The sequence below is a fragment of the Shewanella pneumatophori genome, assembly GCF_023283895.1.
GTDB classification, from domain to species: Bacteria; Pseudomonadota; Gammaproteobacteria; order Enterobacterales; family Shewanellaceae; genus Shewanella; species Shewanella pneumatophori.
The window spans coordinates 173,015-395,170 of the sequence record NZ_JAKILB010000004.1; the positions used below are offsets into that span (position 1 = coordinate 173,015).

Below are 222,156 nucleotides of genomic sequence, written 5' to 3' on the forward strand. Positions count from 1 at the left end.
TAATACTGTAACGCTTTTTTAAGTATGGAATGTTACGCGAGGTGAGTTATCACCAAGCATGGATAACTAGAGGTGATTGAATGAAATTCCGAACGTTGAAGATGTCAGTTGTTGCTGTTTCTTGCTCATTAGCTTTTTCTGTTAGCGCAGAGTCGACGCTATTTACCAACGTCAATGTGTTTGACGGCAAAAAAGATGAGTTACTAAAAAACTATCAAGTCTTAGTGGTAGATAACAAGATCACTAAAGTGTCTAGTGAGGCCATTACAGTTCAAGATGCCAAAGTTATTGACGGTAAAGGGATGACTTTAATGCCTGGACTGATTGAGGGTCATGGTCATTTGCAGATGAACGGTTCTTCATTGCCGGATATTGAAAATAATCGTAACTGGGAAGAGTTAGCCGCCCGTTCAGCTGCTCGAGCTAAATCGGCGTTAATGTCAGGGTTTACTACTTGGCGCGATGCTGGCGGTATGGGCGCAGGTCTAAAAAAGACCATCGATAGCGGTGAGCTAGTGGGTCCTCGCATTTACCCGTCTGGCGCATTTATTGGTCCAACTGGATCCCATGCCGACTTTCGTAATTTCACTACTCCTAATGAAACCTTTTATGGTCATAACTCGTCAGGTGGCCGTTTAGGTATGAGCTGCACCGCAGACAGTATTGGTGATATCAAAGCTTGTGCTCGCCAAAACTACATGCAAGGTGCCACTCAAATTAAACTGATGTCCAGTGGCGGCGTAGCATCATCATTCGACCCTTGGCAGCTCAATGCCTATTCACTTGAAGAGTTACAAGCTGCAGTTGAAGTGGCTAATGCCTATGGTTCTTATGCCATGTCGCATGCCTATAGCAAAGTATCACTACTGCGCAACCTAGAGGCTGGAGTGAAAACCCTAGAGCACGCCTTTATGTTTGATAAAGATGTCTATAAAGCAATGAAGAAAAACGATGCCTATATGACGACGAATATGACGGCTTTCTCACCTTATTTAGGTGAAATTGAGGCGATTAATTCAAATCCAGCTTCTGCACGAAAAGCTAAAACAGCCCAAGCAGCTTTTGGTGACTACATTGATAACGTTAATAAGTATCAACCCAAACTAGGTTTTCACGTGGACTGTGTTGGCGGAGTAGCGGCTTGTGAACAGCAAGCAGATCACTCTATTTACTTAAGTGGTAAGTTTTTAGGTAATCACTATACCTTGCTGTCGATGACTTCGGTAAATGGTGAAATCGTTAAATTAGCAGGTGAAGTATTAGACCCTTACTTTGAAGGCAAGCTAGGTGTTGTTGAAGAGGGCGCATACGCAGACTTATTGCTGGTTGATGGTAACCCACTAAAAGACTTAACGGTAATTGGTGCCAATGAAAAATGGTTTGATGCTCCCAAACGCGATGGTATTGAGACAATGAAGATCATTATGAAAGACGGTGTGATTTATAAAAATACCCTGTAAAGGTTCCATTGCGAAATTAAAGGTGAGTGCTTTTACTTGCCTTTTTATTCGCAGCTTTTCATTGGCAATATGGCTTTGAAAAGTAGGTCATTAAAATCAGCGCTTAAGCGTTGATTAGCAAAATCCAAGTTTTAGAGGTAGCGATGAAAAAAGTATTGTTAGTGTGTTTGAGTTTATTTTTTACGGTGCAAGCAAACTCTGAAAACTTAGATATCGCCAGCCCTGATCTACCAACACTGGATTGGCAGTTATTAGCTCCTACTGTTAACGAACAAGATGTGAGCTTGCCTGAGGTAACCGACAGTCAAAAACGATTACTGGCTACGGTGATCCAGTTTCAAAATAGCGCCGAGTCGGCAGATCAAGCACGAGTGACTAAGGCTAGAAAGCATTTAAGTGATGCAGGAATTGATGTTGATGCGGCGCTTGATGCAAGAGCACGTTATATGGCGCTTGCACAGCGAAAAGCAGAGAGTGTAAATACTGAGATTAATGGTAAGCGAGTTAGCATGTCAGGCTTTGTGGTGCCAACAAAATTTAACGGTGTTAAAGCGACTGAATTTTTATTACTGCCTTATGCTGGAGCGTGCATTCACATGCCGCCACCAGCGGCAAATCAAATAGTGAAGCTGAGTTATCCAGCAGGTTTTGAAGTTGAAAATGTACAATTTCCAGTGACGGTTAGCGGCACGATTAACGCAAATAAACAAACGGAATTGGTGCAGCTGGTTGATGGCAAGATGAATGTCACTATGGGCTACGCCATGGAGGCTCTCACGATTGATAAATATTATGGTGATGCAATTTCTAATCCTGTATCGGGCTCAAATCCGCAAGATGGTATAGGGCATAAAGGTCATGTTCATTAATTGATTCATACACATGGAGTTGCGTGAGCGAATAAGGAAACAATATGAATACTAATATTAAGAGCATGCGTATGTCGTTTTTGATTGGGGCAAGTTTGGCTTGCACTGGTAGTTTGTTTAGCCCAGAGAGTCATGCCAGTACCAGCTTTGGTAGCCCAAATACGGTTGATAACACCATTAAAGAGAACACGCGTAAAAAAGAGTCTTGGCGTGAAAACTTGGCGAGTGAGCATAATCTGACTCTAGGGCTTGATTATCAAGTATTGGGATTATCGGCAAGTTCTCCAACAGCTGGTGGCGCTGATAGCTCGGCCGCTGGAGTGGCTCGATTTTATGGTTCTTGGAATTTAATAGGCATAGAAAGCGGTAACGTTGGTGGACTTGTTTGGAAAGTTGAGCATAGACATGGTTATACCGATACCGCTCCTAAAGCTTACTCATTTATAGAGCCGGGTCTCGGTTATATCGGTATGATAGGTCCAGCCTATAGCGATCAAGGTGGAAGACTGACCAATCTTTATTGGAAACAACAGTTTAATCAAGGAAAAACCGCCTTAATGGCCGGGTACTTAGATACTTCTGATTACGTTGACACTTATGCATTAGCGAGTCCTTGGACTGGCTTTACCAACTTAGCATTTAGTACTGGAGCGGGTGCTATAGGCTTACCAGACGATGGGGTTTTGGGTTTAGCCGTTGGCCATATGATTAATGATAATATTTATATCATTGCTGGGGCTGCAGATGCGAAAGGGCGCTCAGATAAACCATTAGATGGTTTTGATACGTTATTCAATGAACATAAGTTGTTTACTAGCTTTGAGCTGGGTTGGACTGCATCACAAGAGCATATTTATACAGACAATTTGCATGTGACTTTGTGGCATATGGACGGCGGCACTCAACATAACCTCACTCAGCCAAGTGAAAGTGGTCAAGGGATTAACTTTTCGGCTAGCTTCTTTGTTACGCCGCAATTAATGCCATTTGTGAGGGGCGGCGTCTCTGAGGGCGATGTCGCGCTTTACGATAAATCGCTAACTCTAGGTGTGGGGTATTTTGGTTTAGGCGGCGAGAAAAATAACTTAGGTTTTGCGGTTAACTTTAGCGAAGTGAATCAAAACTTAGGCAAAGCCTATGGTGTGACTGACGACAAGCAGTTTACCTCTGAGCTTTATTACAATATGAGTTTGGGTGAATTTGTCCAGCTAACACCTAATGTTCAATATATTGATAACCCTGCGATTTCAACAGAGAAAGACACTTGGGTTATAGGCTTGCGAGCTCGAGTGAGTTTTTAGTCGGTTATTAGCTTGAAAATTTAACTTACAAAAAGGCCTCCATTGTGGAGGCCTTTTTAGTGGTCATTTGCTGAGGCTATAAGTTTCTGCGCTCAGCAAAAGATAGTATTTATATTAAGCCGTTGGCTGGTGTGGATTACGCGTGTCTTGGCCTTGTGGCAAGTTACGTAGTAATACCGCTTTTTCAAGCTCAACACCTGCTGGTACGTCTAAAAATACAAAGTGACCTGAACCTAGACCAGCCTCAACGCTTTCGCCTTTACGGTTAATCAGCGTATCAACTTTAATTGTTAAGTTACCTTGTGGTGTCATCACTTCAACGCTGTCACCCAATAGAAACTTGTTCTTTACGTCTACTTCAGCAAGACCAGCTTCGTTACGCTTACCTGTGAATTCACCAACAAACTGCTGGGTATCGCTGATTGAGTAGCCGTAATCGTAGTTTTGGTATTCATCATGTACGTGGCGACGTAAGAAACCTTCGGTGTAACCGCGGTGCGCAAGGCCTTCAAGGTTGTGCATTAGTGTGCGGTCAAAGTCTTTACCAGCAGCGGCATCTTCAATTGCTTGACGATAAAGCTGAGCAGTACGCGCAACATAATAGAACGACTTAGTACGGCCTTCGATTTTTAATGAATCCACACCCATTTTGGTTAAGCGCTCAACGTGTTGGATAGCACGTAAGTCTTTTGAGTTCATGATATAGGTACCATGCTCATCTTCAAACGCTGGCATATATTCGCCTGGGCGTCCCGCTTCTTGGAGTAAGACGATTTGGTCAGATGGCTGACCTGCACCTAATGTAGGTGTTTCAATCTGCACTGCAGGGTTTACAGGCACTACGTCACCAGATTCTGTTTGCTGCGCTTCATGTACATCGTATTTCCAACGACAAGCATTGGTGCAAGTTCCTTGGTTAGGATCGCGTTTGTTGATATAGCCTGATAGCAGACAACGGCCTGAGTACGCCATACATAGCGCGCCATGTACAAACACTTCTAATTCAATATCTGGGCAGCGTTGACGAATTTCTTCGATTTCATCAAGTGACAATTCACGAGATAAAATGACGCGCTTGATGCCTTGTGATTCCCAAAACTTTACTGATGCCCAGTTAATGGCATTAGCTTGTACTGATAAGTGAACCACTTGATCTGGAAACGCTTCACGTACCATCATGATAAGACCAGGGTCTGACATGATAAGTGCGTCAGGCTGCATAGCAACCACAGGCTCCATATCTTTGATGTAGGTTTTTAACTTAGCATTGTGCGGTGCAATATTGCTTACCACATACAGCTTTTTATTAAGGCTGTGAGCCTCTTTAATACCAGCGGCTAAGTTTTCCATTTTGAAGTCGTTATTACGTACGCGAAGACTATATCTTGGCTGGCCGGCATAAACAGCATCAGCGCCATAGGCAAAGGCGTAACGCATATTTTTTAATGTACCAGCAGGGGACAATAGCTCAGGTTTAAACATAATAGCTTCTCTGTTAACGGATAAGGATTCGACAATTAGTGACACACTGTAAAATGCGCTTGCTCATGCAAGAAAGTCAGCCGCATATGATAAGTGGCTTTGGGTCGACCGGAGTCGTTTATTATAAAATATTGTGATCGCCTTATCATTTTTTAAGTATTTTTCAGCCTTTGTTAGCGCTTGTTTAAGTATTGACCCATTAATGTTATTTTGCACACATCGCAAATTGAGCAACTGCTCTAGATGATTTGCTGCAATTTAATGGGTAATAAAAGGGAGTAAAGATGTCCACAGAGCATCAAGTATTGGTTGGATTGTTGAAGAAGTTAAAATCAGATGCCTTGGTTTTACCCACGCTACCGGAAGTCGCAATGCGGGTTCAGGAAGTTGTGAGTGATAAAGATGCAAGCCTAAAAGATGTCGCCAATATTATCGGTCAAGATGCGGCCATTTCAGCCCGAGTTATTCGAATCGCCAATAGTGCCTTATATAGCCGCGGGATCCCAGCTGATAACGTAAATGCAGCTATCAACCGTATCGGCTTAATGCAAATAAAATCAATTGTTACCTCCATTGCTATGGAGCAGCTTTTTATCTCAACTAATCAAATGGTTTGGGAAGTGATGGATGAGGTGTGGAGTGCATCAATTGATGTGACTGCCGCGGCTTGTGCCATCTTGCAGTTATATAAGAAACAGTACCCAAGCTCTAGGTTAGATTTTGACACTATGACGCTAGCAGGACTCGTACATAACATTGGTGCGCTGCCTGTGCTTACCGAAGCTGAAGCACAGCCTGATTTATTTGCTGATATTGAGTTTTTACGTGCCTTAGTTAAAAAGCTACAAGGGCCTTTGGGTCGAGCGGTTTTAAAAAGCTGGCAGTTTTCGCCAGATGTGATGGAGGTGGTTGAGCGTTGGGCCGATCTTACCTATACATCGGAAGAAGTGAGTTATTTGGACTTTATTCGTGCAGCCGCATTTTACACTGGCAAGTTACGAGCTGGTGGTGATTTCGACCAGCGTATGCAAGGGTTTATTCTTCGTGGATTACCTGTCAGCAATGAGCAATTAACGAGTGAGGAGTTTATTGAAGCTTATCAATCAATTAAGGAAAGCTATCAATAGACTATTTGCTCGACAAAGCGCTAATGTAGGTTATATTACAGTCTGTAGTGGCAGTGCTGAATTGGGCCTCTATAGTTTACATTAGCGCCGTTGGCGGGTTTATTAAGGATAAGACATTCATTGGATAGTTTCTGGATAATATCGGTAATCTGTTTATTACTTATCATATTGTTAGTAATCGTTTTACTGCGCCAGAAAAAACTGTCTAACGAGCTCGATAAACTCTGTTTCCAGCTGACAAAAGATAAAGCCGATCCTAGCCTTAAAAATGCTAATTTATCGGCAAAGTTGAGCTTTGTAACTCAGCAGATCGGTGAACTTGCCACAAAAGGCCGTCAAGTTGAGCAAGATAAGCTAACAGAGCTTGATAACCGTTTAAGCATGAAGCGAAAAATGGCAGCGCTAATGCCGTTAGATAAAGGCAGTTTGGTGCTGCTTGATATCTACCGATTTCGCTATGTAAATGATCTATTTGGCTTTAACTTTGGCGATGAATTACTAAAACAGATAGCACTTAGAGTTAAAGGCTTGTCTCCTGATGGCTCGTTAATTGCCAGAATGAATGAAGATGAGTTTCTTATCTATTTCGAAAGTCCGATGTCAGAGTCCCAGCTCCAGCAATTAATCGATAAATTACAACTTCCCTATGACATTTTCGGCAGCATTATCACCACTCGAGTTCAGGTTGGCCATTTGGCCTTAGAGCCTTTTCATAGCGATATTAGCACCATGTTACGTCGGCTTGATCTGGCGTTAAAGAAAGCCAAGACCCATGATGTTGCATTATCTGAATATTTGCTTGGTGACGATGTGGTGCAGCTTAGAGAAGTCTCAATCATTAATAGCTTAGCCAAAGCTTTGCGTGATGGTGAGTTGTATATGGTGTATCAGCCTAAGCAAAGCTTGCCGAAAGGCAATTGCCAACAGGTTGAAGCATTAATGCGTTGGCAGCATCCACAATTAGGCTCGATTTCACCTGCAGAGTTTATTCCGCTGGCTGAATACTCTGGCATGATAGATATTGTGAGCCAGTGGGTGCTTGATGAAGTGTTTGTCCAGCAAGCGCTTTGGCAAGAAATGGGGATTAAATTGCAAGTAGCAGTCAATCTCTCGACTCAAGATCTGCGCAATACTTCGCTGATTACCGGTATAAAAGCCCGTTTAGACAAATATCAGCTTGATGCCGAAGTGCTTTCAATTGAGATCACCGAAAGTAAATTGATGCAAGATTTAGACGGCGCGGTCGCGACCATTAAAGATTTACGTAGTTTAGGCGTTGACGTTGCCATTGATGACTTTGGTACTGGGCACTCTTCGTTAGCTTATTTAAAATATCTGCCTGTTGACGAAGTTAAAATTGATAAAGCGTTTTTAGACGAGCTGGCAATCGATACCAGAGCGCGCCATATTATGGAAACCAGTATTCGATTAGCCAAGGGACTTGGCTTCAACGTAACTGTTGAAGGCGTTGAAACCGATGACGTATTACAGCTGCTTAGGGAGATGGGGGTAGATAAAATTCAAGGCGATATTTTCTCTAAACCGATAAAGGCGAAAGAGTTAGAGACTCGCTGGGCTAAACTAAGTGTGAGTTAACTCGCTTAATCGCAGTATTTTAGAATAATCTAATTCTTTATTGCAACCCGCGTTCTATCTTGTATGCACGGCTTATAACTTGCTGACAGGCGTCCTTTATCATTTAACATCGGGCTTAAATAAATCCCTTGCAAGCTCACTTTTACATGACCTTTTTAACGGCATCAATACTACAGCCACCGACATGAAATGATGGCTGTAATAAGACTAAGTTGTTAATGGCTCTAAAAAATCACAGGCTCAGAAAACGCTTCACCTAAACGAGCAATAAGTTGCTGCGGCATAGGGCTTAATTGGCGCTTTTTATTCATGCACACCATCTCTATTTGCGCAGTTACTGCAGGCTTTTTGCCATTTGGGCGCCAAATCTCTTGTAGCCAAACGGTGCGATATTTACTTTCAAAATAAAAGCGTGTTCGTACATCAATAATGTCTGCAAACTCCACTCCGTCGTGGCACAACATATCAGTGCGGTAAACAGCAAAACCTAAATCATGCTCATCCCATAAGCTTGCCAGGCTGTTAGCGCCAATAACATGTTCACGAGCTCGTTCGAAATACTTTAAGAAGTTAGGGTGATAAACCACACCTGAAAAATCAGTGTCTTCATAATAAATTTGTACAGGGAAGTGGTAATTCTTACTGTACTGGAGCGGTTTAGCATCGTTTGCTTTACTGTTAATAGGCATGGTTTGTGACATGGTAATTTTATTTGTTCTATATCGGCCAGAGTAATTTGAACTCAGTTTAACCCAATAAGGTTCAGAAAGAGATCTGCCCAGAGAGTTTAAGGTGAACTAATTAGCCATGATTGGTTTTGTTGTTTGCCGCTGGCAAATTTTGTTGCAATTTTTAAGCGCTAACGCTTTGAGTTTTTGTTGTTTATTCCCTATCTTTAGTGATGACTTAAGTACACGTGTTAGTCGCTATGGTTTGGCGTTATTAGATGCGGTCAAGTGAAGGCTTCGAGCGATTAAGGTTTTAGTCAAAGGTAAGTGTATTAGTCTCTTGTCTTAGGCTACAGCAGATGTTGCCTGTCATATCTTAGTGAGTAGTTATTTTTAAAGTAATTTTTCAAGGATGATTAGCGTCTTATGGAACAAGGTTTATTACTTTCTTTTATTCAAAATTCAGCGTTATTACTGGCAATCGTGCTGGTATATGACGCATTTCCTCGTAGCTATAAACACAAAAAAGAAGCGATATCCCGAGTTGGTATTGGATTACTGGTATCGGCAATCACTATCGCTGTGATGCTTATGCCGTGGGAATACAGTGAAGGGGTCTTTTTTGACTCCAGAACTGTGATCCTCAGTATATGTGGTATGTTTTTTGGCGGTATTGCAACTTTGGTCGCAGTGGTGGTTAGCGCGGTATATCGTTTGGTTGAAGGAGGCGCGACGGTAGTACCTGGAATTGGCGCAATCGTAACATCGGGGCTGCTGGGATATTTATGGGGTAAGTATCGTAAGGGCTCACTTAGTAATGTAGGTTTTAGTGAGTTATTTTCTTTTGGCTTAATCTGCAACAGTATCATTTTGCTTTGGGGAGTCAGCCTGCCTGCTGATTTGGCGATTAAACTGTTAAAACAAGTCACAATTCCTTTTCTGGTGATTTTTCCTATCACTACAGCTTTACTTGGCATGTTGCTCTCGCGACGTATTGAGATAAAGCGAGATCAGAAAATAAAGCTGCAAGATCACTTATTGTTTAAGTCGCATTTTCAGTCAGGCAACATGGGAATTGCCATTACCGATGAAGATCATCAGTGGATTAAAGTGAACCCCAACTTGTGTGAGATGCTCAACTATAGCGAGTCTGAATTAACTAATTTTTCTTGGCCTAAGCTGATGCATACACAAGATTACTTTATTTATAAACATCATTTTAGCCAAATGCTAGAAGGTGAAATAAATGAGTTTGAACTGGACGTTCGTTTAAAAGCTAAAGATGAAACCATTGTTTATACCCATATGACCGTAGCTTGCCAACGAGCACAAGCTAAGGTTGAACTGGTAATCACCGGTTTACTCAATCGAACCTATCAAAAGCAGGCCGAGCTTGAAAAAAATGCGAGCCAAGAGCAATTAAGGCTGGTGCTAGCAAGCAGCGAGCTAGGTTTTTGGGACTGGGATATTACCGAGGACGCTATGGAGCGAAATGAGCATAGTGCTGCAATATTAGGTTGTGACTTAGAGAGCTTAAATCGCTCACCTAAGTTATGGATTAATGCTATCCATGTCGATGATCGAGTGGCGGTGCTTAAGTCGATAGATGCACATCTCAATGGTGAAACAGAACAACACAAGGTGGAGTACCGTATTTATAACCAGTCTGGAGAGCTTCTTTGGCTTTTGGACACAGGTAAGGTGATGAGCCATGATGATAATGGCAACCCGTTACGTATGTGTGGGATCTATACCGATATTACTGAGCAAAAACGTGTAGAGGAATCTTTAACTTTAGCGGCATCTGTTTACAACAACAGTAGCGAGGCCATGAGTGTTCAAGATGAGCAAGGCTTTATCATAAATATTAATGCTGCATTTACCAGTATTACAGGCTACAGCGAAGCTGAAGTTAAACACAAAAACATCAAAATGCTGCAATGTAATCGCAATAGTCGCAATGCCTATCGACAGATGAATAATGCCGTAGAGGAGTTAGGGAGGTGGCAAGGAGAGGTGTGGCTAAGGCGCAAAAATGGTGAAGAGTTTGTAGTTTGGCTAACGCTTAATGCCTTGGTTGATGATAATGGCAGCTCAAAGCGCCGAGTGGCATTGTTTAGTGATATTACCGATAAAAAACAGGCTGAGCAGATAATCTGGAAGCAAGCTAACTATGATCCGTTAACTGGATTACCCAATCGGCGGATGCTGCTAGATTACCTGGCAACTGAGATCATCAAGGCGGACAATCGAGAACAGCACTTTGCGCTGATGTTCTTAGACCTAGATTACTTTAAAGAGGTGAATGACACATTAGGCCATGATATGGGCGACCGGCTATTATCTGAAGCTGCCAAACGCTTAAAGGCGTGTATTCGTGAAACCGATGTGGTTGCTCGATTAGGTGGTGATGAGTTTACTGTGGTGCTGTCGGGGATCACTGACATTAAAGGTGTCGATAAAGTCGCTAAACATATTTTAGCCCGTATTGCAGAGCCATTTAACCTCGGAGAAGAAACCGCATATATTAGCGCAAGTATTGGTATTACCTTGTACCCCGATGACGCAGCAACCATTGAAGGTATGCTTAAACATGCGGATCAAGCTATGTACGCCGCTAAAGGTGAAGGTCGCAACCGATTCCATTATTTTACGCCATCAATGCAGCGCGATGCTAAACATCGTATGCGGTTGATTCAAGATCTACGCCACGCAATTGCCGAGCAAGAGTTTGAGCTTTACTACCAACCTATTGTTGGCCTGCAACAAAATAAATGCTTAAAAGCAGAAGCCCTGATCCGTTGGCGTCACCCCACACGCGGTTTAGTCTCGCCCATTGAGTTTATCTCTGTTGCTGAAGAAACCGGTTTAATTGTTGAAATTGGTAATTGGGTGTTTCAGCAGGCTGCTAGGCAAAGTGCAATATGGCGAGACCGCTTTGGTGTGGAAGTACAGATAAGTATCAACAAATCACCAGTGCAGTTTCGTGATGAGGGGGAGTGTTTTGATACTTGGGTGTCGTTACTGAAAAAACTTAATTTAACCAATAATAATATCTGTGTAGAGATCACTGAAGGTCTACTGCTGGATGGTAATGAGGCGATTTCAGCAACCTTAGAGCGTTACCGTGAATCAGGCATACAAGTATCGTTAGATGACTTTGGTACGGGTTATTCATCGCTTGCGTATTTAAAGCGATTTGAAATTGATTTCTTGAAAATAGATCAGTCTTTTACTCGCAATCTAGACAGCCAAAGTAATGACTTTACCTTGTGTGAAGCGATTATTGTGATGGCTCATAAACTCGGTATGAAAGTAATAGCAGAAGGCGTTGAGACGGAATATCAACGTAAGGTGTTAGCAGACGCTGGCTGTGATTATGGCCAGGGATATCTATTTTCTCGGCCCTTGCCTAGTGAAGAGTTTGAGCAGCGCTTTATTGAGGTTAGGCTAGCTAATACCGAAGTGGAAAAAACTGATGCTTGATCTCGGCTATTATCTATCGCGGTATTTTGCTAGACTCCGCGCTCACTTTTATTGCCAGTACTCCAATTAGCGAGTAGTTAACCCATATTGAGCCGACCATGAACTTTGATGCATTCGATTTACATTCCAAAATTTTAGATGCAGTTTCTGCGCGCGGTTATCAGCAACTGACGCAAGTGCAGTCGCAAGTACTGCCGGTTGCGATGGCTGGTAAAGACATTATGGCATGTGCGCAAACGGGTACTGGTAAAACGGCGGCATTTGCATTGCCCCTGCTTAATCGTTTGATTCAAGAGTATGGTTTTTTTGGCGAAAGTGAAGCTGAGCTGACTCACCAATCAAGTGTGAAAGTGTTAGTGCTTACCCCAACTCGTGAGTTAGCGATTCAGGTTGCAGAAAATATCACTGCTTATGCGCAGTTCTTGCCGTTAAAAACTGTTGCGGTATACGGCGGTTCAAACATGAACCCGCAGCGCAAAGCTGTGCAAGCTGGGGTTGATATCTTAGTTGCTACACCAGGGCGTCTGTTCGACTTAATTGGCCAGTTCGGTCTAGATCTATCGAATGTAACTCACCTAGTGGTTGATGAAGCTGATCGCATGCTGGATTTAGGCTTTGTTCGCGATATTGAAAAAGTGAAGAAGCTGGTGGCAGCAAGCCATCAAACACTATTTTTCTCAGCAACATATAGTGATGCCGTTAAAACGCTAGCGGAGAAAATGCTGGTTGCACCTGAATGGATAAATGTAGCCACGGCAGCAACTGCAAGTTTAATCACCCAAGAAGTTTATTTAGTCGATACTCGCCGCAAGGCAGAGCTATTGTCTGAGCTTATTGGCCGTAATAACTGGCAACAAGTATTGGTGTTTGTAAGCACGCGTGAAAGTGCCGAGCATTTGCACGCTGAGCTAAAGTTAGACGGCGTTAAAAATGCGGTATTCCATGGTGAGAAGACTCAAGGTGCGCGTAACCGTGCATTGGAAGAATTTAAGTCAGGAAAGCTGCGGGTGATGGTTGCAACAGATGTTGCTGCTCGCGGTCTTGATATTGAAGCGCTGCCGTTGGTGATTAACCTTGAGCTGCCTTTTGCAGCTGAAGATTATGTACACCGTGTAGGACGCACAGGCCGCGCTGGATTAGCGGGTCATGCTATTTCGTTTGTATCACCGCAAGATCGCGATATGATGCAAGAAATCGAAGTGTTAATTGAGCACACGTTACCACGAATTACTATGCCAGGTTACGAAGAGGGCGCACCTTTACCAGCACGTTACCGTGATGTGGTGGCTAAGCCTGTAAAAGAGAAAAGCCATAATAAGCGTAAGTACCAGGATAAAAACCGCGGCGCTAAAAATGCCGTGGGTAAAAGTAACTTTCGTGGCGCTGCATCAGGCAAGAGCAGTTATGGTCGCTCAAAAGATAAAGTCAAAAAATAGCTTTATTTGAACTTGTAAATAATATTAGAAGCGAGCCCATCCATGTGATGGGCTCGCTTTTTTTATGATGAATATTGTATTGTTTATGATGACTTTATTAGCCACATTTTTGTGGGATTATTTTTGGGAGATAGAGAGTGAATAAATTACTGATATTTACTGTAGCTATCACGTTAATTAGTCTAGTTGGCTGTGGTGAGGATATAAAGCAGTCTAAAGTGACAAAACATACCGAGAGCCTTTGTCATCAAGCTTGGTTTGAGCAAGTCGAGCAGCAAATCGTTAGCGGTGATGGCCAAGGCCATGGTCCAGATTTGGGCTCTATGGAATGGCGCTCAGTGGTTGAGTTTAAATTAGGTATTCGAGGTCAAGCTGGATTACCTGCCAAAGATTCACAACTATGGTGTGATTACATCGATAGTCATTACATAGAGAACCCTTAAATTAAACTGGGGTTCATGTCACTAGCTATAATGAGCTGACTAAACTATCTTAGTCAGCTTACTCTGCTTAGTGATATAAGTTTGACACAAAATAAAAGCTTGATGGCGTGCGCCAGTAAGCTTTTCAAGTTTTTAGCACTAAACACTAAGTACTTAGCACTAAAAGCTTGGCAATAGTCTAGTTTATATCTAATAAGGACTTAGGTTGGACTTAAACACAATAGAGTTTAAATCCAACTCAGCCGCCACTTAGGTGATGGTGATGGCGGTGATGGCCTAATTATCGCGAAAGCTTAGTGCTTTGCATAATACTTGGCGGGCAAATATTTTGCTTTTTAAACTCTTGCATCACCCTAAGGGTGATATCAGTTTCAAATAATTTTTCAAATTTAATATCTAAAACATAGGCTTTAAGAGTCAGCTTAATCGCAAAGTAGCTGTCGCTTATATCTTGCTTTACCAGAACCACAATTGGCTTAGGTAAGTGGATATAACGGCTTGACGCAGCGGCTTCGCGAATAATGTCACTTGCCAAGGTTAAGTCTTGATCAAGCGCTACATAAAACGGGATCACCACCTGCATATCCAATGCGCCATAGTTACCACTAATAACCACATCACTTAAAAACTTGTTGTTTGGAATCGTGATAATGTCATCAGTTAAGGTTTGCATACGGACTGAGCGCAAACCAATGGTAATAATATCGCCGTAATGGCCTTCAAATGTCACCCTGTCGCCGACTTGAAACGGCCTGTCGATCATTACGGTTAAACCAGCGATAAACGAGGCCGCCAGATCTTTCAATGCAAAGCCCACCGATACCGCCAAGGTACCACCAATTAGGGTTAATATTCTGTCATCGACTCTAAAGCTCAGCATAAATACCGAGATCCCCGCGGTCATATAAACAAAGAACTGAAAAAATGATTGTAGTTTTTGCGCCAACATTCTGCGCTGAGCAAACTGACTACCAATAGAGTCGACAATGTTTTGGGTGAACTTGAGCATTAGCCAAGCGATAAACACCACAATAACCGACATGAATACACCGCTCCAGCGAATAAGATTCGCTATTTCGGTTAAGCTTTCTAAATTCGGCTCAGCAGCAACGACCGGTAAACTGGTAAGTAAACCTAGCGCTATAAATAAGTTACGTAATATATTTTTATTCATTTATTTCACCAATAAATGTTGGTTGTGCAGGGTATTTGTAATGTATCTAAACCAGTGGTCTGAAATCCGCGCTTTATCATCGAGCATTTCAACAAAGCCACGGTTTTGAAAATAACGTAAGGTGTTGATGACCTCTGAAAAACCTAATTGTGTACAGGCTGATAACTCTTCTGCCGATGCCACTTCCAGTTGGACAATGGCTCTCAGCACTGCAAGCATAGGTTTTGGCATGGTTTCGAGCTCTTTTGCATCAGGTGCGCTAAAGATCCGTACAAATACTTTGCCGTTGGTTCTATCTTGATGCAGTGACATTCTGAAAAAGCGTAGTGCAACCGTAGGGTTACCGTCTGAATAGTCCCACAGGATGCGATAGAAGCCTTGCTCAGCTCTTTGCTGCTCGCTCAAGTCTTGTTCATCCCATTGCCTTGGCAGCTTAAGGCCGGCAAAGCTTAAGGCGTGTTCGCCTTTGCTATCGATACGGCTATTGAGTAACACGGCAACTTGTTTTTCATTCCAGCGCGGCATAGCGATAACTTTATCAAACAGTAAACGCTCGCCGCGGGCTCTATCGATAAAGCGCCATGCAGACTGCTCCATACCTAGCACCACGCCGTGTGAATTACGTCCTCTGCGTAGCAGCTTGGTAATTTTCATTAGGTCGCTTAAGCCGTTTACTTTCGGGCTAACCAGACGCTGGCAGTTATCGATACAGAGAATATATCGCTGCTGTGATTGCCTTAAAAATTGAATAAGTTCAGCTTCACTAGCTTGTTCACTCAAACCTAAAGCAAGGTTTAGCTGCTCAATAAGCTGGCTATATCCGCCGTAAGGGCAGTTAATATAGATGGCATACTCTGACTTTGAGCGATGAATAAGACGCTTAAATAAGGTTGTTAAGCCTAGGCCACGCTCGCTGTAAACCAAGGTTAATGCAGGCACAGGTGCAAGCACGTAACGAGCGAGTTCGTTTAGCTCTTCTTCGGCGTAATCTTCTACCAACGGGCTGTCTTCTTGCCCAGGTTTTACGTATAAAAACGCTTCATCACCTTTTACACGCACCATATTGGTGTTTTCTTTATCAGCTACGCTCTGTTTAGCGACTTCAATTCTGAAGAAGTAAGCAATCGCATGTTTGAACATTTGATAACGTAAAAGGTTATTAAATATTTTATGAAAGGCGCGTTGATTCAATAAGCTAAACACACCTAACGCGGTGGCAAAAGGTGCCAGTAGGCGATTATCTTGATTCTTGATTGCCCACTTAATGTAGCTTGGATGCTCATCTGTTTGGCTGAGTAAGGTAAAGACAATTTTGCGCCAGTCATTGAGGCTTTTAATGATCAGCAGGGCAAAAGCTATCAGCATGAATGTTCTGATCCATGAATAGATAGTGCCTTGATAAACGCTCATTTGGGTGACTTTTAAAATGATCCCTGAGGTCATGATCAGCCAAACCCACTGCTTAACGGTTTTCACCCTCAGGCTAACGAGTTCAGATACATCGTTGTGACGGCTGTGATGGGCAGTAAATTCATTGACTAAGCTAATGGTGATAGTGGCTGAGAAAACCCAATTAACCACAACGGTTAAATAGATAATGTTTCCAAGTCCAGGTAAACCTGATAGCAGATTTAGTAGCACCGAAATAGCAATGAACCAAGCAATAGAGATGTGTACTTTATTAAGGTAGCGCCAAAAAATACCAGCAAGCGGCTCACTTTTAAGTCGCGCCATTTTTATCTTAGCTAAGCGCGACACAATAAATTTAGGGCCAACATTAAGCCACCATTTCAATAGCAGATAGATAATGGTGACTTTAAAAATCAGTACCAATAACGGAAAAGGCGACACTTTTAAGTCGGCAAAAAACTCACTCAAATTACGGTATTGAGAAATTAACTGGAAGTTAATAATCGTTTTGGCAATTTGCGCTTCTAGTAATAACTGCCTTACACCATCAGGGCCAAAACCAGTAAACTTTTCATTTACTTGTGGCTCAACATAAAGCAATAGTTCGGCTTTATTTTGGCTTAAACTGTCGAGTGACTGCTTAGTGGTTTTGACTTGAGACCAAATAGAGTCTGATGGCTCTGTTTTAAACGCTTTTAATTCATTCTTTAGGCGTAAAGTGTGGGCTTGTTGTTCTGTAAAAACATTAAGCAGTAAGTTTGCTGCATTGCTTTTATCCCTAGCAGTTGCAAGGTGATGCTCTGGCAAAGTACTGACGCTGGTTTTAATTTGCTGACTTTGCTCTGAAAGCATAGGTGCATCAAATGCCGACCAGCTTTGCGCATAGCAAGTGGGCGCTATCAGCATGGCGATATACCCTATCGTGCCAATCATAAATCTTGTAAACATAGGTTGAGTGTCTCTTCGGTGGCAAATCTTTGATTACCTTTGATAAGCATAGCAAAGGCTTCAGATCGCGACTGAATATCAATTGGTTAAAAATGTTTGTTTAAATTGGTATTGGTAGGGAGGGGGTCGTGACTTCTATGACTATTAGCGATTAGAATCTTGGGGCAATCCACAAACGAGTTGACCAAATGATTCAAAAACCTATTACCACGAATATCATTACGGGCTTTTTAGGCGTAGGAAAGACCTCTTTGATCAAAAGTTTATTACAAAATAAACCTGCAGGGGAAGTCTGGGCGGTGTTGGTCAACGAGTTTGGTGAAATTGGTCTCGATAGCGAATTGATTGGACGTGATCAAGATCAAGTTCAGATTAAGCAAGTCGCAGGTGGTTGTATGTGCTGCGCAGCAGGTTTGCCAATGCAAGTTGCTATTAATCAGCTTATTGCTAGGGCAAAACCTGACCGTTTGCTAATCGAGCCAACTGGACTAGGACATCCACAAGAGGTGCTGCGAGTGCTTACCCAGCCTCATTATCAGCAGGTGTTAGCAATGAAAGCTTGTATCACACTGGTTGATGCAAGAAAGCTAACTGATAATCGATATACAGAGCACGAAATCTTTAATCAGCAACTGCAAGTGGCCGATGTCGTACTAGCAAGTAAAGCTGATTGCTATGAGTCTGACTTATTAGCGCAATTAACTGAATACGTTAATCACTTCAAAGATAATGCTAAGAGCGCTCATTCTGAGAAAGCTAGTTCTGAGATAGATAGTGACAGACAAGGTAAGTCACAAACAGTGCCTGTGCAGCCTTGGAGTATAAATACAGCCAGCGAGTTGCATGCCTCTATGGTGAGCCTTTTAGAAATGCCTCATGCAGGCGTTAGTAATGGCGCAACAATAAGTGCTATCAAACCCGTAACGACTCAAAAACAAGAGTCTGTGCAACTGGTAAAGCCTAGGCTTATTGAGCCTAATAACATTCCACTATTTTTGGACTCAGGTCACTCATCGCTAGAACAGCAAGAAGTGCTGCAAGCAGTGCCTTTTGATGAGCGGGGAATTATGAGTCGACAAAAACAAGCTGATGGCTTTTATAGTTGTGGCTGGGTGTTTGACCCAAGCTATGAATTTGATTTCGATAAGCTGCTAATGTTTGTAAAAAATCAGCAGCTTATGCGTTTGAAAGCGGTAATGATCACCGAAGAGGGGATCGCAGGTTTTAATTGTGTGGAGTCAGAGTTATCGGTTGTTGAGCTCGATGATGCCATGGACTCACGTATTGAGTTGATCTCTACTAATGAAATAGATGCCAAACAGGTTGAAGCTGCATTATTAGAGCTGAGTTCTCGTTTGAATTGCTAGCTCAGTGATGAGTATGTATTACAAGTAAACCGATTAAGAGTAGAAGTTGAGATATCCATGAGCGAAATAGTGTTAACACAAGCTGTAGCAGGCCGAAAAGCCAGCGAGTCACCTATGGTGACCGAGCCAATTAACAAACTATTTTGGCGTTATAGTATTCCAACTATTTTGTCTATGTTGGTTACAGGTATATACGTCACCATTGACGGCATGTTCATCGGTCACTACCTAGGTGAAGTCGGCTTAGCGGGAATGATTTTAGCCTATCCCATTGCAGCTATTCTTTATGCCATTGGTGCAACGCTAGGCATGGGCGGAGCAGCTTTAGTATCAATACATCAAGGCCAAGGTGAGCCGCATATTGCACGCAAAATATTAGGTAATACCTTTAGTTTATGCCTGATTTTTGGTGTTATTACTACGGTGATTGGCTGCTACTTTTCTCGTGATATTTTGTTGTTGCTTGGCGCTGAAGGAGAAATACTCAGCAGTGCAGATGATTATCTATTTTGGTATTTTGCCTTAGGTACATTTCCAATTGTATCTATGGCGTTTACGGCGCTTTTACGTAACGATGGTCGCCCAGGTTTTGTTACTTTTGTACTGATCTTAGGCGGTGTGCTTAATACCATTCTCGACTGGCTACTTATTGTGGTTTTTCCTTACGGCTTAATGGGCGCTGCAATTGCTACGATGATTTCTCAAGCGATAACGGGGGCGCTTTGTTTACAGCACTTTTTCTCAAACCGAACCGAGCTAGGTATTAACCTTGAGCAGATGAAGCTTAAGTTGGACCACTGTATTAATATTATTCGTGTCGGTATTCCAAGCTTTTTAATGAATATGTACCTAACGGTAGTACTGACGCTGCACAACGTGGCGTTTTTAAAGGTAGGTACACCCATACATGTGGCTGCCTATAGTGTGGTGAGCTATACCGAAGCCTTTTTCTATTTATTGTTTGAAGGTATTGCTTTTGGTGTGCAGCCGATTTTAAGTTTTAATGCGGGGGCTAAGCGTTTCGATAGAGTGAAGCAGACGCTTAAACTGGCCTTTTCAGTGACCTTAATCTGCGCGGCATTAGGTCTGGTATTTATCTATTCAGTACCGCAGCTATTTGTGTATATTTTTGCTGGAGATAATACATTACTGACTCCAATAGCCACTGAAGGTATGCGTTGGTATTTTTGGGGATTACCTATGGAAGGCATGCTGTTAATTGGCGCATCTTTCTTTCAAGCAATAAATTACTCAAAAGAAGCGTCTATTTTAACTGGTGCAAAACTCATTTTATTCAGTGCCATTTTGTATGTGTTTGCGTGGGCTTTTGGTGTTACAGGTGTATGGATTTCACTCGCTACATGTAGCACGATTTTAGTGGTGTGGATGGCATGGGTCATGAAACGGACTAATAGCAAGTTGATGGCGTAGACGGAAACTAAACATGCCATTAATTAAGCATAGCCTCTTGGTGGCTGTAATAACCGCTGTTGATTTTCATTGCCCCTCATGCGAAAGTTACATGGGTAAAATTTAAGCTGTTGATAAAAACAAGCAGAACCAATAGCAACAGTGATTGGTATAACAATGAAATAAGGACTTTTCATGTTTAACACTTCAATAAAATCTAAGTTATTTAAGGCTGCTATATTAACGAGCGCGCTTACAGTAACAACAGCCACTTATGCGTCTGAGTTTAACGACGCTTATTCAGCCTATCAAGCTGCAGTAACAGACAAGAATAAAGCCGACATAGAGCGTTATGCCTTGCAGTCTTATGAGTTAGGTAAGGCTAAGTTTGGCGCTGATAGCATTAACACCGGTAATTTAGCGTTAAATGCTGCCAATGCGTTAATTGCGAATATGCCTAAAAATACCTTTGATAAAGAGGTAAAGCAGAAAGTAAAACTGCTACAACCGCAGGCATTTGAGCTTTACCAAGAGACGCTAAAAATTTACCGTGAGCGTTATGGTGACAATGCAATCGAGCTTATTGATCCACTTTTGGGATTAAGTGATGCCAGCAGTAAAAAATATGCTCGTGAATATCTCGATGATGCACTCGATATCGCCGAAGACTCTGATAATGCTATGGTAATAGCTGATACTAAGATGGCTTATTTTGAGCGTTTAGTTAACTCAGAATATTATACCCGTAAAGTCCGTAATTATGCGTTTGATGCCCATGAGATTTACAGTGAATTACTGCCAGAAGATGCGATGAAGCGGGTACTCAATAGTTTTAGGGTAGCGAGTGTGCGTTTTGCCGAAAAAGATTATGATGAATCTGAAGCGCTATTTTTAGCTGTTATTACGCAATTTCAAAAGCTTGATTATAACCATCCTTATGAGCTGGCCGCTCATGCCAAGTTAGTGCAAATTTATGAGCTTGATGGCGAAAGCGAGAAGTCTACCCAGCATTGTATTGCGATTGGTAGTATGAAGCCTTGGCAAGAGGATATTGAACCGACACCGCTATTTCGTAAAAATCCCGATTACCCAATATCTTACCTTAAAGCGAGGAAATCAGGGAGTACAACAATGAGTTTTACCATAGACAAAATGGGCTTTGTTAAAGACCCTGTGGTTACCGACACACAAGGTGGCATTAAGTTTAAGAAAGAATCACTATTGGCATTAAAGCAGTGGCGTTATGCACCTAAGTTTGTTGATGGTAAAGCCGTTGAAGCCAAAGACGTGACAGTTCAGTTAGATTACTATGTCGAGAAAAGATAAAGCTGAGCTAGTCTGTGTATGTTGTTTTGTGTAGATAGATTGAAAAGCCCTAATTAAAATTAGGGCTTTTTTGTTTTTTAATTATGGCCTTTGACTAAACCAAATACACGTTGAGGCTACATGCGCCGTGTGCACCAACCACTAGTGCTTGTTCAATATCTGCGGTTTTTGATGGCCCAGCGATAAAGGTACCAAACTCACCTGAATCTAAGGTTATACGACTCGCTGCTTGATGCATATTGGCCACAATATTGTTTGCATCAACCACTAGAAATAGATTCTCACAGATAAACGGTGTGACGCGATGGCCAAGGTTTTTATTGTTGACCCAAATTGCGCCATTCTCGGCAACCGCTAAATCTCCCGGGATCACCGCATAATCAATATCTTTTAGCTGGTGAGCTGTTTCGGTAACTTGGCGATTGGCACTAATTCCGTCAACCATAGATATGATTTGCATACCGTTAGCAATATGCTCATCAACTTGAGCTTGCAGCTGAGCTAAGCCGCCATCACGGTGTAAAGTGCCTGCAACCGTATTTAAGCTTGCTTCAAACTGACCAACTAAATCATCAATACGAGGACTGATGTTAATAACCGGCATAGCTTGCGGCGCGATAGCCGCGCTTTTTAGCGCGTTAAGAATATCGTGTTTACTCGACATGGTATTAGCCTCTGTTTTTCTTAAACCAAGCTTCAAAGCTTGAGTTGGGGGCTACCGGTAATTCGCGGTATTTACCCCATGCGCCAGAAAAAGGTTTCAATAAACTGCCCGGCAGTATTTTTAGCGCAGTGCGCGCCATGCTCATCGAGCAATTTAGTGCTGTTTCACTGGCCATAAACTTACCCACAAGCGGCATATAGCTGGCTTTACCATAAGGTAATTTACCCGCTTCGGCTTTTAGTCGGCGGTGATGATGGATGATTTTGTCTAGCGGCACTTTAGTAGGGCATACATAAGAGCAGCTGCCACATAAAGTACAGGCCCAAGGAATAGAGTTGGTGTCATCACTTTTCGCGCCTATTGCAATGCCAATCGGCCCGGGAATGGTGTAGTTATAGCTGTAACCACCAGAGCGGCGATATACAGGACAAGTATTTAAGCAACCACCACAGCGAATGCACTTAAGCGATTCTGCTAATATTTTGTCTTTGAGCATATCGGTACGGCCGTTATCGACAATAATCACATGCATCTCGCCGCCGTCTTGTGGACCACGGTAAAACGAGCTGTAAGTGGTGATTGGCTGGCCAGTGGCATTTCTGGCAAGCGTGCGCAGCAGTACAGCAGCGCTATCAATATTTGGCACTATCTTGTCTATGCCCATCGAGTGCAGTTGCAGCTTAGGTAGGTTAGCGCCCATGTCGGCGTTACCTTCGTTGGTGCACACGACTACAGCACCTTTATCGGCAATAGCCATGTTCACTCCCGTCATGGCTGCATCGGCCGACAAGAATTGTTCACGCAGATGTGCACGGGCGGCGCGGGTAAGATAAAGAGGGTCTGAAGCGCCAGCGTCGGTACCCAATTTTGCGTGGAATAGCTCGCCGACTTCCTCTTTTTTCAAGTGAATTGCAGGTACAACAATGTGCGATGGTGGCTGGCCTGCTAGCTGAATAATGCGTTCACCTAAATCGGTATCAATGACTTCAATGCCATGCTGCTCCAAATAGGGATTCATATGGCACTCTTCGGTGAGCATGGATTTAGATTTAACCAGCTTTTTGACCTGATGCTTAGCTAAAATCTCATGCACGATACGGTTGTGCTCAGCGCCATCTTTAGCCCAGTGGACGTGAATATTGTTAATTAAGCAATTTTGTTCAAACTCTTCTAAATACTGCGCTAAATTGGTCAGGGTATGCAGTTTCATCTCTGAGCCTATTTGGCGCAGTTGTTCCCACTCCGGTAGGCTGCCAGCTGCGCGGTCGCGTTTTTCGCGTAACATCCAAAGTGCTTTCGAGTGCCAATCAACCCGCGATTCATCTTTACAAAAGATCTCCGCTTTTTGAGCATGTACAGCTGATGTTGAACTAGACATATAAACTCCTAAAGCGCAGCGTTGATGATTTGAGCAATATGACGAGTTGCAATTGGCAGTTTCTGCCTTCTCACCATGCCATCGATATGTAATAAGCAAGATGGATCAAAACCTACGGCATAAGCGGCGCCAGTCTCGGCGTGAGCTTGCGCTTTATCTTTACCCATTTTCGCCGATACAGCGCCTTCATCGAGCGCAAAAGTCCCACCGAAGCCGCAGCATTCATCGCGTCTGTCTGGATAGACAATTTCAATCTCAGGAATGGCGGCCAGTACCGCTTCAAATTTGTTGATTCGTGGGCCCATTTGTTCACTCGGAGTGGCTAAATCCAGCATACGAATACCGTGACAGCTCATTTGCAGGCTGATCTTGTGCGGGAAGGGTTTGCTAAATGCAGGAATAGGAGAAACATCGTGCAGAAATTCGGTTAACTCATAGAGCTTGTCTATTACAGCTTGGGCTTCAGGGCTTGAGTCAAACTCATGAAAGTTCTCTTTGGCGGCAACTAGACAAGAAGCTGCAGGGCAGACGATGGCGTCGCACTCAACACCTTTAAAGGCGTTTAGTAGCTTTAAGGTGGTTTTTTTGGCTTCGTTGTAACAACCTGAGTTAGTCATTGGCTGGCCACAACATGTTTGTCCTTGCGGCAAGATAACTTGGTGACCAAGTTTTTCGAGTAACTCTAAGGTTGCTATCCCAACCTCTGGCATCATTTGATTGACTAGACATGGAATGAAAAGGGCTATCTTCATTGTGTTTCTCTCATCTATTCGGGCTGACATTATTAGCGATTTTTAAGCGGCGAAAATGGCCGTAAAAAGTAACCGCAAAAAGTCCGGCTCGATGAGCAGACTTTTAAACGTGTTATTCGCCTTTATTTATTGTTCAAATATAGGCCGATAACCCTGTAAAAAGTAGTGCTAATTTAGCAAATAAAGTGAGTGATTTTTGCAAAAATGAAAATAGATTATCTGTTTGTATTATATGGGGAATCTTTTGTTTTTAGGGTTTAGTTATGGTGAGGTGTCTAAAAATGGGTAATCGAGTAAGGGGCGAGCTGAAGCTTTATTTGAGCGAAGAAGATTAGGGGCAAGATTTGCCCCTAACCGGAGGTTGATACGCTTATTTTACTTAGGTTATCAACGGGTACACTCTTCTAACAGATACGCGAGGTGACGATAAGAAATGCCACTGTGCTGAGTTAAGCCCACTTCACACATACGGTTGGCATAGTAGCCTTCGTTAACATCCACAGGAATGAGCTTTTTAATGTTACGTAGGGCACTGGCATTAATTTCTGGTTTATAAAGACCTTTTTCACCGGCGTAACCACAGCAATCAATACCTGCTGGGCGAACGGTTTGTTGACTACAAGCCGCAATAATCGCCTCCATTTTTGGTTCTAGCTGCATTTTGCGTGCACTACAGCCTAAGTGCAGGGCAACGGCTGGTTTTTTGCGATTGATGGTGAGCTTATCAAGCAGTTTGTCATGGATGAAATCCACCATATCGACAATTTCAACTTTATCGGTTAGAGATTTATCACCCGCTAGCGTGCGGTAAGTACACGACAGTGCATCAATAATTACCGGCAGTTTGCCTCCCTGAGTCATGGCGGCTACCGCTTCAATCAGCTCTTTGCGTTTAGCATCGGCGTTTTTAAAGTCGCCTTTTGATTCCCACATTTGCCCGCAGCACAGATCTCGAGTTTTCTCTGGGGTGACAACGTTATAACCAGAGCGCTCAAGTAAGGTGACCACCACTTCAGGTAAGCTGCGGTTATCGGGATCTTTTGGCGTAGGGCCAAAAGTACGGCCACCACAAGCAGGAAAATAGACCACGGTTTCTTGACCTGGTATTGGCGCTCTAAGTGTTGGCAGTTTGCCACCTTTTGGAAAATCTGGGTTCCAATAAGGCACCTCTTTGCTGATTACCCGGCCCGCTTTCATTATTGCGCCAGTAATTGCACTGCCGGTAATTTTGTGGACTGTGCCAAGGGCATTAAATCCTGTGCTAATGACTTGGTTTACAGCGCCAAAATGCTTGGCTTGAAAATCCAAAACCTTTTGTTCAGTGGTGCTGATGTAAGGCGTTCTGAGTTTGCGTACCAGGTTGCCCATGCTGTTATCAACCGGGCAGGCGATAGTACAAAGCTGACAGGCCGCGCAGGTATCCACTACGTCATATTTGGCTGCGGCGCGCATTTCACTCGCAGCTTGTTTGTCGCCAGATTGCTCTAGACGCTCGATCTCACGCAATGTTGCAATACGTTGACGCGGCGACATATTAAGTGCCGATGTAGGGCAGGTCTTTTCGCAAAAACCACATTCAATACACTTATCGACTAAGTCATCGACGACAGGGCAAGGTTTGATATTTTTAACGTGAATTTGTTCATCGTCATTAAGAATAACCCCAGGGTTTAATAATCCTTCTGGGTCAAAGATCTGCTTAATACGCTTCATTAAGGTATAAGCATCGCTTCCCCATTCCATTTCAACAAAAGGTGCCACTGCGCGGCCTGTACCGTGCTCGGCTTTCATTGAACCGTCGTACTTATTAATCACCATTTCGGCCACGTCTTGCATAAAGGCGTGGAAGCGCTCGATGTCAGCTTGTGAGTTGAATGTTGGCGTGATAATGAAGTGGAAATTACCCGCAAGAGCGTGACCGTATATCACCCCTTCAGAGTAATTATGCTTGTGGAATAGTTCAGTTAAATCATTAGCAGCGGCGGCTAAGTGTTCCAGCTCAAAGGCCACATCTTCAATAATAACTGAGGTGCCTTTAGGACGCTCACCGCCAATAATTGGAAACAAACCTGAGCGCATTGCCCAGTATTGGCCAAATACAGCAGGGTCATCACTGAAGGTAATAGGGCGTTCGGTTTCAATATGAGCAAGTTTAGCGATAACGTCTTGGGTATAGCTGTCTAATGTGGCTTTATCATTGGCGCGGGACTCAATCAATAAGATAGCAGCGCCTTCAGGTAGCTGAGCTAACCATTCTGGCATACCCGCTTTACCGGTTACCGCTTTAATAGATGCCCAGTCCAGCAGTTCGGCTGCCGCCACGCTATCGCCAACAATTGGTGGCACGGCGCGAGCAGCGTCTTCCATATTGAAAAATACTGCCATGGCGGACGCTTTAAAACGCGCTTCATCAACCGTGTTGTAAGTCACTTCTTCAACAAAAGCTAGCGTACCTTCAGCGCCGACAATTAAATGGTTAATTAACTCAAAAGGATCGCTAAAATCCACTAGTGCATTAAGGCTATAGCCAGTGGTATTTTTAATGGAGAACTTTTTACGAATACGCGCCGCAAGAGTCGTGTTATTAACTGTTAACTGCGCCAGTTCAATTAGCTGTTGTAAAAGCTGTGGGTGCGATTGGGTAAAAGCAGCTTTTGATGTTTCACAGCCAGTATCAAGTTCTGTGCCGTCAGCAAACAGCAATTTTGCAGAGGCAATGGTCTGGTAACTATTTTGCGCGGTACCGCAGCACATACCTGAGGCATTGTTCGAGACTATGCCGCCAATTTTGGCAGAGGCGAGGGTGGCTGGATCAGGGCCTATCTTTTTATTTAATGGCTTCAATGCCGCATTGGCATCGGCACCAATTACGGCAGTACCTAAAGTGATTTGTGAGGCATCTTTGCTAACGGTTAATTTTCGAAAACCATCGTGGCCAAGAATTAACAAAATACCTTCACCAATTGCTTGGCCTGAAAGGCTGGTTCCCGCAGCGCGAAAAGTCACCGGCGCGCCATAAGTGCGGGCGATAGCTAATGTACGTTTAGCTTGCTCTAAGGTATCGGCGTGCACCACTATTTCAGGCACGATTCGAAAGTAACTGGCATCAGTTGACCAAGCAAAACGGCGGACAGGATCATTGGTTGCTGCATTTTCACCGACTTGCTTACGTAAATCTCTTAATACTGCTTCATAATTAATCGACATTAACTTTTCTCACACACTTAATTTGGGTGAACAAAGCCGCTGCTCATGCGGCTTTTCGATATTATTATTCTGTTTTTAATTTATATTGCTTGGTATAGGGCTTTGGTGATTAAAATCCGCCCCAAAGCGCCGCAATCGTACCCGCGACTAAAGCATAGCCTAAGGCGACTGGCATAGTTTTACGGATGATCTCTGATTCACGCCCTGCCATGCCAACAACCGTTGCCGCAGCGACAACATTCATTACACACATCATGTTACCTGCGTTAGCGCCAATGCCCTGCATAGCTAGAATAAGTGCATGGTTAGCACCAATATTGTCGGCAACGCTATATTGCAGCCCTGAGAACATCATGTTTGAGAAGGTGGCAGAGCCAGAAAGGAATGCGCCAAATATGCCAACAATCGGTGAGACCCATGCCCAGACAGCGCCCATACTGCTAGCCAAGGTATCAGCAAGTGCCACAGGCATAGAGGCTAAACCGGATGCATTTTCGCCAGAGTTAAGAAAGATTTTGACCATAGGCACTGATGCGCCAAGGGAGATAATTGTTGGCACCATAGATTTACATGATACCGAGATAGACTCTTTTATCGCAGGAGACTTCATTCTAAATAGGAAGAAACCTAAAAAGCATACCAGCACAAAGAATGCACCTGGCGCATACAGGGTCGCAAAGCCAGCTTTTAGCTCTGTCCCCAGCAATCCGCTCCAGCTGATATTAAAGCTAGATAACCAAGCTTTAAGTGGTGCAACGGTGCGAGATAGTACTAACAACGCCGCCATAATTAAGTAAGGCGACCATGCTGCTAGCTGCGAAAACTTAACATCAGTATCTAGCTCTTGACGCGCTTGACCATCATTTGCAGCAAAATCATTCCATTGCTGCTTTGGTAATAAGTAACCTTTCTTGGCGACTGGAATAACAAGAGCCATGCCCACAAGCGCGCCAATCACTGACGGAAATTCAGGGCCAGCAAAGTAGTTAATCAACCAAGCTGGAACGGTAAAGGCAAGGCCTGCAAATAGGGCAAACTTCCAAATAGCTAAACCCTCTTTAAACGATTTATTACGGCCAAAGAAACCAGTTAGTATTGCCACCATCACTAGCGGAATAAGTGTCCCGGTAAATAGATCAATGGTGATCATATGCATAGCAATAAATTGCGCGAAATCAGCAAAGCTGCCGCCATGTTGCGCTATTTGCTCGGCGGCCATATTGGTACCGCCTTGGGTTAACCCTTGCTCAATACCAAATAGTACAGGTAGGCCAATAGCACCAAACGATACAGCAGTAGAGTCAGCGATAAGCGCAACAACTGCCGCTGCAATAGGTGGCACACCCAGCAGTACTAAAAGCGGTGCACCAATTGCGGCTGGGGTGCCAAAGCCTGCCGAACCTTCAATAAATGAGCCGAATAGCCAACAGATGATAATCACCTGTACGCGAGCGTCACCACTAATGTTGGTAAAGCCTGCGCGAATGGTGTCCATTGCTCCTGAGTATTTAAGGGTATTAAGTAAGAACACTGCACCGAAAATAATCGTCAGTGGAGTTATCGCTGACAATAAGCCCTCCACAACTGAGGCGGCTAAAAAGGTGGTGTCCATTTGCCAGATAAATACAGCTGCAAGGCCGGTAAACACCATAGATATTGGCATTGCCCTCGATGCAGGCATTCGCAAGAGGACGAGAAACAGCATTACGCTGATGATTGGAGTTAAGCTGGCGAGTAGTTGAATAAAGGTCATGCTTGCCTCGTTTGTTTTGAGTGGCGTACTTTTTCGTAGCTACCTAAACCGCTTTGAAGTTCTAGTTATGATCGGCAGCGTGTGTACTAAACGGCATATGGGATTTAACAAAGATGATCTGGATCATATTGATACCCGATTGACTTAGATAATGCCATTTGTGAGATCCATCACAATTGCCTGCTTTGCGCTTATGTGATCTTGATCGCTATTCATTGAGTGCTAAATGTTGCCTAGGTGGTGGTTTTGCTTGCAAAAGCTAAAAAATGGATGAGAAGCTAAAAATTTGTAGCTATTTTGGCGCCAAATCGTGTTGGTTTGATCTAAATGTTTCATTAACGATAGAAAGTAAATACGCGAGCGCTCAATTCCGGCGTGATCCGTGTCACGCTGCTGTTTGGTGTAAATATATCAAATTGGACATATTATTTTTAAGTCACTGTTTTATATTAGTTGTTTCTTTATATTTGTTAGCTAAGTTAGATTGGGCTGTAATGGCTTTATATTTTACTGCAGAGGAGATTGGTTTGTAGATAACAGCCTGTGGCTGAAATTTACAGAACAAAAGCAGGAGAGGAAATAAACCGACAATAATTGCTTATTGTCGGTTTTGTTTGGCTTAGGATTAGCGCCTTAGTGTAGGTTACCATTTGTGTTGAGTTTTTTGGCAATATTCAAATATCGCAAATGCTTTAGCCCGCTTATCTATAATGTTCATCGGCTAAATAAGCAGTATTAGAATAACTTACTTCCCCAGCCAAGTTTAGTCCGCAATACGTGGAAGTAGTTATGGCCTTTAGGGTGTACGAGTCTTAAGGTTTCTTCACTGCGCTTAATGATGATCTCATCGCCAGGTAATACAGACAGATGCACGTGACCATCACAGCTTACTTCAAGGTTATCGCCGTTATGAGGCGACACTTTGAGCTTAATAATACTGGCGGCATCAACCACTATCGGTCTGCATGAAAGCGTATGCGGGAACATGGGGACTAAAATCATCGCCGCTAGATTAGGCGTTAAGATCGCGCCGCCAGCAGATAAAGAATACGCTGTTGAACCGGTAGGCGTTGAAATAATCATACCATCGGCACGTTGGCTGTACATGAATTTGTCATCGATATAGACTTCAAACTCAATCATATGAGCAATTTTACCCGGGTGAAGCACTGCTTCGTTTACTGCTGTATTGCTAGATTTTAGTTCGCCATGGCGATGCACTTCTGCTTCAAGCAAAAAACGCTGTTCGATTTCAAATTCACCTTCGAGTACTTTTGATAGCGCTTCTTCGAATGAATCTGGTGGTAAGTCTGTTAAAAAGCCTAAGTTGCCACGGTTAACACCAATAACGCCGATATTAAATCTAGCGAGTACACGAGCAGCGCCAAGCATATTACCGTCACCACCAACTACAATGGCTAAATCGCATTGTTTGCCGATCTCTAATAAGTCGACTGACTGTGCGAGTGGGCCGAGCTCTCCGGCGACTCTTTCTTCAACGAGTATTTTGTAACCTTGCATGCTCAGCCAATGGTGTAACCTTTTCAGGGTCTGAGTCGTCCCTTTATGGTTAGGTTTACCGATTAGACCAATTGTGTGAAACGTATTGCTCATAATTTATGTTAGATCCAGCTTTAGGCCTTGAAACCTTAAATTTGATCCCCATAATATGCCCAGAGCATGCAGAAACAAAGCATTTTTAGCTGGAGCAAAAATGAGCAACGAAACAAACAAAGCACAAGATAACCAAGTTGAAGAGATCGTCGAAGGCGAATTGCTTAACGAAAATGGCGCAGAAGCGACTGATGAAGCCTCTTTAATGGATGAGCTTACCCAAGCTAATTTCCGTGTTGAAGAGCTAGAAAAAGCTTTGCAAGAAGCTGAAGCTAAAGTTGATGCGCAAAAAGATTCAGTGATCCGCGCAGCGGCTGAAGTAGACAACATTCGTCGTCGTTCAGCTATGGATGTAGAAAAAGCGCACAAGTTTGCTTTAGAAAAGTTCATCAACGAATTACTACCTGTATTAGATAACATGGAGCGTGCTCTGCAAGGTACAGACGCAGAAGCTGAAGCGACTAAAGCTATCTATGAAGGTGTTGAACTAACGGCTAAGAGTTTTGTTAGCACTGTAGAGAAGTTTGGTTTAGTTCAAGTTGATCCACAAGGTGATGCATTTAACCCAGAGCTTCACCAAGCGATTGGCATGCAGCCAAGTGCTGACTTCCCTGCAAACACAGTAATGATGGTTATGCAGAAAGGTTACACATTGAATGAGCGTCTACTGCGCCCTGCAATGGTAATGGTTTCACAAGGCTAATCTTAGCGATTAAATACGTTGATGCTTTTGATTTAAATGAAAAGCATCAAACATAAAAAAGGACTGCCTAGGCAGTCCTTTTTTTCGCTCTCGTATTATGCGAGATAATCTTCAATCTGTTTTTGAATGCCTGCAGCATCTAAACCTAGCTCGCTAATGATTTCATCTGGCGCGCCGTGCTTAATAAACTCATCAGGTAAACCAATTAGCAGTACTGGCTTTGGCATCTTAAGTGTTTGCAGTAACTCAAGTACACCTGAACCTGCGCCGCCCATAATGGCGTTTTCTTCAACAGTAACTAGCACATCGTGCTCGCTTGCTAGCTGCTTAATCAATTCAACATCAAGTGGTTTGACAAAGCGCATATCGGCAACGGTTGCATCAAGTGCTTCAGCTGCAACTAAGCTGCTGGCTAAGGTTGTACCGAAGTTAAGAATCGCAACTTTCTTGCCTTGACGTTTGATTAAGCCTTTACCGATTGGCATTGCCGTCATTGCTTCTACTTGCTCAGCGCCTGTAGCACTGCCACGAGGATAGCGAACCGCGGTTGGGCCGTCGTTATAGCAATAACCTGTGTAAAGCATCTGACGACATTCATTTTCATCAGATGGCGCCATGATCACCATATTAGGCACAGTTCGCATGAAGCTTAAATCGAAAGCGCCTTGGTGAGTCGGGCCGTCAGCGCCAACAATACCGCCACGGTCGATGGCAAATAGTACAGGAAGCTTTTGTAGTGCTACGTCGTGGATTAATTGATCATAGCCGCGTTGCAAGAACGTTGAGTAAATCGCTACCACAGGCTTGTAACCTTCACAGGCAAAACCCGCACCTAAGGTCACTGCATGCTGCTCAGCAATTGCTGCATCAAAGTATTGCTTAGGGAAGCGCTGAGAGAACTCAACCATACCTGAGCCTTCGCGCATTGCCGGAGTGATACCTAATACTTTTTCATCTTTTTCTGAGATGTCACATAGCCATTTACCAAACACTTCTGAGAAGGTTGGGTCAGCAGGTTTGGCTGCAGGTTTTTCAAAGGTTGATGGGTCAAACTTTGGTACCGCATGCCAGCCGATAGGATCTTTCTCTGCAGGCTCATATCCACGACCTTTTTTAGTCATGATATGTAAAATCTGTGGGCCACTTAAATTGCGCATATTGCGCATAGTTTCAACGAGTGCATCTACATCGTGACCATCAATTGGACCTATGTAGTTAAAGCCTAGCTCTTCAAATAAGGTGCCCGGCACAACCATGCCTTTGAGGTGCTCTTCAGTACGCTTAGCCATCTCTTTAATAACCGGCATTCCTTTAAGCACTTTTTTACTGCTTTCACGAATAGTGGTATAGAAACGGCCAGACATTAGCTGAGCTAAATGGTTGTTAAGTGCACCAACGTTTTCAGAGATAGACATCTCGTTGTCGTTTAGCACCACTAACATATCATTATGCAAGTCACCAGCGTGGTTCATGGCTTCAAAGACCATGCCGCCAGTCATGGCCCCATCGCCAATAACTGCCACAACTTTACGACCAGCTTGTTCTTTTTCAGCAGCAACAGCCATAGCAAGTGCAGCACTGATAGAAGTACCTGAGTGCCCGACGCTAAACGTGTCGTATTCACTTTCTTCACGCCATGGGAATGGGTGCACGCCGCCTTTTTGGCGAATGGTGTGCATCTTTTCTCGGCGACCGGTTAAGATTTTATGAGGATAAGCTTGATGGCCTACGTCCCAAACGAGTCGGTCAAATGGGGTGTTGTAAACATAATGAAGTGCCACGGTTAGTTCCACCGTGCCTAAACCCGATGCAAAGTGACCGCTTGATTTACCCACAGACTTCAGTAAGAAACCTCTAAGTTCGTCCGCCAGTTGTGGCAAAACGGCTTGAGGGAGCTGTCGTAGCTCATCTGGAGTATTAGCCTGTGCTAGCACAGGAAACTGAGAAATATCAAAACTCATATTGAGATTCTTTGTCTCTTTATTAAACTCTTCGCTCAATGATGTAACGGGCGAATTCTGCAATTAACTGGCTATTGTATGGTAATTTAGCCAGCGCTGATAGTGCGTCCTCAATCAAACTTTCGGCAGTTTTTTGGGCGCCCTCTAATCCAAGCAACTTTGGATAGGTGCTTTTGTTTGAATCTGTGTCTGAGCCTTGCGGCTTTCCTAGCTCTTCAGTGCTAGCAATAATATCAAGCACATCGTCTTGCACCTGAAAAGCAAGGCCAATTGCGTCAGCAAAATTTAGCAAAGCTTGACGCTCTTGTTGGTCGACTTTAGCTGCGATGATGGCAAATTCCACCGCACATCTAATTAGCGCACCAGTTTTTAGTTTGTGGAGCTGTATTAAGGTCGCTAATTCAATTTGCTTGTCGGTAGCATTGAGATCCATCGCCTGTCCACCACACATGCCACTATACCCAGAGGCGTTGGCTAAGGCTTTAACTAAGCTTAAGTTTTGTGACGGAGTGATATCTTCAATTGGATCGCTGATAATTTCGAACGCTAATGCTTGTAACGCATCACCAGCTAAAATTGCGGTTGCTTCATTAAAGGCAATGTGCACAGTCGGCTGACCACGGCGCAGTGCGTCGTCATCCATTGCCGGCAGGTCGTCATGAATTAATGAGTAGGCGTGAATACATTCAATTGCGGCTGCACATGAGTCAAGAGTTGCTAGTTTTACGCCGAGCATGTCGCCAATGGCATAAACTAAAAATGGTCTAATTCGCTTGCCACCAATCAGCGCACCGTGTTTCATGGCCGCTTTTAGGTTAGGTTCGATATCTGCTAGCGCGTCAATACGTGAAGCTAATTGGAGATTAATTCGCTGCTGGTATCGCTTAAGTGACTCTTCTAACAATTACTCACCCTCAACATCATAAGGTTTGAGAGTGTCGACACCCTCTTCTTGCATTAGCACTGCGACTTTTTGCTGTGCGTTTTCTAATTTACTTTGGCTATTACGTACAAGCTTAATGCCACGCTCAAATTGCTTCAGTGCATCATCGAGGGAAACATCGCCGTGCTCTAAGTCAGTTACGATTTTTTCTAGCTCGGAAAGTGAATCTTCAAATGAGAGATTTTCAGGTTTTTTTGCCACGATATTCATTCCTAGAAATAAGCGGTACACAAAGTATATCAGCAGGGCACATGGGTCAAATTAAGCCGTTGACTATTTGCGCAAAAGCACGCTTTCAATATCAAATAGATCAAATCTATAAATAAAGCATACGTCATAAAACGGCTAATCGATCAGCTAAGTGTCACAGCCCCGTCGACATTAGCGGATTTGAGATAGGCTATTTTAGCCGAAAGTGGATGTAATTTGCGGGAAATATCACTCAAGAGATCTTTTATTTGGTCGTTATATAGTGTGAAACACAAAAATATGGCCTCCCTAAAGAGGTTTAGTGACATGTTACTTGCCGTAGCACTAAAGGCGTAATATTGTCGCTACTAAAATTTATTCCAAGCAAATTGTCAGGCATTTGGAATTCGAGACTATCGATAAACAGTGTATTGGTAGCTATTTGAGGAGCAGTTTTGGATTTAGCAACCCTAATCGGACTTATTGGCGCATTTGTCTTCATTATTATGGCGATGGTCAGTAGTGGTGGCATTGCCATTTTTATTAACGTTCCGTCGATTCTAATTGTACTCATCGGCTCAATGTTTGTGGTTATGATGAAATATAACCTGAAACAATTTTTAGGCTCAGCCAAGATCGCCGCTAAAGCCTTTATGTTTAAAATCGATAAGCCAGAAGATCTTATCGAGCAATCGATCTCTATGGCTGATGCCGCTCGCAAAGGTGGTTTTTTGGCATTAGAAGAGGCTGAGATTAGCAATAGCTTTATGCAAAAAGCGGTCGATATGTTAGTTGATGGTCATGATGGCGATGTGGTGCGTGATGCACTTGAAAAAGATATTGCACTTACAGAGCAGCGCCATAAAACCGGAATAGGTATTTTCAAAGCAATTGGCGATGTTGCGCCGGCTATGGGTATGATTGGTACCCTAATTGGTCTAGTTGGTATGTTATCTAATATGGATGACCCTAAATCAATTGGTCCAGCAATGGCTGTAGCACTACTTACCACTCTTTATGGCGCTGTGGTTGCGAACATGGTTGCATTGCCTATTGCAGATAAATTAACACTGCGTATGGGCGAAGAGATGCTCAACCGGAACCTTATTATGGACGCTGTGTTGGCGATTCAAGATGGCCAAAATCCGCGAGTAATTGAAGGTTTCCTCAAAAATTACCTCAGTGAAAAATCCCGAAAAATAGATACCCTGGACGGGGCGTAAGCGGATGGCAAAGAAGGTCAAATGCGATTGTCCACCACCTGGGGCACCTATGTGGTTGGCAACCTTTGCCGACTTAATGTCGCTATTGATGTGCTTTTTCGTACTACTTTTGGCGTTCTCTGAAATGGACGTTATGAAGTTTAAGCAGATCGCTGGTTCGATGAAATACGCCTTTGGTGTGCAAAATAAGGTCGAAGTAAAAGACATTCCTAAAGGGACATCTGTTATTGCGCTTGAGTTTAGACCCGGGCGACCAGAGCCGACGCCAATTGAGATCATTAATCAGCAAACCAACGAAATGACCGAGCCTATGCTGGAGTTTCAAGAGGGTGATGATTCAAGTGCTGGCGGTATTCAGCAGCAAAGAGGTGAGCAACGAGGTGGCCAAGCAACGGCAACGGCTGTTGAACCTAAAGATGCAGAAGTAAAAGCTGAATCAGCAGCGAAAGCTGAGACCGAATCAACTAAGACTCAGGCATCGGCTCAAGATGAGATCAACGAGCAAGTGAAAAAAATGGCCCAAGAGCTCAATAAAGAGATTGTTGATGGCGCCATTGAAATTGAGTCTTTAGGTCAGCAGATCATTATTCGTATTCGAGAAAAGGGTGCATTTGCGTCAGGGTCGGGTTTTTTACAACCAAGATTTAAACCGGTTGTACGCCGCGTGGCTGAGCTGCTAAAAGATGTGCCTGGTATTATTACCGTTTCAGGTCACACAGATGATTGGAATATTTCTAACGAGCTATACAGTTCAAACTGGGATTTATCGAGTAAACGTGCGGTTGCAGTTGCTCATGAGCTGATTAAAGTCAAAGGCTTTAATCAACAGCGAATGAAGGTGGTCGGTATGGCATCGTCAGATCCTTTAGTAAAGAACAACTCAGCTGCTAATCGTGCCAGAAACCGCCGAGTTGAGATTGCCATTGAACAGGGCAAAGCCAAAGAATCAGACGAGATCCAAGTGAGTCAGTAATCACTAAGTAAAATGATTAGAACACGCTATTGAGTTTACTTAATGGCGTGTTTTTGTTTTTGAGGTCGCAAATTTACCCGATAAGTCGATTTTTAAGCCGAATATTTGTGCTTTTGTCGAGACAAACAGAGATTGCTTATACGCAATTGCGACTCGATCTTGTTATAATCGGACAATTGCTGTTTAAACTACTCCTCGCGGAAGACCAATGAAATTTATCGTAAAACTGTTTCCTGAAATCATGATGAAAAGCAAGCCGGTAAGAATGCGCTTTACCAAAATGCTTGAAACTAACATTCGTAACGTACTTAAGAAAGTTGATGAGACTGCCAAAGTACAGCGCCAGTGGGACAAAATCATGGTTATGGTGCCAGATGATAGACCAGATCTGGTTGAAGCGTTTGGTGAGCGTTTAGCGTGTATTCCGGGTATTGCCCATGTATTACAAGTTAACGTAAGTACCTTTACCTCTGTTGATGATATCTATAAGCAAACTTTAGCGGTATACAAAGACCAACTAGCGGGAAAAACCTTTTGTGTACGAGTAAAGCGTGCTGGTAAGCATGACTTTAACTCAATTGAAGTTGAGCGTTACGTAGGTGGTGGTTTAAACCAGTTTACCGACGCTGCGGGAGTTCGCTTAAAAGATCCAGATATGACTGTTCATTTAGAAATCGACAATGAGCAGTTGTACCTAATTGATAAGCGTATCGAAGGCTTAGGTGGTTTCCCTATGGCGACCCAAGAAGACGTATTGTCTTTAATCTCAGGCGGTTTTGACTCAGGCGTATCTAGTTACCAGTTTATTAAGCGTGGCTCGCGTACTCATTACTGTTTCTTTAACTTAGGTGGCGATCAACACGAAATCGGTGTTAAGCAGGTTGCTTACCATTTATGGCAAAAGTACGGTGAGTCGCACAAGGTTAAGTTTATCTCGGTACCGTTTGATCCTGTGGTGCAAGAGATCCTTGAGCGCGTAGATAACGGCCAAATGGGCGTAGTATTAAAGCGCATGATGATGCGTGCTGCTGCACGTGTAGCGCAAAAGATGGGGATTCAAGCACTTGTAACGGGTGAGGCTATGGGTCAGGTATCGAGCCAGACGTTAACTAACCTAAACGTGATTGACCGCTGTACTGAGCAACTTATCTTACGTCCGCTTATCGCTATGGATAAGCAAGACATTATTAACTTGAGCCGCCAAATTGGCACTGAAGATTTTGCCAAATCGATTCCTGAATATTGCGGCGTGATCTCACAAAAGCCAACTGTGAAAGCGGTATTATCTAAAGTTGAAGCTGAAGAAGCCAAGTTTTCTGAAGATCTGCTAGATCGCGTGATTGCAGATGCTGAAATTATTGATATTAGGGAGATTGCTGCGCAGATGGATACTAAGATCACCGAAACTGAAACTGTAGATGCAATTAACGCTGGCGAGGTCATTATTGATGTTCGTGCGCCAGAAGAGGAAGAGAAGTCTCCGCTTGAAGTTGATGGCGTAGAAGTTAAGGCTATTCCGTTTTACAAGTTAGCGACTCAGTTTGCTGATCTAGATAAAGAGAAGAGCTATTTATTATATTGCGACCGCGGTGTGATGAGTAAGCTACAAGCACTTTATCTACAAGAGCAAGGTTACACTAATGTTAAGGTTTACCGTCCTTAGTTTGAGCTAATAAAGGCTTATTAGTTTAAGTATGACAAAGGCGGCTTAGTTAAAGTCGCCTTTTTTGTATTTCAGCGGGTGACTTTATGACGATGCCCGTGAGCAATAGATACAAAAAAGCCACCTTGAAGGTGGCTTTAACGCGAAGTGTTAAGAGCGAATTTAGTCAGCAAGTAATACTTTTGCTGTCGCTTCTTCATTCTTCTTTTGTTCGTCAATAATCAGCATTGTGTCTAATTCAGCAGTCAGTTGGTCCTGCATTAATTCCATGCTTTCTGCTAAGTTAGCTGTTAGTGTTGCTTCAATGTCTTTGGTATTAATGCTGGTATCGTCAGCCATAGCTGATGCAGAAACGCCAAGGATAGCAATAACAAATACTGATTTAAGGTTTAACATACGCGGTAGCCTCCAGGCTGATATTCGGGTTGTTAGACATTCCCCATTTACGTCGTAGAGGCTGTCCAACTAGTGTCTTTTCGTTGGCGCAAATTTTGACCAAAAGGGCTGGCCTTTACAAACGATAAAATGTAACAATACCCATTAGAAAAACTAATTAAAAATCGGGATCTGTATCACTATGGCAAGACGATTACCTCCGCTAAATGCGGTTAAGGCATTTGAAGCGGCAGCGAGGCATTTAAGCTTTACTCGAGCAGCTGAAGAACTGTTTGTTACCCAAGCTGCAGTGAGCCACCAAATTAAGGCATTAGAAGAGTATCTCGGATTAAAATTATTCCGCCGAAAGAACCGCTCATTACTGCTAACAGAAGAAGGCCAAAGCTACTTTCTCGATATCAAAGATATTTTTACCCAGCTTGCTGATGCGACAGACAGATTGCTTGCTCGCAGTGCGATTGGTTCGCTTACAGTGGCCACCTCGCCTAGCTTTGCGATTCAATGGCTAGTACCTAGACTTGCCAAGTTTAGTGAAAAAAATCCTGAAATTGACGTGCGTATTAAAGCGGTTGATGATGAAGATGGCTCATTAACTGATGACGTTGATGTTGCGATTTATTATGGCATGGGTAACTGGCAAGGAATGCGTGCAGATAAGCTCAGAAATGAAGTGTTGATCCCTGTTTGTTCGCCTCTTTTACTTAATGGTCCTAAGCCACTAGAAAAGCCAAGTGATTTAAGAAATCACACCCTATTACATGACTCAAGTCGCCAAGATTGGCAAGCTTGGTTTAGGCAATGTGGAATTACTGATATTAATGTGAACCAAGGTCCAATATTTAGTCATTCTTCGCTAGTATTGCAAGCCGCGGCTCACGGTCAAGGTGTGGCGCTAGGCTACAGTGTACTTGCAAGGCCTGATATTAAAGCGGGTCGACTGGTTTGCCCATTCCCTGAAGTTTTAGTCAGTAAAAATGCATATTACTTAGTTTGCCAACAAAACCATGCTGAAATCGGTAAGGTGGCGGCCTTTAGAGAATGGATGCTAGATATGTTTGAAGAGGAGACACGCAGTGAGCTGCTTACAGGATAATTTAAAGCAAGCTTATTTAGACGGCGATTTGGCCGCCGCTGTTGCGGCATTGTCTATTGAGGATCTGACCTTTGATGCAGAGCAGTTTGTTATCACTAAGGCTAAAGATAAAGCTAGCAATAAAGACGATGATAGCAACGTCAGTGCAATCGACTGTGACACTTTAATTGTGTTAACCCATGGTGCAGGCGCAAACATGCACCATGAGTTTATGACTGCCATGGCGAATGGTTTGGCAGCTTGTAATACTGTTGTTGCACGGTTTAATTTTCCTTATATGCGAGCGAACGCTATTGATGGTAAGCGACGTCCGCCAGATAGGGCACCTAAGTTAATCGCGGATTACGCTTTGCAACTGACTATTTTAAAGCAGCAGTTCCAGCCAAAGCGTGTGTTTCTTGTGGGTAAGTCTATGGGCGGGCGTATGTCAGCCATTTTAGCTGAAACAATACCAGTTGATGGGGTTGTCTGTTTAGGTTATCCGTTTATTCCATTAAGTGGTGGTGAACCGCGGTTAGAGCCTATAGAGCGTTGTTTAGCACCAATAATGGTGATCCAAGGTGAGCGCGATAAGTTTGGCCACAAAGGTTTAGTTGAGACTTGGCCGATAATGGATAAAGTACAACTTAAATGGTTAACCGATGGCGATCATAGTTTTAAGCCGAGGAAGTCGTCAGGTGCCACGTTAGAAGCTAATCTAGAGCAAGCTATTGCCAGTGCTCGTCAGTTTATCGGCATCAGCTAGCTGACTATTAAGCTGATTTTTAAATGTTAAGGGGAGAGGGTCAATGCGTAATGGATTTTTGTTGCTTGCAGCCTTAAGTGGTTTCATTGCTGTTGCATTAGGTGCATTTGGTGCCCACGGGCTTAAAAATGTTGCTCCACCTGAGCTTATCGCTATTTTTAATTTGGGCGTTGAGTATCAGTTTTACCATACCTTTGCATTAATCGCAGTGGCTTTTTCTGGTCATTGGATCAAGTCGCGATTACTTGATTGGGCTGGTTACTTATTTATGGCTGGTATGGTGCTGTTTTCTGGCTCACTTTATATGTACGCACTTATCGGCGCTAAGTGGACCGGTCCGGTTACCCCAATGGGCGGCGTGTGTTTCCTATTAGGTTGGCTATTAATTGCCGTTGCTGTGTGGCGCAATCGAGTCAAAGAACTTGATTAACTGGCAACTGGGTTTATGCTCGAGCACTGATAATTAAATATTAGACAGTACACAGCAAAGCTTGAACAGTGTAAAATAGCGGGCAACAACTTTGTTGGCCGCTTTTTTATATCAATTATTCAATTACGCTAGTTGTTTAAACGCTATGCTTTTGAAAGCTGGTGTCAGAGATTTTGTCGCGACACTTTGATTGATACTAATTTTATCTTCAGGAAATTCAATGATAAACCTATTTTTATTTTGCCGTGCTGGTTATGAGAAAGATTGCGCTGCAGAGATCCAAGTGCGTGCGGCAGAGCTCGATATTGGTGGTTTTGTAAAAACTAACAACAACGATGCTTATGTGATTTTTCAATGCTTTCAAGCTGGTGATGCAGAAGTTTTGGCGAAAAATATCAGCCTAGACTCACTTATTTTTGCCAGACAGATGTTTGCTGCAAAAGAACTGCTAAAAGGTTTACCTGAGCAAGATAGAATTAGCCCAATTGTTGAAGCGCTAGCGCAAGTAAATAAAGCCGGCGAACTGCGTGTTGAAACACCAGATACAAACGAAGCAAAAGAGCTGTCTAATTTTTGCCGCAAGTTTACAGTGCCGTTGCGTCAAGCATTGAAAAAGTCAGGCACTTTGCTTGAAAAAGAAAACACTAAGCGTCCAATTATTCACGTATGTTTTGTGGCGTCAGGCCAAGCGTATGTGGGTTACTCATTGAGTAACAATAGTTCGCCATACTTTATGGGGATCCCACGACTTAAGATTGCAGCAGATGCGCCAAGTCGCTCAACCTTAAAGCTCGATGAAGCCTTCATTCACTTTATTCCTAAAGATGAGCAAGAGACGCGTTTAAGCAGTGGTATGAAAGCGGTAGATCTTGGTGCTTGCCCTGGCGGTTGGACATACCAGCTAGTTCGCCGTGGCATGTTTGTCGCTGCAGTTGATAACGGCCCAATGGATCAAGGCTTAATGGATACTGGCCAGGTAAAACATTATCAAGCTGATGGCTTTAGATTTGAGCCACCAAGAAAGAACATTACTTGGCTTGTTTGTGACATGATTGAAAAGCCATCACGCGTGGCTGAGCTTATTGAAGCTTGGGCAATCAACGGTTGGTTTAAAGAGTCTATCTTCAACCTTAAACTGCCAATGAAAGCGCGTTACAAAGAAGTTTCAACCATTCTTGAAACTATGGCTGAGATTTTAAAAGAAAATGGTGTAGATGATTTCTCTATCGCGGCTAAGCATCTTTACCATGACCGTGATGAAGTGACAGTACACCTTTGCTTACGTCCAACTCAGCCTTGGTAAAAATAAGCTAAAAAGCTAGCCGATTAGATTGTATTAATTCTATTCGAATACAGATAAAAAAAGACCCCATGTGTAAGCATGGGGTCTTTTTATTTAAATGGCAGAATTAATTCTGCCATTTAAGCTGATTAAGATAAACGCTCAATCACAGCCTGAGTGAAATCAGTCGTGCCATGAGTACCGCCAAGATCGCGTGTAGTGCGGTCGCCTTCTTCAATTACAGCAGTAATTGCATTGCGGATAAGTTCTGCTTTATCAGCCATTCCTAAGTACTCAAGCATTTGAATTGAAGCTAGAACAACTGAAGTTGGGTTGGCTAAGTTTTTACCTGCAATATCAGGCGCACTGCCGTGTACTGCTTCAAAGATTGCTGCATCGCTACCAATGTTTGCACCTGGCGCCATACCTAGACCACCAACAAGACCAGCACAAAGATCAGATAGAATGTCACCAAATAGGTTAGTAGTAACAATCACATCGAAGTTTTCTGGGTTCATCACTAGCTTCATGCAAGTCGCATCAACAATCATTTCTTCAGTCGTAATGTCTGGGTAACGTTGACTCACTTCGCGAGCAACTTTTAGGAATAAACCTGAAGTCGACTTCATGATGTTAGCTTTGTGGACGATAGTGACTTTTTTACGACCTTCTTTACGAGCAAGCTCATAAGCAAAAGTGGTGATTTGCTCTGCACCTTGACGAGTAATGATACTTGTCGCTTCAGCGGTTGCACCGTCATCAGATACTGTTTGGCCTAGGCCTGAATACATACCTTCAGTGTTTTCACGTACTGTGATGATATCGATATTGTCGTAACGAGCCTGGGTGCCTTTGAAAGATAAAACAGGACGCACGTTAGCATATAGGCTGAACTGCTTACGTAGGCTTACGTTAATAGAAGTAAAGCCTTCACCAACAGGAGTTGTTAGTGGGCCTTTAAGAGTAATGCGGTTTTTTTCGATAAGCTCTAGCGTGCGCTGAGGCAGTAATTCGCCGTGTTTTTCTAAAGCAACTAAGCCAGCATCAGCAAATTCATATTCAAAATCACAACCAGCTTTATCAAGGATTTTTAGTGCTGAGTCGATAATGCTTGGGCCAATCCCATCACCAGGGATAACGGTTATAGTTCTTTTTGTCATGGATAGTCCTACCAGGGTTAGGCGTTACTGCAATTGTCTAACCATGCCACACGGCATGATAAGTAACTTGATATATTTTCTTTTTATGCGAGGTATTTTAAACACTTTTAAACAACTTTCACAGTAAATAGTGAGCAATCTCACGTTTTTTTCTGTAGGCTAACTTGCATAAATAACTGCTTATGACGATGATTGTTCGCCAGAAGCCTAAAAAGTCTACTTTAGTCTAATAAAATAATAATGAGGAAGACCTTGAAGTCACTACCAATAAAGTCATTATTGCTATTCTCGACAAGTTTGTTATCCGCAAACTTAATTGCTGCGACAAATAGCATAACCCCCGATGATATTATGCGATTTGAATCGCTTAATAAGCCTGTTTTGTCTGACAACGGTAACATGCTAGCGGTTGAAGTTGAGCCAGACCGCGGCGATAGCCACGGATTTGTGAAAAGTTTAATCGCCAATAAGCAGTTTAATGTTGCTGGTGGTAGCAAGCCGAAAATAAGTCACGATGGCCGCTTTGTGGCCTTTGTCGATGCGGTACCTTTACTCGATTCTGAAAAGGCGAGTAAGAAAGCAAAGAAAAAATTGAAAGCTGGCTTAATACTGCTCGATACTAGTACTGGTGAAGAAGTTCGTTACGAGCGTGTTAAATCTTTTGAATTCAATGACACAGGTAGCCATTTAGCTATTTGGTTTGAAGCTGACGAAAAGAAAAAAGATGAAAAATCAGCAGCTAAAGCAAAAAATGCTGAAAATGAAACAAAAGTAGATGATTTTGATAAAGGCTCATTGGTAGAACTAGTTGACCTTAATAGTTTGAAATCAATTAAGTTTAATGATGTTACAGCGTTTAATTTCGATAAATCAGGACTTAATCTCGCTTTAGCAATAAATAATATTGAAACCAATAAACACGAGCTACGATTGGTCAAACTTGCCAACAATAGTGCCTCGATAGTAAAGAGTTTTAAACAACAGCAAGTTGGCTCAATAGCCTTAAGTCACGACGGTAAATATCTAGGTTTTACTTTTGGTAATGCAGAAGCTTTACCCTATGGCCGTGAATATCAATTATCTTTGTTGAACCTTGAAACTAACAAATTGATTGCAGCACCTAAGACTGATGACTGGACCTTAAATCGATACGCAGATCTGCGTTTTTCTGATGATAGTCAGCGTTTATTCTTTGGCCGCGTTCCACAAGTAAGTCAGCAAATTGAGCTTGCTAAAGTGGAGTCAGAAGCTGACTTGTATGATCAAAGCGTGATCACCTCTGCACGTGAGTTAAGAGTGTGGCATGGCGATGATCCACGCATCAAGCCGCACGAAGTTAAGCAGTATAAGAAAGAGCAGAAGCGTACCTACTTGGCTGTACTGCATGTAAACGCTAATAACCTAGTGCAGTTAGCTGACTTACAAGTGCCTGATATCGAGGTACAGCAGCAAAAACGTTATGCATTGGCTAGCTCAGACTTACCTTATCGCAAGATGATCACTTGGGCGGGTTTTTATCGTGATTATTATCTTGTTGATTTAAATACTGGACGTAAAATTCCATTGCTAACCCAGCAAAGTAGCTCAGATGACCCAGTATTATCTCCGGGTGAAAAGTTTGTTGCTTATTACCTACACGGCAATGTTTTCCTCTATGAAATTGCGCAAGATCGCCGCACGAATATCACTAAAAACTTAGGTGTATCGTTTGCGAATGAAGATCATGACTACCCATCAAATGCACCTGGCTACGGTTTTGGACCTTGGGTTGCCGATGATGCTGGTTTATTGCTTTACGATAAGTTCGATATTTGGCAAACAGATACCACTTCGCACGATACTTTTATGCTGACAGCAGGCGAGGGGCGTAAGCAGCAAATTCAATACCGAGTTACCGGGTTAGTTGAAGATACTGATACGCCAAATGTGCTTGCCACTGATGAAAAAATATTGCTACAGGGTTATCACGATAAAACTAAAGGCGATGGCTTTTATCAAGTGCAACTGGGAGTTGCGGGTGTAACATCATTTATGGATGGTGATTACAAGCTTAAAATGTTGGCGCGTAGTAAAGATGCTAACACGATTATTTACTCGAAAGAGCGCTATGACCAGTTCCCTGATCTTTACAGTGCCGACTATAACAGTCCGCAAAATGCGACGCGTCAAACTGACTTAGATAAGCAGCGTGATAACTTTAATTGGGCGCAATCTGAATTAGTGCATTGGACAAACGGTGACGGTAAACCTTTAGATGGTGTATTAATTAAGCCTACTAATTATGTTGAAGGTCAGCGTTACCCTGTATTGGTTTATTTCTATCGCTTTATGAGTGATAGATTGCATGCTTTCCCACAGATGAAGATTAACCATAGACCTAACTTTGCTTGGTTTGCAGATAATGGTTACGCCATCTTCTTGCCGGATATTCGTTTTGAAGTGGGCTACCCAGGTGATTCATCTGTGCAGGCATTAACCTCTGGTGTGCAGCACTTAATTGATATTGGCGTTGCAGATCCCAATGCTGTGGGGATTCAGGGTCACTCTTGGGGTGGCTATCAAACAGCATTTGCGGTAACAAAGACCAACATCTTTAAAGCAGCGGTAACAGGTGCGCCAGTATCTAACATGACCAGTGCTTACAGCGGTATTCGTCACGGTAGTGGTTTAGCGCGTCAGTTCCAGTATGAAACCGGTCAAAGCCGTATTGGTGAGAGCTTATTTAGTTCACCACAAAAGTATATTGAAAACTCGCCAGTGTTTTATGTTGAGCGCATTAAAACACCTATGATGATCATGTTTGGTGATAAAGACGATGCGGTGCCTTGGGAACAAGGTGTTGAGCTGTATTTGGCTATGCGCCGTGCAGGTAAAGATGTGGTGTTCTTACAGTATCAAGATGAACCGCATCATTTGAAAAAATACCCAAATAAACTCGACTATAGTCTTCGTATGATGGAGTACTTTGACCATTACCTCAAAGGTGCACCTGCGCCAAAGTGGTTGAGTCAAGGTGAAGCCTATACTGAGTATAAGAAAGCTGACTAGCTCTTAGCTTTAGGCTAAAGACCTATTTTTCTACAAATGCCGAGTTAACAACTTGGCATTTTTGTTTTTAGGCTTATATCAATCAGTATAAACATTTAGTCACTCAGCGAGAGTTTAGCGGTTTTGAGGCAAGGTCATTAAATTGCTCCTTGCTTTAATGACATTCACCACATCCATGTGGTTTGCAACGAGTGAAGAGCATAGTTGAACTAGGTTCAAGCTCCCTCTTTGTTTATTAAGAGTCACTGCATCAGAATCGCTAAAACTCGCCATTCTGGAGCGTTTTTGGCTGCCTACTTCTGCGTTGAATAGCTTTATAAGGGAATAACCATTATTGCAGCTATTCGCCTTGAATTAGTTTGCCAAAAACCGCTCTGAGTTGATCAAATTCTTATACTGATTGGTATTAGTAGAAGCGCTACACTCTCTGAGTGAGCAAATGTGTATATTGATTGGGGGCAGTTTGCTGTATTAGCTTAAGTAAATATTCGTATTAAACTCAGAACACTGCATAATGCTAATTAACAATCAGTCGTGACAAGTTTATATAAGGAAGTGATTTATGGATGGAATTTGGATGCATGTTGGTGCGGTATTTATGGGCTTTTTTGCCATTATGAATCCAATCGCTAATGTGCCAATCTTTTTGGGATTAACCTCTGATTACGATGAGAGGACAACCCGCTTAATTGCATTTAGAGCACTTATTATTGCGTTTGTGATTATTAGTTTATTTGCTGTATCGGGGCAGTTTATATTCAACCTGTTTGGGATCTCTTTGCCAGCGTTCAGGATTACTGGTGGTCTATTGGTGTTTTTAATCGGCTTTCATATGCTGCAAGGCAATCAGTCAACGGTCCACCATGATAAAGAAAAGCCTGAGGATGAGAGCTTAGAAGCCAAACTCAGTGTGGCAGTCTCGCCGCTTGCATTGCCTATTTTGGCTGGTCCCGGCACGATTGCTACAGCAATGAATTATACCGCAGCTGGTGGCGTACCTGAACTAATTAGCACCATTGGTTCATTTGCCGCATTATGCGTTATTACTTATGTGTTTTTTATTTTTGGTGGCCGTTTAGTCAGTTATTTAGGCAATGCAGCTTTAGGCGCTATTACTCGAATGATGGGGCTTATTTTGGCGGTTATTGGTACGCAAATGGCGGTAGAAGGCTTACAAGGTGCGTTTAAGGTTTTAAGCTAATTACTTAAAGCGTCTAGAAGAAGCTGAGCAGCGGCAGAACGATCAAAAAGAAGCAAATGAAGGATAATCCTATAAGCTTTTAGCACTGTAATTAGTATATGTTTCACATAGCAGCGAACATTGACGCTGCTATTTGTTTTTTAGGGCTGTTATCTAAGTTTAAAGCTAACCATCAATATGGCTTGCTAAATACTGTTGGTAGCTAGTTTCCCCCCAAGCGATTAGCTTGCCCTGTTTAAATAACAGTGGCGTGCACTCTTCTTTTGACGTCTGTCCGTCTGATGTTTTATGGTGAGTACGATAAAACAAGATCTGCAGAGTATCGTCGTTAGAGATCTTAGCTTCGCTAAAATCAGCTTTGCCAAAGATGGTTTTAATATCAGCAATAGGTTGACCAAGCGTCAGATCAGTTAGCATTGCTTGATTATAAGCTTGCCTATCTTCCCAGCTCATTTCGTCCGGAGTGGGTTTATAAAACACCATAATAACTGCAACAAAGGCAACGTAGGTGACAAAAAGGCTAATAATAACCACGGGGAGTCTAGATTTCATGCTAACAGTGCATCCTTCATGCATTCCTAATTGAGTCAAGATACTACTAGAATGCGCAAGGGTAAATGTTATAAATGCAACTTTATGTTAACAGTTGTGGTGTTAAGTTGGTTTTGGGGTTTCAACTCTAAACTGCTTGAGATTAACGTTTAATGGTATATCTACCTGTAGTTGCACGAGTTTATAGCTAAGGCGAGCCATCTGTTTACCGGCTTCTAACTTGTTTGCTTGTTTGGAGCCGACTTTGTCAATTGAATTATAAATATTGGCTAGAGAGCGAAATATTTTTAGTAATTCAACGGCAGATTTAGGGCCTATTCCCGGGACGCCGGGGATCTTATTGCCACTATCGCCAGCTAATGCCAGGTAGTCAATCAGTTGGCTTCTTTCGATATGAAGCTTTTGTTCCATATCTTCGATAGTTAAATAGCTTTGATTAAAGTGGTCCCACTGCTTAATTGCTGGATGAAACAGTTGGCAAAACCCCTTATCAGTAGAAACAATAATCGCTTCACCGTTATTACTAGCAAGCTTGGTGGCTAAGGTTGCAATAACATCATCAGCTTCAGATTCTGCTTCTATTGAGTTGACTTGTTGCTCTGCTAAATAGGCTTTTAGATCTGCTAAGGTGTTGGCCAGTGCTTCAGGCATTGGTTTGCGACCTTTTTTGTAATCTTCATATAAGGCTTTACGCCAAGAGATAGCGTCACCATCCCATACAATGGCTACATGGGTCGGTTGATGAAACTTTAATAGTTTACGGCAAGCGCCATTAACACGTTCTTTTAAGCCTGATACATCTGACTCATTAGGTTGTGCGGCGTGGATGCGCCGCACTAGGTTCATGCCATCGATAATAAGAAATTTATTCATCTAAATGCTTGTGTGTTGGGTTACTTAATAACTTTGTAGCAAGGCACATATTCACTACCGGGTAGCTTCATACGCTGCTGCGAGACAAATGCCGCAAGCAGATCATCCATAAGCGCCATCAGTTTTGGATCGCCTTTTAGCTCAAAAGGGCCGTTTGCTTCAATGGCTTTGATGGTATCCATTTTCACGTTACCTGCGACAATACCTGAAAAAGCTTTACGCAAATTGGCAGCGAGTTCAGCTTTATTGGCTTGGAAATGCAAGTCTAAATTACTCATAACTTCGTGAGTCGGCTCAAACGGCAATTGGAACTCAGGCTCAATTTTTAATGACCATTGATACTGATAAGAGTCGCCATTTTCTTTACGGAATTTCTTAATGTCTTCCATAGCTTGCTTTTGAATACGGGCAACTTTTACCGGATCGTCAATCACGATTTGGTACTTACTTTGAGCTTCTTTACCTAATGTAGCTGCAATAAACTCATCAATTTTTAAGAAGTAATCTGCGCTTTCTTTCGGGCCAGTGAGTACCAATGGGAAAGGAATATCTTGGTTATCTTTGTTAAGCAAAATACCAAGTAAATACAGAAGTTCTTCAGCAGTACCAGCGCCGCCAGGGAAGATAATAATACCATGACCTAGGCGTACAAACGCTTCTAAGCGCTTTTCAATATCCGGCAAAATCACTAGCTCGTTAACAATCTGATTTGGCGGCTCTGCAGCAATAATGCTGGGCTCTGTTAAGCCGATATATCGAGCGTGGTTAATTCGCTGTTTAGCGTGGCCAATTGCGGCGCCTTTCATTGGGCCCTCCATTGCACCTGGACCACAACCGGTACAAATATCGAGTTGACGTAAACCTAACTCATAACCCACTTCTCGAGTGTATTGGTACTCGATAGCGTTAATGCTGTGACCGCCCCAGCAAACCACAATATTGGGGTCTAGTAGCGGCATAGAGCGAGCATTTCGCAGAATATCAAACACTACGTTGGTAATGTGATTCGCATTGGTCAGGTTTATGTGCTTGAGGTTTTCATATTTGTCGTTGATGTAAACAATATCTCTAAGCACTGAAAATAGGTGCTCTTGGATCCCAGCAATAATCTCACCGTCAACGAATGCTTCTTGTGGAGGATTGGTAAGCTCGATTTTAATGCCGCGCTCTCGGCGCAGCACATTAATATTAAAATCACTGAATTGAGTGAATAGCCCCTCAGCGTTATCACTTTGCAGGCCTGACGCGAGTACTGCAAGTGAACAACTGCGGTATAGCTGGTAAAGTTCGCTTTTAGCGTTCTGCTTTAAACGATCAACTTCTAATTGTGATAGTTGATCAAGACTTCCTCGCGGACTAATTTTTACTATCATAGCAACTCCTTAAGCAGTGATAGACAAGCTGTCCCATAAAGGCGTGACGGTAACGGGTGTTACCTTGGGAGGCAATGTTTAAAAGTCGACGATGACTCTATCTCTGCTTTCGTTTTTGGCTTTATATAGTGCGGCGTCTGCTCTATCAAATGTTTCGTTGATGAGCTCATTTTCAATAATTTGCGCTGCACCTATAGACACTGTAACGGTAATTCTCTGATTTTTAAACTTAAACGGTATACTTTTTACTTTTTCTCTTACTCGATTGAGCAAGGGGAGAATGTCACTTTCAGCTATATTGGGTAGCAAGAGTACAAACTCTTCACCGCCGTAACGAGCGACGAATTCAGATTCTCGTAACGAATTTTTAAGAGCCATAGCAATGACTTGCAAGGTTTTATCACCTGTACTGTGGCCAAAGTTATCGTTAATTGTTTTAAAATGGTCGATATCGGCTACAGCGACCCAAAGCGGTTGGTTAGTACGTTGAAAATTACGATACTCAATATCCATACGTTCTTCTAATGCACTGCGATTTGGTAATTGAGTCAGCGAGTCGAGAAGATTAAGTTTTTGTTGTTCAAACAAGCGCTCTTTATAAGATTCGGTTTCTTTGCCTAACTCTTTAAGCTCTTGGCGTAACGCCTCTACCGATTGTTTTAACTGTGCTTGTTCGCGATTCTCAAGTAATTCTTTACGGCCTAATGCCTTACGAAGCGAGGCTAAATGAGTGGTGATTTGGCTTTTGAGTTCATCAATATTATCAACTTCAATAACGGCTTCACCGACGTTATCGACCTGACCATTGATATCCCGATTCAGCTGCTTAGCAACCTGAAAACTCTTTATTGAATGGCTGTAAGACTCAGTAACGACCTCTTGCACATTGCTTAATGCGTTATTTAAAACATACAAGAACTCTTGTGAGGCAGTTTTTTCTCGGGCGATGTTATCGAGCAATAAGCCCAACACTACTTGATAGGCGTCGAGTAAGGTATTGAGTTCAAACTCTTCAGTTAGGGATTTTTTTATTTCAGCAATTTGTTCACGTTGCTCTTTTCTAAATTCGATTTCAGATAATAGCTGAGCGAGCTCATGGGCTGATTGACGATGGCGAGGTAGGATTTCAAATTGCTCGCCTAAGTTGAACTGCTCTTTTAAGATCTCATCATAAAAATTAACCACTCTCTCCACCTTGGGAATATAGTCCCAATAAGTATGAAGTGGTTTGCTGAGCTCTTTTTTAAAATAGTTTATTTCTAGCTTTAGCTTACTTGGTAATGACTGGATCCGTTGAATTTGGCCAACCATATTGTTCAATGCTTGGCGGCTGTCTTCAAGTTGCAGCATTATTCGACCATATTGTTGTTTTAATATGGTATCGGCTTCATTTAAATCTGCTAGTGAATCTTCAACTTGGCTAAAGTTAGCTAATTTATGGCGTAACTTGGCTAACTTATTGTCTAGCTCAAGGTTTTGTCCTTTACACGCTAGGCTAAGCTGTCCAATAAACTGCATAAGGAGCTGTAGCTTTTCATTTTGCGCTTCGTTCATCTCATCGATCGCTTGCCTCGCAGAATAAAGTTTCTGCTGTAACATATTGACCTGAGATGTACTGGTGGCGGCATCCTTCATGCTTTGTCGTACCCTTATAAATTACGCAATAATAAAATTAGCTTATCGATTAAGTGGTTATCTTAACAGTAGTTTCTTAAAAGAGAAATTAACATCAACCACTGTTAGCTTGTAACGGTTTAAATGGCGACTTTGTCATCATTAAGATCTATATTTTGATGGCTCTTCCATCTAGGCCAAAGGATATTGTCTTTATTACCATTGGTTTCAACTTTGACTATACCGCGCACAATACTTTTTTCGATATTAAGGTAAAGCGGTTTGCTGAAAATTCCCGCGGAAGCAAAGTTGAGTGTTTTCATTGTGACAAAGTAATCTTGATTGCTACCTAAGGTTTTAGCCGCTGATAACATCATTTGTAAACTAGCAAAGTGCTGTTCGGCGCTAAGCTTAATTGCTGGGTCAGCTAATAGTGGCAGATGCAAAATACCCATATGCAGGCTAGTTTGGCCATGATTTTGATCAAGGATCTCTCTGAGCTTAGTTAACAAGTGGTTGGCTTCTATATTGCTGTCAAAACTCAGTAAAAAAACGCCGGGTCTAATAATGTAGCTTTTACAGGTTAAGCTGTTTTGGATGGCTAATAGCTGCTGCTTGTTCATGTTTGCATTGCACTCGTAGCCTTGAGTGAGATCTGAGTTGATTTGATCTGATAACGAAACAAGCGCAAGGGTTTTAATCTGACTGTGGTTAGTCTTGCTATAGTCAAACTTAAAGCTTAAATAATTAGCCTGTTGAGTAAATGGCTCTAATAGTTGAGTTTCTTGCAGAGTGTCATTGAGAAGCTTAGCCTTATTTTTTAGTCGCCATTGCTTGATGAGCAATAGCACTAAAAGACATAAAATGAATACACAAATAAGACTAATTAAGTGAGCGATATTTAGCTGATCACTTTTTTGCTGTAACTGTTTTTCAATTTTGCTGAGTTTAAGGTCGAGTTTCTGCTCTTTGATTTTTGACTGCTTTAAATCAAATTCGTCAGATGAAGGCTCTATTTGGCTGCGGATACCATTAAGCTTAAGCATACTAATATAGGCTTGCTCAAATTTACCTAATTGCTCTTGTGCCTTAGCGTGTTGTTCAAGCGCTTCACTTTGCTCATCGAGTAATTGTTTCGATTCCGCTATTTTCTCAGCTCTAGTGGCATACTCCGCCACGTCTTGCCAATTACCTATACTGGCACTGACTTCGGCAATGAGCAGGTCATTGTAAACTAAATAGTGTTCACTATTTCTTGCGCTAAAAATGGTATTTGCTTGCTTAAGGTTTGATAACGAGTTTTTGGTGTCACCGATTTTAAAATAGATTTCACCCAGGTTATGCAGATTTAGTGCTAAGCCGATTTCATTGCCGAGTCTTCGTTCGATTTGCTGGGCATTAAGGTAGTAATCAACGGCTTGGTACCATTGTTCTTGGTTAGCATACACCATAGCGATAACCGTCATTGCCGATGACACGTAATTATCGTTTCCTAAGCGAGTGAATGACTCGGCTGCACTGCTAGCGGATGCTAGCGCTTCATCCCATGACTCTAAGTCACGGTACACTCGTGAAAGTTGTAGCTCAATATGGGCATTTTGAGATGAATTTTTGTCGCCAAGAGAGTGCTTAATTGCTGCGTTATAGTGCGATAATGATTTGCCAATCTGATTTTGTTTGTAAAAAAACTTGCCGAGCACCGATTCTACGTGAGCAACCAGGTAGTCATTGTCAATTTCTTTGGCTACTGCTGACAATTTTTGTAGATGAACAAGAGCTGTGTCGGGTTCACGTAAAATCATATGCATAACGCTGACATTCTCATGCAAAGTATAAAGCAGCACTCTGTCAGGGCTTTTGTTTGATTGCTCAATTAAGGTTATCGCTTGCTGGTAGTAGTCTATTGCGCTGTTGAAGTCTTGTTGACTGCGACCGACATAACGGCCTTTGAGCATTAATAAGTAGCTTTGATCAAAGTCGCTGACACTGATCTGTTCTAGCTGTTCAATCAGCCCGTTAGCTTGGATATAACGGTCTTTACTTTTATCATAAAGATCCATTTTTAGGCGTGCAGACAATTGAATATTGCGCATTAACTCTGGCGCAGACAAAAGATGCCGTTTAGAAAATGCAGTAAATTGTTCCAAGGAAGTAAAGCGGGGTAATGAGGGGATCTCGTTATGAATACTTTGGGCTAATACCTTAGGGTTTTCCCGAAATTGCACTTCGGTTAGGACTTCATCGTCTGGCGCCGCATTGGCAGTACTGCTAATGAGTGACAGGAATAAAACTGAGAGTAGGGTAATGAAAATATGCATTAAAATGCCGATCCTTGTACTTAATCGTTAGATTAAGTGGCTATTTTTGTAATTCTATTGGCCTAATTAAGTCTAATGTTATATTTTTCCGACTTAACGAAAACAATAATAACAGAAGGACGCGATAGTGAAACCTGTAGTTCCCTTTATCTTAACTTTTAGTGCTTTAGCTTGTACTAATGCATTTGCCGATGTTGACTATTCGATTGACTTAACTAGCCCTGAGCATCACTTGGCTAAAGTACAAGTCACATTTCCTGAAACAACAGCTGACTCTCTTTTGGTTAACTTGCCTGTATGGCGTACGGGTAAGTATCAAGTATTACCCCTTGCTGATGCGGTTAGGAGTTTCACTGCAACAGATGAGAGCGGCAAAGTATTACCTTGGTCTAGAACTGCAAGTGGTGAATGGACAGTTGCTTTAACTGAGCCTGCTAGCGTAACAGTGAACTATCAGCTTTATGCCAATAAGCTTGGTCAGCGCGTGAATCATATTGATGCTTCTCATGCGTTTTTAGACGCTAGCGGTACCTTCGTTTACAGCCCTGAGTTCAGAAATGAACCGATTAATGTATCGCTAAAAGTGCCTAGTAGCTGGAAAAGTTATTCGGGAATGGATAGCGGTAGCAAAGCGCACTCATTTACAGCGGCTAACTACGATATCTTAGTTGATTCGCCTATCGAAACAGGGGTTAGCAAGCATCGTGAGTTTAGCGCCGATGGTCGCCAATATGAATTGGTTGTATGGGGTGAAGGCAACTACGATATTGATCAAATGGTCACAGACTTAACTAAATTGAGTGGCCAAGCTGAGGTGATTTGGGACGACTACCCGTTTGAACGTTATGTGTATATGGTGCACGCTACCAGTGGCGCACGCGGTGCAACTGAGCATTTGAATTCAACGATTATTCAGCGTCCACGCTTTAGCTATCGTGAACGTGCTGATTATTTAGGTTTTATTAAAACCGCTTCCCATGAGTTTATCCACACATGGAATGTTAAGGCTTACCGACCTGACGGCTTAGTTCCTTATAACTACCAAGATGAAGAGATCACCGAGCTGTTATGGATAGCTGAAGGTTCAACCAGTTATTTCCAGAGCCAGTTGTTACTGCGCGCGGGCGTAATGACTGCAAAAGAGTTCTTTGAAGACTTAGCTAAGCGAGTCGCACAAAGCCAAAAAACGCCAGGCCGCGAAATTCAATCTATTGCCAGTGCAAGTGCTAATCAATGGGCTAGTAGCGGCGGAGATTACGCGGTTAACCACAGCACTAATATCTATTCTGAAGGCTATTTAACATCGCTTGCGTTAGATTTTTCGTTGATTGAAGCAACCGACCTAAAAGGTTCTTATCGCGATGTTCATCGTAAGCTTTACAATGAACACAGATTGCCTGCTGGATTCACTATTGCTGATGTGAAAGCCATTTTAGCTGATGTGTCAGGTAAGAGTTATGAAAGCTGGTGGCAACAGTATGTCAATTCGCCAGTAAGCTTAGATTTTGACGCTATGTTGGCGCAAGCGGGTTTGGAATTGACCCACGGCAAAGATGCTAAAGTTGAAGCCTTTACCGGCGTTACCTTAAAGTCTGGCTCTTTAGTCTTATCTCATGTGCTGCGTAACGGTCCTGCTTGGAATGCTGGCATTGTACTAGCAGATGAAATTGTCGCGATTAATGGACTGAAGGTTACTGCTGATGGGTTTGCATCACGCATCAATGATTTTAAGCCAGGCGATAGCATCAAGGTGACACTGTTTAGCAATGATAAACTTAAAGATGTCGAGCTAAAGCTAGGTGAAAAACAAAGCGGTAAACTTGCGATCAAAGCGGTTAAAAAGCCGAGTCGCGCCCAAAAAGCATTTTTCAAAGCTTGGTTAGGTGTTGATTGGCCATTTGATAAAGACGGTCAGTTTAAGTCCGTTAAGTAAGCTTTTAAGTTGTTTACTGAATACAAAAGGCGCCAATAGGCGCCTTTTTTCTGATGTAGCAATCAATGAGCAGGTAAGTTAGATACTATCTTCTAGGCCGCCCAGCGCATCAACGGTTGCATTAATTAGTGCGATAAGCTCACTGCTCATTAGTGCAAAGTCGGCATCTAGTCTTGCCATAGGGTCATCGTTGCCTAAATCGTCATTGCCAGCTCTGAACTCTTCAGAGAACTTAAGACGTTTAATCGCTGCATCAGATTGTAGTAAAAACGCAATTGATTGACCGAAGTGTAATGCAAGCTTATGCACTTGCTTACCGACTTCAATGTGAGCCAGTACTTCGTTTTCACTTAAGTCTTGCTGCTTAAAACGAACAATGCCGCCTTCATCTGAATCACTCTTTAGCTCTGCTTCATCTTGCATTTCAAAGGCTGCAGGTGTTTTACCTTCTTTAAGCCATTCAGTTAGCTGAGTTTCAATGGGGGTTTTAAAGCTCATTGGGATAATTGGTAACGTGCCAATTGCTTTACGTAGCAGAGCCATCAACTCTTCAGACTTAGCAGCACTTGAGCTGTCGACCAAGATCATTTGAATTTCAGGTAGAATTAGGGCGCGTATTTGACTGCGACGAGAAAATGCACGAGGCAGTAAGGTTGTCGTGATCTCGTCTTTTAGCGCGTCTTTTTCTTTCTTGGCTAATTTACGGTTTTCTTGGTCTTCAATTAGGTTTACTTTCTCTTCAAGGGCTTCTTTTACCACTTGTGAAGGAAGGATCTTTTCTTCTTTGGTTGCACATACTAGGTGTCTGTCACCCGCAGTGTGAATAAGGGTTTCACCATGCTTACCCATTGCTTTTGAGAAACCGAACTTACTGATATCTTGGCTTGAGCAAGGAGAGAAAGTGAAGTCTTCCAGTGATTTTTCTAGTGACTCAGGGTCAACAGAGAAAGGCTTGTTAAAGCGGTATACAGTTAGATTTTTAAACCACATAGATTAAGTGCTCAGTCAAAATTAAAGCCGCAGTGTAAGCCATTGTCGGGTTCGGGTAAACCGCGATATGAGGATACTCAAGCTGGCAAAAATGACATTTCATTAAACTGTCACATTTCTATAGCTTATGCTCAAAGCCTTGATAGCACTAGGCTACGGCAAAGTGCAGGCTTTATTTTGTAGTTTACAAGGCTTGATTCATCCTTTACTGAAATAAAAATGCAACAAACCGTCTTCATTATGGCGCTCGTCCAAACCAATAACCAAGACGAATAACGTCAAAAGGATTAAATGATGAACGTTTTTTGTAAAACTCTAATCGCTTCAGCTCTTACTACTGCAACTCTTTCTTCTGCTTACGCAGCAGACCCATTAACGGTATACGGCAAGCTAAATGTCACTGCACAGTCAAATGACGTGAACGATGAGTCAACGACAACTATTCAATCAAATGCTTCTCGTTTTGGTGTTAAAGGTGCTTTTGAACTAAGCAGTTCTTTAGAAGCGTTTTACACAGTTGAATATGAAGTAGACACAGGTGATGACGCTAAAGAAAACTTTAAAGCGCGTAATCAGTTTGTTGGTTTAAGAGGTAACTTCGGTGCATTCTCTGTGGGTCGTAACGACACAATGCTTAAAGTATCGCAAGGTAAAGTAGACCAGTTTAATGACTTGTCTGGTGACTTGAAAAACCTATTTAAAGGTGAAAACCGTATCGAGCAAACAGCGACTTATATCACACCATCATTTAGTGGTTTTAAAGTAGGTGTAACATATGCCGCTGATGGCGCTAAGTCTCAGTATAGCCAAGACGGTTTCAGTGTTGCGGCTATGTATGGTGATTCAGGTTTGAAGAAATCACCAATTTACGCTTCTGTTGCCTATGACTCAGATGTAAAAGGCTATGAGGTTGTGCGTGCAACTGTTCAAGGTAAAATTGCTGGCTTTAAGTTAGGCGGTATGTACCAGCAAGAAGAGAAAACATACGGTGATGACGGTGTTGCAACTGTGGGCGCTGAAAGCAAGTCTGGTTACCTATTAAGTGCAGCTTACCAGATTGAAGCGGTAGTATTGAAAGCTCAGTATCAAGATATGGAAGATAAAGGTGAGTCTTGGTCGCTAGGTGGTGATTACAAGCTAGGTAAGCCAACTAAACTATTTGCTTTCTACACTAATCGTTCATACGAAAACATCGACAACGATGATAGCTACTTTGGTGTAGGACTTGAGCACAAGTTCTAAATTAAACAGCTTTAAGCAAGCTAGTTGAACAAGACTTTGTGAGTTGGTCTGCTAGCTAAGTAAATCAAAAAGGGGCTTTAGAGCCCCTTTTTGAGGTCTAAATAAAGCCACGCGTTTGTTATGTTGGTCAGTTCAAGTTTTCTAGGCTAGTCGTTTAAACGAGTAAAAAGAGTGCAGATAGCCATTTAAAGGTTTTGCTGCCCGCTTAATCGGTTTTAATTGAGGTTTTGTTTCGCTAACAGCTAGTGGTTAAGGTTGGCTGATCACTATGCTCTCAGGATTAAATATTTAGCACTAAACACCCAGGATTAAGGGCTCAGGATTAAGTACCCAGTATTGAGCTTGGTGTTAAGCAGAGTTTGGATGAATATTAATTACAGTTTTATCTTCTCTAGGAGTGTGGTTATATCAAAACTTAAGCAATGTGGCGGTTATTTCAGCTTGTTGATATAAGCTACTAAGAATAATTATGACAAAAATATCACTTAATATGGCAAAATATCGGGGTGTTTAATATTAATGTCATAAAAGTGACCAATAATAGCATCGTAGAAATTCACTGATAGAAGATCGATTATGACTGCACGGATTTTGATAGTTGAAGATGAGTTAGCCATCCGCGAGATGCTGACTTTTGTTTTGGAACAGCATGGTTATACCACTGTGGCTGCCGAGGATTATGACTCAGCATTAGATATGTTAACTGAGCCTTATCCTGACCTAGTATTGCTTGATTGGATGTTCCCTGGTGGCAGCGGTATTCAATTAGCTAAGCGTTTACGTCAAGATGAATTCACCCGTCATATTCCTATCATAATGTTGACTGCACGTGGTGAAGAAGAAGATAAAGTGCGCGGCCTAGAAGTTGGTGCTGATGATTTTATTACTAAACCATTTTCACCAAAGGAATTGGTTGCACGTATTAAAGCTGTAATGCGCCGCAGTGCACCAACATGTTTAGAAGATCCAATCGATGTTCAAGGATTGCAATTAGATCCTGTTAGTCATCGTGTGACGGTTGGCGATCAAGTGCTAGATATGGGGCCTACAGAGTTTCGCTTACTGCACTTTTTTATGACTCACCAAGAGCGTGTTTATAGCCGTGAGCAACTGCTTGACAATGTATGGGGAACTAACGTCTACGTAGAAGATCGCACCGTTGATGTGCATATCAGGCGTTTGCGTAAAGCTGTTACTCACTCTGGGCATGATCGCTTAATCCAAACCGTTCGTGGTGCTGGTTACCGTTTTTCAACAAGACTTTAGTTGTTATTACTATCACACTAAATGGGTGATTGATTCAAAGCCTCGGGCTTTTCTATTGAAGCAGCACTAATGAGTAAGCAGCTTATTGCTTGTAAGCTCAACACTGCAACTAAATAGAATAGCAAAGAGGCTTGTGCTGTGCGGATTTCAAAGCTGTGTATATTGGCTTAAGTGTTTTAGGCATAAAGTAATTTCTACTGCAATTATCTGTCTTGTCTATATAGCTTTGAGTTCCCGCTGAATGATCATGTTATTTAATGCGATTGCTATTGTTCCCATATGCACAAGGTTGCTTTTACGTTATCTTGTGCCAAGTCCTCCTGTATGGTCGTAATATTGGTTAAATATGTTTGATTCATATTCTGGGTACCGTTTAGTTTCTCATTTAGCTATTTATTTAACGCTATGTTTAGTGGTTGGTTTATTGCTAGGTGAAGTCGTATGGATCTTATTATTAGGTTCATTTTGCTTGTTACTTTGGCATTACAGACAACTCTCTAGGCTCAATTTCTGGTTATGGCACGATCGCCGTTTAACTCCTCCAAACGGCAGGGGCAGCTGGGAAGGGGTATTCAATGGTATTTATCGTTTGCAGGGGAAGAATCGTAAGCGGGTATCACAGCTTGCCTTTTTACTTGGGCGATTTAGACAAGGTGCTGAAGCACTACCCGACGCTGCAGTAGTATTGGATTCAGAACACAATATTTTATGGTGTAACAAACTCGCGCAACTGTTATTAGGCTTTGTATGGCCGCAAGATAATGGTCAGCGTATTGATAACTTAATTCGCCACCCAGACTTTTCTGCCTACCTTAAAAGCAATGAATATAACGAACCGCTAGAGTTGCCATCACCGCAATCTGAAGGGCATATTCTTGAAATTCGCATTATGGGATATGGCGCTGGTCAGCTATTGCTCATTGCTCGCGATATTACCAGAGTAAGACAATTAGAAGGCATGCGTAAAGAGTTTGTGGCCAATGTTTCCCATGAGCTTAAAACGCCATTAACTGTGCTACAGGGGTATTTGGAAATGATGCAGTCAATGGCTGAACCCGATTCTCCAAATTTGCGTGCCATGGAGCAGATGCAGCAACAAACTACACGTATGCGCTCTATGGTAGAGCAGCTACTGGCACTTTCGCGGATTGAAGATGCAAGCGATGTAAACTTAGAAATTAAAGTTAGCATGGCGCAGATGATGGATATTTTACGTGATGAGGCACTAGCCTTGGCGCAAGACCAATATGAAGTGACTTTCTACTGTGAACCAGGCTTAGATGTATATGGTAACGAGCTACAACTGCGAAGCGTATGCTCTAACTTAATATCCAATGCAATCCGCTATACCGAGCCCGGCGGTAAAATTGAGGTTAGCTGGCGCAAAATCGCTTCTGGCGGTTTGTTTAGCGTTAAAGATAACGGTGAAGGAATCGCACCGCAGCATATTGGCCGCTTAACAGAGCGTTTTTATCGAGTTGACAGCGCTCGTTCTAGACAAAGTGGTGGCACAGGCTTAGGACTCGCGATTACTAAGCACGCGTTAAATCATCATCAAAGTGAGCTTAATATTGCCAGCCAACTCGGCAAAGGCAGTACCTTTAGCTTTGTTATTTCATCAAATTTGATTGATTATAATCCGTAAAACGCAGTTAACTGTTAAAATAAAATTCATATAAAAACAGGCTTTTGCCTGTTTTTTTTATATTTAAGCTTAAATTGGATTGGTTTGTCATCGAAGTGTCATTAACTAGTAATAGACTTGTCATCAATCGAGTCAATACTGACAGCGTTTTAAGAAACCAAGATAGATAAACACTGGAGCAAAGAATGAAACTGAAACAACTTGTTGGCGCGGTAAGCTTTACTGCAGCGACTGTATTTTCTGCAGCATCAATGGCTGCTATCGATCAGTCTTTACCAACTTACGAAAAGACAAGCGGCGTGTCTGGTAACTTATCTTCTGTTGGCTCTGATACGCTAGCGAACATGATGACGTTATGGGCGGAAGATTTTAAACAACTTTATCCAAACGTAAATATCCAGATCCAAGCGGCAGGTTCTTCTACTGCGCCACCAGCTTTAACTGAAGGTACTTCACAATTTGGTCCAATGAGCCGTAAGATGAAGCCAAACGAAGTTGAAGCATTTGAAAAGCACTATGGCTACCAGCCAACAGCTATTCGCGTAGCAATCGATGCACTAGCAGTTTTTGTTCATAAAGATAACCCAATTGAAGGTATGAGCATCGAGCAAATCGATGGTATTTTCTCTTCAACTGACAAGTGTGGCGGCGGCGACATTACTCGTTGGGGCGATGCAGGACTTGACGGCAACTGGGCTGCAAAAGATATCCAGCTTTATGGTCGTAACTCTGTATCAGGTACTTACGGTTACTTTAAGAAAAAAGCACTTTGTAAAGGTGACTTTAAAGCAAACGTGAACGAGCAGCCAGGTTCTGCGTCAGTTGTTCAGTCAGTATCTCAGTCACTTAATGCAATTGGTTACTCAGGAATTGGCTACAAAACTGCTGGTGTTAAAGCGGTTGCAGTTTCAAAGAAAGGCACTAACTACATTGCAGCTACCGCTGAAAATGCTGCAACGGGTAAATATCCACTTTCTCGTTACCTATACGTATACGTGAATAAGCACCCAAACAAAGATTTAGCGCCAATGGATCGTGAATTCATCCGCTATGTACTTTCTCAGCAGGGTCAGCAAATTGTAGAAAAAGACGGTTACGTTGCACTACCACGTAGCGTTATTGCAAAAGACCTAGAAAAAGCAGGTATTCGCCTTTAAGGCAAAGTAGCTCGCAAATAAAAGGCCTCTATTGAGGCCTTTTTAATGTCTGTAATTCAGCCCTAGGCTGGGCTTATTTTTATATTAGTATTATTTATTGTCAGCTTTTAACTGCTTTAACCAAGTATCAAACTCGGCATCCATATCTGTGCCCCAGCTGGTTAATAGCGCTTGATAGCGCGGGTAATCGCCTTGGCGAGTAAAGCCAAGCATGGTATCGACCTTATCTTTATGGTTTTCAATCAAAAAACGTACCGCTAAGTATCCCCAGCGATAAACTCTGTCAGTGCCGCCGTTGTGCTCATAGCTGGTATTAAAAATTTCGCTTAATGGGTAGCTCGGCTCTTTGCCAATTAATGCGATGGCTTTAGGGTTGTTATTACCTGCTGAAATATATTCAGCTACGCCTTCACTCCACCAAACGGTATGCGGATATAGTGGCGCTGGTTTTGGACAGTATTCAGGTCCGGAATGTGAGTCGTGTAGCGACAAACAAAAATCACCGTAAAGATTAAAGCGTCCATCTAGATAATGCACATATTCATGGGCTAGATTCCAAACTTGGCCCTTTTTCTCATAGGCGACAAATTCTGCTTGGTTGTTTTCTTTCCAAGGTAAGCCCTCTAAATACATACCGCCGTTATCACTAGGCACGTCAAAGTGGTTAGTGACATGCTCAACATAATCTTCTCTTGAGTGATATACATTAGCGCGCATGCTGTGGTTATTGTCGTTAGCTACAGGCTTGTTTAGTGTGCCAAATAGCTGGTGGAAGTTAGCTTCTTGAGTCTGCAGTAACTTACAGGCGGCATTGATTTGTTCGCTTGTTAAGGCTTGCGAGCGAATAATGATGGTATCGCTACAAGCATGGTTTTGGCTTAACACATTTTCGATACTGCTTTGTTGTGCTTGTGTGTTGAGTGAGGTTAATGAAATAAGCGCGAGTGCTGATAGGCTGTATTTACTTTTCATGTAGGGTTTCTCTGACTTGTTATTTTGCATACAATATTCACAAGTGTTTCATTTCGCTCTGTTGAAGTCAAACCTAGGTTTTTTAGCGTAAAATAGCGTTAAAATGCAACGCATTAACTCGTCAATTACAAGGATATGCCATGTTAAAGCAGTGGGATAATAACCATGATTATCATTCATTTGCGAATAGTGAACAGGTGAGAGTGACTCACTTATCATTAGCGCTTGATGTTGATTTTTCAGCGAAACAGTTAGCTGGGCAGGTTGAGTTACAGTTAGATTTTATAGATGAAAAAACCACTGAGCTTTGGTTAGATACGCGAGATCTCATTATTGAAGCTGTATATGGCAATAGCGAACAGCAACTTGAATTCAGTATTGATAAGCATGATACGACTTTAGGTCAGCGCCTTAATATTCAATTGTTAGCCGGGATCCGCTCTGTGACAATTGATTATCGAACTTCAGTAAATGCACAAGGATTGCAATGGTTAACGCCGCAGCAAACGAGTGGTAAAACACTGCCATTTTTGTTTAGCCAATCACAACCAATTAATGCCCGTAGCTGGATCCCGCTGCAAGATACCCCTAAAGCGCGAATTACATTTGATGCTGTAATCACGGCTCCTAAAGGAATGCGGGTTGTAATGAGTGCGCTAAATGATGCCGAGGCAGAATTAACCGGTAAGTTCACGTTTGATATGGAAAAGCCAATGCCGACGCACTTATTAGCGATCGCAGTTGGTGAGCTAGCATTTGCGAAACTAGGACCAAGAACAGGGGTTTACGCAGAGCCAGAGGTTGTAGCTAGTGCTGCGAGTGAATTCGAAGACACCGAAAGCATGGTTGAGGTCGCTGAGTCTTTACTAGGCCCATATCCTTGGGGGCGCTACGACATGATAGTGTTACCGCCAAGCTTTCCATTTGGTGGCATGGAAAACCCTCGTCTTGCTTTTATGACTCCAACCTTAATCGCCGGCGATAAAAGCTTAGTGTCTACTGTTGCCCATGAGTTGGCACATTCGTGGACCGGAAACTTAGTCAGCAATGCGACTTGGCGAGATCTTTGGTTAAACGAGGGATTCACCACTTACTTTACCAATCGCATTGTCGAAGCTGTATATGGTAAAGAATTAGCTGAGCTAGAAGTGGTACTTGAAAATGGTCGATTACAAGAGGCTATCGCATCGACAGCTATGAGTGCACAAACTCTTCCGGCTAATATGCAAACTCAAGATCCGAATGAAGCTTTTAACCGCTTTACATACGATAAAGCGTCCATGTTTGTGCACGACTTAGAAAAACGCTTAGGCCGAGACGCCTTTGATAAATTTTTATATCAATATGTTCAGGCATTTGCATTTGAAGCAATCACTACTGAAACTTTCGTGAGTTACGCAAAGCAAACTTTACTGCGTGAGCATGCTGATAAAATCAATGAAGCTGAGTTACTTGAGTGGATTTATGGCGAAGGTATGCCTAGCTGGTATATGGCGCCCAAGTCATCGAGCCTAGATAAAGTGGTTATGGCATTAAGAGCGTTTGACGATGGTGCCTCAGCTTCAAGTTTAATGACCCAAGGGTGGCGAGTACATCATTGGCAGTACTTCTTGACTCACCTGCCTACTAAGCTTTCGCAAGATGCACTTATTGATCTAGATAAAACGTTTAACTTTACCCAGTCGACAAATGCTGAAATTGCCTGTGATTGGTTTAGGGTTGCTATCCGCAATGATTATCAAGCAGTGCTTGAAGCTGTAACCGCATACTTGGTCAAAATTGGTCGTGGAAAGTTTGTTAAGCCGTTGTATGCCGAATTAATTAAGGCTGGCTTTAAAGATCAGGCACAGCAAATATATGCTAAAGCTCGCGATGGTTATCATCCCTCTATCGTTGTCATGCTAGATCAGCAATTACTCTAGTGGGACGTGGTAAAAAAATGGCAACCTAAATAGGTTGCCATAAGCGTATCTAAGTAGAGATAAATGGTTGCGCTAGCTGACGATTTATCTCCAAGGGTAAACCTATACGGAATACCAAGGGAATGATGATGAACAATGAAACTAAGCTAGGGAGTCAGCATTTAGCGGTTAAGCTAAAGTCAGTCTGTTAAAGCTAACGTTAAGCCAAAATCTCCGTCTTACGACATCAATATTCACTCAACAAGAATCGGTTCATATATTCAGAGTCGATAAATCTCAGTTAGTTCCCAGAAGTAGCAAAAAAATCACTACTAAAATTTATCTGTAAGCTAACAAGCTATTTTTATTGGTTTTAATAGTTGATTTTTATGCTACTCATTTCTTATCACTACCACTTACAATTTTTTGCATTGCTTGGTTATTGACTGTGACGATATCGATATAGAGATTTGAATCTATGGCGATGAAAGTGATTACTGGATAAGATAAAAAAAATGGCAACCTAAATAGGTTGCCATAAGCGTATCTAAGTAGAGATAAATGGTTGCGCTAGCTAACAATTTATCTCTAAGGGTAAACCTATACGGAATACCAAGGGAATGATGATGAACAATGAAACTAAGCTAGGGAGTCAGCATTTAGCGGTTAAACTAAAGTCAGTCTTTTAAAGCTAACGTTAAGCCAAAATCTTTGTCTTACGACATCAATATTCACTCAACAAGAATCGGTTCATATATTCAGAGTCGATAAATCTCAGTTAGTTCCCAGAAGTAGCAAAAAAATCACTACTAAAATTTATCTGTAAGCTAACAAGCTATTTTTATTGGTTTTAATAGTTGATTTTTATGCTACTCATTTCTCATCACTACCACTTATAATTTTTTGCATTGCTTGGTTATTGACTGTGACGATATCGATATAGAGATTTGAATCTACGGCGATGAAAGTGATTACTGGATAAGATAAAAAAATGGCAACCTAAATAGGTTGCCATAAGCGTATCTAAGTAGAGATAAACTGTTGCGCTAGCTGACGATTTATCTCTAAGGGTAGACCTATACAGAATACCAAGGGAATGATGATGAACAATGAAACTAAGCTAGGGAGTCAGCATTTAGCGGTTAAACTAAAGTCAGTCTGTTAAAGCTAACGTTAAGCCAAAATCTCTGTCTTACGACATCAATATTCACTCAACAAGAATCGGTTCATATATTCAGAGTCGATAAATCTCAGTTAGTTCCCAGAAGCTGCAATTAATTTGCAAATCACCTTAATGTAGCCAGATTGCAGGCAAAAAAAAGCAACCTAAATAGGTTGCTATAACAATTTGGTGTTAATAAGGCTTTATGCGCTAGCTAAAGCTTTATTAAGTATGGCTCACCCAAAGTGGGAGTAGCCAAGGAGAATGATGAACAATGAAACTAACATTAAGCCAATCAGTTAGCCGCGAGGCTTAAATCCACTTAACGAAAATAATCGGTTCATATAGTCAGAGTGGCGAAAGTATAAGAAGTTCCCGGATATTGAATTTATTTTTCAAAAGCGCGAATTTTTTTGGTCGCACGATTAGAGTTACAAGGGGTTTTAGCAAGGGCATAAGATGTGTATTTGTTTTACAAAGCAAATTTTAGACAAAAAAAGGGCAATCCAAGGGATTGCCTGATTGATCTACTCGGAGATCAAGAGGGACTGCGCTAGAAGTCCCAGGGAGAATGATGAACATGAAAAATATCCAATGCTCACAAATTTAGAGAGCGCTAATTAGATAAAGTTCAAAAAAAGTTTGAGATATTTTGCTTTTTATTTGTACTAGTTTTAAGGCTATGAATTACTTCATTAAAGTAATTTCAGTATATCTTGCTCTAGCGCCATAGGCTTAGTTGTTGGTGCAAATCTCTGTACAGCTTGTCCCTGCCGGTTAACTAAAAACTTAGTAAAGTTCCACTTCACCTTTTCTGAACCAAGCAGGCCTTTGGCTGAACTTTTAAGGTAGTTATAAAGTGGCAGAGTATTAGGTCCATTGACTTCTATTTTTTCAAAAAGTGGAAAGGTTACCCCGAAGTTCAACTCACAAAACTGGCTAATCTCTTCACTATCTCCCTGTTCTTGTGCGCCAAATTGATTACATGGGAAACCTAAAATAACTAAGCCTTGATCCTGATATTTTTGATGGAGCTGCTCAAGCTCTTTGTATTGTGGTGTAAAGCCACATTTGCTTGCAGTGTTAACGATGAGTACAACTCGATCTTTAAAGTCTGCAAGGGAAACGTTTTGTCCCTGAATATTGTTGACTGCAAAATCATATATTGAAGCTGACATAGTGTCCTCCTTGTATTGTTAAGCTACTTTATCGGTATTTTCCTGGCTGTTGCAATGTGTTTAGTCGTTAATATCGAGTGTTTTTCAAATAATGAATTTAAAGGACGTGATTCAGGTAGATCTTTTTATCGATTAAGGTATATAGAAAATTTGTAAGCACTAACAGGGCGTCACAAAAACTGCGTTTGGCAATATTGATAGCATTAAAATTGCTGAATTAAACTTGATTGTTGAGGATATCTATATAGCGGGAGCTGCAGTTTTGCGCATTTGTATGACGATGATTGCCCGGAGATAAAGCTGTTACAAATTGCGTGGCTTGTAGTTAATCGTCACGGTTTTTTGTGGTGTTGTTTGTCTTATGTTTGCATCTTGTTGCTCTTGGTGTGCTTGCTAGAAGTTATAGCAAGTTTAAGTAAAAAAGCGTCCTCGCTTTGTGTATCCTGCCGATTATTTTTATGTATATAGGATCCCCGATGAAGTCTAAGTTCCTTTTTGGCGCACTTGCATTAAGTGCAGTTTCAGTTAATGCACAAGCGACTGATTTTACTTTTGGCTTAAACGACGACATGTTGTCAACCGAGCTACAGTTTGACGTTAATAAAGATGTTAATGCATCTGTTGAATACATTTATGCTGATACTGGTGGGCAAATGTTATCTGGAGCTATGCATATTGCTCATGATGCTGGGATCCACCATTTTGAACTTGGTGCTAAGTTTTCTCAGGTTTGGTCTGAGCGCAGCGCTAATGGTAATTTTGTAGGTATAGGGGGGCGTTACGCGATGCAACTTGGCTCTAATATCTCGCTACATGGTGCAGGCTACTATTCACCGTCAGTATTGTCTTTTGGTGATATCGATGGCTCTTGGCAGTTTGACGGTAAAGTGCAATATGCACTTAATCCTGCTTTAGCGTTATTTGTCGGGTATCGCAATATTCGCCTACAGTATGATCATGCACCAAACTCAACCTTAGATTCAGGTTTCTACTTAGGCGCGAAAGCTTCTTTTTAAATAAACATTATCTAAGTATTTTTCAAAAGAGCTTAACCTCGCGAACGTGGGATTAAGCTCTTTTTGTATCAGGTTTAATTAACTGTCAAAGCCTTTAGTGAAGAATTAAGCGTTTAATGGATTAAGTTTATGTTTATAAATGGTTTTACAGGCTTACACTGCATCGGTGACGTTGCTGCATTCGAGTGAGTTAGGTAAAATATTGTCACACTTTTATTTGGAGTGTTAATTTAAGCGTTACACCATTGAGATAGGTCATACAGTAGATGCCAACAAAAATAATAATGCTAATACTGCTATTGAGCTCAATGCTAGGCAGCATCAATTTTACTTACGCTGTTCAACAGGCCATAACAGAACATACATTTATCTATAAAGCGCACTATAACGATAATGTACCTAAACGTTTTGTTGATGTTGTTTTGTGGAATAGAACTAAGAATGATCTTAACTCAGTATCATTGTCGGGTGGCGCTTACTGGATGATATCAGCAGTCAAGGTAAATCAATATAACAAGCGTTGGGTAATCAATGTGAATAACTCAATAGTTGAGTCTGTTGACTATTGGTTGCTCGGTGACGATGGTTCAAGCCAAGCTTTTAACAGCGGTTACTATGCTCCTTATGAGTTTTTATTTGACTATGGCCGCAGTGTTGAGATGGATATTGGCGTTAATTATTGGCTGGTTGCGCGGGTAGAAAGTCGCTATTACTCATCTCAGCCTAAGTTAGAAGTACAAGAGTATAAAGAACACAAACGTCAGACTGACATTTATGCTTTGTTTATTATATTGTGTTTGGGCGGTTTGCTGTTTATTGCGCTTTATAACGGACTTATCTACCTTTCTATTCGAGATAAAGCATTTCTCTATTACGCAGGCTACGTGCTTTGTTATTTGGCAGGTTGGTCATTCACTTTTCATTTACCTGCACATTTATTCGAATTGCATAGTTTGCAACTACATCATCTGTTTTTTATTGGCCTGCCAATATTCAATATCTTATTTTATAAACACTTTCTGCAGTTACCCGAAACATCGCCTACACTATGGCGCTTAAGTTTTTGGTTGCTATGTTTATGTATTATTGCTTTGCCTAGCAGTATTTTTCTGCTTTCTTACACAGCAATAATAGCCTCTCTCTTGATTTTTCTTTGGATCACGCTGGCGATGATCTGCGGTAATGTTTGTTTGCTGAAGGGATTCTATCCGGCGCGTTACTTCTTGTTGGCCTTTAGCTGTTTATTATTGCCAGCGATTATGATTTTACCGGGGAATATGGGCTTAACACCTGACTTTTTTGATAATGCAGAGTTAGCGACACTGGTCGGTGGAAGCGTAGATGCGTTGCTTTTATCTTTTGCATTAGCCTATAAAATTCGATTGTTATCTGAGGAGCGAGAGCAACATATTGAGACCTTAGAAGTCGCACGTAAAAATGCGCGGACAGACAAGCTAACAGGGTTAGCCAATCGTTTAGCTTTTGATGAGGCGATGTATGAGCTTGCTCCTGAAGAGGAGGGCACTCAACGGGAGTTATATTTAGTATTGGTATCACTTGATGGAGTCGTGCCATTGACTAAACGACTTGGGCATAGAGAAGTTGATAATATTATTTGTGCCGTGGCGAAACCACTTAAACAGCTCTTTAAGGCAGGTAGTCCGACTAAAGGTGCTGCTGATATTTATCGTATTACAGAGAGCAATTTTGTCATTATTTGTGGCCCGGATTGGATAGAACAAGTGCAGCAAAAAGTCGGCGAGATCCAATCTAATTATTTGTTGAGCCGTTATCGTGAGATGAAGATCAATATAGGTTTTAGTTTAAATACGGGCATTAACGACCATAGGCAGTGGCTGAGAATGGCAGAGCAAGACCTATATAATCGTAAAAGTACTTTGCGTAGAGCTATGTATAACCAGAGCTTGTAAAGGTAAAACGTTTTGTAGCTAATAGCTTTTATTCAGGTTAACGTTGCAACTAAAGCAACAACAGCCCATGTTTGATGCTAGTTGCTAAGGTCAAACTTGGGGAGACAAACCAGCAAAATCATCTCAATCCCCACCGCAGATTAACCAGTCATTCCGTCTTATAAGCCATAAGCGAAGCTCTCATTAAGCGAGAGAACAGCTCTTATGGCCTATTCGCTAATAATTAAATTAGTTCGCGTATTCATTATGATAATTGCTGAATGCTACTTCTGGCGACGCTCGTTTATGATGTTGGCGCTGCTCACGACGACGTTGTTTTTGACGTTCATGCTTTTCGTTGTGTTCTAAATCACTGCCAAAATCATTGTCCCATTGGCTTTCTTGGTCAAAATCGTAATTTGTTCTCATGATCTTCGTTCCAGTCTGACTTAAGAGTTGTCTCGAACCTAGCGAATAGCTACGGTGTGACTTGATATCGAATGCAGTGTAGAAAGTGAAAATGACAAAACAATTACAGCTTGTTGACGATAAAAAGGATCTATTGTTTGTGGATCTATTAGGCTTTTGGGATTGAGATAATTATGGGGAAGGGAAGATATTACCTCTAAACGCGCAATTCTGGCCGTCAATTCTAGCTTTAAAACTTAATGCAATTAATTTAACCGATGCGCCGGCACTCAATAATTAGCTTAATAAGGCTCTAAAGCTGGTCTAGATGATAGGACCGAGCTTTAGAGCTCAAGAGTGTACAGAAAGGCTGTTAGCGTTTAATCATTTTAGCGACAAACATGCCGTCAGTATTGGCATCTTGTGGCCATACCGTAAGCATGGTGACAGACTCTTGGGTGAACGGGTGACGCAACGTTTGCAGCTCAAACTCTGGATTAGCGGCTAAAAAGGCATTCACTACTTGCTCATTTTCAATAGGAGATAAAGAGCAAGTTGCGTATACCAGTTTACCTTGCGCTTTAACGGCTTTGGCACTGCGAGACAAGATATCGAGCTGTAACTCCTGTTTATCGAGCACTACGTTTTTATCATCTAACCAGCGCATATCAGGATTACGGCGCCAAGTACCAGTACAGCTACAAGGTGCATCAACAAGAACGCCGTCAAAAGCAGCCTCTTTTACAGGCAAAGCATCACTTTTCCACGGTGCTAGACTAATGCCAGTAAAGCCAGCACGCTTAGCTCGTTTCATTAGTTCTTCTAGTGGTTTACGGCGAATATCTGATGAGGTAATACTGCCAGTTGCATTTGGGTTTTGCTTAAGCATTTTTGAGCGTAGTTGCAGAGTTTTACCGCCTGCACCACTGCAGGTATCCCACCATTGCTCATCAGCTTGAGGCTGGCAAATTTGGCCAATAACCTGCGAGCCTAGATCTTGGATCTCAAGCTCACCACGTTGATAGGCGCCAATCGCATTGAGGTTTATACTTTTATGGCCGAGGCTTAGGGCATCGTCAAAGAATTCACTAGCAACAGCAGTAATATCATCTTTTTTAAGTGAATTGATTAATTGCTGTTGGTTAAGCGTTTGTGCACGAGCCCAAATAGGAGGACGTGAGCACATCGCCTCAACGACTGCGAGCTGCTTATCTTCAGCAACATCTACAACCTGCCAAAACCAATCAGGTACTAACTGATTAACTGCAATACTTGGGCGATTCAATGCATTTTGCAGCCATGAGCATTTGCTTTGTAAGCTTGTTAACTCCTGCTCTGCTGGCGTTAAATTAAATTCAGCAGCTTGATTGGCAAACTCACGCCATGCGTCACTGAACTGAGTCCATTTGTGATCTTCTAATTCTGCAACAATAGCTAAAGATGCAAACCAACTCGGATCTTGTTGTTCACTGGTATGGATTTGCTTAAGCCAGCCCCACCAGCGGAACATAGCAAAAAGGCTTTCTCGAATGACACGACGATCTTTAGAACCATGCTTTTTATGGACTCGAAAATACTCGCCGACAATGCGGTCTGCAGGTAGCTTTTGTTCCATCACGCTCGAAAATAGCTGATGTATCGTGTTGCTGTAGCTTAATGCTCGCTTTTGTGCAGGAGTTTCTGCTTGGAAAGCGTCTTGAGGTGATGATGAAGGTTCTACCATTACAATGTGCCTGAAGCAGCCCTTAGGCTGAAAATAAAAACTGGCGCAATTGTAACAGAGATTTGTCTGTAGGGGAGTGTGCTGTGAGATAAAGCGCTATTAGATTTTGCGAGTAATGGCGCTTTATACACGCTTATAGAGGATGATTTTATTTGTATAAATCATCCGTTCAATGAGTGGCTTAAATTAATAGTCTAAATCGAGAGCGAAGCATAAATAGCGCATTAATTGCTGACAAGCGGCAAATTCCTGTGCACATAACTCGACAAAGTTAGTGCTGTAAACTTGCTCAATCGTTAGTGGTTTTATGGCAATAAAGTCCTTGCGTTTTAACTCATCAAGCATTGGGTGGGCTTTATCATAGCCCTTAGGTGGACGAATAAGTTGACTACCTTGCATCTCAAACCCTTTAGCACTCAATTCGCGTAGTGCTTTTTTATAGCTATTGGGGTTTTCATCAATACAAGTACGGATGGCATTTAACGCTTTAGATTCAGGATGCCAAATTCCGGCACCGAGAAAGCAACCATCGTTAGCGATATGTAAATATAAGCCTGGTGCATGAACATCCTTACCTTGAAAGTGCCGAAACTGAATTCCAACATTGGTTTTATACGGCGTTTTATCTTTACTAAAGCGACTGTCGCGTTGCGGGCGCATCATACTGCCACCGACTTTTTTAGGCACGGCAGTTAATCGTGGCGATAGCGCGGTAATGTGTGGTTGCATAGCCTGGATAAATTTCAGAGCAGGAGTGCGTACATTGTCTTCATAGCGGGTTTGATTGGCTTTAAACCACTCTCGCTCGTTGTTGACTGACAGCTCATTTAAAAAATTAAAACTTTGGCGAGTAAAGGGGCTCATAGACATGACGACCTAAATTTGAGGAGGAATAATCAATGTCATTAAATCTTATCTTAGTCAACCTTAATCTTGCTACTCATTGAGGCGGCAAAGCTGTTAAAATAGGGCGATATGTAAGATTTGATTGCGTCATTTAAAATTATACTGATTAGTATCTGATACGCACTTGCCATCGTTGGAGTAATAATGAAAGTTTGGGTTGACGCAGATGCCTGTCCTGGCGTGATTAAAGAGATCTTATTTCGTGTGGCCGATAGAGCCAAAGTTGAAGTGACGCTAGTGGCTAACCACTGGATGCGTATTCCACCATCGCCCTTTATTAATTTAAAAACCGTGTCATCGGGCTTTGATGTTGCCGATGATGAAATCGTTAAATTATTAACTGCGGGGGATTTAGTGATTACGGCTGATATTCCACTGGCTTCAGAGGTAATTGATAAAGGTGGCGTAGCATTAAATCCGCGTGGCGAGCTGTATACTGAGCAAAATATTAAATCGATTTTGAACATGCGTGACTTTATGGACACCATGCGCGCAAGCGGTGTTCAAACCGGCGGTCCTGCAGCAATAGGTGCTAGTGAAAAACAAGCCTTTGGCAATCAGTTAGACAGATATATCACTAAGCATCATAAGCCATAAGTCGTCAGCGCCTCTTTATGTGCATAGGTTATAACGCTATGCACGTGTTGCTGTTTTGCAATTACACTGTGCAGCTAACTTATCGCTGTTTACGCATCTTGGCGCACTCTTCAACAAATCTGTCTTACGGGGCAGGTTGTTGGTGATAAAAGCTCGCTAAAATGCTGCTTTTGAGGTGTGAAACATATACAATCCTGTTCCTTTTTTCTCTTGCTAGTTCCAATGAAAACTCTGCACATGACTCGGCAGTTACAACGCTGCAAGAATAAGCGTTTTGAGCTGTACGCAATCACTCGAATTATTCATAAAGTTGATGACTTAGATGTGAAGTTTGTCACCCAGCAATATGTTGCTAGGCCGAACGGTTTTGCATTGACCGATCTGTATTTACCCCAGCTAAAACTACATATCGAGATTGATGAGGGATTTCATCAAGGCCAAATTGATACCGATAAAATACGCGAACTCGATATTATAACTGCAACAGATCATTTGGTGAGGCGTATAGACGCTGCGGTATCCATTGAACAAATTAATATTCAAGTCGATAAGGTCGTTGCTGATATTCAGCAAATGATAGCCGATCAAAAAATACTGGGCTGTTTTCAGCCGTGGAACCCGGAACTCGAACACAGTGTTGAATATTTACAATCTCGCGGCAGTATAAAGGTGAGTGAAAACGTTGCACTGCGGACCTCTGCTGAGGTGTGTAATTTATTTGGTCATCAATACAAAGGTTGGCAACGCTCCTCTGCAAGTATTCCTAAGCAGCCAAATATTAAGTTATGGTTTCCTAAGCTGTATCCCAACGAGCAGTGGTTTAACGAAATAAGTCACGATGGTACTGAGATCCACGAGTATTGTCTCGAGTCAGAGGCCAAAAAGCGCGAAGTGATCGATAGGAACTTTTCAGAGAGCTTTCAATATGTTGTATTTGCTCGAGTCAAAGATGAGTTAGGGCAAACGATGTATCGTTTTAAAGGTGTTTTTGAATTAGATAGAGTAAAGACGAGCTATGAAGCAGGTGTTTTTTGGAAGCAAATAGCAATTGATTACACTTTCTAAAGAGACTTTTGTCGACCAGCTAATTAATGACATCGAATGAGTGTTTGTTCTTGTTGATATCAAGATTCAACTATAATAGTAAGACAATGTTTTAGTGCATAAGTGGAGTATGACTATGGCTGAGATTAAAGTTGAAACGATTGGAGAAGGTTTAGGGTTAAGGTTGCCAACAGAGGTTGTTGAGCAACTACACGTGCAGGCTGGTGACCGCATCAGTTTAGAGAAAATGCCCCACGGCAGTTATCGCTTAGTCACAATTGAAGATAAGCTCGCTGAGCAGATGACTATGATTGAAGATTTTATGCATGAAGAAGATGCGTAACCAAGTGACATTTACTTTGCTACTAAAACTTAGCTACTACAGCTTAGCTAGTTTGGTATACGCACTATCTTATGTTTTCTACTTAATTAGCCTACCTGAGTCATTTCATTTACGGTGAAGCTCGCCACTGCGCCTTCTGTCGCTGCTAAATAATCAGCTAAATGTTGCGCTCCCATATGGTCTTGCCATAGCTCTCGTGAAGACCAATTTTCAAAGAATGTAAAATGCGCTGGGTTTTCATTGTCTTGGTGGAGCTCATACTGAATACAACCCGCTTCACTGCGAGTGATGTCAATTAGCTTGATAAGCTCTGCTTTAACTAGTTCTACACTGCCTTCATTCGCGATGATGTTCGCTACAATTGTAAGATTTGCCATGTTTGAGATCCTATATTGAGTTGATGTAGCTATATTAAGTTGTGCCTTAATCATAATAAACCAGCTTTTTCTTGAATGATTATCAAAATAAAAATGTTAATCGCAGGGCAAGAGGATGGTGAAACATTCGGCTTTTACTCACTAATAATGACTATGGCGCGTTATATGCTTACTCTTAAGTGTTTGCCGTAGTTTTAATTACTACCCTGTATCTTATTGTTAATATTTACATCTTTACATTGTTTACCTATTGGTATTTTGTTCTTTAAAATTTGTTTTTTATCTTGCCGCACCTAAAACAAAGTTATATGTTGAGTGTGTCAGCTGTGTATCACCAGCGAGTAGGAAATTCTATTTATTTCATTGGAGTAAAATATAATGCCTCTTCATGCGAAAGATTCTGTGCGAGACGACCTGCTAGATGATATTTACTCATCGACAGATTTAGCGCTATCTATGCCCAAATATAAAATGCCTGAGCAAGAAAATAACCCGCGCCATGCTTATCAAATTGTCCATGACGAGCTCATGATGGACGGTAATTCACGCCAAAACCTTGCTACTTTCTGTCAAACTTGGGTTGAAGAAGAAGTCCATAAATTAATGGACGAATGTATCGACAAGAACATGATTGATAAGGATGAGTATCCGCAAACTGCAGAGCTTGAAGCTCGTTGCGTGCATATGCTTGCAGATCTATGGAACTCTCCAGATGCTGAAAACACCTTAGGTTGTTCTACCACAGGCTCAAGCGAGGCGGCAATGCTTGGCGGCATGGCGCTGAAGTGGGCTTGGCGCAAGAAAATGAAAGCACAGGGAAAACCTACGGATAAACCTAATATGGTCTGTGGTCCAGTGCAAGTATGTTGGCATAAGTTTGCTCGATACTGGGATATCGAGTTACGTGAGATCCCGATGGAAGGGGATCGCTTAATTATGAATGCTGAAGAAGTCATTAAGCGCTGTGATGAAAATACCATTGGTGTGGTGCCCACTTTAGGGGTGACATTTACCTGTCAATATGAGCCTGTAAAAGCGGTACATGAAGCACTTGATAAACTTGAGCAAGACACTGGCCTGGATATTCCTATTCATGTTGATGCCGCCAGTGGTGGTTTTTTAGCGCCATTTTGCCAACCTGAGCTTGAGTGGGACTTTTCACTGCCGCGAGTGAAATCCATTAATGCTTCTGGGCATAAATTTGGTTTAAGCCCGCTGGGTGTGGGTTGGGTTATTTGGCGAGATGCAGCTGCGTTAGATGAAGATTTGATTTTCAATGTCAATTATTTAGGCGGCAATATGCCAACATTTGCGCTGAACTTTTCTCGCCCTGGTGGCCAAATCGTTGCACAGTACTATAACTTTTTACGCTTAGGTAAAGAGGGCTACAGAAAGATCCATCAAGCCTGCTATGACACCGCGCAGTACCTTTCAAGTGAGATAGAAAAGCTGGGCATGTTCGACATTATTTATGACGGACATGGCGGGATCCCTGCGATGAGCTGGTCATTGAAAGAGGGCATTGATCCTGGTTTTAACTTATTTGACCTCTCTGATCGCATCCGTTCACGAGGCTGGCAAATTGCTGCGTATGCAATGCCACCTAAAAGGGAAGATTTAGTGATAATGCGTATTTTAGTACGCCACGGCTTTAGTCGTGACCAAGCTGATTTATTGGTTGCCGACTTAAAGCACTGTGTCGACTTTTTCGCTGAACATCCGATTTCACATGGTAGTGATTCAAAAGAGTCTTCAGGTTTTAATCACGGTTAATGGGTAAAAGGTCATCGTTATCGATGGCCTTTTTTTATCAACTTAGTTTGAGACATGACGATGAATATTTCTGAAATTTTCGGTTTTGTATTTGGTTACATTGCTCATAACCCCTTCGTATTTCTGTTTTTAGCCATTGCGATTGGTTATCCGCTTGGAAAGGTATCTATCAAAGGAATATCTTTAGGCTCGACCGCTGGAACGCTAGTGGCAGGTGTGGCTATCGCGTTAACCGCTTTCTCTGTTTATGGTCTTAAGATTGAAGAGCCAGGCTTGGTATCTGATATCTTTCTTATGATGTTTATGTATGCTATTGGTATGAAAGTTGGTCCACAGTTTTTCTCAGGGCTAGCAAGAGGCGGATTGGATTTTGTTGTTATTGGCTTAATCGTTGTATTTAGTAATTTTCTTATTGTGTATTTTGGCGCGAAATTACTCGACTTAGCACCGGGCTACGCTGCTGGAATTATATCGGGAAGCTACACGGTAACAGCAGTAATGGGCGTTGCACAATCGGCAATATCCTCAGGTGCATTTAAAGCACCTGCTGGTATGACACTCGATCAAGTCAGCGCTAATATAGCCGCAGGCTATGCCATCAGTTACATCTTATCTAGTGTATTTATTATTTTATTAATTAAGTATTTACCTGCAATGTTTGGCGTTGACCCGGTTAAGGCGGGTAAAGACGCTGAGGCAGAGTTTGGCGTGGGTGATGACATTGAAGCCTTGCCAAGTACTAATGGTTTTTCAAATATTGGTGTATTGCCTTTAGACATTAGGGCTTACAAAGTCGAGCATCAAGAGCTAGTAGGGCAGAGCATTGAATCACTATTTCAGCGTTTTCCTCACACAGCGATCTTAAAAGTCGTGCGCGGTAACGATGTGTTTGATGCATCTGACAATCCTAAACTGCAGTTAGGTGATGTGATTGGTATACGCGGTGATTACCATGTTTTGATTGACGATGCGGCGTTTGTTGGCGAAGAAGTGGATGAGCCTAGAGCGCGAAATGTCGATATTGAAGTGGCTGATATCCATCTTGGTAAATCAGATTTCAGTGGTAAAAGCATCAATGAAATCAGTGAAAAAGTCGGTTTTGGTGTCTATATTAAAGCCTTATTTCGTCAAGGGCATCAGTTACCTGTGACAGGGCAAGCCGTAGTCGAAGTAGGTGATGTGCTGCGCGTTGCTGGATCTGACTGGTGCGTGCAACAAGTGGCTAAAAAGCTAAATAGTACGCCAATTGTGGAAAGTACATTAACCGAAACATTCTATCTGGCACTGTCACTGTTGATTGGTTATATATGCGGCCACTTTAGTGTCACATTAGGCGGTATTCCTTTTGCGTTAGGCACGTCGGCAGGTTGTATGTTAACCGGTATTATTTTCTCTTTCTTAAGAACGCGTAACCCAACTTTTGGCGGCCCCATGAGTGAGGGGGCAAGAAGCTTCCTGCAAGATATTGGTCTAAGTCTATTTGTTGCGGTACTTGCAGCAACTGTGGGGCCTAAAATTTTAGCCTCATTTCAAGGTATTGTTGTGATAAAAATTGCGGCGTTAGGCTTAACTGCTGCACTTGTTCCTCCTTTGTTAGCTTGGATATACGGCTTGTATTTCCGCAAAATGAATCCGGCTATATTGGCAGGCGCTTGTGCTGGCGGGCGCAATAGCACGCCTGCAATGAAAGGTGCACAAGATGTTTGTCAAAGTGACATGCCTGCAGTGGGTTACCCGGTCCCTTATGCACTAACGTCGATGATCGTGTTGGTATTAGGTTACTTAACCATGGTGATCTAACTGCAAATATCAACGATGTTTAGATTATGCTCCTTCTGGCCTAGATGGCATTGGGAGCTTTTCTTTACAGATATGATGACTTTAATAGCCAATCCTATCTGCTTTAACCATTCCCTGCGCTTTTAATCGTGACACTAAAATATAAGCTGTTGTTATTAAATGCTTTATCATAGCTCGTTTTTTATAATTATTTTCCGGCTACTTTTTGCTTGGTTTAGGAATGCGCTGTGGACGGGAAGCTTTATTTTTCTCGGCTTGCTCACAATTTGCCTTTTTTAAATTAGTTTCGCTTGAATATTTTATCTAATAAGCATACTCTTGCGGAAAATCAAACTTAAGTTTGGCGTGCAAACATTTGTTTGTTTGTCGGTGTCGACTGGATAATAATAATGACAGAACGCGAAATCGAGATTCTAGCGCTACTAAAGCAAGACCCGCTTATTCCGCAGCAAAGTATTGCGGATCAGTTAGGCATTAGTCGTTCAGCTGTTGCTGGCCACATTATGAATTTGACTCATAAAGGCGTGATTAAGGGCAAAGGATATATCCTTGCTGAATCACGTTACGCTATCGTTATTGGTGGCGCAAATATGGACATTCTTGGCCGTCCTCAACATACCCTACAAGTTGGTGATTCAAACCCTGGCAGTGTTAGTTGCTCACCCGGTGGCGTGGGTCGTAACATTGCTGAAAACTTAGCACGTCTTGGATCAAATACTCACCTTATCAGTGCACTAGGTAAAGATACCTACGGGCAAATGATCATGACGCAGTGCCAACAGGCTGGCATTGACATGAAAGCTTGTATTCACCTTGATGAATTTGCTACTTCAACTTATCTATCAGTACTCGATGGCGATAGCGATATGCATGTTGCTATTAATGATATGGCTATTTTAGATAGATTAAGTGTAGCCGTGCTGAGAAGTCATGAAGAAATACTAAGACGGGCAGACCTTATTGTTGTCGACGCCAACTTATCTGCAGAATCTCTGGAATATATCCTCAGCAACTTCTCAGACCGGCCTATTTTTGTCGACACAGTGTCTTGTGCGAAAGCAAAGAAAATCGCCCCATTTTTAAGTTCAATCCACACCTTAAAGCCTAATTTAAAAGAAGCTGAGCAATTATCTGGGATCAGTATCAGTGATCACGATGAACTTCCAGAACTTGCTAATTGGTTCCATAAACAAGGCGTAAAACGCATTTTCTTAAGCTTAGGCTGTGATGGTGTGTTCTACAGCGATGAAGGTGTGCAAGCTCTTGTACCTACAATGCCAGTATCTATGGTTAATGCCAATGGTGCTGGTGATGCTTACCTTGCTGGTTTGGCGCATGGCTGGATCCAGCAGTGGAGCACAGAAGAATCAAATAAATTTGCTATGGGAGCCGCGGTTGTTGCGCTGTCTCACTTAGCCACAATAAACCCAAATATGTCTGAAATTACCGTTAAGCGCGTTATCAAGGAGTCGTTATGTTAGAGCAGTACCTAGATATTAATCCTGAAGTTGCAGCAGCATTAGCAGCAGGTAAGCCTGTAGTTGCATTGGAATCGACCATTATTTCTCACGGTATGCCTTATCCGCAAAACGTTGAAACCGCACTTAAAGTTGAGCAAATCATCCGTGACAACGGCGCAGTGCCTGCAACGATTGCTATTTTAAAAGGCCGTTTAAAAGTGGGTATGACTCACGAAGAGATTGAATATTTAGGTAAAGCTGGTCTTGATGTTATTAAGACTAGCCGTCGTGATATTCCATTTATCGTTGCTAAAGAAGTCGACGGTGCAACGACCGTTGCTTCAACTATGATTTTGGCGCAAATGGCAGGTATTAAAGTATTTGCAACTGGCGGTATTGGTGGCGTTCACCGCGGTGCTCAGCAAACATTTGATATCTCTGCTGACTTACAAGAGCTAGCAAATACTGATGTAACGGTTGTGTGTGCTGGCGCGAAATCAATCTTAGATATCGGCCTAACTTTAGAGTACCTAGAAACTCAAGGTGTACCAGTTATCGGTTACCAAACTAGCACACTACCTGCATTCTACACTCGTGAGAGCGAGTTTGGTGTTGATTATCAGCTTGATACTCCAGCGCAAATTGCTGCAGCCATGAAAGCTAAGTGGGATATGGACCTTAAAGGTGGCATCGTGGTTGCTAACCCAATCCCTGAAGCGCACCAGTTAGATCGCGCGATGATCGATAAAGTGATTGCTGACGCAGTTGCAGAGATGGATAGCAAGGGTATTTTTGGTAAGGCTTCAACACCATTCCTATTGGCTAAAGTGGCTGAAACCACTAAAGGCGTTAGCTTAGCGGCAAACATTGAGCTTGTGTTCAATAACGCAAAGCTTGCTGCTAACATTGCGGTTGAATACGCAAAGTAAGTTATTGGCGTCATACAGAGTTGAAAAGGGGAGCTAAATAGCTCCCCTTTTTTATGTGCTCTGCCGTAAAGCTACATTAGTTTTGAACGATAGTCGCCATGTTACCAAAACCACCCGTTTGAGTAATAGTAGCTGTATCATTAGTACCAAACTGAGTAATGGTTGCTGAGTTAACGGCTGCTAATGTACCAAAGCCATCTTGGTTGATAGTCGCTGTGTTGCCATCACCTTGCTGGTCGATGGTTGCATCGTTAAATTCGCCACCAGCTTGATTAACGTAAGCATCATTATCTGCACCTGTTTGGTCAATATCAGCTGAGCCAAATTCGCCATACTGTTGTACGTTTGCCATGTTTAATGTGTTGCTTTGCAGTACGTCAGCAGTGTTTTCAGCACCTGTTTGTTTAACAGTCGCGTCTAGATCTACGCCTGATTGGTTAACTTTTGCTGAGCCACCAAAAGTTCCTGTTTGATTAACTAATGCTGTTAGATCTGAACCACTGGTTTGATTAACAACAACAAGTGAGCCATTCACACTCGATTGTTCAACAGTAATGCTTGAATCAGCAGCCGCATTTTGCAGTGCAGTTACATTGCCAGCTTCACTTGCCGCTAACTGTTTAACGGTAACTACAGAGTTGTCAGACTCATCAGTTTGGTCAATATCTACTTGGTTATTGTTGCCATCTTGCTCAACAGTTGCGACAGCTTGGAAAGAAGTATCTTGGTTAATATTAACTGTGTTCATATTACCTGTAGTTGTAATTGTTGCTTCTGCAGGTTCATGCCAGCCAAAACCATATTGACGAATAGTTGTTGAGTTTGTATTACCCGTAGCAGTAACGCTTGCTGTACTGTCATTAACATGCTCTTGGTTTACAGAGCCTGTGTTGCCGTCACCCACTTGAGATACATTAACTGTCGAGTTAAACACATGCTCTTGGTAAACCGTCATACCATTGTTGCTACCGTCTTGGCTAACCGTGATAGACGTGCCTGATGTACCATCTGTTTGGGTTGCTAAAATAGTGTTGTTTGTACCGTTTGCTTGGCTAGCTGTAATAGTGCCATCTGTACCATCATCTTGAACGGTAGTGATAAATGAGTTGTCAGCGCCATCTTGAGCTGCAGTTGCTGAAGCGTTATCTGTTGTCTGAGTAACACTTACACTTGAGTTGAATGCATTGTTTAGCTGATCAACGGTAGCTGTATTGCCGTTACCTGTTTGAGATACCGTTAGTATTGCATCAGTTGAAGTATCTTGGTTTGTGTTGGCTGTATTTGCATCACCTAGCTGAGTGACTGTTGCCCCTGCAGGGTTGTGGATACCAAATCCGTGTTGGCGAACATTAGCGTTGTTACCATCACCGGTTTGAGTCACAGTTGCAATACTGTCGTTTACATGCAGCTGATTAACTACTGCACCGTTATTTGAACCAGCTTGAGTGAGTGTGGCTTGGGTACGGAACGTATGGTCTTGCGTTACCGCCGCTGAGTTAGGGCCTACACCTGATTGAGTAACAGTAACAGTTGAGTCTGCACCGTTACCCACTTGGTCAATTGTAGATGTTTGGTCCGAATCTGTTTGAGTTGTAGTTGCTGTTTGATTTGTACCAACTTGGGTGGTATCTGCTGTCTGACCGCTGCCTGATTGAGTAGTGGTTGCAGTATTAGAGTTACCAGTTTGAGAGATTGTTGCGTCATTTGCTAGGGCGGCGCCAGAGTTTAAAGCCAGTGCGACTGCTGCTGCGATAGGAAGTAACTTGATCATGGGTAAAATCCTTAATCCGTTAAAAAATAATTAAACGTTATGTCAAACATCATTCAGCTCACATGAGCTTTTTTACACTTTTCAAATCCGAACCATCATCCAAAATTCGGACATGACAAACCTGATATTGAAATCTTGGTGTGCCTTTTGGATGCGGAAAAGTATGCCGTTTGCAACTTTTGCTTGCGTCCAGCAATGGTATTAAACCCTTGGCTCTTAGTTACTAGATGAGATTTTCAGAGTAGTAGTAATGGCGGGTGGCTGATATTGGGATTTGTATGGATATTTGTTTATTTACAATTAATTGAGTGCGCTGCATATACGCCCCATAAATGCGGCAGGCTTTAGCTTGGTCATACTTTAGCGTTATATCAGTGTTTGCTTTGCTGTTGAAAGATAGATGAATAATAGGGGTGTTAATAAGGAAGGGATTCGATTAACTTATTGTAAACATGAGAAGTGCAGATGTGCTGACATTTTATTTGAGTGGCGTCGAGGCGTTAACTCTTAGTAAGAAGACTATGCGGCTAATTTTTGCAAAATTGCTTCTAAGCGATGCCATAGGGAGAGAATAAATATGGAACCAGAGCTAATTGAAATTAAGGATTTCGTCTCTTTTACCTTAGCGATCATCGCGCTATTTATTGGTAAAAGTATTATTTCTCGGTATGAATTATTGAGAAAGTACAGTATTCCTGAGCCCGTTGTTGGCGGCTTTGCTTGCGCCGCGATTGTCGGGATCCTCTATTACGCCTTTGATATTCAAATTGAGTTTAATCTTGAAGTACGTGATGTGCTGTTACTTTACTTCTTTGCTGGCATTGGATTAAAAGCTGACTTTGTGACTTTATTAAAAGGCGGCAAACCGCTTGTCATTCTTATCGCCCTAGCGAGTGCATTTATTTTCTTGCAGAACTTTACCGGAGTGACTATTGCCTCATTGTTTGGTTTAGATCCAAAAGCGGGATTAATGTCGGGCTCAATATCACTGATAGGTGGTGTGGGTACCGCCATGGCTTGGACACCAACGTTCGTTGAAGAGCTTGGCATTGCAAATGCCAGTGAGTTGGGAATTGCTTCAAATACCCTAGGTTTGATTTCTGCTTGTGTGATTGGTGGCCCGATTGCGGCTTACTTAATGAAACGCCATAAAGTACAAGCTAATCATGATTCAGAACTCGATATTGGTACCAGTCACCAAGCAGGTTCATCACATATCAAAGTGGATTACTTTGGTGTGTTACGCGCTTGGTTATGGTTAAACGTCACCCTGATATTTGGTTACTTTATCGATATGGCGTTGCAAGGTGCGGGGCTTAAACTGCCGCTGTTTGTCGCCTGTTTATTGGGTGGGATAATCATAGGTAACGCGGGTCGAGCCATCATTAATCGCCGAGAAGTAAAAGACCGAGCCTATTTAGATGATGCATCGCAGGGCTTATCGCTTATTCAAGATATTTGTTTAGGCATGTTCTTAACCATGGCGTTGATGAGCTTAAAAGTGTGGGAGCTTGAAGGCAGCTTACTTTACATCTCAGTGGTGATGGCGGTGCAAGTCTTCCTATCAGTGGTCTTTACCATATTTGTGGTATTTAGAATGATGGGTAAAGACTATGAAGCTGCGGTTATTTGTTCTGGTTTTGGTGGGGTAACTTTAGGCTCCACGGCAACCGCTATTGTGAATATGACGGCAGTAACTCAGCAGTATGGTGCAGCCCACAGAGCCTTTATTATTGTGCCTTTAGTTTGTGGTTTTTTTATCGATATTATTAATGCGATGATTATCAATCTATTTGTCTATTTTTAGCCTCAAGCTTTAGTACTTAAAATATATTGGCTTCACGGCAGCACTGTTATTTTATGCTGCCGTAAAGAGGTTAATTTTACAAAAGCTCGGCAACGATTTGCTTTAATAAAAAGGTTTCACGCTCTATCGACATACCTTTTTTCGGACTATTGGCAATCGTGTGTTCATTGTGGGCAATGGCTTGATGAATGTTGATCCACACCGGCCTCATACCATTTTGTATTTCATGCGCTTCTAATTTTGTTTCACCAAGTTCGGCATGAATATCACAAACAAAGCAGAATGAATCCATGTGTACCACTTCGAAACTATCTCTATTCCAAGGACGAAACTCTTCGTAGCGGCCAAATTCACTGATGATCTCGATATGCTGCGCACCTGTTTCCTCTTCTAGCTCACGGATGAGTCCTGTGTGAATATCTTCACCTTCATCGACGCCACCACCAGGAATACTGTAGTCGTGATAGCGTTCGGTATAGAGCATTAATATCTCCTCACCCTTTAAAATAATGCCGCGAGCTGCTTGGCGATGAAAACTTTTAGCCGCTAGCTCTGTAGGAGCGAGGTGTGAGAGATCTGCATGAACCGTTGATTTTAATAAACGCATAAAAGACTCATTATTGGATGGATTTTATAAACCGCTAAGCAGTTTAAAGCTGTGGAGTTAGGCGTTGATAATCTGCGATAACTTGCTCGACAAAGGTTTTTTCTGCTTGTTGTGAAGCAGACAATTGCGCTTTTGCTAGCCCTTGAGCGATACGCTGATAGTGCATTAATGTACTTTCAAGGTAGTGATTATCCAGCTGTTGATCAGCGCCCCACATCATAGTGCCAACAGGGCTTATTGGTGTGAGACTCTTACTTGATAAGTGCAGCACTTCGTAAAAGCGTTGGTTCTCTTGCATCAAATGCTCATTGATTAACCCTAAGCCAAGTTGCTGCATTGCCATGCGAACTTTATAAATATGATGTACCGGACATAGAATAAACTCAAGATTATGCTCAGGGTGGCGTTCAACAATCTGTTTGACTAGATCTATGGTTAGATCGCCGCCCACACCAGCAATAATCACTAATTGTCGCTGTTGTTTTTCAGCTAAATTAAGTTGCCCAACATCAGTGCAATGAACTTGCCAGTCACTTTTATCAGATTTAATCGTCGGTTTTGGATAAAACCGTTGCAACTTGTGTTCTAGTTGTTGCATTAAATTTGGCACCACATCGACAAAATGGATCTGTTTAGCCGCGTTACGCTTTAGCAGAGCCGCGCCAAGCAGGCCATGATCACAACAGCAGTCCCAAATATGCTCATAGTCATTGATGATCATCTGGTTAATGTATTGCAGGCGCTGACTAATTTTCAAGGTCGTACTCAATCACAATAAAATAGTCGGCTATTTTAAATGATGCCATAGGTATGCAGTCAATAGCGGCAGCGCCTTGTTTACAGCTGTTGATTAGGATTGCTGCATTTGATCATTGGAAACGATAATAACTCGCTGAATTGAATCATATTCAGGGTCTTGCGCTGAAATAGCACAAGCTAGCATAGCGGCGGCTACTTGTTCTGCTTCTATTGGTCGGTATTGCTGTAATGGACCAACAAATAGCCCTGAGGCAAAACGAAAAGCACCTTTTGCTAAATCTTCTAGCATTCGGCTCTCATTACGTTTACCCAAAAGCAAGCTAGGTTGGAATAACCACAAGCGTTTAGGTGAATCAGCTTGCTGCGTTTCAGCTAGAAGATGGGCTAAAGCTTCTTGGGTTTGACCTTTTATGCGGTTATAAAAAGTTTTCGATTGGCTACTGGCACCTAAAGCGGTGACAACAAAATTTGAGCTGGCTTGGCATTTATCGACAAAATCAATACAGGCGGTTTTATCAACGGCAATAAAAGCTTGTTGGCTGCCAGCTTGCTTGATAGTTGTGCCTAAGCAGCAAAAAGCATGATCTATGCTAAAGGGGAGCTCAAGACTTGAAATTTCGTTTAACTGGTGGCAGGCTAGAAAAGTAATTTTTGTGCTGCTATTTTCATTATATTGAGGCTGCTTTCGACCTATGAGTAAAATGTTTTCATAACAGCCTGTGTCGATAAGTTTTTGTAAAAGTAGTTGACCAATTAGCCCGGTTGCGCCGATGAGTGCAGCGTTCATGTCATAACTCAATATCAATGTTGTCGTTAGCGTAAGTGTAGAGAGCTGGGCGGGGGAATCAAATACTTTAGCGCTTGCAGAGTGCTAAAGCGATAAATTGGCAGCATTAAAGGCTTATGCTTGGTGGCTTAATTCTAAAACAACAGGCCTGTTATGCTGAATGCTACAACAGGCCTGTTAAGTGTTAAGAAGTACTAGTCAATCATCAGTTATCGATGAGCAGCGCTAAGCTTGGCGATCTCAATAATGGTTTGGCTTGCTTGCTCCATAGACTCCAGGCATACATATTCATGTTTACCGTGGAAATTGTGGCCACCAGTGAAGATATTTGGGCAAGGTAGTCCCATGTAAGATAAGCGCGAGCCGTCGGTACCGCCACGAATAGGCTTTACCAATGGCTCAATTTGTAAGTTTTGCATTGCTTGCTTAGCAATATCGATAATATGCGGATGAGGCAGCACTTGTTGCTTCATATTTAAATAAGAATCTTGAATATCAATGCTGAGTTGGCCAATAGTCAGTTCAGCGTTATATTTCTCTACTAGTTCTGCGAGCCAGTTTTTTCTTTGTTGAAATAGATCAAGGTCAAAGTCACGAATAATGTAGGTCAGGGTCGCTTTTTCAGTTACGCCTTCCATGCTCATTAAGTGGAAAAAACCATCGTAGTCACGACTGCATTCCGGTGTATCTTTTAATGGCATTTTGGCATGAAACCTTGCCGCTATGGTTTGCGCATTAACCATAACACCGTAGGCTGTGCCCGGATGACAGTTGTTGCCCGTTGCGGTTATCACAGCAGTTGCGGCATTGAAGTTTTCATATTCAAGTTCACCGAGCTGGCCGCCATCAACAGTGTAAGCCCACTGTGCACCAAAACCTTCAACATCAAAATGATCTGCGCCGCGGCCAATTTCCTCATCAGGAGTAAAGCATAAGCGAATTTTGCCGTGAGGGATCTCAGGATGAGTCAGCAGGTGATGTAGGGCGCAAATAATCTCCGCAATACCGGCTTTATCATCACCGCCTAACAAGCTAGTGCCGTCAGTGGTGATCAGTGTTTGGCCTAAGTATTGATTAAGGCTGCTGAATTGGCTTGGTGAAAGCACTTCTTCTAAACCAAGTTGAATATCTTTGCCATTGTAGTTTTCAATGATTTGCGGGCTTACATTGTCACCACTAAAGTCTGGTGCAGTATCTAAATGCGCTACAAAACCAATGCAAGGGGCATCAGCTACATTGCCAGGTACAGTTCCTGTTAAATAGCCTTTATCAGACAATTTAACTTCTGCAAATCCAAGGCTTATTAGTTCTTGACGCAGGTGTTGGGCGAACGCAAATTGGTTATCTGTACTCGGCACGCTTTGGCTGTTGCCATCAGATTGGGTATTAAAACTGACGTAGCGTAAGAACCGTTCAAGTAGCTGTTGCTTCATAATCGTATTTTCTAAAATAGCAAAAAGTGCTTGGAGTCTAACAAGCCATAAAGTGAATTCATTAGACATCGATCAAGTTTTTCTTAATCGTGTAGCATTTAATTGTCAGGCTGCTTGCTCAGTTATTCGTATCTGCAATCTGCTATTAACTCCGCTTTTGTTTGGTTATATTAAGTAAAGTATTGGCTTAAGAGATTAAGATAAATGGATATAGGTTGGCTGCAGCTAGGCCTATTTATGCTAGTTCTACTGGTACCGTTAGCTATTGGGCGGTATTTTCAGTTAGGGCTAAATCGAGACATGCTATCTGCTGTTATCCGTATGACAGTGCAGCTGATTTTAGTCGGTCTTTATCTGCAATATTTATTTGTCCTAGATAGCATTTGGGTTAACCTCGCTTGGTTATTAGTGATGTTATTAGTCGGCAGTAGTTCTATTATTAGCAAAGCTAAACTGCCCAAAAGAGTCTTATTCCAACCAGTATTTTTGGGACTAGCGTTAGGCTTATTTCCGGTGTTGTGGTTGATGATGGTCTTTTTGTTATCACCCGAGCCTATATATACCGCGCAATATTTAATTCCTACTGCAGGCATGCTGCTCGGCAATTGCTTAAGCGGTAACATTGTTGCGCTGCAAAGGCTATTTGGTGCTTTTAGTGATAGAAAAGCGGAATACCAAGGAGCACTGGCTTTAGGAGCCTCTCCGCGTCAAGCAAGCCTGCCTTTTGTGCAAGCAGCAATGCAGCAATCTTTTGCGCCTATCCTTGCGACTATGGCTACAACTGGGTTGGTGACTTTGCCAGGTATGATGACAGGCCAAATACTCGGAGGCGTGGATCCGTTAATCGCCATAAAATATCAGATAGTTATTTTGGTGGCGATTTTTGTCACTTTATCGGTATCTGTGTCGGTCACCTTGCTCCTCTGCGTTCGCCAAGCTATTGCGCCAACTGGGCGAATTAGAATTGCGTTGCTAAGCGATTAACTTGGTTCAGTGTTTTATCCGCTGAACGTTATGAATACGATCTCACCACGTTTTATTATAAAAGCTGTGTAATCTTTGCTGGAGTAAAGATCGCACTGCTCATTTCTGTTTATTCACTATTACCACAACAAGTTAGTTATTTTCGGCTAACCTTGATAGTGCGCGCCTAGTTTATTGCTACAAGGTTAGTTACCGCACTTCTGCAGTAGCCCATAAGTAAAATCAATCAGCGCTATATCAGCAACTCAACATTGGAAATGGAAGCCTATGTGTAAATCATTAGTACTGTTTATCTGTTTGATGATGCTTAGTTCAAGTCAATTATTCGCTGAGCAGTGGAAGTTTGAAGTGTCACCTTATTTATGGGCTGTTAGCCAGCAAGGACAAACCGGTTATATAGACAGAAATGGCCAGCCAGTAAACGTTGATATTGATATGTCTTTTAGTGAGATTTTTGAAAATCTAGACGGTGCAGTACTCGTGAACTTTCAGGCCGAAAAAGGTAATTGGAACATGTGGGTCGATTTGGTTTATATGAAACTGAAATACGATGCCAAAGTGGATAATGTAAGCGCTGAGCTAACTGCTAAACAAAAGTTATTGGATGTGGTGGCAGCGTACCGTTTTGCGCGCCAAGGTGATATGCATTGGTATAGCTTTATGGGCGTTCGCTTTGTCGATGTGAATAATCAATTAGATGTGCGTATTGTTGATCAACGTTTAACCCCCAACTTTGGTGACAATTGGCTTGACCCTCTGTTTGGCCTTAAAAATAAGTGGGTTATTAACGAAAGCTTTTACTTAAATAGCCGCGCTGAATTGGGCGGATTTGGTGTAGGCTCTGATCTGTCTTGGGCGTTGAACTTTACATTGAATCAAAACCTGAGCGACAACTGGGATTTAAAATACAGCTTCAGATATATCGATCTGGACTACCAAGATAATGATTTTTTATTTGATATGGCATCGAGCGGTTTTGGTGTTGGTGTGACATATCAATTTTGATTGCCTAGGTTAATAACTAAAAAAGCTGCAGCATGAGTATGCCTGCAGCTTTTTTGATTTTATAAATATCGACCTTTGCTTGTGAAAGATTGCTTGTGAACTATCGCACTTAAAGTGCTGGTTAGTTCATGCAATACAGGCTGAAACTAAATCACTAGTTCCATATCAAGCTCGATATCGGTGCAGCCTTTTTTACAGCAAATACCTGAAATACTGTCTTCTTGGCCTTTTACAGGCAGCTTCATTGCAAGTGCTTGGTTGCACACAGGGCACAGAACAGTGTTACCTTTAAAAACGCGTTTGATAAGGTTTTTCTGTTCATTAAAAGATTTTGCTGTGGTGTCATTAATCACCGAGAAATCCATTTTTGCCATAGAGGTTTTGTGCCTTTGTGTTTGCTATGCACAACGAACGTTGTGCCTTAATAATGCGAGTATATCTAGGCTTTAAACGGTAATAAAGCCTTAGTAAGCGCTAAATAGGCATATTTTGATTACGCAAAAACAAAGGTCGGATATGCTGTTTGCTAATTGAGGCGAATTAACGGACTGAGTATACTAGCGCATTGTTATTTTCTGTTGGTCTTGTTACTGCGTAAGAGAGTTAAAAAATGAATGAAGAGCTACCCGTTAGTGGATTAGCTAATGCTGCTGAAGAGGTTAAGCTGGCGGTTGACCTTATCTTTCTTTTAGAGAGTAACAATATCGATACCGATGTTGCCTTAGCCGCTTTAGAAATCGTTAAACAAGACCTACAAGCTAAGCGCTAATAGCAATATTGGCTATCACTTCAATAAATTGACTGCTGCAATCTTTCCGCATTACAGCGTTACTTAACATGGTTTTTCTAAAATGGAATCCTCGATGGCTATTTCGTTACTCGATCTCGTTGCTCCTTTTTGTTTTATTGCGAGTTGGGTTGGCTACACCTACTTTGCTAAACGCAAGGCTAAAACAACGAATTGCATTGCCCGTTGTCTGCATCAACATCGTATTCACTGGATGCATGAGCTTATTGGCCGTGAGGTAAGGGTTGGCGAAGCTGCACTGCTTGCTAACCTTGAACGAAATATTGCTTTCTTTGCATCAACGACCTTACTGGTATTAGCCGGTGTGTTAACCTTGTTTGCCCAAGTTGAGCGCTTAGAAGCGGTGATCGCCACAATCCCTTTTGCAGCAGAGCCAAATCATGCCTTGGTGCAGATGAAGCTCGGCATGTTGACCTTTATCTTTATTATGGCGTTTTTCCAATTTACTTGGTCAATGCGTCAATATGGTTTTTTGAACGTGATGGTTGGTGCTGCGCCGGTTGATAAAGAGGGCAAAAATGACAATTTACGTCGTTATGCTAAGCAGATGGCGACAGTTCAAGATCAAGCTACCCACTCTTATAACTACGGTTTGCGCTCTTATTACTTCTCTATGGCTGCTTTATGCTGGTTCTTCCACCCTATTGCCTTTATCGCTGCCAGTATCTTTGTTGTGGTAACCCTGTACCGCCGCGAATTTAAATCTAAAGCGGTAATCGCGATTACTAAAGGGCAAGAGCTTCTCAAAGAAGAGCGTAGCAAAAAATATAGCTAGCGTTATTGCTTATCTTGCTAGCTCCCGAAAAGAACAAAACAAGCTGCTTATACAGCAGCTTGTTCAATATTTTGCTTATGTAGCATATCTTCAAAAATGGCATTGACGTTAATTTTAGCCTCTAATTTAGATGCCAATAAGTACATACCTGCTAGTTTACGATGGATAAAAATCGCATCGGCAGGTGGTGTATGCCATTTGTCAGCGTTTGAGCTTATCGACATTCCAGCGGCTTTAATTCTCTGAGCTAAATTACTCGCGCCAAAGTCATAGGCTTTTTCCGCGCGCAGAGGTTCGCAAGCTTCATAAAAAATATCCAGTATTAGTGATTTTTGAGCATCATCAATTGCGTCTCTAAAAAAGCCAATTTGTTGCGCTGCATTAGCCATAGCCACGCGGTCATTATTTTTAGCGGCGCACATTAGTGCTTTATATTGCTCAGACAAATGCTGCGGAATTTTTCTGGTCGCACCAAAATCAAGTAAAACAATTTTTTGTTGATCAGCTTGGTATTGAAAGTTGGCAAAATTAGGATCGGTTTGCATTAAGCCAAACTCAAATAGTTCTCTGAAAAATAGCGCGAGCAGTTGACTGGCCACTGTATCGCGTATCGTTTGGGTTTCATTAGCGACAGACTCGATACTTGTTCCATCTATATAATCCATCACTAAAATATCGGTTGTGCATAATGTGGTTATTGGGGCTGGGATAACAAAATGCGGGTCGTCAGCAAGTAGCGTTCGGTAGCTATTGAGCATCTGGAGTTCAATTTGATAATCGGCTTCGCTATGCAGCTGTTTCTTTGCCTCATTTAGTAAGTTATCAAACTGCACATTTTGTGGGACTAACTTAGATAAGCGCAGTAAAGAGGCGACATTATCTATATCGCTATCTATGCTGTTACGGATCCCAGGGTATTGAATTTTTACCGCGAGCTTACTGCCATTTGCTAGGGTTGCTTGATGCACTTGGCCGATTGATGCCGCGGCAAAAGGGCGCAGTTCAAAATGGGCAAAAGGTGCTAACCAGTCTTCGCCCCAGTTACATTTTAAGATATCGATGAGCTGCTTATGAGGCATCACTTTCGCTTCTGCACGTAGCTTAGATAACAGCTCGCTTAATTCCTTTGGCATTAACTCACCGGAGTCCATCGACAACATTTGGCCGACTTTCATCGCCGCGCCGCGCATCTGTGACAGTTTGTCAGCAACATGAGTTATATTTTGAGGAGTTAACACTAAATCTTGCAGTTTAGGTGCTTGGCCTTGGCTGAGTTTTTTCGCGCCTTCAAACAGTACATTTCCGGCAACACGAGAGGCCAAACCGCCCAAAGAAGATAATCGCGACAGGCGGCTGGCTGGTACTTTTGCAGTTTGGGAGCTTTTCATTTTATAACCTCATATGAAACCAAGTTACTGACTATGTTTTATTTAATGACAGTTATCAATACGCCATAAAATCAATAAAGATCAAGCAAAGCAGGCATAAGAACACTTAGAAAAAATCGCTACTAAATAAGATTTGTTTTGGGTTATAGATTAATTGGTTCTTGGTGTGGTGCTGTTTATCCTATAGTATTGCCGGCTATTTTTAGATACGGATAAGGTCTGAGTTTTGCACACTATTGAGCAGTTAATGTCGGGACAATTACAAGGCTGTAAGCGCCTACAAATTGCAGCAGGTTTAACCGAGTTTCCTCAAGCCATTTTTAACTTGGCTGATAGCCTTGAAGTTCTCGATTTATCTGACAATAACTTAAGTGAACTGCCTGATGATTTAGACCAGCTAACTCAGCTAAAAATTCTATTTTTAACTAATAATAACTTTGATTCAGTGCCGTCGGTACTGGCTCGTTGCCCTAAGCTTGAAATGATTAGCTTTAAATCTAATAAGCTAACATCGGTGCCTGAGCAGTCATTACCAGAGCAAACGCGCTGGCTTATTTTGACTGACAATCAAATCGAGTCTTTACCTGAAGACATGGGGCGTTTGTATCGACTACAAAAGTTAGCTCTTGCTGGCAACAAGTTAACTTCTTTGCCAGACAGCATGGCGGATTGTAAGCAGTTAGGCCTAGCTCGCCTGTCTGCTAATGCGATGACTAGTTTGCCAAATTGGTTGTTTCAATTGCCAAAGCTTAGCTGGCTTGCCATTGATGGCAATCCTATTGCTAACGCAGGTTCTTCTGGGATTAAAGCGATTACCAAAGATGCCACAGTTGCAAGTGTTAGCTCTGAGGCCATTGAACTACAACAAGTGATTGGTCAAGGCGCATCAGGTGTGATTTATCGTGCTCAATGGCTGACTCAACCTGCTGAATTAGCCGGGACAAGTCTTGATATCGCCGTAAAAGTTTTCAAAGGTGAGGTGACCAGCGATGGTTTCCCTGAAAACGAGTTGGCAAATTGCTTACAGGCTGGGCAGCACCCCAATCTAATTAAGGTTATTGCGCAGATTAATGAAGCGGATAAAGCGGCATTGGTGATGGAGCTCATACCTAATCAATATCAGAATTTAGGTTTACCACCATCATTAGAAACTTGTACCAGAGATACTTTTTCAGCCGAAACTCAATTTGAACTGCTGACCATTTTAAAAATGGTTGCGCAGATGGCATCAGGCCTGAAGCATTTACACCAAAACCAAGTCAGCCATGGTGATATTTATGCTCATAACACTATGTATAACGCTAATGCAGATATTTTGTTTGGAGACTTTGGCGCAGCAACTAATTTGAGTTTATTGCCACAATTACAAAGAGAAGCAATGGAAGGCATTGAAGTGAGTGCGTTAGGTTGCTTTATTGAAGATCTTATTCGTCACTGCTTAGTGACGACTGAAAAAGCGCAGTATTTGGCAGGTGAACAAGCTACGCAAGTATTAGCTAAATTAAATGCATTAGCTGCCGATTGCGTGCAGCCTAATGTAGCACTGCGCCCGCGCTTTGAAGAGATTGAACAGTTAATACAGCAATATATTTGCCAGTTAACCTCTGAAACAGAACTCACCATTTAATTGCTATTTAAGCTTGATAAAAATGCCGCTAACGAACATGTAGCGGCATTTTTTATAGGTAAAACACATCAATCTTTTCTCGCTTTGTGTTGGTTGTGGCTGCGGGAAGCTGGCCTCGGTCTGTGAGTCTGTTTTTGAGAGCTTTTATGTTTTTGTGTATTGGAAGCTCTATGCTCTTGCCTATGTGTTTTAGTTGTTTTATAAGGCGTTTTATGCTGCTGAACGCTATGTGGCTTGTTTACTCGCGACCTTTTGCTGTGCTGGTTAAATTGCGTGTTTTGTGATTGTTTATATGACTTTTGGTTTAGCCTAGTATTTGCGTGTAGCTTACTATGCAACTGTTGCTCACGTTTACGCTGCACTTTATCTCGTGTATTGGGACTTATAGCCTTGTTTGATACGCGGATAGGGTGATGACTTTTATATTTATGTCTTAAAGCGCCATTACTGTATGCCACGCCGCGTCTGTGATGTGGCTTATGTGCCCAACGTTTTGAGCCATGACTAGTGACAATTCGGCCGCGGTGACGGTATCTGTGTGAGTTATGGTGATGCACTACAACCACATGGCGCTTATGCCAATGGAACGCGCTAAAGTAATAGTTAAAGCTAATGTGCACGCCGGCGCGCCAATAAAAATGGCCATAACTTGGTCTGACATATCCTGGGTAAACCGCCCAATACACTGGCGGGTAGCGATACCAACGCCAATAACCGTAAACTGTTCTTGGGTCGTAGTAGGGCACGTAAACAATTTCTTTGCGTACCGGCTCAATAATGATCTGATTACTCACACGAGTGACTTGCATGTTTTCCATCTGCTCAAGGCTATTGGCATTGTCAGCCTCCAGCCTCAACATTTGAATACTGGCAAGCACTTGAGCTTCATCTTGTAAAAAAGCGTCACCCAATGACTGGGTCCAATCAAGATCTTCACTGAGTTTTTGCAGTACATTGGGAAACGCAATCAGCGCAACCACACTTGGGTCCCAATCTTTATCCTGTGCTCTATCGATTTGTTTTTGGGTCGATAAGTGCTGTTTTGATTGTTGCCAACGATGTGCTTGAACCACTTCAAGCGGGTAGGTAGCGGCAATCAGAATATGGGTCAATAAACTATCGGGATAAAGGGCGATCGGTGCCAGCATCTGTGCAAGTTGTCCCTCACTATATTGAGTTTGCTCAAGCTGGTTTTGCTCGGCGTTGACGGCAGTCACTGGCATTATCAAAGGCATAGCGATAACAAGTGACAGGTAACACCATTTTTTGAGTGTGTTCATGTGAACTCCCGACCTTTTTATACGTTAGCAGCAGTATAAAAAGGCCAAGATGAACAGAAGCTGAAAGCCTAAAATGACACGAAAAGTGATATCAATTAGTTTGCCAAAAACGTTCTGAGTAGAGCTACTCTTATACTAATTGGTACCAGTATTAAACCGCAAAGATAAGCTGAAACTTAGCACCGCCGAGCGCTGTTGAGCGGCTAACAGTTAGTTGGCCTTGATAGCTATCAACTAAGTCGCGCACAATCGCCAGGCCTATGCCGTGACCTTGCTGATAAGTGTCGGCACGAGTGCCACGTTCAAATATTTGTGTATGCAGTGCTTCGTCTATTCCCATGCCGTCATCTTCAATGGTAATAATAAGCTGAGCCTGCTCTGTTTTTACCTGAAGCAACACTTGGGCGTTTGCCGCTTTACAGGCGTTATCTAACAGGTTGCCAAGGATCTCGGTTAAGTCGCTCGCATCACCCTTGAAAACCGCATTTCTATCAACATCTTCAGTGATGGTTATCCTTGGCTGGCAGTATATTTTTGGCAGGTTACGAACCAGCTTGTCTGACACTTCAACCACAGCAACACCCAAGTGCCACGCTGAACCTGCAGCGGACTGAGCGCGTTTAAGCTGGTGGCCGATAATGCGGTTGATTTGGTTAACTTGTTCAAACGACTGTGGGCTTAAGTCTTTTTGACTTTGAATAACCGCTAAAGGTGTTTTTAAACTGTGGGCGAGATCGGCTAAGGCATTTCGATAACGTTTACGCTGATTTTGCTCTGTAATGAGCAAGGTATTCAGTTGCTTTGCCACAGCGTTAAGTTCGGTTGGGTAGTGCTCGTCTAATTGCTTAGCATGGCCGTTTTCAATAGCGGTTAATTCACGTTGCAACCGAGTCAATGGTTTTAACGTCCACCATAGCCACAATAATTGAATCGAGAGTAGAGCGGTCATTAAAATCAGTAACCAGCGCCAAAGCTGCTGATTAAATGCCTCTACCTGCAGCTGATAATCGCTTTGGTCTTTGATGATATAAACGGTAAAGGGAAAGCGTGTGAGCTGCGGCTGCCCCAGTTTGTTGAGCCGCTCCGTTTCAAAGCTGGCACTAAAGCCGTAAACCAAGTGCGGTTCACCGTTAAGCATAATCTCACTAAACTGGCCTTGGCCTTTTTCTGGTTGTGGAAACATCGCTGCGGTATGAACCGCAGTCGTAATCGCAGCTGACAAATCGATACCAAGTAGAGAGTTTGAGCGCCATGCAACTTTGCGGGCACTGTTGTTTGACGGATTGGTTTGCTGTACGAGTGTTGTAGGCTGATTCTCGACAGCCTTGCTTTCGATAGCGTTATTTTCGACAAGTTTGGCCGCCGTTGTATCAGTAGCCAGAGGCGCGCTTGGTTTTACAGGAACCGTGATTAGCGCATATAAACCGGATTGAATCACATTGAACTGATTTTCTAACAGTACTTCAGGCATTAATAGCTGTTGGTTATCGACTTCGGTCACCGCTAAAATCGAATAAACATAGGCTTTGAGTTCTTTGACTGAGGCGCTTTTGACTTGCAGTTTAAACGCATCATTTAGGGTGACTCCAACAATGGGTAATAACACTAACACCAGCAGCATCGCACTGATTATAAGGCGCGCCTTTAATGAATGCATAAGTAGAGGCAAACGCTTAATCCGATGCATTGGTTAACTGCTGTGATTGCTTAGAGAGACAAGGCGATAGCCTTGACCACGAAGAGTTTCAATCAGGCCGAGCTGATTGTCTGGGTCGAGTTTTTTGCGCAAACGCCGAATAAATACCTCAATCACGTTTGAATCTAAATCAAAATCTTGATCGTAAATATGCTCTGTTAGTACGGTTTTTGATTTCACTTCACCGATATGCAGCATTAAGTATTCAAACAGTTTGTATTCAGAGCCACTTAAATTAATGGCTTGTCCCGACTTAGTTAGCTCAAGGCTGCTGGTGTTTAAGCTAAATGGGCCATTGGTAATAATAGGGCTGGCTTTGCCGGCAGAGCGGCGGATAAGTGCTTTTAGGCGCGCAACTAATTCTTGTGGATGAAACGGCTTAGTCAGGTAGTCATCAGCGCCTGCATCTAAGCCTGCAACTTTATCTTGCCAGCTATCACGGGCGGTTAAAATAAGAATAGGAAAACCAATCTCAAGCGCTCTTAACTGGGTAATAAGCGCGATACCATCAAGCTTAGGCAGACCAACATCAATAATCGCAGCATCGTAGTTATATTCGCGGCCTTGAAACAGACCAATTTCTCCGTCATCGGCGGTATCGACTGTGTAATTAGCATCAATAAGGTGCTGTTTTAGATTAGACTGCAGCTCTAAATCATCTTCAACTAATAACAATCTCATGCTCTGGCTCCTTGTTGTGCGGTGTGTTAATAGGGCTTTATCTGCAATAACCTTTAGTTAGTTGCGAGAAACACGACCTGTTTTGGCATCGACTTTGACATAAAACACCACCCCGTCATTCGACAGTAGCTTTACGCTATAACCAGGATTGCCATTAACCCGACTAGACTGCACTTTTAGCACTTTGCCGCGGTACTGACGTTTCGCCAACTGTACAGCCTGCTCTTTACTGTTGACCTTTAATTTTTGCTGCTGTTTGTTTGCATTCATTGCCACTGCTGACAGCGCAGTATAACCATGCACACTAGCCGCCATGACAGGGGAGGCTGTGCAAAGTGAAAGTGCGACCAAGATAGTAAATAAAGCAGTTTTCATTAACGCTACCAAAGAGTTGAGATACAGCCAGTTTAAAAGATCCTATTCGATTAGTCATTAGCTTGACCTATGCTAAAGCCAAGGCTTAGATATGACTCAGATATGCCAAGGTCTAGATAAGTATAAGGCGAGAACTATCCTGTCGATGCCAAGTTAGGCCATAGATATACATAAGGTTAGATGAACATTCGCTGAATGCGGTTAGTTCGGTTGTAGGTAGTTTATGGAGTGAGCTTTGAGGTCGCACAGAAAAGGCAACGGCTCATAGTTGAACCTTAATACAAGTTCACCTGTCACTACTTCTGTGGGACGCTATAAAGCCATCCTTGGCCGCTCTGCGGTTTCCAATAACATCCCTGTTAAACAGCCAGTTTGGCATCCTGCCTCTCGTTCGAGGAGTATCTCTTTGAAATACCTCACACTGAAACCGAAGCCCACAGCCTCAGCGACATCTGAATATTCAGTTCAAGAGTTAATTAGCTACGACCCCTTTATACCTTTTCAGCGAGCCATTTTGGCAAGATAAAATCATAAGTTACTGGATGAACAGGAACTCTGTTTCCTTCCATAATACCAATCACCTCATTACGCAGACGTTCTACTACATCAGCTTCAGAAAAACCAGTCAGTTGGAGCAGCAACTGCTGATCCGGCTGGAACTCAAACAGCTCTGCCAACTCTTCTAAATCACTCAGTAACCGATCAAGCTTGAGGGCAGATAATCCCAGATGATACTTATGGGATTTGTTGATAAAGGCATTGCGAATAAACTCTGCCGCACACAGGCGCACAAAGTAGTCCTTATAATCATCTGACGTAAAGCGGGCGATAAATGATGCGGGTGGTTGCTTGGGAGGCTTATTTGATCCGACCATAGCCAGCAAACGCCCTGAAATGTTGGCAGCATAAAGCAAAGCCAACTGCTCGCTATCAGGATATTTTCGGGCAAACAGTTCCTTAGGTTTGTCAAAACTTAAGCCGTAACCCCGATCTGAGGTTGCATAAGCATCACAATATAGGTCGATATATTCGGGGCCTATAGCAATTAAAGCTGTCACAGGGTCTTTGATCAACTGGACTTCTGGAGCACTTTGTAGCGCAAAACTACAGCCGCCATAAAAATTGTATGCAGCAACTTTTTTGATATAGGCAACCAGTAAAGGTCGCAGTTCATCATGGGTAGCTAGCGCATCGTAAAATGCAGCTTTACACACTTTCTGCTTACCCAGAGACCCCCCTTGCTCATCTACACCTGCATAGGTGTAGTCCCGGAATTGATGCCATTCGTGCTCATCCCCTGCTAGGTTAATATCATCTGTTAGGGCCAGTATGCCTGCCCGCAGTGATTCAGGATCTGAGGGTGAGAAACTGATGGTCAATTTATGTTTGTTCAATTCATTTATCCTTCAACAGATGGAAGCCTGTTGGCCCACAGCAGTACCAAAACGACGCAATCAAATGCTAAATCTAACAGAACCATACATATAAGTCGGTGAGCAGAGTCAGAAGAAACGGATGAAGCCATTTCCAATTACCTAGTATTTCGGAAGGGAAGCACCATGGATAGCGGGGACACTTTTACGAACTGACGTCTGGGAGAGCTGCTTGGCAATGGCCGTTTATCTGCAACTTATCTTACATGGGCTTGTAGTTAAGAAGGGGGGCTTGGTAGTGCTCTCAGATGTTTCAAACTCATTGCCGGACAAAATTCGTTAGAGTATCAGGTCTGTCAGGTCTGTCAGGAGTGACTTAGATGAGGCAAAGTATTTAAATTTATCTAATTGGCTCCGACCCCTTTATGTGAGTTCAGCTATCTTTTTTGTGGCATTTCCAAACCTTGAAAATACTTTTTCTACAACTGACGCCCATGGTTCTGCGCCCGGAACAAGTTTAGCGACACTAAATAAGCTTGAATATGCAACTAACTCTTTTGCGGCTTTTAGCGCTATCTCAGAGCTGTCATTTATGCTTAATTGAGAAGAGAATTGTAATAAAAAGTCTTGAATAAGAGATTCAGGCTTGCCAGCTAACCAAGGGTTATACTCTATTATAATTGGTGCAACGTCTTTTTCATTTAAAGCGCTTTTAACAAGGTTTATTACCGAGGTTTTTCCATAACCCCATTCGCCTTCAAGTGAAACAGTTAAGCAATCCTCATCGTGCTTTAACAGTAAAACTTCAGATAAATGATTTGAAAACCCATGTCTATTCAGTAAATCTGGATCATTTTGACCACCCGTAATTGGTTGATCGTTGTGGTATTTACCCATTTATACATTCCAATTGTAATCACGAGATTTGATGAAATTGCTAACAGTATATTAGGCTGAATTCCTAATAAGAACGGTCTTAATCAGAACAGGTCGCCAATACTTTAATCACTCGAGACTAACAGTAAATCAGATTATTAACAATGAGTTATAACATAGGAAGAACTGAATCCCTGTTTCTTTTCCTAAGTGAAACGAAGAACCTCCGACATTGCATAAAGTGCAATGTTCACGCAGAAAGATAAGTCACTAGGTTTCGGCCTATATGATAATTCCGGGGCAGGTCTTGTATCTTGCGTCTCGCATTAGCTTTTATAAGCACAAAGCTTTAATTGTGCTATTTACCACTTTGATCAGTGAAAATGATTTTGGGGCAGGAAATTGGTTAGAGTCAAAGCTCTTAGAGTGATTAGTCTCATTAGGGAATTTATGGCAAGTAGATATATGTTAACGCCCACTTAAAGGTAAGCAATGCGATGTTTCCGCACGCCACCTTAATCACTAAAATCAACGCATAGTAAAAATACTATACGTTGCGAATCCGTCTTGAAGCGTTTTTATGCGTCTTGAAACCATGCGAGATTTTAGAGTTTAAGCGGCTAGCAGTAGAGCCAGCCGCACTATTGGATGTTAAAGCACGATGACTCAACATTGTTTAGTCATCAGCCAACCACTTATACAACCCATAAGCAGCAACTCCTACAGCTACAGGCGCAGCGGCTGTTACAACCAAACCAGCAGCCATTCCGCCACCAACGGCGCTACCAACTGCAGCTAAACCTGAAGTGATTCCAGCAGCCCCTAAACCTCCAACGCTCCCTGCCACTGCTACCGTACCAACAGAGCCTGCCACACCAGCTACGCCTCCCGCAGCACCTGCAGCCTTTGCTTTATCTTCCTTATCCATCATTTTCACCTATCCCCTATTTATCAAGGTGCAGAATGCTCGGGGACAGAAGCACCCCACACACCATTATTTTTTAGCGATAACAAAAACAGAAGAAGCATAACGCCAAATTAAGGTGTGAACAACGCTGACATCTTAGCTAAGCTATTGTGCCATAAACACTAAACTGGCTTTAGGTGAAAGCGCCGAGCGTTGTGAATCACTCTTAAATTTCTTGTTAGCTTACAATTCTACAGACATAATATCCCAAGTTTGTACGTCAGGTTCACACCTGAATACCTTACAGCTAAATGACTTCAAGAAATCGAGATTATCCTTAGCAAGTTGTTCATTTACCCCCTCTTCGATACGAGCAACATTACGATATACATTAGCTCCAAGGTAGATTTCCTTAATACCTGACTCTGGGATTTTGTAACAGAACAGTGGTTGTCCTAAATAATTATTTCTAACCTTATTCCATCTGCCATCACTTGTTAGAAGCTGAGTTTCGGTAGAGTGGTAACTAAACTTAAAATTGGTGAGGCTTTTAATGACACGAACTTCTTCTTCATAGCCCCACTCTAATGATTTATATAGAAATGCTTGCTTTAAATAGTTCTTAATCTCAGCACTGAAAACCATAGAAGATCGCAGTTCATCTAGGTGTCTTTGGGATGGAACACCATTTAAGTTTTTGTTTTTTGTGCTGACATAAATTATCTCACCTAATTGAGCAGGAATTATAAATTCTTCATTTGAAATAAGCCCACATTCTTCTGCGTCTATACCAATTACAACTCCTCTATGGCTATCGCCATAGTGCGACCACATTAAAGAATTGAGAGGATTTCTCGTCAACGATGAAACTGCATATTCCCGTGAAAAATGCCCCTTAAAAACTCGAACTGCATTACGTGGTGAAATACTACCTGTGTCAGAAAAACCAAAATTAGTTCCCTCAAACGGGTCATTTAGGTCTTCTAAAGCAGAAAAACCGAGCGAAAGATTCCTAAGCATAAGGATTGCTGAGTTAAAAGACATATATTTATAAAGCATCATACTATTACTACTCGGTTGATATTTTCACTTGTAAACTAATGTCTTAGAATTCGTGCGTTGCACACTTACTTAATAAACCTATTATTTAAAACTCACTAAAGTAAAGCTGTTGATTTATAAACACTATATCAGGGAAGCTCTGAATAAACGAGCACCAAAAATTGAAAAATGAGCACTGATATTGAGGTCTTATCGAAAGCAATCAGTAACTGTCATTTATCGATTAGTAAAAGTAGGTCTACAGGCCTGTCACTGTGTTGAACTACCTATCATTTGAAACACATTTTGGGGCATTTCCTAGTTAGAAATCCAAACTCTACAACCTAATGAGTACACCAACTACCCAGTGTAGATACGGCTGCGGGCTTCGGTTTCAGGGATGAAACCGCAGAGCGTATAGGGACATATTTACAGCGTCTCGCAGCAGTGTCTGCACATACGGTCGTTCCTTCACATCCATGTGATCACGATATTCAGACATCCTGTCCAGCACCCGCTGCAAGCGATTGATAACTCTATAGCATCAATTTAAAACTCACTGCCAAATAACACCGAACCAAACAAAATGTAACCAAGCTTCATTCCAAGGTTAGCCAATTTTGACGTTCAGCTTGTGTTCACACTCAGTGGACTCTAATGGCCTCATTAAGCAAGTTTTTCGAGGTGAAGATGAACACAAAACAAAATCATAAGCTCCACACGGCTAAAAAAAAGAACAGGTTAATGCGAGCGCTGAATGTTGGCTTATTAACATTATCAATGGGAGCCGTTCTGCCAGCGAGTGCTAATTCGGATATAAGTCTGCTTTCGCAACCGCAAAGCATCTCAGTTGCGCAAACAGTTAGCAGCGGTGGGCAAAGTGCGCAAGCGGCTCAATATGGCAATGCTTTATCTGAGCAACAAATCAGTAAGCTTGAGCAGCAAAGGCTTCTGCAAGCTAAAGAGCTTGACGGCAACGAGGCGCTGCCTGCAAAACTCACTCGTGAGCAGATTATGCAAACCCATATTGATAAGGCATTAAAGACTCAACAGCTTGCTGAGAAAAATAATGCCAATCTGCTGTTTGCTAATGGCGTCTATCGAGATTTTTATATTTATGATGCTTATAGCCGTTTATTTGTCGATAACGATTACGACGGTTTTTATCAAACCTTTAGTGTGACTTTTGATGCCGATGTTGAAGGCTACTACGCTAATGAGCGAGCAAAGGTATTTGCGGAGCTTTACTTGAGCCGTAATGGCGGCCCTTGGGAGCATTATTACACTACCGATGTGTTCACTATTTTTGGCAATGCAACCGATGACGACTTTGAGGTATTAACCACCTTAGATTTGGGTTACCGCACAGATCATTATGATGTCTTGATTGATTTATATGAAGTGGGTTATGGCGACATAGTGGCGACGGTAAGCTCAAATGATTTCGATAGTCTGTACGCGTTGCCGTTAGAAAGCAGTGACAGAGATGATATCTATATTGATGAAGACTACCACGCTGGCAGCTTGTCGCTCCCTTTGATGACAATGTTATTGCTGTTGCTCGGGTTAAAGTTGAGGCGCACTAGAAAAATTAACCGTTGACCTTATTTGAGTGGCGGGCAAAAATTATGCATCTGATTTGAGCATAACCAAGGTAGCACACATGGAATTAGCTAACCCTATATCGCCAATCACTCAGGTTACAATTAAGCCAACGAATGCCGATACGGTCTTGTGGATGTGGGAGCATTTAGTGCCTTTTTCTGCAGCTCCTACTAGCTTACAAGGCGAGATTATTAGAGTGTTAGAGTTATTAGCTTGGGAGGCCCAAGCTAATAGTAATTTAAACTGGGATGACAGTTTTGATGAAATGCTGATCTTCTTAAGAAAAGCATTTCTCTCAGCTGAGTTTCCGTTAGCACAACACTTTAGTATTGAAACTAGACTTTCTATAGAGGCTGACATCAATCGCTTAGCTAATTTTGTCCTGCCAACAGAGCTAGACAGCCGTATTTTCAGTGAAGAACAACCCTACATTAAAGATGATCTTTATGACCGCTTGTCGGGGCATTTAGTTGATTATTGCCGCGCTTATCCGCAAATTATTTCCTACCACAATGTCAGTGGTTAATCTTTTAAGGCGTTAATGCTCTGCAGTGATTGCTTGCATTTTGGGTCTAGGAGATGCAATCAATCGCTCTCACATCCGCTAGATTTTTGCTCTACCTCTATCTTCAAACTAGTTGAAGATAGAAGTCTTAAGTATAGGTGTTTGTAATTATCGAGAGTGATCTAAGTCACGTATCTTATTGCTTTGTAAAGACTAGTTGTAAATTTACATTGTAAACAATTTAAATAAAATCAAACAAAAACAATCACAAGCAAAATGCAAATGTATCAACGTTGAAACAGGTGTTGCTTTGCTAATGAGAATCGTTATCATCCTGCCGCATAATACTAAGGTGGGGTTAATTGATGAAACATTTTCGCTATTCAATGTTAGCAATTGCATGCGCATCAACATTTTTACCAGCGATGGCTTACGCAGAAGAAGCAGAGCAGGGACTAGATAATGTAGAGCGTATTACGGTCTATGGTCGCCAGAATCAGGTGGTGATGAATTCAGGTTTGGCGACTAAATCAGATATGTCGCTAATGGAGACACCAGCTGCAGTCGTGGTGGTCGATCAAGAGCTTATTCAAGCGCAGGCAGTCACTAACCTGCAAGATCTCGTGCGTAATATCAGTGGTGTAACTCAAGCGGGTAATAACTATGGCATCGGCGATAACTTAGTGATCCGTGGTTTAGGCGCTAACTACACCTACGATGGCATGTATGGTGGTGCGGGCTTAGGCAATACCTTTAATCCGACGCGCTCATTAACCAACGTTGAATCAGTTGAAGTGCTAAAAGGTCCAGCAACAGGACTTTATGGCATGGGCAGCGCTGGTGGTGTGATTAACTTAATTGAAAAGAAACCACAGTTTGAGGCTAGCCACAGTTTTACTGCTGAAGTCGGCCAGTGGGATACTTATTCACTTGAAGTTGATAGCACGGCGGCCATTACCGATGATTTGGCTTACCGCGTTGTGGCTAAATCGGCGCGTAGCGATGGTTACCGTGATATTGGTACAGATCGTGATGAAATCTATACCTCACTTAAATATATGGTCAACGATAGCCAAGATCTGACTTTTGCAGCTACCTATATCAAAGATGCCATCGCTGTAGACTCAATTGGTCATCCTATCCGTATTTTCAATGCTGAATCTGTTGGTGGTAAAACCGCAGGTGAAGTGACGTGGGAAGATCTGATTAATGATCCGAATAACAAGGGCATTCAGCTAACAGAAGCTCAGCGCAAACAGCTTGCTGATTCGTTGGCATCAAGCGATGGTTTAACCCCTTATGCATTTGGTCATGCAGGGATTATCTCGCCAATGGCGAAAGATAACGAAGGCGAAGAGCTGCGCTTTAAGTTAACTCACAATATCTATTTCAGCGATAACCTATTTTTGAATCAGCAGCTGCAATACCGTGATTACACGTCAGGTTTTGCCCGCCAAACCGGTGCCTACAACTATGTATATTGGGATCGACGTGGCGTAATTAATGCCGATCCACGTGCTCCGCTAGTAGAAGACGATGTACTTTATCCATTTGCGGCGCGTCGTCAAGAGTATCGAAAAGTAGATGCCGATGAGTCATCTTGGCAGTACTTTGCCGATCTTCGCTATGACTTCCAAATCGGTGATATCGACAATGAATTATTGATTAATGCTAACTATGAAGACAGAACCATTGCATTTAAACAATACTCAATTTATGACGCAGATAAAGTCATCAAAGACAAAGCTGGCAATACAATTTACCAAGGTAGTCTGCCGTATATTTACGACATTCGTAATCCAAACTGGGGTGAGGGCAGCTTTGAAGATTATGACCCGCTGCTGACCAGTAACTATGATAAAACGGTAAGTGCTTGGGGTGTTGGTGTACAACATGTAGGTTATTTAGGTTATGGGTTTACCTCGCGCATTGGCGTGGCGTTTAACCAAATTAAGCAAACCTATGAGCATTTAGGTGTCGATCCACGTTACAGCTCAAGCCGAGCTGCGCCAACGCCAGAGGCGGATACCACAGATGATGGTATTACCTACAACCTAGGCTTAACTTATATGCCAACTGACGATCTATCGTTCTTTGTTAACCACTCTAAAGGTCGTACTGCTTATAGCATTTTAGGTAGCATTGCCGGTAATGATACCGATAGAGATGACAGCGAGTCTGTCAGTGATGACTTAGGGATGCGCTTTAAAGCTTTCGATGACCAAATGTTGGCATCATTAGTATTGTTTAAGAGCTCACGTACTAATTTGCAATACACTAATCCAGATTACGATGAAGGCGTTTCAGGGCCAAGCGTGCCTAAGTACTACTACAACGGTAGTGAAGAAACCACGGGTGTTGAGTTCGACATGAACGCCCATCTTTCAGATCAGTGGATGGTTAACGTTAATGCGGTTTATCAAGATGCCCGTGATAAGAAAGATCCGACTCGCTCAAGTTACGATACACGCCAAAAAGGTGTGCCTTATGTAACAGCAAGTGCATGGGTGACTTATGGCGCAGACTGGTTCTCGCTTGCAAGCCCTATCAATATCAGCCTTGGTGCTAATTATGTTGATGAGCGCAGCACTAACTCAACCTCATTTGGTATTCCTGACGGTTATGTACCAAGCTACACTGTACTAGATACGGCTATTAGCTATGATGTTGATGACTGGAAATTACAGTTAAACGTTAATAACTTATTTAACGAAGAGTATTACAGTAAAGCTATGTTCTTAGGTGGTATGCCGGGTGAAGAGCGTAATGCTAAGCTGACCTTAACTTACCGTTTATAGATGGTTGTTGGCTGTTAGCAAGGATGGTGACAGCGATATAACTGAATAAAAAATGCAGCCATTTGGCTGCATTTTTTATGTTTTAACTAAAACTTACCGAGCTTAGAATTGGTAGTTCACGCTTACATTGAAGTAGCGACCCGGCTGAGTGAAGTCTTCTTTGTCTAGGTTCATGCTGGCACCAAGTAAGAAAACTGATTGACCTGCAACGTCGGCGTAGTCGATATACTCTTTATCGAACAGGTTATAAACACCCGCTCTTAGCTTCCAGTTATCGTCAATACGTAGGCCAAAGGTTAGGTCCATTACCGCATAACCGCTGGTGCCGTATACTTCATTGAACTGTTCTTTTGGAATACAAATGCCCATGGCACAGATATCTTCTTGAGCAAGTTCAATATCGTTAGTGCGGCTCATATGGTCGGCCCAGCGCACAACTGCGCCAAAGTCAGCTTCCATATCGGCTATATCGGTATACCAATTAGCGCCGGCGTTACCTTTTAGCGGGCTCACACTGTTGAGGTAATCGCCATTTTCATCTTCACCATAGGTGTAAGAAATGTTACCCCAAAGCTCAATGCTATCAGTTAGCCAATGGTTAATTTGCGCTTCAGCACCGTACAAAATCACTTCATCGCGGTTGTAGTATTGGTACTTGAACTCCATTGGCACCATTACTGGAGGCCAGCCTGGAGAAATGCTTGGCGGAGTAAAGCTTACATACTGCCAGTCAATAAAATCTTTTGCCTGAGTATAGAAAGCGGTTAGCTCGTAGTTAGTGTCGCTGTGGTTACCGCGAACGCCAATTTCCCAAGTATGTGATTGTTCTGATTCTAAGTCATAGTTTGCTTGAATAAGTACATCAGTCATCGAGCCGGCATCGACTTCTAACTCACCCCATTTTTGATCAGGGGTTGGCATCTTGTAGCCGTAGGCGTATTGACCGTACACACTCACTGAATCAGATAATTGGTAGACTAAGCCCAATTTTGGTGACCAGAAACTGTCACTCATAGATTGGAAATCGGCTGGATCTTTACCTGCATCAATCGCTTGCTGCTGATCTGGGGTGTTATCGAAATAGTCATAACGTAGACCGGCGATCAAGTTTAAATCACCATCAAGCAAGGTCACATCGTCTTGCACAAAAACACCTAGACGCTGACTGTCTGTGGTCGCAAAGGTAAACGGTGTTGTAGTGTCGCCTGTAATTGGGTCATTCACTTCACGATGGCGAGACATAGTTGAAAACTCATAGTCCAAGCCATAGGTAATTTGATGACCATAGCTATCACCACCAATATATTTACTAAAGGTACTGTTGATACCAATGCGCTCATCTTCAAAGCTGTAATCGCGAATTTCATTTAAACCATATAGATCTTCTGGCTTAGCTTTGATGGTGCCAAAGTAATCTCTGTGCTCTAACTGCTCAGTTTTACCAAAGTAAGCGGTAACAGTAAGTGAGTCATGCATTTGGGTTGGCTTGCTTGAAACCAGTTGTAATGCACCATTGATAACTTGGGTGTCACGATTGGTATCGATGTTTTCATCTAGTGCACCTGTCTTATCGTCAAACTCGTATTCCCAGCGCTTAAGCGTTTGCTCTAGGTAATCTAACGTTAGCTGCACTGAGGTGTAGTCATTGAAGTGATATTTGCTTTTAAATAATACGCTGTCTTGTACTAGATCACTGTCAGGCTGTGTATCGTAGTAGTTAGGAAGCTCTTCACCTGTGCGATGTTGGTAGGTTAATAGGTTTTCAAAACCATTATAGGCTGCCGCACTGGTAAAGCCGGCGCTGTATTCGTTGTTGATCCCGCTATAACCCGTATTAAGCGATACGTAATAATCATCGCCCATTAGGTAGTCGCTGGCGTCTTTAGTACGCATTACTACTACGCCACCTAATGCATCTGAACCGTACATAGTTGAAGCCGCTGCTTTTACTACTTCAACTTGCTTTAAGCTTTGTACTTCAGTTAAACCACGGCCGGTACCTTCTGCGCCAGGACCAAGTGGTGAAGCGTATTGGTTGTTAACGCGCACGCCGTCTTTAACCATCATGACTCGGTTGCCGCCAATCCCGCGAATGGTCACAGAAGTCGGTTTACCTGCACCGCCTTTTACGGCAACTGCAGATTCATTTCTGAATAAGCTACCAAAGTCATTACTCATGCTTTTTTCAATGGCGTCTTCATCAATCACCATGATTGAGCCAGCAACTTGTTCAATTTCTTGTTCCATACGCGAACCTGAAATAACAATCACCTCCTGCACTTTGGCATTGGCTTGCTGGTTTGATTGAGCATCTACCTTGGCCTCTTGAGCCTGAGCATTGAGCGCTGTACTTACGGCAATCGCCAGTACACTAACTTTGAGCTTGTTCATTAAGCACCTTAACTTATTAACCAAATGAGAATTATTCTCTTTTTAAACGCGCGCTATCTTATACCCTTATTGAGGTAGGATCTCGCCTTGAAAGCGGCTATTTTTAGGGTTTGGCTGACTAAAAAACAAATATTGAAAGCAGATCACATTTCTTTATTTAGCTTCAGTTGCTAACGTATTTTATTTGCTCACAAACTCACAAATACCTTACTTATGTATCTCGGTGTATCTTGTTGCTGCTCGCGGTAGAGGTTTATTTCTGTCTCTAAAAATGCAACAAGTCGTTTACAACTTGATGTGCTGTGTTAGCTTAGATAGCAAAATACTGTTCGCTATAGACTTTTAGAGGCATTTAAGATGAGAACACCGATAATCTCCTCCCTAGCACTGTTAATTAGCTGCTCGTTAAGTGCGTCGTGTTTTGCGACAGATTTAGCTGAATCGACAGCCGAAAATATGCCACAACTTGAAGCGTTATATTTGCATTTGCACCAGCACCCAGAGCTGTCTTATCAAGAGCAAGCAAGCAGTGCGCGCATGGCGAAAGAGCTCAGGGGATTAGGCTTTGAAGTGACTGAAAAAGTCGGTGGTTATGGTGTGGTAGGGCTACTTAAAAATGGCGATGGGCCAACTGTGATGATCCGCGCAGATATGGATGCGCTGCCAATTACAGAGCAAACAGGTAAACCTTATGCGTCAAAGGTTAAAGTGTTAAATGCCAATAACCAAGAGGTGGGCGTGATGCATGGCTGTGGGCATGATATCCATATGACCAGTCTTATCGGTACGGCGCAGCAGTTAGTTGCCAATAAAGAGAAGTGGCAAGGCACATTAATGATGGTGGCACAACCTGCTGAAGAAGTGGGCGGCGGCGCGAAAGCTATGTTAAAACAGGGCTTGTTTACTGACTTTGCCACACCAGATTATGTACTTGGTCTGCATGTCAGTGCCTCAATTCCTGCTGGTAAAGTCGGAATAACGCCGGGTTATGCGTTAGCTAATGTGGACTCGGTTGATATCACGGTTAAAGGTGAGGGCGGCCATGGTGCTTACCCACATTTAACGAAAGATCCGGTTGTGTTGGCATCACGCATTGTCGTTGCCTTACAGACGATTACCAGCCGCGAATTATCACCGCTAGAGCCAAGTGTAATTACTGTTGGTTCAATTCATGGTGGCTCAAAACATAATATTATTTCCAATGAAGTGAAGTTACAGTTAACGCTGCGCTCCTATAATCCAGAGGTGCGTCTTGCACAAATTGCTGCAATTAAACGCTTAACCAAGGGCATAGCGATTAGTGCAGGGCTGGATGAAGCGCTTTATCCTGAAGTATATGTACATGAAGATGAACGCATTCCCTCAACCTATAACGACCCAATGTTAACCAATAAAGTACAAACCAGTATTATCGCAGAAATTGGCGCTGATAACGTAGTGAAAGCAGATGCGGTTATGGCTGGCGAGGATTTTGGCTTATACGGTTTGACTGCAGAGAAACGACCTATCACGTTATTTTGGTTAGGCGCTGTGCCACCGAGTGATTACCAACATAGTATTGAAACAGGTGAGTCGCTGCCCTCGTTACACTCAAGCCTATTTGCGCCTGATTACCCTGCAACAATTCAAACCGGTGTTAGAGCCATGAGTAAGTCCGCAATGGATCTGTTTAATCAATAACAGCTTAACCAATAGAAGCTTCATCGATAACAAGCGCTACAGCTTTTGCTGCGGTGTTTTTGAGTTAGTCATCGGAGTTACGCCGTAGATGTGCGCTGAAAAGTAACATTTACGACGCAAAGCGAGTTAAACAAAGGTTAGCGTTTATTTTCAATTTTAGATAATAGCGCAAAAGTTTGTTGTTGAAGTTGAGTGAGCTTTTTTTGATTAATAATAACAACTGACTTGCTTACAGCGTCGTAGGCTTGTCGGTAGTTATGTTCAACAAACTCAAGCTCTGCAAGCTGGTTTAATGCGCTAACTTGATCCGCAGCTGATCCTGACCTTTTGAGGTAATCGATTGCAAACTCATATTGAGTACGAGCCTGAGAATAACGATTAAGACGCTGATTAATATGCCCCGACCAATTTGCGATATAGCCTAAATATAACCAGTCCTGACTCTTAGCGGCAAAGCTCCTTGCTTGAGACAATAAACTTAACGCGAGCTCTAATTGGTCGTTTTCGAGTTTAACTTGTGCCGCAATAAACTTAACTCTGGCAAGCTGACGCAAATGATTTGGTTTTGCTTGCTCTGCTGCTTGTTCAAGGCGCTTTGATGCTTGTTCTATTTGCTGTTCTTTAAGCTCTATTTGTGCCAATAACCGACTGGCGACAATGTTATTGGGATCTGTGTTTAATAGCGCTTTTAGCTTCGTCTGTGCAACATCTGTTTGATTGTATTGGATAGCTTTAAGTGCTTGAACTAGCGTTTCTGTGAACCAGTCTTGGTCGGTGGTTTGGGTAAATTGGTTACTGGTTGATTGCTTTACTTGTTCAATTAGCTTGGTTTGGAGCTGCTCAATCGAATCAGCTTGCAACACTCCTTCTTCAATTTGATTTTGGCTGATAAGACGGTAATTAAGTTGTAAGTTGGGGGCGCTTGTAAGGGAGGTTTCAACCATTAAGGCCGCGCCGGAAATGACAAATAAACGCGTTAGGTCTATTGGTTGTTGATCGCCAATAAAGCTGGATGTTTGAGTAAGTAAAGCAATGACATCTTCTGCGAGCAATACCGGTGAGTTCGCTGATGTCCCTAGCTGATTTATCACCTGCTCCATGCGTGTATAAGACTGCCAATCTAATTCAATGCTTGGCTCAGCTTGGACAATCGGCAAGATAATGATTGTGCCATCAGCAAGTTTTGGCGGTTTAGAGAGCGAAAGTGTCACTACCGCTATGATGCTCAACAGGCTGACGATTAGGGCTATTAGAGCAATTTTAGGCGATTTACTGACTAACTTTTTGATAGATAAAGACATAAAGTTCCTTTTTGTTTGAGTTAAGTATAAACAACTCAAACGAATAAGGTAGTGCTTAACTGTTACTTTAACTGTGAACTTATTGGGGAGTTAGGTGAGAGAGTTAGCTTAGGGAATTAGCTAGAAGAGTAAAGATAGGGAGAAAGCGATTTTCGTTCTGGCAAGCAATGCCAGAACGAATTGACAAGTGGCTGTATTACTTGTCTAGCTTAGACTTTGAAAAAGCCCAAGGATCTTGCGGTAAGGGCTTATTTTCTACTTCTGCACGAGGCGCAGCTTTGTCATTACTGCGCTGCTTAGGCTTACTATCGCGTGCCGGTTTTGCTCGGTCTGTGCGTGGCTTTTTATCACCACTTGGCGCTGGTTTATTTTTCGGCTTATAGTTTAAGATTGAAATTGGTACTTCTTTACGTGGTGCAAAGCCTTCAATTTCACGACGCTCAATTAAATGGCCTAAACGGCTTTCAATCATGCACAGGTTTTTAAAGTCATCTTTTGAAACAAGTGCAACTGCTTCACCGTTAGCGCCTGCACGACCTGTACGGCCAATACGGTGAATATATTCATCGGCCGGGTATGGCAAGTCGTAGTTAATCACTAACGGTAATTCATCGATATCTAAACCGCGAGCCGCAATACCTGTGGCGATAAGTAGGCCTATTTTACCTGACTTAAAGTCTGCCAGAATTTGTTCACGTACTTCTTGGCTACGACCACCGTGAATGCACTCAGCCGTAATACCACGTTTTTCAAGCTGGCTAACAAGCTTAGCTGCACCTTGTTTGGTTTCAATGAAAATAAGCGCTTGTTGCCAGTTATTTTCTTGAATTAAATGGCTAAGTAGTGCTGACTTTTTGTCTTTATCAACGGTGACTAACCACTGCTCAATCTTAGGTTTGTTGTCAGTATTGTGAGTCACTGAAATTTCGATTGGGCGAGTAATAGTGGCGCGCGCTAACTCTTTAACTTGGCGTGAAAGGGTGGCTGAGAACAATAAACTTTGTCTATCAACAGGCAGCTTTTCAATGATTTTATTGATGTCTTCAATAAAGCCCATATCCAGCATTCTGTCGGCTTCATCTAGCACTAGAATTTCTAGCTCATCAAAATGAATTGCGCGCTGAGTATACATATCAAGCAAACGGCCTGGTGTGGCAACCAGAATATCGACACCTTCAATTAAACGCTCGCGCTGTGGCTTTGAGTCGACACCGCCATACATTGCCATTGAGGTTAGGTTTAAATGCTTACCATATTGACTAATGTTATCTTCAACCTGCACCGCAAGCTCACGAGTCGGCGTTAAAATTAACGCGCGAATGCGCTTTTTACGTTGGGTTTCACTCTGACTTAGCATTTCTAAGATTGGCAGCACAAAGCTTGCGGTCTTACCCGTACCGGTTTGCGCAGCGGCAATCAGGTTACGCTGACTTAAAATAACAGGGATTGTTTTTGCTTGAATAGGAGTCGGGCTAGTGTAGCCTTGCTCAGTAACGGCTTTAACAATGGGAGTGCTTAGTCCAAGCTTAGAAAACGGCATGCGAGTCTCGATTAGGTGTTTGATTTATCTATTGCAGTTATTGGTTTGGCGCAGAATGACGCTAATAACTGTGTTGCTGTTTGCCATTATAACAGCATGTTGCTAATTGCGCTTTAGTGATGATCAAGCTCGTTTGATAGTAAAGCCCATAATCCATAAAAGTCGTTCAAATTAGCTGCAGTCAAATACTGTAGATACATACGACTGTGGTTTCTATGCTAGATAGAGCAAAATTATTTTGGCGAATAGCACCATTATCTTGCAGAACACCTGAGTGAACGCTAAACCGGAATACACAAACAATCATCTACCACTCTAATTAGTCTATCCTTTCTGGATGTAATGCTTCTTATCAAAGCCTATGGAGATGTTAACGATGATTACACCACCAAATACCAACCATACCTATCCGCGTTCTTTTAGCCATTTAGGTCTTTCTGTACCTGATTTAGATGCAGCAGTGAAATTTTATACAGAGGTTCTTGGTTGGTATCTAATCATGAAACCAACAGAGATCCTTGAAGATGATTCGGCAATTGGGGAAATGTGTACCGACGTGTTTGGCGCTGGGTGGGAACGATTTAAAATTGCTCACTTATCTACTGGCGATCGAGTCGGTGTGGAGATCTTTGAATTTAAAAACGCACAAAACCCTGAAGATAACTTTGAGTATTGGAAAACAGGTATCTTTCATTTTTGTGTGCAAGATCCTGATGTTGAAGGGCTAGCCGAAAAGGTTGTTGCTGCTGGTGGTAAAAAACGTATGAAAGCGCCTCGTTACTATTACCCCGGAGAGAAACCATATCGCATGATTTATATGGAAGATCCATTTGGGAATATTCTTGAGATCTATAGTCATAGTTATGAACTCACCTATTCAGACGGTGCTTATTAACATTGCTACATCGAGGATAGTGTACGTTTCTATTATTTAGCTAAACCACATCCCAGTAGCATAAGTTACTACCCCTTGTGCTACTGAATTTCTCCGCTAAAAAGTCAATCACGACCCTTACTTTTGCCGCTAGATTATCCGTCTCAAGGTAAAGTGCACTGATTGATTGCTGCTCTAGACTGGTTGAAACTTGGTAATCGTCAAATAAAGAAACCAGCTTACCACTCTTCAATTCTTCCCCAATCAGCCACGTAGGAAAGACCACAATCCCACTGCCACCAACGGCACTGGTAACCAAGGTTTCTGCATTGTTACCATAGAGGGAGCCAAATACCTCATACGGTGCTAATTTTTCCTTACCGATAAACCAACGTTGTAATCCTGCCGTTCCCTTAAATACCAGACAGTTATGCTGCTCGAGTTGTTCTGGCTTACTTGGCGTACCGTAAGACTTTAAATAGCTCGGGCTTGCCGCCATGACATAACGTTGCTTAGCAAAACGCTTCATTCTTAAAGAAGAGTCTTGTGGTACACCAATACGGATCATTAAGTCGATAGCATCTGCTGCGGGATCGACAAAGCTATCGGTCTGTTGAACCTCAACCTTGAGTAGAGGATAACGTTCTAATAATTCAGGTAAATAAGGAGCGATATGAAGCCGCCCAAAGGCAACTGGGACACTGATTTTCACTGTACCACGAGGTGTATTTGCGCGCTGTTCAATGTGTTCAACAACACGTTCATACTGATTAATAATATCGGTGCAATGCTTATTAAATGCCGCACCTTCATCGGTTAATGAAATCGATCGGGTATGACGATGTAACAGTTTAGTTCCAACCTTCACCTCTAGCTGCGCCATCTTACGAGAGACTGACGATGGCGTCATATCTTGTCGACGGGCCACTTCAGAGAAACTACCAAATTGGGTGGTCATCAAGAAAAGTTTAATTTCCAACAACGATACATCGTAATTCACAAACTCTCCTATATTCATTTGGTTTTACTGACCTAACCTAGTTAAAAGCTAAACATTAAAAAAGGCAAGCTAATACCTAGCTTGCCTTAATATGAGCTGATTAAGCGGTAAGAATATTTTCTGTTACGATGAAATGTGCATCCTCTGCGAAAGATTGAAATTGCTCTACAATCTTTTGCATTGCTTGGGTTTGAATATCGCTTAGAAAGGCGTCTTCTGAGTCAATATTAATCACCTCAAAATAATTCCATGGCGACGGCTTATCTTGTCCAAACATACTAATTCCCTTAAACACCTCGAACGATGAAACGCTACTGAGTTTATTGACCGTGGGTAGATCGGATTCTTTTGCCCATTGCAGATAAAGGGCTTCGTCAGCCGTGGATTTAAGGTTAAAAAATACAATAAGTGTTTTAGCTGACATGCTGCGGTTCCAGTCTAGTTTGAGTTGAATCTTCTGTTGTCACAGGCGTATCGAGCCTTGTTTGTGTTTGAGCATTTGCGAGGTAAATACAAAGCAATGCACAAGCGATACAAACCATTGCTGCTATACGCCAATAATTCAGAACAATGGGGGCATTGCCAAGCCAACCCTGGGTATCAATCACTAGGCTCATGATCATCTGACCTAAAATCGTGGCAACAGTGGCAATGGCAACACCGACTTTAGGCACAGCAGCTACCATCACAATCATGTAAACAATGCCAAACAGTGCGCCCGCGAGTTGCCACTTAGGCACTGTTAACAGCGTGGATTCATAACTCGGTTCAAAGAAAAAAATCAACAAGCCGGTAATGACCGTACCCATGCTAAATGTCAGCAAAGCGCTCTCAATCACCCCAACTTTTTCGCCAAGTTGACCGTTGATCGCTGCTTGAGCACTTAACGCCATGCCTGAAGCAATTGCGAGTAAAATAATTAACGTCATGATTGTCCTCCTAAGTAAACAAAGCAAAGCGCCAGAAAAACAAAAAACATACCAAGCATACGTAATGGGTTGCTGGCTTGTTTTGCCACACCGAACCAGCCGAAATAGTCAATGGCAAAGCTCTTAGTGATTTGTCCGAGTAAGACACAAACCATGGTCATTGCCACTCCTAAAATTGGTGTTGATAATGTTAATGTGACTACGTAAATAGGCCCCAATAAACCACCGATAAGTTGCCATTTTGGAATACTGTTCCAGTCGATGAATTTTCCTTGCGGCGTAAAGTGACGGATCATCCAAAGCAGTGCTGTACCTACACCAAATATACTCAAGGTTGCCCATAAGTGACCGACTTGCTCGCCTAGGGGGCCTAAAAGGCCTGCTTCAAAAGACAGCCCCATACCGGCGAAAACGATTAGAACAATAGAAAGAATATTCATCGTGGATCAAACAACCCTACTGAAGAGTGTTTAGCAAAAGCTTTACCTTTTGGATAAGACACTAGCTCTAATTGCATTCCCCAAGGAGCCATAAAATAAACCCATGACTCTCCCTCTGTTGGACCTTCAGTCATGATGGTTGGCCCATCAAGAACCTCAATACCTTGCTGTTTTAGATACGCAACTGCAGCGCTCATGTCCTCAACATAGAAAGCCAGATGATGACCGCCAATGTCAGCGTTATTTGGAGCAACTTTATTGCGCGCTATCGTATCTGCGTATTCAAAGATCTCTAAGTTAATCCCTTTCGCACTCATCACTGCAATCTTGGTAATTTCCGCTCGCGGGAGCACATTTAAATGATCTTGCATCCAATCATCAGCTGAACTGAATGGGCCGAACTCGTAAGCCAGTTCAAATTCAAAGTGCTCTCTGAAGAATGCAATCGCTTCATCAATATTTGGCACAGTGAAGCCGATGTGATCTGGTTTTTTTAAGCCAGGGATCGCCATTAGATATCTCCTCGTTGGTGACGGATTTTATTTAATGCCCCCATAGTGGTCGCCCCTTTATTAAAGCCTGTGTATGCCGATGCAAATACGATGAGTTCTTCCAGCTCTGCGTACGTCACACCCTGTTTGAGCGCCATATCAACGTGAGCACCAAATGGGTTGCCTTCACCGGTAACATTTAATGCCATTTGGTCAATTGCAATACAGATTAATGCTTTGGTTTTTTGGTCAATTAATGGAAGTCCCCATGCTTCTCCAGCAACGCGCACTGTCATGTCGCCCCAAGCTGAATTGATTGATTTGAGGCCATCAATCAGTGCTTGATCGTCCAGCACTGCATTTTCATATTTGCTAGTCATACTCGATATTCTCTTAGTGGATAAAGTTCGCCGTAGCGGATAGCGAGCATTATAGAGATTGGAGCTTTTGGAAAAATAAGAGGATTGGAACAGCACTTATGCAAATTCTGCACAGATGATGGCAGTGGAGGATAGAGGGTAGAGTCTTACCTTAAGTTATCGTAATAAGTTAGCAGTAAGTTACTGATTATAATTTGTATTGTGTGCTAATAGGGCGAGATCGGATGTAATTCTCCCTTGGAATAACTTTTAGCTGAATATATCCAAATAAAATATGAATAAGCTTGGTTTTAGCTCACCTTGGACATCTCCAAGTTAGATACTAAACCGCTTTAGCCAAAAGAAGGCTACTATTACTGGGTATGTAAGGCTGTGGACTTCAATGACATAGCCGCGATAAGGTATCTAGCCCATAGCAACGCTATAAAGATAAATTTAAGCAGGCTTGATTCGAAGCCTGCTACTTCATTGTGACCTTACCACCAACCATCTTAAAGGCGGGCGCGCCTCTAATCAGTGTGTCACGGGCAAAGATTTGCTCACAGCTTGGGCATTGGCAAGGCGTTGTGGTGTAGTCTTCGACAATGCGCTCTTTAAAGCATTTAACTAATGCACCTTTGCCGCCTTTTCGGTATTTAAACAGTTGGGTTTTACATTTAGCGCAATAGATCTCAACGGTTTGAGTTGGGCCTTTTTTATTAGGTTTCGCCATTAATCTCTCTTCAGCGCCAGAATTTACAGTCAGCTAGTTTGCCATAAAACTCATCTAATTAAAGCGGCATTAATAGGCTTACACTCAGTAATAACACTCAGCAATCTATATTCAGTAACAACACCCGGTAACATCACGCAGTAACGATAACCAGTGCTTGTCGTATTTTATCGTTAGGTATTATTTAGCCAGCAAAGCTGTCTCTTATTAGTGCTGAGCTTTGCAGCTAAGATAAAATTCAAATGAGTGTTTAACATTGTTGTAACGCAGTTTAAGATGGCTATTAGATAAATGTTTAGCATAGATAAAGCGCAAGTCTGCGCAGGGAGCAGCTAAAGCAATGCATAAAATAATAAAAATAGCGGTTATAGCAACTGTCACTTTGGCTGTGATTGCGGCCTTAGGAACTTATTGGGCATTTTCATCAAGTCTGCCGAAGCTCAATCATTCGGTGAACTCGGATAGTATTACTAACAAAGTCTTGTTGGAACGTGATCGTTTAGGTACAGCAATTATTAGCGCCGATCACCGTCAAGATGCCGCTTATGGTCTTGGTTATGCTCATGGACAAGATCGCTTTTTTCAAATGGACCTTCTTAGACGCAACGCTGCGGGCGAGCTTGCTGAGATCTTCGGTGAAAAAGCTCTTGAGTTAGATAAGCGTCGCCGTTTCCATCAATTACGTAAGCGCGCCAACATTATTATTGCAACACTAAAGCCGCAGCATCTAGCCTTGCTAACCACTTATGCTCAAGGAGTGAATGATGCAATAGCAGCGCAAAGTATTGATTCGTTTGAGTACCTATTAACTGGTGCAAAACCCAAACCTTGGCTGCCAGCAGACAGTCTGTTAGTTATTTTTAGCATGTATCTCGATCTACAAGGCAACACAATCAAGCGTGATTTAGCTTTGACCAAAGTTGAACATCTATTTGGACCAGAAATGCGCAAATTTGTAACACAGCCAAGCCATTATCAAGCGGCGTTGGACTCGAGCCTTATTGCGTTAGATAGCGGCAATATTCCTACGCTGGATCCGTTATTACTTAGCCATGCTGTTACTTACGATATTGCGGAGCCTTTAGAAATTGGCAGTAATAACTGGGCGGTAACATCAGCCTTAACAAGCAATGGCAATGCGATGTTGTCTGATGACATGCATCTGTCTTTTGCGGTGCCGATTATTTGGTATCGCGCTCAACTTAACTACAAGCTGCAAAATTCGAAAGTTGCTCAACCGCAAGACGTGCAGATCACAGGTGTGTCTTTGCCGGGGGCTCCTGCAATAGTGGTTGGCAGTAACGGCAAGGTTGCATGGGGCTTTACCAATGCGTATATCGACACCGCCGACTGGGTAGCGATTGATGCACAAACGCCAATTTATATTGAAAATGAAACCATAGCGCTAGCTGATTCTGAGGTTAACTATGAAATTGAAATTTCACCTTATGGGCCGGTAAAGCAGCTTGGCGAACAAAAATACGCGCTCTCTTGGGTGGCACATCAGCCTTACGCCGTTGATATGCAGCTGGTGGATTTAGACAGTATTACCAGTGTTGAAGCGGGGCTTGAGTTAGCATCAACTATGGGGATCCCGGTGCAAAACATGTTGCTGGTAGATGATTCAGGTAATGCGGCATGGAAACCTGCTGGCGCTTTCCCCGCGAGAACGAATCCGAGCAATGTAGCAATAGCCCCCATTGAGTTTCAACCTGTTAATTGGCAAAAGCCTAATCGGCAGTTACCGCAAGTGGTTAACCCACAGCAAGATAGATTATGGTCAGGTAATTCTCGAGTCGTATCGGCTAAGATGCATGAGCAACTTGGTGATGGAGGCTACGCGCTAGGAGCAAGAAGCAGCCAGATTAGAGATAGGTTATTTGAGTCTGATGTTTTTTCGATTGACGATTTTTATCAGCTGCAATTAGATAATCAAGCGCGCTTTTTACAAGATTGGCAAAGTTTATTATTAAGCTTGCTTGAGCGCGATCCTAAACGCTATGCGCGTGATATTGAGCAGGTAAAAAACTGGCAAGCTTGTGCTTGTGCCGATTCTGTTGGCTACACCTTAGTGCGTCATTTTCGCACTCAGCTTATTGATAGCACTTTTGCGCCACTTGAAACAGAGCTTGCAAAATCATCGTTGAGTTTAGCTCCAATAAAACGCAGCCTTGAGCCGGGAATGTGGCAACTTATTGAGCATCAGCCGCCAACTTGGCTGCCAAAAGCATATAAAAATTGGCAAGAGTTTATGTTGGCTAGCTACGTTAAAAGCCGTGATAAGTTACTTGCTAAACATAGTGAGCAAGGGCGATTAACCGATCTTGCTTGGGGTAAGGTGAATCAGCTTAAAATTCAACACCCGTTTTCTAAGCAAATGCCTGCACTTAGTGGTTTGTTAGATATGCCAGTTGTTGAAGGTTTTGGTGATAGCTTTATGCCTGCGGTACAAGGAGCGTCATTTGGTGCTTCTCAGCGCTTTATTGTGCAAGCGGGTGATGAGCAGAATGCGATAATGACTGTGCCCGGCGGTCAATCTGGACATCCTTTGTCTGAGTTCTATCGAGCAGGGTTTGATGAATACGCGGCTCAGCAAAATACGCCATTACTGCCGGGAGAGGCAATCTATCAACTTCAAATTCTACCAAGCTATACTGACTAAGGCTTTAAACGGATAGCTTGATGCCTAGTTTACTTGATAAATAATTAGCTTGATAAATAGCTGGTAAGCAGATGTTTGGTTATAAGTGAGCTAAGTAACTAACAAGCTAGGGAGCCTTGCTCCCTAGCTTGAGTGAGGTTAGTTTTGGCCGTTATCTTTCAGCCATGGAGCTTGGCCGAGCTGCTGTTTCAGCAAATCAACAAATCCGGATATTCGAGCCGAACGCTCTTTCATTGGGCTGCTAAGCAGGGCAACAATGTTGGCGTTGGGTAAGCTGTATTCGGGGAGTAATCGCACGAGTTCGCCGCTGTTTATTTGCGGCTGAACATCCCACTCTGAGCGCATAATAACGCCAAGTCCCGCTAACGCCCAATCTTTGATCACTCGGCCTTCGTTACTCGCAAGGCTTGGATTTATTCTTATCTCTTGGTGCGTGAGTTGTTTATTGTGACTAAATTGCCATAGGGTCACATCTTCGTTGTTTTCCCTAAGGGCAATACAGTCGTGCTTGGTGAGTTGTTGCGGCGTTTGCGGATACCCCATGCGAGCAAGGTAGGCAGGCGAAGCGCAAATAAAACGTTGATTACTTGCAAGTGTAATCATCTTTAATGACGAATCGTTAAGCGCGCCAATATAAATGATGATGTCCCATTTATGATGATTTGACCAATTAGGGTTATCTGACAATTCAAGCTCTATATCAAGCTGGGGATGACAGAGTTTGTACTCAGCCAGTAATGGCGCTATGTAATCGTTGCCAAACCCAAGCGGCGCTAACACCTTTAACTTACCTGATACCACAGACTTTCGTTGGTCGATGAGTTCTTGAAGTTCATCCAAGCTTTGTAAAATGCTGAGACCTTTATCGAGTAGCAATTGGCCCTCTTCGGTAAGGCTGACCACGCGTGAAGGACGCTGGATCAGGCTAATCGATAGTTTCTTTTCAATATGCTGCAACCTTAATGTCACTGATGGTGGCGTGATATTTAGTGTTCTAGCGGCATCAGCTAAGGTGCGATGACTGGCGATTACGCTGATAAAACGTAGATCTTCAGTACTAATCATTTGGTTTGAACCTAATCTATATCTTGATAATAGTTAATATAAAATAAATGCGTGCTGGTGGATACTGAGCATTAAACAAGAAGTTTGATGTCTTTCAAATACTTTGAATATAAGCATTTTCCAAAGCATCATGAATACAAGCCACTGTGGCTAGGCATCAAACTTGTTAGATTGATTGATGAACTAGGATATTAAAGATGCCATCTACTCAAATACTTTCCACGACTCAGCAAAGTCAGTATCAAGCAATTGATACACCGTTTTTATATGTAAATAAGCCAGTATTTATTAATAACCTCAGTCAACTACGCCAAAAAATTGAAGGATTAGGTGCAAACCTAAGACCGCATTTTAAAACGTTAAGATCACTTGAAGCAGCCGAGTTTTTATTACCCACTAAAAACTCACCAGTCACTGTATCAACGGTAAAAGAGGCCGAGGCCTTAGCATCTAAAGGTTACACAGACATTATTTATGCAGTAGGTATTGCCGATGGTAAGTTGCCGCGTATTGCTAAAATGTTGGACCAAGGTATTAATGCAAGAGTTTTACTTGATAGTGTTGAGCAAGCGCATCAGCTAAATCATTTCTGTGGTTCTTATGACTGCCAAATACCAGCATTAATTGAAATTGATTGTGATGGCCATCGTGGTGGTATTCCACCGGAAGCCGATAAGTTGATTGAAATTGCTCAGATACTAACGTCTGGCGCAGCGAGTTTTCACGGCGTACTCACTCACGCTGGTGAGTCATATCAATGTTTTGAAAAACAGCAATTAATTGATGCGGCGCAAAATGAAGTTGCAGCGGCTGTACAAGCTGCTGAGCGCATTCGCGCAGCGGGTATGCAATGTGACATCGTTAGTATTGGTTCAACACCAACAGCGCAAAGCTATCAAAACCTTGATGGGATCACCGAGGTTAGAGCGGGTGTGTACACCTTCTTCGATTTAGTCATGGCAGGGCTAAACGTGTGTCAGTTAACTGATATTGCCGCAACGGTAGTGACCAGTGTTATTGGTCATAATCCTGATAAAAACTGGATTTTCATTGATGCGGGTTGGATGGCTCTTTCGGGTGATAGAGGTACTGCAGAGCAGCCAAAAGATTGTGGTTATGGTTTAGTGTGTGACGACAGCGGTCACGTGTTATCAGGTCTACAGGTTATAACTGTTAATCAAGAGCACGGCATTATTGAAGCAGTTGATGGCGGCGTTATTGATTTAGCGCAGTTCCCGGTAGGTAGTCGTCTACATATTTTGCCGAACCACGCCTGTGCAACAGCTTCAATGCACGCTCAGTACCATGTATTTGATACTGATGGTGATAATGGTGGCTATGAGATCTGGAATCGAGTGCAGGGGTGGTAATATGATCTATTTAACTGAAGCGCAAACATCAAAGCTCATCTCCCATGAGCTGGCTTATATCGCTGTTAAAGAAGCGTTTGTCGCTGCCGTAGATGATAAAGCAACCTTGTTCCCGGTAGTTAATGCACAGGGCGCGAACCTTAATGAAATGTTCTCATTAAAGTCGGCTTCAACGCCAAACCTTGTCGGCTGGAAAACAGGCAGCTATTGGCCTGATAACCATAAACATGGTTTACCATGCCACGGCACTAACGTATTTTTACTCGATCCATTAACCGGTATGTTGCAGGCGGTGATTGCTGCCACTACCGTTAATGCTTACCGCACTGGTGCTGCCGATGCAGTAGCAGTGAGTTACCTCGCGAGAGAAGATGCTACGGTATTAACTGTTTTTGGTACCGGTCATCAGGCTGAATATGAAGTGCTAGCAGTGAGCAAGGTTCGTTCATTAACTAAGGTATTGGTAGTTGGCCGTAGTGCTAGCAAAACTGAAAACTTGGTTAAGCGTTTATTAGAAAAAGGCATTAATGCCGAAGCTTGTGATGCACAAGCTGCTTGTGAACAAGCAGATATTATTATCACAGCAACCACAGCTCAAGCGCCTTTATTTGAAGCGCAGTGGGTACAAGCAGGAACGCATATTTCTGCAATGGGCGCTGATAAAGTGGGTAAGCAAGAGTTGCCAACTGACCTATATAGTCATGCTCGCTTGTTTTGCGACTTTGCTTCTCAATCTATTGTTATTGGTGAGTTTCAACATAGCAGAAATACGCCGATAATTGAGATTGGTCAGGTGATAAACGAGTCCGCAACAGGACGTCAAAGTGCTGATGAGGTGACCATTTTTGATAGCTCAGGTATTGCGATCCAAGACTTGTTTGTTGCATCGCATATTTTAGCGCTGAGTCAACAATAGTTTAGGCTTTTGGCTGGATACTGTTTGGAATTAGATGCAGTGTAAAGTTAGATATGATTTGGGGTTAGCTATATAGCTAACCCCAAATTTTTGCTGTGTATTTTGATATATGCTGAGAAACGACATTATTTGTGTCGGTCAGAGCAAGTACAACTTAGATAAGCGCCAAATTTATGGTAATTGACCAGTTGAGCCGTCAGGGTTGTAGAAAGCATCAATAATTTCTATTTCACCAGTTTTAAATTTGTAGTTCATCACCTTAGTAGGTAATGAGCGCTGAATAAAATACAGATCGCGATAGATACACATATCACCACGATAGGTGTAAGCAATATCGACATCTGCAGTCATTAGATCGCCATCACTAACCGCACCAATTGTGAAGTCTGTATCGGTAATGCCATGCCATAGTTCACCACAAGCTTTATGCACATCAGTACTCGTGCCTGATGTTGAGTACGGAAAACCTGTGTCACTTGATGCAACATTACCTTGGCCAAAGCCTGAGAGCTTTTCAACCGCAGTGTTGTAGCCTTTGGCTAACCAACCGCTATGGTATAGTTTTACGGCACTTTCAAATGATGAAAACTGACCGCTCATCGCAGAGATCCTAGCGTCATCTTGAACATTGATGAATTTCGGCAGTGCCACAGCAGCAAGTATACCGAGAATAATAATCACGATGACTAATTCAATTAATGTAAAGCCTTTCGTATTTTGTTTCATCACCGCTCTCTACTTGTAAAAATATGCAGTATTAAATTAAGTGAATTATTGTACATTTTATACGAGACTCGTAAATTGATCTGAACCCGATCTAATGTTTATTTTTACTAGTGCGAATATAGCCAGCTTAAGGTGGGTGGTAGCTAATCATCTGTAAAATAATGATTAAATAGTTTTATATATTAGTTTTTTTATTGGTTACTACTAATGGATAAGTTTTTATATTGCTAGAAATAGCTAATAAGTTGCGACCATGAGCTGTCATTAACTCTGTTTAATAGGCTAAATTGACTTAAATTATTGTATTTTGCTGTGTTCTATTGATGCAGGTTTTGAAAGAGTAAGCCTTGTAGCCACATCTTGAAGTGGCAAATAGCTCTGACTTAGGGGAAAGTACTCGAACGAGTTTAGGCTTGATGACCGATTTTATTTGCTTCTAATTGCTCAATCTCATCAACAGTAATAGTAGTTTTTGACAACTGGTTACGACCACAGGCTTTAGCATGATAAAGCGCCTTATCTGCGATTAATGCAGCCTGACTGCCAATAATATGCGACTCACTTTTAAATTCAAAATCATCAACAGCAACAACTGTGCAAACCCCAAGGCTCACAGTAACGTAATTAGCGGTTGATGAGTTTGGATGAGGTAGGTTGAGCTCTGCAAAAGAGTGCAGCATCGCATCGAGCTTTCTCTGCAAGGGCTCATCAGGTATGTCTCGAAATAACATAATAAATTCTTCACCACCAAAACGGGCACAAATATCTTCTGCACGGTAAAACTGTTGCGATAGTGTTTGTGCCACTTTTATTAATGCTTCATCCCCAGCAAGGTGCCCAAGAGTATCGTTGTACTCTTTAAAATGATCCACATCGGCAATGATGAGAGTAAAGCCAATTTGTTGCCGGGCTAGCAGTTGGCAATAGGTTTCAAGTCGCTGCTCAAAAGCGCGACGATTGGGAATATTGGTTAATTTATCAATAAAAACTTGTTCATTAAGCTGTTTAGTTTGTTCCTGAATCGTCCCCATTAGGGCGTTGAAGTGAGTCGCAACTTTGACTAGCTCAGTAATAGGGTAGTGATACCTTAGCTTTTTAATTTCACGACTTTTATCCATTTTTTTAATATCTGAAGCCAGCTTTCTAACTGGCCTGACTAAGAAGTAGGAGTAAAGGAAATAAGCGAGGATCAGTAAAAATGACATCTCAACTAATAGAATTATTATACTGTAATCTAGCATCGGCGGCGGTTGGTTATTGGTATGGTAAAGCACTAACTTCAACAGAGGCTTACCATCGACATTAGTTATTAACCGTTCGGATGTAGCGGTTACTTTATTAAGCTTAGTGTTTGCGCCTAATCTCGCTAATTGTGCGTCTGCGGCATCAGCCATAGCGATTTCAACACCTGCGGCAGTGTATTGCGATAGCTCAGCGATGAACCATTCATCAATTAACCTAATGAAGACTAAATAACCAAGTTGGGAGCCGCTACGATCAGATTTTAAAATGCTGGTAGAGCTATAAATTGCTGGACCGTATCGTGTGGCGATAACCCCATGGGTAGAAGGCACATCATCAGGGGAGTCTAACGGCTTACTTGCCGGTGGGTGTGCCTGTTTGGTTTGTGGAGATAATGCGATGTTTTGTGGATGTTGTTTAAAGTCAGTTAATTCAAAGACCAGCGGTATATCATTTCTATGATTAAAACCTTTACTAAAAACTGGCTGATTTGTACGGTTGAATATAAATACTCCGTCGACTTTTAAACTCTTGAACGTATCATCTGGGTACTCATGTTTTTCATAGTACCTTTTAGCGCTCGCTGAGTTTGATTTCATATAGCTGTAGGTTCTGTCCCACACCGCATAGTCGTAATTAATGGTTTGTAGTGGCTTTCTCATTTGCTGAAAAGCGTAATTTAAAGAGGTGAGCTCTTGCTCAGATAATTTAACTAATGAGGCCTCAATTAATGGTAGTTGCACCCAAAACCTAAAGGCAAATACAGCTGTGGCAAATAAGATAAAAATGCCCGCAGAAAGCCTAAGTTGTAATTGATTAAAGGTTTGAGAGTGTATTTTGATGATAACGAGAAACCTTTTTCCAAACAGAGCGACTCTAATCAGTAAAGATCAATAACGAATCTCTAGCCAACTTTTATGACGATATAAATCAGGTACCTTGTTGTTTTACTGGGCAACTTGCTTGTTTGCTAGCAGTATAAATGAGTAGAGCCCTGCCTTAATTATAATTTGCTTGTAAAGTCAGAGTGCTGATATTTTCAGGCTTACAGGCTAAATAGCCTCATATTGACCACAATAAAAAAAGCCACTAATCAAGATTAGTGGCTTTTTAGACTGGTGCTTTGTAAGTGTATTAGGCCATTCTTTGGTTTGGCTTCCAGCGAAGTAACTGTGCTGGCACTTTAACGCCTTGAGCCGTTAGCGAGTTAATACGATTTAAGTAAGCCGCGCCGTACATTAAGTGCTTTGCCAAATCGACGGCATTTCGGTCTTGATAGTTATCTAAGTAACTGCCTTTTGCCCATTGGTTAAATGCACCGAGAGCAGGGCCAGCCCAAATTTGATAATCCATTTCACGACCCACTTCGCCTGAGTTTGACCAGCGACTAGAAAGACCTAAGTACCAACGGAAAATCAATGCCATTTTACGCTTAGGGTTACCCTCTGCGCGTTCGATTTGCTTAGGGTCGCGCTCGTTAAAGTGCGCCACTGTACCTGCCCATATTTCATCTAGGCTTGAGCGGAATACTTGTTTCTCAAGCTTTTCACGCTCGTCTAATGGGATCGCTTCGATTGAATCGTAACGGGTGTAGATCTCATATAGCTTGTTAGCGCGCATTGGGAATAGCGTGCCGCGCTTAACCACCTGCAGTTTTACGCCCATCTCGAACATATCTGCAGCTGGTGCCATAGTCACATCGGCCATTTCAGTGGTGGCAAGTAATTTACGAGTGTGATCACTTGCGCCCGCTTCAACACAAGCTTGGTTGATAGAGCCGGTAACAATATACGCCGCGCCCATGTTAAACGTTGCCAGCGCTGCATCAGGCGTACCCACACCGCCACCACAACCGACACGAATAGGAGTGTCGTATTGGTATTTAGCTTGAATTTCTTCTTTCAGCGCTAAAATGGTTGGCAGCAATGTTACTAATGGACGGTTATCAGTATGGCCACCTGAATCGGCCTCTGCAGTGATGTCGTCAGCCATAGGTACAAGTTGCGCCAGCTCCATTTGCTCAGCGGTAATTGAACCGTCATCAACTAGTTTTTGTAGCATTTTTGCGGGCGCTGGCATCATAAACTTTTCAGCCACTTCGGTGCGACTTACTTTAGCGATAACCTTGTTACCAACCACAACTTTACCTTGTGCGTCTCGGCTCAATCCTGCTGCACGGTAATAGACGATTTGTGGTGTTAGACCTAAGAAAGCTGATGCTTCAACGGTGCGTACCTTATGCTTTAAAAATAGCTCTACGCTGCCACGCTCTAATGCTGGCTCGCTAGGACTATGGATAAGGTTAAACATATAAGGGCCATTTGGCAGCGCTGCTTGAATACGGTTAATTGCCGCTTCAACGCGACTTGGAATAAGACCGGCTGCTCCAAACGAACACAAAATGCCAGCTTGACCTAGGGCAATCACTAGCTCTTCAGATGAAATACCGTTTGCCATAGCGCCTGCGTAATAAGCGTATTTAACGCCGTGAACGCGGCGGAAATTATTGTCGCCTAGGCTTTCGGTACCTAATGCAGGAGTAAAAGCACTAACAGGTAAATCTGTGCTGTTTGCCGCTTGTTCAGTCACGATATCGGCAGTTTGCGCAATACCAAAGCCGTGGTCGGCATGATTGACCACGTAACATGCCCGGCTAAAATCTTTAAGTTGTTGTTCCATCACTTGCACGTCAAAACTGATATTTGACTCTGTCACAGCCCATGGCCACGGAGAAAGCATTTCGTTAGTTGCTGTAGGATTCATTATTTGTAAGACCCTTAATTATTTATATTGAGCTTGCGGCTCTTAGCTGTTGTTCTTTTCAATTAAACCATTCTTATAAATCGAGTTAGGACGCAGATACTTTTGCTCAATTTCCAGAAAAAAGCGCGCAGCCTATGAATATAGGTGAGCACTTTTGACACAGAAATTGAGTAAAATAGCCAGACAGTCACTCCGATTTATACAGATTCTTCGATGCTGATAGCTATATCGAAGACCTCGTATATGCGCAGACCATCTTTACTCAAGCTGGCATTACCTGTGATGACTTTCTTACCGTCTTCATCTTTGATTGAAGTAATGCTGACATCCATAGACATCTGCTTGTTCAGCGGATTGATTTGACCGCGATACTTCCACTTGATGTTCGATAAAATCTGACCAAACTTAGGATTTTTGAAATCTGCGCCCAAGTCTTTACTAATAGCGTAAGCTTGCATGGTTTCAATAATTGCTTCAACACCTAAGGAGCCTGGCATAACCGGATCTTGGTGGAAGTGGAACTGGAAGAACCAATCACTTGGGTCAATGGTGCGCTCGGCATACAAGTAACCTAAACCTTCGGTGCCGCCATTATCAACAATTTCAACACTGTCGATAAAGTTCAGCTGACCACCGGCTAGACGATAGTGTGGCTGGTTAGCTGGCGCATTAAAGTGACGGCAGCTCTTATCAAGCAGGTTCACCTTAGTGCTTGCAGCAACGCCGTTAGCTACATGCCATGGCTGAGTGACTTTACCGTTATCTAGGCCTAGCTGATCTTTAAGTGCGTCACCTTTAAAATAGCCAAATACCGCAGTGCCGCGATAGAAAGGCTCACCGTCAGTGCTTAGCTCGAAGCTAAAGCTTTGGATGATGTTAGTGCCGGCCATCACTGTTGATAATAAACGTGAGTCGTTACGGATGGTTTTACCACGTAAATCTACTTCACGTAGTAACTCACCGCTACCGTCTAAGTTACGGAAGAACAGCTCAAGGCCAGGGAAGCCTAGGGTTGTGCCCATGTAACCTGAGATAAAGCCGTTAGGTTGCAGTGAGATCTCCATTAAAATTGAATATGGCATCACTGCGCCGTGGCTGTTTTTATCGAAATACCACGCATCTGCAGGCACTTCATATTCAGCGATACACGATGATGGCTTTTTAAAGTCGCCACGCTTACCGTTAACTTCAATCACACGTGTGGTCACTTGTAAGTCACCGCATGGTGTACGTGGTGGGATCATGCCGCGATAGATTGAGAACTCTGGCCCGAAACAGTTTTCGATATTGCCTGTAGCAAACTCAAACATGTGATACGGCGTGAATGGCACTGTATCAGGTACACGGTTCGGGTAGTCTGGCGTAATTGGTGCTTCAACATGGGAAATCGGAATAACGCCCTTGTTTGGCTCTTTAGTCAGATCAGGAATTTGTGCCATTAATGGCGCATTGACTGATGCTGGCTTGTATACCTTTTTCGCACTTGTTTGAGCGTTTACTTGTGCAGTGCTAGCCGTTGTTGATTCAGTCAAAAGTGGATAACGAGTACACTCATCTTCCTCTTTTATCATCACCCCTAGGTTTTGGAAATCCACTACCGCTTTGCCATTAAGCAAGATATCGATGTTAGCTTTAGCATATGGGCGTGGACTGAAACCGATTTCAGTCACTTCCATACGGTAAGTTAGCACGCCTGATTGTGGCAGCACTTGACCGCGACAGCGTACTTGCTGTGAGGCGTTTTCAAGAGGTTGGAAACGACCATTTTTAGTTTGGGTATGCATACCAAGGTGCAGCATATAGAACTGCAATAACTGGCCACAACCTTCAGCCATTAGCGAGCCAGCCATCACTTGGTCGCCCTTGAAATGACATGGGAAGTACCAGTGGTCTGCTTCAAGCTGCTTATGACCCTCAATTAAGCCAAGTCCCCAAGTACCGCCAGTGCGATCAACCTTGCTGACTTGTTCAATCATCAAGAATTTTTCAGATGCGAAACAAAGTGACGGCTGGTGGACGCCACTGTGGCTTGGGCCAAAACAACCCTCAATATCAGCAGTTAATAGCTTATGAATATCACCATAACTAAATTGGGTTTTAGGACAATCTAGTAACGGATTAAAGCGTTGCTTTTGCACTAGGCTGCGAGCTTTAATCTCTTCTTCTGTGCGAATCACGCCTTTACCGTCGGCAAGCTCTTCATCAGTGAAGAAGCCAGCGCAGCCGCCATCCATCTTGAGGATCATCTTGTCGCCAACAAAACACTCATACGAGAAGAAGAACAGCAGGGTGTCGCCGTTGCGAGCATAGTTATTGATCTTAATGTCGTAACGTAGGGTATCTCCGCCACGTGGCAAGTCGCCTAGGAAGGTGAGGGTACAATCGAGTAGTCGATAAACCCGCTCGCCTTTGTTCTCAAAGTCGATACCGAGATAGCTAATAAGCATCAAGTCACATTGGCCTGATTCTACTGCTACCGCCCAAGGGATTTGTCCGTCTACTAAGTACGGCGCATCAACAGGGATGTCGTACTCAGTGGTCATTGAGCATGGCTTAAATTGATTGATGGTCGCATCAAGTTTGGTCACGCGCGATACCAACAGGTAGTCAGTGGTCGGTAGACGTACGCGGCGCGAGTAGCTGTCGATAATGGCATAATCACTGCCAAATACCTTGGCGATATCGCCTTCTGCGTACTCAACTAAATCGGCATAGTTCCAGATACACGGCTTTAATGCAGGCACTGGCGGCGTGTATGGTGGCACATTAGCGTGATCTGGTTTTAACTCCACAACACTGATTTGAACAGGTGTTGTAACTTGAACAGGTGTTGTAACTTGAACTGGTGATTCTGCGGCAATCGCTACATTCTCGCTTGTTTGAGTATCGACGGCTTGAGTATCGAGGGCCTGATTATCGATAGTTTGGCCTGTTACTTGAGCTAGCTGTTGCTTCAATAAAGCATCAGCCACCTTCATACCCGCACTGCGGCTTTCAAGAAAGGCGAGGTGAGCTTGTTGAGCCAATTGTTGGTTCTGTTGAAAATTGACTATGTCGCCAGAGCCAACCTTGCTAGCAACAGTATTGCCAGCAACAGTCTCAAGAGTCTTGTCTAAATTATTTGCTGTATTAGCAATGGTATTTGTTGTCATTGGTGGGGTACCTAATTCACGTTTGGTTGCCTGAGCGGTGACGCCAATGTTTGCAGTCTGTTGTGCTGCAATTGTTATTTGTGGCTCTGCTGAGCTTTCCGTTTCGAATGAGTTAGCCATTTCGACTGAGCCAGCGGCCTTAATAGGTTTAACTTGGTTGACCACTGTCGATGCTGTCGCTTGCGCCAATTTCTGAGTAATGCTTTCAAGGCTTGCAAGCGGTGTATCAACAATATGCTGGTAGATATCACGGCCACCTAAGGTGACTTGCTTAACCAGTTGGTGTTTAGCATCGGATTTAAGCTCATTGCTTAAACGCGCGGTTAATGCTTGTTGTTCGCTCGCTGTTTGGCTAATCAACAGCTGTGATAATTGGTTTTCACTGATATTGTTGATAAGCGCGCAATTGGCTTTATTGGTTTGGGCTACAGTATTTAAGTTAAGTAAGCCGTGTAATAGGCTTGCCATACCCGCTGCAGCAAAGCAGTGACCAACACGCTGCTCTGCAGCAGTGTGAGTCACTTGAGAGCTAACTATTGGCGCTAATTGAATTTGGCTAGCAGGCGCTGCCATAGTTTCAATCACTTTAACCTTATTAAAGTCTGTGGCAGTTTGGCTCAGTAGCTTGTCGGTAGCCAACGCTGTTTCGGCAGTTTTAGCAAAGCCAAGTGCATCAATTTGGCCGTATGAGCAGCCCGATGTAGCTTCATTTTTAACAAGCACGACCGCGCCAGCACCTTCACCGACATTCCAGCTTGCTGATGTTGGATTAAGGCTTGCTTCGAGGTTTGGCTCAATGGCTACAGGTGCAATGGCATTTTTAAGAATGACTTGCTCAAAGCTACCAGAGAGATCGACCGCTGCAATCACCACCGCATCTAGGTTATCCTCCATGATGAGGTTTTGCGCCACATCGATACAGCGGCTCACAGATTGCTCTGCTGCTGAAATAGTGAAGGCTGGGCCATTAAAGTCCCATAGTGACGCCACGCGTGACGCCATAATATTACCAATAAAGCTGGTGTACTGATTGAGCTTGGCAGCATCAAGCACGCTGTCCATGGCGATGGCTTCAAGCGCTTGGTATTCATCCGTTGATAAACTCACGCCCATGGCGGCAAGACTTTGCGCTAATTGAGTATGCAAGTTAACCCGGCCGCGGAACTGATGCAGTTCAAGCTCAGTTTCCATTGCCACTAATACAGCTACTTTTTGCCCCGGCTCAAGCTTGGCATCACGAATGGCTTCGTCTGTTACTCGCATTAGCATTAGCTGCTGTGAGATCAAACGGTCATCTTCGTTTGGCGGCAGTTTAAAGCGTAAAAAGTCCAGCTCGAAGTTATCAACATAAGCACCTTTTGGCGCAGATGCTAAGCCAAATTCAGCTAACAGTTCACTGTGCTTTTCAAGGCCTTTCCAGCGCTTTTTCGGCAGTTCGATAAAGCCATTCCCATCTTGGGTCACAGCATTGTTGAGTGCATTAATGCTGCTAAGAGGCCCAAAGTGCGAGGCAAGGCCAACCACTTTTAGCGGCTCAGCTTGACGCGGTACTTGAGTGGCTTCTGCCTTTACTGTTCCTTTGCCGTTGTATGACTCAAGCAACAGATGGGCGTTACAGCCACCAAAGCCAAATACCGATACGCCTGCGTGACGGGTTCTTACACCAAAATGATTATTCGATGGCTTATCTGGCCAGCCTTGAACCATGCTAGGCAGGGTTGGTTTACCGAAGAGTTTTTTCGGCGAAGCGATAGCATCACTAATATTGATACTTGGCGGCAGGTAACCTTCTTTCATGGCGAAGATCATCTTCATGATCCCCGGCATGCCCGCTGCAGTTAATAGGTGGCCTAAGTTAGACTTAGCTGAGCCAATTAACGGTGCATCGGTGCCTTGCAGCTTGTCTTCAAAGAAGGTTTCCATTGAAGTGAGCTCAATTTTATCGCCAAGCGGTGTGCCTGTTGCGTGGCACTCAATCACTTCAATGTCTTTTGGCTCAATGTCACTGGCAGCATAAGCACGTTCAAAGGCCTTCACCTGACCTTTTGGATTAGGGCTTAATACAAACTGGCCTTTACCGTCGTTTGATAGACCTACGCCGCTAACAACCGCATAGATTTTGTCATTGTCGCGCTCGGCATCTTCAAGACGTTTAAGCACTAATACGCCAGCGCCTTCGCCAGCAAACAAACCTTTACTGCTGGCATCAAACGGTACTGAGATACCATGGTCTGGGTAGGCGTGGAAGATTGAGAATCCCATATTAATAAAGAAAGGATCCGCGCCAGATACTGCGCCTGCTAGCATGATATCGGCTTTGCCAGTGCTTAGGTAATCGCAGGCAAGCTTTAATGAGTAAACCGAACTAGCACAGGCAGCATCTAGGCTTAGTTGTGCGCCGCCAAGGCCAAGTGCATCGGCCACCACTTTTGAGCTGTTATGGGCAATGGCACCATTGGCTGCATTTAGGCTGCTCTCATTTGCCGCGCGAGCGGTATGAGCATTAGTTGGGCTTAGCTTAAATGCCTTTACGCCTAGTTTATCTTGCAGGGCTTTTTCAACGGCGCTGTGATAAATTGGCAAAAACAGATCGTTTGAGCGGGTAGTTGGGAACGACAGCGCGCCCATGACTACACCTGCGCGGCTTAAATCAGCGCCGTTGATATCAATACCAGCATCAATTAGTGCGTTACGGCTAGTATCGAGCGCCCAAAGGAAGCTGTCGTCCAAGCCATTTAAGCTTTGCTCCGGCAATTTGTAGCCTGCAGCATTAAAGCTGAAGTTCTCAATGTAGCCGCCTTTATTACAATAAAAACGGTCAGATTGGCCTTGCACACCTTGATAATCTTGGCTGTTAGCGCCGAGTTTTTCGTTAGTTAAGGTGCTGCGAGAGTCGCGTTTATCCAGCAAATTCTGCCAAAATTCTTGCGGGGTTTTAGCGTCTGGATACAGAGTGGCTAAACCGACAATGGCGATTTTGCTTTGCTTACTGGTTTTACTTGCCTGAGATGCGCCTTTCTGGTTGGCAGAAAGGTGGTTAGAAGCATTGTCTGGTAATGACATTAGACTTCCCCTTGAAGTAAATGGTCTTGGTTAGACTCAAACTTGCTGTCAACATTTGCATGTGCTGCCAGCTGTTGGCTGGTCAATTGGCAAAGTGTTAGCTCGCGCTTGAGTCCATCAATAAATGGTTGCACCGATAATGGCACCTGATGGCTAATTAATTGGCCAAGCGCTTTAATCACGCTGGTAATATCTTGGCTACCTTTTGCGTTCATAGGCACTGTGCAACAAGGTTGATGTTGTACACTGCTGGCACCATCTTGTTTAACAATCTTGTCTATCAAGGTGCAGTTTTGTCTATCCGCGCCAATTTCAACAAACAGCTTAGCGCCTTGATGTTGGGCGTGATGTACTAGCGCGGTAAAGTCCAAGGTTTGGCAGAAGGTGTCGGCAATAGACTGAGCAACGACTTGGCTGCTAAGTGCTTGCTCACTCACCGTTTGCTTGGCAGTTAAATCAGCGGCGCTGATAAAGCTTATTTCACTAGGAAGCTCTGCTTTTAACGGTTGCAGATAAAAATCCATCACATTTTGATGCTCTTGCATCGCAGGCTGCGTATGCATCGCCGTTACACGATTAGCTGCAATACCGCGTTTACCCAGTGCTGCAAGTAGCGCTTTACATTGGATTTCACAGCCAGCGATTACGCAGGTATCCCCTTGAATAATCGCGAGGTAAGCGTGTGGGTAATCTTTTAGCAAGGCTTCAATCGGCGCTGCTTCACTTCTAACCACAAAGCTATTCCACTGGATTTCCGCTGCGGTATCATCAAGCTGCCAAGCTTGTCTAACCGCGGTCAATTTGCCGGAAATAGCAGAAGTAAATAGCGGGTCGGTTTGGGTTTTGCTGATCAGCGCATGCGGGTTTTGCCATACGCCTAAGCTTGCCCACATTGATGCTTCACCCATTGAGTAACCTAATGCAAAATTAGGCTTAATATTAAACTCATCGGTGAGCAGCTGAGTTAACAGGTAGCTGCTCCCCACGCCAGCAATGGCTAAGTCACCTAAGCTCATTTGGGCAGCATGTTTAGGGTCAAGATGATAGATATCTTCTGCTTGTAGCATCGCCTTTAAATCGCCTTCACGCTCAAGTTTGGCGTAAAGCGCAGGGAAGTACTGATGCAGCTCATTAAGCATATCGGCGTAAACCGTTCCCACACCCGGATAGACAAAAGCAAGACCCGCTTGGGCGTTGTCATTGTTGCTGCCAAGCGGTGTTAGGGTTAAGTAACTGCCCGCCGGTGTTTTGTATTGGATTAAGCCTTTATTCGTTGATGTGGCGTTTGTTTGCTCAGCAAACAGCGCTGTGAGTGCATCGTTAAGCGCGCTTAACTCTTGCTTTGCAGCGCTAACAGAGCTTGCTTGAATCACAGCCTGATAAGCGGGCTTACTATCGCGAGTAGTGAGTTTGTCTGCGTTGACTAAGTTGTCATACATTATGCTGAGCAGCTCTAGTTGGCATTCTAGAGAAAGCTCATTAACCTCAGTTACCTGCAAACGCTCTAATTGCTGCATTAACTGAGTTATTGATGCGGTTATTTGTTGCTGACTGTTACCCGGCAAGATAAACATTAATCTTTGCTGGTTTAGCATTGATTTCGCAGCTAACAATCCTGAACCTTGAGTAAGCACATAGCTGGTTGCTTGTTGGCCATTAATAAAGTTGATGGCAGCAACACGGTTTTGGTGAAATTCGCTAAACCAATAGTGGCTTTTGGCTTGTTTAGGGCCAAGTTCCACACCTTGATTAACCTCTTTTCTCACATGGGTGCGGCTAGCAAGTTGCTGAATAAGCGAATAAACCTCTGTGAACTGCTGTTCACTTTTGAGGTTCTCAAAACACTCATTCACGCTGACATCAGTTAAGTTACGCTTGGCTTGGCTTAAAGCATGAGACAGCGCATTAGTCTGAGCTAGGCTTAGCGCATTAGCGCCAAGCTTTAGCTCACCAGATACTTGACTCATTGGCGTCGATTTAGCTTGCTGCATAGCGGCAAGCTGCGCATGAGGATGGATCCGCATTTGCGCCGCTTTTAATGCAGGCAGCATTAACAAAGCGTGAGTTGCCGTAGCAAGCTTGACGATATAGCCATTGTTAATTGCGTTGGTCGCAGCATTTAGCTGCGACTCAAAGCTGTTTGCATCGCTATCATCTGAGATAGTGATGCTGAGCATTTCAGGTGTCGGCGCACTATTAAGCAGGGCATTTAGCTCAGGCTGCAGTGTTTGATAGCTGGCTAATACTGACTGGTCGACAGAGTTAACTTCAAACTGCGGTGTTGGCAGTAAGATAAGTGCGATGCGCAGCGGCATCGCACTAGCTTTAGGCGTTTGTTCCACTAATTCGCCTCACTGTCGTTTGCTAAGACAGCAGGTAAAAATGCTGAATTTAAGCTTTTGCTAATGGTGATTTTAGCTGACTTAAACATGGCACTTAACTCGCCGTTGTCACGATATAGCGCAACATTCGCTTCAAGTGAGCGTTTGTTGTGCTTAATCACTTCAAGCTCTATGGTACCAGTTTCACCAAAGGCCATTGGTTGGTATGAGGTAAACTCACCAATGCTTGATGGCAAACTTGCCGAGCCAGTTTTAAGGCGAGCCCAAACCAGCATAGCTTGTAATAGCAAGTCCTCAGCAAAAGGTTGACTGCCACCCATGTGGGTTTGCGGCAAGAACTCACCACAATCGCTAAGTTCAACCTTAGGCAGAGCGACTTTAGCAATTAAGCCTTGATCATCGAACTGCACTACAGATTGGATCCCTTGTAGACGCGGACCGTGGAACAAGGTGCCGTTGCTATAAAGCTCTTTTGCTGTGGTAATCGCCTTAGCGCTTAAATCAAACTGCTTGTTAAGTTGCTTAATATCGGCATTATCACTGATAAGCGTCGCCTTGTATTGCGGACGCCCATTACAGCTGATTAATGCTTGTAGCGTAGCTTCGTCTGAATCGTCTGGCGTTAGCTCAAGTGTTAACTCTTGCGGCTCATCAGTCTCAAATACAATGCCTTTTAATAGCTTGTAATCAAGTACCTTAACTTGAGCGCCAAGCATGTCGCTTGCCGCTTCACGCATCCAGTCGATGGCGCATACCGTTGGCAACACACTGTTACCGCCAATGCGGTGATCTTCAATGAAGACCATGGCACTTGGGGTTAACAGACGCGTTGCAGTGACAGCTTGTAGTGGTGTTTTTTGTGCACCAGCACGCGGATGCGATGCACTTAGCACCTCACCCGCATTAAGCTTTTTTACAGAAGCAGTCTCAGTTGCTTTAGTGTCGCTGCCACCTTGCATTGACGTACCAATGAGCAACTGCACGCCAGTTTCAGCCAATAGCTGAGTGGCAAATAGCTCTGCACCTGCTTTTAGTGGAATAACGTACACACCACGCTCGGTAAACATCTTTTTAAGCGCTGGGTTAACCATGCCGCCATCCCAAGGACCCCAGTTAAAGCTCATGACTTTAGCTTGTGGGTTGCGAGCGGTGAACTGCAGCGCTGCCTTGTTAAGAATATCGTTCGACATCGCGTAATCGCTTTGGCCGATATTACCGTAAAAACCTGCTGCAGATGAGAACATAGCAAGTAATTTAATTTTGCTTGGCTCAAGTGCCGCGAGCAGCGCTTTTAGGCCGTTGACTTTAGTGCCATAAACTTTAGCAAGTTCAGCAAGAGTCTTGTCTTGAATATGCTTGTCGGCTAGTACACCTGCGCCATGAATAAGACCGGTGATCTCATTTGAGCGACCATTAAGTGCTGCTGTGATTGCGGCGCTATCGGTAACATCCATGCTGACGTATTCAGCTGAGGCGCCAACTTTGTTAAAGGCGGCTAGGGCGGCATTAATTTCAATGCTGCTTTGCACTGGCCACACAGCGGCTTCAACTTGCTTAGGCGTTGGCTTTTGACCAGTAGAAATAATATGTGCGATTGCAGCTGATTTTAGCTCGCTAGTTTGCTTACCCTCAGCCCAGCTTGGTAAAGCTTGTAATTCACTGCGCCCAGCTAAGATAAAGTGAGACTGGCTGCGAGATGCTAATGCCAGTGCACATTCAAATGTCACCCCTTTTGCCCCACCAGTCACTAAGATTTTATCTGTGCTGTTAAGCTCTGCTTTTGCTGTTTTATCTGCAGCTTCAGCAGCAACTAGAGTTACGCGGTTAACTTTGCCATCAATTAAGCTTAAGCCCACTTCAGGTAGCTGAGCTTGGCTATCAAATAGTTCACTGGTGATTGCATCAGCAAGATGGGTTGCATCAACATCTGTTGCAATATCTAGCGCGCGACAGAACACTTGTGGCCATTCATGGCTTAAGGTTTTAGTTAAACCAGCTAATGCTGCTTGGTTTAGCTCAGCATCTTTTAGGGCGTCAGTATTTAGGTAACCAAAGCCACCGTCGATACGGCTTACTGTTACAAAACAGCGACGCGCATCTGCTCCAGCAACGAGCTTTGGTTGCAATAATTTGGCCCACAAGAACGCATTGCTAACGTGAGTAAAACTTTGCGCATCTAGGTTTACTGCCGTTTGCTCTTCTGTATTCGCTTCTGGTTGCAAGTGAATAAAGCCACCAATAGCGCCAACCTGAGTTTCAATCTGCGCGATAACTGCAGTGATACTGGCTTCAAGCTCAGATTCTTGGCTTGAGGCAAGCTCAAAGCTAGCAACATCGCTTGAAAGTGGCGATTGAGGCTGACCTTTCGGTAAACGCACAACGGCTACTTTTAGGCCTTGTTTAATAAGTTTCTCAGCTAAAACGCCTGCGTTGTGACCATCATCGTTAATCACAACACTTGCGTCTGCGGCGAAACAATTTTCTAGCTTGTTCGCCGCATTAAGCTTTTTTAGCGCTACCTCGCTATGAGGAGGAAGCTCAACACTTGGTTCTGCCGAAATTGCTGCCGGCTTTGCAGCATTTGCAGCACTTGTATCAGCAGAGCCTTCAGCCGCACTTGTAGAAAGTTTAGAGCCATCAGCCAGTTGAGAGTTCATATAGCTAACGATTTCGCCAAGCGTGCGGCACTCAGCGAGATCTTCAGGATTAAGCTCAGGTAAACCTGGGAGCTCATCTTGTACTGTGCCAAGAATTTCAACGCGCTTAATAGAATCAATACCAAGGTCTGCTTCCATATCCATGCCAAGTTCTAGCATTTCAGTTGGGTAGCCGGTCTTTTCAGCAACTACAGACATCATAGTCGCCTGTACCTTGTCAGCAGAAAGACCATTCACTGCAGGAGTCGCAGCAGTGGCACTTGTATTAGCAGAGCCTTCAGCTGGAAGCTTAGAGCCGTCAGCCAGCTTAGAGTTCATATAGTCAACGATTTCGCCCAGCGTACGGCACTCAGCTAAATCTTCAGGATTAAGCTCTGGTAGACCCGGTAGCTCATCTTGTACTGTGCCAAGAATCTCAACGCGTTTAATTGAGTCGATACCTAAATCGGCTTCCATATCCATGCCAAGTTCTAGCATTTCAGTTGGGTAGCCGGTCTTTTCTGCAACTACTGACATCATAGTGCTTTGCACTTTCTCTGCAGAGAGACCGTTCGATACAGGAGTCGCAGCAGCTTGAGGCGCCGCAACGGCACTAACATTAAGAGACGCAGCGGCACTTGTATTAGCAGAGCCTTCAGCCGGCAGTTTACTGCCCATATAGTCAACGATTTCGCCTAGGGTGCGACACTCTGCTAGATCTTCTGGATTTAGCTCAGGTAAACCCGGTAGCTCATCTTGTACTGTGCCAAGAATTTCAACGCGCTTGATAGAATCGATACCTAAATCGGCTTCCATATCCATTTCAAGTTCAAGCATTTCAGTTGGGTAGCCAGTTTTATCTGCAACTACAGACATCATGGTCGCTTGAACTTTTTCTGCAGAGAGACCATTCGCTACAGGAGTCGCAGCAGCGGTACTTGTAGACAGCTGATAGTGCATAGAGCCTTCAGCTGGCAGCTTAGAGCCGTCAGCGAGTTTAGAGTTCATATAAGTCACGATTTCGCCAAGAGTACGACACTCTGCCAAATCTTCTGGATTTAGCTCAGGTAAACCCGGTAGCTCATCTTGTACTGTGCCAAGAATTTCAACGCGCTTGATTGAATCGATGCCAAGGTCAGCTTCCATATCCATTTCAAGTTCTAGCATTTCAGTTGGGTAGCCAGTCTTTTCGGCAACCACAGACATCATAGTCGCTTGAACTTTCTCCGCAGAGAGACCATTCGCTGCAGGAGTCGCAGCTGCGGCACTTGTAGACAGCTGAGAATTCATAGAGCCTTCAGCCGGCAGCTTAGAGCCGTCAGCGAGTTTAGAGTTCATATAGTCAACGATTTCGCCTAGAGTACGACACTCAGCTAGATCTTCAGGGCTAAGCTCAGGTAGACCCGGTAGCTCATCTTGTACTGTGCCAAGAATTTCAACGCGCTTGATAGAATCTATGCCTAAATCGGCTTCCATATCCATTTCAAGCTCTAGCATTTCAGTTGGGTAGCCAGTCTTTTCGGCAACCACAGACATCATAGTCGCTTGAACTTTCTCCGCAGAAAGACCATTCGCTGCAGGAGTCGCAGCTGCGGAACCTGTAGACAGCTGAGAATTCATAGAGCCTTCAGCCGGCAGTTTACTGCCCATATAGTCAACGATTTCGCCTAGCGTTCGACACTCAGCTAGATCTTCAGGGCTAAGCTCAGGTAGACCCGGTAGCTCATCTTGTACTGTGCCAAGAATTTCTACACGCTTGATAGAATCGATGCCTAAATCGGCTTCCATATCCATTTCAAGCTCTAGCATTTCAGTTGGGTAACCGGTTTTCTCAGCAACCACTTCAAGCATAGTGGCTTGGACTTTTGTTGCGCTCAGGGCTGTTTCGGCGCTGAAGGCTGAAGGCGTTGTAGTCGCAACACTTGTATTAATCGGTTCAATAGCGGCTTGAACTGGTGCGGCTTGACGAACAACTTGTGCCGGAGCAGTTTGAACTGGAGTTGTCACAGGTGCTGGCTGCGCTTTTGGAGCTGGAGCTTGAGTTGGCTGCTCTGACACATGGTTAACTTGTGTTGAAATTACTGGCTGGACTGCAGTTTGGCTTTGAACCACTTGGCTTTGAATCGCTTCATTGTGAATGGCTGGAGCGTAAGTTGCTTGGCTGCTATTGAGTAGGTTTAACGCTGCAATGTTGCTACCCGCTTGCATCTCAAGGAACTGGGTGTGGCTTTGTAGTGTTTGCGCTTGTAGTTGGTGGAATTGCTCCATTGAGCGTTGCAGACTCTCTGGAATTGCAACACCAGAACTTGCCAGTTTAGCTTGCTCGGTCATCAGCGTAGTGAACGTCTCACCATATTGCTGCGGAATAGCTAAGAACTGCTGATGCAACTGTGCGGTTTGCTGCTGTGCAGCAAAAAAGTTGCTGAGTGCATCACCACTAATGCTCTGGACTGCTGGCTTACTGTTTTTAGACACGACTTGGTTCTCTATTACTGGAGCGACAACTGAACGGGTTTGAATTGCATTGGCTTGCACTGAATTAACAGGAGCTTCAACCTCAACAACTTTCTCTACTTCAACCACTTTTTCGACGATCTTTTCGACTTCAACCAGTTTCTCAACTTCAACGATTTTTTCTTCAATAACATGTTCTATTTGCGAGGTGACGATACCTGTCTCTAAAGACTTGGCCATCTTAGCGCGAGTTGCTTTGCTGATATGGTTAGCAGCATTAAGCGAAATGCTCATTGGCGACTTTTTCGCTGGTGCGGCAATATCGGCTTGGTATGGGTCAATTTCACTGAGTACCACACCAGTAACCGCTAGCTGCATTGCTGCTTGCTTAAGCTGCAGATCACTATCAACTTTAGGATTAGGGTTGATAGAGATAGTGCAAACTTCATTTTCAGTGTTGACAAGCGTGCCTTGAACTAATTTTTGTAAGATGTTCTTTGGACCAAATTCAACAAATACACGGGCGCCGTCGTTGTACATGGCTTCTAGCTGGCTAGTAAAGCGCACTGATTGAAGCATATGTTTCTTAAACGAGGCTTTAATCTTTGCAGCAGTGCTTTCATAAAGTCCGCCAGTTGCATTTGAGTAAAGTGCTCGGCTTGTTTTAGTAAATTTGGCTGCGTCAATCGCTTTAGCAAATGGCGCTTGAGCGTGACCAACAAGTTCAGTGTGGAATGCACCTGATACTGGCAGGTTAATCGCTTTGTAACCAAGCTCAGTTAGCGCTTTAGCCGCATCAGCGGTAGTTGCTGTTGGGCCTGCAATTACTGATTGCGTTGGCGCGTTATAGTTAGCGACTTTCACCCCATCAAATTTAGCGATGGTGGCTTCAACGGTTTCAAGGTCTGCAGCACTCTTGGTTATGATTGCAAACATTGCTCCTGCATCTGCTTCAACGCCGTCTTTAGCCGGTGCTTTTGTTGCCATAGCCTCACCACGAGCAAAAGCCAGCTTGTAGTAGTCATCAGCTGAAATAACACCTGCAGCACACAGTGCACTTAGCTCACCAAAGCTATGGCCTGCAACCATGTCGGCATTAAAGCCAGCCGCAGTAAACAAATCGTATTGACCCATTGAAATCGCACCAATTGCGCTTTGGGCATTGGCGGTATTGGTCAAAATGGCTTCTTGAGCCTTTAATTCATCTTTATTAAATACAGGCTTTGGATACAGAGTTTGCGATAACGGCGTTTTATCATTTGCGGCAAATACTTTATCTGCAGTTACAAATTGCTGACGCATCTCTGGGTAATAACAAGTAAGGTCACGGCCCATATTGAGATATTGTGAACCTTGGCCAGCAAACAGTGCGGCAACTTTACCTTCTACTGCAGCGGCGCGGTAGCTAGTGCCACCAGGTAGCTGCCATGCGTTATCATCGCTAGCTGCTAGTTTGGCAAGTGCTTGCTTAATTAGGCCTGCTAACTCTTCAGCTGTGTTTGCAACTAAACCGATCCGTGGTGCATTTTTATCAAGCTCACGTACGCCATAGTTTGCTGCTGCATCTTTGAGGATAAACTCAGCTTGGCTTGCAGATGCTGCTAGTACGTTTAACTCGTTAATTAGCGATGCTTTATCGCTTGCGCTAACAAGGAAGCTTTGCGCCACTTGGCGTTGACGATACTTAGCTTTTTCGCTATCAGTACGGCTGTGTTCTTGGTTGTACTCTTCTAGTACAAAATGGAAGTTAGTGCCACCAAAACCAAATGAGCTAATACCCGCGCGGCGCGGCGTACCATCAACACGTGGTAACCATGGACGAGTCTCAGTGTTTAGATAAAACGGTGAGTTTTCGATATCAAGTTTAGGGCTTGGCTGACTAACGTTAATGGTCGGCGGCAGTACCTTGTGATGCAAAGCAAGAGCAGCTTTAATTAAACCTGCTGTACCTGCAGTTGATTTAGTATGACCAATTTGTGATTTAACTGAACCTAGCGCAATGTGTTGCTTGGTATCGTTGCCTTCAGCAAATACTGAGCAAAGGCCGGCAAACTCTGCCGCGTCACCTGCTGCAGTACCTGTTCCGTGAGCTTCAATTAGACCTAAGGTATGCGGCGCAAAACCTGCGTCATCATAGGCACGGTTAAGTGCTTTAGCTTGGCCTGATGGGCGAGGGGCATAGATTGATTTAAACTTACCGTCAGATGATGCACCCACACCTTTAATTACAGAGTAAATGCGGTCGCCATCGCGCTCTGCATCTTCAAGACGCTTTAGCGCCACCATGCCAATACCTTCACCAATCATCATGCCTTTTGAGTCGATATCAAATGGCTGAATGGTTTCGTTAGTGGTAAAGGCGGGCGTTTTTGAAAAGCTCATATACATAGAGGGTGAGTTATCAGTACACACACCACCGGTGATCATCATTTCAGAGCGACCTTCAGTTAGCTCTGTTAGCGCCATACGCATAGCAGCAAGTGATCCAGCACAGGCAGCATCAACCACACAGTTCATGCCGCCAAAATCGAAGCGGTTGGCGATACGGCCCGCAATAACGTTACCAAGTGAACCTGGGAACGAGTTTTCTTCCCAGTGTACATATTGGTCTTGGAATTTCTTGATAAGCATTTCGCTGTCGGTGTCACTAATGCCGCTATTGGCGAATACTTTCTTCAATACTGGGTATTGCAGACGCGCTGTTAGGCTGTGGCTAATTTTTTGACCACCGCCGACACCTAAGGTGATACCAATTTTATCGCGGTCGTAATTCTCAGGTAAGTTAGCATCAGCCAACACTTCTTTAGCAACGATGAGTGATAATAGTTGCGATGAATCGGTCAGTTCCAAAATGTTTGGCGGCAGGCCAAACTCCATTGGGTTGAAGTCTACATCTGGCAAAAAGCCACCACGTTTACAGTAGCTTTTGTCTGCTGCGGTTTTATCTGCGTCGTAATATTCTTCAGGCTGCCAGTGAGTTGATGGTAATTCAGTAATCGCATCAATTTTTTCGCTGATTAAGTCCCAAAACTTATTCAAATAGCGAGAGTTTGCAAAAATACTCGCCATGCCAACAATAGCAATTGGCATATCTTTTAGTCGTTTATTTAAACGAGAGTCAGCTTGTGAGTCTTGTGCTTGCTCAGTTGCTGAGTTTGTAGGTTTAGAGGTCTGGCTCATTATGAGTCTCCACTGGGTGCCTGTGTTTCAGGCGTCTTGTTGATTGTTTCAGGCATATCTTTAGAGGGGCGGCGATTTTGCGTCGCTCCAGGAAAGCGCTGTAAAAAGGTGTGATAGTTACGCACGAGTAACTTTCGTAAATGGAATGGCCCGTGTTTTAGCACATAAGCCATATATCTATTCGTGGCTTGTGTATTGCCATCTTGGTATATGTCGAGATAGATCCAGTCGCTATGAGGATCAATGCCGAGCAAAATTGAACTGGGTGCTTCTTCGGTTAACTTTGGTGGAATGGTGAGAGACACCACTTGCACCACATTGTCACCATCGGTACTAGGTAAGGCTAAGGTTTTTGCCAGCGTTTCATAGTGCAGGGTGTAGGTTTGCACATCGCTGCCTTGAGTGACTGGAATTTGATTAAAGTAGCGCATTGGTACGTGTGGGCTTTGGATATCACTCACCCGTGAAACGCCATAACGCTTCAAACATCTTGCTAAACCTGAGCGCGACACGTTTGGATTGATAAACTCTTGGGTTGCTTTGAGCAATCTGTCTAATGGCATTTTCAATTGATAACGCAGGCCCACAACCACATATTCTTGCAAAGGGGTTAGCGTGGTATTGAGATGGTGCGGGGTATTAGGACAGTTTTCGACAGAGTCACGCTTGCGCCACTTACGTACGGTAGCTTCACTGATATTTAATATTTTAGACAGTTGGCTAACACTGAGATCCGACTCTTGTATGAATCGGCGCATCTCAGGTGTTGTAGTGGCATTTCTATGCCGAGCCTCAGTCTCTGTTTGCGTACACTTATTCGAAGTAATAGTAGCTTCATCCAAGTGTTCACTATTTATTTTTGCCATCAGTTTAGCGGGTTTCCGTTAATAATCTGTTGGGACTTAATGCCGATAAAACTTACGGTGAACTTAGCGCTAAGCCACATTTTATCGCCATTTTGTCAATATTGTTTAGCTAATGGCAGAGCAGACTACCTGAGCTTATGGGTCAATACAATCACCTGGGACTGAATAATTACAGATACGACCAGCTTGGGAGAACACTTGTGCGCTAAAACGCAATTTTATGTAGTAAAATCAAGGGTAAAATAAAAAGCGTGAGCTGTGTCTCGTGTTAATGAAATTGTTCGTTTGTGTAAGTGCGTGTAAGCAATTAACTTTGGCGTTACATTGAGGGGCGGGGTTTTTAAGGCGTAAGATGCTCGGAGAACCAGTTTAAGATTGGATTTCATAAAAAAATGCAATCTCTACGAAGAGATTGCATTTTTATTAGTTAGAGGCGTAATAATTAATTACATCATTACCTTAATACCTAGGAATGCACGGCGACCAACTAGATCATATAGCGCATCGTTAGTGTATCCAGGTGGAAGTGCGTCAAATAGGTTACGTACACCACCGTTAATCATGAAGTTCTCATTGATGTAGTATGTAGCGCTCAAGTCATGAGTTGTCATTGAGCCTATGTGGCCTGGATATAAATCTTCAGGAGAGCCACCATTTTCAGAGACATCATAAGTTACTACGCTATCAATATAACGCGTGTTCCAGCTAACACTTAGATCATCTAGACGGTAATCGATGCCTAGGCGGAACTGCAGCTCTGGATCACCTACTTCGCCTTTTTCATCATTAATCTCATCAGGACGATTTTGGAATTCAAGACGTTCTAGTTCAAGTAATTGGTTCCCCAATAGGTTGAAGCGTAGTTCACCAGGCGCGTTGAAAGACTCTAGATCTAATGAGTATGCAGCTTGAAATTCAATACCTTTGGTATTCAATGCCGCGGCATTTAGATAACCAGAGCGAACAAGTTCAATATCATAGGTCGTTGGATTACGATCAACTTGACTACAGAAGTCGGTGTCAGGTCCGCCAGTTGAGTCAACACAGTTATCAGCCACAGTCTGGGTGGCTACTGACAAAATAGCATCCTCAATTTGAATATCATAATAATCGACAGTGAATGATAGATTGTCAGCAAACGTTGGTGTCCAAACAAGACCACCTGTAAAGGATGTTGATGTTTCAGGTTTTAGATCTGGGTTACCACCAGATAAGGTATCTACACTGACGTTATCATTAGCTTGGAATCCTGGAGGGATCCCCAATGCTGCACAGTTTGACACGCGATCCGGATCGTCATTAATGTTATCTGCATCACATGGATCTGAAACGCGGCCAAAACCAGGAGAGCGTGGACTAAAGGCTTCTGCAATGTTTGGTGCTCGTACTGCTTCACCTACCGTACCACGTAATGCAAGTTGCTCTAATGGTGAGTAGAACATACCAGCTTTCCATGCTTCAGTCTTACCGGCATGTGAGTAATCAGCATTACGGTATGCACCGTCAAAGCTCAACTCATGTGCAAAAGGTAATTCTTTTAGTACTGGGATGTTCACCTCAACAAAATACTCAGTCACGTCGTATTCGCCATAAGAATCTGGCGTTGCAGCGCTTGTCAAGAAACCTGCTTTAGTAAATTCATCGGTTGTTGAACCAGACGTTTCTTCACGGTATTCAAAACCAACAACCATAGCGATTGCACCACCTTGAAGCTCAAATAGTTCTTCAGAATCGGTACCGAGAGTACCACCAATCACTTGTTGAGTTATTTTGTCTTCACGAGTCACATCAGCAGAAACCCAGTCGCGGGCTTCTGCTGAAGCTTGACCCATGCCAAATGGGTTATAAGCAACACAGTCGCTACCATTTACAGACGCGGGATCTGTATAGTCATCGCCTTGAGCGCTTGCTACTTGTGAGCGACACGCTGCTAAGCCAGTATCAGGATCAATAACAGAGTCGACAGCTGCGACAAAGTTATCAGGAATTAGGTCATTAAGGGTTTTACGACGGTTATTAGTCTCGCCATAAACATAGTAAAGGTCGTAATCAAATATGGTTTCGCTAATATCAAAGCCACCTTTAAAGCCACCTACGTAACGGAAAAGTTCGCGTTTATTTTCTGCTGAGCGATTTCCTAATTCATCAAAAAACTTGGCAAAACTAGCATTGGTTTGACCCGCATCGAGCATTTGCTGACGCAAGTCGTCATTCAAAAAGGCGTTATCTTCAACATTGATATTAATGTTACCAAAACGGAATGAAGGCTGAAATTGTTGCTGAATATCTGACTTTACATATCTGAAGTCAGTGTAAAATTGAATGTTATCGGTAAAATCAAAGTTGAATGATGAGCCAACGTTTATTCTTTCTACCCCTGGAATATAGTTTTCGTATGCTTCAGTGTTGAAACATGTGTCACAGCCATTAGGGAATGAACCAAATGCAAAGCTGTTAGTCCCATCACGTTCTTGTTGTGCAATAGGATTGCCGTTACTGTCAAAGGTTGAGCGACCAATTCCACCACCAAATGCATTGATAACACCGGTAGCATTAATCATTTCAGAATAAACTCGTGGTACACGTAGTCTGTCTGGAATACCATCATCTTCACCACCATCGGCTTCGTTTTTAATTGTTCCCCAAGCATCGAATTGGCGAATGTCGGTAGCCATGACTTCTTTTGTACGTTCATAACCTGCGTAGAAGGTTACATTACCACGTCCATCTGCAACGTTTGCACCACCCAAAATGTCAAAAGAGTGCTCTTGAGTGCCTACACTTTCAGTAGAACCGCTAGTACGTGCGTTAAACTCAAAGCCTTCAAAGTCTTCTTTAAGGATAACGTTGATAACACCTGATACAGCGTCCGAACCATAAATTGCTGAAGCACCGCCGGTTACAATCTCAACTCGCGAGATCATGCTAGTTGGTATAGTTGACAAATCTACCTCAGCTGAGCCCGGTTGGCCGGCAACGTAGCGCTTACCGTTGACTAATACTAAGGTTCTGTTAGCACCTAGACGACGCAAGTCTGCTGAGCTAACACCTGCGCTTGAGTTGCTATTGTTATTACCAATAATAGTGTTGGTTGCACCAATAGCAGGTAATTCTGCTAGTACGCTACCTAAATCTTGATTACCAAATTTTGTCAGTTCTTCGGCTGAAAGGCTGACGACTGGAGCTGGTTGAGTTAGCTCTGCTTTAGCGATTCGCGATCCGGTCACTGCGACTCTTTCTATTTGTTCTTCAGCAGCAGTTTCTTCTGCAAAAACAGGCATAGCTAGCGAGGCTGTTAAGCCTGCGGATATGGCAAGTTTGACTGAGCGCGAAAGTTTTGAATTTAAAAACATACTCATTCCCTTAATATAATTGTTATAAAATTCTCAATTACAATAACCATATCCAAATACTAAACGTTACTCTTGTTGCTTTTTTGTGAAAATTGTAAGCGCGTTGTTTGTGTTGCGCCTTGGTTTTATTGTCTGCTTATTTGTTCTATGTTGGTTTTTAAATTTGTTTTTTTTCACACTAACGGCAAAATATGCTTTTACTGAAGAGCTTGAATTCAATTTGAATTTTTCCTTAAAAATGAATTCAATATACTTTATCCCATTGGTTTGTTTTATCTATATGAAAGTTAAGGTTTATTTTTTTATTCAATCTTGTTTTAGGGAGAGGGAGCTAATTTTGTGAAGATCATGGCTTTGGTGTGTAAAATAATTTATACAAGTATAATGTTCTTTTTATATTTTTTTCCTTTAAAGCTAGTTTGACACTATTCTCAATTAGTTTTGGCTTTAGTTTTGATCTTAAATTGGTAAAAATAGGGGTTATGTTTGTTGCTTTAAAGAGTGTCCTGAAAAATTGCTAACTTCTCGATTGATTTCCTTATACTTCTGTCCGTTAACAATACAAGAGTGCGATAACCAGACTACAGAGTTGGTTAAGTCATGGCTGCCTGAAGATGAGTTAATTAAGGTTAATCGCTACATTAAACAAGAAGCTAAAACTCAAGGTTTAATGGTAAGAGGCTATTTGCGCGCTTTATTGTCACAACATAGTGAAATACGCCCCAATGAATGGCGCTTTGAATATGGCGACAAAGGTAAGCCTAGATTGAGTGATGCGCAATTTGCTCAAACCGGGGTCCACTTTAATGTGAGTCATAGTGGAGATTGGCTATTAGTAGGCATTTGCACTGCTGATAATAAAGGCGCCAGTCAGGCAAGCAAGGAGGAAACTGACTCTGCTAGTATTGAGTTTGGCGTCGACATTGAGCGTTGCCGTAACAGCACCAATATCCACTCTATTCTTAGTCATTATTTCTCTGAATCAGAAAAGCGAGCCTTGTTAGCGTTACCAGAGGCCTTGCAGCGAGACCGCTTTTTTGATTTGTGGGCGCTCAAGGAGTCTTACATTAAAGCGAAAGGACTTGGGCTGGCATTATCGCTAAAATCTTTTGCGTTTGACTTCTCTGCACTGAGCGAAACTTTTCTTGGAGTTAATGCACCTAAAAGCTTGAGCCATTGTGTTGATATTTCCGATGCTATTGCGGATCACAAGGTTGAGCATCAACTTAATCAGCGACAGGTTTTGTTAAAACAAGATATTGGTCTTGCTTTACTAGAGTCGAGTTCTAATAAGCCTAACGCTGAGCCACAAAAGTCTGGTTTAGGTTTGATTGAGGCTAAAGAACAGCAAATGAACGCTGCTGATAATTGGCATTGTTTACTGGGCCATCTTGATGATAGTTATCGTTTTGCACTGAGTATTGGTCAGTGTCAGCAAATAAGTATTGCAGCAGAAGAAGTGAATTTTAAAGCTGTTGTTCGAGCTTCAGCTAAGACTAGCTAGTTCAAAATTGCATAAAAAATGGGGCGTCTAATCGCCCCATTTTTATGTCTAGCTTGCACTTGTTGAGATTAATGCCTCATTTAACAGGCGTTGGTACGATTTCGAAGTCAGGTGTAAACTCGACCATGCTATCGGCTATTTTACTAAATGCCGTTTTATCACCAGTGAGCTTGGCATCGCCGCTGGCTAATAACGCTTTTAGGGTTACTTGGCCAAGTAAGATGCGGTTAACGTCAGCTTTATTAACCATAAGGTTTGCGTCAGCTGCTTGCTCTTTGTCGACCACTGCGTTGCTTAAGTTACCGTTGCTTAGCTCAATATAGAGAATATCTTTAGTATCAGGGGTGATAACATTCATCTTAACTAAGCCGTGCTTAGCCGCCTGTTGACTATCAATCTTCACCGCGAGGAAGTCAAATAGAGTCGGCATGTCCATTTCACTGATGACATCTGCCGATGCGGTTTTAGGCGCGCCAGCTTGAATACCTACTCGTAGCTCTTGTGCGCCAGTTAAGTAAATGTTTCTCCAGCCAGCCCCTTCTGCTTGATAACCAAGTTGCTCATAGGTATCGGCTAGCAATTGACGAGCGGAGTCATTTTCTGGCTCGGCCATCACCACCTTATTTAATGCCGTTGCAACAAAGCGGTATTCACCTTGAGCGTAATCATCTTTAGCGCGCTTAATTGCGGCATCTGCGCCGCCCATGTATTCGACAAACTTGGCAGATTCTTGCTTGGTTGGCAGCGGATTAAGGTTGGCTGGGTTCATATCGAAGTAGCCTAGATACTTGTTATAAACCGCTTTAGCGTTATGGCTATAAGTGCCGTGGTAACCATTGGTATGCCACGTCTTGTAGATAGACTCTGGAATCGTGTCTTGAATCGCATCGCCAATATCTTGTATACCGACACCATCGTTGGCAAGTCTCAAGGTTTGATTGTGCACTAGGCCGTAGTTATCACGCTGTAGGCGTAAGAAATCGTTGATCGCTTGGTTACCCCACACTGGCGCAGAGTGCGAGGCAAACAGCACTTCGACATCTTGACCAAAGGCATTGATCATTTCGTTGATATCTTTTGACCACTTGAGCGCATCACGTACTTTAGCGCCGCGCAGCGTATAAATGTTGTGCATACCTTGATAGGTAAGCTCCGCCGTCCAGAGCGCTTTTTTAGAGGGAATATAAGTGATCATTTCTGACTCAGCTTCGGTGCCCGAGGCATCCATAAACACCATCTCTAGACCATCAATCGTCAGCGTTTCCCATTTGCCTTCACTGTTTAAGGTGTAGTCTGGGGCGACGTAAGTGATTTCACCTTTTGATAGACCTTTACCTAGCGCAGCATCAACAATACCGTGGTCATGTTTGCCCAGTGTTGCGCCGTATTGATAAGCTGCGCGGCGGCTCATGGCGTTACCGGCAAGTACGTTCTCATCGACAATTTCTTTAGTGATGTTATCTGAGCCGTAGACTTTGACATCAGGGAACATCTCTTGAACACCGCGAGCTCCGCCAAAGTGGTCCGCATGGCTATGGGAGTAAATCATCGCAACAACGGGTAAATCGCCATCTTTAGGTAGATTCTTTAACGCAAATTGTAGTGAGGCTTTTGCTGCTTCTTTGGTTAACAAAACATCGTATGCTATCCAACCGTTATCACTGCGGATAAGTGTAAGGTTAGATAAGTCGGTACCGCGGACCTGGTAAATGCCATCGCTCACTTTATACAGACCATTAGGCACCATATTAAGCTGAGCCTGACGGTAGAGAGACGGGTTAACCGAGTCAGGGATTTCATCGCTAATAAAAGCAAATTCGGCACGTAATATATCGGCAGTTGCTTTATCAAACTTGGCGACTAGATTTTTAGACGATTGCTCAAATGCACGCGTGTCGGCAAAGTTAAGTGTTTTAGCTACAGCTTGGTTGTGAGCTATGGTGTGTTCTGTTGCGGCTTTCCCTTCGTAATCAACAGTGATGTGGTCATGTTCATGTTGCGCTGCTAGCGCATTGAATGAAAAAAGCGACATGATTGAGATAGCCATTAGAGTCTGTTTCATAAGTTACCCTCGTAAGATTGAATCAGTTCAAAGCTTTATGTCTCAATATTGCATTTAGTTGCAGGGAGACTGATGAGACATTTGCTTAATTGAGGCCAGTATAGGTAACTTGAATTGATTAATAATTAGGGCTAAATTATGACTTGGTATTTATATTATGAATACTTTTATTATGAATATTAATTGAGTTCCCAAAATATTGGCTTAATACGCTGAGTTGTTTTTGAGCTAGAGTGCTCTGGAGCTAACTTTTTATAAGGATAAGGATAAGGATAAGGAGATAGCTGATTTATGTCGCAGCAAAAAGCTTTTGATCTTAATTTATTTCGCGTTTTTACTGCGGTGTATCGCACCTCATCTTTTAGCCGGGCGGCAGAAGAGCTGGATTTGACTCAGTCGTCGGTTAGTAATGCGATTTCGAGGCTAAAAAGTATTGTTGGAGAAGAGTTGTTTACTCGAGTGGGTAGGGGAGTTAAACCTACCGCAAGTGCGATGACGCTTTATCAACAGCTCGCGGGCGCTATGTCAACAATTGAGCAAGTTGCGACTAGCTTTGAAGCATTTGACCCCACTTCAAGTGAGCGAACTTTTTATGTGTATGCCAGCGAGTCGGCAATACAACTCTTGCAAGATCAAATTGAGCAAGTGTTACAGGGCACTGCAATTAATATTGTATTTCGTGAGCCGCCGCTCATTGAAGAAGAGTTGCAGATGGACCTACAACTAGAAAAGGTGGATTTAGCCTTAGATATTTGGCTGCCAGAATCTGCGGCATTTAAGAGTCAAAAAGTAATGCAGGATAAATTAGTTTGTGTGGCACGAAATGCTCACCCAAGGATCCAAGGTGGGTTGACGCAAGAGCAATACTTTAATGAAAAGCATATTATTTTTAAGATGCGCCGCTACAATTTAAGTGTTGCCGACTTGCTGACTAAACAGGTGTTACCGGCAAGGCAAATGCACAGCGAGCAATCATCAATATTAAGTATGATGTCGGTTGCCTCAAAAAGTGATGCGTTAGCTATCGCGTCAAAAGCCCACACTGACGAATATGCCAAGCTGTTTGGCTTACAGGTATTTGACTTACCTTTTGCGGTAGAGCCGATAGAGTATTTCATGGTGTGGAGCCATAAATTACAGCAAAATCCTGCAAATATTTGGCTGAGAGAGCGGCTTAATTTAGCGATAAAACTAAAAGGCTTGGCGGCTGAGGTTTGATGACAAGTTGATAATATAAAAATGCCCATAAGCTTGGCTTATAGGCATTGTTTTTTGTAGGTACTGCAATCAATTACTGTCTCGCTAGGCGCTGATTTTCTGCAGGGTTTTCAAAGTCGCTACGATATGGGTTGATATCTAAACCACCACGGCGGGTATAACGTGCATAGACAGTAAGTTTGGCACATTGGCAATAGTGCTTTAAATCAACAAATATACGCTCAACACACTGCTCATGAAATTCATTGTGCTGTCTAAATGAAATCAGATATCTAAGTAGCTTTTCACGGTCTATCTTAGGCCCTTGATAACGGATCATCACTGTACCCCAGTCAGGCTGAGAAGTGATTAGGCAGTTTGATTTCAATAAGTTTGACGTTAGCGTTTCAGCAACCATGACTTTGTCATCAACACTGTCGGTGAGATAGTCAGAGTTAAAGCTATAGTCATCAACTTCAATATCTAAATCGTCAATGCAGGTACCTGGCATATCAACCACTCTCAGGTGGTTAAATTGCTTAGGTTCAATCACTTTTACCGTAACTGTGCCTTGGGCACAGGCGCTTAAGTCTTCAGTTAAACGTTCTTGAACCGCTTGAACGCTATCAAATCGTGTTTGGTTATAGCTGTTTAAATACAGCTTAAACGACTTAGACTCGATCAGATTTTTACTATCAAAACTTAGGTTAAAGTCTGCAATAGCAATCATTGGCTTGCCTTTAGCATTTAGCCAAGACAGTTCGTAGCCAGTCCAAATATCACAGCCATGAAAAGGTAGCTCATTGGTTAGACCGATAGCATCACGGTTTAATTTACGCGGCACGCCTTGTAGTAAAGATGCATCATACTGCTCTTGATAACCGGTCGACTTTCCTAAAGTTAATTCAGAAAGTTCGGGGGCGTTACTGTAGGGATCATGATGTTGTGTCATCAATACGGTTTCCATGTCAAAATAGACCCCTATTATAACTGATTTTGGAACTGGCTTAAGTGTCTTCTTTACCTGCTTTAGATCTTTTTTTATCTAAATATCAACAAGCCTACATGGATAAGCTTGGTGAACAGCCAAGATATTATGCGCAAGGACAAAAGTCTGAGTGTGTTGTCGCCGAAGCGGGCTCCGATGGCGCAGTGTTTTGGCAATCGGTTGTACGTCAACAACCTGGTGAATTTGCTAATGTTGAAACAGCACTTGAAATGACATTATCTGCAGAAATTAATCCATTTTTTGGCAGTCATTTTTCTGCACCGCTATTTTTTGACTCACAATGGGGCCAAGGTGAGCTAATCCAAGTGTGGGATCAAACTGATTTTGAATACTTACAACAAAACATCATTGGTCATTTAATGATGAAGAGAAAGCTTAAGCAAGAGCCGACTTGGTTTATTGGTATTCTTGATGATGAAGATAAAATGTTGACGGTTAATAATAGTGATGGCAGCGTATGGATTGAAATTCCAGGTGAAGTACAAAGCGTTAAATTAAGTGACAGTTTAAACGAGTTTATAAACGAATTGACTCCAAGGGTTACACCTGCGGTTAAACCTATTGAAGAGTCGATGCCACAACTAGATCATCCAGGGATCTGGCAAAGAATGAAATTAATGTGGGCTAATTTACGCGGAAAATAGTCTGCTGATATATAGTATCGATGAAAATGGCGCTTATATTTCTTTTAATTGAAATATAAGCGCCATTTTTATGCTGACTAAACTCTAGTGTGATAAGACTCGGAAGAGTTATAAATGGTCCCAAGAGATATTAGATACGATGCGGCAGGTGTCACAGCGAAAATGGAACATATCCAATAATGGTTTATCGAGCAGCCATTCTTGACTGCCACACTTAGGACAAGAGCGCTGCTTTTCTACTGCTAAGCTTTCACCGCCAACACGGTATAAATAGTAATAGGTCGGAATTTTCGTCAAGTATTCGACTCTGCCACGTAAGTCCCAACCACGCCTAAATAGATCACTCTGATGACTGGTTAGCTCTTCAAGTGCGGCAAATTCAGCTTTAGTAGCTGCGGCCATTTGCAATTCATCACAAGCTTGCCATTCTGTTTGCCAACGGATCATTCGTTTATGATCGCCGTTGGCAGTTGCTGGAATTTGATACAGTGGAATAGGCTGCAAGGTGTCGCCATTTCTTAGTGGTGAGCACATGTGCACATAACTTGTGTAAAGTAGCTGCCAACTTGGTGTGTCTTGGCTAGATGCTTCAGAATTAATATCTTGGCCAATATACTTTTCACGTGGCGCAAGCAATTTGGCTTCGGTTAGCTCTTCGAGTGCACTATTTACCCAAGGACTATTAAAGCGTTTAGATAAGCTGCTTTTTTCTGGGGTTAACATGCGTGCTTTAAACTCACCATCGTTAAATGCAACGGCAAATTCACGACCTAGAACCTGGCCATTGGCTCGATAAGCTTCAAGCAAACCATTAATGGCTTTTTCTGCTGCAGTAATCGTGGTGTTATCAAAACATTCAAATCGTAGTTCAATTACATGCATTTGGTGTCAGGCTCTTTATTCATCAGGTTTTGTTGTAAGTTATCAAATTGACTTTTTAGCCCATTAAATTCGTTTCTTAATTCATTGAGGGCGTTTTCTAGCTGGAGGATCCTATCAGCTTGTTCAGATTGAGATAAGCTTGATTGACCATATTGAGTTTCTTTTGCTGTTGCTAAGCTGCTAGGTATTGCTTGTCTTTCTTCTGCACTCATAGACTTAAACTGTTGCAAACCTTGGATTAACTCGCGCATTGGGATGCTATTACCAAGTTTGGTTTTAATCAATGCTAATGTTGGTTCTCTACCTTGTTCATTGATTTTTTTAGCAGCTGTTAGCACTTGCTCAATCGGACTCATAGTTAGTCAAATTCCTTAAACATTGGTAATTATTATTGCTCTAGGCATATCCTAAAAGGCTAATAATAAATAAAGTCATTTAAAACAACAGCTTGTGTTTTGGCATGTAAGTTGCTTTTCTTCTAAGCAAAAATAATGTCATAACAGGAAGTTAAAATGAAAAATAAATTATTAGGTTTAGCATGTTTTGGGATTGCAAGCTTAGGGCTAACGGGCTGTGTGGTCAATGTTGGTGATGGGGAATCTGACTGGGATAATCACGGTGCTTGGGAGAAAACTCAAGATAAAAACCGTGACAATTTGACAAAGATATCTCTAGGCATGAGTAAAGAGCAAGTGGTTACTTTAATGGGAACAGCTGATTTTAACGAAGCCTATATTCAGGCCGATAAAGAAGTTTATGTGCTTTTTTATCGCACTCAACGTACCCATGGTGATGGTAAAACGACTAAAGACGAATGTACTCCAGTGGTCATAAGCAACAACGCTGTTGTGGGGTGGGGGGAGATGGCTTACGGCAAAATTTAAAGTTGCTGTTGTAATGGTTAGTTTTTTCTTAATAAGGTGTCTAAGTGGTCGATGACTTCGGTCCACTGGGCATCTTCATTAAATGACTCAATTAAGAAGTGCTTTTGCGATGGGCTCCAAAAGCTTGCTTGATGTAGCAATATATTGTCCGCTAATTGATGGTCATTGATAAACTGTTCAATTGCGGGTTGATCATTTGCTAATCCTAGCTGTAAAAACAGGTGTGATAGATCTTGCGGCGTTGTATCCATAACTATTCTCGTTGCTATGACTCTATCTAAGTATGGTCGATAAACTCGGTGTTTATTACATTATCTAGATCTTAGCAGTTGTTTGATTATTCCCCTCTAGGTTGTAGCTTTTCTCTTTCATTATGATTTCTATCGTTAAAGTCTAGGCAAAGTTTTGTCAAAGCCAATAAAGCTTGTTTAGCAAAGAAATGCTGACCTGCTTAATGCACGAATTGATTATTAATTGCACTTCTATACAGTCTTGTTACATTGGTGTTGTGTGATCAAGGTCAAGGACAATAACAATGGAAGATCAAGCCATGGAAGAGTGTCGTGCAGTTTATCTCACGGCAGAAGATTTACGCATAGCAGCCTCTATTCTCTATAACGCCTATCATGATGATCCCTTTTTTATCGAAACACTTTTTAGTGGTGATCAAGCGCAGTATGAGCAAAAGCTTCGCGGGGCTATTCGAGAAGAACTCAATGAGCTCTGGCAACAGGAGCAAGCACTTATTGGTATGTTCGTTGGGGATAGATTGATAGGCGTAGCCTGCATAGTGACTCAGCAGGTTCCCTTAGGTGAAGCGCGTTTTTGGCATTGGCGTTTAAAGATGTTGTTAAGTACTGGTTGGTATTCAACTCAGGCACTTATTAACAAAGAAAATCAGATTATAGAGAGCTTACCAAGTGGCCAATGTGGCATTTTACAGTTTATTGCTATCGCAAATGTGGAGCAAGGCAAGGGCTATGGCAGTAAGCTTATCGACGCAGTTTTGAGTTGGTGTGATGAACAACTTCATCTTGATGGTATCGGAGTTTTTGCTAATCATAATGCACATATAGAGTTATTTAGTCGGCATAACTTTGAGACGATAGAACAACTGACGATTGGCCAAGTTAATGGCGAGTTGCTTTTTTACCGAGGTGTGAGTAATGAGTAAGCGCTATCGTTCTTTTGCTGAATTTTACCCTTTTTATTTATCTCAACATCAGCATAGAAACTGTCGAATATTACACTATTTCGGCAGTAGTTTAGTGATCCTATTATTCGCTTATGTATTACTAACTCAGCGCTGGGGTTTATTGCTACTTTTACCTGTTATCGGATATGGATTTGCTTGGGTTGGGCACTTTGTATTTGAGAAGAATCGCCCAGCCACCTTTGAGTACCCACTTTACAGTTTTATGGCTGATTGGGTGATGCTCTATCAGGCCGTAATTAAACGGAATTAAGGTTAAATTCACATTGAGATAGTTTCTTTGTAAGAGATCTCTTACCTTGCTGTGGGATATTAATAAGGAGTCTAGCAAGTTAGAACTGTATACCTGTACTTACTCCTTATTTATCAAATTGTTGCGTTGATATTTCATTGTTGGCTTTTTGTTGCTTTATTGTATTGCTCATATTTTCTCTAAATAAAAGTTTGCTAATCGGTAAACTGGGAACCAGAAATAGATAGTCGCTGAAAGGATTTGGTTTATATCTATTTCTTGTAAAAGGTAAGATTGTTTTCATCTAAGCGCTTTAAGGATAAAAGCGAAGATTAGCTGAAAATGATTTGCAGGATGCAATAAGGACAACCTCAGGATGAGGAGTTTAGCTTAGGATAAGCTAATGAAAGGATTCAGTACGTAAGTACAAGGATATACATGGAGTTACAGGGAAGATGCAGGAAGCAAGTTAACCAAGGATGATGCAGGGATCGCGTATATATAGCGGGAAAGCTAAAATAAAGTAGTACCGAGGGCGCACCATTAAGTGCGCCCTTTCTATATGTTAAGCTTGGCCGAGTTTAATTGCTCGCATGTTTGTGAGAGATCTCCTACAAGCTCGTGAGAAATTTATACTAAAAGTTTGCGTTTTTTCTGCTTAAATTAATTTATATTTAATATTTACAGTAGCTTATGGTTTGTTGTTGCTGTAATTAATTAAATTTTGCATGTTAAATAAATGTTTTGGCAAGCATTTAGATGGATGTTTTAGCTTATTATTTAGTTGTGCTAGGAAGCGCATTAGGAAGTAATAAGGTTTATGGATAAACGCAGTGTCGATGGATTGGCACTTATAAGGATGAAAATCAAGGAAGGCGATTAAGGATTGATTGCCAAAGCACCATAGGATGGCCTAACAATCCAGGATGGACGATGTTACCTAGGAAGGTACATACTAAGGATAGTAATCGAAAGGACGCTCAAGGATGACGTCGGACACGCTCAGGGTTGAGTATGCTTGATAAATGGATTATCGAGAGAATGGATTCGTACTGTTAAGTACAAGGAAGCAGTGGACAAGGAAGATGCAGGAGCAAAGTTACGCATGGATGGTGCAGGGAGCACTCATATAGCTGGATGAGCTTACGCAATAATAGGAAAGGCACGACCCCTTGGGGGCCGTGCCTTTACTTCTTTAAGGGGCTTAATTTTAGCATTACTGATTGCTTTTAATTCTGGCTTACGTGCTGTCAGTATGCCGGTTTTTGCTGACATACTTGCTTGGATCTTACTTGCAGCCACCAGAACTGCAGTTACCGCGTGAGCGTCCGCCACATCCGCCACCAACAGACCCTTTCGCTTCAGGTGCTTCGTGCCATTCAGGCTCTGGGAAGATAGGCCATTGGATTCTTTGGATCTTTTTACCGTGCATCCAGAGGCTACCACGATATTGATTGATACCGTCGGTGCTGAATTCAAACAGATACTTTACTTTCCAAGTCAGGCCGCTACTGCCACCTAAGCTAGGTTTTGCCGATTCTTGAGCAATAGCAAGCAATTGTACTTTTTGCTTTTTACACTCTTTGTTAGTGAATACTCGACTTAGTTCTGCCATTTGTCTTAATTGCCAAAAAAATGCAGCGATCATTATCACTCCGGCAATTATCAAAAAATCTGTCATCATCCTTTCGTTACCTTGAACAATCCGCCAATAGCAGCTGCAAGCTCTGCGCTGCGATTGGGGTTTCGCAGTTGGCCAAGTAGCTGAGTGCGAATTAATGGAATAGCCACAATATCAGCAAAAATCTGGTTAAAGAAGTGCTGCGGTTGTTTTGCTAAGGCTTCTAAGTAGATAGTGAGAGTTTGCTCATCTTTTAGGGCAGACCAGTTACGTGCTGCAATAGTAATTAACATCTCTTCTGTTAACTGATCCGCAGCATTTAACTCAGCAATCGCTTGCTGGCTCGACTTTGTTTGAGATGCTAACCCACGTAAAAAATATGGTTTGTGGTTAGATTCAGCAATTTGCATTTGATTGAGTACCTTTACGGCCAGAGCATCTTCAATGTTTAAATGTTCTAAACACTGACAAACGGCAATTTTTACTTCTAACGCCCAATTATCAAAGCCATTAACTAGAATATTTTGATGATCTAGTTGCTGACTTCTTACGCAAACATCTGCAATACCCTGTAAACCAATGTTTTGCCATTGGTTGCTTGGATGCTGTCCTGACAAGTACTGATAAGCAAACTCATACTGAGGTGAGGCTTTTTGCGCTAATTGCTTTCTTACCAGCGCATTAAATACCGCGAGTTTTTCTTGAGTCGGTTTAAAGTTAAACGGGTGGTTAGCCATCTGTTCTTGTTGCTGCTCAGTTAGAGGTTGAGTGGGATCGCGACCGAGAGCCTCAACAATCATCTTAATAAACTGGATGCGAGGTGCTGGGGATAATAATCCACGCTCATCTAGGGGCAGTTTGATAAACCAAATATAGTGCTGTTGGCTGGCATCCCAAAACACAATTGCAAACTGCGCATGGCCTTGAATAGGAGATGGGTAAGGGCAATGCAATTCTTCTATCTGATGAAAAGCCATCATATCGATATGTTGTACTCGACGCCCCATGTCATAAACTTGGAATTGAGTATTAGCAGTTTTTAAAAAGTCGCTTAGGGTCGTTATCTGTGTCATATCGTTATCGAGTGTAGGAAAATTAGCGCATATTATAGGGATAAGTCAGCTGAGATGGTATCATCGCGCGTTAATTTTGCGGCGCCAAAAATAGTGGCTGTAAACCACAGCAAGAGAGGGCAGTTTGATAGCTGTAAAAGCAAAAGACAAGTTGCTAGCTTTAGAAGTTGAGCTAGGTAAGCAAGGCTTATTAAGTGACACACCGCCAAGCGAGCGAGCACTAGCAAGTACAACGCCTTTCGCCTGTGATGTTATGCCGTTTGAGCAGTGGTTACAGTTTATATTTTTACCCAGAATGCATCAGATTTTAGATAACAATATGCCACTACCTACTGCAATGAATATTGCACCAATGGCTGAACATGTTTGGGCGGATCAAACTGATTATCGCTATCTTATTTCTATTCTTACAGAGCTAGATCGGCTAGTTAGTAAGGCGTAATTACAGGCTTACAAGAGAGTTTTCAATGAGTGATATAACCCAAAGCATCAGTAAACAAGCAGAGGAAGCCTTGCTTGAGCAAGCGCCTTTAGTGGAGGCTGTGGCCGAAGAAGAGCAAGAGATAGCCCCGCATATTGAAGTGTTGTTTGAAGATGATGATATTGTGGTCATCCACAAACCGGCAGGTCTGTTAGTGCATCGTAGCTATCTTGCACGTCGTGAGCGTTTTTTTGCAATGCAATTAACCCGAGATCTTGTTGGCTGTCATGTGTTCCCTGTGCATCGCTTAGATCGTCCAACATCGGGCATTTTGCTGTTCGCTAAGAGTAGTGAAATGGCAAATGTACTTTGCGAGCAATTTGCAGCGCACACAGTAGATAAAGAGTATCTTGCACTTGTTCGCGGTAATATGCATGAAGCTGCGACACTAGATTACCCACTGAAAGAAGAGCTCGACGAACTGGGCGATAAAGATGTAGATCCAAACAAAGCGGCTCAAGATGCTGTGACATCTTATAAACCACTATTAAATAGTGAAATTCCTTTTCCGTCAGGGCGATATGCAACAAGTCGTTATGGCTTAGTACACCTATCTCCGCATACTGGTCGCAAACATCAACTTAGACGGCATATGGCGCATTTACGTCACCCGATTCTTGGCGATACGACTCATGGTGACGGTAAACAGAACAAATTTTTCCGCACGCACTTTGGTGTTAACCGCTTATGGTTAATTGCTAAGAAGTTAAGCTTTAATCACCCGAGAACGGGAGAGCGCATGACTGTTGAAACAGAGCTTGAGCAAGAGTGGTTAGATTTATTCGTCGGGCTTGGGTGGCAAGATGAGCAATTGGCGACAGATAAAATATCGCTAGAGCTTGCTTAACTATCTTCAAACAGCATTTACTTACGGCTTAGGCTTAGCTCGAGCTCGGATTCGTTTGAACTCGGATTAGCTTGAACTTAAGTTTAGTAAAAGCAGAATCAGGCAGTAAGCTGTAAATAGAGAAGCCGTGACATTAAGCTAATGTCGCGGCTTTTGTGTATTTAGTCTTAAGCAAACTAATTCAAGGTGAATAACCGAAAGAATAGCTCCTCCTTTTGAAGTTATTCAACGCAGGAGCAGTTACCGAGGAGCACTAAATGACCTTGCCGCAAAGCCGCGAAATTGTCGCTGTTCGACCAAATATTTATACTGATTGGTATTAAAGGCTGCGACTTAAAGCCCAGCTTTTAAAATCCAGGCCTTAAGCTGATGTAGGTTACAAATGATGACCTATTTTACTGGCTTAGGTTTGCTCGAAAGATATTGAATATTATGAGAATGACTCGAATTTGCACTATCGATACTAAGTGCGCTTTGACTGGATTTAAAACACTGTACAGTGTTGAAATAGCACATTCTGCGGATATGAGCACTGCGTTGTAGGTGTTTGCGGTGCCTTTGTCGACAAGAATGCTTCATTGTGTCTGTCCTTCTAGCGGTCACTTTATTATCGCCACAAAGCTTGCAGCAATGTTCACTGATACAGTATGTTAAGGATATAACTAAATGGCTTTTAGGCGAAGTAAAACATGGAAAAAGTGAATCTAGTTTTTGGAACAGTTTATGGTGGTGCGCAGTTTGTCGCTGAGAGTTTACAGCAGGGATTAGTAGATGCAGGTTTTGAAGCCATTCTTCACCAGCCAGACCAGCTTAGCGGCTTTATTCCAGCAGAAAATGAACTGCTATTAATTATCTGCTCAACAACTGGACAAGGTGACATTCCAGATGATATTCAGCCTTGGTTTTATGAAATGCAGTCAAAAGCACCCTATATTCCAGAACTGAAGTTTGGGCTGATTGGTTTAGGTGATTCAAGTTACGAGACTTTTTGTGGGGCAAGCGAGCAATTTTTGGCGCTTTTTGAAGAGTTAGGTGCTAAACGCTTAGGTGACTTTTTGAAAATTGACGCCGGAGAAACTATGGAGCCAGAGGTCGAAGCACTTGCATGGTTACCAAGTTGGATTGAACAGATTAGTAACGAGCGGGCTGCATAATTAGTATGTGGTAAAGCCCACTTAAACGCGACTTATTGGTCGCGTTTTTCATTTTCAGCCCTCAAACCGCTGCAGAAGTTATCAGTAGCCTAGTTTCTAACTAGATTATTTAGAATTTTACACATACTCATAGTAGCCATACACTCCAGTGCGTTATGTTGAGGTCGAAGTGGGTAAGCACAAATATCATTAACTCATTTTTTAAACCATTCCCAATTTGATAAATATCTTTAGGGATAATTCCATAATCTTCAGCTAGTCAAACACAAATGTAGTTAATCTCCCTGTGTCATTGAATCTCAATTTATCTCAAGGTAGCTTGATTATAAGTGGATACCATGGACTAAATGCTTGAGGGGATTATGCAAAGAAAAGTATTAATTATTGATTGTGCGGACGCTCCGGGGCTGATCACAAAAATAACAGGCGTATGTTTTTCTAATGGCCTTAATATTATTAAAAACAGCGAGTTTGTAGATAACGCTCAAGGTCGCTTTTTTATGCGTACAGAGCTTGAGGGCGAAACATTTTCCACCTCATTATTGGCTGAGCTGCAAGCTGTTTTACCTCAAAAAAATCGTACTCGTTTAGTCGACGCAGGTAAAAAGCGCGTAGTTATCATGGTAACGAAGGAAGCCCATTGCTTAGGTGATATTTTAATTAAGTCCTACTCTGGTGCCCTTGATGTTGAAATTGCCGCAGTCATTGGTAATCACCAGGTTTTGCAACCTTTGGTTGAAAAGTTTGATATACCTTTTCATTATGTTAGCCATCAAGATTTAAATCGCAGTGAACATGAAGCTATGATACTTGAACGCATTGCTGAGTATGCACCCGATTATATCGTACTGGCTAAGTTTATGCGGGTACTGACTCCCGAGTTTGTTATTCAATATCCTAGCCAAATTATCAATATTCATCATTCTTTTTTACCCGCGTTTATAGGTGCTGCACCCTACAAACAAGCTTGGGAAAGAGGCGTTAAAATCATTGGCGCCACGGCGCACTTTGTCACAAATTCTTTAGATGAAGGACCGATTATCAAACAGGATGTTATCCCTGTTGATCATAGTTATAGTGCCGACGAACTTGCACGCTGTGGTCGTGATGTGGAAAAAAGTGTACTGAGTAAAGCATTACACTTGGTTATTAATGAAGATGTTATTGTTTACGGTAATAAAACGGTGGTGTTTTGATATAGAGCTTTTCTAAGGGCTAAAACTTTGGTTATAGCGGTCATCAGTTTAATGACCTAACGCTATATGTTTGGTTTTTAGTTCAGCTTTACTAGTGAATGACATAAAAGAGGCCAAGGCCTCTTTTTCAATGCTTAAAATTTAAAGGTACGTGTTAGAGACTAGTAATTCACCACATATAGCTCTGTATCGGAATCCTGCATAGCAAGATCTTTAATGGTCACAGTTCCTTGATTATAGGGGGCGATTTTTCTAGCCGTTTTATCGGCACCAGCATTGACTGCAAAGTTATAGAAGCTTTCACCGTTACACACTAAACGCGGAAACACGCGGCTTTTATTAATGCGATAGTCCTTCATGGTGCGATTAAACTTGAAGACATTGTTACTTGCACCAGCTTTACAAACCTGCACTAAGGTTTGCTCGATTTGAGGAGACATCGCAGCGGTAGCAGTAAATGAATTTGCTAGGGCGGCTCCTGCCAAAACGATTGTTTTAATCATATTTTGCTCCTGCATTACATTGGGGTTCATGCATGAGTTAAGTGCAATTAACGAGAATTGTTTGAAGAAAAGCTTAAGACTTGTATCAAAATATTGAGAGTGGAGCAGAGTATGTCTGTGGGTTACAAAGTGTGTCAATTGTGAATAAATACCAACAAAAATCCCGCATAAATGCGGGATTTTGAGTGATTGCTGTGTCTTATCTTGGTACGGTTAAATCCGTAATTTGATAAAATACGTCAGACTATTAGTCGACGATACGTAACAGCTCGTTGATACCCACTTTGCCACGGGTTTTTTCGTCAACTTTCTTAACGATGATTGCAGCGTATAAGCTGTAAGTGCCACACTTAGATGGCAAGTTACCAGCTACCACTACTGAGCCTGCAGGAACACGGCCGTAATGAATTTCACCGGTTTCACGGTCAAAAATACGTGTGCTTTGGCCAATGTAAACGCCCATAGAGATCACTGAGCCTTCTTCAACAATCACGCCTTCAACGATTTCAGAACGTGCGCCAATAAAGCAGTTGTCTTCAATAATTGTTGGGCCAGCTTGTAATGGCTCTAGTACGCCACCAATGCCAACGCCGCCAGAAAGGTGAACGTTCTTACCAATCTGTGCACAAGAACCTACAGTTGCCCATGTGTCAACCATAGAGCCTTCATCAACGTATGCACCTAGATTAACGTAAGATGGCATTAGTACCGTGTTCTTACCGATGAATGAACCTTTACGCACTGCTGCTGGTGGTACTACACGGATTGCTTCTTTACGGAAGCGCGCTTCATCGTAGTCAGCAAATTTCATTGGTACTTTGTCGAAGTATTTGGTTTCTGCACCATCGACAACTTGGTTATCGAAAATACGGAATGAAAGCAGAACTGCTTTCTTTAACCATTGGTGCACATGCCACTCACCATTAATTTTCTCTGCGACTCTGGCTTCGCCAGTGTCTAGCATTGCAATGGCTTTCTCTACATCAGCACGTACGCTAGCGTCTACTGTTGCTGGAGTGATTTCTGCGCGCGCTTCAAAAGCCGCCTCAATACGTTGGCGTAAAGCCTCCATTAACTTCTCCCAATATTCCTGTTAAATATAAAATCTATAAAGCGCTCGTGAGCGCTTCACGTAACTTGTTTTGTTGCAGCTCGTCTAACTGTTGACCGTCAGCGGTCTGCAACAAAAAGAAATCTTCGGCTCTCTCACCTATGGTGGTGATCTTTGCTGCAAGTAAGGTTATTTCGCAGCGATAGAGCACTTCGCCCACTCTTGCTAGCAGACCTGGTGAATCAAGAGCAATTAGCTCCATCATACTTTTACCATGGCTACGGGTAGTAGGGAAACTGACTTGGGTCCTAACTTTAAAAGGTTTCATCTTTCTTGAAAGATTTCTAAACTTTGGCAACTTAGGCGTTTCATTACTTAATGCTTTAATTAACGTTTTCTTGATCCCTTGGATCCGCGATAGCTGGGTAACTGGTTGGCCATCTTGTTCTAAAATGACAAAAGAGTCCAGTGCGTAGTTATCCTTCGAGGTCATGATGCTGGCATCATGCACAGTAATGTTCTTGTTATCTAAAATGGCCATTACGCTGGCAAATAGTTTTGGCTTATCTTTGCCGTAAACAAACAGCTCTGTGCCGCCTCGAGTGGCGTGTTTAGAAATAAGCACTAAGGTTTCATCTTGCTTATGTTTGATTATGGCTTCGGCGTGCCAAGCGATTTGATTTGGCTGGTTACGTAAAAAATAATCAGCCTTAAAGCGCAGCCATAGCGCATCTAAATCTTTTTCTTTAATACCGCGGCGTAATAGCTCTTTTTTAGCTTTGGCTTGATGCTCTCGAACACGGGCACGGATATCAATCGGTTTTTCTTTGCCCCTTGCCAGTACTCTTTGGGTCGAAAAGTACAGATCTCGTAATAATGAGCCTTTCCAGTTGTTCCAGGTTCGCTCATTGGTAGCGCAGATATCTGCAACAGTTAAGCAGTATAAGTAACTTAAATGCACGGCATCACGCACACGTTCTGCAAAATCAGCAACTACATCAGGATCAGAGATGTCACGTCGCTGAGCGGTGACCGACATCACTAAATGATTTTCAACGAGCCAACTGACTAAGCGGCCGTCGTGATCGTTCATACCATGCAGCTTACAAAACTCCAGTGCGTCAGTCGCACCGAGTTTACTGTGATCGCCGCCGCGACCTTTAGCAATATCATGGAAAATAGCACCCAGTACCAGCAAACCTTTTTTAGGTAGCTGATTAATAAGCACTGACCCTAAAGGAAACTCTTCTTTTTGCTCCGGTTGGGCAAAGCGCTCGATATTTAGTAACAAGCGATGAGTGTGCTCATCAACGGTGTAAGCGTGGAAAAGGTCGAATTGCATTTGACCTTCAATGGCACGCCATGCTGGCAGATAAGCCGATAGTACGCCGTGTTTGTGCATTAACGACAAGGCTGCTATTCCACGTGGATGACGTAAAATCTCCATAAACAGCTTACGGCATGATTCATGGTACATCAGCGCTTGTGGTTGTGCGCGCCGAGCACGGCGTAAACTGCGCAGCGTTGCGGCATATACAGCTTGGATGTTGGAGTTTTTTGCTACCCACAAAAATAGCTTAAGTATGTTTTCTGGATTATCAAACAGATCGTTACTCAGGCTTTCAATAAACTTTCCACGGCGCTGAAAGTGTTCATCAATTGCAACTATATCAAGTGCTTTACTCTGGCCTAAGGTAGCACGCTTAAACAGTTGCAATAACATCTGATTGAGCTCCATTACCCGCCTAACGGTGCGGTAATAGTTTTTCATCATCTGCTCAACAGCCAGCTGAGTACCGTCTTCATAGCCCATTAGTTTGGCAACTTGCGGCTGTAAATCAAACAGTAAACGGTTTTCGTCACGACCAGAGATCAGGTGTAACGAGCAGCGCAATTGCCATAAAAAGTTTTGCGCTTCCATTAACTCATCGAGCTCAATGGGCTGCAAAAATCCGTGGTGGACAAGCTCCTCAAGCTTTTCTGCATTAAAGTGGCGCATAGCAACCCAAGCGACGGTTTGAATATCGCGTAGGCCACCGGGACAGCTTTTTAAATTAGGTTCTAAGTCGAAGGCACTGGCTTTGCTGTGGCGAGCTCTTTGTTCATTTTTCTTGGCAACATAAAACTCACTACTCGGCCAAAAATCTTCTTGGCGGATATTGCGGTAAAGTAGCGTAAAGAGTGCTTGTGGCCCACAAAGTAATCGTGATTCAAGCAAATTGGTGGCAACAGTGATATCGGCTCGACCTTGCTCAAGAGTTTGCTCAATAGAGCGAACACTATGGCCAACTTCAAGACCTGCATCCCAAATAAAAGCGATAAAGGCGCTTAATGCTTGTTCTGCATCTGTTGAAAGTTCGGCTTCGGTGAGGAATAAAAGATCAACATCAGATTGTGGATGAAGTTCGCCTCGGCCATATCCACCAACTGCAACTAAGGCAATAGGATATTGGTCAAGATTATGGGCGTACCATTGCTGCTGTAATAGTTTATCGACATGTTGGCAGCGAGTGCTCACTATCGAACGAACATCTGATTTAGCATTAAAGCTATCAAATATCGTTTGGTTTAATTCGATTAACGCTTGTTTGGCTGACTGAGCACTATTCATCAAATCTCTTTTTCGAGAGCGGATCCATTGGCAACGATTATCTATGCAATAAATGCTAATTTAAAGCGCTTTATGGTGATAAATCATCAGTTAATGTGGAATTATTTAACTTGCTTTATTTTGGTGCAGACTTTGCTGCCTAATTGAACATAAATTAATGAGATTTTACTAAGTACAGCGAATGTCATTTAAATTTGTAACGGAAAATAAAAAGGCGTGCCTAAGCACGCCTTTTACACTTAAATCAGGTAAATGTTGTTAGTGATTAATTACACGTGGTAAGTCGGTTTCTTCTTCGCGTAAGGTCAGCACTTCAACACCGGTTTGTGTCACAAGTAAAGTGTGTTCCCACTGTGCTGAGTTCTTGCCATCGGCAGTGGTTACAGTCCAGTTATCTTTTTTATCTAACACACTGGTGTGGCGGCCAGCGTTAATCATTGGCTCGATGGTAAAGCACATACCTGGGCGCAAAACTGTTTTGTCATTATTTTTGTAATGCATTACTTGTGGTTCTTCATGGAAGCCAGCGCCAATACCGTGACCGCAGTAGTCGGTTACAATGCTGTATTTTTCAAGGCCGGTTTTCTTCGATTTAACGAACTTCTCAATAAGGGTACCGATTTCACCTAGCTTCATACCTGGGCGCACTTTCTTAACGCTGGCATATAATGCCTCTTGTGCAATGCGGCATAGACGAGTGTCTTTAGGGCTTACATTGCCAATAAGGAACATTTTAGAGGTGTCGCCATGGTAGCCATCTTTGATGACAGTGATGTCGATATTGACGATATCGCCATCAACTAATGGACGATCTTCTGGGATCCCGTGACAAATAACGTCATTAATTGATGTACAAATTGATTTAGGAAAGCCATGGTAATCAAGCGGGGCAGAAATCGCGCCGTTTTCTTCGGTGAACTTGGCACAAATATCGTTTAATTCATTAGTGGTAACACCAGCAACCACATGTGGAGCAATCATCTCGAGCACTTGTGCTGCGAGTTTACCCGCCGCACGCATTTTTTCGATCTCTTCTGCTGTCTTAATTACTATACTCATCTCTGCTGTCTCTTAGTCTTTAAATTGTCGTCTTTCAATGTGACGATTATGCATGAAAAACGACGTAAATATTTGTGCTTTTTTTCATATTATGGTATAAAGCGCGCCGTTATGTTTGACTCTTGTCGTTATCACTTTAAGTGATTCGTCCGAGTTAAGATGGCGGCCATTATACATGGCTATTGAAAAATACTAAATCACACACATATCGACACGTTCTTCGGGGTGCCCATAATCGGGTCGAAGATATGGGATATGTGGAGGTCTAACCCCCATTTTTAAGGTAAATAAAATGACTACAGTTTCAATGCGCGACATGCTACAAGCCGGTGTTCACTTCGGTCACCAGACTCGTTACTGGAACCCAAAGATGAAGCCATTCATCTTCGGCGCTCGTAACGGTGTACACATCATCAACCTAGAGCACACTGTACCAATGTTCAACGAAGCACTTGCTTTCATCAGCAACGTTGCATCTAAGAAAGGTAAAGTTCTTTTTGTTGGTACTAAGCGTGCTGCAAGCGAAGCTATCAAAGAAGCTGCTGTTTCTTGTGACCAGTACTACGTTGATCACCGTTGGTTAGGTGGTATGTTGACTAACTGGAAAACAGTTCGTCAATCAATCAAGCGTCTAAAAGACCTTGAAAGCCAGTCTGTAGACGGTACTTTCGACAAGCTGACTAAGAAAGAAGCGCTAATGCGTACTCGTGAACTTGAGAAGCTAGAGAAATCTCTAGGTGGTATCAAGAACATGGCTGGCCTACCAGACGTAATTTTCGTTATCGGTGCTGACCACGAGCATATCGCTATTAAAGAAGCTAACAACCTAGGTATTCCTGTTGTTGCTGTTGTTGATACAAACTCTTCTCCAGACGGTATCAACTACATCATTCCTGGTAATGATGACGCTATGCGTTCTATCCGTCTTTACACTCAGTCTGTTGCTGCTGCTGCAAAAGCTGGCCGTGGTCAAGACCTAGCTGTTCAAGCTGAGCAGGACGGTTTCGTAGAAGCTGAATAATATCGGTTGATGAATTTCATCACCCTTATTGACCAAGGTATATGATTGGTGAGCAGGGGCGAAGTGACTTAAAGTGACTAGCCCCTGCTCTATATCTATTGAATTTGAAGAATTATCTGTAGAGGATTTAGCAATGGCAATTACTGCTGCCCAAGTTAAAGAACTTCGTGACCGCACTGGCGCGGGCATGATGGACTGTAAAAAAGCACTGACTGAAACTAACGGTGACATCGAGCTAGCGATTGATAACATGCGTAAGAGCGGTGCTGCTAAGGCTGCTAAAAAAGCAGGTAACATCGCAGCAGAAGGCACAATTCTAATCAAGAAAGGCGAAGGTTACGCTGCTCTATTAGAAGTTAACTGCCAAACTGACTTCGTAGCAAAAGATTCTAACTTCCTAGCTTTCGCTAACGAAGTACTAGACGTTGCTGCTGCATCAAAAGTTACTATCGAAGCACTTAAAGAGCAGTTTGAAGAAACTCGTGTTGCTCTAGTTGCTAAAATCGGTGAAAACATCAACGTACGTCGTGTTGAGTACATCGATGGTGCAAACCTAGCTGAATACCGTCACGGCGAGCGTATCGGTGTTGTTGTTGCTGGTGAAGCTGATGAAGAGACTCTAAAGCACGTTGCTATGCACGTTGCTGCTTCTAAGCCTGAATACGTTAACCCATCTGACGTTCCTGCTGAAGTTGTTGAGAAAGAAAAAGCACTTCAAATCGAAATCGCGATGAACGAAGGCAAGCCTGCTGAAATCGCTGAGAAGATGGTTATTGGTCGTATGAAGAAGTTCACTGGTGAGGTTTCTCTTACTGGTCAAGCTTTCATCATGGAACCAAAGAAAACTGTTGGCGAAATTCTTAAAGAGAAAGGCGCTTCAGTAACTAACTTCATCCGTTTAGAAGTTGGTGAAGGTATTGAAAGAAAAGAAGAAGATTTTGCTGCTGAAGTAGCTGCACAAATCGCTGCTACAAATAAAGGTTAATCTCCTTTATTTAGCAAACATAAGACCGTAGCAATTGCTGCGGTCTTATCGTATTTACTCAACAGGTTTTTGTTTGACTAGATTAAGTTCGAACCAACTTGTTAAGTGTACTACTCCCTATCGCCATAATCAGGACTAATAAATATGAGTACCAATCCTAAACCTGCATTTCGTCGTGTTCTTTTAAAATTAAGTGGTGAAGCCCTAATGGGTGAAGAAGGCTTCGGCATCGATCCTAAAGTGCTTGATCGTATGGGACAGGAGATCAAAGAGCTAGTAGAGCTAGGTATTCAAGTGGGTGTTGTCATTGGCGGTGGTAACTTGTTCAGAGGTGAAGGCCTAGCAGAAGCAGGCATGAACCGCGTTGTGGGCGACCACATGGGCATGTTGGCGACTGTGATGAACGGTTTGGCAATGCGTGATTCATTGCACCGTGCATATGTTAATGCACGTTTGATGTCAGCTATTCCGCTAAAAGGCGTGTGTGATGACTACAACTGGGCTGAAGCAATTAGTTTGCTAAAATCTGGCCGTGTTGTTATTTTTGCTGCTGGTACAGGTAACCCATTCTGTACGACTGACTCTGCTGCGTGTTTACGTGGTATTGAGATTGAAGCAGAAGTTGTGATTAAAGGCACAAAAGTTGATGGTGTTTATTCAGATGATCCATTTAAGAATCCTGAAGCCGTCAAGTATGATGTTATGGGGTACAATGAAGTACTCGACAAAGAATTGAAAGTAATGGATTTGGCCGCATTCACTTTGGCCAGAGACCATAATATGCCATTGCTAGTATTTAACATGAATAAGCCAGGCGCACTGCGCCGCGTAATCATGGGCGAGCAAGAAGGCACAATGATTAAAGCTGATTAAGCTATATTTAGTGACTTAAAAGGACATATAACGTGATAAACGAAATTAAGAGCGATGCGCAAACTCGTATGGACAAGTGTGTTGAGTCAACAAAAACTCAAATGGCTAAAGTTCGTACAGGCCGTGCACACCCAAGCTTATTGGATACCATCCAAGTACCTTACTACGGTTCGCTGACTCCGCTTAAGCAAGTTGCAAGTGTATCTATTGGTGATGCACGTACTTTAACTGTATCAGTATTTGACCGTACTATGATTGCTGCAGTTGAAAAAGCGATCATGAGTTCTGATCTAGGTCTTAACCCAATGTCAGCGGGTGCGACTATTCGTATTCCATTGCCAGCACTAACAGAAGAGCGTCGTAAAGACCTTATCAAAGTTGTACGCGCAGAAGCTGAAAACGGTCGTATTGCAATTCGTAACGTACGTCGTGATGCTAACTCAAGCGTTAAAGAGCTAGAGAAAGAAAAAGAGTGTACTGAAGATGACGTTCGTCGCAGTGAAGATGAAGTGCAAAAGCTTACTGATGCACACATCAAGCTAGTTGATGAAGTATTAGCTGCAAAAGAAAAGGAGCTGATGGAGTTCTAAGTAGAATTTCTCAGCATAGGGCACAGTTGATTATTTGAGTTATTATTGAACAGGCTTGATACTCGTTTCTATATTTTTATGAGAATTGGCGATATTTTCGCTACGGGTATAAAGCCTCACAGCTCACGCCTTGGAACAAAAGCGAAGAGCTCGAACAAAAATTAAACTTGAATGGACAACATGCCCTAGAGTTCAGACGCCGTGTAGAGTTATACTACACGGCGTTTGTCTATTTTTAAGGGTTGTAATAGATGTCAATCGATTCCCAGTCTGATACTGAAGCAGTGCAGGCGTTACCAAGTGAAATATCTACCTTGGTGAAACAGTCGATCCCTAAACATGTCGCTATCATTATGGATGGTAACGGACGTTGGGCACAGGCTCAGGGAAAACCTCGCGTAATGGGTCATAAGGCCGGCGTTAAGGCTGTGAGACGAGCGGTTAGTACTGCCCGAAATTTGGGTGTTGAATCATTAACCTTGTTTGCGTTTTCGAGTGAAAATTGGCGCAGACCTGACAAAGAAGTCAGCTTGTTAATGGAATTGTTTTTTACTGTATTGCAGCGCGAACTTAAGCTGCTACACAAAAATGGGGTTCGCCTCAATATTATCGGTGATACCAGCCGATTTTCGCCGCGCTTGCAAAAGCAGATTGCGGCAGCAGAAGAAAAAACGGCAGACAATAATGATTTAGTGCTAAATGTGGCAGCAAACTATGGTGGCCGTTGGGACATCATGCAAGCTGCGCAACAACTCGCTGCTAAAGTTGAATCAGGTGAAATGAGCAGTGCTCAGTTTACTGAAGAAGCCTTAAGCGAACATTTATGCATGCAAAATCAAGCTGAAGTCGATTTAATGATCCGCACTGGCGGAGATTATCGCATCAGCAATTTTGTTTTATGGCAGGCAGCATATGCTGAGTTAGTCTTTACTGACACCTTATGGCCGGATTTTGATGAGGATGCGTTTAAAGATGCGATTGCTATTTTTGCAAATCGCCAACGTCGATTTGGTTTAACTGGAACTCAAATCGATACCATCCGCTCTTTGTAATAATTAGTGAGGGAAGTTTTTTGCTAAAACAACGAATAATAACAGCAATATGGTTAATCCCCTTAGTTTTTGGTGCCATTTTCGGTTTACCGACTGAGTATTTTTCTTGGGCACTATTGGGAGTATTTTTAATTGCCGCTAAGGAGTGGGGGCGTATTATCGATAGTCGATGTGAAATGACACAATGGAGTTTCACTGTGACTATTGGTGTGTTGCTCACCGCACTTAACCTGTTAGTGCCTGCCGATGAAATTTGGTCGCGCGGCGTGATGCATCCTATCTTTTTAGCGGTAATCATCATCGGGGGCTTCTGGTGGTTCCTTTCATTCATCATGGTGTTATCTTTCCCTAAGAGCGCAAGCTTTTGGGAAAAAAGCCATATGCTCAAGTCGATGTTTGGTCAGCTGACACTTATCCCATGCTTTGTTTCTTTATTATCACTTAAGGCTCTTGGTACACAAGGCTCGCCATATTATGGTGCAACCTTGGTATTTTTAGTTATGTTAGTGGTTTGGGCGACAGATTCAGGTGCTTACTTTGCCGGCAAAACATTCGGTAAGCGCAAATTGATGCCGAACGTTAGCCCTGCTAAAACCATCGAAGGTTTATTGGGCGGCCTATTAACGACTATGATCATTGTTGCAGGTGTTATGTATGTTTCACCAGAGCAAGAGGTTGGTCTGTTGATTGCGGTTACTTTGTTTACTGCTTTAGCATCGGCAGTCGGTGATTTATCTGAAAGTATGTTTAAACGTGTAGCTAAAATTAAAGATTCAGGCACTATTTTACCAGGCCATGGCGGCGTGTTAGATAGAATCGATAGTTTAACGGCAGCGTTACCAGTATTCACATTAATCTATATAGCTTTTTGGATGTAACTAAATGCAAAATATGGTGATTTTAGGCGCGACAGGCTCAATAGGGGCCAGCACCTTGAGTGTTGTAGCGTGTAATCCAGAGCAATATAAAGTGTTTGCCTTGGTGGCAAATACTAATGTCGAAAAAATGCTGCAAATCTGTCTTGCGCATCAGCCTAAAGTTGCCCATATGGTTGATAGCGCAGCCGCTAAAGCACTAAAAGCGCAACTTCCAAGCAATTTGAATATTGAAGTGACAACTGGCGAAGATGAACTCCTAGCGCTGGTTACAGCAGCTCAAGTTGACACTGTTATGGCTGCCATTGTTGGTGCAGCGGGTTTGCCATCAACATTAGCTGCTGTAAAAGCCGGTAAACGTGTATTGCTTGCCAATAAAGAATCACTGGTTATGTCGGGTCAGCTGTTTATTGAAGCTATGCAACAATCTGGCGCGCAGGTGCTCCCTGTCGATAGCGAGCACAATGCTATATTTCAATGTTTATCTGAGCGAACTCAGTTAGAAATCGGCCGCTGTGATTTAGCAAGCGCTGGTGTTTCTCATATTTTGCTTACAGGTTCGGGCGGACCATTCTTAACTTCAGATTTATCTTTGCTGCCTGCGATGACGCCTGAGCAAGCGTGTAAGCATCCAAATTGGTCTATGGGGCGTAAAATCTCGGTAGACTCAGCGACCATGATGAATAAAGGCCTTGAGTATATTGAGGCGCGTTGGTTGTTTAACGCTAGCCAAGAACAGCTAAAGGTGGTTATTCATCCGCAAAGTGTTATTCATTCTATGGTGCAATACCTTGATGGGTCGGTATTGGCGCAATTAGGCAACCCTGATATGCGCACACCAATTGCCCATTGTATGTCTTTTCCTGAGAGAATTCGCTCTGGAGTTGAACCTTTAGACTTTTTCAAAGTCGGACAATTAAGCTTCTTAGAGCCTGACTTTAATCGTTTCCCGTGTTTAGCGTTGGCGATTGAGGCGTGTAAACAGGGGCAAGAGGCGACAACTGTTGTCAATGCTGCCAACGAAGTATCAGTGCAAGCATTCTTAGACGGTAAGATCCGTTTTACCGATATAGCAAAAATAAACGAACAGAGCTTAATGAATACGGCAACGCATCCATTAAACAATATTGATGACATTCTGGCATTAGATGCTCAAAGTCGTCGATATACGTTAGAAGCCATCAGCAAGCTGAATTAGTTCCGAGGGAAGGATGACAGATTTTTTATGGAACTTTGGTTCCTTTGTTGTAGCGTTAGGGATCTTAATCGCTGCCCATGAATATGGTCATTTTTGGGTGGCACGTCGTTGTGGCGTTAAAGTTGAACGTTTTTCTATTGGCTTTGGTAAAGCGATTTGGCGTAAAACTGGCGCCGATGGTACCGAATATGTTTTGGCAATGATCCCGCTAGGCGGTTATGTCAAAATGCTTGATGAGCGCGTAGAGGACGTACCTGAAGAACTAAAAGATCAAGCCTTTAACCGTAAAACAGTCTGGCAGCGGATAGCGATTGTCAGTGCGGGACCTATTGCCAACTTTCTATTTGCGATAGTGGCGCTTTACGCCATGTATTTGATAGGCGTTCCTGCGATAAAACCTGTTATTGATTCAACGATTGCAGGTACACCCGCTGCGCAAATTGTTGTTAAAGAGCCAATGCAAGTCATGGCCGTTGGCGGCCAAAAAGTAAGAGATTGGGAAGAGGTTAATTTAGCGCTCGCTGGCCACATTGGAGATAGCGAAGTTGAGATTACAGTAGCGCCACTTGAACGTTTACAAGGCAGTGAAAGTAATCAGCAGCATTACATTTTAAATACTCAAGACTGGAAAGTTAATCCTGAAAAGGAACTACCTATAACATCAATAGGTCTAGGTATGTATCGTCCTGCTATTTTGCCACAGCTAGCAATGGTGAGTGATGACGGTGCAGCAGGGCTTGCAGGTTTAAAAGTCGGTGATACCTTGGTAGCTATTGATGGCGAGAAATACTCCGATTGGCCTCGTTTTGTTGAAATTATTCAAAACTCTGCCAATAAGCTTGTTACCATCACAGTGCGCCGTGATGGCGAGCAGCTTAACTTGGACGTTACACCTAAGTCTCGCGAAAATGCCGCGGGTGAACTCGAAGGGGTTATAGGTGTTGCGCCAACAGCTCAGCCTTGGCCTGAGAACATGAAAGTGCAGCTGGAATATGGATTTTTGGAATCTTTTCCAGTTGCAGTCGATAAAACATGGCAACTTGTCTCTGTCAGCATTAAGATGATTGGCAAGTTATTTACTGGTGACGTTTCGGTTAAAAATTTGAGTGGCCCTATTTCGATTGCACAAGGTGCCGGAAATAGTGCGGACGTTGGGCTGGTATATTTTTTAGGTTTTCTTGCATTGATTAGCGTTAACTTAGGCATTATTAACTTATTGCCTTTGCCAGTGCTCGATGGGGGACACCTTTTGTATTACTTCATTGAAGTAATTACAGGCAGGCCTGTACCGGAGAAGGTACAGGAAATTGGATTCAGAATTGGGGCAGCCTTGCTGCTGATGTTGATGAGTGTTGCACTCTTTAATGACTTTTCCCGACTCTGAGCAAGGACAGACAAATAATTAGAAGTGCTCTATGAGATTGAATAAACTTTTTGCCTCGATGTTATTAGTCGGAGCGTCTTTTTCAGGGAACGGTTGGGCAGAAACATTCCAACCTTTTGAAGTAGCTGATATCCAAGTTGAAGGTTTACAGCGAGTTGCGCTCGGTGCAGCTTTGCTTAACATACCTGTGAAGGTAGGGGATACTGTTGATCAATTAAAATTGCAGCAAGCGATTAAAAGTTTGTATGCATCAACTAACTTCGAAAAAATTGAAGTGTTGCGTGATGGTAATGTTCTGATTGTAAAAGTGACAGAACGTCCAACCATTAGCTCTGTTACCTTTGAGGGTAACAAAGATATTAAAGATGAGCAGCTACAAGAGAGCCTTGACGGTTCTGGTGTAAAGGTGGGTGAATCACTTGACCGCACTATGCTTTCAGGTATCGAAAAGGGCCTACAAGACTTTTACTACGGTGTGGGTAAATACGGCGCAAAAGTAAAAGCTGAAATTATTAACTTACCTCGTAACCGGGTTGAGCTTAAATTCACTTTCACTGAAGGTTTAGCTGCCGAAATTCGTCAAATTAACGTTGTAGGTAATACTGAGTTTAGCGATGCTGAACTCATTGGTATGCTAGAGCTTAAAGATTACGTTGCTTGGTGGGACTTATTTGGTGAGCGTCGTTACCAAAAGCAAAAGTTGCAAGCTGACCTTGAAACCATCAAGACTTACTATCAAAACCGTGGTTATATCCGTTTTGATGTCACATCGACTCAGGTTGCTATGACACCTGACCGCAAAGGTCTATACATCACCATTAACGTTGATGAAGGTGAGCAATACAAGGTTAAAGACGTTAACCTTACCGGTGACTTAATGGGTAAAGAAGAGGTGTTAGAAGCCATCTTGCCATTAAAGTCGGGTGACATGTATAACGGTGGCGATGTTACCTTTACCGAAGAAATGTACGGCAAATATCTAGGTCGCTTCGGTTACGCGTATCCAGAGGTTAAAACCTACCCTGAAATTGATGATGAGACTAAGGAAGTAAACCTTAATATCAACATTAAACCGGGTAAGCGTGTTTACGTACGTAATATTAGCTTTACTGGTAACACGGTAACTAAAGATGAAGTTATGCGTCGTCAGTTACGTCAAATGGAAGGTGCATGGCTTAACTCTGGACAAGTAGAGTTGTCAAAATCTAACCTTAACCGTTTGGGCTACTTTGAAACGGTTGATACTGAAACGATCCAAGTACCAGGTACTGATGATTTAGTTGATGTCGCATTTAACGTTAAAGAGCAGCCATCAGGTTCATTTAACGCCGGTGTAGGTTATGGTACCGAGTCTGGTTTGAGCCTGCAATTTGGTGTGCAGCAAAGTAACTTCCTAGGCACGGGTAACCAAGCTGGGGTTAACTTGAACACCAATAAATACTCAAAGAACGTTAATATTAACTATACCGATCCATACTTTACTAAAGATGGCGTAAGCCTAGGTGGTAGTATTTATTGGAGTGAGTTTGACGCTGACGAGGCAAACCTTGAAGCCTATAAGAATAGCTCATACGGTATTGCATTAAACTCTGGTTTCCCGATTAACGAATATAACCGTATTAATGGTGGTATTGGTTATCGTCATAACGAAATTTCTGAAATTTCTGCTTATGAGCAGGCGATTCGCTTCTACGATATCTATCGTGATAGTGATGATCCAAATGCTGGTTTGAGTTTTGATAACTTTGAGCTGAGCTTAGGTTGGTCTCGCAGTAACTTAAACCGCGGAACTTTCCCATCAGATGGTTCGTCACAGCGCCTAAACGGTAAGATGACAGTACCTGGCTCAGATCTTCAATACTTTAAAGCGGATTTTGACACTAACTTTTACTTCCCAATCGATCGTAAGCACAGCTTCGTTGTGTTAGCGCGCGGTCGTCTTGGTTATGGTAATGGTTATGGCCAGTTCAATGATAATGACCAGATCCTACCGTTCTGGGAAAACTATTACTCAGGTGGTAGCAGCTCATTACGTGGCTTTAAGTCGAACTCTGTTGGCCCGCGTTCATTCTACTTATATCGTGGCAGTGAACCATGTTCACCAGACCCATCTGGCGATGGTTGTAGCCTACCAGGCGATCCTAATCAGATCCAGGTGAGCTCAGGCCGCTCTATCGGTGGTAACGCCATAGCAACAGCCAGTTTAGAATTGATTGTGCCAACACCATTCTTGGATGAGGCTTATACAAATTCTGTACGTACCAGTTTCTTCCTTGATGCCGGTAACGTATGGGATACTGAGTTTGACTATGATTCGTATCGTTATCTTCCAGTTGAAGAGTTTGATAAACTGCAAGATTATAGTGATCCGAGCCGTATTCGTGCCTCTTGGGGTATGAGCGTGCAGTGGCTGTCGCCGATGGGACCTATGGTATTTAGCCTTGCATGGCCAATCAAGGAATACGAGGATGATGAAACCGAAATCTTCTCGTTTAATATTGGTAAAACTTTCTAAAAATCAATTTATAAAAGTCGGCAAGTTTTGCTGAAATAAAGGAGTTTGTTTTGAATAAGATGTTAAATCGCGCAATGATGGTTTTGGTTCTTTTAGGTGCACCGCTAGCGGCGCATGCTGAAAAAATTGCGGTTGTTGATATGCAAGCCGTGTTTGAACAGTTACCACAGCGTGAGCAAGTAAACGAAACGTTGAAAGCTGAATTTGGTGACCGTGTAGCAGCTGTGCAAAAAATGCAAGAAGAGCTTCGTGGTTTGCTAGAAAAGCAACAGCGTGACGCAGCCTTGATGAGCGAGTCTCAAAAGACTGAAATGGTTCGCAAAATGGAATCTATGAAAGCTGAGCTACAATTAAAAGGCAAAGCGTTAGATGAAGATATGCGTCGTCGTAACGGCGAAGAGCAAAACAAGCTGTTATTACAAGTTCAAAAGACCATTAATACTATTGCTGAAAAAGAGCAGTATGACATGGTGCTTCAACGTGGCGCAGTTATCTATGTTAAGCCTAGCGCTGACATCAGTAACAAAGTCGTTGAAGCTTTAGGTAAAGGCAACTAATTAGATGAAAAGCTATACGTTAAGAGTATTGGCTGACCATTTAAATGCAGACGTTCAAGGTGATGAAACAGTTGAGATTTCAACTGTTGGTACCTTGGACGGTGCAGGTTCAGGTCAAATCTCTTTCTTGGCTAATTCTAAGTATCGTTCGCAGCTGGCAAGTTCAGCTGCGTCTGCGATCTTAATGACGCCAAAAGATGCGGAAGATTTTGTAGGCAATGCGATCGTACTAAACGATCCATATGTAGGTTTCGCGCGCATTGCACAATTTCTTGATACCACACCAAAAGCGGCAGACTGTATCCACCCATCAGCACAAATCGCAGCATCTGCTATGCTAGGCGAAGGCGTTGCTGTTGGTGCAAATGCGGTTATTGGTGAAAACGTTATTTTAGGTAATGGCGTACAAATCGGTGCAGGCTCTGTTGTTGGTCAAGACAGTGTGATTGGTTCAAACACACGTTTATGGGCTAATGTAACGGTTTACCATAACGTGCATCTAGGCCAAGACTGTATTATCCACTCTGGCGCAATTTTGGGTTCAGATGGTTTTGGTTATGCGAATGAGCGTGGCCAATGGATTAAAATCCCCCAAACAGGTGGAGTTCGTATTGGTGACCGCGTTGAAATTGGCGCTAATACCACAGTCGATCGTGGTGCAATCGATCACACAGAAATTCACGACGGGGTTATTTTAGATAACCAAGTTCAAATAGCGCACAATGATATCATTGGTGCAAATACTGCCATTGCAGGTAGTACTGTTGTTGCTGGTAGTGTCACTATTGGTAAACACTGCATTATCGGTGGTAACTGTGCTATTTCAGGCCATTTAAGCATTACTGACGGTGTACATATCACCGGTAGTACCAATGTCACCAGCGTTATTCGCGAGCCGGGTGTGTACTCTTCGGCAACGGTTGCGATGGATAACAAGCTATGGCGTAAGAATACAGTTCGTTTTAGACAGCTAGATACGCTATTCCAACGCGTTAAAGCATTGGAAAATAACGTAAAGTAAATACTGCTTAGAGCAGATAAAGGAAAGTTTGTGTCAAATCAATTGAATACAATGGATATCAAAGAGATCCTAAAATTTTTACCTCATAGGTATCCATTTTTATTGATCGATAGAGTATTAGATTTCACTCCAGGTGAAACATTACACGCTATCAAAAACGTCACGATTAATGAGCCATTTTTCCAGGGACATTTCCCGGTTCAACCTGTGATGCCTGGGGTACTGATCTTAGAAGCAATGGCGCAAGCTACTGGTCTTCTAGCATTTAAAACCATGAGCACAGAGCCATCGAATGATGTGCTATATTATTTTGCTGGTATTGACAAGGCACGCTTTAAGCGCGTAGTTGAGCCAGGCGACCAACTTCATTTTGAAGTACAGATGATTAAAGAACGCCGCGGGATTGGCGTGTTTACTGGCGTTGCAAAAGTGGATGGCGAAGTTGTTTGTTCAGCAGAAATCATGTGTGCACGTAGAGAGATTTCTAAGTGATAGATAAATTAGCGTATATCCATCCAGATGCCAAAATTGGCAAAAACGTAACCATTGGTCCTTGGACTTATATTGGCGCAGACGTTGAGATTGGTGATGACTGTTGGTTTAGTTCGCACGTTGTTGTGAAAGGCCCGACCGTTATTGGTAAAGGTAACAAGTTTTACCAGTTTGCTTCTGTAGGCGAAGATTGCCAAGACAAAAAGTATGCTGGAGAACCGACTCGTCTGATTATCGGTGACAATAACGTTATCCGTGAATCAGTAACGATTCACCGCGGTACCACTCAAGATGAGTGGGAAACCCGTATCGGTTCTAACAACCTGTTTATGGCATACGTGCATATAGCTCATGACTGCGTAGTTGGCAGTAACGTGATTATGGCAAATAACGCTTCTATTGCAGGTCATGTGCATGTGGGGGACTGGGCTATTTTAGGTGGTATGACTGGTGTGCATCAGTTTGTGCATATCGGTGCTCACGCATTTACCGCGGGCAGCTCGCTCATTTTAAATGATGTGCCGCCATTTGTGATGGCTTCAGGTTCGCCTGCTATTCCAAGAGGCCTGAACATTGAAGGTATGAAGCGTCGTGGCTTCTCAAAAGAATCTCAGCTTTCAGTACGAAGAGCTTATAAAACCCTTTATCGTAGTAGCTTAACGGTTGCCGAAGCGGTTGAGCAGCTAAAAGAGGCTGCGATTGATGATGAACAGGTTCAAATGCTAATTGAATTTGTCGCTTCATCTCAGCGAGGCATCATTCGCTAGTACAACTTAAGAGCCCGTTTAATAACGGGTTCTTTGTTTTTATCTCATTAAAATCACAGATACCTATCTATGCGTTCAAATAATTCTCGTGTATTTGCAATGGTTGCAGGGGAGATCTCCGGCGACATTCTCGGAGCAGGCTTAATTAAGGCACTGCAGAAACAATACCCTGATGCAAGGTTTGTTGGCATTGGCGGCCCGCGTATGGACGCGTTGGGTTTTGAATCTATCTTCTCTTATGAAGAGTTAGCGGTTATGGGAATTGTCGAGGTCTTATCGCGTTTACCAAGACTGTTAAAAGTACGCGCGACATTAGTTGACGAAATTACTCAGTTAGCACCCGATTGCTTTATTGGTATCGACGCACCTGATTTTAATATTGGCTTAGAGCTAAAGCTTAAAGCACGTGGTATTAAAACCGTGCATTATGTCAGCCCATCAGTTTGGGCGTGGCGACCAAAGCGTATTTTCAAAATTGCTAAGGCAACTGATATGGTGTTGTCTTTATTGCCTTTTGAAAAAGCGTTTTATGATGAATATCAAGTACCTTGTACCTTTGTGGGTCATACGTTAGCGGATGATATTCCGTTAGAAAGTGACAAAGCTCAGGCAAGAGAGCTGCTAGGTTTAGATCCACAAGCGGAATATTTAGCGATTTTGCCGGGTTCTCGTGGTGGCGAGCTGAAAATGTTAGCTGAGCCGTTTGTCAAAGCCGCGTCTTTGATTAAACAGCGTTACCCAGACATTAAGTTTGTGACTCCGTTAGTCAATCAAACAAGGCGCGAGCAGTTTGAGCAGGCATTAAGAGAGCATGCACCAGATTTAGCGATCCACTTGGTTGAAGGGCAGTCCCGTGAAGTGATGGCCGCAAGTGATTGTATCTTGCTCGCATCGGGAACAGCAACGCTTGAGGCCATGCTAGTGAAGCGTCCTATGGTGGTCGCCTATCGCGTCAGCCCAATAACTTACCGTATTGCTAAAGGCATGATGCTGACTAAGCGCTATTCTTTGCCGAATTTACTGGCTGATGACGATATTGTTGAGGAGCTTATTCAGGCAGATTGTACACCTGAAAAAATTGCTCAAGCGATAGGTGTGCAGCTAGATAGCGATTTTACTCCAATGCATGATCGCTTTATGGCAGTGCACAACACGCTAAAGTGTGATGCTAGTGCGCGCGCTGCAGATGCCGTAATAAAACTGATCGAGGAGCAGGCATAATGGCAGTGATAAAAGGTATAACACCAGAGCAAGTTGCACAGATTTGTGTCGGCCATTATGCGGGTGTTGATGAGGTTGGACGTGGTCCGTTAATTGGTAATGTTGTCACTGCTGCGGTAATTTTAGATCCTAATAATCCGATTGAAGGCTTAAACGACTCCAAAAAGCTGTCTGAGAAGAAGCGAGAGTTGCTGTTTGAGCAGATCCAGCAAAAAGCTTTGAGCGTTAGTGTAGGTTCTGCAACGCCTCAAGAGATTGATGAGCTTAATATCCTGCATGCAACTATGCTGGCTATGCAGCGTGCAGTAGCAGGGCTAAATGTAAAGCCAACAAGTGTGCTTGTAGATGGTAATCGTACACCAGATTTTGGCATTGAAAGTCACGCCATCATTAAAGGCGATGGCTTGATTGATGCAATTAGTGCCGCATCTATTATCGCCAAAGTGGTTCGCGATCGTGAAATGGATGTATTAGCTGCTCAGTATCCACAATTTGGATTTGAAAAGCATAAAGGTTATCCAACTAAAGCCCATTTTGAGGCCTTAGCTGAGCACGGTGTATTACCTGAACACCGCAAGAGTTTTAGGCCTGTGCGTGAGGCGTTAGAGCAAAACTAACTTTGCCTATTGCAATCGTTTGCAAAATCTACCTGAGTCGCACGAAAACTAACACATCTATCATCAGGGCTAACAGTTTAACTTGTTTGCTGTTGGCCCATGTTTTAACCTGTAAGATTGACCAGCAGTCTTCATCTATCAAAAAGAAAGATACTCCATATTATGTCTGATCCACGTTTTGTGCATTTACGCGTCCACAGTGACTTTTCCATGTCAGATGGACTCTCTAAAGTTAAGCCAATTATAGGTAAAGTGGCTGAACTCGGAATGCCCGCAGTTGCTTTAACCGATCAGACTAATATGTGCGGCCTAGTGAAGTTTTACGGTGCTTGCCATGACAACGGCATTAAGCCGATTATCGGTACAGATTTCTGGTTACAAGTGCCTGGCTTTGACGATTTTTGCTCAATCACAGCATTGGCGATGGACAACACTGGTTACTCTAATCTGACCTTGCTGATCAGTGATGCTTACCTGCGCGGTAACATTAATGATAAAGCAGTTATCGATCAAGAATGGCTTGCCAAATACAGTGAAGGCTTAATATTGCTGTCTGGTGGTAAGGACGGTGATGTTGGTCGTGCGCTTTTAAAAGAAAATAAAGCCCAAGTAGATAACTTAATTAGCTTTTACCAAACCCATTTTCCAGATAGATATTATTTAGAACTGTTGCGCACAGGTCGTCCTGACGAAGAACGTTATCTACATATGGCGGTTGAGCTTGCTGAGCAAAAAGATTTGCCAGTAGTTGCAACTAACCAAGTGGTTTTTGCGAGACCGGATCAATTTGATGCCCATGAGATCCGTGTTGCTATTTATGATGGTTTTACCCTTGCGGATCCTCGTCGTCCGAAAAAGTACAGCGATCAACAGTATTTTAAAAGCAGCGAAGAGATGTGTGAGCTGTTTGAAGATATTCCTGAAGCCATTCAAAATACAGTTGAAATTGCTAAACGTTGTAACGTAACTGTGCGTTTGCATGAATATTTCCTGCCTAATTTCCCGACAGGTGACTTGACCATTGAAGACTTTTTGGTCGATGTGTCTGAGAAGGGGTTAGAGGAACGCTTAGAGTTTCTTTTCCCTGATCCTGAAGTAAGAGCAGAGCGTCGTCCTGAGTATGATGATCGCCTCGATGTTGAGCTTAAAGTTATTAACCAGATGGGATTCCCAGGTTACTTCCTTATCGTTATGGAGTTTATCCAGTGGGGTAAAGATAACGATATCCCAATTGGACCAGGGCGTGGTTCGGGTGCAGGTTCGCTTGTGGCTTACGCCCTTAAAATTACCGACTTGGATCCACTTGAATACGACTTGCTATTCGAACGTTTCCTAAACCCAGAACGTGTATCTATGCCCGACTTCGACGTCGACTTTTGCATGGATAGACGTGACGAGGTGATTGACCACGTTGCGGACTTATATGGTCGTGATGCGGTATCGCAGATCATTACCTTTGGTACTATGGCGGCAAAAGCGGTTATTCGAGACGTAGGCCGTGTGTTAGGTCATCCATACGGTTTTGTTGACCGTATTTCAAAGATGATCCCAGCTGAACCGGGGATGACACTAGCAAAAGCTTTTGAGGTCGAGCCTGGGCTGCAAGAATCATATGATGCCGATGAAGAAGTAAAAGATCTTATCGACATGTGCCGTATTTTGGAAGGTGTAACGCGTAACGCAGGTAAGCACGCCGGTGGTGTGGTTATCGCGCCAACTAAGATTACCGACTTCTCGCCAATTTACTGTGATACCGAAGGTTTAAACCCGGTTACTCAGTTCGATAAGAACGACGTTGAAACCGCAGGTCTGGTTAAATTCGACTTCTTGGGTCTAAGAACACTCACCATTATTGACTGGGCGTTGCAGATGGTGAACGCGGTTAAAGACAAAAATGGTGAAGAACGAGTAAGAATCGAATCGATTTCACTCACCGACCCTAAGTGCTTTAAGTTATTACAACGCTATGAAACAACTGCGGTATTCCAGCTTGAATCCCGTGGTATGAAAGACTTGATTAAACGTCTTCAGCCAGACTGCTTTGAAGATATGATCGCACTGGTAGCACTGTTTAGACCCGGGCCACTGCAATCGGGCATGGTAGATAACTTTATTGAGCGTAAGCACGGGCGTGAGGAAGTATCGTACCCCGATGCTGAGTATCAGCACGAGTCGTTAAAAGAGTTGTTGTCACCGACTTACGGCATTATTTTGTATCAAGAGCAGGTAATGCAGATTGCCCAGGTTCTTGCCGGTTACACCTTGGGTGGCGCCGACATGCTGCGTCGTGCAATGGGTAAGAAAAAGCCTGAAGAAATGGCTAAGCAGCGCGGTACGTTCGAAGCTGGTGCAATAAAAAATGGTGTCGACGGCGACTTGTCGATGAAGATCTTCGACTTGGTAGAAAAGTTCGCGGGTTACGGTTTTAACAAATCTCACTCAGCGGCTTACGCGTTAGTATCTTATCAAACGCTGTGGTTAAAAACCCATTATCCAGCCCAGTTTATGGCGGCGGTAATGTCTGCCGATATGGATAACACTGACAAGATCGTGACCTTAGTTGATGAATGTGAGCGCATGGGTATGCCATTGCTGCCACCAGATGTGAACAAAGGCTTATTTAGATTTACAGTAGATGATGATTTAAATATCGTTTACGGCATTGGCGCAGTAAAAGGCGTGGGTGAAGGTCCGGTTGAGTCAATCTTAAAAGCCCGTGAAGATGGTCCTTTTAAAGACTTATTTGATTTTTGTGCTCGTGTTGACCTGAAAAAGCTCAATCGCCGCGTGATTGAAAAACTTATCTGTGCAGGTGCGCTTGATAACCTAGGTCCGCATCGCGCTGCAATGATGGCAACGTTACCAGAAGCTATTCGCGCAGCCGATCAACACGCAAAAGCTGAGGCTATCGGTCAGCATGATATGTTTGGCCTACTTAATAGTGAGCCGGAAGACAGTAAGCAGCAGTTTGTGGAGTGTACACCTTGGCCAGATAAAGTCTGGCTAGAAGGTGAGCGTGACACCTTAGGTTTATACTTAACGGGTCACCCTATTAACCAGTATTTGAAAGAACTGAAACATTACACATCTGGCCGATTGAAAGATGTGCACCCAACTGATCGCGGCAAGACGATGAAAGCCGCGGGTCTGGTTGTAGCCACTCGCGTGATGATGACAAAACGTGGCTCAAAAATGGGGCTGGTAACCCTTGATGATAAGAGTGCGCGTCTAGAGGTTATGCTATTTACTGAAGCATTTGAGAAGTTTAATCATTTGCTTGAGAAAGACCGTATCTTGATTATTGAAGGTGAAGTGAGTTTTGATGACTTCTCCGGCGGTAACCGCATGACTGCACGCAACATTATCGATATGGGCGAAGCACGCAGCCATTTTGCTCATGCAGTTGAAATTGACCTGCAAGCTGAAACGGTTAATCCACAATGGTTGGGTGAATTTCAAGCCGCTGTAGAGCCTTGGAAAGCCGGTGCTGTGCCTGTCATTATTAATTATGCTCAAGCACAATCTGCCGCACAATTCACTTTAGGCGATGATTGGCGAGTTAATCCAACCGATGAGTTAATGCTTGCCCTAGAATCATTAACAGGCTCAGACAAGGTTAAGATTGTTTTTTAAGACAGTTTTTAAGTTAGTGATTTTCTAATATGAATATTGTTGCTCTCATTCAAGATTGCTTAGCGCAGATACCACTGCCGAGTACAAAATCTAGCGCTATTGAAGGCCAAAGCGAGCGTAAGCTTGTGCTGGCTTATAGCGGTGGAGTTGACTCTGAAGTCTTAGCCTATGGCTTAGGGAAATTTGCTCGTATCAATAACCATGTTGAATGTTTGCTGGTGCATGTTCACCATGGTTTAAGTGCTAATGCAGACAACTGGAGTGAACATTGTTTATCTCAAGCAGCTACATACGGTATTGAGTGCAAGGTCAAACATGTAAAGGTAAACCAAGCGCCGCGATTAAGTGTTGAAGCTGAAGCAAGAAATGTCCGTTATCAAGCGCTGCTCGAAGAGCTTAACGTTAATGATGTGCTGATTACTGCACATCATCAAGATGATCAGTTAGAGACCGTGCTGTTAGCGCTAAAACGTGGTTTAGGCCCAAAAGGGCTTGCCGCCATGGGCAAGGTGCAAACTTTGAAGCAGCATTATTGGGTTGCTCGACCTTTGCTTGATCAAAGCAAAGAGCAAGTAGAGGCCTTTGCCGCTAAACATAATATTGCTCATATTGAAGATGAAAGTAATTTCGATGATAAGTATGACCGCAATTTTTTACGTTTAGCTATCATACCTAAGCTTAAGCAGCGTTGGAGCGCAATTGCAGCTACAGCAAGTCGTAGTGCCGAGTTATGTGCAATGCAGCAATCAGTGCTTGATGAAGAAATTGCGACTAAATTGCCATTGGTTAAACAAAAAATAGCTAACGAATGGGTATTAAAGCTTGATGCTTTAGCTCATTACTCTAGCGCTTGGCAGTCGCTGTTATTACGCGGCTTTATGGATGAACAGGGCTATGCCCCGCCATCTAAGGTGCAAGGGGAGCAAATTCTCGCTCAGTTACTCCACGCCAAAGATGACGCTCAGGTTGAGATCCGTTTAGCCGATGTCATTATTCGCCGCTTTAAGCAAAATGGCTATTTTATTGTGCCTACTCTCGCACAGCATAAGGCCAAGCAGATCCCCCCTATAGCATTTGCAAGTATCGAAGAATTAACCTCAGGTAAATTCCAATTACCAACAGGTGAGTACTTATCAACGCAGCTTGTGCCACTTACAGAGTTAGGATTAACAGCACTTGAGTTAAATAGTGCAGGGGAAACAGAACAACCATTAAACTGTCGTGGGCTAAATTCTGCAATTTGTAGATTACCGCTTGAGTCTGAATCTATCTCCATAGTGTATGCATTACCTGGGAGTACTCGTTGTCAGCCGCATTATAGAAGCAAAGGTCGTGAGCTTAAAAAGCTCTGGCAAGAACTAGAGCTTCCGCCTTGGAAGCGAGGATGTGTGCCGCTGTTGTGTTATAACGATACGCTAGTAGCCGCTATTGGGTACTGGGTTGAGAAAGCTTTTTTAGTAAAGCCTGCCACTGCCGATATGGATAAACAGCAAGACAGTGATTTAACCGCTACCAACTATGGTTTACGTATTTTTATTAACTAGGCTGGGTTTATTCAGTGCCAGTTTCAACATACTTACCGTTACATAGGTTCTTTGTTTAATTAAAGCTATTAGATGTTAGCGATGTTTTTAGCTTGTTCAATCGTTAGTCTGTATTGCGTGCTATTCATGCTGAATTTGATAACACTGTCTGCCAGCTGCTTTTGCCTTGTATAGTGCGTTATCAGCGCGTAAATAGAGGCTCTTTTCTGAATCGTTCACTTGCCATTGGGCTATGCCCATACTCGTACTGACTTGATACTTTTCAAGATAATCATGGCTTGCTAGTGCATCTAAAATACGCTGGCAAAGCAGTGAAGCAACCTTGGTATCCGCTTGCAGCAAAATGGTAAATTCATCACCACCAATTCGAAATGCCAGATCCGTATCCCGAATAATGCTATTGAGTAATTCTGCAAACTCAATTAGCGCGTTATCACCAAGTTGGTGACCAAAGTCATCATTGAGCTGTTTAAAGTTATCTAAGTCTAATGCGATTAGGCTCAATGGGGCCTGATTTCGTTCGGCACGTGCGATCTCTTTTCTTAAGCTTTCTCTGTAGTAGTGTCGATTGCCTAGCTTTGTCAGTGAGTCGTACATCGCCTGCTGCGACATCTCTTTATACTGCACAGCGTTGATTAAAGGCTGTAAAACCAAAGATTGTAATTGCGCTAATCTTTGGGTTTGCGACGGCACTAAAGGCGCTTTAAGCATATAGTTAATGGTAAATTTACGCTCTGCAAAAGTTATGTTTTGCTCAATTACATAACCTTGCTGCTGGCCCCAATGGAACTGGAAGTCTTTATATTCCAAGCGGATCCCATAAAGCGGCAAATGTTGCCCCATGATTTTGCCAAAACAGGCAAATACTGTCCGGGGATCAAGATGCTGATGCAGTTGCTGAATAATATCGACAAGATCAACCTCAAGCGGCATCGACATACCTGTCCCCATAGGACTGCGGTATTCGATAGAGCGAGACTCAGTCGCTAAGCCAAATTCCATTGTTGTGTTCTCCCCGTATATCGCGGTACTGTTTTAACTGAACGTTAACCTTCTAGTAAAGTGTTAAGCAATAATTGTGCCGGATTACTGGCTAATAATATTTGTCTTTATTTGTCATTAGGTTACTCTCTAGTTAATTAAATGGAATAAACAAGTGTCGGCATTTTGACGAGTGCAGAACATTAAAGGAGGACACAATACCGATGGAACACAGCTTTTTGATTCAAATTTTGCTGATGTTGGTGATTGCCATTGTGTCTATCGCCATCTTAAGGCGAGCAGGACTTCCCGCAATTTTAGCTTACTTAATTACGGGGGTGATAAGTGGCCCTAGTGGGTTCCATTGGTTTACTCAGCATCAAATGCAATCGGTAGCCGAATTGGGTGTTGTGCTATTGATGTTCAGTCTAGGTCTGGAGTTTTCTCTGCCAAGATTATGGGCAATGCGCCGCACAGTATTTGGCCTAGGTAGTGCACAGGTCTTGGTGACCACCATCTTAAGTATGGCAATTGCTTTACTGTGTAATCTAACCATCACGGAATCAGTGGTTGTTGGCTCAGCTATCGCATTATCATCAACCGCGATTGTGCTCAAATTACTCAACGAGCAGGGCTGGCTAAGACGGCGTCATGGCGAGTTATCAGTCAGTGTGTTGTTATTTCAAGATATTGCGGTTGTGCCGTTATTAATCTTATTACCTTTGCTTGCCAGTGACGGTGAGGCGTTGCTTTGGAATGATGTGGTTTTCGCTTTACTCAAAGGTGTATTAGCCTTTATAGCGTTGATGGCATTTGGTAAATGGGCCTTGCCAAAACTTTTTGATGAGGTGGCGCGCTCACGTTCTAATGAGCTATTTGTATTATCCACGTTAGTTGTTGCATTAGTTACAGGGGCAATTACTCAGTGGCTAGGTTTATCAATGGCACTAGGTGCCTTTATGGCCGGTATGTTGCTGGGCGAAAGTCAGTACCGTCGTCAACTAGAGGCGGATATTAGGCCATTTCGCGATCTATTAATGGGTCTGTTCTTTATTTCTATCGGTATGCTGCTCGATTTTGAGCTAGTCACTCAATACTGGTGGCAGATCATCTTTATTCTTATCGCGGTGATTCTAGGCAAAGCCTTAGTTATTTTCTCTCTTCTAAAAGTAGCCAAAGAATCATTTCGCTCATCAGTGGCAACGGCGCTAAGCCTTGCCCAAGTCGGTGAGTTCAGTTTTGTTGTATTAGCTTTGGCCGTTAACTATCAATTATTAGACAATAAAACCAGTACCACGCTGGTAATGGTTGCAGTGCTTTCTATGGCGTTAGCGCCTTGGTTAGTGCGCCACAGTGTCGATATAGCAAGAATGCTGCAAGGGCTTAAACCTAAAGCCGATAAAAATGAGTCGCTGAATGTCACCGTCGATGCGACCGATGATTTGGTATTAATTCTAGGATACGGCCGAGTAGGGCAAACTATTGCTCGGTTTATGAAAACTGAAGCTATTCCTTATTTGGTGCTGGATCTAGATCCAACACGTGTCTCGGAGGCAAGAGCTGCTGGTGAGCCGGTATATTTTGGCGATGTATGTAAACGGAGCATCTTAAAGCAAGCCAAAGTACGCGATGCCAAGTTAATTGTAATTACCTTTAGTAGCGAGCGAATATTAGAGGAAGTATTACCTTTATGTCGCCAATTAGCGCCGGAGGCTAAAATCTTGGTGCGTACCCGTGATGACTCAGGTATGGAAGCACTAGAGGAGGCGGGGGCCAGTCAGGTTATTCCTGAAACGTTAGAAGGTAGCCTAATGCTGGTATCGCAAGTCTTATATCAATGCGGTGTGCCATTAGCGCGAATTTTAAAACGTCTTGAAATAGAGCGTCGTAATCATTACCAATATTTGCATGGTTTCTTCTCTGGCGCCGAAACAGATTTCACCTTGGAGCTGTTGCACGCCGTGGCCTTACCTAAAGGCGCTAACGCTGTCGGGCAAACCTTGGCTGATATTCCATGGGACAAGTTAAGAGTGGAGCTTAGAGCGGTTAGAAGGGCGGGCGCAGAAGTTGAAAGCCCAGAGCTTGATTGGCAAATTAAACCTGGCGATATCCTTATCTTACTTGGTAAACCTAGGCGTATAGAAAAAGCTGAGATCTTTCTTTTACAAGGCTAGAGATGTTTATAAATCATCGAGGTAACAGGAAAACTTATGCACTATTTGATACTTATTTTGCTAGCACCACTTTTTATTTTCCAAGCAAAACGAGTCAAGAAAAATACGCCAAGATTACCTGAAGCTAAAGGTGAAAGAGCCGGAGTGACAGGTAATGGCGAGCAATTATCTGTGCTTATTTTTGGCGACTCTGCGGCGGCTGGCGTGGGCGTTTCATGTCAATCACAAGCGCTTAGTGGCGTGGTAGCTGAGGCTTTAGCCAAGCAATATCAAGTTAGCTGGCAGCTTTGGGCTAAATCGGGTTACAACACAGCAAGAGCATTAACAATGCTGCAGAAAAAGCTAGATTCAAAACCAAGATTGCGACTCGATGCGGCGATAGTCTCGCTTGGAGTTAACGATGTATTGAGTCCGTTATCAGCGAAAACTTGGCTTAAGCAACAACAAGCATTGGTGGAGTTGATGAGTACTGATGCGCAGTGTAAAACGCTGGTGTTAACTCGCGTACCGCCTATGGGGGAGTTTCCTGTTTTACCGCAACCGCTACGATGGTTTTTAGGTAAGCGCAGCCAAGAATTTAACCGCCAGTTAGAGCGTTATGTCAAAACAGAAGCTCGTTGTGTTTTGCTTGAATTTGGACAGCAGCTAGACGGCAGCGCAATGGCAAGTGATGGATTTCACCCCGGGCCGCTTATCTATCAAGATTGGGGGCAAACTGCAGCTAAGGTTATTCTGCAACATACAACCACAAGCTAAATATGCCAAGTGGTTTAGTGTTTAGTGTTTAGTGTTTGGTGTTTGAATATTGCCCTAATCTATTTTGAAAAAGTGCTTTATTTCATCAATTTGGCACATAGCGTCTTGATAACCCAGTTCGATTAGCGCACTACAATATCCTTGCTCAAATAATAAATAAGACACAATACTTGAATCTGAGTGCTCATTTATCCCCAGTGCCCGTAACATCATTTTGATGGCAAAAGGCATATCTTCAAAGTAACGCGATGCCATAGCACTTAAATCTTCACTAGGTTTTATCACTAAGGTTTCAATGCGCTTTAAGGCGAGTTTTTGACGACTTTTTTCAGGGATTAGCTCGAGCGTGTTATTGATCCGCTCCAGCCGTTCAAGATCGCTATTTAAGGTGTCGGAGAAAATGGTATCGAGTAAGTGGCCGGCAATAGTGGCAGTTTTGGGATGATGAGCTAACTCTTTGGCTTGTACCTTATGTGGGCTCTCAAGGTTAATCACCATAATTTTATCAGCACCTAGATGAATGGGGCCGCTTAAAGGCGCGAGTTGGTGCACTGAGCCATCGCCATAATACTCCTGGTTCACCCTTACTGACGGAAACACTAAAGGGATCGCAGCACTGGCAAGTAAATGGTCGGTGTGTAGCCTTGTACGTACTCCATGACGTCTAGCTCGTTGCCAGTTATCAATATGAGCATTGGCTTGAAAAAAGGTTACTGAGCGCGAATTGTTATAGCAGGAAGTATCTAAACTGACGGCTTCTAGCGCACCGCTATTAATATTACGGTCAATACGTTCAAAACTGATTAAGTTATTGAGCAGTTGACGCAGTGGATCACTATTAAATAGGCTGCCAGCTGTATTGGATGCGCTATTACTTTGTAGGCCTTTTAAAGCCATTTTACTTAAGTGTTTTAACACTCCGCCTATGGAGGCGTGGTAAACTTTTTTAGCATGAATATGACGCCATACCCATTCAAGTTTTCTCACTCCTAAATGAAAACAAGAGGCATGAGTGGCTAATGAGGTGGCGTTAATTGCACCCGCTGACGTGCCGCAGACAATTTTAAAAGGAATGCCGTGGTTACGTGGATAAAATTGCACAATCGCCTTGAGCACACCAATTTGATAAGCCGCTCTTGCGCCACCACCACCGAGTACCAACGCCGTTTTTTGTTGCAACTCGACGCTCCTTATCGTTTGAAAAATACAACGTATTTATAATCTTGCTGTTAATTTCAGAATATGTGACTCCGCTAGCTTGTTCAAGAAAAAGCTTAAAAATTATTCACGCATTGCAATTAATAAAATCTCTTATACCAATCAGTATAAGAATTTGATCAACTCAGAACGATTTTTGGCAAACTAATTCAAGATGAATAGCTGTAATAATGGTTATTCCCTTATCAAGCTATTCAACGCAGAAGTAGGCAGCCAAAAACGTTCCAGAATGGCGAGTTTTAGCGATTCTGATGCTGTGTTAACGAATTCGAACGTAGAACAACTATGCTCTTCATTCGTTGCCTTGCCTCAAAATCGCTAAACTCTCGCTGAGTGATTAAATGTTTATACTGATTGGTATTAAGCGGTATCGAAGGCGATATGTTTGTCTTGAGATTCTGGATTTTTCCCATAAAAAAACGCCGATGTGATAAACATCGGCGTTTGTAGATTATCGAGTTGGATACTCGTGATAAAAGCCTGTTAGCGATTAAGCTTGTTGTGCTTTTAAGAACTCAACGATTTGGTCTAGTGGGATATCTTGCTTCTCACCAGTACGGCGGTTCTTATATTCGAACATACCGTTATCGATGTTACGGTCACCAATAACCACTACATGTGGAATACCGATAAGCTCCATATCGGCAAACATTACACCTGGACGCTCTTTACGATCATCAAACATCACTTCGATACCAGCGTCGTTTAGATCTTGGTAAAGCTGCTCAGCGATATCTTTAACGCGGTGCGACTTGTGCATGTTCATTGGCAAAATACCAACAGTGAACGGTGCAATCGCTTCTGGCCAGATAATACCGCGATCATCGTTGTTTTGCTCAATTGCAGCGGCAACCATACGGCTAACACCAACACCGTAACAACCCATAAGTAGAGTCTGTGACTTACCGTTTTGGTCAAGTACGTTAGCGTTCATTGCTTCTGAGTAGTTAGTACCTAGCTGGAAGATATGACCCACTTCGATACCGCGAAGCAGGGCAATGGTACCTTTACCACATGGGCTAGGCTCACCTTCGATGATGTTACGTAGATCGAATGCAGCAGCCTCTGGAAGATCGCGCTCCCAGTTGATACCGAAATAGTGCTTACCATCTTCGTTTGCACCAGCGCCAAAGTCACTCATGATGCTAACGCTGTGGTCAACAAATACAGGCATGTTTAGGCCAACAGGACCGATAGAGCCAGTTCCTGCGCCTACAGCATCACGAATAGCAGCTTCGTCAGCAAACTCAAATGGTGCTAATACCGCATCTAGTTTCTCAGCTTTAACTTCGTTTAGCTCGTGGTCACCACGGATAACGATAGCCACTAATGGCGCTTCTTCAGTTGCACCTTTAACGATAAGTGTTTTAACTGTTTTCTCAATCGCAATACCGTGTTGCTCAACAAGTTCAGCAATCGTTTTAGCGTTTGGCGTGTCAACTAACGTCATTTCGCTAGTTGCTGCTTGACGCGTTTCAGTTGGCATTGGCGCTTCACATTTTTCAATGTTTGCAGCGTAATCGCTTTCTGTAGAGTAAGCGATTAAATCTTCACCGCTGTTAGCTAACACGTGGAATTCGTGTGACAAGCTACCGCCGATAGAACCGGTATCAGCCATTACAGGACGGAACGCTAAACCTAAACGCTCTAGGATGTTGCAATAAGCTTGGAACATCGCTTCGTAGGTTTCATTCATGGTTTCTTGATCGATATGGAAAGAGTAAGCATCTTTCATCAAGAATTCACGTGAACGCATTACACCAAAACGTGGACGAACTTCGTCACGGAATTTGGTTTGAATTTGGTATAGGTTAAGTGGTAACTGCTTGTATGAGTTAACCTCTTTACGCACGATATCAGTGATCACTTCTTCGTGAGTTGGACCTAGTACGAAGTCACGGTTGTGACGGTCTTGGAAACGAAGTAGTTCAGGGCCAAACTTATCAAAACGACCTGTTTCAACCCAAAGATCAGCAGGTTGAACCATAGGCATTAGGATCTCAACTGAGCCCGCTTTGTTCATTTCTTCACGAACAATCGCTTCGATTTTACGTAGTACACGTAAACCTGTCGGCAACCAGCTGTATAAGCCTGATGCGTTACGACGGATCATACCCGCACGTAACATTAACTGATGACTAATCACTTCTGCATTTGCAGGAGTTTCTTTTTGTGTTGATAGCAGGTACTTGCTTACGCGCATTACCGGTGTCCAAATTTGAGTTGAATGGGCGCTATTTTATCACTTGTAGAGGTTCTGTCACCTAGGTATTTAGGGAATTAGTCGATTTTATTGGCTTTGGCGCAGTGCTATGCGCTTTTGTTAGCTAAATAAGGCTGATTTTAACTTAGCTTTTATCACGTCTATCGCCGATCACACGAGCAGGGTTGCCGGCAACGATAGCGTAATCGGCGACATCTTTAGTTACGATAGTGCCCATGCCAATAACGGCGTGATTACCGATAGTGACGCCATCAACAATACCGGCCTGTGCGCCAATCCATACATCTTCACCAATCACTACGCCTTTAGAGTTTGAGGCTTGTTGGTAAATAGGTGTATCAGGCGCCATACCATGATTAAACGCATAGATGGTGACGTTATTCGCAATGCGTGTTTGATTGCCTATGGTTATACCGTGGCGGCCACCATCAAGTGAGCAACCATGATTAATCGCCACTTCATCGCCCATATTGATTGGCCCATGTAAAAAGCTATCTGCGGCAATCATGCACTGCGCACCGATGTTAATGTTGCGGCCTGGCTCGGCAAATAAATTTGCTTCTGGGGCAACAAAGCTACGCTCGCCAATACTGATGGTTTCAACAGCACAAAAATGCGCTTGAACTTCATCTTGCCAAGGTTTTGCCCACTCAAGGTGTTTATCTTTAAGTGAGAAATACAGCCAAGGCATATAAGACAAGCGTTTTTTATGTTGGGTACGGTAGTCGGGTTTTGGTTGTAAATTAGCTGGCACGTTTGGTTGTGACATAGTTAATCATGGGCCTGTGAAGCTAGCTTTTGGCCAATGGTTGATGCTCTTAACTCAATAACCTCAATACCTGCATCGGTAACAATCCACAGAATATCTAAATCGTACAGTGCCACTTGATATAGCTTAGGGTCCGCCTTAGCTTTTTTATAAGCTGGGCGAGGGTCCTGGGCTAATACGCCTTCAATCAATTCTTGTAGGCGAGGGTAAGCCGGGTTTTGTTGATAAGTAGCAAGCTGGACCTGTGCTTGCTCGTTAAAGTAAACATTCGCTAAAACTGGCGCTTCTTGGGCTATACCACCTTGAGCATTTTCAATTGAGTCTGAAAATGGAATATAAGGTTTAATATCGATAATGGGCGTGCCATCGAGTAAGTCCATGCCTGAGATCTCAAGACTTACTTTACCGTTATTTGTGTGCACAGCATGCAGTTTTACCACAGACTGACCAATACCGTTAGGTCTGAATGTTGAGCGCGTGGCAAATACGCCTAGCTTTTCATTCCCGCCGAGTCTAGGCGGGCGCACAGTCGTTTTCCAGCCAGCCGCTAGATTTTCGTGAAAACAAAAAAGTAACCACAAATGTGAATACTGCTCTAAGCCTCTAACAGCATCAATTTGGTTAAATGGCGGGGCTAATTCAACAAAACCGCGGGCGGCGCTGACAAGTCCTGGCTGTCTGGGGATACCAAACTTTTGTTTATAAGGAGTGCGGCAGTAGGCAACGGCTTGAATTTGGCTATTAAAAGACATTTAGGTTACTTCTAAAATCAGTAAATATATTTACTGTTGGTTGGTGGTGATAATTGCTTGGCCAACGCATAATGCGCGGCTAACACAGTTTGGGCTAGCTTCTTCAATCAATAAGCAATTCTTAATGACTAAGCCATTAGCTTGTTTATCAGCGGCGGCGCGGCGAGCAAGCGTGCGCGCTTCTGCTATCGATGCTGGAGCATCATTTTCAGAAACCTGACAGGTTTCACCTTCAACTAGACCTTTTATTTCAAAAGGGCCTACAGGTTGCATTGCACCTTCATACACAGTTACATCAGACGCTTTAAAGTAGTCGTTGATAGCATCGCTATCGAGGTTACTGTTAAAGGTGTAATCACCGGCACAGCCGCTGAGCATGATGATAAAAGCGGGTAGAAGTAATTTTTTCATGGTGCGGGCCTGTTTTATTATTGAAGTAAGGGTAATCCACATTTTGTGGCAAACAAAAAAGTGCTCATTAAGAGCACTTTTTAAAGGATTTACTTTTATTGCGCTATAAGTCTGAAATTCTAGCGCTTTAGGTACTTTTGATAAAGCTGTTGATGACGATTATTCAAATCAATTTTGCGACCATCAATATAGATAGACTCTATTCCAGCTTGCATAGGATCTAAAATATCCCCCGTCGCCAAAATAATATTGGCTTTAAAGCCAGGGGCGATTGCGCCCATATCGTCAATATCTAATATTTTAGCGGCATCTAAAGTAATGCTTTGCAGTGCTTCATCTTTGGTTAGTCCGTAAGCCACGCTTTGCCCAGCAGCAAAAGGTAAATTACGGCTATTCCAGTCTGATGAAAAACCTAACGCAAAAGGAACCTGTGCTTGCTTAAGTAGCGCAGGGATCTTAAAGGCTAAATCAATAGGCTCATCTTTACGCTTTGGTAAGGCGAGTGTTTGATTATAAACCACCTTAGCATCGACCTCTGCTAAAGCATCTGCCACTCGCCATGCATCGTATCCACCTACGATCACAATGCTAAAGCTGTATTGCTTGGCCAGCGCGATGGCTTGCTCTATTTGCTGTTGTGATTGGGCATGAATAAATAGCTGAGCATTGCCTTCATAAAGCGGTGCAAGTGCTTGCCAACGAAGATCTATCTTATCGATTTTACCCGCTTGCTTGGCTAGTAAATAACGTTGACCGTCAGAAAATGCATCAAATACCTTGGCAACGCGGTGCTCAAGATCGGCCAGTTGCTCTTTACGCTTATCATCATCTTTGGATAACCAACGTACGTGTGGCCAATAAAGATGAAACTGCTTTTTGGATTCAACTAGCGCATCTTCAATTGTCCAACTGTCCATTGAGACTAAAGCCGACTGTCCTGATAAACCGTCGCCTTGAGGCACGACTTGCGCATGAGTAATGCCATTAACTCTGACTGTTGGAATAATTTCAGAGTCGGGGTTAAACGCGGTAATTGCTTCTAATTGCGGATTAATAAAACCCACTTCATAGGCATCATTACTTGGGCGCATCATTTCTACTTCAACTAACCCCATGGTGGTATCAAGCGCAATAAGCCCTGGATATAAGTGTTTGTCGCTAGCATCGATGATTTGCGCTTGGCTAATTAGCTCAGCTTGATTAATTAATTGGGCATGGTCAGATTGTTGCGCTGTAGCCAATGCAGCAGCTGGATCGGTTGTAAGCTCTAAATCTTTTGATACCGCAATCACTTTGCCGTCAGCAATGAGCACATCACTATCGAGCAGAACGCCATTGGTAACTGTGTGCACCGTAGCATTGGTAAACAGGATAGGCTGGCTTTGGGGAGCTGCTGGCAGCATATCATGGCTATTGGCCAAAAAACTGATTGGTAAGCTCAATAGCGCGATGGCTTGTACCAAGGCATTTGGCTGATAACTATTTGGCTTAACACCTGTTTGCTTAAAAGAGATTATAGATTTCATTACAGCGCTCCTGTAGCAGACTGCCAAGCATTATAGTGAGTGTCGCAGTGCCATTCAGGCTCCATTAAATCAATCGGTGTTTCTCCCTGTTTATGGGCATCGTCACTTAACAGCACTTTTTGAATGAGAGCGGCACGTTCTTTTGCAACACTAACTTGGGCTAGTTTATCTTGCTCGCGATCAAAATAGCGGCGACCGTCAATCCAAGTTGACTCGACTTTGGCATAAACTGACAGTGGGTTAGTATCCCAAAGTACGATATCAGCTTGTTTGTCTTCCACTAGTGAGCCGACTTTATCTGCAATGCCTAATTGAATTGCAGGGTTAATAGTGATCATATTCCAAGCATCAACAGCAGACATGCCACAATACATCATAGATTTAGCTGCTTCTTGATTGAGGCGACGCTGCATTTCGTAATCATCAGAGTTAATACTGGTAAGCACGCCTTTGTCTTGCATCAAGCAGGTGTTTTGTGGAATGGCATCATATACTTCAAACTTATATGCCCACCAATCAGAAAAGGTTGATGCGTGTGCGCCATGTTTAGCCATTTCGTCTGCCACCTTATAACCTTCAAGAATGTGGGTGAAAGTACCCACTTTAAAGTTATAGGCTTCAGCTAGACGCAAGAACATTAAGATCTCAGATTGCACATAAGAGTGAATATGGATAGTTCGAGTTTGTTCTAACACCTCGGCTATCGCTTCTAAGCGATAGTTATATTGCGGCGCAACAGTGCGTCGACGCTCGCTTGAACGCATTCTTTTATAGTCACTTTGTGCTTTTCGATAGGCAAGGGCTTCATTAAAGGCTTCACTAAAGAGTGATTTCACACCAATGCGGCTTTGCGGGAAACGGCGGGTATAATCATCCCCCCAGTTACTTTGCTTAACGTTTTCACCAAGAGCGAATTTAATGCTTGCAGGCGCTCCGTCAAACTTCATCTGCTCAGCATTATCGCCCCATTTAAGTTGGATAACTTGTGCTTGACCGCCAATAGGGTTGGCACTGCCATGCAGGAGTTGCGCTGTAGTTACACCGCCCGAAAGACTGCGATAGATAGCAATATCATCTGGGTTAATTACATCACCAATACGCACTTCAGAGGTAATGGCATCGGTACCTTCATTGGTGCCACCATTGAGGGCAATATGAGAATGCTCGTCAATGATACCTGCGGTAATGTGTTTGCCACTGGCATCGATTACCGTAAAACCTGACGGAGTCTTAAGATTTTGGCCTATCTCTTCAATTTTACCGCGGGCAATAATCAGGTCACTGTTTTCCAGTACACCGGCTTTATCAGAGGTCCAAATCGTTGCATTCTTAATATGAACTTTATCTAGCTTAGGTTGCTGGTCTAGACCATAAGCCACGTTAGGTGAGGTTTGCTTTGAAATCAGCGTATAAGCATTATCAGCTTGTTTATTCGCGCTCTCTTCGGTTATTGGCGCTAGCTTTAGTCCGCCAAATGGCAGAGTTTGGTTATTTGCATCAAGCATTCTGCCTCTTACACCTTGGTTATCTAACCATAAAGTGAAGCGGCTAACGCCTTCAAAGCCTGCATCAGACAGATCTGCACTAAAGGTGAGTCGACCAGACTGATAATTGATATTGGCGAGGGTAATTTCTTGCTCGCCACTTGATAGACTGCCACTTAGCGGTGTGGTTTGGTTAACTTTTAAATCTAGACTAAGTTCACCTAGTTGTATTTGATATTGATTATCAAGCAAGGCGCGGTCTCGGTTGATCAACTGCTGCTCTTGGCCTTGTAGCCACATGCTAACAATTTTACCGTCTGTAAAAATATTGCCATCGGTAATAACTAAATCGGCCATATAACCTGGCTCAAGTTTACCGGCAAAGTTTTCAATACCCGATATTTCGGCCGCTTCTGTGGTTAATGCCGCTAATGCGGCTTCTTCAGATAGACCACGTTCAATGGCTAATTTTAATCTTGGCCAAAATTTATCAGAGTCAATACCGTGTTGAGTTAGTGCAAATGGAATTTCAGCATTGGCTACCATGGTTAAATTACTTGGCGCGCGTTCCCAATGTCTTAAAGCAGCAAGGCTGACCTCGCGCTCACTGTCGCCATCTATTATTGTTGGTGCAGCCGGATAATTAAGCGGAAGTACTAGGCTAAAAGGGTAATCTTTTAATTCAGCTAATCTTGCGTATTCGCGGCCATTACCAATTAGGCTGCCGCGAAGCTCATGCTCTTTTAACAGCTTTGCAGCTCTAAGCTGATTATTTAAATTCTTGGTATCAAAGATGAAACTTTGTTTCTTTGGGTCGGCTAATCGCTCTAAGGCGATATTAAACTCAACACTAGTACTTGAGTTTGAATTTTTACTTTTATTGGCATTATACCAATTGGCATCTGCAAAGGTTTGTCTTATTAATGCCATGCTACCCATTAATGATTGTGGGTAGTCTTGAATAGATGAACCTTTGTTAAATGCCATAAATTGGCTGGTGGTTGCATTATATATAACATCGTTAGCTTTCTTATCGGCTAAAGATAAAGTCACACCTTGGCCACGGAATATGCCATCTAAATAACTTGATTGTACGCTAGTAAAGCCATTATCTATCCATTTCTTTGCCTGAGCTTTATCTGGATAAACATAATTAAACCATTGCTTTTCAGAGTGAATTGCGCCGTTACTCGCATTACCACCAATCCGCTTTATTTCGTAAACTGGGCCCGATGTATCTTCTATTACAGACTCATATTCAATAGCGTAATCGGTAAATGGGTCAATAAAGCCTGGATATATAGTGTGGCCGGTCAAATCGATAACAAATGCATTTTTGGGAATATCGTTATCTTTAACAATGGCTTTAATTTTACTGTTTTCTATTAATAGAGTGGCGTTTTCGATCATTTCCCCGGGCGCTAGCATCAGTGAGGCATGGGCTAGAGCGGTTAGTCTTGGGGTATTATCGGTGAGTTGATCATTAGCAATAGCAGCTTGAGTGCATAACAAGCTTAGTATTGCGATAGGGGCTTGGATTATATGTTTACGCATATTCTACTTATTATTGTTAGATAAACCGGAATTTGTTGAGCATATCCTAACTTATTAGCAATGACTAAGCAGTATTTGTAACTATCAATGTAATATTTTTTAACTTAAAAACAAAAAAGCCCGCATAATTGCGAGCTTTTTGGAAGTAACTTGATATTAAATCAAGAAGTCTTCCATTGTCTTGCCTTGCTCAAGCTGATTTTTAAATACAGTTGGCATACGGCCTTGGCCTGTCCACTTAACCATTTCGCCTTCAACTTCAATTTGGTATTTAGCTGGACGAGGAGCGCGCTTTTTAGGAGCGGCTTTAACTGCTGCGCCACCAATATCATCTACTGATAAACCGATAGCTTCCATTTGCTTACGAATTTCTTCAATCTTAGCATTACGCTCTGCCATTGCCTCTTGCTCTTCGGCTTCTTGAGAGGCTTTCTCTTCAATAATCTTTTCTAATTTTACTGCTAGTTCTTTTAAATCATTAAGTGACAATTCTTTAACTGCAGCTTTAAAACGACGGCCATGCGTCAATATTTCAAGAAAATCGCTCATAGTTATTTAGTTCCGATTAAGAATAAGATGGGAATAACAATATTGAGTTAAATAATAGAAACTATTTGCCTAGGGATCAAATATTATTTTTGAATTAAACATATTCACTATTTATATCCTTTAATAGTTAAATTGAATAACAGAACGAATAATATGGGTTAATAAATGTTTTACGCCTGTTTAATTCAAGCAAACATAATGTAGTGTCAACCTGAATGAACAGGTGTTTGAAACCTAGTTGACGTTAACGTTAACAGCACGTAAAGTGAGCTTAATTTTAGCAATCTAAGTTAGGCGTTATTTTGCATCTTGATTGCTTAATCCCGATCATTAAAAGAGACGTAAGAAGGAAGCCCTATGAAAGTATTGGTGCCAGTTAAACGGGTCGTCGATGCCAACGTAAAAGTCAGGGTAAATGCTGACAATACTGGCGTTGATACCGCAAACTTAAAAATGGCGATTAACCCATTTTGTGAAATTGCGGTTGAAGAAGCCGTTCGTTTAAAGGAAGCAGGCAGCGCCTCTGAAATTGTGGTGTTAAGCATTGGGCCTAAAGCGTCACAAGAGCAATTAAGAACAGCTTTAGCACTGGGTGCAGATCGCGCTATTCATATCGAAACAGATGAAGATCTTGTTCCACTTTCAATTGCTAAGCTTATTTATGCTGTGCAACAAAAAGAACAAACGGACTTAGTGATCCTTGGTAAGCAATCAATTGATGGCGATAATAACCAAACCGGACAAATGTTAGCTGCCATTGGCAAAATGCCGCAGGCAACATTTGCATCTGAAGTTAAGCTTGATGGCGATAAGTTAGTTGTCACTCGTGAAATTGATGGTGGCCTACAAACGGTTAACCTAGCTCTACCTGCTGTGGTTACAGCGGATCTGCGTTTGAACGAACCTCGCTACGCTAAACTACCTAATATCATGAAAGCCAAGCGCAAGCCGCTTGAGTCGCTGACTCCTGCAGATTTTGAGGTAGCACTTAAATCTCACCAGAACATTATTAAAGTAAACGCGCCAGCACAGCGCAGTGGCGGTGTCATGGTGGGCTCAGTTGAAGAGCTAGTTGAAAAGTTAAAAAATGAAGCGAAGGTGATCTAATGGCAATTTTAGTATTAGCAGAACACGATAACGCCAGCCTGAAACTTGATACGGCGAAAGTTGTTGCTTGTGGCCAAGCGATTGGCGGCGATATTGATGTATTAGTCGTTGGCCATGGTTGTGGCGCAGTGGCTAGCGAAGCACAAACGCTCAGTGGTGTGCGCAACGTATTAGTTGCCGACAGCGCATCTTATGCAAATCATCTTGCTGAAAACGTATCAGACTTAATGCTAGCCATTGCATCTGATTACGAACATGTATTAGCAGCAGCTTCAAGTTTTGGTAAAGATGTATTGCCGCGTGTTGCTGCACTATTGGATGTTTCGCAACTTTCAGAAGTGATTGAAGTTGTTAGCAGCGATACTTTTGTTCGCCCAATTTACGCCGGTAACGCCTTAGCAACAGTGCAGAGCTTAGATGATAAAAAAGTGATGACGGTACGCTCTAGTGCATTTGATGCTGTAGCTTTAGACGGCAGTGCTGAACTTGTCACCTTAACGCAAGACATTGCGCCGCAAGTTGAGTTTGTAACGCAAAGCTTAACTGAATCTGAGCGCCCTGAGCTCGGTAGCGCATCAGTCGTTGTATCTGGCGGCCGTGCATTAGGTAACAGTGAGAACTTTGGAATTTTAGAGCAGTTAGCTGACAAGCTAGGTGGCGCACTTGGTGCGTCTCGCGCAGCAGTTGATGCGGGCTTTGTACCTAACGATTTGCAAGTTGGTCAAACCGGTAAGATTGTTGCACCAGATCTGTATATCGCTGTAGGTATTTCTGGAGCGATTCAACACTTGGCGGGTATGAAAGACTCGAAAGTGATTGTGGCTATCAATAAAGATCCAGAAGCGCCAATTTTCCAAGTGGCGGATTATGGCCTTGAAGCTGATTTATTTGATGCCGTGCCACAATTATTGGCGCAGCTTTAATCAAATAACAGCAATAACGCATATACCATTAACCTAGCCATTTGTTTCAATTTGGTTTTGGGTTTGTTGATAGTGTTGATGTTGATTTGGTATTGTGTGTGATCTGTGTCACGATAAGCGGCTTTAGAGTAGCATCTCTAAAGCCGCTTATGTTTTTATGTCCGTCACGCTTTTTGAGCTAGTCTTAAATTGCGTCCTGAGAAGTAGAGGTGCATTAAATATCAGTATCGATAAGTAGGGTGATGCCGCTGATCTATCGAGAAAGGATTTGATGCCGAAGTGACATAGCATATCGGGGCTAGTTGCTGGGGCTGTGACCAAATAGGGGCAGCACTGCCATAGTATTTTCTTATCTGGAAGATAAGAAATTTTTATATTAATGACGAACCATTAATATGGCTATGGAGCGCTACTGATAGGACAGGTGTAATCAGATATTTATTGCTATATCCCACCAGTTCAGTCGGCCTCCATTCGTATTTAGCGAAGAAATTAAAACAATGACAATTATAAGCTATGCCGATTCGGCTTTATCGCTACTGCCTCCGGTAGCGGCAATCGTACTTGCGATGTTAACCCGTCGCGTTCTACTGTCACTGGGTGTGGGGATTGTATTGGGGGCTTTATTGCTTACCGATTTCTCGGCTATGCAAACGGCACAATACCTAGGTGAAAAAGTATCCGCACTGATTTGGGATGATGGCGCGTTAAATAGCTGGAATCTATATATCCTAGGCTTCCTCGTGTTGCTTGGCATGATCACGGCTTTGATCACCGTGAGTGGCTCATCAAGAGCATTTGCCGATTGGGCACGTAACCACATTCGTAATAAGCGCGATGCAAAACTACTGACCATGTTTTTAGGTTGTGTAGTATTTATCGATGATTATTTCAATAGTTTAGTCGTTGGTAGTGTGGCAAGACCGCTTACCGACAGATACTATATTTCTCGCAGTAAACTGGCTTATTTGCTTGATTCGACTGCTGCGCCAATTTGCGTGATCTCACCAGTATCAAGCTGGGGTGCATATATCATCGCATTAATTGGCGGTATCTTAACCGCTCATGGTTTTACTGACACAGGCCACTTAAGTGTGTTTGTGCAGATGATCCCGATGAACTTCTACGCAATTTTTGCTCTGCTATTACTGCTTTGTGTTGCCTTGATGGGACTGGATATCGGTCCAATGCGCCAACATGAGCTTAAAGCGCAAAAAGGCGAGCTTTATGACGAGTCTAAAGGTTTACCACCAGGCGCTAACTCAGACTTACCAGAAGCTGATACCGGTAAGATCATGGGCTTATTCTTGCCAATTACTGTGCTGGTATTCGCGACTTTCTACTTTATGGTTAGCAGCGGCGGTGATGCTCTTGCTGCTAAAGGTGCAGAATTTAGTTTAATTGGCGCGTTTGAAAATACTGACGTAGGTTCATCGCTATTCTTTGGTGCTGCAATTGGTCTAGTGGTTACTCTTGCGCTGGTAATTTACCAAGGCGTAGAGAAGTCGATGATCGCTAAAGGTCTATTCGAAGGCGCCAAGTCAATGTTGCCTGCTATCTATATCTTGTTGTTTGCTTGGACAATTGCCGGTGTAATTGGCCAGTTAGAAACAGGTAAGTACATGGCAAGCCTAGCAACGGGTAATATTCCATTTGCTATGCTACCAGCAGTGTTATTTATTCTTGCTGGTTTGACAGCATTCTCAACCGGCACTAGCTGGGGTACCTTTGGTATCATGCTACCAATTGCTGCAGATATGGCGATGGGTAGCCACACAGGTATGATGCTACCAATGCTTGCGTCTGTGCTTGCTGGTGCGGTATTTGGTGACCATTGTTCACCAATCTCTGATACCACGATTTTGTCTTCAACAGGTGCAAACTGTCACCATATCGACCACGTTATGACGCAGCTACCTTACGCCCTTATTGTTGCAGGGATCAGCATGGTGGGTTATTTGGTTCTTGGCTTTACTGAGTCTGTAACCGCTGGTTTAATTGCTTGTAGCGTATTATTCGTATTGAGCATTATTATACTGCGTATTAAATCTTGCTCGCCAGATGCTGCTTGTAAGCAGTAAGGCTAAATAAGCAAGGCTACAGCAGTAGGATGATAACAGGTTATTGAGTTAGCTTTTATCCATGACTAACTCAAGTTACCGTTGAAGTTAAAAGAGAACCGCTCTTTATCGAGCGGTTTTTTATTGGCTGAAATACTTGTTATACCAATCAGTATAAACATTTAGTCACTCAGCGAGAGTTTAGCGGTTTTGAGGCAAGGCCATTAAGTGCTCCTTGCTTTAATGACATTCACCACATCCATGTGGTTTGCAACGAGTGAAGAGCATAGTTGCTCTAGGTTCAAGCTCCCTCTTGTTGATTAAGAACCACAGCATCAGAATCGCTAAAACTCGCCATTCTGGAGCGTTTTTGGCTGCCTACTTCCACGTTGAATAGCTTGATAAGGGAATAACCATTATTGCAGCTATTCGTCTTGAATTAGTTTGCCAAAAACCGCTCTGAGTAGATCAAATTCTTATACTGATTGGTATTAGGGAAAGCTAGAAATCATTAGATATAAAAAAGCTCCCAGATTAGGGAGCTTTGATTTTAAGCTTTAGCGTTAACACTCGCTCTGCTTATTGTTGACTAAGAGCCAGGTTAGTTTAAGCTACGACGCTCTATCGTTAGTTTAAACCACGACGCTCTAGTAGTGCTTCAGTTGTTGGCTCTTGGCCTCTAAATGCTTTGTAAGCATCCATAGGTGCCACTGTGTTGCCCACTTCGCGAATGGTTTTTCTAAACTTCATACCGATTTCACGGTCAAGTCCACCTTGAGTTTGTACGTAAGCAAACGCATCAGCCGCTAAAATCTCACTCCACATATAAGCGTAGTAACTTGCTGAGTAACCACCTGGGAAAGCATGGGCAAAGTAAGTCGACTTATAACGTGGTGGTACAGCAGGTAAATCTACGCCGTGCTTTTTAAGTGCAGCAGCTTCAAAGCTAGCAACATCTTGTAGTGGGCTACCTGCTTGTAATGTATGCCACTCTAAATCTAGTAATGCAGCAGACATATATTCTAGCGTGTCAAAACCTTGGTTAAAGCTGCGTGACTTTAATAACTTTTCAAGTAGCTCTTTTGGAATTGGTTCACCAGTTTCATAGTGCTTAGCGTAGTTAGCTAGCACTTTAGGGTGCGCGGCCCAATCTTCTTCAAAGGTCGATGGAAACTCAACAAAGTCACGTGAAACAGAGGTGCCAGACAGTGTTGGGTAAACCACTTTTGAGAACATGCCGTGAGTGCCGTGGCCCATTTCATGGAACATGGTGGTGACTTCATCGTAGCTAACAAATGTTGGTTCACCGGCTGGGGCTTTTTTAATGTTCATTACGTTAATAACAACAGGCTTGTTATTCAGTAGCTCTGATTGTGCTACAAATGAGCTCATCCAAGCGCCGCCGCGTTTACCGTCACGTGAGAAATAGTCAGCGTAGAAAATAGCCATGCTGCTACCGTCTTCATCAAACATTTCATAGGCTTTTACATCTTCATGATAAACAGGAAGATCTGGGCGCGGTTTTAGGGTTACGCCATAAAGCTCTTTTAAGGTGAAGAACACGCCGTCTTCTAACACGCGGTCAAATTCAAAATACGGTGTAATGGCACTTTCGTCTAGGTCATACTTTTCTTGACGCACGAGCTCAGCGTAATAAGCCCAATCCCATGGTGCTAGTTCAAAATCAGCACCAGTTTGCTTGATCATGGCTTGGATATCTGCCGCTTCTTTTTCGGTATTTTTAACCACTGCTGGCACCATAGAGCCAAACATCTTGTAAACCGCTTCAGGAGTTTTAGCCATTTGTGGCTCTAGGCGATATTCAGCCCAGTTTTTGTAACCAAGTAGCTCGGCTCTTTCTGCGCGCAGCTGTGCAAGTCTGGCAACTAAAGAGGCGGTTTCGTTAGCACCTTTAAGGCCACGCTCAGATGAAGCTTGCCAGATCTGCTTACGTAACTCGCGGTTTTCTAGTTGCGTGAGTACGGGCTGACGTGTGGTATTAGTGATATTAAGTTGATACTTACCAGCATGGCCATTTGCGGCTGCATCAGCTGCAGCAGCATTAATTGTGCTTTCAGATAAACCAGCTAACTGCTCTTTTGAATCAACGACTACGGCGATCTCTTTGGTTAAGCGCATTAGGCGCTGAGCAAACTCATTGGTTAGCGTTGATTGCTCTTCATTGAGTACGCGAATTTTTTGCTTTTCAGCTTCAGTGAGCTTGGCACCTGCACGGACAAAGCGCTTGTAATAAACTTCAACCAAACGGTTTTCTTCGGCGGTTAAACCAAGATTGTCTTTTTGGTTATATAGGGTTTCAATACGCTTAAATAGCTCTGGGTTTAAGTTAATATTATCTGAGTGGGCCGCCATTTTTGGCGCCATTTCACTTTGAATTTTGCGTAGGGTTGGATTGCTGTCAGTACCGGTTAAGTTATAAAAAACCTTTGAAGTACGAGTCAGTAATTCGCCGCTTTTTTCCATCGCAACAATGGTGTTGCTGAAAGTAGGTGATTGTGGGTTATTAGCAATATCTAGAATTTGCTGATACTGCGCCTGCATGCCAAGTGTTAATGCTGGCTGAAAATGCTCATCTTTAATTTTGGTAAAGTCAGGGGCTTGATATTGTAATGTGCTTGCTTGTAAGAACGGGTTTTGTGCTTGCACCATCACAAGGTTTGTATCTTGTGTTGGTGTAGTTGTTGAACATGCGCTCAAGGTTAACGTCGCAGCAATAGCTGCGGCTATGAGTGACTTATGCATAGTGTTTTTGACTTCCTTTATTATAATTTTGTTTTGAATCTAATACTTCGGTATTAAATCTGTCTTAATGTGAGTCATTTTGTGCGCTAATGCAGGGTTTTGTGTTGGTTTTGTTGTGTTTGTCACATTTTTACTTTTAACGAATAAACCGTGTAAATACTGCGTTTGTAGAAGGTGAATAGGGTAAAACTAGTGAAAATGAATGTTTCAGTTGAGAAGCTAAGAATTAGTCACTAAAGTGTGCATCTTATACAGCGAGTTGTCGGCGCTTTGCGCTTTGATTGATTTTTGTGACATGGACGAATGAACCGCTCTGTTTAGATGATTTTTTGCTGAAATTAGTGCTAAACTAGCGCCGAATTCACCTTTAAGGATTTTAGTTTGGCGCAGCTCTATTTTTATTACTCAGCGATGAACGCGGGTAAATCAACTTCGTTATTGCAATCGTCTTATAACTACCGTGAACGCGGTATGAATACTTTAGTAATGACGGCGTCAATCGATGATAGATACGGTGTAGGTAAAGTCGCTTCGCGGATCGGGATTGAGACCGATGCCCAAGTCTTTGGCTCTAACGACAATCTCACAGAAATGGTACGCGAGAGCCTCGCGCAGCAAGCACTACACTGTATCTTGATTGATGAATCACAATTTTTAAGCAAAGAGCAGGTCAAGCAATTAACTTACGTGGTTGATGTGCTTGATATCCCTGTGCTTTGTTATGGCCTTAAAACCGATTTCCAAGGTGAGTTATTTAGTGGTAGCCAGTACTTGTTGGCGTGGGCTGATAAACTGGTTGAGCTAAAAACCATTTGTCATTGTGGCCGCAAAGCTAACATGGTGGTACGCCTTGATGGCAACGGTAAGCCAATGCGAGAAGGTGAGCAGGTGGCTATTGGCGGCAACGAAAGCTATGAATCAGTATGCCGTAAGCATTTCAGAGAGTTTATCTGGGATTAAATGCGATTGTTGCTAGAAATAAAGTAAGCCAACATTAATAGTGTTGGCTTTTTTTATGTTTTTTTACTGACTAAAAATAATGTGAGTCCTCTAATACCTGAACCCAGTTACAAAGTGTTTTATATTTTATAACTTTTGTTGTGATGAACGATTTTGTAAATAGTGATTTAATCCTCTGTATTTTTAGCTATTTTTCTGCATAATGCGTAACCCTTGCCTGTTGTTGTACAAGGACTTCAAATGCAGCATAACCAAATAGTTGCCGAACATATTGCCAAGTTACGCAGTGATGTTGATGCAGCTACCTCACAAGGTGATTTGCTCGATATCATCACTCAAGTTAAAAACCATAAAGGCCCATTAGATTATCGCGATAAGATCACCCACGGTATTAAGTGGTTACTGATCAGCGCCAGTGTATTGTGCATCGTCTTTATATTTATGCGCCTCTGGTACGAGCAAGTAGAGCCATTGGCTAAGTTAGTGATTGATTACTCTTGTTATTGGTTTCCGGTGGCGCTAAGCACATTGCTAGTGAGTTTTTGTCATGAGCGCGGTTGGTTGCCTGTTCCTATGGCGGTTAACTTTGCATTGCTGGTAGCGGCAATGGTTGTAGTAGCGTTTTATGTACCTGAATGGCCGAAAATCTATTGGGCATTAACGCATGGCTTTGTCTATGTGATTAGCGCTGGGAAGATTGACGATGAACAGTTTTCGCTGTGGTTAATACTGATTATTGTGAGCTCACTTGCTTGGGTATGGTTAGATTACCGCGCCAATTGGCGTAAGCACCTCTCTGATAAAATATTCCTCCGTGATGCCTTATTTAATAATGGCTTAAAACAAACTAAACCAGCACCGGAAGATAAACTTAATGCACTTGATAAGCAGTTTGTTGAGTTTCGCCGTGGTAACGGTAGCCGAGATATACGACAGATGTTTGAAGGGCATTATCAAGGTGAGCAACATAGCTTTGATTATAAGCTTTATCACTTTCAATACACGGTAAAGCGCAGCCAAATTAGCTCAGATGGTAATGGTGGCTATAAGACCAAAACCGTGTATGAAGACCGTCATCGTTACGGCATGTTACTTGATTTTCCATTTGCTAAGGGCTTGTGTATAGATGCTGAAGACGAGGTAAAGCTAAAAGGCACGGTTTATCAAGAGAAGTATCAAACAGAATCCAATGCATTCAATGACATATTTCGGGTACAAGCTTGCGATAAAATCAGTGCTGCGCGCTTGTTAACTCCTGCCGTGATTGAGTCGCTTATAAAGCTTAATCAAAATTTTATTTCACCTATGGTGGAAATTGCAGCCGATGGGCGCTTGTGTATCGCTTCTAGCAGTAAACTCATTATTGAAAAGCGTAAACATTCATTGGCAAAACCTGATGAATTTTATAAAGAAATCGCGGGTCATACTGAACTAAAACGGGTACAAAAGTTACTCGATGCTATTCATGAACTCATGCGTTTGTCTGATAATAACTTTGTTAATCAACAAGCAGCAAACACCGATGAAACTGTTATAGATAGCAATATTAAAATGGAAGTTAATAACTAGATGATTGCCCATAACCAACAAGTCACCCGTAATATTGAGCAGATCCGTAGTGATGTAAACCAAGCTGCTAGCCAAGATGATTTGATAGCGTTAGTTCGCAGGGTCGAGCAGCACAAAGGACCACTGGATTATCGTGACAATTGGTATCGCGTTTTCTGTGCAGTGTCGCTTTTCTTTGCCCTGTTACCGGTAGCACTTGAGCTGGGATTAGTGCTGCCAGGTTTTATTATGCAAATACTTAGCGCAGCACTTGGCTACAGTGTCATTTGGTATCCAATGCTGTGTTTGGCCACGATAACTCGCTTTTGTGAGGATAAGGGCAAGCGCTTACCGATCCCGGGCCCAATATGGGGGCGGATGGCGTTAATGGCTGCAATCGGTGCGAGCTTAAATCTAATTCCACAATGGCCATATTGGTACTGGGATCTGTATTTCGACACGCTAGCCTCGTTTTTAGGCTTGTGGTATCCGAGCTCAGGGTTCGCGGCGCATAATGGTGTGATTGGCTTATTAATGCTGTTTTGGCTTCGAGGCCGAATGAAGTGGCGCAACAAGTTATCAGACAAAATATTTTTAAAAGATGCTCTATTTAATAATAACTTAGAGGCAGTCCCGTTTGAGGGCAAAAAGCTCGCGAAAGAGCTAGAAGCTAGCTTTAGAGAGTTTAAGCGCGGTAACGATTTACGCGAAATCGAAAGTCTATATAAAAGTACTTATCAAGGCGAAGTACATCAATTTGACTACCAGCTTTATCGTTTTCATTATGTTGAAAAACGCACTGAGACAACGACTGACGCCAATGGTAAAACGACTACACGCACGGTAAGGGACCATTATTATCGCCACGGTGTGTTATTAGATTTTCAGTTTGCACAGGACATGAGCATCAGTAACGACTTTGGTATCAAGCGCCGAGGAGAACGCTATAAAAGTGCCTCTAATGAGTTTAATCGCCAATATCGAGTCCATGCCGCCGAGCTGATGAGTGCTGCGCGTTTGCTATCGCCAGCGGTTGAAGAAAAGCTTGCTGTGTTTGCTAAAAAGTTGAAAAAGCCTGTATTTGAATTTAGCCAGCAAGGAAGACTGTGCTTGGCGGTAACCGATGACTTGTTAGCGGTTAAACGAGTACATGGCTTAGATAACCCCAAGGCATTCGCCGAAGAGCTAGCAGGTCATACTGAATTAAAGCAAATGACACAGATGCTCGAAATCGTGCATGAGATAATGCGCTATAGCGATAACAATTTTAAGGCCAGTGCTTAGCATGTAGTGACTTGGTTGTAGGCGAATAAAAACCGCTATGACAAAGTCAGTGTTAACGATTCAAAAAACGTGAAATACACAGATATTAATTGAGATACAAAAAGGAAAGTTAAATGGATAGTTCAGTAATAGGCTTAATTGTTGTTGCCGTAGTGGTCGTCGCTATCATCATGTTGTACAACGGCATTATTGGTAAACACAATGCGGTTGATCGCGCATGGGCGTCAGTACTGACTCAAGAGCGCCAAAAGAACAAGATCATTCCAATGGTTGAGCAGTTAGTCGAGCAATACAAACTGCACGAGTCTGAAGTGTTAACTAAGGTTACTGAGCTGCGTAGCGCGATTGCCGAGATGAGTTCAGGTGTAGACACGGCAAAACTTGCCGCAGCAGAGCAGCGCACCCAAGATTTAATGCAAGGCCTTAAAGTGACTGTTGAAGCTTACCCAGAGCTTAAAGCGTCTGATGTATATATGAAGTTAATGGCAGAAATCAGCGAGCAACAAGAGCAAATTGGCGCAGCGATCCGTATTTTCAACGCCAACGTTGAAGACTTTAATAACGCGATTGAGATGTTCCCAGGTTCGCTTATCAACAGCATGTTGGTGCGTAAGCAAAAAATCGCCAGCTTTAGTGATAGTGAAGCACAAGCTGGGTTTGAGTATAAGCCTAATCTTTAAGTTTATACTCGTGGTGCTTACAAGTATCTGGCTGCGCCAGACCTTCAAGTTAGACTGCGTCTAACAACTAAAGTCGTGGGATTCCATCCCACACCCGGGCAAGGAGGACTGCTCGTCCTTATCCTCCTTGCATCCACCATGACGCCCCGACGGAGTTGTTGACCCTCACTCATCTTCAAAAATCTCTATCGCCTCATATTCGCCGTCCATGGCTCACCTAAGGCTATTTCGGCATCCATGCCTCAATCACGAGATTGTTCTTCAATGACCTCGGCAACTCCGATGGGGACTTGGTGTTATCTGTACGTTCAGTAACTAGCTTTTGCCCCTTTATGAGTTTCACTAGATTTAACCCTCGGTTCTACAAGCAATCATTTGACTTACTTTTTATCATCCGTGTATGGTGCTTCTAGTTGTTACCTCATGCTATTTCGCTAACCTAAGCAAGTTGGTTCAGAGGGTAGCATTATCAAATACGTAACTAGGGGCTAGAGTGATTAAAAGCTGATGAATGCTACCGATTCCCCCGTGCACTTGGTGTGCTTTAATCTAATAGACACAAGGATATTAAATGAGCCTCACATGGATTGAGCTTGCCGATACTGCATTAAAAATAGGCCTAGGAACACTGATTACAGCCGCTTCAGGTTATTTAATGCTAAAAAGAAATCAGAGTCACGAGTTTGAAAAAGAAAGACGATCAAGGTTTTACGATCTACAAGCGCAAAAGAAAAAGGTCTATGTTGAATTTTTATCCAAATCAGAGGCATTAGTTCAATCTTATCTTTTTAGCTCACACAATGGTGATAGTGAGGAGTACAAAGATTATTTAATGACCTTTAACGAAGTCCAAATTATGTCAGATGATGATATTAGGACAGCAGCCTACAATGCCAGAAACTCTGTAAGCGCTTTTATTACCTTAAATAAGACTCCTCAAAATTCGACAGATTCGATGTTTTTGAGTGACTTGAAAGCATATAGGAATGATGTCAACCAGAAACTCGGCTTATTTCAAAAGCTTGCGCAACTCGAAGTTACAAGGGAATATGAACAAGCATAACCATTAGCGACTTAAATACTAAGATTCCCCCCTTTCTCAGCTGAATGGTTCCAGCCTGATACGAGTAGAATCGAGTTATGGCATTCAGTTAATTCTCGATACTTTTTCTAATCCAAACACGATTGATTAGACTCAATACTCTATCAAGCTTCTGTCTAAAAATGAGTTAGACCTTTAGCCGTAACTCTAAATATTAAAGGTTAAGCTGTTCTAACCAAGTGTAGATACGGCTGAGACCGTCGAAAACATGGATGTTTTCGTTGAGCTCACATGGACGTGCTTGCAGCGTGTCTCAGAAGTGTCTGCACATGCGCTGGCCGCAGGCCATTGGAACCACTTTTGTTAGATGCCACTCTTACCCAAAATACAGGGGGCTTCGTTATCAAACGAAGTTTGATTGCTCTAGCTTAAAAGCGATAAGGCCTCGCGTTGAAGCTTACCAAGGCTTCCACTATCGCTCACTGTGTTGCCAATCTCTTTTATCACTAAGTCCAGACTCTAGAATGTAATAACGTTCACCATTAAACCGCAAACGGGTAATGGTGGTACGGCTTGGAGTGCTAAATAATTATGGATAATGGAATGGACCCATCCACTTTTAATCGGCCTCGCAATGGGCCACGATGTAGTTGCTTAAACTCATCAGAAAGAGGACGGGTCCACTATGAACATTACTACAATTGGTCTTGATATCGCAAAGTCTGTTTTTCACTTTGTTGCCGTTAATAAAGCCGGAAAGCTTGTCAAAAAGAAGATGATTAAGCGCAAGGAATTAGTGCTTTTTCTTGCTAAAATAGAGCCTTGTCTTGTTGTTATGGAAGCCTGTGGTGGCGCCAACTATTGGGCTAGAGAGTTTGAGAAAGTGGGCCATCAAGTGAAATTGATAGCGCCTCAGTATGTCGTGCCCTACAGGCAGGGAAATAAGAATGACTTGATGTGGTCAACTAAAACTGTACACCAACAGGGGATGCGTATTTACGCGGCCATCTCAGCTGCTGTTGGTGTCATGTAGTTATTATAACTATGACCCCGTTTTGTATTGT

At 42.8% G+C, this 222,156-nt stretch carries 169 protein-coding genes, 1 pseudogene and 1 riboswitch; of the genes and pseudogenes, 88 read left to right on the forward strand and 82 right to left on the reverse strand.

All coding sequences use genetic code 11. The features are described from left to right. The first annotated feature begins 80 nt into the window (after positions 1-80). From L2740_RS07965 to L2740_RS07975, 3 genes are all read left to right on the forward strand, one after another. Positions 81-1,460 (forward strand): metal-dependent hydrolase family protein, encoded by a 1,380-nt coding sequence (locus tag L2740_RS07965; RefSeq protein WP_248949507.1) that lies wholly within the window; start codon positions 81-83, stop codon positions 1,458-1,460. Between the two features lie 143 nt (positions 1,461-1,603). After that, the gene (locus L2740_RS07970; RefSeq protein ID WP_248949508.1) at positions 1,604-2,329 is read left to right on the forward strand and encodes a DUF3299 domain-containing protein; all 726 of its coding nucleotides are present in this window, start codon (positions 1,604-1,606) and stop codon (positions 2,327-2,329) included. A gap of 44 nt (positions 2,330-2,373) precedes the next feature. Further along, positions 2,374-3,630 carry a carbohydrate porin gene (locus tag L2740_RS07975; RefSeq protein WP_248949509.1) on the forward strand — a complete coding sequence of 419 codons (1,257 nt, stop codon included), beginning with the start codon at positions 2,374-2,376 and terminating at the stop codon, positions 3,628-3,630. Between the two features lie 114 nt (positions 3,631-3,744). On the opposite strand, the gene trhP is transcribed toward L2740_RS07975, so the two are convergent. Further along, entirely contained in the window at positions 3,745-5,112 is a 1,368-nt protein-coding gene (trhP, locus tag L2740_RS07980) for a prephenate-dependent tRNA uridine(34) hydroxylase TrhP (RefSeq protein ID WP_248949510.1), read from the reverse strand. A 284-nt stretch (positions 5,113-5,396) separates the two neighbouring features. Between trhP and L2740_RS07985 the strand changes: the two genes are divergently transcribed. Together L2740_RS07985 and L2740_RS07990 are read left to right on the forward strand one after the other, a co-directional pair. After that, positions 5,397-6,239, forward strand: coding sequence for an HDOD domain-containing protein (locus tag L2740_RS07985; protein ID WP_248949511.1), 843 nt, complete (start codon positions 5,397-5,399; stop codon positions 6,237-6,239). Between the two features lie 120 nt (positions 6,240-6,359). After that, positions 6,360-7,835 (forward strand): putative bifunctional diguanylate cyclase/phosphodiesterase, encoded by a 1,476-nt coding sequence (locus L2740_RS07990; protein ID WP_248949512.1) that lies wholly within the window; start codon positions 6,360-6,362, stop codon positions 7,833-7,835. A 224-nt stretch (positions 7,836-8,059) separates the two neighbouring features. Here the strand turns inward: L2740_RS07990 and L2740_RS07995 are convergent, their stop codons facing one another. Beyond that, a complete protein-coding gene (locus L2740_RS07995) occupies positions 8,060-8,524 on the reverse strand; it encodes a thioesterase family protein (protein ID WP_420833518.1) in 465 nt (154 codons plus the stop codon). A 405-nt stretch (positions 8,525-8,929) separates the two neighbouring features. Here L2740_RS07995 and L2740_RS08000 point away from each other — a divergent pair, with 405 nt between their 5' ends. The 3 genes from L2740_RS08000 to L2740_RS08010 all read left to right on the forward strand — a co-directional run bounded on the left by L2740_RS08000 (position 8,930) and on the right by L2740_RS08010 (position 13,868). Beyond that, positions 8,930-11,989, forward strand: coding sequence for an EAL domain-containing protein (locus tag L2740_RS08000; protein ID WP_248949514.1), 3,060 nt, complete (start codon positions 8,930-8,932; stop codon positions 11,987-11,989). 98 nt (positions 11,990-12,087) lie between these two features. After that, entirely contained in the window at positions 12,088-13,425 is a 1,338-nt protein-coding gene (locus tag L2740_RS08005; protein ID WP_248949515.1) for a DEAD/DEAH box helicase, read from the forward strand. A 137-nt stretch (positions 13,426-13,562) separates the two neighbouring features. Continuing rightward, a complete protein-coding gene (locus tag L2740_RS08010; protein ID WP_420833514.1) occupies positions 13,563-13,868 on the forward strand; it encodes a hypothetical protein in 306 nt (101 codons plus the stop codon). A 280-nt stretch (positions 13,869-14,148) separates the two neighbouring features. On the opposite strand, the gene L2740_RS08015 is transcribed toward L2740_RS08010, so the two are convergent. Together L2740_RS08015 and L2740_RS08020 are read right to left on the reverse strand one after the other, a co-directional pair. Then, positions 14,149-15,042 carry a mechanosensitive ion channel family protein gene (locus L2740_RS08015; RefSeq protein WP_248949516.1) on the reverse strand — a complete coding sequence of 298 codons (894 nt, stop codon included), beginning with the start codon at positions 15,040-15,042 and terminating at the stop codon, positions 14,149-14,151. Beyond that, complete coding sequence (locus L2740_RS08020) at positions 15,043-17,400, reverse strand: AAA family ATPase (protein WP_248949517.1); 2,358 nt, start codon at positions 17,398-17,400, stop codon at positions 15,043-15,045. Between the two features lie 188 nt (positions 17,401-17,588). On the opposite strand from L2740_RS08020, the gene L2740_RS08025 reads away from it, so the two are divergent. From L2740_RS08025 to L2740_RS08035, 3 genes are all read left to right on the forward strand, one after another. After that, on the forward strand, positions 17,589-18,767 hold the full coding sequence (locus L2740_RS08025) for a CobW family GTP-binding protein (protein ID WP_248949518.1): 1,179 nt from the start codon (positions 17,589-17,591) through the stop codon (positions 18,765-18,767). A 114-nt stretch (positions 18,768-18,881) separates the two neighbouring features. Further along, positions 18,882-20,198: an MATE family efflux transporter gene (locus tag L2740_RS08030; protein ID WP_420833519.1), complete on the forward strand. Its 1,317-nt coding sequence runs from the start codon at positions 18,882-18,884 to the stop codon at positions 20,196-20,198. 174 nt (positions 20,199-20,372) lie between these two features. Beyond that, the gene (locus tag L2740_RS08035; protein ID WP_248949520.1) at positions 20,373-21,503 is read left to right on the forward strand and encodes an energy transducer TonB; all 1,131 of its coding nucleotides are present in this window, start codon (positions 20,373-20,375) and stop codon (positions 21,501-21,503) included. Positions 21,504-21,597: 94 nt separating this feature from the next. Here L2740_RS08035 and L2740_RS08040 read toward each other — a convergent pair whose 3' ends face one another. The 6 genes from L2740_RS08040 to nadK all read right to left on the reverse strand — a co-directional run bounded on the left by L2740_RS08040 (position 21,598) and on the right by nadK (position 30,871). Beyond that, a complete protein-coding gene (locus L2740_RS08040; RefSeq protein ID WP_248949521.1) occupies positions 21,598-22,167 on the reverse strand; it encodes a LutC/YkgG family protein in 570 nt (189 codons plus the stop codon). A gap of 4 nt (positions 22,168-22,171) precedes the next feature. Then, positions 22,172-23,545 (reverse strand): lactate utilization protein B, encoded by a 1,374-nt coding sequence (locus tag L2740_RS08045; protein ID WP_248949522.1) that lies wholly within the window; start codon positions 23,543-23,545, stop codon positions 22,172-22,174. Between the two features lie 8 nt (positions 23,546-23,553). Further along, positions 23,554-24,297, reverse strand: coding sequence for a (Fe-S)-binding protein (locus L2740_RS08050; RefSeq protein ID WP_248949523.1), 744 nt, complete (start codon positions 24,295-24,297; stop codon positions 23,554-23,556). A gap of 387 nt (positions 24,298-24,684) precedes the next feature. Beyond that, entirely contained in the window at positions 24,685-27,504 is a 2,820-nt protein-coding gene (locus L2740_RS08055; RefSeq protein ID WP_248949524.1) for an FAD-binding and (Fe-S)-binding domain-containing protein, read from the reverse strand. A gap of 109 nt (positions 27,505-27,613) precedes the next feature. Next, entirely contained in the window at positions 27,614-29,257 is a 1,644-nt protein-coding gene (locus L2740_RS08060; RefSeq protein ID WP_248949525.1) for an L-lactate permease, read from the reverse strand. Between the two features lie 735 nt (positions 29,258-29,992). Continuing rightward, positions 29,993-30,871, reverse strand: coding sequence for an NAD(+) kinase (nadK, locus tag L2740_RS08065; protein WP_248470928.1), 879 nt, complete (start codon positions 30,869-30,871; stop codon positions 29,993-29,995). A 100-nt stretch (positions 30,872-30,971) separates the two neighbouring features. Between nadK and grpE the strand changes: the two genes are divergently transcribed. Beyond that, positions 30,972-31,574 (forward strand): nucleotide exchange factor GrpE, encoded by a 603-nt coding sequence (grpE, locus tag L2740_RS08070; RefSeq protein ID WP_248470927.1) that lies wholly within the window; start codon positions 30,972-30,974, stop codon positions 31,572-31,574. Positions 31,575-31,669: 95 nt separating this feature from the next. Here the strand turns inward: grpE and dxs are convergent, their stop codons facing one another. From dxs to xseB, 3 genes are read right to left on the reverse strand one after another with little or no spacing between them, the layout of a single operon-like run. Continuing rightward, complete coding sequence (dxs, locus tag L2740_RS08075; RefSeq protein WP_248949526.1) at positions 31,670-33,535, reverse strand: 1-deoxy-D-xylulose-5-phosphate synthase; 1,866 nt, start codon at positions 33,533-33,535, stop codon at positions 31,670-31,672. A 22-nt stretch (positions 33,536-33,557) separates the two neighbouring features. Then, the gene (gene ispA, locus L2740_RS08080; protein ID WP_248949527.1) at positions 33,558-34,439 is read right to left on the reverse strand and encodes a (2E,6E)-farnesyl diphosphate synthase; all 882 of its coding nucleotides are present in this window, start codon (positions 34,437-34,439) and stop codon (positions 33,558-33,560) included. Next, positions 34,440-34,679 (reverse strand): exodeoxyribonuclease VII small subunit, encoded by a 240-nt coding sequence (xseB, locus tag L2740_RS08085; protein ID WP_248470924.1) that lies wholly within the window; start codon positions 34,677-34,679, stop codon positions 34,440-34,442. Between the two features lie 443 nt (positions 34,680-35,122). Here xseB and pomA point away from each other — a divergent pair, with 443 nt between their 5' ends. The 3 genes from pomA to thiI all read left to right on the forward strand — a co-directional run bounded on the left by pomA (position 35,123) and on the right by thiI (position 38,526). Beyond that, positions 35,123-35,890, forward strand: a complete 768-nt coding sequence (gene pomA, locus L2740_RS08090; RefSeq protein ID WP_248949528.1) for a flagellar motor protein PomA — start codon at positions 35,123-35,125, stop codon at positions 35,888-35,890. A gap of 4 nt (positions 35,891-35,894) precedes the next feature. Further along, positions 35,895-36,863, forward strand: a complete 969-nt coding sequence (locus L2740_RS08095; protein ID WP_248949529.1) for a flagellar motor protein MotB — start codon at positions 35,895-35,897, stop codon at positions 36,861-36,863. 208 nt (positions 36,864-37,071) lie between these two features. Next, positions 37,072-38,526, forward strand: a complete 1,455-nt coding sequence (gene thiI / locus L2740_RS08100) for a tRNA uracil 4-sulfurtransferase ThiI (protein WP_248949530.1) — start codon at positions 37,072-37,074, stop codon at positions 38,524-38,526. A 162-nt stretch (positions 38,527-38,688) separates the two neighbouring features. Here thiI and L2740_RS08105 read toward each other — a convergent pair whose 3' ends face one another. Further along, positions 38,689-38,922, reverse strand: coding sequence for a hypothetical protein (locus L2740_RS08105; protein WP_248470920.1), 234 nt, complete (start codon positions 38,920-38,922; stop codon positions 38,689-38,691). A gap of 181 nt (positions 38,923-39,103) precedes the next feature. Here L2740_RS08105 and L2740_RS08110 point away from each other — a divergent pair, with 181 nt between their 5' ends. The 4 genes from L2740_RS08110 to rlmM all read left to right on the forward strand — a co-directional run bounded on the left by L2740_RS08110 (position 39,104) and on the right by rlmM (position 42,493). Further along, positions 39,104-40,015, forward strand: a complete 912-nt coding sequence (locus tag L2740_RS08110) for a transcriptional regulator GcvA (protein WP_028769076.1) — start codon at positions 39,104-39,106, stop codon at positions 40,013-40,015. After that, positions 39,996-40,760: an alpha/beta family hydrolase gene (locus L2740_RS08115; RefSeq protein ID WP_420833515.1), complete on the forward strand. Its 765-nt coding sequence runs from the start codon at positions 39,996-39,998 to the stop codon at positions 40,758-40,760. The genes L2740_RS08110 and L2740_RS08115 overlap by 20 nt, the downstream gene beginning before the upstream one ends. Positions 40,761-40,803: 43 nt before the next feature. Next, positions 40,804-41,190, forward strand: a complete 387-nt coding sequence (locus L2740_RS08120; protein WP_248470918.1) for a DUF423 domain-containing protein — start codon at positions 40,804-40,806, stop codon at positions 41,188-41,190. Positions 41,191-41,410: 220 nt separating this feature from the next. Then, positions 41,411-42,493: a 23S rRNA (cytidine(2498)-2'-O)-methyltransferase RlmM gene (rlmM, locus tag L2740_RS08125; protein ID WP_248470917.1), complete on the forward strand. Its 1,083-nt coding sequence runs from the start codon at positions 41,411-41,413 to the stop codon at positions 42,491-42,493. Between the two features lie 128 nt (positions 42,494-42,621). Here the strand turns inward: rlmM and L2740_RS08130 are convergent, their stop codons facing one another. After that, positions 42,622-43,632, reverse strand: a complete 1,011-nt coding sequence (locus tag L2740_RS08130) for an isocitrate dehydrogenase (RefSeq protein ID WP_248949531.1) — start codon at positions 43,630-43,632, stop codon at positions 42,622-42,624. A gap of 252 nt (positions 43,633-43,884) precedes the next feature. On the opposite strand from L2740_RS08130, the gene L2740_RS08135 reads away from it, so the two are divergent. Then, a complete protein-coding gene (locus L2740_RS08135; RefSeq protein WP_248949532.1) occupies positions 43,885-46,680 on the forward strand; it encodes an alpha/beta hydrolase family protein in 2,796 nt (931 codons plus the stop codon). 562 nt (positions 46,681-47,242) lie between these two features. Then, a complete protein-coding gene (locus L2740_RS08140; RefSeq protein ID WP_248949533.1) occupies positions 47,243-47,881 on the forward strand; it encodes a MarC family protein in 639 nt (212 codons plus the stop codon). A gap of 165 nt (positions 47,882-48,046) precedes the next feature. On the opposite strand, the gene L2740_RS08145 is transcribed toward L2740_RS08140, so the two are convergent. The 5 genes from L2740_RS08145 to L2740_RS08165 all read right to left on the reverse strand — a co-directional run bounded on the left by L2740_RS08145 (position 48,047) and on the right by L2740_RS08165 (position 54,611). After that, positions 48,047-48,433 (reverse strand): DUF3192 domain-containing protein, encoded by a 387-nt coding sequence (locus L2740_RS08145; RefSeq protein ID WP_248949535.1) that lies wholly within the window; start codon positions 48,431-48,433, stop codon positions 48,047-48,049. Positions 48,434-48,535: 102 nt separating this feature from the next. Further along, a complete protein-coding gene (gene xni, locus L2740_RS08150) occupies positions 48,536-49,306 on the reverse strand; it encodes a flap endonuclease Xni (RefSeq protein WP_248949538.1) in 771 nt (256 codons plus the stop codon). A gap of 20 nt (positions 49,307-49,326) precedes the next feature. Continuing rightward, positions 49,327-50,679, reverse strand: a complete 1,353-nt coding sequence (gene ppnN, locus L2740_RS08155; protein ID WP_248949539.1) for a nucleotide 5'-monophosphate nucleosidase PpnN — start codon at positions 50,677-50,679, stop codon at positions 49,327-49,329. Positions 50,680-50,757: 78 nt separating this feature from the next. Further along, complete coding sequence (locus tag L2740_RS08160; protein ID WP_248949540.1) at positions 50,758-52,314, reverse strand: GGDEF domain-containing protein; 1,557 nt, start codon at positions 52,312-52,314, stop codon at positions 50,758-50,760. A gap of 119 nt (positions 52,315-52,433) precedes the next feature. Then, on the reverse strand, positions 52,434-54,611 hold the full coding sequence (locus L2740_RS08165; protein ID WP_248949541.1) for a tetratricopeptide repeat protein: 2,178 nt from the start codon (positions 54,609-54,611) through the stop codon (positions 52,434-52,436). Between the two features lie 127 nt (positions 54,612-54,738). Here L2740_RS08165 and L2740_RS08170 point away from each other — a divergent pair, with 127 nt between their 5' ends. Next, entirely contained in the window at positions 54,739-56,544 is a 1,806-nt protein-coding gene (locus tag L2740_RS08170) for a M61 family metallopeptidase (RefSeq protein WP_248949543.1), read from the forward strand. A gap of 78 nt (positions 56,545-56,622) precedes the next feature. On the opposite strand, the gene rdgC is transcribed toward L2740_RS08170, so the two are convergent. Beyond that, on the reverse strand, positions 56,623-57,534 hold the full coding sequence (gene rdgC, locus L2740_RS08175; RefSeq protein WP_248949544.1) for a recombination-associated protein RdgC: 912 nt from the start codon (positions 57,532-57,534) through the stop codon (positions 56,623-56,625). A gap of 291 nt (positions 57,535-57,825) precedes the next feature. Here rdgC and L2740_RS08180 point away from each other — a divergent pair, with 291 nt between their 5' ends. The 4 genes from L2740_RS08180 (at position 57,826) to L2740_RS08195 (ending at position 62,844) form a co-directional block, all read left to right on the forward strand. Beyond that, complete coding sequence (locus tag L2740_RS08180; protein ID WP_248949546.1) at positions 57,826-58,776, forward strand: porin; 951 nt, start codon at positions 57,826-57,828, stop codon at positions 58,774-58,776. 576 nt (positions 58,777-59,352) lie between these two features. After that, positions 59,353-60,042 carry a phosphate regulon transcriptional regulator PhoB gene (phoB, locus tag L2740_RS08185; RefSeq protein ID WP_028769061.1) on the forward strand — a complete coding sequence of 230 codons (690 nt, stop codon included), beginning with the start codon at positions 59,353-59,355 and terminating at the stop codon, positions 60,040-60,042. A gap of 346 nt (positions 60,043-60,388) precedes the next feature. Further along, positions 60,389-61,687, forward strand: a complete 1,299-nt coding sequence (gene phoR, locus L2740_RS08190; protein WP_248949548.1) for a phosphate regulon sensor histidine kinase PhoR — start codon at positions 60,389-60,391, stop codon at positions 61,685-61,687. A 185-nt stretch (positions 61,688-61,872) separates the two neighbouring features. Beyond that, positions 61,873-62,844: a PstS family phosphate ABC transporter substrate-binding protein gene (locus L2740_RS08195; RefSeq protein WP_248949550.1), complete on the forward strand. Its 972-nt coding sequence runs from the start codon at positions 61,873-61,875 to the stop codon at positions 62,842-62,844. A gap of 90 nt (positions 62,845-62,934) precedes the next feature. Here the strand turns inward: L2740_RS08195 and L2740_RS08200 are convergent, their stop codons facing one another. Continuing rightward, positions 62,935-63,816: a collagenase gene (locus L2740_RS08200; protein WP_248949551.1), complete on the reverse strand. Its 882-nt coding sequence runs from the start codon at positions 63,814-63,816 to the stop codon at positions 62,935-62,937. Positions 63,817-63,956: 140 nt separating this feature from the next. Here L2740_RS08200 and L2740_RS08205 point away from each other — a divergent pair, with 140 nt between their 5' ends. Further along, on the forward strand, positions 63,957-65,738 hold the full coding sequence (locus L2740_RS08205; protein ID WP_248949553.1) for a M1 family metallopeptidase: 1,782 nt from the start codon (positions 63,957-63,959) through the stop codon (positions 65,736-65,738). A 1,836-nt stretch (positions 65,739-67,574) separates the two neighbouring features. On the opposite strand, the gene L2740_RS08210 is transcribed toward L2740_RS08205, so the two are convergent. Beyond that, positions 67,575-68,057, reverse strand: coding sequence for a glutathione peroxidase (locus L2740_RS08210; RefSeq protein WP_248949554.1), 483 nt, complete (start codon positions 68,055-68,057; stop codon positions 67,575-67,577). 476 nt (positions 68,058-68,533) lie between these two features. On the opposite strand from L2740_RS08210, the gene L2740_RS08215 reads away from it, so the two are divergent. Together L2740_RS08215 and L2740_RS08220 are read left to right on the forward strand one after the other, a co-directional pair. Next, positions 68,534-69,073, forward strand: a complete 540-nt coding sequence (locus L2740_RS08215; RefSeq protein WP_248949555.1) for a YfaZ family outer membrane protein — start codon at positions 68,534-68,536, stop codon at positions 69,071-69,073. A 266-nt stretch (positions 69,074-69,339) separates the two neighbouring features. Next, positions 69,340-71,004 (forward strand): sensor domain-containing diguanylate cyclase, encoded by a 1,665-nt coding sequence (locus L2740_RS08220; protein ID WP_248949556.1) that lies wholly within the window; start codon positions 69,340-69,342, stop codon positions 71,002-71,004. Positions 71,005-71,232: 228 nt separating this feature from the next. Here the strand turns inward: L2740_RS08220 and L2740_RS08225 are convergent, their stop codons facing one another. The 3 genes from L2740_RS08225 to L2740_RS08235 form a co-directional block, all read right to left on the reverse strand. Then, complete coding sequence (locus L2740_RS08225; RefSeq protein WP_248949557.1) at positions 71,233-71,412, reverse strand: hypothetical protein; 180 nt, start codon at positions 71,410-71,412, stop codon at positions 71,233-71,235. A 352-nt stretch (positions 71,413-71,764) separates the two neighbouring features. Beyond that, complete coding sequence (locus tag L2740_RS08230; RefSeq protein ID WP_248949558.1) at positions 71,765-73,114, reverse strand: RsmB/NOP family class I SAM-dependent RNA methyltransferase; 1,350 nt, start codon at positions 73,112-73,114, stop codon at positions 71,765-71,767. Between the two features lie 186 nt (positions 73,115-73,300). Beyond that, the gene (locus tag L2740_RS08235; protein ID WP_248949559.1) at positions 73,301-73,978 is read right to left on the reverse strand and encodes a DUF2461 domain-containing protein; all 678 of its coding nucleotides are present in this window, start codon (positions 73,976-73,978) and stop codon (positions 73,301-73,303) included. A gap of 186 nt (positions 73,979-74,164) precedes the next feature. Here L2740_RS08235 and L2740_RS08240 point away from each other — a divergent pair, with 186 nt between their 5' ends. The 3 genes from L2740_RS08240 (at position 74,165) to L2740_RS08250 (ending at position 76,004) form a co-directional block, all read left to right on the forward strand. Next, positions 74,165-74,617 carry a YaiI/YqxD family protein gene (locus tag L2740_RS08240; RefSeq protein WP_220781520.1) on the forward strand — a complete coding sequence of 151 codons (453 nt, stop codon included), beginning with the start codon at positions 74,165-74,167 and terminating at the stop codon, positions 74,615-74,617. A 237-nt stretch (positions 74,618-74,854) separates the two neighbouring features. Next, complete coding sequence (locus L2740_RS08245) at positions 74,855-75,682, forward strand: AbaSI family restriction endonuclease (RefSeq protein WP_248949560.1); 828 nt, start codon at positions 74,855-74,857, stop codon at positions 75,680-75,682. A gap of 115 nt (positions 75,683-75,797) precedes the next feature. Continuing rightward, on the forward strand, positions 75,798-76,004 hold the full coding sequence (locus tag L2740_RS08250) for an AbrB/MazE/SpoVT family DNA-binding domain-containing protein (RefSeq protein ID WP_248470886.1): 207 nt from the start codon (positions 75,798-75,800) through the stop codon (positions 76,002-76,004). A gap of 86 nt (positions 76,005-76,090) precedes the next feature. On the opposite strand, the gene L2740_RS08255 is transcribed toward L2740_RS08250, so the two are convergent. After that, positions 76,091-76,381 carry a putative quinol monooxygenase gene (locus tag L2740_RS08255; protein WP_248949561.1) on the reverse strand — a complete coding sequence of 97 codons (291 nt, stop codon included), beginning with the start codon at positions 76,379-76,381 and terminating at the stop codon, positions 76,091-76,093. A gap of 378 nt (positions 76,382-76,759) precedes the next feature. Between L2740_RS08255 and gad the strand changes: the two genes are divergently transcribed. From gad to L2740_RS08275, 4 genes are all read left to right on the forward strand, one after another. After that, positions 76,760-78,154, forward strand: coding sequence for a glutamate decarboxylase (gene gad, locus L2740_RS08260; protein ID WP_248949562.1), 1,395 nt, complete (start codon positions 76,760-76,762; stop codon positions 78,152-78,154). 60 nt (positions 78,155-78,214) lie between these two features. Beyond that, the gene (locus L2740_RS08265; protein ID WP_248949563.1) at positions 78,215-79,954 is read left to right on the forward strand and encodes an aspartate:alanine exchanger family transporter; all 1,740 of its coding nucleotides are present in this window, start codon (positions 78,215-78,217) and stop codon (positions 79,952-79,954) included. A 389-nt stretch (positions 79,955-80,343) separates the two neighbouring features. Further along, positions 80,344-81,435, forward strand: a complete 1,092-nt coding sequence (locus tag L2740_RS08270) for a PfkB family carbohydrate kinase (RefSeq protein WP_248949564.1) — start codon at positions 80,344-80,346, stop codon at positions 81,433-81,435. After that, the gene (locus tag L2740_RS08275; protein WP_248949565.1) at positions 81,429-82,343 is read left to right on the forward strand and encodes a pseudouridine-5'-phosphate glycosidase; all 915 of its coding nucleotides are present in this window, start codon (positions 81,429-81,431) and stop codon (positions 82,341-82,343) included. The genes L2740_RS08270 and L2740_RS08275 overlap by 7 nt, the downstream gene beginning before the upstream one ends. A gap of 76 nt (positions 82,344-82,419) precedes the next feature. On the opposite strand, the gene L2740_RS08280 is transcribed toward L2740_RS08275, so the two are convergent. Beyond that, positions 82,420-84,114, reverse strand: a complete 1,695-nt coding sequence (locus L2740_RS08280) for a beta strand repeat-containing protein (RefSeq protein ID WP_248949566.1) — start codon at positions 84,112-84,114, stop codon at positions 82,420-82,422. A gap of 577 nt (positions 84,115-84,691) precedes the next feature. Between L2740_RS08280 and gltS the strand changes: the two genes are divergently transcribed. Continuing rightward, a complete protein-coding gene (gltS, locus tag L2740_RS08285) occupies positions 84,692-85,921 on the forward strand; it encodes a sodium/glutamate symporter (protein WP_248949567.1) in 1,230 nt (409 codons plus the stop codon). A gap of 76 nt (positions 85,922-85,997) precedes the next feature. On the opposite strand, the gene L2740_RS08290 is transcribed toward gltS, so the two are convergent. From L2740_RS08290 to pepT, 4 genes are all read right to left on the reverse strand, one after another. Then, positions 85,998-86,528 carry an NUDIX hydrolase gene (locus L2740_RS08290; RefSeq protein WP_248949568.1) on the reverse strand — a complete coding sequence of 177 codons (531 nt, stop codon included), beginning with the start codon at positions 86,526-86,528 and terminating at the stop codon, positions 85,998-86,000. 43 nt (positions 86,529-86,571) lie between these two features. Beyond that, complete coding sequence (locus L2740_RS08295) at positions 86,572-87,285, reverse strand: tRNA (adenine(22)-N(1))-methyltransferase (RefSeq protein ID WP_248949569.1); 714 nt, start codon at positions 87,283-87,285, stop codon at positions 86,572-86,574. A 93-nt stretch (positions 87,286-87,378) separates the two neighbouring features. Beyond that, complete coding sequence (locus L2740_RS08300; protein WP_248949571.1) at positions 87,379-88,074, reverse strand: Rossmann-fold NAD(P)-binding domain-containing protein; 696 nt, start codon at positions 88,072-88,074, stop codon at positions 87,379-87,381. 209 nt (positions 88,075-88,283) lie between these two features. Continuing rightward, entirely contained in the window at positions 88,284-89,507 is a 1,224-nt protein-coding gene (pepT, locus tag L2740_RS08305; protein WP_248949702.1) for a peptidase T, read from the reverse strand. Positions 89,508-89,711: 204 nt separating this feature from the next. Here pepT and L2740_RS08310 point away from each other — a divergent pair, with 204 nt between their 5' ends. Then, a complete protein-coding gene (locus L2740_RS08310) occupies positions 89,712-90,491 on the forward strand; it encodes an ABC transporter permease (protein WP_248949573.1) in 780 nt (259 codons plus the stop codon). Between the two features lie 267 nt (positions 90,492-90,758). After that, entirely contained in the window at positions 90,759-91,496 is a 738-nt protein-coding gene (locus L2740_RS08315) for a porin family protein (RefSeq protein WP_248949575.1), read from the forward strand. A gap of 146 nt (positions 91,497-91,642) precedes the next feature. On the opposite strand, the gene L2740_RS08320 is transcribed toward L2740_RS08315, so the two are convergent. Further along, positions 91,643-91,870 (reverse strand): hypothetical protein, encoded by a 228-nt coding sequence (locus L2740_RS08320; protein WP_248949576.1) that lies wholly within the window; start codon positions 91,868-91,870, stop codon positions 91,643-91,645. A gap of 236 nt (positions 91,871-92,106) precedes the next feature. Here L2740_RS08320 and rsmS point away from each other — a divergent pair, with 236 nt between their 5' ends. Both rsmS and L2740_RS08330 read left to right on the forward strand, forming a co-directional pair. Then, entirely contained in the window at positions 92,107-92,265 is a 159-nt protein-coding gene (rsmS, locus tag L2740_RS08325) for a pleiotropic regulatory protein RsmS (protein ID WP_248949577.1), read from the forward strand. Between the two features lie 94 nt (positions 92,266-92,359). Continuing rightward, positions 92,360-93,079 carry a DUF599 domain-containing protein gene (locus L2740_RS08330; protein ID WP_248949578.1) on the forward strand — a complete coding sequence of 240 codons (720 nt, stop codon included), beginning with the start codon at positions 92,360-92,362 and terminating at the stop codon, positions 93,077-93,079. A 47-nt stretch (positions 93,080-93,126) separates the two neighbouring features. Here the strand turns inward: L2740_RS08330 and L2740_RS08335 are convergent, their stop codons facing one another. Then, entirely contained in the window at positions 93,127-94,467 is a 1,341-nt protein-coding gene (locus tag L2740_RS08335; protein WP_248949579.1) for an ABC1 kinase family protein, read from the reverse strand. A 226-nt stretch (positions 94,468-94,693) separates the two neighbouring features. On the opposite strand from L2740_RS08335, the gene L2740_RS08340 reads away from it, so the two are divergent. Beyond that, entirely contained in the window at positions 94,694-96,094 is a 1,401-nt protein-coding gene (locus L2740_RS08340) for a leucine-rich repeat-containing protein kinase family protein (RefSeq protein WP_248949580.1), read from the forward strand. A gap of 68 nt (positions 96,095-96,162) precedes the next feature. Here L2740_RS08340 and L2740_RS08345 read toward each other — a convergent pair whose 3' ends face one another. The 8 genes from L2740_RS08345 to L2740_RS08380 form a co-directional block, all read right to left on the reverse strand. After that, a complete protein-coding gene (locus L2740_RS08345) occupies positions 96,163-97,374 on the reverse strand; it encodes a DUF3300 domain-containing protein (protein ID WP_248949581.1) in 1,212 nt (403 codons plus the stop codon). A gap of 151 nt (positions 97,375-97,525) precedes the next feature. Continuing rightward, the gene (locus tag L2740_RS08350; protein ID WP_248949582.1) at positions 97,526-99,061 is read right to left on the reverse strand and encodes an ATP-binding protein; all 1,536 of its coding nucleotides are present in this window, start codon (positions 99,059-99,061) and stop codon (positions 97,526-97,528) included. Positions 99,062-99,064: 3 nt separating this feature from the next. Next, positions 99,065-99,751, reverse strand: a complete 687-nt coding sequence (locus L2740_RS08355) for a response regulator transcription factor (protein ID WP_248949584.1) — start codon at positions 99,749-99,751, stop codon at positions 99,065-99,067. A gap of 57 nt (positions 99,752-99,808) precedes the next feature. Next, complete coding sequence (locus tag L2740_RS08360; RefSeq protein WP_248949586.1) at positions 99,809-100,126, reverse strand: PepSY domain-containing protein; 318 nt, start codon at positions 100,124-100,126, stop codon at positions 99,809-99,811. 491 nt (positions 100,127-100,617) lie between these two features. Further along, entirely contained in the window at positions 100,618-101,520 is a 903-nt protein-coding gene (locus tag L2740_RS08365; protein WP_248949587.1) for a hypothetical protein, read from the reverse strand. A 402-nt stretch (positions 101,521-101,922) separates the two neighbouring features. Then, the gene (locus L2740_RS08370; protein WP_248949589.1) at positions 101,923-102,396 is read right to left on the reverse strand and encodes a P-loop NTPase fold protein; all 474 of its coding nucleotides are present in this window, start codon (positions 102,394-102,396) and stop codon (positions 101,923-101,925) included. 655 nt (positions 102,397-103,051) lie between these two features. Next, positions 103,052-103,306 (reverse strand): hypothetical protein, encoded by a 255-nt coding sequence (locus L2740_RS08375; RefSeq protein ID WP_248949591.1) that lies wholly within the window; start codon positions 103,304-103,306, stop codon positions 103,052-103,054. Between the two features lie 219 nt (positions 103,307-103,525). Then, a complete protein-coding gene (locus L2740_RS08380; protein WP_248949592.1) occupies positions 103,526-104,344 on the reverse strand; it encodes a DUF2971 domain-containing protein in 819 nt (272 codons plus the stop codon). Between the two features lie 723 nt (positions 104,345-105,067). On the opposite strand from L2740_RS08380, the gene L2740_RS08385 reads away from it, so the two are divergent. The 3 genes from L2740_RS08385 (at position 105,068) to L2740_RS08395 (ending at position 109,231) form a co-directional block, all read left to right on the forward strand. Beyond that, the gene (locus L2740_RS08385) at positions 105,068-105,925 is read left to right on the forward strand and encodes a choice-of-anchor H family protein (protein WP_248949594.1); all 858 of its coding nucleotides are present in this window, start codon (positions 105,068-105,070) and stop codon (positions 105,923-105,925) included. 61 nt (positions 105,926-105,986) lie between these two features. After that, complete coding sequence (locus L2740_RS08390; RefSeq protein WP_248949596.1) at positions 105,987-106,454, forward strand: hypothetical protein; 468 nt, start codon at positions 105,987-105,989, stop codon at positions 106,452-106,454. A gap of 344 nt (positions 106,455-106,798) precedes the next feature. Continuing rightward, the gene (locus tag L2740_RS08395; protein WP_248949597.1) at positions 106,799-109,231 is read left to right on the forward strand and encodes a TonB-dependent receptor; all 2,433 of its coding nucleotides are present in this window, start codon (positions 106,799-106,801) and stop codon (positions 109,229-109,231) included. Between the two features lie 102 nt (positions 109,232-109,333). Here L2740_RS08395 and L2740_RS08400 read toward each other — a convergent pair whose 3' ends face one another. Next, on the reverse strand, positions 109,334-111,622 hold the full coding sequence (locus L2740_RS08400) for a TonB-dependent hemoglobin/transferrin/lactoferrin family receptor (RefSeq protein ID WP_248949598.1): 2,289 nt from the start codon (positions 111,620-111,622) through the stop codon (positions 109,334-109,336). A 357-nt stretch (positions 111,623-111,979) separates the two neighbouring features. Here L2740_RS08400 and L2740_RS08405 point away from each other — a divergent pair, with 357 nt between their 5' ends. Then, a complete protein-coding gene (locus tag L2740_RS08405) occupies positions 111,980-113,302 on the forward strand; it encodes a M20 metallopeptidase family protein (RefSeq protein WP_248949599.1) in 1,323 nt (440 codons plus the stop codon). Positions 113,303-113,439: 137 nt separating this feature from the next. Here the strand turns inward: L2740_RS08405 and L2740_RS08410 are convergent, their stop codons facing one another. Next, on the reverse strand, positions 113,440-114,603 hold the full coding sequence (locus tag L2740_RS08410; RefSeq protein WP_248949600.1) for a tetratricopeptide repeat protein: 1,164 nt from the start codon (positions 114,601-114,603) through the stop codon (positions 113,440-113,442). A gap of 196 nt (positions 114,604-114,799) precedes the next feature. Beyond that, positions 114,800-116,143 carry a DEAD/DEAH box helicase gene (locus tag L2740_RS08415; RefSeq protein ID WP_248949601.1) on the reverse strand — a complete coding sequence of 448 codons (1,344 nt, stop codon included), beginning with the start codon at positions 116,141-116,143 and terminating at the stop codon, positions 114,800-114,802. A 376-nt stretch (positions 116,144-116,519) separates the two neighbouring features. On the opposite strand from L2740_RS08415, the gene L2740_RS08420 reads away from it, so the two are divergent. Next, positions 116,520-117,038 (forward strand): lactoylglutathione lyase family protein, encoded by a 519-nt coding sequence (locus L2740_RS08420; protein ID WP_248949603.1) that lies wholly within the window; start codon positions 116,520-116,522, stop codon positions 117,036-117,038. Between the two features lie 40 nt (positions 117,039-117,078). Here the strand turns inward: L2740_RS08420 and L2740_RS08425 are convergent, their stop codons facing one another. The 7 genes from L2740_RS08425 to L2740_RS08455 form a co-directional block, all read right to left on the reverse strand. Further along, positions 117,079-118,017 carry a LysR family transcriptional regulator gene (locus L2740_RS08425; protein WP_248949605.1) on the reverse strand — a complete coding sequence of 313 codons (939 nt, stop codon included), beginning with the start codon at positions 118,015-118,017 and terminating at the stop codon, positions 117,079-117,081. Positions 118,018-118,117: 100 nt separating this feature from the next. Further along, positions 118,118-118,441, reverse strand: a complete 324-nt coding sequence (locus L2740_RS08430) for an REDY-like protein HapK (RefSeq protein WP_248949607.1) — start codon at positions 118,439-118,441, stop codon at positions 118,118-118,120. Continuing rightward, complete coding sequence (locus tag L2740_RS08435) at positions 118,431-118,946, reverse strand: DMT family transporter (protein WP_248949609.1); 516 nt, start codon at positions 118,944-118,946, stop codon at positions 118,431-118,433. The genes L2740_RS08430 and L2740_RS08435 overlap by 11 nt, the downstream gene beginning before the upstream one ends. After that, positions 118,943-119,386, reverse strand: a complete 444-nt coding sequence (locus L2740_RS08440; protein WP_248949610.1) for a DMT family transporter — start codon at positions 119,384-119,386, stop codon at positions 118,943-118,945. The genes L2740_RS08435 and L2740_RS08440 overlap by 4 nt, the downstream gene beginning before the upstream one ends. Then, positions 119,383-119,898: a VOC family protein gene (locus L2740_RS08445; protein WP_248949611.1), complete on the reverse strand. Its 516-nt coding sequence runs from the start codon at positions 119,896-119,898 to the stop codon at positions 119,383-119,385. The genes L2740_RS08440 and L2740_RS08445 overlap by 4 nt, the downstream gene beginning before the upstream one ends. Next, positions 119,898-120,257: a carboxymuconolactone decarboxylase family protein gene (locus tag L2740_RS08450; protein ID WP_248949613.1), complete on the reverse strand. Its 360-nt coding sequence runs from the start codon at positions 120,255-120,257 to the stop codon at positions 119,898-119,900. Before L2740_RS08450 ends, L2740_RS08445 begins: the two co-directional genes overlap by 1 nt. Before the next feature lie 460 nt (positions 120,258-120,717). Continuing rightward, complete coding sequence (locus tag L2740_RS08455) at positions 120,718-120,969, reverse strand: hypothetical protein (protein ID WP_248949615.1); 252 nt, start codon at positions 120,967-120,969, stop codon at positions 120,718-120,720. 340 nt (positions 120,970-121,309) lie between these two features. Here L2740_RS08455 and L2740_RS08460 point away from each other — a divergent pair, with 340 nt between their 5' ends. Beyond that, on the forward strand, positions 121,310-123,631 hold the full coding sequence (locus tag L2740_RS08460) for a penicillin acylase family protein (RefSeq protein ID WP_248949616.1): 2,322 nt from the start codon (positions 121,310-121,312) through the stop codon (positions 123,629-123,631). 138 nt (positions 123,632-123,769) lie between these two features. On the opposite strand, the gene L2740_RS08465 is transcribed toward L2740_RS08460, so the two are convergent. Next, positions 123,770-124,696, reverse strand: coding sequence for a LysR substrate-binding domain-containing protein (locus L2740_RS08465; RefSeq protein ID WP_248949617.1), 927 nt, complete (start codon positions 124,694-124,696; stop codon positions 123,770-123,772). A gap of 197 nt (positions 124,697-124,893) precedes the next feature. On the opposite strand from L2740_RS08465, the gene L2740_RS08470 reads away from it, so the two are divergent. Then, positions 124,894-126,066 (forward strand): DSD1 family PLP-dependent enzyme, encoded by a 1,173-nt coding sequence (locus L2740_RS08470; protein WP_248949618.1) that lies wholly within the window; start codon positions 124,894-124,896, stop codon positions 126,064-126,066. A 1-nt stretch (position 126,067) separates the two neighbouring features. Beyond that, positions 126,068-126,982, forward strand: coding sequence for an ornithine cyclodeaminase family protein (locus L2740_RS08475; RefSeq protein WP_248949619.1), 915 nt, complete (start codon positions 126,068-126,070; stop codon positions 126,980-126,982). A gap of 171 nt (positions 126,983-127,153) precedes the next feature. Here the strand turns inward: L2740_RS08475 and L2740_RS21455 are convergent, their stop codons facing one another. The 8 genes from L2740_RS21455 to L2740_RS08515 all read right to left on the reverse strand — a co-directional run bounded on the left by L2740_RS21455 (position 127,154) and on the right by L2740_RS08515 (position 152,759). After that, the gene (locus L2740_RS21455) at positions 127,154-127,708 is read right to left on the reverse strand and encodes a prepilin-type N-terminal cleavage/methylation domain-containing protein (protein WP_275974106.1); all 555 of its coding nucleotides are present in this window, start codon (positions 127,706-127,708) and stop codon (positions 127,154-127,156) included. A 407-nt stretch (positions 127,709-128,115) separates the two neighbouring features. Beyond that, positions 128,116-129,693 carry a sensor domain-containing diguanylate cyclase gene (locus L2740_RS08485; protein WP_248949621.1) on the reverse strand — a complete coding sequence of 526 codons (1,578 nt, stop codon included), beginning with the start codon at positions 129,691-129,693 and terminating at the stop codon, positions 128,116-128,118. Between the two features lie 391 nt (positions 129,694-130,084). Then, entirely contained in the window at positions 130,085-131,713 is a 1,629-nt protein-coding gene (gene pfaD / locus L2740_RS08490; protein WP_248949623.1) for an eicosapentaenoate synthase subunit PfaD, read from the reverse strand. A gap of 197 nt (positions 131,714-131,910) precedes the next feature. Further along, the gene (gene pfaC, locus L2740_RS08495) at positions 131,911-137,928 is read right to left on the reverse strand and encodes an eicosapentaenoate synthase subunit PfaC (protein WP_248949625.1); all 6,018 of its coding nucleotides are present in this window, start codon (positions 137,926-137,928) and stop codon (positions 131,911-131,913) included. Further along, entirely contained in the window at positions 137,928-140,270 is a 2,343-nt protein-coding gene (gene pfaB, locus L2740_RS08500; protein ID WP_125458613.1) for an eicosapentaenoate synthase subunit PfaB, read from the reverse strand. The genes pfaC and pfaB overlap by 1 nt, the downstream gene beginning before the upstream one ends. Continuing rightward, positions 140,270-148,540 (reverse strand): eicosapentaenoate synthase subunit PfaA, encoded by an 8,271-nt coding sequence (pfaA, locus tag L2740_RS08505; RefSeq protein ID WP_248949626.1) that lies wholly within the window; start codon positions 148,538-148,540, stop codon positions 140,270-140,272. The genes pfaB and pfaA overlap by 1 nt, the downstream gene beginning before the upstream one ends. Continuing rightward, positions 148,540-149,406 (reverse strand): transcriptional regulator, encoded by an 867-nt coding sequence (locus L2740_RS08510; protein WP_248949627.1) that lies wholly within the window; start codon positions 149,404-149,406, stop codon positions 148,540-148,542. Before L2740_RS08510 ends, pfaA begins: the two co-directional genes overlap by 1 nt. Positions 149,407-149,852: 446 nt before the next feature. After that, positions 149,853-152,759, reverse strand: coding sequence for a TonB-dependent receptor domain-containing protein (locus tag L2740_RS08515; protein WP_248949629.1), 2,907 nt, complete (start codon positions 152,757-152,759; stop codon positions 149,853-149,855). 514 nt (positions 152,760-153,273) lie between these two features. Between L2740_RS08515 and pfaE the strand changes: the two genes are divergently transcribed. Then, positions 153,274-154,263, forward strand: a complete 990-nt coding sequence (pfaE, locus tag L2740_RS08520; RefSeq protein WP_420833516.1) for an eicosapentaenoate biosynthesis 4'-phosphopantetheinyl transferase PfaE — start codon at positions 153,274-153,276, stop codon at positions 154,261-154,263. Between the two features lie 76 nt (positions 154,264-154,339). Here pfaE and L2740_RS08525 read toward each other — a convergent pair whose 3' ends face one another. Beyond that, on the reverse strand, positions 154,340-156,325 hold the full coding sequence (locus tag L2740_RS08525; protein ID WP_248949631.1) for an alkyl/aryl-sulfatase: 1,986 nt from the start codon (positions 156,323-156,325) through the stop codon (positions 154,340-154,342). Positions 156,326-156,616: 291 nt separating this feature from the next. Here L2740_RS08525 and L2740_RS08530 point away from each other — a divergent pair, with 291 nt between their 5' ends. Further along, positions 156,617-157,543, forward strand: coding sequence for a LysR family transcriptional regulator (locus L2740_RS08530; protein WP_248949633.1), 927 nt, complete (start codon positions 156,617-156,619; stop codon positions 157,541-157,543). Positions 157,544-157,616: 73 nt separating this feature from the next. Here the strand turns inward: L2740_RS08530 and queF are convergent, their stop codons facing one another. Then, positions 157,617-158,474 carry an NADPH-dependent 7-cyano-7-deazaguanine reductase QueF gene (gene queF / locus L2740_RS08535; protein ID WP_248949703.1) on the reverse strand — a complete coding sequence of 286 codons (858 nt, stop codon included), beginning with the start codon at positions 158,472-158,474 and terminating at the stop codon, positions 157,617-157,619. A 59-nt stretch (positions 158,475-158,533) separates the two neighbouring features. On the opposite strand from queF, the gene syd reads away from it, so the two are divergent. Beyond that, positions 158,534-159,175 (forward strand): SecY-interacting protein, encoded by a 642-nt coding sequence (syd, locus tag L2740_RS08540; RefSeq protein WP_248949634.1) that lies wholly within the window; start codon positions 158,534-158,536, stop codon positions 159,173-159,175. 108 nt (positions 159,176-159,283) lie between these two features. Here the strand turns inward: syd and L2740_RS08545 are convergent, their stop codons facing one another. Both L2740_RS08545 and L2740_RS08550 read right to left on the reverse strand, forming a co-directional pair. After that, positions 159,284-160,057, reverse strand: a complete 774-nt coding sequence (locus L2740_RS08545) for a Zn-ribbon-containing protein (protein WP_248949635.1) — start codon at positions 160,055-160,057, stop codon at positions 159,284-159,286. Then, positions 160,048-160,413: a DNA-binding protein gene (locus L2740_RS08550; protein ID WP_248949636.1), complete on the reverse strand. Its 366-nt coding sequence runs from the start codon at positions 160,411-160,413 to the stop codon at positions 160,048-160,050. Before L2740_RS08550 ends, L2740_RS08545 begins: the two co-directional genes overlap by 10 nt. 156 nt (positions 160,414-160,569) lie before the next feature. Here L2740_RS08550 and L2740_RS08555 point away from each other — a divergent pair, with 156 nt between their 5' ends. Beyond that, positions 160,570-160,941: a DUF3192 domain-containing protein gene (locus L2740_RS08555; protein WP_248949637.1), complete on the forward strand. Its 372-nt coding sequence runs from the start codon at positions 160,570-160,572 to the stop codon at positions 160,939-160,941. Positions 160,942-160,958: 17 nt separating this feature from the next. Here L2740_RS08555 and L2740_RS08560 read toward each other — a convergent pair whose 3' ends face one another. Further along, positions 160,959-161,192: a DUF2789 domain-containing protein gene (locus tag L2740_RS08560; RefSeq protein ID WP_248949638.1), complete on the reverse strand. Its 234-nt coding sequence runs from the start codon at positions 161,190-161,192 to the stop codon at positions 160,959-160,961. A gap of 284 nt (positions 161,193-161,476) precedes the next feature. Between L2740_RS08560 and L2740_RS08565 the strand changes: the two genes are divergently transcribed. Both L2740_RS08565 and L2740_RS08570 read left to right on the forward strand, forming a co-directional pair. Further along, positions 161,477-162,115, forward strand: a complete 639-nt coding sequence (locus tag L2740_RS08565; RefSeq protein ID WP_248949639.1) for a GNAT family N-acetyltransferase — start codon at positions 161,477-161,479, stop codon at positions 162,113-162,115. Beyond that, positions 162,108-162,407, forward strand: coding sequence for an Mpo1-like protein (locus tag L2740_RS08570; RefSeq protein ID WP_248949640.1), 300 nt, complete (start codon positions 162,108-162,110; stop codon positions 162,405-162,407). The genes L2740_RS08565 and L2740_RS08570 overlap by 8 nt, the downstream gene beginning before the upstream one ends. 1,267 nt (positions 162,408-163,674) lie before the next feature. Here the strand turns inward: L2740_RS08570 and L2740_RS08575 are convergent. Beyond that, entirely contained in the window at positions 163,675-164,070 is a 396-nt protein-coding gene (locus L2740_RS08575; RefSeq protein ID WP_248949642.1) for a DUF3301 domain-containing protein, read from the reverse strand. Continuing rightward, positions 164,067-165,080 (reverse strand): DUF3549 family protein, encoded by a 1,014-nt coding sequence (locus L2740_RS08580; protein WP_248949644.1) that lies wholly within the window; start codon positions 165,078-165,080, stop codon positions 164,067-164,069. The genes L2740_RS08575 and L2740_RS08580 overlap by 4 nt, the downstream gene beginning before the upstream one ends. A 124-nt stretch (positions 165,081-165,204) precedes the next feature. Here L2740_RS08580 and L2740_RS08585 point away from each other — a divergent pair, with 124 nt between their 5' ends. From L2740_RS08585 to purU, 4 genes are all read left to right on the forward strand, one after another. Next, positions 165,205-165,522: a YqcC family protein gene (locus tag L2740_RS08585; protein ID WP_248949646.1), complete on the forward strand. Its 318-nt coding sequence runs from the start codon at positions 165,205-165,207 to the stop codon at positions 165,520-165,522. 25 nt (positions 165,523-165,547) lie between these two features. Continuing rightward, on the forward strand, positions 165,548-166,408 hold the full coding sequence (truC, locus tag L2740_RS08590; protein WP_248949648.1) for a tRNA pseudouridine(65) synthase TruC: 861 nt from the start codon (positions 165,548-165,550) through the stop codon (positions 166,406-166,408). 689 nt (positions 166,409-167,097) lie between these two features. Next, positions 167,098-167,562, forward strand: a complete 465-nt coding sequence (locus L2740_RS08595) for a flavodoxin (RefSeq protein ID WP_248949650.1) — start codon at positions 167,098-167,100, stop codon at positions 167,560-167,562. A gap of 362 nt (positions 167,563-167,924) precedes the next feature. Continuing rightward, positions 167,925-168,758 carry a formyltetrahydrofolate deformylase gene (purU, locus tag L2740_RS08600; RefSeq protein WP_248949652.1) on the forward strand — a complete coding sequence of 278 codons (834 nt, stop codon included), beginning with the start codon at positions 167,925-167,927 and terminating at the stop codon, positions 168,756-168,758. Between the two features lie 161 nt (positions 168,759-168,919). Here the strand turns inward: purU and L2740_RS08605 are convergent, their stop codons facing one another. The 4 genes from L2740_RS08605 to map all read right to left on the reverse strand — a co-directional run bounded on the left by L2740_RS08605 (position 168,920) and on the right by map (position 173,982). Next, on the reverse strand, positions 168,920-169,261 hold the full coding sequence (locus tag L2740_RS08605; RefSeq protein WP_248949654.1) for a DUF3718 domain-containing protein: 342 nt from the start codon (positions 169,259-169,261) through the stop codon (positions 168,920-168,922). A gap of 247 nt (positions 169,262-169,508) precedes the next feature. Next, entirely contained in the window at positions 169,509-170,333 is an 825-nt protein-coding gene (dapD, locus tag L2740_RS08610) for a 2,3,4,5-tetrahydropyridine-2,6-dicarboxylate N-succinyltransferase (RefSeq protein ID WP_248469584.1), read from the reverse strand. 34 nt (positions 170,334-170,367) lie between these two features. Further along, a complete protein-coding gene (gene glnD / locus L2740_RS08615; RefSeq protein WP_248949656.1) occupies positions 170,368-172,923 on the reverse strand; it encodes a bifunctional uridylyltransferase/uridylyl-removing protein GlnD in 2,556 nt (851 codons plus the stop codon). A gap of 258 nt (positions 172,924-173,181) precedes the next feature. After that, the gene (gene map / locus L2740_RS08620) at positions 173,182-173,982 is read right to left on the reverse strand and encodes a type I methionyl aminopeptidase (protein WP_248469582.1); all 801 of its coding nucleotides are present in this window, start codon (positions 173,980-173,982) and stop codon (positions 173,182-173,184) included. Between the two features lie 292 nt (positions 173,983-174,274). On the opposite strand from map, the gene rpsB reads away from it, so the two are divergent. The 17 genes from rpsB (at position 174,275) to tilS (ending at position 194,327) form a co-directional block, all read left to right on the forward strand. Beyond that, entirely contained in the window at positions 174,275-175,003 is a 729-nt protein-coding gene (rpsB, locus tag L2740_RS08625; RefSeq protein ID WP_028768063.1) for a 30S ribosomal protein S2, read from the forward strand. A 133-nt stretch (positions 175,004-175,136) separates the two neighbouring features. Then, positions 175,137-175,988, forward strand: coding sequence for a translation elongation factor Ts (gene tsf / locus L2740_RS08630; RefSeq protein ID WP_248469581.1), 852 nt, complete (start codon positions 175,137-175,139; stop codon positions 175,986-175,988). A 144-nt stretch (positions 175,989-176,132) separates the two neighbouring features. Further along, entirely contained in the window at positions 176,133-176,861 is a 729-nt protein-coding gene (pyrH, locus tag L2740_RS08635) for a UMP kinase (protein WP_248469580.1), read from the forward strand. A gap of 32 nt (positions 176,862-176,893) precedes the next feature. Then, a complete protein-coding gene (frr, locus tag L2740_RS08640; RefSeq protein WP_248469579.1) occupies positions 176,894-177,451 on the forward strand; it encodes a ribosome recycling factor in 558 nt (185 codons plus the stop codon). A 251-nt stretch (positions 177,452-177,702) separates the two neighbouring features. After that, entirely contained in the window at positions 177,703-178,503 is an 801-nt protein-coding gene (gene uppS / locus L2740_RS08645) for a polyprenyl diphosphate synthase (protein WP_248469578.1), read from the forward strand. 20 nt (positions 178,504-178,523) lie between these two features. Beyond that, positions 178,524-179,381, forward strand: coding sequence for a phosphatidate cytidylyltransferase (locus L2740_RS08650; RefSeq protein ID WP_248949657.1), 858 nt, complete (start codon positions 178,524-178,526; stop codon positions 179,379-179,381). Between the two features lie 4 nt (positions 179,382-179,385). Continuing rightward, positions 179,386-180,576, forward strand: a complete 1,191-nt coding sequence (ispC, locus tag L2740_RS08655) for a 1-deoxy-D-xylulose-5-phosphate reductoisomerase (RefSeq protein ID WP_248949658.1) — start codon at positions 179,386-179,388, stop codon at positions 180,574-180,576. Positions 180,577-180,589: 13 nt separating this feature from the next. Next, a complete protein-coding gene (gene rseP, locus L2740_RS08660) occupies positions 180,590-181,960 on the forward strand; it encodes a sigma E protease regulator RseP (protein WP_248949659.1) in 1,371 nt (456 codons plus the stop codon). A 31-nt stretch (positions 181,961-181,991) separates the two neighbouring features. Continuing rightward, a complete protein-coding gene (bamA, locus tag L2740_RS08665) occupies positions 181,992-184,475 on the forward strand; it encodes an outer membrane protein assembly factor BamA (RefSeq protein ID WP_248949661.1) in 2,484 nt (827 codons plus the stop codon). 59 nt (positions 184,476-184,534) lie between these two features. Next, the gene (locus L2740_RS08670) at positions 184,535-185,032 is read left to right on the forward strand and encodes an OmpH/Skp family outer membrane protein (protein WP_248469598.1); all 498 of its coding nucleotides are present in this window, start codon (positions 184,535-184,537) and stop codon (positions 185,030-185,032) included. Between the two features lie 4 nt (positions 185,033-185,036). After that, positions 185,037-186,053, forward strand: a complete 1,017-nt coding sequence (lpxD, locus tag L2740_RS08675; protein WP_248949663.1) for a UDP-3-O-(3-hydroxymyristoyl)glucosamine N-acyltransferase — start codon at positions 185,037-185,039, stop codon at positions 186,051-186,053. A gap of 30 nt (positions 186,054-186,083) precedes the next feature. After that, on the forward strand, positions 186,084-186,545 hold the full coding sequence (fabZ, locus tag L2740_RS08680) for a 3-hydroxyacyl-ACP dehydratase FabZ (RefSeq protein ID WP_248469572.1): 462 nt from the start codon (positions 186,084-186,086) through the stop codon (positions 186,543-186,545). After that, complete coding sequence (lpxA, locus tag L2740_RS08685; RefSeq protein WP_248469571.1) at positions 186,542-187,312, forward strand: acyl-ACP--UDP-N-acetylglucosamine O-acyltransferase; 771 nt, start codon at positions 186,542-186,544, stop codon at positions 187,310-187,312. Before fabZ ends, lpxA begins: the two co-directional genes overlap by 4 nt. Before the next feature lie 69 nt (positions 187,313-187,381). Further along, entirely contained in the window at positions 187,382-188,533 is a 1,152-nt protein-coding gene (lpxB, locus tag L2740_RS08690) for a lipid-A-disaccharide synthase (RefSeq protein ID WP_248949665.1), read from the forward strand. Continuing rightward, entirely contained in the window at positions 188,533-189,150 is a 618-nt protein-coding gene (gene rnhB, locus L2740_RS08695; protein WP_248949666.1) for a ribonuclease HII, read from the forward strand. The genes lpxB and rnhB overlap by 1 nt, the downstream gene beginning before the upstream one ends. 162 nt (positions 189,151-189,312) lie before the next feature. Then, complete coding sequence (gene dnaE / locus L2740_RS08700; RefSeq protein WP_248949667.1) at positions 189,313-192,783, forward strand: DNA polymerase III subunit alpha; 3,471 nt, start codon at positions 189,313-189,315, stop codon at positions 192,781-192,783. A gap of 29 nt (positions 192,784-192,812) precedes the next feature. Beyond that, on the forward strand, positions 192,813-194,327 hold the full coding sequence (gene tilS, locus L2740_RS08705; protein ID WP_248949668.1) for a tRNA lysidine(34) synthetase TilS: 1,515 nt from the start codon (positions 192,813-192,815) through the stop codon (positions 194,325-194,327). 120 nt (positions 194,328-194,447) lie between these two features. Here tilS and dgcS read toward each other — a convergent pair whose 3' ends face one another. Beyond that, positions 194,448-195,329: a diguanylate cyclase DgcS gene (gene dgcS, locus L2740_RS08710; protein ID WP_248949670.1), complete on the reverse strand. Its 882-nt coding sequence runs from the start codon at positions 195,327-195,329 to the stop codon at positions 194,448-194,450. A 203-nt stretch (positions 195,330-195,532) separates the two neighbouring features. Between dgcS and L2740_RS08715 the strand changes: the two genes are divergently transcribed. After that, entirely contained in the window at positions 195,533-197,482 is a 1,950-nt protein-coding gene (locus L2740_RS08715; RefSeq protein ID WP_248949672.1) for a monovalent cation:proton antiporter family protein, read from the forward strand. Between the two features lie 36 nt (positions 197,483-197,518). Next, positions 197,519-198,238: an SGNH/GDSL hydrolase family protein gene (locus L2740_RS08720; protein WP_248949673.1), complete on the forward strand. Its 720-nt coding sequence runs from the start codon at positions 197,519-197,521 to the stop codon at positions 198,236-198,238. A 54-nt stretch (positions 198,239-198,292) separates the two neighbouring features. Here the strand turns inward: L2740_RS08720 and L2740_RS08725 are convergent, their stop codons facing one another. From L2740_RS08725 to L2740_RS08760, 8 genes are all read right to left on the reverse strand, one after another. After that, positions 198,293-199,417, reverse strand: coding sequence for a patatin-like phospholipase family protein (locus L2740_RS08725; protein WP_248949674.1), 1,125 nt, complete (start codon positions 199,415-199,417; stop codon positions 198,293-198,295). Positions 199,418-199,946: 529 nt separating this feature from the next. Next, on the reverse strand, positions 199,947-201,659 hold the full coding sequence (locus L2740_RS08730) for a proline--tRNA ligase (RefSeq protein ID WP_248469562.1): 1,713 nt from the start codon (positions 201,657-201,659) through the stop codon (positions 199,947-199,949). Positions 201,660-201,804: 145 nt separating this feature from the next. Continuing rightward, positions 201,805-202,449: an acyltransferase gene (locus tag L2740_RS08735; RefSeq protein ID WP_248949676.1), complete on the reverse strand. Its 645-nt coding sequence runs from the start codon at positions 202,447-202,449 to the stop codon at positions 201,805-201,807. Between the two features lie 2 nt (positions 202,450-202,451). Beyond that, on the reverse strand, positions 202,452-203,201 hold the full coding sequence (gene tsaA, locus L2740_RS08740) for a tRNA (N6-threonylcarbamoyladenosine(37)-N6)-methyltransferase TrmO (protein WP_248949677.1): 750 nt from the start codon (positions 203,199-203,201) through the stop codon (positions 202,452-202,454). Between the two features lie 30 nt (positions 203,202-203,231). Beyond that, positions 203,232-203,612: an Rcs stress response system protein RcsF gene (gene rcsF, locus L2740_RS08745; RefSeq protein WP_248949680.1), complete on the reverse strand. Its 381-nt coding sequence runs from the start codon at positions 203,610-203,612 to the stop codon at positions 203,232-203,234. A gap of 119 nt (positions 203,613-203,731) precedes the next feature. Further along, positions 203,732-205,138, reverse strand: coding sequence for an amidohydrolase family protein (locus tag L2740_RS08750; RefSeq protein ID WP_420833517.1), 1,407 nt, complete (start codon positions 205,136-205,138; stop codon positions 203,732-203,734). Continuing rightward, positions 205,138-208,176, reverse strand: a complete 3,039-nt coding sequence (locus L2740_RS08755) for an amidohydrolase family protein (protein ID WP_248949681.1) — start codon at positions 208,174-208,176, stop codon at positions 205,138-205,140. Before L2740_RS08755 ends, L2740_RS08750 begins: the two co-directional genes overlap by 1 nt. Positions 208,177-208,332: 156 nt before the next feature. After that, the gene (locus tag L2740_RS08760; RefSeq protein WP_248469547.1) at positions 208,333-208,725 is read right to left on the reverse strand and encodes an H-NS histone family protein; all 393 of its coding nucleotides are present in this window, start codon (positions 208,723-208,725) and stop codon (positions 208,333-208,335) included. Between the two features lie 357 nt (positions 208,726-209,082). On the opposite strand from L2740_RS08760, the gene L2740_RS08765 reads away from it, so the two are divergent. The 3 genes from L2740_RS08765 (at position 209,083) to L2740_RS08775 (ending at position 212,836) form a co-directional block, all read left to right on the forward strand. Next, positions 209,083-209,832: an electron transfer flavoprotein subunit beta/FixA family protein gene (locus tag L2740_RS08765; protein WP_248949682.1), complete on the forward strand. Its 750-nt coding sequence runs from the start codon at positions 209,083-209,085 to the stop codon at positions 209,830-209,832. Further along, positions 209,832-210,755 (forward strand): electron transfer flavoprotein subunit alpha/FixB family protein, encoded by a 924-nt coding sequence (locus L2740_RS08770; RefSeq protein ID WP_248949683.1) that lies wholly within the window; start codon positions 209,832-209,834, stop codon positions 210,753-210,755. The genes L2740_RS08765 and L2740_RS08770 overlap by 1 nt, the downstream gene beginning before the upstream one ends. A 196-nt stretch (positions 210,756-210,951) precedes the next feature. Continuing rightward, a riboswitch (Lysine riboswitch) is annotated at positions 210,952-211,175 on the forward strand. 80 nt (positions 211,176-211,255) lie between these two features. After that, positions 211,256-212,836, forward strand: coding sequence for a Na+/H+ antiporter NhaC family protein (locus L2740_RS08775; protein ID WP_248949684.1), 1,581 nt, complete (start codon positions 211,256-211,258; stop codon positions 212,834-212,836). Positions 212,837-213,442: 606 nt separating this feature from the next. Here L2740_RS08775 and L2740_RS08780 read toward each other — a convergent pair. Continuing rightward, entirely contained in the window at positions 213,443-215,578 is a 2,136-nt protein-coding gene (locus tag L2740_RS08780) for a M3 family metallopeptidase (RefSeq protein ID WP_248949686.1), read from the reverse strand. Between the two features lie 381 nt (positions 215,579-215,959). Here L2740_RS08780 and L2740_RS08785 point away from each other — a divergent pair, with 381 nt between their 5' ends. From L2740_RS08785 to L2740_RS08810, 6 genes and pseudogenes are all read left to right on the forward strand, one after another. After that, entirely contained in the window at positions 215,960-216,538 is a 579-nt protein-coding gene (locus L2740_RS08785) for a thymidine kinase (RefSeq protein WP_248469542.1), read from the forward strand. Between the two features lie 240 nt (positions 216,539-216,778). Further along, complete coding sequence (locus tag L2740_RS08790; RefSeq protein WP_248949687.1) at positions 216,779-218,107, forward strand: DUF3137 domain-containing protein; 1,329 nt, start codon at positions 216,779-216,781, stop codon at positions 218,105-218,107. Next, positions 218,108-219,370 (forward strand): DUF3137 domain-containing protein, encoded by a 1,263-nt coding sequence (locus L2740_RS08795; protein ID WP_248949688.1) that lies wholly within the window; start codon positions 218,108-218,110, stop codon positions 219,368-219,370. Between the two features lie 113 nt (positions 219,371-219,483). Further along, complete coding sequence (locus L2740_RS08800; RefSeq protein WP_104040364.1) at positions 219,484-220,050, forward strand: LemA family protein; 567 nt, start codon at positions 219,484-219,486, stop codon at positions 220,048-220,050. Positions 220,051-220,621: 571 nt separating this feature from the next. Next, complete coding sequence (locus L2740_RS08805; protein WP_248949689.1) at positions 220,622-221,113, forward strand: hypothetical protein; 492 nt, start codon at positions 220,622-220,624, stop codon at positions 221,111-221,113. Positions 221,114-221,777: 664 nt separating this feature from the next. Then, positions 221,778-222,044, forward strand: a pseudogene (locus tag L2740_RS08810) (IS110 family transposase); the annotation flags it as partial. Positions 222,045-222,156: the final 112 nt, after the last annotated feature.

Coding starts and splice junctions, on each gene's coding strand:
- L2740_RS07965 (WP_248949507.1), top strand. CDS start 81: ATGAAATTCCGAACGTTGAAGATGTCAGTTGTTGCTGTTTCTTGCTCA.
- L2740_RS07970 (WP_248949508.1), top strand. CDS start 1,604: ATGAAAAAAGTATTGTTAGTGTGTTTGAGTTTATTTTTTACGGTGCAA.
- L2740_RS07975 (WP_248949509.1), top strand. CDS start 2,374: ATGAATACTAATATTAAGAGCATGCGTATGTCGTTTTTGATTGGGGCA.
- trhP (WP_248949510.1), bottom strand. CDS start 5,112: ATGTTTAAACCTGAGCTATTGTCCCCTGCTGGTACATTAAAAAATATG.
- L2740_RS07985 (WP_248949511.1), top strand. CDS start 5,397: ATGTCCACAGAGCATCAAGTATTGGTTGGATTGTTGAAGAAGTTAAAA.
- L2740_RS07995 (WP_420833518.1), bottom strand. CDS start 8,524: ATGCCTATTAACAGTAAAGCAAACGATGCTAAACCGCTCCAGTACAGT.
- L2740_RS08000 (WP_248949514.1), top strand. CDS start 8,930: ATGGAACAAGGTTTATTACTTTCTTTTATTCAAAATTCAGCGTTATTA.
- L2740_RS08005 (WP_248949515.1), top strand. CDS start 12,088: ATGAACTTTGATGCATTCGATTTACATTCCAAAATTTTAGATGCAGTT.
- L2740_RS08015 (WP_248949516.1), bottom strand. CDS start 15,042: ATGAATAAAAATATATTACGTAACTTATTTATAGCGCTAGGTTTACTT.
- L2740_RS08020 (WP_248949517.1), bottom strand. CDS start 17,400: ATGTTTACAAGATTTATGATTGGCACGATAGGGTATATCGCCATGCTG.
- L2740_RS08025 (WP_248949518.1), top strand. CDS start 17,589: ATGATTCAAAAACCTATTACCACGAATATCATTACGGGCTTTTTAGGC.
- L2740_RS08030 (WP_420833519.1), top strand. CDS start 18,882: ATGGTGACCGAGCCAATTAACAAACTATTTTGGCGTTATAGTATTCCA.
- L2740_RS08035 (WP_248949520.1), top strand. CDS start 20,373: ATGTTTAACACTTCAATAAAATCTAAGTTATTTAAGGCTGCTATATTA.
- L2740_RS08040 (WP_248949521.1), bottom strand. CDS start 22,167: ATGTCGAGTAAACACGATATTCTTAACGCGCTAAAAAGCGCGGCTATC.
- L2740_RS08045 (WP_248949522.1), bottom strand. CDS start 23,545: ATGTCTAGTTCAACATCAGCTGTACATGCTCAAAAAGCGGAGATCTTT.
- L2740_RS08050 (WP_248949523.1), bottom strand. CDS start 24,297: ATGAAGATAGCCCTTTTCATTCCATGTCTAGTCAATCAAATGATGCCA.
- L2740_RS08055 (WP_248949524.1), bottom strand. CDS start 27,504: ATGTCGATTAATTATGAAGCAGTATTAAGAGATTTACGTAAGCAAGTC.
- L2740_RS08060 (WP_248949525.1), bottom strand. CDS start 29,257: ATGACCTTTATTCAACTACTCGCCAGCTTAACTCCAATCATCAGCGTA.
- nadK (WP_248470928.1), bottom strand. CDS start 30,871: ATGAGCAATACGTTTCACACAATTGGTCTAATCGGTAAACCTAACCAT.
- grpE (WP_248470927.1), top strand. CDS start 30,972: ATGAGCAACGAAACAAACAAAGCACAAGATAACCAAGTTGAAGAGATC.
- dxs (WP_248949526.1), bottom strand. CDS start 33,535: ATGAGTTTTGATATTTCTCAGTTTCCTGTGCTAGCACAGGCTAATACT.
- L2740_RS08095 (WP_248949529.1), top strand. CDS start 35,895: ATGGCAAAGAAGGTCAAATGCGATTGTCCACCACCTGGGGCACCTATG.
- thiI (WP_248949530.1), top strand. CDS start 37,072: ATGAAATTTATCGTAAAACTGTTTCCTGAAATCATGATGAAAAGCAAG.
- L2740_RS08105 (WP_248470920.1), bottom strand. CDS start 38,922: ATGTTAAACCTTAAATCAGTATTTGTTATTGCTATCCTTGGCGTTTCT.
- L2740_RS08110 (WP_028769076.1), top strand. CDS start 39,104: ATGGCAAGACGATTACCTCCGCTAAATGCGGTTAAGGCATTTGAAGCG.
- L2740_RS08120 (WP_248470918.1), top strand. CDS start 40,804: ATGCGTAATGGATTTTTGTTGCTTGCAGCCTTAAGTGGTTTCATTGCT.
- rlmM (WP_248470917.1), top strand. CDS start 41,411: ATGATAAACCTATTTTTATTTTGCCGTGCTGGTTATGAGAAAGATTGC.
- L2740_RS08130 (WP_248949531.1), bottom strand. CDS start 43,632: ATGACAAAAAGAACTATAACCGTTATCCCTGGTGATGGGATTGGCCCA.
- L2740_RS08140 (WP_248949533.1), top strand. CDS start 47,243: ATGGATGGAATTTGGATGCATGTTGGTGCGGTATTTATGGGCTTTTTT.
- L2740_RS08145 (WP_248949535.1), bottom strand. CDS start 48,433: ATGAAATCTAGACTCCCCGTGGTTATTATTAGCCTTTTTGTCACCTAC.
- xni (WP_248949538.1), bottom strand. CDS start 49,306: ATGAATAAATTTCTTATTATCGATGGCATGAACCTAGTGCGGCGCATC.
- ppnN (WP_248949539.1), bottom strand. CDS start 50,679: ATGATAGTAAAAATTAGTCCGCGAGGAAGTCTTGATCAACTATCACAA.
- L2740_RS08160 (WP_248949540.1), bottom strand. CDS start 52,314: ATGAAGGATGCCGCCACCAGTACATCTCAGGTCAATATGTTACAGCAG.
- L2740_RS08165 (WP_248949541.1), bottom strand. CDS start 54,611: ATGCATATTTTCATTACCCTACTCTCAGTTTTATTCCTGTCACTCATT.
- rdgC (WP_248949544.1), bottom strand. CDS start 57,534: ATGTGGTTTAAAAATCTAACTGTATACCGCTTTAACAAGCCTTTCTCT.
- L2740_RS08180 (WP_248949546.1), top strand. CDS start 57,826: ATGATGAACGTTTTTTGTAAAACTCTAATCGCTTCAGCTCTTACTACT.
- phoB (WP_028769061.1), top strand. CDS start 59,353: ATGACTGCACGGATTTTGATAGTTGAAGATGAGTTAGCCATCCGCGAG.
- phoR (WP_248949548.1), top strand. CDS start 60,389: ATGTTTGATTCATATTCTGGGTACCGTTTAGTTTCTCATTTAGCTATT.
- L2740_RS08195 (WP_248949550.1), top strand. CDS start 61,873: ATGAAACTGAAACAACTTGTTGGCGCGGTAAGCTTTACTGCAGCGACT.
- L2740_RS08200 (WP_248949551.1), bottom strand. CDS start 63,816: ATGAAAAGTAAATACAGCCTATCAGCACTCGCGCTTATTTCATTAACC.
- L2740_RS08205 (WP_248949553.1), top strand. CDS start 63,957: ATGTTAAAGCAGTGGGATAATAACCATGATTATCATTCATTTGCGAAT.
- L2740_RS08210 (WP_248949554.1), bottom strand. CDS start 68,057: ATGTCAGCTTCAATATATGATTTTGCAGTCAACAATATTCAGGGACAA.
- L2740_RS08215 (WP_248949555.1), top strand. CDS start 68,534: ATGAAGTCTAAGTTCCTTTTTGGCGCACTTGCATTAAGTGCAGTTTCA.
- L2740_RS08220 (WP_248949556.1), top strand. CDS start 69,340: ATGCCAACAAAAATAATAATGCTAATACTGCTATTGAGCTCAATGCTA.
- L2740_RS08225 (WP_248949557.1), bottom strand. CDS start 71,412: ATGAGAACAAATTACGATTTTGACCAAGAAAGCCAATGGGACAATGAT.
- L2740_RS08230 (WP_248949558.1), bottom strand. CDS start 73,114: ATGGTAGAACCTTCATCATCACCTCAAGACGCTTTCCAAGCAGAAACT.
- L2740_RS08235 (WP_248949559.1), bottom strand. CDS start 73,978: ATGAGCCCCTTTACTCGCCAAAGTTTTAATTTTTTAAATGAGCTGTCA.
- L2740_RS08240 (WP_220781520.1), top strand. CDS start 74,165: ATGAAAGTTTGGGTTGACGCAGATGCCTGTCCTGGCGTGATTAAAGAG.
- L2740_RS08245 (WP_248949560.1), top strand. CDS start 74,855: ATGACTCGGCAGTTACAACGCTGCAAGAATAAGCGTTTTGAGCTGTAC.
- L2740_RS08250 (WP_248470886.1), top strand. CDS start 75,798: ATGGCTGAGATTAAAGTTGAAACGATTGGAGAAGGTTTAGGGTTAAGG.
- L2740_RS08255 (WP_248949561.1), bottom strand. CDS start 76,381: ATGGCAAATCTTACAATTGTAGCGAACATCATCGCGAATGAAGGCAGT.
- gad (WP_248949562.1), top strand. CDS start 76,760: ATGCCTCTTCATGCGAAAGATTCTGTGCGAGACGACCTGCTAGATGAT.
- L2740_RS08265 (WP_248949563.1), top strand. CDS start 78,215: ATGAATATTTCTGAAATTTTCGGTTTTGTATTTGGTTACATTGCTCAT.
- L2740_RS08270 (WP_248949564.1), top strand. CDS start 80,344: ATGACAGAACGCGAAATCGAGATTCTAGCGCTACTAAAGCAAGACCCG.
- L2740_RS08275 (WP_248949565.1), top strand. CDS start 81,429: ATGTTAGAGCAGTACCTAGATATTAATCCTGAAGTTGCAGCAGCATTA.
- L2740_RS08280 (WP_248949566.1), bottom strand. CDS start 84,114: ATGATCAAGTTACTTCCTATCGCAGCAGCAGTCGCACTGGCTTTAAAC.
- gltS (WP_248949567.1), top strand. CDS start 84,692: ATGGAACCAGAGCTAATTGAAATTAAGGATTTCGTCTCTTTTACCTTA.
- L2740_RS08290 (WP_248949568.1), bottom strand. CDS start 86,528: ATGCGTTTATTAAAATCAACGGTTCATGCAGATCTCTCACACCTCGCT.
- L2740_RS08300 (WP_248949571.1), bottom strand. CDS start 88,074: ATGAACGCTGCACTCATCGGCGCAACCGGGCTAATTGGTCAACTACTT.
- pepT (WP_248949702.1), bottom strand. CDS start 89,507: ATGAAGCAACAGCTACTTGAACGGTTCTTACGCTACGTCAGTTTTAAT.
- L2740_RS08310 (WP_248949573.1), top strand. CDS start 89,712: ATGGATATAGGTTGGCTGCAGCTAGGCCTATTTATGCTAGTTCTACTG.
- L2740_RS08315 (WP_248949575.1), top strand. CDS start 90,759: ATGTGTAAATCATTAGTACTGTTTATCTGTTTGATGATGCTTAGTTCA.
- L2740_RS08320 (WP_248949576.1), bottom strand. CDS start 91,870: ATGGCAAAAATGGATTTCTCGGTGATTAATGACACCACAGCAAAATCT.
- rsmS (WP_248949577.1), top strand. CDS start 92,107: ATGAATGAAGAGCTACCCGTTAGTGGATTAGCTAATGCTGCTGAAGAG.
- L2740_RS08330 (WP_248949578.1), top strand. CDS start 92,360: ATGGCTATTTCGTTACTCGATCTCGTTGCTCCTTTTTGTTTTATTGCG.
- L2740_RS08335 (WP_248949579.1), bottom strand. CDS start 94,467: ATGAAAAGCTCCCAAACTGCAAAAGTACCAGCCAGCCGCCTGTCGCGA.
- L2740_RS08345 (WP_248949581.1), bottom strand. CDS start 97,374: ATGAACACACTCAAAAAATGGTGTTACCTGTCACTTGTTATCGCTATG.
- L2740_RS08350 (WP_248949582.1), bottom strand. CDS start 99,061: ATGCATCGGATTAAGCGTTTGCCTCTACTTATGCATTCATTAAAGGCG.
- L2740_RS08355 (WP_248949584.1), bottom strand. CDS start 99,751: ATGAGATTGTTATTAGTTGAAGATGATTTAGAGCTGCAGTCTAATCTA.
- L2740_RS08360 (WP_248949586.1), bottom strand. CDS start 100,126: ATGAAAACTGCTTTATTTACTATCTTGGTCGCACTTTCACTTTGCACA.
- L2740_RS08370 (WP_248949589.1), bottom strand. CDS start 102,396: ATGGGTAAATACCACAACGATCAACCAATTACGGGTGGTCAAAATGAT.
- L2740_RS08375 (WP_248949591.1), bottom strand. CDS start 103,306: ATGATGGATAAGGAAGATAAAGCAAAGGCTGCAGGTGCTGCGGGAGGC.
- L2740_RS08380 (WP_248949592.1), bottom strand. CDS start 104,344: ATGATGCTTTATAAATATATGTCTTTTAACTCAGCAATCCTTATGCTT.
- L2740_RS08385 (WP_248949594.1), top strand. CDS start 105,068: ATGCGAGCGCTGAATGTTGGCTTATTAACATTATCAATGGGAGCCGTT.
- L2740_RS08390 (WP_248949596.1), top strand. CDS start 105,987: ATGGAATTAGCTAACCCTATATCGCCAATCACTCAGGTTACAATTAAG.
- L2740_RS08395 (WP_248949597.1), top strand. CDS start 106,799: ATGAAACATTTTCGCTATTCAATGTTAGCAATTGCATGCGCATCAACA.
- L2740_RS08400 (WP_248949598.1), bottom strand. CDS start 111,622: ATGAACAAGCTCAAAGTTAGTGTACTGGCGATTGCCGTAAGTACAGCG.
- L2740_RS08405 (WP_248949599.1), top strand. CDS start 111,980: ATGAGAACACCGATAATCTCCTCCCTAGCACTGTTAATTAGCTGCTCG.
- L2740_RS08410 (WP_248949600.1), bottom strand. CDS start 114,603: ATGTCTTTATCTATCAAAAAGTTAGTCAGTAAATCGCCTAAAATTGCT.
- L2740_RS08415 (WP_248949601.1), bottom strand. CDS start 116,143: ATGCCGTTTTCTAAGCTTGGACTAAGCACTCCCATTGTTAAAGCCGTT.
- L2740_RS08420 (WP_248949603.1), top strand. CDS start 116,520: ATGATTACACCACCAAATACCAACCATACCTATCCGCGTTCTTTTAGC.
- L2740_RS08430 (WP_248949607.1), bottom strand. CDS start 118,441: ATGTCAGCTAAAACACTTATTGTATTTTTTAACCTTAAATCCACGGCT.
- L2740_RS08435 (WP_248949609.1), bottom strand. CDS start 118,946: ATGACGTTAATTATTTTACTCGCAATTGCTTCAGGCATGGCGTTAAGT.
- L2740_RS08440 (WP_248949610.1), bottom strand. CDS start 119,386: ATGAATATTCTTTCTATTGTTCTAATCGTTTTCGCCGGTATGGGGCTG.
- L2740_RS08445 (WP_248949611.1), bottom strand. CDS start 119,898: ATGGCGATCCCTGGCTTAAAAAAACCAGATCACATCGGCTTCACTGTG.
- L2740_RS08450 (WP_248949613.1), bottom strand. CDS start 120,257: ATGACTAGCAAATATGAAAATGCAGTGCTGGACGATCAAGCACTGATT.
- L2740_RS08455 (WP_248949615.1), bottom strand. CDS start 120,969: ATGGCGAAACCTAATAAAAAAGGCCCAACTCAAACCGTTGAGATCTAT.
- L2740_RS08460 (WP_248949616.1), top strand. CDS start 121,310: ATGCATAAAATAATAAAAATAGCGGTTATAGCAACTGTCACTTTGGCT.
- L2740_RS08465 (WP_248949617.1), bottom strand. CDS start 124,696: ATGATTAGTACTGAAGATCTACGTTTTATCAGCGTAATCGCCAGTCAT.
- L2740_RS08470 (WP_248949618.1), top strand. CDS start 124,894: ATGCCATCTACTCAAATACTTTCCACGACTCAGCAAAGTCAGTATCAA.
- L2740_RS08475 (WP_248949619.1), top strand. CDS start 126,068: ATGATCTATTTAACTGAAGCGCAAACATCAAAGCTCATCTCCCATGAG.
- L2740_RS21455 (WP_275974106.1), bottom strand. CDS start 127,708: ATGAAACAAAATACGAAAGGCTTTACATTAATTGAATTAGTCATCGTG.
- pfaD (WP_248949623.1), bottom strand. CDS start 131,713: ATGAATCCTACAGCAACTAACGAAATGCTTTCTCCGTGGCCATGGGCT.
- pfaC (WP_248949625.1), bottom strand. CDS start 137,928: ATGTCATTACCAGACAATGCTTCTAACCACCTTTCTGCCAACCAGAAA.
- pfaA (WP_248949626.1), bottom strand. CDS start 148,540: ATGAGCCAGACCTCTAAACCTACAAACTCAGCAACTGAGCAAGCACAA.
- L2740_RS08510 (WP_248949627.1), bottom strand. CDS start 149,406: ATGGCAAAAATAAATAGTGAACACTTGGATGAAGCTACTATTACTTCG.
- L2740_RS08515 (WP_248949629.1), bottom strand. CDS start 152,759: ATGTTTTTAAATTCAAAACTTTCGCGCTCAGTCAAACTTGCCATATCC.
- L2740_RS08525 (WP_248949631.1), bottom strand. CDS start 156,325: ATGAAACAGACTCTAATGGCTATCTCAATCATGTCGCTTTTTTCATTC.
- L2740_RS08530 (WP_248949633.1), top strand. CDS start 156,617: ATGTCGCAGCAAAAAGCTTTTGATCTTAATTTATTTCGCGTTTTTACT.
- queF (WP_248949703.1), bottom strand. CDS start 158,474: ATGACACAACATCATGATCCCTACAGTAACGCCCCCGAACTTTCTGAA.
- L2740_RS08545 (WP_248949635.1), bottom strand. CDS start 160,057: ATGCATGTAATTGAACTACGATTTGAATGTTTTGATAACACCACGATT.
- L2740_RS08550 (WP_248949636.1), bottom strand. CDS start 160,413: ATGAGTCCGATTGAGCAAGTGCTAACAGCTGCTAAAAAAATCAATGAA.
- L2740_RS08555 (WP_248949637.1), top strand. CDS start 160,570: ATGAAAAATAAATTATTAGGTTTAGCATGTTTTGGGATTGCAAGCTTA.
- L2740_RS08560 (WP_248949638.1), bottom strand. CDS start 161,192: ATGGATACAACGCCGCAAGATCTATCACACCTGTTTTTACAGCTAGGA.
- L2740_RS08565 (WP_248949639.1), top strand. CDS start 161,477: ATGGAAGATCAAGCCATGGAAGAGTGTCGTGCAGTTTATCTCACGGCA.
- L2740_RS08570 (WP_248949640.1), top strand. CDS start 162,108: ATGAGTAAGCGCTATCGTTCTTTTGCTGAATTTTACCCTTTTTATTTA.
- L2740_RS08575 (WP_248949642.1), bottom strand. CDS start 164,070: ATGATGACAGATTTTTTGATAATTGCCGGAGTGATAATGATCGCTGCA.
- L2740_RS08580 (WP_248949644.1), bottom strand. CDS start 165,080: ATGACACAGATAACGACCCTAAGCGACTTTTTAAAAACTGCTAATACT.
- truC (WP_248949648.1), top strand. CDS start 165,548: ATGAGTGATATAACCCAAAGCATCAGTAAACAAGCAGAGGAAGCCTTG.
- L2740_RS08595 (WP_248949650.1), top strand. CDS start 167,098: ATGGAAAAAGTGAATCTAGTTTTTGGAACAGTTTATGGTGGTGCGCAG.
- purU (WP_248949652.1), top strand. CDS start 167,925: ATGCAAAGAAAAGTATTAATTATTGATTGTGCGGACGCTCCGGGGCTG.
- L2740_RS08605 (WP_248949654.1), bottom strand. CDS start 169,261: ATGATTAAAACAATCGTTTTGGCAGGAGCCGCCCTAGCAAATTCATTT.
- dapD (WP_248469584.1), bottom strand. CDS start 170,333: ATGGAGGCTTTACGCCAACGTATTGAGGCGGCTTTTGAAGCGCGCGCA.
- glnD (WP_248949656.1), bottom strand. CDS start 172,923: ATGAATAGTGCTCAGTCAGCCAAACAAGCGTTAATCGAATTAAACCAA.
- map (WP_248469582.1), bottom strand. CDS start 173,982: ATGAGTATAGTAATTAAGACAGCAGAAGAGATCGAAAAAATGCGTGCG.
- rpsB (WP_028768063.1), top strand. CDS start 174,275: ATGACTACAGTTTCAATGCGCGACATGCTACAAGCCGGTGTTCACTTC.
- tsf (WP_248469581.1), top strand. CDS start 175,137: ATGGCAATTACTGCTGCCCAAGTTAAAGAACTTCGTGACCGCACTGGC.
- pyrH (WP_248469580.1), top strand. CDS start 176,133: ATGAGTACCAATCCTAAACCTGCATTTCGTCGTGTTCTTTTAAAATTA.
- uppS (WP_248469578.1), top strand. CDS start 177,703: ATGTCAATCGATTCCCAGTCTGATACTGAAGCAGTGCAGGCGTTACCA.
- ispC (WP_248949658.1), top strand. CDS start 179,386: ATGCAAAATATGGTGATTTTAGGCGCGACAGGCTCAATAGGGGCCAGC.
- rseP (WP_248949659.1), top strand. CDS start 180,590: ATGACAGATTTTTTATGGAACTTTGGTTCCTTTGTTGTAGCGTTAGGG.
- bamA (WP_248949661.1), top strand. CDS start 181,992: ATGAGATTGAATAAACTTTTTGCCTCGATGTTATTAGTCGGAGCGTCT.
- L2740_RS08670 (WP_248469598.1), top strand. CDS start 184,535: ATGTTAAATCGCGCAATGATGGTTTTGGTTCTTTTAGGTGCACCGCTA.
- lpxD (WP_248949663.1), top strand. CDS start 185,037: ATGAAAAGCTATACGTTAAGAGTATTGGCTGACCATTTAAATGCAGAC.
- lpxB (WP_248949665.1), top strand. CDS start 187,382: ATGCGTTCAAATAATTCTCGTGTATTTGCAATGGTTGCAGGGGAGATC.
- rnhB (WP_248949666.1), top strand. CDS start 188,533: ATGGCAGTGATAAAAGGTATAACACCAGAGCAAGTTGCACAGATTTGT.
- dnaE (WP_248949667.1), top strand. CDS start 189,313: ATGTCTGATCCACGTTTTGTGCATTTACGCGTCCACAGTGACTTTTCC.
- tilS (WP_248949668.1), top strand. CDS start 192,813: ATGAATATTGTTGCTCTCATTCAAGATTGCTTAGCGCAGATACCACTG.
- dgcS (WP_248949670.1), bottom strand. CDS start 195,329: ATGGAATTTGGCTTAGCGACTGAGTCTCGCTCTATCGAATACCGCAGT.
- L2740_RS08715 (WP_248949672.1), top strand. CDS start 195,533: ATGGAACACAGCTTTTTGATTCAAATTTTGCTGATGTTGGTGATTGCC.
- L2740_RS08720 (WP_248949673.1), top strand. CDS start 197,519: ATGCACTATTTGATACTTATTTTGCTAGCACCACTTTTTATTTTCCAA.
- L2740_RS08730 (WP_248469562.1), bottom strand. CDS start 201,659: ATGCGCGTAAGCAAGTACCTGCTATCAACACAAAAAGAAACTCCTGCA.
- L2740_RS08735 (WP_248949676.1), bottom strand. CDS start 202,449: ATGTCACAACCAAACGTGCCAGCTAATTTACAACCAAAACCCGACTAC.
- tsaA (WP_248949677.1), bottom strand. CDS start 203,201: ATGTCTTTTAATAGCCAAATTCAAGCCGTTGCCTACTGCCGCACTCCT.
- rcsF (WP_248949680.1), bottom strand. CDS start 203,612: ATGAAAAAATTACTTCTACCCGCTTTTATCATCATGCTCAGCGGCTGT.
- L2740_RS08750 (WP_420833517.1), bottom strand. CDS start 205,138: ATGAAATCTATAATCTCTTTTAAGCAAACAGGTGTTAAGCCAAATAGT.
- L2740_RS08755 (WP_248949681.1), bottom strand. CDS start 208,176: ATGCGTAAACATATAATCCAAGCCCCTATCGCAATACTAAGCTTGTTA.
- L2740_RS08760 (WP_248469547.1), bottom strand. CDS start 208,725: ATGAGCGATTTTCTTGAAATATTGACGCATGGCCGTCGTTTTAAAGCT.
- L2740_RS08765 (WP_248949682.1), top strand. CDS start 209,083: ATGAAAGTATTGGTGCCAGTTAAACGGGTCGTCGATGCCAACGTAAAA.
- L2740_RS08770 (WP_248949683.1), top strand. CDS start 209,832: ATGGCAATTTTAGTATTAGCAGAACACGATAACGCCAGCCTGAAACTT.
- L2740_RS08775 (WP_248949684.1), top strand. CDS start 211,256: ATGACAATTATAAGCTATGCCGATTCGGCTTTATCGCTACTGCCTCCG.
- L2740_RS08780 (WP_248949686.1), bottom strand. CDS start 215,578: ATGCATAAGTCACTCATAGCCGCAGCTATTGCTGCGACGTTAACCTTG.
- L2740_RS08790 (WP_248949687.1), top strand. CDS start 216,779: ATGCAGCATAACCAAATAGTTGCCGAACATATTGCCAAGTTACGCAGT.
- L2740_RS08795 (WP_248949688.1), top strand. CDS start 218,108: ATGATTGCCCATAACCAACAAGTCACCCGTAATATTGAGCAGATCCGT.
- L2740_RS08800 (WP_104040364.1), top strand. CDS start 219,484: ATGGATAGTTCAGTAATAGGCTTAATTGTTGTTGCCGTAGTGGTCGTC.
- L2740_RS08805 (WP_248949689.1), top strand. CDS start 220,622: ATGAGCCTCACATGGATTGAGCTTGCCGATACTGCATTAAAAATAGGC.